This is a genomic window from Tardiphaga sp. GW821-FHT12E02 (assembly GCF_058807155.1).
In genome coordinates, this window is the sequence record NZ_JBXAQK010000001.1 from 443,040 (window position 1) to 668,196 (window position 225,157).

Annotated in this window: 216 protein-coding genes, 2 tRNA genes and 1 riboswitch (2 of these 219 only partly in view); of the genes, 116 read left to right on the forward strand and 102 right to left on the reverse strand. The window is 63.0% G+C overall.

Annotated elements, in window-relative coordinates; genetic code table 11:
- Positions 1-782, forward strand: the end of a protein-coding gene (locus AC1RQ5_RS02085; RefSeq protein ID WP_493196929.1) for a regulator. Its footprint begins 844 nt before the window's first position; 782 of the gene's 1,626 nt are visible here — the last part of the coding sequence; its start codon lies beyond the left edge, outside the window; the stop codon is at positions 780-782.
- 143 nt (positions 783-925) lie between these two features.
- Here the strand turns inward: AC1RQ5_RS02085 and AC1RQ5_RS02090 are convergent, their stop codons facing one another.
- The 3 genes from AC1RQ5_RS02090 to AC1RQ5_RS02100 form a co-directional block, all read right to left on the reverse strand.
- Positions 926-2,971 carry a methyl-accepting chemotaxis protein gene (locus tag AC1RQ5_RS02090; protein ID WP_493196930.1) on the reverse strand — a complete coding sequence of 682 codons (2,046 nt, stop codon included), beginning with the start codon at positions 2,969-2,971 and terminating at the stop codon, positions 926-928.
- A 270-nt stretch (positions 2,972-3,241) separates the two neighbouring features.
- Positions 3,242-3,931, reverse strand: a complete 690-nt coding sequence (locus AC1RQ5_RS02095) for a 3-oxoacid CoA-transferase subunit B (protein ID WP_493196931.1) — start codon at positions 3,929-3,931, stop codon at positions 3,242-3,244.
- Positions 3,928-4,596, reverse strand: coding sequence for a 3-oxoacid CoA-transferase subunit A (locus tag AC1RQ5_RS02100; RefSeq protein WP_493203258.1), 669 nt, complete (start codon positions 4,594-4,596; stop codon positions 3,928-3,930). The genes AC1RQ5_RS02095 and AC1RQ5_RS02100 overlap by 4 nt, the downstream gene beginning before the upstream one ends.
- A 226-nt stretch (positions 4,597-4,822) precedes the next feature.
- Here AC1RQ5_RS02100 and AC1RQ5_RS02105 point away from each other — a divergent pair, with 226 nt between their 5' ends.
- From AC1RQ5_RS02105 to AC1RQ5_RS02120, 4 genes are all read left to right on the forward strand, one after another.
- Positions 4,823-5,308, forward strand: a complete 486-nt coding sequence (locus AC1RQ5_RS02105; RefSeq protein ID WP_398482770.1) for a (2Fe-2S)-binding protein — start codon at positions 4,823-4,825, stop codon at positions 5,306-5,308.
- Between the two features lie 181 nt (positions 5,309-5,489).
- Entirely contained in the window at positions 5,490-7,844 is a 2,355-nt protein-coding gene (locus AC1RQ5_RS02110) for a xanthine dehydrogenase family protein molybdopterin-binding subunit (protein WP_493196932.1), read from the forward strand.
- 10 nt (positions 7,845-7,854) lie between these two features.
- Entirely contained in the window at positions 7,855-8,655 is an 801-nt protein-coding gene (locus AC1RQ5_RS02115; protein WP_493196933.1) for an FAD binding domain-containing protein, read from the forward strand.
- Between the two features lie 253 nt (positions 8,656-8,908).
- A complete protein-coding gene (locus AC1RQ5_RS02120) occupies positions 8,909-9,985 on the forward strand; it encodes a CaiB/BaiF CoA transferase family protein (RefSeq protein WP_493196934.1) in 1,077 nt (358 codons plus the stop codon).
- 220 nt (positions 9,986-10,205) lie between these two features.
- Here AC1RQ5_RS02120 and AC1RQ5_RS02125 read toward each other — a convergent pair whose 3' ends face one another.
- The gene (locus tag AC1RQ5_RS02125) at positions 10,206-11,207 is read right to left on the reverse strand and encodes an adenosine kinase (protein WP_493196935.1); all 1,002 of its coding nucleotides are present in this window, start codon (positions 11,205-11,207) and stop codon (positions 10,206-10,208) included.
- A gap of 130 nt (positions 11,208-11,337) precedes the next feature.
- On the opposite strand from AC1RQ5_RS02125, the gene murJ reads away from it, so the two are divergent.
- The 4 genes from murJ to AC1RQ5_RS02145 all read left to right on the forward strand — a co-directional run bounded on the left by murJ (position 11,338) and on the right by AC1RQ5_RS02145 (position 15,530).
- Positions 11,338-12,876: a murein biosynthesis integral membrane protein MurJ gene (gene murJ / locus AC1RQ5_RS02130; RefSeq protein ID WP_493196936.1), complete on the forward strand. Its 1,539-nt coding sequence runs from the start codon at positions 11,338-11,340 to the stop codon at positions 12,874-12,876.
- A gap of 92 nt (positions 12,877-12,968) precedes the next feature.
- Positions 12,969-14,048, forward strand: a complete 1,080-nt coding sequence (gene trpS, locus AC1RQ5_RS02135; protein WP_398484730.1) for a tryptophan--tRNA ligase — start codon at positions 12,969-12,971, stop codon at positions 14,046-14,048.
- A gap of 120 nt (positions 14,049-14,168) precedes the next feature.
- On the forward strand, positions 14,169-14,663 hold the full coding sequence (locus AC1RQ5_RS02140; RefSeq protein WP_398484728.1) for a universal stress protein: 495 nt from the start codon (positions 14,169-14,171) through the stop codon (positions 14,661-14,663).
- A 300-nt stretch (positions 14,664-14,963) separates the two neighbouring features.
- Entirely contained in the window at positions 14,964-15,530 is a 567-nt protein-coding gene (locus AC1RQ5_RS02145) for a NifU family protein (protein WP_398484726.1), read from the forward strand.
- Between the two features lie 155 nt (positions 15,531-15,685).
- Here AC1RQ5_RS02145 and AC1RQ5_RS02150 read toward each other — a convergent pair whose 3' ends face one another.
- Positions 15,686-17,365 carry a methyl-accepting chemotaxis protein gene (locus AC1RQ5_RS02150; RefSeq protein WP_493196937.1) on the reverse strand — a complete coding sequence of 560 codons (1,680 nt, stop codon included), beginning with the start codon at positions 17,363-17,365 and terminating at the stop codon, positions 15,686-15,688.
- Between the two features lie 369 nt (positions 17,366-17,734).
- On the opposite strand from AC1RQ5_RS02150, the gene tsaB reads away from it, so the two are divergent.
- The 11 genes from tsaB to trmB all read left to right on the forward strand — a co-directional run bounded on the left by tsaB (position 17,735) and on the right by trmB (position 28,143).
- On the forward strand, positions 17,735-18,436 hold the full coding sequence (tsaB, locus tag AC1RQ5_RS02155) for a tRNA (adenosine(37)-N6)-threonylcarbamoyltransferase complex dimerization subunit type 1 TsaB (RefSeq protein ID WP_493196938.1): 702 nt from the start codon (positions 17,735-17,737) through the stop codon (positions 18,434-18,436).
- Entirely contained in the window at positions 18,433-18,921 is a 489-nt protein-coding gene (gene rimI / locus AC1RQ5_RS02160; RefSeq protein ID WP_493196939.1) for a ribosomal protein S18-alanine N-acetyltransferase, read from the forward strand. Before tsaB ends, rimI begins: the two co-directional genes overlap by 4 nt.
- Before the next feature lie 42 nt (positions 18,922-18,963).
- A complete protein-coding gene (locus AC1RQ5_RS02165) occupies positions 18,964-19,413 on the forward strand; it encodes a Fur family transcriptional regulator (protein ID WP_398484510.1) in 450 nt (149 codons plus the stop codon).
- Positions 19,414-19,529: 116 nt separating this feature from the next.
- Entirely contained in the window at positions 19,530-20,228 is a 699-nt protein-coding gene (locus AC1RQ5_RS02170; protein WP_493196940.1) for an HAD family hydrolase, read from the forward strand.
- 271 nt (positions 20,229-20,499) lie between these two features.
- Positions 20,500-21,915, forward strand: a complete 1,416-nt coding sequence (gene miaB / locus AC1RQ5_RS02175) for a tRNA (N6-isopentenyl adenosine(37)-C2)-methylthiotransferase MiaB (protein ID WP_493196941.1) — start codon at positions 20,500-20,502, stop codon at positions 21,913-21,915.
- Positions 21,916-21,919: 4 nt separating this feature from the next.
- Positions 21,920-22,993, forward strand: a complete 1,074-nt coding sequence (locus AC1RQ5_RS02180) for a PhoH family protein (RefSeq protein WP_493196942.1) — start codon at positions 21,920-21,922, stop codon at positions 22,991-22,993.
- A 261-nt stretch (positions 22,994-23,254) separates the two neighbouring features.
- Complete coding sequence (ybeY, locus tag AC1RQ5_RS02185) at positions 23,255-23,767, forward strand: rRNA maturation RNase YbeY (protein ID WP_398483878.1); 513 nt, start codon at positions 23,255-23,257, stop codon at positions 23,765-23,767.
- Between the two features lies 1 nt (position 23,768).
- Positions 23,769-24,893, forward strand: coding sequence for a hemolysin family protein (locus AC1RQ5_RS02190; RefSeq protein ID WP_493196943.1), 1,125 nt, complete (start codon positions 23,769-23,771; stop codon positions 24,891-24,893).
- Positions 24,890-26,497 (forward strand): apolipoprotein N-acyltransferase, encoded by a 1,608-nt coding sequence (gene lnt, locus AC1RQ5_RS02195; protein ID WP_493196944.1) that lies wholly within the window; start codon positions 24,890-24,892, stop codon positions 26,495-26,497. The genes AC1RQ5_RS02190 and lnt overlap by 4 nt, the downstream gene beginning before the upstream one ends.
- Positions 26,498-26,772: 275 nt before the next feature.
- Positions 26,773-27,189 carry a helix-turn-helix domain-containing protein gene (locus AC1RQ5_RS02200; protein ID WP_398483872.1) on the forward strand — a complete coding sequence of 139 codons (417 nt, stop codon included), beginning with the start codon at positions 26,773-26,775 and terminating at the stop codon, positions 27,187-27,189.
- Between the two features lie 243 nt (positions 27,190-27,432).
- Complete coding sequence (gene trmB / locus AC1RQ5_RS02205) at positions 27,433-28,143, forward strand: tRNA (guanosine(46)-N7)-methyltransferase TrmB (protein WP_493196945.1); 711 nt, start codon at positions 27,433-27,435, stop codon at positions 28,141-28,143.
- Positions 28,144-28,295: 152 nt separating this feature from the next.
- Here trmB and AC1RQ5_RS02210 read toward each other — a convergent pair whose 3' ends face one another.
- Complete coding sequence (locus AC1RQ5_RS02210) at positions 28,296-29,300, reverse strand: 2-hydroxyacid dehydrogenase (RefSeq protein ID WP_493196946.1); 1,005 nt, start codon at positions 29,298-29,300, stop codon at positions 28,296-28,298.
- Positions 29,301-29,513: 213 nt separating this feature from the next.
- Between AC1RQ5_RS02210 and AC1RQ5_RS02215 the strand changes: the two genes are divergently transcribed.
- Positions 29,514-30,038, forward strand: coding sequence for an SH3 domain-containing protein (locus tag AC1RQ5_RS02215; RefSeq protein WP_493196947.1), 525 nt, complete (start codon positions 29,514-29,516; stop codon positions 30,036-30,038).
- A 4-nt stretch (positions 30,039-30,042) separates the two neighbouring features.
- Entirely contained in the window at positions 30,043-30,807 is a 765-nt protein-coding gene (locus AC1RQ5_RS02220; protein WP_493196948.1) for an SGNH/GDSL hydrolase family protein, read from the forward strand.
- 148 nt (positions 30,808-30,955) lie between these two features.
- Here the strand turns inward: AC1RQ5_RS02220 and irrA are convergent, their stop codons facing one another.
- Positions 30,956-31,423: an iron response transcriptional regulator IrrA gene (irrA, locus tag AC1RQ5_RS02225; RefSeq protein WP_398483862.1), complete on the reverse strand. Its 468-nt coding sequence runs from the start codon at positions 31,421-31,423 to the stop codon at positions 30,956-30,958.
- A 329-nt stretch (positions 31,424-31,752) separates the two neighbouring features.
- Between irrA and fabA the strand changes: the two genes are divergently transcribed.
- Together fabA and fabB are read left to right on the forward strand one after the other, a co-directional pair.
- On the forward strand, positions 31,753-32,289 hold the full coding sequence (gene fabA, locus AC1RQ5_RS02230) for a bifunctional 3-hydroxydecanoyl-ACP dehydratase/trans-2-decenoyl-ACP isomerase (protein WP_493196949.1): 537 nt from the start codon (positions 31,753-31,755) through the stop codon (positions 32,287-32,289).
- 81 nt (positions 32,290-32,370) lie between these two features.
- The gene (fabB, locus tag AC1RQ5_RS02235) at positions 32,371-33,597 is read left to right on the forward strand and encodes a beta-ketoacyl-ACP synthase I (RefSeq protein WP_398483857.1); all 1,227 of its coding nucleotides are present in this window, start codon (positions 32,371-32,373) and stop codon (positions 33,595-33,597) included.
- A 127-nt stretch (positions 33,598-33,724) separates the two neighbouring features.
- Here the strand turns inward: fabB and AC1RQ5_RS02240 are convergent, their stop codons facing one another.
- Positions 33,725-34,360 (reverse strand): RluA family pseudouridine synthase, encoded by a 636-nt coding sequence (locus AC1RQ5_RS02240; RefSeq protein WP_398483881.1) that lies wholly within the window; start codon positions 34,358-34,360, stop codon positions 33,725-33,727.
- Positions 34,361-34,514: 154 nt separating this feature from the next.
- Here AC1RQ5_RS02240 and ftsY point away from each other — a divergent pair, with 154 nt between their 5' ends.
- Together ftsY and AC1RQ5_RS02250 are read left to right on the forward strand one after the other, a co-directional pair.
- On the forward strand, positions 34,515-35,459 hold the full coding sequence (ftsY, locus tag AC1RQ5_RS02245; RefSeq protein ID WP_493196950.1) for a signal recognition particle-docking protein FtsY: 945 nt from the start codon (positions 34,515-34,517) through the stop codon (positions 35,457-35,459).
- A gap of 140 nt (positions 35,460-35,599) precedes the next feature.
- Positions 35,600-36,199 (forward strand): septation protein A, encoded by a 600-nt coding sequence (locus AC1RQ5_RS02250; RefSeq protein ID WP_493196951.1) that lies wholly within the window; start codon positions 35,600-35,602, stop codon positions 36,197-36,199.
- Between the two features lie 217 nt (positions 36,200-36,416).
- On the opposite strand, the gene AC1RQ5_RS02255 is transcribed toward AC1RQ5_RS02250, so the two are convergent.
- From AC1RQ5_RS02255 to AC1RQ5_RS02270, 4 genes are all read right to left on the reverse strand, one after another.
- Complete coding sequence (locus tag AC1RQ5_RS02255; RefSeq protein ID WP_398480315.1) at positions 36,417-37,166, reverse strand: superoxide dismutase; 750 nt, start codon at positions 37,164-37,166, stop codon at positions 36,417-36,419.
- 185 nt (positions 37,167-37,351) lie between these two features.
- Positions 37,352-39,367, reverse strand: a complete 2,016-nt coding sequence (locus AC1RQ5_RS02260) for an OmpA family protein (protein ID WP_493196952.1) — start codon at positions 39,365-39,367, stop codon at positions 37,352-37,354.
- A 202-nt stretch (positions 39,368-39,569) separates the two neighbouring features.
- The gene (locus AC1RQ5_RS02265) at positions 39,570-39,803 is read right to left on the reverse strand and encodes a hypothetical protein (RefSeq protein WP_398480311.1); all 234 of its coding nucleotides are present in this window, start codon (positions 39,801-39,803) and stop codon (positions 39,570-39,572) included.
- Complete coding sequence (locus tag AC1RQ5_RS02270; RefSeq protein ID WP_398480309.1) at positions 39,803-40,288, reverse strand: pyridoxamine 5'-phosphate oxidase family protein; 486 nt, start codon at positions 40,286-40,288, stop codon at positions 39,803-39,805. Before AC1RQ5_RS02270 ends, AC1RQ5_RS02265 begins: the two co-directional genes overlap by 1 nt.
- Before the next feature lie 133 nt (positions 40,289-40,421).
- On the opposite strand from AC1RQ5_RS02270, the gene AC1RQ5_RS02275 reads away from it, so the two are divergent.
- Positions 40,422-40,808, forward strand: coding sequence for an MAPEG family protein (locus AC1RQ5_RS02275; RefSeq protein WP_398480307.1), 387 nt, complete (start codon positions 40,422-40,424; stop codon positions 40,806-40,808).
- Here the strand turns inward: AC1RQ5_RS02275 and AC1RQ5_RS02280 are convergent.
- The 12 genes from AC1RQ5_RS02280 to sdhC form a co-directional block, all read right to left on the reverse strand.
- Positions 40,795-42,777 (reverse strand): ABC transporter ATP-binding protein/permease, encoded by a 1,983-nt coding sequence (locus AC1RQ5_RS02280; RefSeq protein WP_493196953.1) that lies wholly within the window; start codon positions 42,775-42,777, stop codon positions 40,795-40,797. The genes AC1RQ5_RS02275 and AC1RQ5_RS02280 overlap by 14 nt on opposite strands.
- Before the next feature lie 50 nt (positions 42,778-42,827).
- Entirely contained in the window at positions 42,828-44,954 is a 2,127-nt protein-coding gene (locus tag AC1RQ5_RS02285) for an ATP-binding protein (RefSeq protein WP_493196954.1), read from the reverse strand.
- Positions 44,955-45,044: 90 nt separating this feature from the next.
- On the reverse strand, positions 45,045-45,815 hold the full coding sequence (locus tag AC1RQ5_RS02290) for an ABC transporter permease (protein ID WP_493196955.1): 771 nt from the start codon (positions 45,813-45,815) through the stop codon (positions 45,045-45,047).
- The gene (locus AC1RQ5_RS02295) at positions 45,812-46,600 is read right to left on the reverse strand and encodes an ABC transporter ATP-binding protein (protein ID WP_398480299.1); all 789 of its coding nucleotides are present in this window, start codon (positions 46,598-46,600) and stop codon (positions 45,812-45,814) included. Before AC1RQ5_RS02295 ends, AC1RQ5_RS02290 begins: the two co-directional genes overlap by 4 nt.
- A 35-nt stretch (positions 46,601-46,635) precedes the next feature.
- Positions 46,636-47,652, reverse strand: coding sequence for an ABC transporter substrate-binding protein (locus AC1RQ5_RS02300; protein WP_493196956.1), 1,017 nt, complete (start codon positions 47,650-47,652; stop codon positions 46,636-46,638).
- A gap of 139 nt (positions 47,653-47,791) precedes the next feature.
- The gene (locus AC1RQ5_RS02305; RefSeq protein ID WP_493196957.1) at positions 47,792-49,282 is read right to left on the reverse strand and encodes an AMP-binding protein; all 1,491 of its coding nucleotides are present in this window, start codon (positions 49,280-49,282) and stop codon (positions 47,792-47,794) included.
- A gap of 83 nt (positions 49,283-49,365) precedes the next feature.
- The gene (locus AC1RQ5_RS02310) at positions 49,366-50,577 is read right to left on the reverse strand and encodes an ABC transporter substrate-binding protein (RefSeq protein WP_493196958.1); all 1,212 of its coding nucleotides are present in this window, start codon (positions 50,575-50,577) and stop codon (positions 49,366-49,368) included.
- A 178-nt stretch (positions 50,578-50,755) separates the two neighbouring features.
- A complete protein-coding gene (locus AC1RQ5_RS02315; protein ID WP_493196959.1) occupies positions 50,756-51,892 on the reverse strand; it encodes a nucleotidyltransferase family protein in 1,137 nt (378 codons plus the stop codon).
- Positions 51,893-52,086: 194 nt separating this feature from the next.
- The gene (locus AC1RQ5_RS02320; protein WP_398480289.1) at positions 52,087-52,869 is read right to left on the reverse strand and encodes a succinate dehydrogenase iron-sulfur subunit; all 783 of its coding nucleotides are present in this window, start codon (positions 52,867-52,869) and stop codon (positions 52,087-52,089) included.
- Between the two features lie 20 nt (positions 52,870-52,889).
- Positions 52,890-54,728: a succinate dehydrogenase flavoprotein subunit gene (gene sdhA, locus AC1RQ5_RS02325; RefSeq protein WP_398480287.1), complete on the reverse strand. Its 1,839-nt coding sequence runs from the start codon at positions 54,726-54,728 to the stop codon at positions 52,890-52,892.
- 3 nt (positions 54,729-54,731) lie between these two features.
- Complete coding sequence (gene sdhD / locus AC1RQ5_RS02330; protein WP_398480321.1) at positions 54,732-55,106, reverse strand: succinate dehydrogenase, hydrophobic membrane anchor protein; 375 nt, start codon at positions 55,104-55,106, stop codon at positions 54,732-54,734.
- Between the two features lie 20 nt (positions 55,107-55,126).
- Complete coding sequence (sdhC, locus tag AC1RQ5_RS02335) at positions 55,127-55,525, reverse strand: succinate dehydrogenase, cytochrome b556 subunit (protein WP_398480285.1); 399 nt, start codon at positions 55,523-55,525, stop codon at positions 55,127-55,129.
- Between the two features lie 245 nt (positions 55,526-55,770).
- On the opposite strand from sdhC, the gene AC1RQ5_RS02340 reads away from it, so the two are divergent.
- Entirely contained in the window at positions 55,771-56,619 is an 849-nt protein-coding gene (locus AC1RQ5_RS02340) for a sulfite exporter TauE/SafE family protein (RefSeq protein ID WP_398480283.1), read from the forward strand.
- A gap of 149 nt (positions 56,620-56,768) precedes the next feature.
- On the forward strand, positions 56,769-57,725 hold the full coding sequence (locus tag AC1RQ5_RS02345) for a cation diffusion facilitator family transporter (protein ID WP_493196960.1): 957 nt from the start codon (positions 56,769-56,771) through the stop codon (positions 57,723-57,725).
- A gap of 144 nt (positions 57,726-57,869) precedes the next feature.
- Here the strand turns inward: AC1RQ5_RS02345 and AC1RQ5_RS02350 are convergent, their stop codons facing one another.
- On the reverse strand, positions 57,870-59,378 hold the full coding sequence (locus tag AC1RQ5_RS02350) for a malonate--CoA ligase (protein ID WP_493196961.1): 1,509 nt from the start codon (positions 59,376-59,378) through the stop codon (positions 57,870-57,872).
- Positions 59,379-59,679: 301 nt separating this feature from the next.
- On the opposite strand from AC1RQ5_RS02350, the gene AC1RQ5_RS02355 reads away from it, so the two are divergent.
- From AC1RQ5_RS02355 to AC1RQ5_RS02365, 3 genes are all read left to right on the forward strand, one after another.
- Positions 59,680-60,264, forward strand: a complete 585-nt coding sequence (locus tag AC1RQ5_RS02355) for a fasciclin domain-containing protein (RefSeq protein WP_398480277.1) — start codon at positions 59,680-59,682, stop codon at positions 60,262-60,264.
- 202 nt (positions 60,265-60,466) lie between these two features.
- The gene (locus tag AC1RQ5_RS02360) at positions 60,467-61,105 is read left to right on the forward strand and encodes a cytochrome b/b6 domain-containing protein (RefSeq protein WP_493196962.1); all 639 of its coding nucleotides are present in this window, start codon (positions 60,467-60,469) and stop codon (positions 61,103-61,105) included.
- Positions 61,106-61,115: 10 nt separating this feature from the next.
- On the forward strand, positions 61,116-61,898 hold the full coding sequence (locus tag AC1RQ5_RS02365; RefSeq protein WP_398480273.1) for a molybdopterin-dependent oxidoreductase: 783 nt from the start codon (positions 61,116-61,118) through the stop codon (positions 61,896-61,898).
- 237 nt (positions 61,899-62,135) lie between these two features.
- Here the strand turns inward: AC1RQ5_RS02365 and AC1RQ5_RS02370 are convergent, their stop codons facing one another.
- Positions 62,136-63,338, reverse strand: coding sequence for a YbfB/YjiJ family MFS transporter (locus AC1RQ5_RS02370; RefSeq protein ID WP_493203260.1), 1,203 nt, complete (start codon positions 63,336-63,338; stop codon positions 62,136-62,138).
- Between the two features lie 131 nt (positions 63,339-63,469).
- Between AC1RQ5_RS02370 and leuB the strand changes: the two genes are divergently transcribed.
- Complete coding sequence (leuB, locus tag AC1RQ5_RS02375; RefSeq protein WP_493196963.1) at positions 63,470-64,582, forward strand: 3-isopropylmalate dehydrogenase; 1,113 nt, start codon at positions 63,470-63,472, stop codon at positions 64,580-64,582.
- A 202-nt stretch (positions 64,583-64,784) separates the two neighbouring features.
- Here the strand turns inward: leuB and AC1RQ5_RS02380 are convergent, their stop codons facing one another.
- Together AC1RQ5_RS02380 and AC1RQ5_RS02385 are read right to left on the reverse strand one after the other, a co-directional pair.
- The gene (locus tag AC1RQ5_RS02380) at positions 64,785-65,180 is read right to left on the reverse strand and encodes a hypothetical protein (RefSeq protein WP_398480269.1); all 396 of its coding nucleotides are present in this window, start codon (positions 65,178-65,180) and stop codon (positions 64,785-64,787) included.
- A 170-nt stretch (positions 65,181-65,350) separates the two neighbouring features.
- The gene (locus AC1RQ5_RS02385; protein ID WP_493196964.1) at positions 65,351-66,154 is read right to left on the reverse strand and encodes a hypothetical protein; all 804 of its coding nucleotides are present in this window, start codon (positions 66,152-66,154) and stop codon (positions 65,351-65,353) included.
- 115 nt (positions 66,155-66,269) lie between these two features.
- On the opposite strand from AC1RQ5_RS02385, the gene AC1RQ5_RS02390 reads away from it, so the two are divergent.
- Entirely contained in the window at positions 66,270-67,304 is a 1,035-nt protein-coding gene (locus AC1RQ5_RS02390; protein ID WP_398480264.1) for an aspartate-semialdehyde dehydrogenase, read from the forward strand.
- Positions 67,305-67,311: 7 nt separating this feature from the next.
- Positions 67,312-67,899: a TIGR00645 family protein gene (locus AC1RQ5_RS02395; RefSeq protein WP_398480262.1), complete on the forward strand. Its 588-nt coding sequence runs from the start codon at positions 67,312-67,314 to the stop codon at positions 67,897-67,899.
- 111 nt (positions 67,900-68,010) lie between these two features.
- Here the strand turns inward: AC1RQ5_RS02395 and AC1RQ5_RS02400 are convergent, their stop codons facing one another.
- Entirely contained in the window at positions 68,011-68,667 is a 657-nt protein-coding gene (locus tag AC1RQ5_RS02400) for a carbonic anhydrase (protein WP_493196965.1), read from the reverse strand.
- A gap of 129 nt (positions 68,668-68,796) precedes the next feature.
- On the opposite strand from AC1RQ5_RS02400, the gene AC1RQ5_RS02405 reads away from it, so the two are divergent.
- Complete coding sequence (locus AC1RQ5_RS02405; protein WP_398480258.1) at positions 68,797-69,672, forward strand: HpcH/HpaI aldolase/citrate lyase family protein; 876 nt, start codon at positions 68,797-68,799, stop codon at positions 69,670-69,672.
- Positions 69,673-69,869: 197 nt separating this feature from the next.
- Here AC1RQ5_RS02405 and leuD read toward each other — a convergent pair whose 3' ends face one another.
- Both leuD and AC1RQ5_RS02415 read right to left on the reverse strand, forming a co-directional pair.
- The gene (leuD, locus tag AC1RQ5_RS02410) at positions 69,870-70,475 is read right to left on the reverse strand and encodes a 3-isopropylmalate dehydratase small subunit (RefSeq protein WP_398480256.1); all 606 of its coding nucleotides are present in this window, start codon (positions 70,473-70,475) and stop codon (positions 69,870-69,872) included.
- A 255-nt stretch (positions 70,476-70,730) separates the two neighbouring features.
- A complete protein-coding gene (locus tag AC1RQ5_RS02415) occupies positions 70,731-71,132 on the reverse strand; it encodes a metallopeptidase family protein (protein WP_398480254.1) in 402 nt (133 codons plus the stop codon).
- Positions 71,133-71,253: 121 nt separating this feature from the next.
- Here AC1RQ5_RS02415 and AC1RQ5_RS02420 point away from each other — a divergent pair, with 121 nt between their 5' ends.
- The 4 genes from AC1RQ5_RS02420 (at position 71,254) to AC1RQ5_RS02435 (ending at position 73,505) form a co-directional block, all read left to right on the forward strand.
- Positions 71,254-71,544 (forward strand): hypothetical protein, encoded by a 291-nt coding sequence (locus AC1RQ5_RS02420; protein ID WP_493196966.1) that lies wholly within the window; start codon positions 71,254-71,256, stop codon positions 71,542-71,544.
- A gap of 225 nt (positions 71,545-71,769) precedes the next feature.
- A complete protein-coding gene (locus AC1RQ5_RS02425) occupies positions 71,770-72,066 on the forward strand; it encodes a hypothetical protein (RefSeq protein WP_398480250.1) in 297 nt (98 codons plus the stop codon).
- Positions 72,067-72,195: 129 nt separating this feature from the next.
- Positions 72,196-72,621, forward strand: a complete 426-nt coding sequence (locus tag AC1RQ5_RS02430) for a hypothetical protein (RefSeq protein ID WP_398480248.1) — start codon at positions 72,196-72,198, stop codon at positions 72,619-72,621.
- A 203-nt stretch (positions 72,622-72,824) separates the two neighbouring features.
- Entirely contained in the window at positions 72,825-73,505 is a 681-nt protein-coding gene (locus AC1RQ5_RS02435) for a hypothetical protein (RefSeq protein WP_493196967.1), read from the forward strand.
- Between the two features lie 100 nt (positions 73,506-73,605).
- On the opposite strand, the gene AC1RQ5_RS02440 is transcribed toward AC1RQ5_RS02435, so the two are convergent.
- The gene (locus tag AC1RQ5_RS02440; RefSeq protein WP_493196968.1) at positions 73,606-74,775 is read right to left on the reverse strand and encodes a winged helix-turn-helix domain-containing protein; all 1,170 of its coding nucleotides are present in this window, start codon (positions 74,773-74,775) and stop codon (positions 73,606-73,608) included.
- On the opposite strand from AC1RQ5_RS02440, the gene AC1RQ5_RS02445 reads away from it, so the two are divergent.
- Positions 74,744-75,091: a hypothetical protein gene (locus AC1RQ5_RS02445; RefSeq protein WP_493203599.1), complete on the forward strand. Its 348-nt coding sequence runs from the start codon at positions 74,744-74,746 to the stop codon at positions 75,089-75,091. The two genes, AC1RQ5_RS02440 and AC1RQ5_RS02445, sit on opposite strands and share 32 nt — an antisense overlap.
- Positions 75,092-75,223: 132 nt before the next feature.
- Here AC1RQ5_RS02445 and AC1RQ5_RS02450 read toward each other — a convergent pair whose 3' ends face one another.
- From AC1RQ5_RS02450 to AC1RQ5_RS02470, 5 genes are all read right to left on the reverse strand, one after another.
- The gene (locus AC1RQ5_RS02450) at positions 75,224-75,433 is read right to left on the reverse strand and encodes a cold-shock protein (RefSeq protein ID WP_398480242.1); all 210 of its coding nucleotides are present in this window, start codon (positions 75,431-75,433) and stop codon (positions 75,224-75,226) included.
- Positions 75,434-75,764: 331 nt separating this feature from the next.
- Positions 75,765-77,177, reverse strand: a complete 1,413-nt coding sequence (leuC, locus tag AC1RQ5_RS02455; protein ID WP_493196969.1) for a 3-isopropylmalate dehydratase large subunit — start codon at positions 77,175-77,177, stop codon at positions 75,765-75,767.
- Between the two features lie 361 nt (positions 77,178-77,538).
- A complete protein-coding gene (rplS, locus tag AC1RQ5_RS02460) occupies positions 77,539-77,940 on the reverse strand; it encodes a 50S ribosomal protein L19 (protein ID WP_398480317.1) in 402 nt (133 codons plus the stop codon).
- A gap of 109 nt (positions 77,941-78,049) precedes the next feature.
- Entirely contained in the window at positions 78,050-78,805 is a 756-nt protein-coding gene (trmD, locus tag AC1RQ5_RS02465; RefSeq protein WP_493196970.1) for a tRNA (guanosine(37)-N1)-methyltransferase TrmD, read from the reverse strand.
- 37 nt (positions 78,806-78,842) lie between these two features.
- Positions 78,843-79,265, reverse strand: a complete 423-nt coding sequence (locus tag AC1RQ5_RS02470; RefSeq protein ID WP_398482674.1) for a winged helix-turn-helix transcriptional regulator — start codon at positions 79,263-79,265, stop codon at positions 78,843-78,845.
- A gap of 131 nt (positions 79,266-79,396) precedes the next feature.
- On the opposite strand from AC1RQ5_RS02470, the gene AC1RQ5_RS02475 reads away from it, so the two are divergent.
- Positions 79,397-80,266 (forward strand): SDR family oxidoreductase, encoded by an 870-nt coding sequence (locus tag AC1RQ5_RS02475; protein ID WP_493196971.1) that lies wholly within the window; start codon positions 79,397-79,399, stop codon positions 80,264-80,266.
- 156 nt (positions 80,267-80,422) lie between these two features.
- Here AC1RQ5_RS02475 and rimM read toward each other — a convergent pair whose 3' ends face one another.
- The 3 genes from rimM to ffh are packed head-to-tail and all read right to left on the reverse strand — an operon-like array spanning position 80,423 to position 82,845.
- Positions 80,423-80,953 carry a ribosome maturation factor RimM gene (rimM, locus tag AC1RQ5_RS02480; protein WP_398482678.1) on the reverse strand — a complete coding sequence of 177 codons (531 nt, stop codon included), beginning with the start codon at positions 80,951-80,953 and terminating at the stop codon, positions 80,423-80,425.
- Between the two features lie 10 nt (positions 80,954-80,963).
- Entirely contained in the window at positions 80,964-81,284 is a 321-nt protein-coding gene (rpsP, locus tag AC1RQ5_RS02485; RefSeq protein ID WP_398482679.1) for a 30S ribosomal protein S16, read from the reverse strand.
- 43 nt (positions 81,285-81,327) lie between these two features.
- On the reverse strand, positions 81,328-82,845 hold the full coding sequence (gene ffh / locus AC1RQ5_RS02490) for a signal recognition particle protein (RefSeq protein ID WP_398482681.1): 1,518 nt from the start codon (positions 82,843-82,845) through the stop codon (positions 81,328-81,330).
- A 256-nt stretch (positions 82,846-83,101) separates the two neighbouring features.
- Here ffh and AC1RQ5_RS02495 point away from each other — a divergent pair, with 256 nt between their 5' ends.
- From AC1RQ5_RS02495 to AC1RQ5_RS02505, 3 genes are read left to right on the forward strand one after another with little or no spacing between them, the layout of a single operon-like run.
- Positions 83,102-83,347, forward strand: a complete 246-nt coding sequence (locus AC1RQ5_RS02495; RefSeq protein ID WP_493196972.1) for a type II toxin-antitoxin system Phd/YefM family antitoxin — start codon at positions 83,102-83,104, stop codon at positions 83,345-83,347.
- A complete protein-coding gene (locus AC1RQ5_RS02500; protein WP_493196973.1) occupies positions 83,325-83,753 on the forward strand; it encodes a type II toxin-antitoxin system VapC family toxin in 429 nt (142 codons plus the stop codon). The genes AC1RQ5_RS02495 and AC1RQ5_RS02500 overlap by 23 nt, the downstream gene beginning before the upstream one ends.
- A gap of 13 nt (positions 83,754-83,766) precedes the next feature.
- A complete protein-coding gene (locus AC1RQ5_RS02505; protein WP_493196974.1) occupies positions 83,767-84,828 on the forward strand; it encodes an MBL fold metallo-hydrolase in 1,062 nt (353 codons plus the stop codon).
- Positions 84,829-84,930: 102 nt separating this feature from the next.
- Here the strand turns inward: AC1RQ5_RS02505 and AC1RQ5_RS02510 are convergent, their stop codons facing one another.
- A complete protein-coding gene (locus AC1RQ5_RS02510; protein WP_493196975.1) occupies positions 84,931-85,641 on the reverse strand; it encodes an SIMPL domain-containing protein in 711 nt (236 codons plus the stop codon).
- Positions 85,642-85,694: 53 nt separating this feature from the next.
- Complete coding sequence (locus tag AC1RQ5_RS02515; RefSeq protein ID WP_493196976.1) at positions 85,695-86,474, reverse strand: GyrI-like domain-containing protein; 780 nt, start codon at positions 86,472-86,474, stop codon at positions 85,695-85,697.
- Between the two features lie 124 nt (positions 86,475-86,598).
- Here AC1RQ5_RS02515 and dapF point away from each other — a divergent pair, with 124 nt between their 5' ends.
- Positions 86,599-87,462 (forward strand): diaminopimelate epimerase, encoded by an 864-nt coding sequence (gene dapF / locus AC1RQ5_RS02520; RefSeq protein WP_398482692.1) that lies wholly within the window; start codon positions 86,599-86,601, stop codon positions 87,460-87,462.
- Between the two features lie 109 nt (positions 87,463-87,571).
- Here the strand turns inward: dapF and AC1RQ5_RS02525 are convergent, their stop codons facing one another.
- Together AC1RQ5_RS02525 and katG are read right to left on the reverse strand one after the other, a co-directional pair.
- Positions 87,572-88,180 carry a glutathione S-transferase family protein gene (locus tag AC1RQ5_RS02525; RefSeq protein ID WP_493196977.1) on the reverse strand — a complete coding sequence of 203 codons (609 nt, stop codon included), beginning with the start codon at positions 88,178-88,180 and terminating at the stop codon, positions 87,572-87,574.
- A 257-nt stretch (positions 88,181-88,437) separates the two neighbouring features.
- Complete coding sequence (gene katG, locus AC1RQ5_RS02530) at positions 88,438-90,654, reverse strand: catalase/peroxidase HPI (RefSeq protein WP_493196978.1); 2,217 nt, start codon at positions 90,652-90,654, stop codon at positions 88,438-88,440.
- A 29-nt stretch (positions 90,655-90,683) separates the two neighbouring features.
- Between katG and AC1RQ5_RS02535 the strand changes: the two genes are divergently transcribed.
- Complete coding sequence (locus AC1RQ5_RS02535; protein WP_493196979.1) at positions 90,684-90,881, forward strand: hypothetical protein; 198 nt, start codon at positions 90,684-90,686, stop codon at positions 90,879-90,881.
- Positions 90,878-91,777 carry a LysR substrate-binding domain-containing protein gene (locus tag AC1RQ5_RS02540; protein ID WP_398482700.1) on the forward strand — a complete coding sequence of 300 codons (900 nt, stop codon included), beginning with the start codon at positions 90,878-90,880 and terminating at the stop codon, positions 91,775-91,777. Before AC1RQ5_RS02535 ends, AC1RQ5_RS02540 begins: the two co-directional genes overlap by 4 nt.
- A 108-nt stretch (positions 91,778-91,885) precedes the next feature.
- On the opposite strand, the gene AC1RQ5_RS02545 is transcribed toward AC1RQ5_RS02540, so the two are convergent.
- From AC1RQ5_RS02545 to ccmA, 6 genes are all read right to left on the reverse strand, one after another.
- Positions 91,886-92,260, reverse strand: a complete 375-nt coding sequence (locus AC1RQ5_RS02545; RefSeq protein ID WP_398482702.1) for a ComEA family DNA-binding protein — start codon at positions 92,258-92,260, stop codon at positions 91,886-91,888.
- Positions 92,261-92,584: 324 nt separating this feature from the next.
- Positions 92,585-93,169, reverse strand: coding sequence for a DsbE family thiol:disulfide interchange protein (locus AC1RQ5_RS02550; protein ID WP_493196980.1), 585 nt, complete (start codon positions 93,167-93,169; stop codon positions 92,585-92,587).
- Positions 93,166-93,348, reverse strand: a complete 183-nt coding sequence (ccmD, locus tag AC1RQ5_RS02555; protein ID WP_493196981.1) for a heme exporter protein CcmD — start codon at positions 93,346-93,348, stop codon at positions 93,166-93,168. Before ccmD ends, AC1RQ5_RS02550 begins: the two co-directional genes overlap by 4 nt.
- Positions 93,345-94,082 carry a heme ABC transporter permease gene (locus AC1RQ5_RS02560; RefSeq protein WP_493196982.1) on the reverse strand — a complete coding sequence of 246 codons (738 nt, stop codon included), beginning with the start codon at positions 94,080-94,082 and terminating at the stop codon, positions 93,345-93,347. Before AC1RQ5_RS02560 ends, ccmD begins: the two co-directional genes overlap by 4 nt.
- 105 nt (positions 94,083-94,187) lie before the next feature.
- On the reverse strand, positions 94,188-94,862 hold the full coding sequence (ccmB, locus tag AC1RQ5_RS02565; RefSeq protein WP_398482710.1) for a heme exporter protein CcmB: 675 nt from the start codon (positions 94,860-94,862) through the stop codon (positions 94,188-94,190).
- The gene (gene ccmA, locus AC1RQ5_RS02570) at positions 94,859-95,461 is read right to left on the reverse strand and encodes a heme ABC exporter ATP-binding protein CcmA (protein ID WP_493203261.1); all 603 of its coding nucleotides are present in this window, start codon (positions 95,459-95,461) and stop codon (positions 94,859-94,861) included. The genes ccmB and ccmA overlap by 4 nt, the downstream gene beginning before the upstream one ends.
- Before the next feature lie 228 nt (positions 95,462-95,689).
- Between ccmA and acnA the strand changes: the two genes are divergently transcribed.
- The 3 genes from acnA to AC1RQ5_RS02585 all read left to right on the forward strand — a co-directional run bounded on the left by acnA (position 95,690) and on the right by AC1RQ5_RS02585 (position 100,125).
- Complete coding sequence (gene acnA / locus AC1RQ5_RS02575; RefSeq protein WP_493196983.1) at positions 95,690-98,407, forward strand: aconitate hydratase AcnA; 2,718 nt, start codon at positions 95,690-95,692, stop codon at positions 98,405-98,407.
- Positions 98,408-98,587: 180 nt separating this feature from the next.
- On the forward strand, positions 98,588-99,358 hold the full coding sequence (locus AC1RQ5_RS02580) for a DUF1223 domain-containing protein (RefSeq protein ID WP_493196984.1): 771 nt from the start codon (positions 98,588-98,590) through the stop codon (positions 99,356-99,358).
- 407 nt (positions 99,359-99,765) lie between these two features.
- The gene (locus AC1RQ5_RS02585) at positions 99,766-100,125 is read left to right on the forward strand and encodes a DUF2794 domain-containing protein (protein WP_398484046.1); all 360 of its coding nucleotides are present in this window, start codon (positions 99,766-99,768) and stop codon (positions 100,123-100,125) included.
- A 695-nt stretch (positions 100,126-100,820) separates the two neighbouring features.
- Here AC1RQ5_RS02585 and AC1RQ5_RS02590 read toward each other — a convergent pair.
- The 4 genes from AC1RQ5_RS02590 to AC1RQ5_RS02605 form a co-directional block, all read right to left on the reverse strand.
- Positions 100,821-101,345, reverse strand: a complete 525-nt coding sequence (locus tag AC1RQ5_RS02590; RefSeq protein WP_493196985.1) for a GNAT family N-acetyltransferase — start codon at positions 101,343-101,345, stop codon at positions 100,821-100,823.
- A gap of 482 nt (positions 101,346-101,827) precedes the next feature.
- A complete protein-coding gene (locus AC1RQ5_RS02595; RefSeq protein ID WP_398484051.1) occupies positions 101,828-102,613 on the reverse strand; it encodes a Bax inhibitor-1/YccA family protein in 786 nt (261 codons plus the stop codon).
- A 295-nt stretch (positions 102,614-102,908) separates the two neighbouring features.
- Positions 102,909-105,473 (reverse strand): ABC transporter permease, encoded by a 2,565-nt coding sequence (locus AC1RQ5_RS02600; protein ID WP_493196986.1) that lies wholly within the window; start codon positions 105,471-105,473, stop codon positions 102,909-102,911.
- A complete protein-coding gene (locus tag AC1RQ5_RS02605; RefSeq protein ID WP_493196987.1) occupies positions 105,473-106,183 on the reverse strand; it encodes an ABC transporter ATP-binding protein in 711 nt (236 codons plus the stop codon). The genes AC1RQ5_RS02600 and AC1RQ5_RS02605 overlap by 1 nt, the downstream gene beginning before the upstream one ends.
- On the opposite strand from AC1RQ5_RS02605, the gene AC1RQ5_RS02610 reads away from it, so the two are divergent.
- The 6 genes from AC1RQ5_RS02610 to sucD all read left to right on the forward strand — a co-directional run bounded on the left by AC1RQ5_RS02610 (position 106,182) and on the right by sucD (position 112,785).
- Positions 106,182-106,874, forward strand: coding sequence for an arylesterase (locus AC1RQ5_RS02610; RefSeq protein ID WP_493203263.1), 693 nt, complete (start codon positions 106,182-106,184; stop codon positions 106,872-106,874). The genes AC1RQ5_RS02605 and AC1RQ5_RS02610 overlap by 2 nt on opposite strands.
- Before the next feature lie 325 nt (positions 106,875-107,199).
- The gene (thpR, locus tag AC1RQ5_RS02615) at positions 107,200-107,751 is read left to right on the forward strand and encodes an RNA 2',3'-cyclic phosphodiesterase (RefSeq protein ID WP_398484059.1); all 552 of its coding nucleotides are present in this window, start codon (positions 107,200-107,202) and stop codon (positions 107,749-107,751) included.
- Between the two features lie 207 nt (positions 107,752-107,958).
- The gene (zapE, locus tag AC1RQ5_RS02620) at positions 107,959-109,146 is read left to right on the forward strand and encodes a cell division protein ZapE (RefSeq protein WP_398484061.1); all 1,188 of its coding nucleotides are present in this window, start codon (positions 107,959-107,961) and stop codon (positions 109,144-109,146) included.
- Positions 109,147-109,523: 377 nt separating this feature from the next.
- A complete protein-coding gene (mdh, locus tag AC1RQ5_RS02625; protein WP_398484064.1) occupies positions 109,524-110,489 on the forward strand; it encodes a malate dehydrogenase in 966 nt (321 codons plus the stop codon).
- Between the two features lie 207 nt (positions 110,490-110,696).
- Positions 110,697-111,893, forward strand: a complete 1,197-nt coding sequence (gene sucC, locus AC1RQ5_RS02630) for an ADP-forming succinate--CoA ligase subunit beta (RefSeq protein WP_493196988.1) — start codon at positions 110,697-110,699, stop codon at positions 111,891-111,893.
- Positions 111,894-111,897: 4 nt separating this feature from the next.
- Positions 111,898-112,785 (forward strand): succinate--CoA ligase subunit alpha, encoded by an 888-nt coding sequence (gene sucD / locus AC1RQ5_RS02635; RefSeq protein WP_211911025.1) that lies wholly within the window; start codon positions 111,898-111,900, stop codon positions 112,783-112,785.
- A 107-nt stretch (positions 112,786-112,892) separates the two neighbouring features.
- Here the strand turns inward: sucD and AC1RQ5_RS02640 are convergent, their stop codons facing one another.
- Positions 112,893-113,489, reverse strand: a complete 597-nt coding sequence (locus tag AC1RQ5_RS02640) for a tyrosine-protein phosphatase (RefSeq protein WP_493196989.1) — start codon at positions 113,487-113,489, stop codon at positions 112,893-112,895.
- Between the two features lie 26 nt (positions 113,490-113,515).
- Positions 113,516-113,593, reverse strand: a riboswitch (Fluoride riboswitch).
- Positions 113,594-113,729: 136 nt separating this feature from the next.
- Between AC1RQ5_RS02640 and AC1RQ5_RS02645 the strand changes: the two genes are divergently transcribed.
- A complete protein-coding gene (locus AC1RQ5_RS02645) occupies positions 113,730-114,464 on the forward strand; it encodes an SDR family NAD(P)-dependent oxidoreductase (RefSeq protein ID WP_493196990.1) in 735 nt (244 codons plus the stop codon).
- A 60-nt stretch (positions 114,465-114,524) separates the two neighbouring features.
- On the opposite strand, the gene AC1RQ5_RS02650 is transcribed toward AC1RQ5_RS02645, so the two are convergent.
- The 3 genes from AC1RQ5_RS02650 to AC1RQ5_RS02660 all read right to left on the reverse strand — a co-directional run bounded on the left by AC1RQ5_RS02650 (position 114,525) and on the right by AC1RQ5_RS02660 (position 117,301).
- The gene (locus AC1RQ5_RS02650; RefSeq protein WP_493196991.1) at positions 114,525-115,403 is read right to left on the reverse strand and encodes a sulfurtransferase; all 879 of its coding nucleotides are present in this window, start codon (positions 115,401-115,403) and stop codon (positions 114,525-114,527) included.
- Between the two features lie 75 nt (positions 115,404-115,478).
- Positions 115,479-116,603 (reverse strand): acyl-CoA dehydrogenase family protein, encoded by a 1,125-nt coding sequence (locus tag AC1RQ5_RS02655; protein ID WP_493196992.1) that lies wholly within the window; start codon positions 116,601-116,603, stop codon positions 115,479-115,481.
- 155 nt (positions 116,604-116,758) lie between these two features.
- Complete coding sequence (locus AC1RQ5_RS02660; RefSeq protein WP_493196993.1) at positions 116,759-117,301, reverse strand: OsmC family protein; 543 nt, start codon at positions 117,299-117,301, stop codon at positions 116,759-116,761.
- Between the two features lie 233 nt (positions 117,302-117,534).
- Between AC1RQ5_RS02660 and AC1RQ5_RS02665 the strand changes: the two genes are divergently transcribed.
- The 9 genes from AC1RQ5_RS02665 (at position 117,535) to AC1RQ5_RS02705 (ending at position 127,001) form a co-directional block, all read left to right on the forward strand.
- Positions 117,535-118,206 (forward strand): TetR/AcrR family transcriptional regulator, encoded by a 672-nt coding sequence (locus tag AC1RQ5_RS02665; protein ID WP_493196994.1) that lies wholly within the window; start codon positions 117,535-117,537, stop codon positions 118,204-118,206.
- A 181-nt stretch (positions 118,207-118,387) separates the two neighbouring features.
- Positions 118,388-121,321 carry a 2-oxoglutarate dehydrogenase E1 component gene (locus tag AC1RQ5_RS02670; protein WP_398481711.1) on the forward strand — a complete coding sequence of 978 codons (2,934 nt, stop codon included), beginning with the start codon at positions 118,388-118,390 and terminating at the stop codon, positions 121,319-121,321.
- A gap of 149 nt (positions 121,322-121,470) precedes the next feature.
- Positions 121,471-122,718 (forward strand): 2-oxoglutarate dehydrogenase complex dihydrolipoyllysine-residue succinyltransferase, encoded by a 1,248-nt coding sequence (gene odhB / locus AC1RQ5_RS02675; protein WP_493196995.1) that lies wholly within the window; start codon positions 121,471-121,473, stop codon positions 122,716-122,718.
- 1 nt (position 122,719) lies between these two features.
- On the forward strand, positions 122,720-122,968 hold the full coding sequence (locus AC1RQ5_RS02680; RefSeq protein ID WP_493196996.1) for a DUF4160 domain-containing protein: 249 nt from the start codon (positions 122,720-122,722) through the stop codon (positions 122,966-122,968).
- Positions 122,965-123,258, forward strand: a complete 294-nt coding sequence (locus tag AC1RQ5_RS02685; protein ID WP_493196997.1) for a DUF2442 domain-containing protein — start codon at positions 122,965-122,967, stop codon at positions 123,256-123,258. Before AC1RQ5_RS02680 ends, AC1RQ5_RS02685 begins: the two co-directional genes overlap by 4 nt.
- Positions 123,259-123,263: 5 nt before the next feature.
- Complete coding sequence (locus AC1RQ5_RS02690) at positions 123,264-124,010, forward strand: SDR family oxidoreductase (RefSeq protein ID WP_493196998.1); 747 nt, start codon at positions 123,264-123,266, stop codon at positions 124,008-124,010.
- A 51-nt stretch (positions 124,011-124,061) separates the two neighbouring features.
- Complete coding sequence (gene lpdA / locus AC1RQ5_RS02695; RefSeq protein WP_493196999.1) at positions 124,062-125,465, forward strand: dihydrolipoyl dehydrogenase; 1,404 nt, start codon at positions 124,062-124,064, stop codon at positions 125,463-125,465.
- An 84-nt stretch (positions 125,466-125,549) separates the two neighbouring features.
- On the forward strand, positions 125,550-126,080 hold the full coding sequence (locus AC1RQ5_RS02700; RefSeq protein WP_493197000.1) for a hypothetical protein: 531 nt from the start codon (positions 125,550-125,552) through the stop codon (positions 126,078-126,080).
- Between the two features lie 18 nt (positions 126,081-126,098).
- Complete coding sequence (locus AC1RQ5_RS02705; RefSeq protein ID WP_493197001.1) at positions 126,099-127,001, forward strand: alpha/beta fold hydrolase; 903 nt, start codon at positions 126,099-126,101, stop codon at positions 126,999-127,001.
- Between the two features lie 4 nt (positions 127,002-127,005).
- Here the strand turns inward: AC1RQ5_RS02705 and AC1RQ5_RS02710 are convergent, their stop codons facing one another.
- From AC1RQ5_RS02710 to AC1RQ5_RS02720, 3 genes are all read right to left on the reverse strand, one after another.
- The gene (locus tag AC1RQ5_RS02710) at positions 127,006-127,596 is read right to left on the reverse strand and encodes a DUF4337 domain-containing protein (protein WP_398481697.1); all 591 of its coding nucleotides are present in this window, start codon (positions 127,594-127,596) and stop codon (positions 127,006-127,008) included.
- Positions 127,597-127,837: 241 nt separating this feature from the next.
- Positions 127,838-128,824, reverse strand: coding sequence for a tyrosine recombinase XerC (locus AC1RQ5_RS02715; RefSeq protein WP_493197002.1), 987 nt, complete (start codon positions 128,822-128,824; stop codon positions 127,838-127,840).
- 71 nt (positions 128,825-128,895) lie between these two features.
- Entirely contained in the window at positions 128,896-129,519 is a 624-nt protein-coding gene (locus AC1RQ5_RS02720) for a carboxymuconolactone decarboxylase family protein (protein ID WP_493197003.1), read from the reverse strand.
- A gap of 113 nt (positions 129,520-129,632) precedes the next feature.
- On the opposite strand from AC1RQ5_RS02720, the gene AC1RQ5_RS02725 reads away from it, so the two are divergent.
- The 5 genes from AC1RQ5_RS02725 to AC1RQ5_RS02745 all read left to right on the forward strand — a co-directional run bounded on the left by AC1RQ5_RS02725 (position 129,633) and on the right by AC1RQ5_RS02745 (position 135,208).
- On the forward strand, positions 129,633-131,831 hold the full coding sequence (locus AC1RQ5_RS02725) for a primosomal protein N' (protein ID WP_493197004.1): 2,199 nt from the start codon (positions 129,633-129,635) through the stop codon (positions 131,829-131,831).
- A gap of 41 nt (positions 131,832-131,872) precedes the next feature.
- Positions 131,873-133,078 (forward strand): divergent polysaccharide deacetylase family protein, encoded by a 1,206-nt coding sequence (locus tag AC1RQ5_RS02730; protein ID WP_493197005.1) that lies wholly within the window; start codon positions 131,873-131,875, stop codon positions 133,076-133,078.
- Between the two features lie 87 nt (positions 133,079-133,165).
- Complete coding sequence (locus AC1RQ5_RS02735; RefSeq protein WP_398481687.1) at positions 133,166-133,669, forward strand: RNA pyrophosphohydrolase; 504 nt, start codon at positions 133,166-133,168, stop codon at positions 133,667-133,669.
- A 2-nt stretch (positions 133,670-133,671) separates the two neighbouring features.
- The gene (locus tag AC1RQ5_RS02740; protein ID WP_493197006.1) at positions 133,672-134,175 is read left to right on the forward strand and encodes an RNA pyrophosphohydrolase; all 504 of its coding nucleotides are present in this window, start codon (positions 133,672-133,674) and stop codon (positions 134,173-134,175) included.
- A 259-nt stretch (positions 134,176-134,434) separates the two neighbouring features.
- The gene (locus AC1RQ5_RS02745; RefSeq protein ID WP_493197007.1) at positions 134,435-135,208 is read left to right on the forward strand and encodes a tellurite resistance TerB family protein; all 774 of its coding nucleotides are present in this window, start codon (positions 134,435-134,437) and stop codon (positions 135,206-135,208) included.
- Positions 135,209-135,431: 223 nt separating this feature from the next.
- Here AC1RQ5_RS02745 and AC1RQ5_RS02750 read toward each other — a convergent pair whose 3' ends face one another.
- The 5 genes from AC1RQ5_RS02750 to AC1RQ5_RS02770 all read right to left on the reverse strand — a co-directional run bounded on the left by AC1RQ5_RS02750 (position 135,432) and on the right by AC1RQ5_RS02770 (position 140,600).
- The gene (locus AC1RQ5_RS02750) at positions 135,432-135,839 is read right to left on the reverse strand and encodes a F0F1 ATP synthase subunit epsilon (RefSeq protein WP_398481680.1); all 408 of its coding nucleotides are present in this window, start codon (positions 135,837-135,839) and stop codon (positions 135,432-135,434) included.
- A gap of 146 nt (positions 135,840-135,985) precedes the next feature.
- Positions 135,986-137,413 (reverse strand): F0F1 ATP synthase subunit beta, encoded by a 1,428-nt coding sequence (gene atpD, locus AC1RQ5_RS02755; protein WP_398481678.1) that lies wholly within the window; start codon positions 137,411-137,413, stop codon positions 135,986-135,988.
- 60 nt (positions 137,414-137,473) lie between these two features.
- Positions 137,474-138,349, reverse strand: coding sequence for a F0F1 ATP synthase subunit gamma (locus AC1RQ5_RS02760; protein ID WP_493197008.1), 876 nt, complete (start codon positions 138,347-138,349; stop codon positions 137,474-137,476).
- 158 nt (positions 138,350-138,507) lie between these two features.
- The gene (atpA, locus tag AC1RQ5_RS02765; RefSeq protein ID WP_398481674.1) at positions 138,508-140,040 is read right to left on the reverse strand and encodes a F0F1 ATP synthase subunit alpha; all 1,533 of its coding nucleotides are present in this window, start codon (positions 140,038-140,040) and stop codon (positions 138,508-138,510) included.
- Positions 140,040-140,600, reverse strand: coding sequence for a F0F1 ATP synthase subunit delta (locus tag AC1RQ5_RS02770; RefSeq protein WP_493197009.1), 561 nt, complete (start codon positions 140,598-140,600; stop codon positions 140,040-140,042). Before AC1RQ5_RS02770 ends, atpA begins: the two co-directional genes overlap by 1 nt.
- 707 nt (positions 140,601-141,307) lie before the next feature.
- On the opposite strand from AC1RQ5_RS02770, the gene AC1RQ5_RS02775 reads away from it, so the two are divergent.
- Positions 141,308-141,850: a septal ring lytic transglycosylase RlpA family protein gene (locus tag AC1RQ5_RS02775; RefSeq protein ID WP_398483845.1), complete on the forward strand. Its 543-nt coding sequence runs from the start codon at positions 141,308-141,310 to the stop codon at positions 141,848-141,850.
- 323 nt (positions 141,851-142,173) lie between these two features.
- A complete protein-coding gene (locus tag AC1RQ5_RS02780; protein ID WP_493197010.1) occupies positions 142,174-143,136 on the forward strand; it encodes a hypothetical protein in 963 nt (320 codons plus the stop codon).
- 218 nt (positions 143,137-143,354) lie between these two features.
- Here AC1RQ5_RS02780 and AC1RQ5_RS02785 read toward each other — a convergent pair whose 3' ends face one another.
- The 14 genes from AC1RQ5_RS02785 to AC1RQ5_RS02850 form a co-directional block, all read right to left on the reverse strand.
- Positions 143,355-144,764, reverse strand: a complete 1,410-nt coding sequence (locus tag AC1RQ5_RS02785) for a S41 family peptidase (protein ID WP_493197011.1) — start codon at positions 144,762-144,764, stop codon at positions 143,355-143,357.
- Entirely contained in the window at positions 144,761-146,131 is a 1,371-nt protein-coding gene (locus AC1RQ5_RS02790) for a murein hydrolase activator EnvC family protein (protein ID WP_493197012.1), read from the reverse strand. Before AC1RQ5_RS02790 ends, AC1RQ5_RS02785 begins: the two co-directional genes overlap by 4 nt.
- Before the next feature lie 19 nt (positions 146,132-146,150).
- Complete coding sequence (gene rlmH / locus AC1RQ5_RS02795; protein WP_493197013.1) at positions 146,151-146,633, reverse strand: 23S rRNA (pseudouridine(1915)-N(3))-methyltransferase RlmH; 483 nt, start codon at positions 146,631-146,633, stop codon at positions 146,151-146,153.
- Between the two features lie 145 nt (positions 146,634-146,778).
- Positions 146,779-147,186, reverse strand: a complete 408-nt coding sequence (gene rsfS / locus AC1RQ5_RS02800) for a ribosome silencing factor (protein ID WP_398483848.1) — start codon at positions 147,184-147,186, stop codon at positions 146,779-146,781.
- 393 nt (positions 147,187-147,579) lie between these two features.
- The gene (locus AC1RQ5_RS02805; RefSeq protein ID WP_493197014.1) at positions 147,580-148,239 is read right to left on the reverse strand and encodes a nicotinate-nucleotide adenylyltransferase; all 660 of its coding nucleotides are present in this window, start codon (positions 148,237-148,239) and stop codon (positions 147,580-147,582) included.
- Positions 148,236-149,528, reverse strand: coding sequence for a glutamate-5-semialdehyde dehydrogenase (locus AC1RQ5_RS02810; RefSeq protein ID WP_493197015.1), 1,293 nt, complete (start codon positions 149,526-149,528; stop codon positions 148,236-148,238). Before AC1RQ5_RS02810 ends, AC1RQ5_RS02805 begins: the two co-directional genes overlap by 4 nt.
- 138 nt (positions 149,529-149,666) lie before the next feature.
- Positions 149,667-150,050 (reverse strand): oxalurate catabolism protein HpxZ, encoded by a 384-nt coding sequence (hpxZ, locus tag AC1RQ5_RS02815; RefSeq protein ID WP_493197016.1) that lies wholly within the window; start codon positions 150,048-150,050, stop codon positions 149,667-149,669.
- Position 150,051: 1 nt separating this feature from the next.
- Positions 150,052-151,467, reverse strand: a complete 1,416-nt coding sequence (locus AC1RQ5_RS02820) for an AtzE family amidohydrolase (protein WP_493197017.1) — start codon at positions 151,465-151,467, stop codon at positions 150,052-150,054.
- Positions 151,457-151,636: a DUF4089 domain-containing protein gene (locus AC1RQ5_RS02825; RefSeq protein ID WP_493197018.1), complete on the reverse strand. Its 180-nt coding sequence runs from the start codon at positions 151,634-151,636 to the stop codon at positions 151,457-151,459. The genes AC1RQ5_RS02820 and AC1RQ5_RS02825 overlap by 11 nt, the downstream gene beginning before the upstream one ends.
- A 50-nt stretch (positions 151,637-151,686) precedes the next feature.
- A complete protein-coding gene (locus tag AC1RQ5_RS02830; RefSeq protein WP_398483824.1) occupies positions 151,687-152,658 on the reverse strand; it encodes a Bug family tripartite tricarboxylate transporter substrate binding protein in 972 nt (323 codons plus the stop codon).
- A 55-nt stretch (positions 152,659-152,713) separates the two neighbouring features.
- A complete protein-coding gene (locus AC1RQ5_RS02835) occupies positions 152,714-153,064 on the reverse strand; it encodes a cupin domain-containing protein (RefSeq protein ID WP_493197019.1) in 351 nt (116 codons plus the stop codon).
- Between the two features lie 21 nt (positions 153,065-153,085).
- Positions 153,086-153,802, reverse strand: a complete 717-nt coding sequence (locus AC1RQ5_RS02840; RefSeq protein ID WP_493197020.1) for a nitrile hydratase subunit alpha — start codon at positions 153,800-153,802, stop codon at positions 153,086-153,088.
- Positions 153,795-154,115, reverse strand: coding sequence for an SH3-like domain-containing protein (locus tag AC1RQ5_RS02845; RefSeq protein ID WP_493197021.1), 321 nt, complete (start codon positions 154,113-154,115; stop codon positions 153,795-153,797). The genes AC1RQ5_RS02840 and AC1RQ5_RS02845 overlap by 8 nt, the downstream gene beginning before the upstream one ends.
- Positions 154,105-154,425 carry a hypothetical protein gene (locus AC1RQ5_RS02850; RefSeq protein WP_493197022.1) on the reverse strand — a complete coding sequence of 107 codons (321 nt, stop codon included), beginning with the start codon at positions 154,423-154,425 and terminating at the stop codon, positions 154,105-154,107. Before AC1RQ5_RS02850 ends, AC1RQ5_RS02845 begins: the two co-directional genes overlap by 11 nt.
- A gap of 150 nt (positions 154,426-154,575) precedes the next feature.
- Between AC1RQ5_RS02850 and AC1RQ5_RS02855 the strand changes: the two genes are divergently transcribed.
- Complete coding sequence (locus AC1RQ5_RS02855) at positions 154,576-155,472, forward strand: LysR family transcriptional regulator (RefSeq protein WP_398484563.1); 897 nt, start codon at positions 154,576-154,578, stop codon at positions 155,470-155,472.
- A 79-nt stretch (positions 155,473-155,551) separates the two neighbouring features.
- On the opposite strand, the gene AC1RQ5_RS02860 is transcribed toward AC1RQ5_RS02855, so the two are convergent.
- The 4 genes from AC1RQ5_RS02860 to AC1RQ5_RS02875 form a co-directional block, all read right to left on the reverse strand.
- A tRNA-Thr gene (locus AC1RQ5_RS02860) sits at positions 155,552-155,627 on the reverse strand.
- Between the two features lie 127 nt (positions 155,628-155,754).
- Complete coding sequence (locus tag AC1RQ5_RS02865; RefSeq protein WP_493197023.1) at positions 155,755-157,482, reverse strand: heme biosynthesis protein HemY; 1,728 nt, start codon at positions 157,480-157,482, stop codon at positions 155,755-155,757.
- A gap of 7 nt (positions 157,483-157,489) precedes the next feature.
- The gene (locus AC1RQ5_RS02870; RefSeq protein WP_493197024.1) at positions 157,490-158,677 is read right to left on the reverse strand and encodes a COG4223 family protein; all 1,188 of its coding nucleotides are present in this window, start codon (positions 158,675-158,677) and stop codon (positions 157,490-157,492) included.
- A gap of 70 nt (positions 158,678-158,747) precedes the next feature.
- Positions 158,748-159,479, reverse strand: a complete 732-nt coding sequence (locus AC1RQ5_RS02875) for a uroporphyrinogen-III synthase (RefSeq protein WP_493197025.1) — start codon at positions 159,477-159,479, stop codon at positions 158,748-158,750.
- 171 nt (positions 159,480-159,650) lie between these two features.
- On the opposite strand from AC1RQ5_RS02875, the gene tsaD reads away from it, so the two are divergent.
- The 4 genes from tsaD (at position 159,651) to AC1RQ5_RS02895 (ending at position 163,077) form a co-directional block, all read left to right on the forward strand.
- A complete protein-coding gene (gene tsaD, locus AC1RQ5_RS02880; RefSeq protein WP_493203266.1) occupies positions 159,651-160,724 on the forward strand; it encodes a tRNA (adenosine(37)-N6)-threonylcarbamoyltransferase complex transferase subunit TsaD in 1,074 nt (357 codons plus the stop codon).
- 278 nt (positions 160,725-161,002) lie between these two features.
- Entirely contained in the window at positions 161,003-161,983 is a 981-nt protein-coding gene (locus tag AC1RQ5_RS02885) for an NAD(P)H-dependent glycerol-3-phosphate dehydrogenase (RefSeq protein ID WP_493197026.1), read from the forward strand.
- A gap of 3 nt (positions 161,984-161,986) precedes the next feature.
- Positions 161,987-162,403 (forward strand): EVE domain-containing protein, encoded by a 417-nt coding sequence (locus AC1RQ5_RS02890; protein ID WP_398484786.1) that lies wholly within the window; start codon positions 161,987-161,989, stop codon positions 162,401-162,403.
- The gene (locus AC1RQ5_RS02895; protein ID WP_493197027.1) at positions 162,370-163,077 is read left to right on the forward strand and encodes a class I SAM-dependent methyltransferase; all 708 of its coding nucleotides are present in this window, start codon (positions 162,370-162,372) and stop codon (positions 163,075-163,077) included. The genes AC1RQ5_RS02890 and AC1RQ5_RS02895 overlap by 34 nt, the downstream gene beginning before the upstream one ends.
- Before the next feature lie 73 nt (positions 163,078-163,150).
- On the opposite strand, the gene AC1RQ5_RS02900 is transcribed toward AC1RQ5_RS02895, so the two are convergent.
- Positions 163,151-164,287 (reverse strand): DNA topoisomerase IB, encoded by a 1,137-nt coding sequence (locus tag AC1RQ5_RS02900; protein WP_398484790.1) that lies wholly within the window; start codon positions 164,285-164,287, stop codon positions 163,151-163,153.
- A gap of 253 nt (positions 164,288-164,540) precedes the next feature.
- Between AC1RQ5_RS02900 and acs the strand changes: the two genes are divergently transcribed.
- The 3 genes from acs to AC1RQ5_RS02915 all read left to right on the forward strand — a co-directional run bounded on the left by acs (position 164,541) and on the right by AC1RQ5_RS02915 (position 168,696).
- Positions 164,541-166,490 (forward strand): acetate--CoA ligase, encoded by a 1,950-nt coding sequence (gene acs, locus AC1RQ5_RS02905; RefSeq protein ID WP_493197028.1) that lies wholly within the window; start codon positions 164,541-164,543, stop codon positions 166,488-166,490.
- Between the two features lie 183 nt (positions 166,491-166,673).
- On the forward strand, positions 166,674-167,798 hold the full coding sequence (locus AC1RQ5_RS02910) for a Kelch repeat-containing protein (RefSeq protein ID WP_493197029.1): 1,125 nt from the start codon (positions 166,674-166,676) through the stop codon (positions 167,796-167,798).
- Positions 167,799-168,180: 382 nt separating this feature from the next.
- Positions 168,181-168,696, forward strand: coding sequence for a L,D-transpeptidase (locus tag AC1RQ5_RS02915; protein WP_398484890.1), 516 nt, complete (start codon positions 168,181-168,183; stop codon positions 168,694-168,696).
- Positions 168,697-168,789: 93 nt separating this feature from the next.
- Here AC1RQ5_RS02915 and AC1RQ5_RS02920 read toward each other — a convergent pair whose 3' ends face one another.
- Positions 168,790-169,344: a thermonuclease family protein gene (locus AC1RQ5_RS02920; protein WP_493197030.1), complete on the reverse strand. Its 555-nt coding sequence runs from the start codon at positions 169,342-169,344 to the stop codon at positions 168,790-168,792.
- 193 nt (positions 169,345-169,537) lie between these two features.
- Positions 169,538-169,753: a DUF1674 domain-containing protein gene (locus tag AC1RQ5_RS02925; RefSeq protein WP_493197031.1), complete on the reverse strand. Its 216-nt coding sequence runs from the start codon at positions 169,751-169,753 to the stop codon at positions 169,538-169,540.
- Positions 169,754-169,942: 189 nt separating this feature from the next.
- On the opposite strand from AC1RQ5_RS02925, the gene AC1RQ5_RS02930 reads away from it, so the two are divergent.
- From AC1RQ5_RS02930 to purH, 3 genes are all read left to right on the forward strand, one after another.
- Positions 169,943-171,283, forward strand: a complete 1,341-nt coding sequence (locus AC1RQ5_RS02930; protein WP_398481925.1) for an RsmB/NOP family class I SAM-dependent RNA methyltransferase — start codon at positions 169,943-169,945, stop codon at positions 171,281-171,283.
- Between the two features lie 191 nt (positions 171,284-171,474).
- On the forward strand, positions 171,475-173,157 hold the full coding sequence (locus AC1RQ5_RS02935; protein ID WP_398481922.1) for a heparinase II/III family protein: 1,683 nt from the start codon (positions 171,475-171,477) through the stop codon (positions 173,155-173,157).
- Positions 173,158-173,389: 232 nt separating this feature from the next.
- Positions 173,390-174,982 carry a bifunctional phosphoribosylaminoimidazolecarboxamide formyltransferase/IMP cyclohydrolase gene (gene purH / locus AC1RQ5_RS02940; protein WP_493197032.1) on the forward strand — a complete coding sequence of 531 codons (1,593 nt, stop codon included), beginning with the start codon at positions 173,390-173,392 and terminating at the stop codon, positions 174,980-174,982.
- A 123-nt stretch (positions 174,983-175,105) separates the two neighbouring features.
- On the opposite strand, the gene AC1RQ5_RS02945 is transcribed toward purH, so the two are convergent.
- On the reverse strand, positions 175,106-176,494 hold the full coding sequence (locus AC1RQ5_RS02945; protein ID WP_493197033.1) for an MFS transporter: 1,389 nt from the start codon (positions 176,492-176,494) through the stop codon (positions 175,106-175,108).
- A gap of 105 nt (positions 176,495-176,599) precedes the next feature.
- Here AC1RQ5_RS02945 and ggt point away from each other — a divergent pair, with 105 nt between their 5' ends.
- The 5 genes from ggt to AC1RQ5_RS02970 all read left to right on the forward strand — a co-directional run bounded on the left by ggt (position 176,600) and on the right by AC1RQ5_RS02970 (position 183,442).
- Entirely contained in the window at positions 176,600-178,339 is a 1,740-nt protein-coding gene (ggt, locus tag AC1RQ5_RS02950; protein WP_493197034.1) for a gamma-glutamyltransferase, read from the forward strand.
- A gap of 66 nt (positions 178,340-178,405) precedes the next feature.
- Positions 178,406-179,707: an MFS transporter gene (locus tag AC1RQ5_RS02955; protein ID WP_493197035.1), complete on the forward strand. Its 1,302-nt coding sequence runs from the start codon at positions 178,406-178,408 to the stop codon at positions 179,705-179,707.
- Complete coding sequence (locus tag AC1RQ5_RS02960; protein ID WP_493197036.1) at positions 179,694-180,593, forward strand: amidohydrolase family protein; 900 nt, start codon at positions 179,694-179,696, stop codon at positions 180,591-180,593. The genes AC1RQ5_RS02955 and AC1RQ5_RS02960 overlap by 14 nt, the downstream gene beginning before the upstream one ends.
- Before the next feature lie 252 nt (positions 180,594-180,845).
- On the forward strand, positions 180,846-182,006 hold the full coding sequence (locus AC1RQ5_RS02965; protein WP_493203268.1) for an ABC transporter substrate-binding protein: 1,161 nt from the start codon (positions 180,846-180,848) through the stop codon (positions 182,004-182,006).
- A gap of 383 nt (positions 182,007-182,389) precedes the next feature.
- Positions 182,390-183,442, forward strand: coding sequence for an ABC transporter substrate-binding protein (locus tag AC1RQ5_RS02970; protein ID WP_398481909.1), 1,053 nt, complete (start codon positions 182,390-182,392; stop codon positions 183,440-183,442).
- A gap of 47 nt (positions 183,443-183,489) precedes the next feature.
- Here the strand turns inward: AC1RQ5_RS02970 and AC1RQ5_RS02975 are convergent, their stop codons facing one another.
- Positions 183,490-184,155, reverse strand: a complete 666-nt coding sequence (locus tag AC1RQ5_RS02975; protein WP_493197037.1) for a glutathione S-transferase family protein — start codon at positions 184,153-184,155, stop codon at positions 183,490-183,492.
- A 111-nt stretch (positions 184,156-184,266) separates the two neighbouring features.
- Here AC1RQ5_RS02975 and AC1RQ5_RS02980 point away from each other — a divergent pair, with 111 nt between their 5' ends.
- The 4 genes from AC1RQ5_RS02980 to panE all read left to right on the forward strand — a co-directional run bounded on the left by AC1RQ5_RS02980 (position 184,267) and on the right by panE (position 187,531).
- Positions 184,267-184,854 carry a DUF2239 family protein gene (locus AC1RQ5_RS02980; protein WP_493203270.1) on the forward strand — a complete coding sequence of 196 codons (588 nt, stop codon included), beginning with the start codon at positions 184,267-184,269 and terminating at the stop codon, positions 184,852-184,854.
- A 109-nt stretch (positions 184,855-184,963) separates the two neighbouring features.
- Positions 184,964-185,566, forward strand: coding sequence for a 2-hydroxychromene-2-carboxylate isomerase (locus tag AC1RQ5_RS02985; RefSeq protein WP_493197038.1), 603 nt, complete (start codon positions 184,964-184,966; stop codon positions 185,564-185,566).
- Between the two features lie 138 nt (positions 185,567-185,704).
- The gene (locus AC1RQ5_RS02990) at positions 185,705-186,442 is read left to right on the forward strand and encodes an SDR family oxidoreductase (RefSeq protein ID WP_493197039.1); all 738 of its coding nucleotides are present in this window, start codon (positions 185,705-185,707) and stop codon (positions 186,440-186,442) included.
- 168 nt (positions 186,443-186,610) lie between these two features.
- The gene (gene panE, locus AC1RQ5_RS02995) at positions 186,611-187,531 is read left to right on the forward strand and encodes a 2-dehydropantoate 2-reductase (RefSeq protein ID WP_493197040.1); all 921 of its coding nucleotides are present in this window, start codon (positions 186,611-186,613) and stop codon (positions 187,529-187,531) included.
- Between the two features lie 220 nt (positions 187,532-187,751).
- Here panE and AC1RQ5_RS03000 read toward each other — a convergent pair whose 3' ends face one another.
- The 4 genes from AC1RQ5_RS03000 to AC1RQ5_RS03015 all read right to left on the reverse strand — a co-directional run bounded on the left by AC1RQ5_RS03000 (position 187,752) and on the right by AC1RQ5_RS03015 (position 190,766).
- Positions 187,752-188,333 (reverse strand): c-type cytochrome, encoded by a 582-nt coding sequence (locus AC1RQ5_RS03000; protein WP_493197041.1) that lies wholly within the window; start codon positions 188,331-188,333, stop codon positions 187,752-187,754.
- A 153-nt stretch (positions 188,334-188,486) separates the two neighbouring features.
- Complete coding sequence (locus AC1RQ5_RS03005) at positions 188,487-189,743, reverse strand: PQQ-dependent sugar dehydrogenase (RefSeq protein ID WP_398481897.1); 1,257 nt, start codon at positions 189,741-189,743, stop codon at positions 188,487-188,489.
- 344 nt (positions 189,744-190,087) lie between these two features.
- Positions 190,088-190,543, reverse strand: coding sequence for a hypothetical protein (locus tag AC1RQ5_RS03010; protein ID WP_398481895.1), 456 nt, complete (start codon positions 190,541-190,543; stop codon positions 190,088-190,090).
- Positions 190,544-190,691: 148 nt separating this feature from the next.
- Positions 190,692-190,766, reverse strand: a tRNA-Gly gene (locus tag AC1RQ5_RS03015).
- Between the two features lie 306 nt (positions 190,767-191,072).
- On the opposite strand from AC1RQ5_RS03015, the gene trxA reads away from it, so the two are divergent.
- Genes trxA through AC1RQ5_RS03030 form a run of 3 tightly spaced genes read left to right on the forward strand, consistent with a single transcriptional unit; the run spans position 191,073 to position 192,896 of the window.
- Positions 191,073-191,984, forward strand: coding sequence for a thioredoxin (gene trxA / locus AC1RQ5_RS03020; protein ID WP_493203272.1), 912 nt, complete (start codon positions 191,073-191,075; stop codon positions 191,982-191,984).
- A gap of 29 nt (positions 191,985-192,013) precedes the next feature.
- Positions 192,014-192,688: an LON peptidase substrate-binding domain-containing protein gene (locus tag AC1RQ5_RS03025; protein WP_398481893.1), complete on the forward strand. Its 675-nt coding sequence runs from the start codon at positions 192,014-192,016 to the stop codon at positions 192,686-192,688.
- Positions 192,689-192,701: 13 nt separating this feature from the next.
- Positions 192,702-192,896: a Trm112 family protein gene (locus tag AC1RQ5_RS03030; protein WP_398481891.1), complete on the forward strand. Its 195-nt coding sequence runs from the start codon at positions 192,702-192,704 to the stop codon at positions 192,894-192,896.
- Positions 192,897-193,020: 124 nt separating this feature from the next.
- On the opposite strand, the gene AC1RQ5_RS03035 is transcribed toward AC1RQ5_RS03030, so the two are convergent.
- Positions 193,021-194,241 (reverse strand): ubiquinone biosynthesis hydroxylase, encoded by a 1,221-nt coding sequence (locus AC1RQ5_RS03035; RefSeq protein WP_493197042.1) that lies wholly within the window; start codon positions 194,239-194,241, stop codon positions 193,021-193,023.
- 152 nt (positions 194,242-194,393) lie between these two features.
- Between AC1RQ5_RS03035 and tesB the strand changes: the two genes are divergently transcribed.
- The 13 genes from tesB (at position 194,394) to AC1RQ5_RS03100 (ending at position 208,842) form a co-directional block, all read left to right on the forward strand.
- On the forward strand, positions 194,394-195,269 hold the full coding sequence (tesB, locus tag AC1RQ5_RS03040; protein WP_398481887.1) for an acyl-CoA thioesterase II: 876 nt from the start codon (positions 194,394-194,396) through the stop codon (positions 195,267-195,269).
- 116 nt (positions 195,270-195,385) lie between these two features.
- Positions 195,386-195,682, forward strand: coding sequence for a YciI family protein (locus AC1RQ5_RS03045; protein WP_493197043.1), 297 nt, complete (start codon positions 195,386-195,388; stop codon positions 195,680-195,682).
- Positions 195,683-195,885: 203 nt separating this feature from the next.
- Positions 195,886-196,224, forward strand: coding sequence for a P-II family nitrogen regulator (locus AC1RQ5_RS03050; protein WP_398481883.1), 339 nt, complete (start codon positions 195,886-195,888; stop codon positions 196,222-196,224).
- 406 nt (positions 196,225-196,630) lie between these two features.
- The gene (locus AC1RQ5_RS03055; protein WP_233023963.1) at positions 196,631-196,969 is read left to right on the forward strand and encodes a P-II family nitrogen regulator; all 339 of its coding nucleotides are present in this window, start codon (positions 196,631-196,633) and stop codon (positions 196,967-196,969) included.
- 82 nt (positions 196,970-197,051) lie between these two features.
- Complete coding sequence (locus tag AC1RQ5_RS03060) at positions 197,052-198,491, forward strand: ammonium transporter (RefSeq protein WP_493197044.1); 1,440 nt, start codon at positions 197,052-197,054, stop codon at positions 198,489-198,491.
- 170 nt (positions 198,492-198,661) lie between these two features.
- A complete protein-coding gene (locus AC1RQ5_RS03065) occupies positions 198,662-198,958 on the forward strand; it encodes a nucleotidyltransferase family protein (RefSeq protein WP_493197045.1) in 297 nt (98 codons plus the stop codon).
- Entirely contained in the window at positions 198,948-199,292 is a 345-nt protein-coding gene (locus AC1RQ5_RS03070) for a HepT-like ribonuclease domain-containing protein (protein ID WP_493197046.1), read from the forward strand. The genes AC1RQ5_RS03065 and AC1RQ5_RS03070 overlap by 11 nt, the downstream gene beginning before the upstream one ends.
- Before the next feature lie 136 nt (positions 199,293-199,428).
- Positions 199,429-200,652, forward strand: coding sequence for an aminotransferase class I/II-fold pyridoxal phosphate-dependent enzyme (locus AC1RQ5_RS03075; protein WP_493197047.1), 1,224 nt, complete (start codon positions 199,429-199,431; stop codon positions 200,650-200,652).
- Between the two features lie 12 nt (positions 200,653-200,664).
- A complete protein-coding gene (locus AC1RQ5_RS03080) occupies positions 200,665-203,157 on the forward strand; it encodes a DNA translocase FtsK (RefSeq protein WP_493197048.1) in 2,493 nt (830 codons plus the stop codon).
- Between the two features lie 199 nt (positions 203,158-203,356).
- Complete coding sequence (locus tag AC1RQ5_RS03085; RefSeq protein WP_398481460.1) at positions 203,357-204,217, forward strand: outer membrane lipoprotein carrier protein LolA; 861 nt, start codon at positions 203,357-203,359, stop codon at positions 204,215-204,217.
- 638 nt (positions 204,218-204,855) lie between these two features.
- The gene (locus AC1RQ5_RS03090; RefSeq protein ID WP_493203274.1) at positions 204,856-206,187 is read left to right on the forward strand and encodes a tetratricopeptide repeat protein; all 1,332 of its coding nucleotides are present in this window, start codon (positions 204,856-204,858) and stop codon (positions 206,185-206,187) included.
- Positions 206,188-206,196: 9 nt separating this feature from the next.
- Entirely contained in the window at positions 206,197-207,840 is a 1,644-nt protein-coding gene (locus tag AC1RQ5_RS03095; protein WP_493197049.1) for a FecR family protein, read from the forward strand.
- A gap of 186 nt (positions 207,841-208,026) precedes the next feature.
- Complete coding sequence (locus AC1RQ5_RS03100; RefSeq protein WP_493197050.1) at positions 208,027-208,842, forward strand: exodeoxyribonuclease III; 816 nt, start codon at positions 208,027-208,029, stop codon at positions 208,840-208,842.
- 219 nt (positions 208,843-209,061) lie between these two features.
- Here AC1RQ5_RS03100 and AC1RQ5_RS03105 read toward each other — a convergent pair whose 3' ends face one another.
- Together AC1RQ5_RS03105 and AC1RQ5_RS03110 are read right to left on the reverse strand one after the other, a co-directional pair.
- The gene (locus AC1RQ5_RS03105; protein ID WP_493197051.1) at positions 209,062-209,502 is read right to left on the reverse strand and encodes a cyclic nucleotide-binding domain-containing protein; all 441 of its coding nucleotides are present in this window, start codon (positions 209,500-209,502) and stop codon (positions 209,062-209,064) included.
- A gap of 84 nt (positions 209,503-209,586) precedes the next feature.
- Positions 209,587-210,273: a response regulator transcription factor gene (locus AC1RQ5_RS03110; protein ID WP_398481471.1), complete on the reverse strand. Its 687-nt coding sequence runs from the start codon at positions 210,271-210,273 to the stop codon at positions 209,587-209,589.
- Between the two features lie 186 nt (positions 210,274-210,459).
- Here AC1RQ5_RS03110 and AC1RQ5_RS03115 point away from each other — a divergent pair, with 186 nt between their 5' ends.
- The gene (locus AC1RQ5_RS03115) at positions 210,460-211,029 is read left to right on the forward strand and encodes a L,D-transpeptidase family protein (RefSeq protein ID WP_493197052.1); all 570 of its coding nucleotides are present in this window, start codon (positions 210,460-210,462) and stop codon (positions 211,027-211,029) included.
- 247 nt (positions 211,030-211,276) lie between these two features.
- Here the strand turns inward: AC1RQ5_RS03115 and AC1RQ5_RS03120 are convergent, their stop codons facing one another.
- Positions 211,277-211,963 carry a YggS family pyridoxal phosphate-dependent enzyme gene (locus AC1RQ5_RS03120; RefSeq protein WP_493197053.1) on the reverse strand — a complete coding sequence of 229 codons (687 nt, stop codon included), beginning with the start codon at positions 211,961-211,963 and terminating at the stop codon, positions 211,277-211,279.
- Between the two features lie 119 nt (positions 211,964-212,082).
- Here AC1RQ5_RS03120 and AC1RQ5_RS03125 point away from each other — a divergent pair, with 119 nt between their 5' ends.
- From AC1RQ5_RS03125 to holA, 4 genes are all read left to right on the forward strand, one after another.
- Positions 212,083-213,780: a diguanylate cyclase domain-containing protein gene (locus AC1RQ5_RS03125; RefSeq protein WP_493197054.1), complete on the forward strand. Its 1,698-nt coding sequence runs from the start codon at positions 212,083-212,085 to the stop codon at positions 213,778-213,780.
- Positions 213,781-214,030: 250 nt separating this feature from the next.
- A complete protein-coding gene (leuS, locus tag AC1RQ5_RS03130; protein WP_493197055.1) occupies positions 214,031-216,640 on the forward strand; it encodes a leucine--tRNA ligase in 2,610 nt (869 codons plus the stop codon).
- The gene (lptE, locus tag AC1RQ5_RS03135) at positions 216,627-217,193 is read left to right on the forward strand and encodes an LPS assembly lipoprotein LptE (protein ID WP_398481482.1); all 567 of its coding nucleotides are present in this window, start codon (positions 216,627-216,629) and stop codon (positions 217,191-217,193) included. The genes leuS and lptE overlap by 14 nt, the downstream gene beginning before the upstream one ends.
- A 152-nt stretch (positions 217,194-217,345) precedes the next feature.
- On the forward strand, positions 217,346-218,374 hold the full coding sequence (holA, locus tag AC1RQ5_RS03140) for a DNA polymerase III subunit delta (RefSeq protein ID WP_493197056.1): 1,029 nt from the start codon (positions 217,346-217,348) through the stop codon (positions 218,372-218,374).
- 144 nt (positions 218,375-218,518) lie between these two features.
- On the opposite strand, the gene AC1RQ5_RS03145 is transcribed toward holA, so the two are convergent.
- The 3 genes from AC1RQ5_RS03145 to rsmG form a co-directional block, all read right to left on the reverse strand.
- Entirely contained in the window at positions 218,519-219,406 is an 888-nt protein-coding gene (locus tag AC1RQ5_RS03145; RefSeq protein ID WP_493203276.1) for a ParB/RepB/Spo0J family partition protein, read from the reverse strand.
- Between the two features lie 173 nt (positions 219,407-219,579).
- Complete coding sequence (locus tag AC1RQ5_RS03150) at positions 219,580-220,446, reverse strand: ParA family protein (protein WP_398481489.1); 867 nt, start codon at positions 220,444-220,446, stop codon at positions 219,580-219,582.
- Positions 220,433-221,143, reverse strand: a complete 711-nt coding sequence (rsmG, locus tag AC1RQ5_RS03155; RefSeq protein ID WP_398481492.1) for a 16S rRNA (guanine(527)-N(7))-methyltransferase RsmG — start codon at positions 221,141-221,143, stop codon at positions 220,433-220,435. Before rsmG ends, AC1RQ5_RS03150 begins: the two co-directional genes overlap by 14 nt.
- Positions 221,144-221,804: 661 nt before the next feature.
- Between rsmG and AC1RQ5_RS03160 the strand changes: the two genes are divergently transcribed.
- Entirely contained in the window at positions 221,805-221,972 is a 168-nt protein-coding gene (locus AC1RQ5_RS03160; protein WP_493197057.1) for a hypothetical protein, read from the forward strand.
- A 127-nt stretch (positions 221,973-222,099) separates the two neighbouring features.
- On the opposite strand, the gene mnmG is transcribed toward AC1RQ5_RS03160, so the two are convergent.
- On the reverse strand, positions 222,100-223,974 hold the full coding sequence (gene mnmG / locus AC1RQ5_RS03165; protein WP_493197058.1) for a tRNA uridine-5-carboxymethylaminomethyl(34) synthesis enzyme MnmG: 1,875 nt from the start codon (positions 223,972-223,974) through the stop codon (positions 222,100-222,102).
- 719 nt (positions 223,975-224,693) lie between these two features.
- A protein-coding gene (mnmE, locus tag AC1RQ5_RS03170) for a tRNA uridine-5-carboxymethylaminomethyl(34) synthesis GTPase MnmE (RefSeq protein WP_493197059.1) crosses the window boundary here: on the reverse strand, positions 224,694-225,157 show its final stretch. 862 nt of this gene lie beyond the right edge of the window; only the last 464 of its 1,326 coding nucleotides appear in the window; the start codon falls outside the window, past its right edge; it ends in the stop codon at positions 224,694-224,696.

Here is a 225,157-nt window from a genome sequence, read left to right on the forward strand (position 1 = left end):
TGGACAATGTGGAATCCGCGGAAGCCGCCGGCGACGACTATCCGACCACGCGCGTGCTCACCGCCGATGGCGTGGTGTCGCTGATCGGCTGCCTGATGGGCAACCCGTTCATCAACGCCGTCTATATCGGCCATCCCGGCTGGAAGGCGATGGGCGGCCGCATCGGATATTCCGCCGCGACCGGCCTGATGGTGGTGGTGCTGTCGTGGTTCGGGCTCATCGCGGTCTTGCTGGCGCTGGTGCCGGTCGTCGCGATCTCGCCGATCCTGCTCTATATCGGCATGCTGATCGGCGCGCAGGCGTTCCAGACCACGCCGCTGAAACATGCGCCGGCCATCGTCCTCGCCTTCACGCCGCATCTTGCGGCGTGGGGCAAACTACAGATCGACACGATGCTGGGTGCAACGGTAACAGCAGCGCAGGCTGCCGGTCTCGCAGCAGACAAAGTCGGCGAGGTGAAAGCCGCGGCGATCGCATCATTGCCGCAACAGGGCGTGCTGTATCACGGACTGGAAGTGATGGGCGGCGGCTCGATCCTCGGCGGCCTCGTGCTGGGCGCCATCGGCGTGTTCATCATCGATCGCGAGTTCAGCAAGGCGGCGGCCTTTGCACTCGCTGGTGCCGTGATGACCTGGTTCGGCTTCATGCATGGCGAGGCCGTCGGCTTCGGTGTGACGCCGGGGGTGGCACTGGCTTACGTGGTGGTGGCTGGCGGACTGTATGCGGCGGGGAAATCGGCGGTCAGCGAAACCGCTGCGCCGATGGCCGTTCCCGCGGAGTAGTCGCTGGGCTACACACGCCACCCTCATCCTGAGGAGTGCGCCAATGGCCCACGTCTCGAAGGATGGCCGCACACGCGGAGCCAGGCCAACTCATGGTTCGAGACGCGCGCAAGAGCGCGCTCCTCACCATGAGGGGCGGAGTGTTACGCCGCCCGGATATTTTCCATGAAGCGATCGAGTTCGGCGCGCAGGCGGGTGCTTTCCGCCGATAGCGTCTGCGCCGAGTTCAGCACCTGACCGGAGGCCGCACCGGTCTCCGACGCGCCGCGATTCACTTCGGTGATATTGCCGGCAACCTGCTGGGTGCCATGGGCGACGCGCTGGACGTTTTGCGCGATTTCGCGCGTGGCGGCGCCCTGCTGTTCGACGGCGCTGGCGATCTCCGAGGCGATGCCCGAGATTTCCCCGATGGTGTTGCCGATCTGCTTGATCGCCGCCACCGATTCCTGCGTCGCACTCTGCATGCCGGCGATCTGCGTCGAGATTTCCTCGGTCGCCTTCGCCGTCTGGCTGGCCAGCGACTTCACTTCTGACGCGACCACCGCAAAGCCGCGACCGGCATCGCCCGCACGCGCCGCTTCGATGGTGGCGTTCAGCGCCAGCAGATTCGTCTGTTCGGCAATCGCGGTGATGAGATCGACGACATCGCCGATGCGCTGGGCGGCGCGCGAGAGCTCACCGATGCGGGCGTCGGTCTGGCGGGCCTGCTCCACCGCCGAGTCGGCGATGCGGCTGGAATTCTGCACCTGACGGCCGATCTCATTGACCGAGAGCGACAATTCTTCGGTCGCGGTCGCCACCGACTGCATGTTGGACGACGCTTCATCCGAGGTCGCCGCGGCCTGGCCGGACAGTTGCTCGGTGGTTTCGGCCGTCCGCGTCAGCGTATTGGCGGCGCTTTCGAGCTGGCCGGACGACACCGACACGCTCGACACGATCGAGCCGACAGCGGATTCGAACTGGTCGGCGAAGCGGATCAACTCGCCACGGCGCAGCTGGTCGGCAGCGCGGTTTGATTCTTCCTGGGCGGCCGCGTCGCGTTCGGCCTTGGCCACTGCCTGCACCTTGAACTCTTCCACGGCGCCCGCCATGTCGCCGAGTTCGTCGCGGCGGCCGAGGCCCGGCAGCACCACTTCGAAATCACCGGCAGCAAGCTTGCGCATCGCGGCGCACATTTCAGTCATCGGCTTGGCGATACCGCGGCCGAGCAGCATGGCAAGCACGGCGCCGATCACGAAGCCACCCACGCCGAGGATGATGACGAGCTGCTTGGTATCGGTGACCGTCTTGTCGGATTCGGTCTCCATGCGATGCTGTTCGGTCAGCATGTCGGCCTTCATCTCGGCCGAGAGTTTTGTGATGGCGGCAGCGGATTCCGACATCTCCTTGGCGAGGCCATCGACCTTCTTGGTGTTCTCGACGAACTTCACGAAAGCATCGGCATAGACCTTGGTCTCGTTGACGATCTCCTTCACCTTGGCGGTGATCTTGTCGTCATTGGCATAGACGGTCGCAAACTGGTTCTGCAGGAACTTGATGCGGGCCTGTGCGGCATTCGAGGTCTTGTCCTCGGCCTTGCCGATATAGGTGTTCACCAGCGAGGTCGCGGTGATGAATTGGGTGGTGATTTCCTTCACCTGATCCTGCACTGACGCCATGCCGGCCATGATCGCGGTGTCGCCGAGATCGTCGATCTTGTTGCGCAGCATCAGGCTGGTGCGCGAGAGCTGGTTCGCCGCGATCTGGTCGTTCTCGCTCTTCACCGTGAGAATATCGGCGAAGATCTTGGTGAAGGTGGTGAATTCGCGCGCCAGGCGGGTGATCTTGTCGAGGCGCGCCGAGTCTGTCGCAGCCTTCATCGACTGGTCGATGGCATCTTTCAGCGCCACTTCTGCCGCCTTCGCGGCCTTGGCGTCGGCCTCGTGGCTGGTCAGCACGTAATAGCGCGCCAGCGCCTGATAGGAGGTGAGTTCGCGGTCGATATTACGGGCAAGGCCGGATTCCGCGACGGTGGTGCGGTAGGAGACGACGCCACCCGCGATGCGCTCGAAGCCGACATAGGCCATGCCCATGCTGACGGCCGAGATCAGCAGCACCGCGGCAAAGCCGAGCGTCACCTTGGCGCGAAATCTGAGAGCAGGAAACTTCAGAGATCCAGACTTCTTCTGGACAAGCGTCGTCGATGCCACGTTCGGCCCCCCGTTTCTCACTCCCAACACCTCATCGCCAGGCGCAGCCCGCACCTGAAGTGAGTGCCCAAACCTACGGCAGAGAAACTAAGAGCGAGTAAACGGTTACCGGAACCCCGGAGGTTGTGCGGCAGGCGGACGGGGCGGAGCGCCGCACCTGTCACCGCCCGGCTTGACCGGGCGGCTCAGTAGACACCGACGCGAGAGGCCAAAACTCAAGCCACCGTTTACTGGATTGCCCGCTTTCGCGGGCAATGACAGCCTGGGGACTCAGGCCGCGATCGCCGGCGGGGTGAGCGCCTGCCAGTCATTGGCCAGCTGCAGCTTCGGCTCGGTGAGCTCCTGCAGCGTCTCCAGCGTCATCCCCTCCACCATCTCGCGCACGAACAGGCCCTGCTCGGTGACGTCGATCACGGCCAGATTGGTATAGATGCGCTTGACGCAACCCGGCGCCGTCAGCGGCAGGCGGCATTTGTTGAGGATGCGCGGCTGTCCACCCTTGTCGGTGTGATCCATGATGACCCGAATCTCCTTGGCGCCGACCGCCAGATCCATCGCACCGCCAACGCCCGGCGGAAAGCTCGGATCTTCCGTGGTCCAGTTGGCGAGATCGCCGTGCTCGGAGACTTCGAACGCACCGAGCAGGCTGACATCGAGATGCTTGCCGCGGATCATCAGAAACGCATCGGCGTGATGCATGAACACGCCGCCCTTGATCAGGGTCGTGTAGTTCTTGCCGGCATCGATCAGGTTCTCGTCTTCCGTGCCCGGCTCCGGCTTCGGGCCGAGACCCAGAATGCCGTTCTCGCTGTGGAAGATCACCTCGCGCCCGTCCGGCACATAGCTCGCGGCGCGGGTCGGCATGCCGATGCCGAGATTGACGTATGCGCCTTCCTGCAGGTCCTGGGCGGCGCGCCAGGCCATCTGGTCGCGATTGAGCGGCTTGTATGCTGTCGTCATGCCTTTGCTCCGACTACCACGATACGATCGATGAAGATGCTCGGTGTCACCACCGCTTCGGGATCCATGCTGCCGAGTTCGACCATCTCGTCCACCTGCACGATGCTGAGATCGGCGGCCATGGCCATGATCGGATTGAAGTTACGCGCCGACTGATTGTAGACGAGATTGCCCCAGCGATCCGCCTTCATGGCCCGCAGCAGCGCCACGTCGCCCTTCAGCGGCTTCTCGAACACGTGCAGCACGCCGTCGATCTCGCGGGTCTCCTTGCCATCGGCCAGTTTCGTATGCGCCGTCACCGGCGAGAAGAAGCCGCCGAGACCGGCGGCATGCGCATGCATGCGCTCGCTGATGATGCCCTGCGGCACCAGTTCGAGTTCCAGCGTCTTGTTGCGATAGGCGTTGAGGAACGCGCTGTAATCGCCCGAACGCGGATAGGAGCAGATCACCTTGGTGACGCGACCGGAATTGATCAGCCGGGCGAGACCGACATCGCCATTGCCGGCATTGTTGTGAACGATGGTGAGATTGGTCGCGCCTTGCTCGTGCAGCGCCTCCAGCAGATCGTCGGCAATGCCGACGGTGCCGAATCCGGCCACCAGGACCACCGCCCCGTCCTTCACGCCCGCCACGGCCTCAGCCAGGCTGGCCACTTGCTTGTCGATCACTCCCGAAAACTCCTTGGTGCGGAATTGTTATAGCCGCCAATGGTTTGCGGCGTGTCGCGCGCGGAATAGAGCATCGCGAGGGAGGAAGTTGAAGAGACAAATTTGCAGTCCCCTCTCCCGCAAGCGGGAGAGGGGAAAGAACCACCCCGCCAAATTCCCAGTTGCAATCACGCACACCCGCGCTTCTAATTAGACCAATTAAAAATCATCGGGAGGTCTGCACGTGTCCACAGTGAAACTGACGGTCAACGGCAAAGCCGTTTCCGTCCAGGTCGAAGACCGGACGTTGCTCGTCCATCTGCTTCGCGAAAACCTCAACCTCACCGGCACCCATGTCGGCTGCGATACGTCGCAATGCGGCGCCTGCATCGTCCATATCGATGGCAAGGCCGTGAAATCCTGCACCACGCTGGCCGGCCAGGCCGATGGCTGCAACGTCACCACCATCGAAGGCATCTCGAAAGGCGACCAGCTGCATCCGATGCAGGCCGCCTTTCGCGACAATCACGGTCTGCAGTGCGGCTATTGCACGCCCGGCATGATCATGTCGGCCATCGATATTGTGCATCGCCACAACGGCGACCTCGACGAGCACACGGTGCGCCACGAGCTCGAAGGCAATATCTGCCGCTGCACCGGCTATCACAACATCGTCAAATCGGTGCTCGACGCCGCCGGACGCATGAAGGTTGCGCAAGCGGCTGAATGATTCGTTGCCGCCGTCATTGCGAGGAGCCGCAGGCGACGAAGCAATCCAGAAGCCACAAGCGAAGACTGGATTGCTTCGTCGCTACGCTCCTCGCAATGACGGCGTGAAAACCTGAAAGCCAACCGCGCGTTCTGGTGAGAAGCGCGGACATAAAACAACTCCGGCAGGGAGGTCCCACAAGATGGGCGTTGAAGGCATCGGCGCACGCGTTGCGCGCAAGGAAGACAAGCGATTCATCACCGGCCGCGGCCGCTATGTCGATGACGTCAAGGTCATCGGCCTCACCCACGCCCATTTCATCCGCAGTCCCCACGCCCACGCCAAGGTGAAGAGCATCGACGCGTCCGCGGCGAAGGACATGCCGGGGGTCGTGGATGTGCTCACCGGCCAGCAGCTGGTGGACGACAAGATCGGCAATCTCATTTGCGGTTGGGCCATCACCTCGAAGGACGGCTCGCCCATGAAGATGGGCGCATGGCCAGCGATGGCGCCGGATACCGTGCGCTTCGTCGGGCAGGCAGTGGCGGTGGTCATCGCCGAGACCAAGAATCAGGCGAAGGACGCGGCCGAAGCCGTGGTTGTCGAATACGAAGAACTTCCCGCCGTCAGCAACATGAAGGCGGCCATCGCGCAGGGCGCGCCGCAGCTGCATCCGGAAGCGCCGGGCAATGTGGTCTATGACTGGTCGATCGGCGACGAGAAAGCGACCAATGATGCCTTCGCCGAGGCGGCGAATGTCGTCTCGCTTGAACTGACCAACAACCGGCTCGTGCCCAATGCGATGGAGCCGCGCGCGGCTGTTGCCGAATATGACCCCGCTGAAGAGCACTTCACGCTTTACACCACATCGCAGAATCCGCATGTGGCGCGGCTCGTACTCTCCGCTTTCTACAATGTCGCGCAGGAACACAAGCTGCGCGTCATCGCTCCCGATGTCGGCGGCGGCTTCGGCTCGAAGATCTTCATCTATCCCGAAGAGATGGTGGCGCTCTGGGCCTCGAAGAAAGTCGAGCGCCCGGTAAAGTGGACCGGCGATCGCTCGGAAGCCTTTCTCACCGACGCCCATGGCCGCGATCACATGTCCCACGCCGAAATGGCGTTCGATGCCAACAACAAGATCCTTGGCCTGCGGGTGAAGACCCATGCCAATTTCGGCGCCTATATGTCGCTGTTCTCGTCCTCGGTGCCGACCTATCTCTACGCCACGCTGCTGTCGGGTCAGTACAACATCCCCGCCATCTATGCGGAGGTGATGGGCGTCTATACCAACACCACGCCGGTGGATGCCTATCGCGGCGCCGGCCGGCCTGAGGCGAGCTATCTGCTCGAACGGCTGATGGAGACATCGGCGCGGCAGCTCAATGTCGATCCGGCCGAGCTGCGGCGCACCAATTTCATCACCCAGTTTCCGCACCAGACGCCCGTCATCATGGCCTACGACATCGGCGATTTTGGCGCGGCCTTGGACAAGGCGCTGGAAGCCATCGACTACAAGGGCTTCCCTGCCCGCAAGGCTAAGTCGAAGGCCAACGGCAAACTGCGCGGCCTTGGCTTCTCCTGCTACATCGAGGCCTGCGGCATCGCGCCGTCGAAAGCCGTCGGCTCCCTCGGCGCCGGCGTCGGCCTGTGGGAATCCGCGGAGGTGCGCGTCAATCCTGTCGGCACCATCGAGATCCTCACGGGATCGCACAGCCATGGCCAGGGCCACGAGACGACGTTCGCACAGCTGGTCGCCGACCGGCTGGGCATCTCCATCGATCAGGTCCAGATCGTTCATGGTGACACCGACAAGGTGCAGTTCGGCATGGGCACCTATGGCTCGCGCTCGGGCGCCGTCGGCATGAGCGCCATCTTCAAGGCGATGGAGAAGATGGAGGCCAAGGCGAAGAAGATCGCGGCGCATCAGCTCGAGGCCTCGGAAGGCGACATCGTCATCGAGAATGGCGAGTTCAAGGTGACTGGCACCGATAAGTCCATCGCGCTGCCGATGGTCGCGCTTGCTGCCTATACCGCGCATAACCTGCCGGACGGCATGGAGCCGGGCCTGAAGGAAACCGCGTTCTACGACCCCACCAACTTCACCTTCCCCGCGGGCACCTATATCTGCGAGGTCGAGATCGATCCCGGCACCGGCAAGACAGAGATCATCGACTTCGTTGCCGTCGATGACTTCGGCCGCCTCATAAATCCGATGATCGTCGAGGGCCAGGTGCATGGCGGGATCGCCCAGGGCATCGGCCAGGCCATGCTGGAAGCCGCCGTCTATGACGACAACGGCCAGCCGGTGACGGCGTCCTTCATGGACTACGCCATGCCGCGCGCCGACGACGTGCCATCGTTCAAGATCTCGCATTCGATCACGCTCTGCCCGGGCAACCCGCTCGGCATCAAGGGCTGCGGCGAGGCAGGCGCGATCGGCTCCTCGCCCGCGGTGATCAATGCGATCACCGACGCGCTCGGCCACAACAAGCTGGAAATGCCGGCCACGCCCGGCCGTGTCTGGGAAGCGCTGCAATTGCAGCAGGCAGCAGAGTAAGGAGGCGACCATGTACGAGACCACCTATCACCGCGCCGCCAGTGTCGATGAAGCAACCGCACTGCTCGCCAAGAATCCCGACGCCAAATTTCTCGCCGGCGGCCACACGCTGCTGCCGGTGATGAAGCAACGCCTCGCCGGTCCGAGTGACGTCATCGACATCGCAAGAATCAAGGACCTGATCGGCATCGAGGTGACCTCCGACGCGCTGATCATCAAGGCCGCGACGACCTATTACGACATCACGCAAAGCACCGCGGCGAAGAAAGCTATCCCGGCGATCGTCCATCTGACGGAAGTGCTCGGCGACCCCGCCGTGCGCTATCGCGGCACCATCGGCGGCTCGCTCGCCAATAACGATCCGGCGGCGGACTATCCGGCCGCTGTGCTTGCATTGAATGCAACTGTGAAAACCAACAAGCGCGAGATTGCCGCGGCTGATTTCTTCCATGGTCTGTTCACGACGGCGCTGGAAGATGACGAGATCATCACCGCGGTCTCGTTCCCGATACCCGCCAAAGCCGGCTACGCCAAGATGCGCCACCCGGCCTCGCGCTTCGCAATGACGGGCGTGTTCGTCGCGCAAATGCAAGACGGCGAAGTCCGCGTTGCCGCCACCGGCGCAGCGCAGGATGGCGTCATGCGCGTGTCGGCCATCGAGGCCGCCCTTAAACCAAACTGGTCCACAAGCGCCATCGACGGCGTATCGATTTCCGCTGACGGACTGATGGGCGACATCCACGGCTCCGCCGCCTATCGCGCCAATCTGATCAAGGTGATGGCGCAAAGGGCTGTAGAGGCTGCGGGATAGCGATACGCCTTTCTGTGTCGTTGCCCGGCTCGACCGGGCAACGCAGTAGACACCGCTGCGAGCGGTAGCACACAGCATTTGCTGCAGTGCATACTGGATCGTCCGGTCAAGCCGGGCGATGACAGCAGGATATTCCACGCATAGCCGTATGCATCGCTGCGGCCACAAGCGACTTGCTCTCGTCAATTGCGGCGTTCACAGTTTTCCGAAAGAACGATCTCGTTTCGAGGTCGCATCAACACGGGAAACGCACGTGACCAGCAAACTCTCCGGCCCACTGAAGGGCACACGCATTGTCGAATTCGCCGGCATCGGCCCGGGTCCCTTCGCCTGCATGCTGCTCGCCGATATGGGCGCTGAAGTCATCACGCTGGTCCGCCCGAAGCAGCACCCCAAGGGCGCCTCGGCGCGCGGCCGCAAGATTGTCGAGGTCGATCTCAAGGACAAGGCCAGCATCGCGCAGGTGCTGTCGCTGCTGGACAGCGCCGACGCGCTGGTGGAAGGCTATCGCCCCGGCGTAATGGAGCGCCTCGGCCTTGGCCCGGATGTCGTGCTCGGCCGTAACAAGAAACTCGTCTACGGCCGCATGACCGGCTGGGGACAGGACGGCCCGCTGGCGCAGGCCGCCGGCCATGACATCAACTACATTTCCATCACCGGTGCGCTCGCCGCCATCGGTGGCGCCGACAAGCCGGTGCCGCCGCTCAACCTGGTCGGCGATTTCGGCGGCGGCTCCATGTATCTCGTGATGGGCCTGCTCGCCGCGATGCTGGAAGCCAGTAAATCCGGTCAGGGCCAGGTGGTGGACGCCGCCATGTGCGACGGTGCGGCCTCGCTGATCACCATGTTCTTCGACATGACAGCCGCCGGCCGCTGGAAGGAAGAGCGCGAAAGCAACATGCTCGACGGCGGCGCGCATTTCTACGGCGTCTATGAATGCAGCTGCAGCAACTTCATCTCGATCGGCTCCATCGAACCGCAGTTCTATGCGCAATTGCGCGAGCTCGCCGGACTGGGCGATGCGCATTTCGATGCGCAAATGGACCAGAAGCAGTGGGCGGCGTTGAAGGACAAGTTGGTCGCGGTGTTCAAGACCAAGAGCCGCGACGAATGGTGCAAGATCATGGAAGGCACCGATGTCTGCTTCGCGCCTGTGCTGACCATGTCGGAAGCGACCAAGCATCCGCATATGGTCGCGCGCGAAGTCTTCATCCAGCAGGACGGCGCGACCCAGCCGGGCCCGGCACCGCGATTCTCGCGCACCCCATCAGCGGCGCGTATGCCGGTGAAGTCGGAGCTGGGTGAGGCTGTGAAGGGCTGGGCCAACTAGAAGCGAAGGCGCACCTCTGCTCCCTCCCCCAAGCGGCGAAGCCGCGCAGCGGGGAGGGTGGCGCGAGCCTGACGAAGCGAAGCTTCGTTATGGCGAGTGACGGGTGGGGTGCTTCCCCAAACTCCGACGTCACGTGGGGATAGACCCCACCCGACCGGCCCAAGAGGGCCGGCCACCCTCCCCGCTGCGCCGCTTCGCGGCTTGGGGGAGGGAAAGACAACTACACCGGCAGACCGTTCTTCTGTGCCAGCTCCTTCAGCGACACCTGCGGGCGTGCGCCGATATGCTGGATCACTTCCGCTGCCGCCAGCGCGCCAAGCTTGCCGGCATTCTCGTAACCGGCATTGCGGACGAGGCCGAACAGGAAGCCCGCCGCGAACAGGTCGCCGGCGCCGGTGGTGTCCACCAGCTTCTCGATCTTGTGTGCCGGCACCGCGACAACGCCATCGCTCGAGGCCACGACGCAGCCCTTCTCGCTGCGGGTGACGATGCCGAGCCGGGTGTCCTTGCGGAGTTCGCCCAGAGCCGCGTCAAAATTGTCGGTCTCGTAGAGCGAGCTCAACTCGGCTTCGTTGGCAAAAATGATATCAACGGTGCCATTGCGCATCAGGTCGAGGAATTCGCTGCGATAGCGGCCGACGCAGAACGCGTCCGACAGGGTCAGCGCCACCTTGCGGCCGGCATCATGGGCGATCTTCGAGGCCTTGACGAAGGCTTCCTTGGCGCTGGCCGGATCCCACAGATAGCCTTCGAGATAGACATATTGCGAAGCCGCGATCGCCGCCGGATCGATATCTTCCGGCGTCAGGTCCTGCGCCGCGCCGAGATAGGTGTTCATGGTGCGCTCGCCATCCGGCGTCACCAGAATGTACGAGCAGCCGGTGGCGGGGCCTGCCGCAGCAGGCTTTGTCTCATAGCTAACACCGGCCGAGCGGATATCTTGGCTATAAAGCTTGCCGATCGCATCATCCTTGACCTTGCCGACATAGGCGACATTGGCGCCGAGGCTGGCGAGGCCGACAATGGTGTTGGCGGCCGAGCCGCCGGACATTTCCGTGGCCTTGCCCATCGCGTCATAGATCGCCTTGGCGCGGGCTTCGTCGATCAGCGCCATGCCGCCTTTGTTCATCTGATGGGTGGCCAGGAAGGCGTCGTCGGTCTGCACCAGCACGTCGAAGATCGCGTTGCCGATCGCAAGCACGTCGTATTTCGCTGAAGTCATTAAGATTATCCCGTTGCGGCGATTGCGGGGGCGGGGCGAATGGTTTTCAACTCACCCCGCTGCGGCCTGATGGCTGCGACTATCACACCCCGCCCGGCGCCAGCAAGGATGCCTCCCCCGTGACGGTTCCATGATCCGCTCGATTTTGATGGTTTCCACGGGGACGCTGGCCTCGCGGCTGCTTGGCTTTGCGCGCGATACCATGGTCGCAGCGCTGCTGGGGGCAGGCGCGGTGGCGGATGCGTTTCTGGTGGCGTTTCAGCTCGTCAATGTGATCCGGCGCCTGCTCACCGAAGGCGCGCTGAATGCGGCACTGATCCCGGCCTGGTCGCGCATCAATGCGACGGAAGGACCGGAAGCGGCCGCTGCTTTCGCAGGGCGTGTGTTGTGCACGATCGGCGCTGCGGTTCTCGTCGCAGCGCTGGCGATCGGCCTCGCGATGCCCATGGTGATTGCGCTGGTGGCGCCCGGTTTCATTGGCCAGGCGACGCTGCAACTCGCCGTCGATCATGCACGGCTGATGCTGCCTTATCTTGCCTTCGCCGGGCCGGTGACGGTGATGATGGGGCTCTACAATGCGCAAGGACGCTTTGCGCTGACGGCGTTTTCGCCGCTGCTGTTCAATGGCGCATTGATCGCCGTGATGACGCTATTGCTGGTGTTTCCGCAGGCAGCAACCACTGCCGCTATGGTAATGGCGGCGACGGTCGGAATCGCCGGTTTTCTGCAGTTGTCGATGCTTCTGTTGCGGCAACACAGCGGCAGACTTGCGGCACCCTTGCGGCTGTCGCTCGACGGCCAGATGCGCGGATTTTTACGCAAAGCGCTGCCCGGAATGGTCGCCAGTTCCGGTCCGCAGCTCCTGATCGTCGGCGCCGCCATCATCGCATCATCGATGCCATCGGCGGTGTCATGGCTGTACTTCGCCAATCGCCTGATCGAACTGCCGCTCGGCATCGTCGGCACGGCCATGGGCACCGTGCTGATCCCCGAACTGACGCGTGCGGCGCGTGACGATGATCATGCGCTGATGACCCATGCGCAATCGCGCGGCATCGAGCTGGCGACCGGACTGACATTGCCAGCGACATTGGGGCTCATCGTGCTGAGCTACCCCATCGTGCGGCTGCTGTTCGAGCATGGTGCGTTCACCGCGAAAGATACCGTAGCCACCGCACAGGCAATGATCTGGCTCGCATTGGCTCTGCCTGCGCATGTGCTCATCAAGGCGCTGTCGCCGGCATTTTTCGCGCGCGAGAATACGCATGCGCCGCTGATGGCGACGGTGATCGGATTGGTGGTTGCGATCGTTGCGGCTTACGGGCTCGGCACATCCTTCGGCGCGAGCGGCATCGCGGCGGCGATTGCGCTGGCGGCGTGGAGCAGCGCGATCGTGCTGATGGTCCAGGGTGGGCGCTCATTCGGCTGGGCAATCGATGCGGATGCGAAGCGGCGACTGCCGATCATCGTGCTCGCCGCAGCGGTGATGGGCGGGCTGTTGTGGTTGCTGGCGCAAGTCACGCCGGGTGCCGATCACAAACTTGCTCAGGCTATGCTGCTGGCGCTGCAGATCGCTTGCGGGCTGGCGATCTACGCCGTGCCGCTCCTGCTCACTGGCGCCCTGCGCTGGCGGGATATCCGTGCTTCGCTCAAAAAGCCCGCCGCCTGACTTCACGACATTGGTCATGGACGCCGCCCGGCAGCTATGGCAAGGGACGCGCCGGCCCGCATTCCACCCGCGGGCTTCAGAGGAACTCGGCTATGTCATCTGCTCCAACGGCATCCAACCCGCCCGCATTCACCCAGCGCGTCTTTTCCGGCGTGCAGCCGACCGGCAACCTGCATCTCGGCAACTATCTCGGCGCCATCGTCAACTTCGTCAAATTGCAGGAGCAGTATAGCTGCCTGTATTGCGTGGTCGACATGCACGCGATCACCGTGGCGCCCAGCGTCTGGGGCGGCCCGGATGAACTGCGCCGCTGCACCCGTGAAGTCACTGCCGCCTTCATCGCCTCGGGCATCGACCCGAAGAAGCAGATCATCTTCAACCAGAGCCAGGTCGCCGGCCATGCCGAGCTCGCCTGGATCTTCAATTGCGTCGCCCGCCTCGGCTGGCTGAACCGCATGACCCAGTTCAAGGAGAAGGCCGGCAAGGATCGCGAGAACGCGTCCGTCGGCCTTTACGACTACCCTGTGCTGATGGCTGCCGACATCCTGCTGTATCGCGCCACGCATGTGCCGGTCGGCGAAGACCAGAAGCAGCATCTGGAGCTTGCACGCGACATCGCGCAAAAATTCAACAATGACTTCTCGGAGTCGATTGCGAAGCAGGGTCACAATGGTCCCTTCTTCCCGCAGCCCGAGCCTGTGATCACGGGCCCGGCCACGCGCGTGATGAGCCTGCGCGACGGCACCAAGAAGATGTCGAAGTCCGATCCGTCGGACTATTCGCGCATCAATCTCACCGACGATGCCGACGCCATCGCACAAAAGATCCGCAAGGCGAAGACCGATCCGGAGCCATTGCCGTCGGAAGAAAAAGGCCTCGAGCCAAGGCCGGAGGCCGACAATCTCGTTGGTATCTATGCGGCGCTGTCGGGCCGCGCCAAGGCCGATATTCTGAGCGAATTCGGCGGCGCGCAGTTTTCCGGCTTCAAGTCGAGCCTCGTCGATCTCGCTGTCGAGAAACTGTCGCCGGTCGCGAATGAAATGAAGCGTCTGTCGGCGGATCACGCTTACGTCGATGCGGTGCTGGCCGATGGCAGCGACCGCGCGCGCGCGATTGCCGATCAGACCATGACGTCCGTCAAGGACATCATGGGCTTTGTACGCAAACGGTAATTCAAAGCATTCTCCATGTCTTCGCCACAATCGGCGCGATGCAGGCTCACACCTGCGTCGCGCTTGTCGAACGCGCATGTGCCGTGGCAGCATGGAGATCAGCCAAGCATCGGGACATGCATGAGCACACAGCGACGTAGTTATGAAAGCGGCCACAAGCCGAAATGCCTCGTGGTCGTCGATGACAGCGAGGAATGGGATCGCGCGGTGTATTACGCCTCGCGCTGGGCCGTACGTGTCGGCGGCGGCGTGGTGATGCTGCGCGTCATCGATACCGAGGACCGCAACCAGCAATGGCTCGGCGTTGCCGATGTGATGCGCGCCGAAGCCGAGGAAGGCGCCAATGCCGCCCTTGATCGCGCCTCCGGCCGCGCCAATGGCCTGGCCGCGATCACGCCCGAGCGCGTGATCCGCGAAGGCGAGCCGACGGAACAGATCCTCGATGTGATCGACAAGGATGTCGATATTTCCATGCTGGTGCTGGCGGCCTCCGCCGGGGCCGAGGGGCCAGGGCCGATCGTGACCATGATGGCCAAACTGGTGGGCTCGTTCCCGGTGCCGGTGGTGATCGTGCCGGGCAGTTTGACGGATCTGGATATCGACGCACTGTCGTGATCTTCCCTCGCCCCGCATCTTGCGCGGGGAGAGGGTGGCCGCGCGATAGCGCGGTCGGGTGAGGGGCGGGGCACAAGGCCCGCCAAACCAAGACCCTCCCAAATCGCACGAATCCGATCCGAGAGACCGGCGTTCCCGGCTCCTAATGTGCCATGCCCCTCACCCGGCGCGAAGACGCACCGACCTCTCCCCGCAAAAGGGCGGGGAGAGGTAAGAACACCTTGATTCGTGCCTTTTTCATCGCCATCTGCTAGGGACACCCCACGCGCCGGCCTTGAACCGGCGACGCAGGAGCAAACGATGTTCATCCAAACCGAAGCGACCCCCAATCCCGCCACGCTGAAGTTCATCCCGGGCCGGGATGTGCTGACCAGCGGCACCATGGAATTCACCACGCCGGACGCCGCCGAGCGCTCGCCGCTGGCGCAAAAGCTGTTCGCCGTGAAGGGCGTGACCGGCGTGTTCTACGGCGCCGATTTCGTCACCGTCACCAAGGACGACAGCGACTGGCAGCACCTCAAGCCCGCCATCCTCGGCGCGATCATGGAACACTACATGTCCGGCGCGCCGCTGCTCGCCGACGGCAGTGCGCCCGCAGGCGACATCGATGATGAAGACGAGTTCTTCGACGAGAACGACGCCGAGACGGTGGACACGATCAAGGACCTGATCGAGACCCGCGTGCGCCCGGCCGTTGCCAATGATGGCGGCGACATCACCTTCCGCGGCTTCAAGGACGGCATCGTCTATCTCGCCATGAAGGGCTCCTGCTCGGGCTGCCCGTCATCGACGGCGACGCTGCAGCACGGCATCCAGAACCTGCTGAAGCATTTTGTGCCGGAAGTGCAGGAAGTGCGGCCGATGTGATCTTCCTTCTCCCCCGCATGCGGGGAGAAGGTGGCGCTGCGAAGCGGCGCCGGATGAGGGGGCTCTCCGCAGGCTCGGAGCACGTGGAGAGCCCCCTCACCCGCCCCGGCTTCGCCGGGTCGACCTCTCCCCGCAAGCGGGGCGAGGTAAGAAAGCTACCGCCCGATGCTTGCCGCTTCTTCCGCGGCGCGCTGCATGCTGGACGACATCTCGTTCGTCACCACGCTCTGCTCTTCCACTGCTGCGGCCGTCGCTGTCACATATTCGCTGACGTTCTGAATCTCGCTCTTGATCGCATTCAGCGCATCGACGACGTCGCCGGAGATGCCGTTGAGGCTGCCGATCTCGCTGGAGATGCGATCGGTGGCCTGCTTGGCCTGGGTCGCGAGATTCTTCACTTCGGAAGCCACCACCGCAAAGCCGCGACCGGCCTCGCCCGCGCGCGCCGATTCGATCGTCGCATTCAGCGCCAGCAGATTGATCTGGCCGGTGATGTTGCCGATCAGTTCGACAATGCCGCTCATGGCCTGCGCCGCCGCAGCCAATCGCTGTGCCTGGCCATCGGCAATCTCGACCTTGCCGACCGCCGTCATCGCGGTCTCGCGTGACTTCGTCATGGCTTCGGAGATCTCGCGCACCGATGCGTTGAGTTCTTCAGCGCCAGCGGCGACCGATTCCATCATGCCGCGGACGCGTTCACTCTTCATCCGCGCGATCACCTGCGCGGTGACGTCGGACGCGTATTTCACGACCTTGTAGGGCCGGCCGTTGAGATCGAAGATCGGATTGTAGGAGGCCTGAATCCAGACCTGCTTGCCGTGTTTGCCGATGCGCTGATACTCGGCGGTCTGATAATCGCCGCGGCGCAGGCTGGACCAGAAGGCCTGATAGGCATCGGTGCCGCGTTCATCGCCCGGTACGAACATGCTGTGGTGCTTGCCCTGGATCTCCGACAGCGCATAGCCCATGACCGACAGGAAGTTCTCGTTGGCATTGAGCACGATGCCATCGAGATTGAACTCGATCACGGCCTGCGACTTGCCGATCGCCTCGATCTGCCCGGAAAAATTCGCCGTGCGCAGCTTCTGCTCGGTCACGTCGGAGGCAAATTTGATGATCTTGATCGGCGCGCCGGTCTCGTCAAGAATCGGATTATAGGTCGCCAGTATCCAGACTTCCTTGCCGCCCTTGCCGAGCCGTTTGTATTCGGCTGCCTGATACTCGCCGCGATTGAGGCTGGCCCAGAACTCACGATAGGTCGCGCTATCCCGATCCGCCGGCATCACGAACATGCTGTGATGCTTGCCGCGGATCTCGCCCAGCGAATAGCCCATGGCATCGAGAAAGATCTGATTGGCCGACACGATGGTGCCGTCCAGGTTAAATTCGATCATCGCCTGCGAGCGTTCGATGGCTGCGATCTTGCCGCTGTCCTCAAGGCCGCGCATTTTCTGCGCGGTGATGTCGCTGCAGAATTTGACGATGCGTATCGGCTTGCCCGCCTCGTCCAGGATCGGATTGTAGGATCCCTGGATCCAGACCTCGCGGCCATCCTTGCCGAGACGCTTGAATTCGCCGGACTGATAGACGCCGCGATTGAGCCCCGTCCAGAAATCGAGATAGGCGGCGCTGCCGCGCGCATCCGGCAACACGAACATGCTGTGGTGCTTGCCCTGGATTTCGGCGAGCGTGTAGCCCATCGTCGCCAGGAAATTCTCGTTCGCAGTGATGATGGTGCCATCGAGATTGAATTCGATCAGCGCCTGCGACTTGTTGATCGCCGTCGCTTTTGCAAGCGCATCGCGTGCGGCCGTTGTCGTCAACCACTGCAACATCGAAATAACTTTCTGTATGGCTTCCCGGGAAATCGCGTCGTCAAATATAAACCAGACCGGCCGGCAAAGATGGATCGGACACCTTTGCGCCTGCTGGTATCCTTCTCTCATCGATGTCCGAAAAATTGATTAAGTGGGAACCTCGATTGCACGCGATACCCGTGGCTTGCGCATGCCCGGATCTGAAATTAGCGCGGCACGTCAGGCACTTCGCTATGACTTGGCGACAAAGATAAATATTATAGCTGAATGGCGCCGGCCTCCCCGGACTGCTCGCGCAAGTGAAAGCGGCATGGCCTTACCCGCATCCGAATACTATAGATACGCAACCGAACGCTCCGTTCCCGCTCCGACAGAACCGCCAACGACATGCTGCTTCTTGCCATCGACACCGCTCTCGACGCCTGCGCCGCCGGTATCCTCGATACGGCCACCGGGCAGCTGATCGCGCATGAATCGCAGCCGATGAAGCGCGGCCATGCGGAGGCGCTGATGCCGTTGCTGGCGCGGGTGATGCAGCAATCCGGCATCGCTTTTGCGGAGCTCGACCGGATCGCGGTGACGACCGGGCCGGGCAGTTTTACCGGCCTGCGTGTCGGCCTTTCCGCCGGCCGCGGTATCGGCCTTGCCGCCGGCAAGCCCGTGGTCGGCGTCACCACGCTGACGGCCTATGCGGCGCCGGTGGTGACACGGAACGGCGATGCGCCCGTGATCGCCGCCATCGATGCGCGGCATGACCATGTGTATGTCCAGGCGGTGAGCGGCAGCGGCACCGCGCTGCTGCGCCCCTGCGTGATCCCGATCGACGAGGCCGTCGAGGCCGCGCGCTTCGGCGCGCCGCATCTGGTGGGCAATGCCGCAAACCTGCTGGCGTCGCGCTGGCCGGCCGATGCGCCGCAACCGATCGTCGTCGATGAGCAGGCCGCGCCCGATATTTCCTGGGTGGGCTGGCTGGGTGCCGCCGTCGATCCGCAGACCGCGCTGGCGCGACCATTCTATCTGCGCGCGCCCGATGCCAAGCCGCAATCGAGCCTGATGGGCGGGCTCGGCCAAACACAGCCGGCCCCATGACCATCGGTTCCCTGCTTCGGCTATTTCGACGCAGCCCTCCTGCGATCGAGCCGGCCACGCCGAAAGATGCGGCGCAACTGGCGCGCTTGCATGGCGCATCGTTTCATCGCGGCTGGGGCGACGGTGAATTCGACCAGATGCTGCGTGAGCAGAACACGCTGATCCATCGCCTCCGGCAGGGCCGCAACATCATCGGCTTTGCCGCATCGCGGATCGCCGCGGATGAAGCCGAGATCCTCTCCATCGCAGTTGCGCCGGAGCAGCGTGGCCGTGGATTGTCGCGCACATTGTTCATGACCCATCTCGGCCATCTCGCCGGACGCGGCGTGCGTACCGTGTTTCTCGAAGTGGAGGAAAACAATATGCCGGCACGGAAGCTTTATGACCGCACCGGCTTTGCGGTGGTGGGCCAGCGCGCGCGCTATTACAAAGAAGCGGATGGCACGGAATTGAACGCCCTGATCATGCGCCGCGACTTGTCCTGACGGCGCGCCGATGGCAAAAGAAGCCATAGTGAGATCGGCACCATGACGGCATTAAAATCGAGTTCTTCCAAAGTGGACAGTATCGAATCGCGTTGCGCTGCAACGGGCATGCGCATGACCGAACAGCGCCGCGTGATCGCGCGCGTGCTGGCGGAGGCCGACGATCATCCGGATGTGGAAGAGCTCTATCGCCGCTGCGTCGCCATCGACGACAAGATCTCGATCTCGACGGTGTATCGTACCGTCAAGCTGTTCGAGGACGCAGGGATCATCGAGCGTCATGATTTCCGCGAAGGCCGTGCGCGCTACGAGACCATGCGCGATACGCATCATGATCATCTGATCAATCTGCGTGACGGCACCGTGATCGAATTCACGTCTGAAGCGATCGAGAAATTGCAGGCGGAAGTCGCCGCCAAGCTCGGCTACAAGCTCGTCGACCACCGGCTCGAACTGTATTGCGTGCCGCTGGACGAGGATAAGAAGGGGTGAGCCGTACCCCCTCCGTCATTGCGAGCGCAGCGAAGCAATCCAGAAAGCCAAGTGAAGGAACAGCTGGATTGCTTCGTCGCCAAGAGGCTCCTCGCAATGACGGCTGAAAGAATCATATGAGTTTCGATCTCGTCATTTTCGATTGCGACGGCGTGCTCGTCGATAGCGAGGCGCTGGCCTGCGTGGTGCACGCGGATGTGCTGACGGCCTATGGCTATCCGATCACCTCGGCACAGGTGCATGAGCGCTTTCTCGGCCGCTCGGCGCGCGAGGCGCGGGCGGAGGTCGAGGCTGAACTCGGCCGCGTGCTGCCGGATGACTATACGAATGCGCTGCGCTCGACGATCGACCGGGTGTTTGGCGAGCAACTGCAGCCGGTGCCGGGAATCGGCGATGTGCTGGCCGGCCTCGCGCAGCAGAAATGTGTCGCCTCCTCGGGGACGCCAACCCGCATCCGCTCGAGCCTCACCACCACGAAACTGATCCATCATTTCGGCGAGCATCTCTATTCGGCGTTGCAGGTGGAACGCGGCAAGCCGGCGCCCGACCTGTTTCTGTTCGCCGCCGCCCAGATGGGCGTCGAGCCCGCCCGCTGCGTGGTGATCGAGGACAGCATCCACGGGGTCACAGGGGCCGTGGCGGCGGGCATGACGGTGTTCGGCTTCCATGGCGGCGCCCATTGCAGCCCGGCCACCGCAGGCGCTCTGCAGGCCACCGGAGCACATCTGGTGTTCGACGACATGCGGCGCCTGCCGGCGCTGATCGACGCCGGCTTGCCCGGCGCGCGGGCCTTTGATCCGGCCTATCGCATATGAATCGCGAGAAATTCCCGCGGCCATCCTTCGAGACGCCGCTCCGCGGCTCCTCAGGATGAGGGCTGAGTATGGCGCTATAGAAGACCCTCATGGTGAGGAGCCCGCAAGGCGGGCGTCTCGAACCATGCAGGCCAAGCACCATCCCCAAGCCTTTGATCCAACCTAACCCGTTGTAACGCTTATATTTTGCCGCTGGCGCTGGATTTATCGGGTGCGAGCCTATAATTGAACGCTGCGCGCGTGACGCGCTTTCTCCAAGTTTTCGGGTTCCATGACCACCGCGCCGCGCAAGCTGCACATCAAATCCTTCGGCTGCCAGATGAACGTCTACGATGCCCAGCGCATGGTGGACACGCTGGCGCCTGAGGGATTCATCGAAACGGCCAATGCCGACGATGCGGATCTGGTGATCCTCAATACCTGCCACATCCGCGAGAAGGCCTCCGAGAAGGTCTATTCCGAGCTCGGCAAGCTGCGCCTCGCCAAGGCGGAGGCCGCCCAGCACGGCAAGCAGATGAATGTGGTGGTGGCCGGCTGCGTCGCCCAGGCCGAGGGCGACGAGATCATCCGCCGTGCGCCGGTGGTCGATGTCGTCGTGGGGCCGCAGAGCTATCACAACCTGCCGCAACTGCTCGCCAAGGCGCGCGGCGGTGAACGCGCGCTGGATACGGATTTCCCGGTCGAGGACAAGTTCGGCTTCCTGCCGGCGCCGAAGCCGGCTGCGATCCGCGCCCGCGGCGTCTCGGCGTTCGTGACGGTGCAGGAAGGTTGCGACAAGTTCTGCACCTTCTGCGTGGTGCCTTATACCCGTGGCGCCGAAGTCTCGCGCCCGGTCAGCCAGATCATCGCCGATACCGAGCGTCTGGCCGATAACGGCGTGCGCGAGATCACGCTGATCGGCCAGAACGTCAACGGCTATCACGGCGAAGGCCCGGATGGCCGGCCCTGGGCGCTGGGGACGCTGATCTTCCGGCTTGCCGAGATCCCCGGCATCGCCCGCATCCGCTATTCCACCAGCCATCCCCGCGATGTCGAGGACACGCTGATCGCGGCGCATCGCGACCTGCCGCAGCTGATGCCCTTCGTGCATCTGCCGGTGCAGTCCGGTTCGGACCGAATCCTCGCCGCTATGAACAGAAAACATACGGCAGCCGATTATCGGCGGGTCATCGACCGTTTTCGTGACGGACGGCAAGACATTGCTTTCACGTCGGATTTCATCGTCGGCTTCCCCGGCGAGACGGAACAGGATTTTTCCGACACACTCGCGCTCGTCACACAAATCGGTTACGCTGGTGCGTATTCGTTCAAGTATTCGCCTCGGCCGGGTACACCGGCTGCGGAGTTGCAGGAGACGGTGTCACAGGCTGACATGGACGAGCGATTGGCGCGGTTACAGTCACTGATCGACAGCCAGCAAGCGGCCTTCAACAAGGCTGCCGTCGGCCAGACCGTCGATGTGCTGTTCGAGCGCGCCGCGCGCAATCCCGGCCAGATCGTCGGCCGTACGGCCTATCTGCAGCCTGCTCACGTGATGGCCTCCGCCGACATCATCGGCAAAATTCTTCCGGTCCAGCTTGAAAGCCTCGAGCGCTACAGCCTCATCGGCACGCTCGCGTCAGCCTCGCATCCTAATCTTTTGTCGCCTGAGTTATCGCAGCCAGTCCTCACCGCCACGGGAGCCTGAATTCTTGGCAAAGAGTGCATCGGATTCGTCTTCGCTCGCTGCTCGCAAACCCGACTTCACCGCCTCGGCCGAGACGCAGGTCGTCATCGATTTCGATGACAACCGGGCCGCCTCCGCCCTGGTCGGCCCTTACGGCCAGAACCTCGCGCTGGTCGAGCGACGACTGAATGTCGTTGTCGATTCCCGCGGCAATCACATCACCCTCACCGGCACCCGAGATGCCTGCGATGCGGCCCGCCGCGTGCTCGAAATGCTCTATACGCAAGCCGCGCAGGGCATCGAGCTGGCGCAAGGCGATGTGGAAGGCGCGATCCGCGCCACGCTGGCACAGGGCTCGCTGTTTCCGTTCGATCCCAAGAATCCGTCGAAGCCGATCTCGAATTTCGAAGCCGTCAATCTGCGCAAGCGCCCGGTCCGCGCACGCACGGCGGCACAGGACTCCTATATCCGCGCACTGAAGAGCCACGAACTCGTATTCGGCGTCGGACCGGCCGGCACCGGCAAGACCTGGCTCGCGGTGGCGCATGCCTGCATGCTGTTCGAGCGCAAGGAAGTGGATCGCATCATCCTGTCGCGCCCCGCGGTGGAAGCCGGCGAACGCCTCGGCTTTTTGCCGGGCGACCTCAAGGAAAAGGTCGATCCGTATCTCCGCCCGATCTATGACGCGCTCTATGACCTGATGGATGCGCGTGTGGTCGAACGTGCGCTGGCCGCCAACGAGATCGAAATCGCGCCGCTCGCCTTCATGCGCGGCCGTACACTGACCAATGCCGCAATCATTCTCGACGAAGCGCAGAACACCACATCGATGCAGATGAAGATGTTTCTCACCCGCCTTGGCGAGAACAGCCGCATGATCATCACAGGCGACCCGTCGCAGGTCGACTTGCCGAACGGCCAGGTCTCCGGCCTTGCCGAAGCCGTGAAACTGCTCGACGGCGTACCCGGCATCGCGCAGGTGCATTTCAAGGGCGAAGACGTGGTTCGCCATGAACTGGTCGGCCGCATCGTCGCTGCCTATGAGAAAGCGGCGCCGAAGCCTGCCACGACCACAGCGGCGGCGAAGGATAGATCGTGAGCCAACAACGCCCAACCATCCGCTTGAGCTCTGACACCTCTCCCCTCCGGGGAGAGGTCGATCCGGCGAAGCCGGAGCGGGTGAGGGGGCGCCACATGCTCCGTCCGAGCGAAGCCCCCTCACCCGGATTGCTGCGCAATCCGACCTCTCCCCGGAGGGGAGAGGTGGTCGAGCGTCGCTGCCAAATATCGCTGTAGTACAAATAAACAGAAGGAACGGCGGATCTGCGATAAGGTCCGTCGAAGAGAAAACTATTCAATCATGACGACCCATATCCCACCCGCGACCGAGGTTCTCGCCGTCGCCGACTGCTGGTCCGCCGAGCCTGAGGCCGACGCGATCATCCATCGCGCCATCGAGGCCGCATCCGGCATGGTCGAGGACGACACCGCCGATGCCGAACTCGCCATCATGCTCACCGACGATGCCGGCATCCGCACGCTGAACAACAACTGGCGCGGCATGGACAAGGCGACCAATGTGCTGTCCTTCCCCGCACTGCAGCCGCCGGAAGGCGCGCAGGTGGCGGACGATATCCCGAAAATGCTTGGCGATATCGCCATCGCCTATGAGACGACCCGCCGCGAGGCGGATGACGAAGACAAGCCCTTCGCCAATCATCTCAGCCATCTCGCCATTCACGGCTTCTTGCATCTCGTCGGCTACGACCACGAGAATGACGCGGAAGCCGAAGAGATGGAGCAGAAAGAGCGCGAGATCCTGGCCACCCTCGGCATTCCCGATCCCTATGCCAATCAGGGCGAGGTGATCTGACATGCCGGAGGGCGATAGTAACAACACGACGAGCAACCTTCCCGCCATCGTGCATGACGGCGAGGTCATCCGCCCGTCTGCCGAGACCTGGCTGACGCGCGCGATCCGCTCGCTGTTCGGCTGGAAGACCGGATCGGTGCGTGCCGATCTGCAGGTGGTGCTCGATGCATCGGAGCCGGCAGAGACCGGCTTCTCCACCGTCGAGCGCACCATGTTGCGCAACATTCTCGGCCTCAACGAGCGCCGCATCGCCGACGTGATGGTGCATCGCTCCGACATCGTGGCGGTCAAGCAGGACATTTCGCTCGGCGAATTGATGAGCCTGTTCGAGAGCGCCGGCCATTCGCGCCTCGTGGTCTATAACGAGACGCTCGATGATCCCGTCGGCATCGTCCATATCCGCGACATGCTCGGCTACATGACCATCAAGGCCCGCAAGGAGCCGAAGCCCGCGGCTGCGACGACGGCGCCAACGACCACGACCAGGCGCAAGAAGGCGCTGCCGGCAGGCCTCGACCTGCGCAGCGTCGATCTCGCGCAGGCGCTGATCGAGACCGGCATCATCCGCAAGCTGCTCTATGTACCGCCATCCATGCGCGCCATCGACCTGCTGGCACAGATGCAGGCCGCTCGCCTGCATCTCGCGCTCGTGGTCGACGAATATGGCGGCACCGACGGCCTCGTCTCCATCGAGGACATCGTCGAGCAGATCGTCGGCGAGATCGATGACGAGCATGACAGCGAAGAACCGCCCTCCATCGTCAAGCAGGGCGACTATTTCATCGCCGATGCCCGCACCAGCCTCGACGAAGCACGCAAATTGATCGGCCAGGATTTCGAGACCGGCGAAGACGGCGAGGATGTCGAAACGCTGGGCGGCTACATCGTCACCCATGTGGGTCGCCTGCCCGTGCGCGGCGAAGTGATCGCCGGCCCCGGCGAATTCGAGATCGAAGTGCTCGATGCCGATCCGCGCCGCGTCAAACGGCTGCGCATCGGCCCACGCAAGGAGCGCCCTGCTCCGCGCGCGCCGCGCAAGCGTGGCACCGCCCCCGACACCGCCAATTCGCAATCCACTGACGCTGCGAATCCGCCCCCCTCCGGAGACAGTGCGGGAACGCCGTGATCCCCAAACAACTGCGCAATGTCGCACTCAGCATCATTCTTGCCTGGGGCTGGAAGCGTGCAGCCATCGCCGTCCTTGCCGGCGCCGTCTCGTCGCTGGCGATGGCGCCGTTCAATGCGTGGCCGATCCTCTTCGTCACATTCCCCGTCGTCGTCTGGCTGATCGACGGCGCGGCTGCCGGCAAGATGCGCGGCATTCCCGCGGCCGCCATGGCCGGCTGGTGGTTCGGCTTCGGTTACTTCGTGCCGGGCCTGTACTGGATCGGCTACGCGTTCCTCGTCGATGCCGACACATTCGCCTGGTTGCTACCCGCCGCGATCTGCGGCCTGCCCGCCTATCTCGCGCTCTACACCGCGCTCGGCTTTGCGATCGCGCGGCTGCTCTGGACCAAGGATGCCTCGCGCGTGCTGGCGCTTGCGGCCAGCCTCACCGTCGGCGAGTGGCTGCGCGGGCACATGCTCACCGGCTTTCCATGGAATTCGTTTGGCTATGCACTGACCGAGCCGCTGGCGCTGGCGCAGACCATGTCGCTGATCGGCCTGTGGGGCATGACGTTCATTGCCGTGGCGATCTTCGCATCGCCCGGCGTGTTGATCGACGGCCGCTCGCGCACGCGGCACCCGTGGCTCGCGCCTGTGCTGGCCTTGTCGCTGCTGATCGTGATGGGCATCTACGGCGCCATCCGTCTCGGCAGCACGCCGACAGAATTCGTCGCCAATGTGAAGCTGCGGATCATGCAGCCCAACATCTCGCAGGACAAACGCTTCAACTATTCCGCCAAGGCGGATGTGATGAGCAAATATCTGGCGCTGTCCGATCGCTCCACCGGTCCCGAGAACAGCGGCGTCGGCTCGGCCAATGTGCTGATCTGGCCGGAATCCGCTTTCCCGTTCTTCCTGTCGCGCGAAGCCGATGCGATGGCACAGATCGCGGACCTGCTGCCGAAGGGCACCGTGCTGATCACCGGCGCCGTGCGCCCGCCGGACCAACCGCCCGGCACGCGCGTCACCCGTGCCTATAATTCGATCTTCGTGATCGATCACGACGGCACCTTCCTCTCCGTCTATGACAAGCTGCATCTGGTGCCGTTCGGCGAATATCTGCCGTTCCAGAATGTGCTGGAAAAGATCGGCCTGCAGCAGCTCACAAAAGTGCATGGCGGCTTCATTCCGGGCCTCAGGCGCAAGGTGATGGATGTGCCCGGCGCACCGAAGATGCTGCCGCTGATCTGCTACGAGGCGGTCTTCCCCGACGACATCGTCATCCAGAATGATCGTCCCGGCTGGATCGTGAATCTGACCAATGACGGCTGGTTCGGCATTTCCACCGGGCCCTATCAGCATCTACAGCAGAGCCGGGCTCGCGCAATCGAAGAAGGGCTCCCGCTGGTTCGCGCAGCGAATACCGGGATTTCCGTTGTCGTCGATCCCGTCGGCCGCATCGTCGCGCAGCTCGGTCTTGGTATCGAGGGCGTGCTGGATTCCCGCCTGCCTGCGGCGATTCAGCCCACCTTTTACGCGAAGACCGGCGATCTTCCCGCAATGATTGGTATCGCCCTGGCGATCGTGTTCGTGGCGCGCCGCCGGACCAAGTCCCGCGTTTGATTAGTATCTTAATTATTTTAGATAGTTACGATCGTCCCTGCGCATTTGATATTTCGCAGGATGCCTAAGCCTAAAGGCTTTCTTAGCTAGCTTTATTCGCTTTAGTTCTCGATATTTGAGAAATAACTATCTTTGGGTGCAAATTTTCTACTTAGGAAGATTTACGCGGCCGTTATATAGTCTATTAGGATACCGTCGGCTCGCCACTGATGCCGATCTGCGACGGGCGTCTTCTCTGCTCCGTCTCCCCTATTTTGTGATCAGGAGTGTTTGAGATGTCGACGAAAGCGCCCAATCCTGTTGACAAATATGTCGGCAGCCGTGTGCGCATGCGCCGCATTATGCTGGGCATGAGTCAGGAAAAATTGGGCGAAGCGCTCGGTCTGACATTTCAGCAAGTACAGAAATACGAGAAGGGCACCAACCGCGTCGGCGCCAGCCGCCTGCAACAAATCTCGGAGATCCTGCAGGTGCCCGTGTCGTTCCTGTTCGAGGGCGGCCCCGGTGCTATCGAAACCGCCAACGGCTTTGGTGAGGCGGCTTCGCCGACTTATGTCTCGGACTTCCTCGCCACATCCGAAGGTCTCGCACTGACACGCGCATTCACGCGCATCAGCGATGCCAAGCTTCGCCGCAGCATCGTCGATCTCGTCGAACAGATCGCCGCGCGGGAAGTGACCGAACAGAAGTAGAGCCTTTTTGGATTGAGACCACCACCGTCCTCATGGTGAGGAGCGCGCCCTTTGGCGCGCGTCGCGAACCATGGCGTTTATCGCCCATCCCTTGCGAATGGCTACGCCATTCGCTGGGAGACGCCGCGCAAACGCGCGGCTCCTCAGGATGAGGGAGAGTGAGCGGAGAGGACGCGTCTTTTCGGCCGGTATTCGTCATCGCCCCGATAGCGCCGCGCGCATTTCGGCGCTATCACCCCGGCCATGACGACTGACGACACCACCGACGAATCCAAACGCTATACCGGCTCCTTCTTCGGACGCCGCAAGGGCCACAAATTGCGCGATCATCAGGCCGGCCTGATGGCCGAGCTGCTGCCTGCGCTGACCGTGGACATCACGCAGTCCGCACCCGACGATCTGCGCAAGCTGTTCGACGCTGGAATCGACGCCGTACGCCTCGAGATCGGCTTTGGCGGCGGCGAGCATCTCGTGGCCGAAGCGCTGGCGCATCCGCATATCGGCTTCATCGGTTGCGAGCCCTATATCAACGGCATGGCCAAGATCCTGGTGCAGATCGAGGCGCAGAACATCCGCAACATCCGCCTTGTCGCCGGTGATGCCGCGGAGCTTTTGAACTGGGCACCCGCGCAATCGCTGACGCGCATCGACCTGATCCATCCCGATCCGTGGCCGAAGAAGCGACACTGGAAGCGCCGCTTCGTGCAGGACAAGACCCTCACCGAAATGACGCGCGTGCTGGTGCCGCAGGGCGAGTTTCGGTTCGTCTGCGATATCGAGAGCTATGTGGCGTGGACGCTGTGGCACGTCACGCGATCGCCGGCTTTCGTGTGGCTCGCCGAGCGCGCCGATGACTGGCGCCTGCCGTGGCCGAACTACACGATGACGCGCTATGGCCGAAAGGCCACGCGCGAGGGGCGCAAGGCGGCGTATTTGATGTTTCGGTTGAAGTGAGAGCTACCACTCGCCTGTCATCGCCCGGCCGTGTGCGCAATTGCGCGCTAGGACCGGGCGATCCAGTAAACACCGGAGCTGATACTGCACTGACATCGATTACTGGATCACCCGCTTTCGCGGGTGATGACAGTTGAGAATACCGACGCGCCTCACAACATATTCGCCAGCACGCGATCCGGCGGCTTGTGCGCGTCCAGGAATGCGCGGATGTTGATGATCACCTTCTCGCCCATCTCGACGCGGCCTTCCACCGTCGCCGAGCCCATATGCGGCAGCAGCAGCACCTTGCCGGCCTTGGCGAGACGCACCAGTTTCGGATTCACCGCAGGCTCGTGCTCGAACACGTCGAGCGCGGCGCCGGCGATGTCGCCGGCTTCGATCAGCTTGGTCAGCGTCTCTTCGTCGATCACCTCGCCGCGCGCGGTGTTGACGATATAGGCATCCTTGCGGATCAGCTTGAGACGGCGCGCTGACAACAGGTGGAACGTGGCCGGCGTATGCGGGCAGTTCACCGAGATGATGTCCATGCGCGCCAGCATCTGGTCGAGCGAGTCCCAATAGGTGGCGCCGAGTTCGTCGGCGATGACCGGGGCGACCGGCTTGCGGTTGTGATAGTGGATCTGCAGCCCGAACGCCTTGGCGCGACGCGCCACCGCCTGGCCGATGCGGCCCATGCCGATGATGCCGAGGCGTTTGCCGCCAAGGCGCCGGCCGAGCATCCAGGTCGGCGACCAGCCCTGCCAGTCCTCGCGGCCCTCGGTGAGGATCGCGGCCCCCTCGATCAGGCGGCGCGGCACCGCGAGGATCAGCGACATGGTCATGTCGGCCGTATCTTCGGTGAGCACTTTCGGCGTGTTGGTGACGGTAATGCCCTTCGCCTGCGCAGCGGCGACGTCGATATTGTCGACGCCATTGCCGAAATTGGCGATCAGCTTCACCTTGCAGTCGGGCCGATCGAGCAAGTCCTTGGTGATTTCGTCGGTGACGGTGGGGACCAGCACATCGGCGGTGCGGATCGCCTCGGCGAGCTGTTCCTGGGTCAGCGGCACATCATCGACATTGAGGCGGGCGTCGAACAATTCGCGCATCCGCGTCTCGATGGAATCCGGCAGACGGCGGGTGACGACAACGAGGGGCTTTTTCTTGACCGTCATATCCTGCTCACTCGCGCCTTGTTCGTTCAGTCCGCATTAACCCGGTTGATCGAAACTCCGGCAGCCGCGCAAATGCACCGTTTCCTCGGGTTCCCCGACACTTAACCGAGTGTTTTGGGGCCTTGGTCCTCTCTATCAGAGAACCGGGCCGAAACAAGAACCTGCGGGCGAGCGTGCAATGCGACAAACATGGAATGGGGCGAGGTTGGGTTAATGGCGTCGGGGCGTTTTGCGTATGCGGGTTTGGCGGCAGCATTCATCGTCACCGCGATCGGTCCGGCCTTCGCCGCGAACACGCTCCCCATCGGTGCCAGCGGCCTGCCGGTGCCGCGTTATGTCAGCCTGAAATCCGACCATGTGAATGTCCGTGCCGGCCCCACCAAGGATAACGACGTGGCCTGGGTCTATACCAAGGCCGGGCTGCCCGTGGAGATCACTGCCGAATACGAGAACTGGCGCCGGGTCCGCGATTCCGAGGGATCGGAAGGCTGGGTGTATCACTCGCTGCTGTCCGGCCGCCGCACCGCGGTGGTGACCATGAAGCAGAAGGACGAGCTGGCTTCGATCTATGACGATCCCAATGCCAGCAGCGCCGTGGCCGCGCGGCTGCAGGCCGGTGTCGTGGCGCAGGTGAAGCGCTGCAAGGATGGCTGGTGTCGCGTGATCGGCAACGGTTTCGACGGCTGGATCCAGCAGGAACGCCTGTGGGGCGTCTATCTCGACGAGAAGGTCAACTGACCGGATGCGCAGCGGCCTGCTGGCCTTTGCCCTGGCGCTGCTGCCGCAACTGGCGCTCGCGCAATCGGCGGCGGACAAATGTCTCGCTGTCGGGCAGCGCCTGACAGAGGCGGCACCGCTTGCTCGCACTGCGAATGCGCTTCAGGCCAATGGCTCCTTGCGCATCGTCGCCATCGGCTCGTCATCGACGCGCGGACTGTGGCAGACCGATTCCGCACTGACTTATCCAGGCATGCTGAAATCCGAACTGGAGCGGCTGAGGCCGGGCCTGCAGGTCTCGATCACCAATAGCGGGCGCAATGCCGATACGATCCCCGGCAATGTCGCGCGGTTCGAGCGCGATGTGTTCGCGCACAGACCGGATCTCGTGATCTGGCAGATCGGCACCAATGACGTGACCTGGCTGCAGAGCAGCGGCAGCCTCACCGGGAAAATCGTCGAGGGCATCCGGCAGATCAAAGCCAAGGGCGCCGATGTGGTGCTGATGGACCAGCAATATGCGCCGGTGATCCTGGCCTCGAACTACAGCAAGATGCAGGCGAGCATTGCCGAGGCGGCGAAGCAGGAGAATGTGCCGCTGTTCTCGCGCTTCGACCTGATGCGCCGCGCTGTGGAAGGCGGACTGTCGATGTCCGCGCTGACGAGCATGGATGGATTGCACAGCTCGGCCGATGGCTATGCCTGCACCGGCCGCGGGCTGGCCCGCGCGATCGTGGCGGCGATGCCTGCAAACGAAAACGCGCCGGCGAAACGCCAGCGCGGAAAATAGCGACCTACTCCGCCCTCATGGTGAGGAGCGCGCGCTTGCGCGCGTCTCGAACCATGGAAGCGAACTCCGCGGCTCATCCTTCGAGACGCGGCCGAAGATGGCCGCTCCTCAGGATGAGGGGGAGAGTATGTAGCGAAGAATTTTTAGCTCAGCGCTTCTTGCGCAGGCGGACGACCATGTCGATGCGGCTGATCTCGAAGCCTTCCGGCACGTCCGGCATCTTGGTCAGAACGAGGCTCTGGTTCGGGATATCGACCAGCTCGTGATTGTTCTCGAAATAATAGTGGTGATGCGTGGTCACATTGGTATCGAAATACGTCTTCGTACCATCGACACTAACCTGACGGAGCAGACCGGAATCGGTCAGCTGGTTCAGCGTATTGTAGACGGTCGCCAGCGACACCGGCACCTTGGCCAGGGTGGCTTCCTCATAGAGCATTTCAGCGGTGAGATGGCGGGCGCCCTTGCCGAACAGCAGCCAACCCAGCGCCATGCGCTGACGGGTGGGACGCAGGCCGACCGACTGCAGCATCTCGTTGACGTCATGCCACGGGCAACCAGTCAGGGCCGGCTGGCGGCCATGATTGATTTCGGCAACCGCGGTTGCATCGTCCATCGTTGAAATGCTGTCGCTCATATCCACGTCGATAATCCCATCACTTCCACGCAATTCTACTCGGAAATTCTCCAATAATATAAAATCGATGGCCGCCAGATGCAAGAATTTCGCAACTAGGCGGCCGGACCTGTGGAACCGTGCACCGCAACACCGGGGGCAAACCCAAATATGCCGTTAAAAGCGGATGATACGCCGCTTTGCCGCCTTATGAGCGTATGATAGAGAGCCCCGAACCGGGACAGGTTCCCGCGTATTTGGAACAATTCTATACGGCTCATCTTGGTTAAAGTCAGCCGTTAGACAGCAATGGACCCAGAAAGCCCGGTATGCTTCAGGATAAAAAGAACAGCTACGCCTATGAAGATCTGCTGGCTTGTGGCCGCGGCGAGCTGTTTGGACCGGGCAATGCGCAGCTGCCGCTGCCGCCGATGCTGATGTTCGATCGCATTACTTCCATCACGGAAGATGGCGGCGAATACGGCAAGGGCTTCATCCAGGCCGAACTCGACGTCAATCCGGACCTCTGGTTCTTCGCCTGCCACTTCAAGAACGATCCCGTGATGCCGGGCTGCCTCGGCCTCGATGCCATGTGGCAGATGGTCGGCTTTTTTCTGGGCTGGTCGGGCGGTATTGGTCCCGGCCGCGCGCTCGGGCTCGGCGATCTGAAATTCTCCGGCCAGGTGCTGACGAATGTCAAAAAGGTCGTCTACACCATCGATGTGAAGCGCGTGATGCGTTCCAAACTGTGGCTCGGCATTGCCGATGGCTCGCTTTCTGCCGATGGCGAGATTATCTATCGGGCAAAGGATTTGAAGGTCGGCCTGTTCAAGCAGGACACCACCGCAGCGCAGTCGGGAACGTAATATACCCTCTGCGATTCACGGCGGTCTCCGAGGGGGCGACCGCCAAGTCCACAACACGTTAGTTCAAAGGGCGAGACGATCATGAGACGGGTTGTCGTCACCGGGATGGGCATTGTCTCATCCATCGGAAACAACACGCAGGAAGTGCTTGCGAGCCTCCACGAGGCCAAGTCCGGCATTACGCGCGCCGAAAAACATGCCGAGCTGGGTTTCCGCTCGCAGGTGCAGGGCGCGCCGACCATCAATCCGGCGGATGTGGTCGATCGCCGCGCGATGCGCTTCCTCGGCGAAGGCGCCGCATGGAATCACATCGCCATGGAGCAGGCGATCCAGGACTCCGGCCTGTCGCCCGAAGACATTTCCAACGAGCGCACCGGCATCATCATGGGCTCGGGCGGACCGTCGGCCCGCACCATCGTCGATAGCGCCGACATCACCCGCAGCAAGGGCCCGAAGCGCGTCGGCCCGTTCGCGGTGCCGAAGGCAATGTCCTCCACCGCCTCTGCGACGCTCGCCACCTGGTTCAAGATCAAGGGCGTGAACTATTCGATCTCCTCGGCCTGCGCGACCTCGAATCATTGCATCGGCAATGGCTATGAGATGATCCAGTGGGGCAAGCAGGACATCGTGTTCGCCGGCGGCTGCGAAGAACTCGACTGGTCGCTGTCGGTGCTGTTCGATGCCATGGGCGCGATGTCGTCCAAGTATAACGACAATCCCTCCACTGCCTCACGCCCCTATGACGTCAATCGCGACGGCTTCGTCATTGCCGGCGGCGCAGGCGTTCTCGTGCTCGAAGAGCTCGAACACGCCAAGGCGCGCGGCGCCAAGATCTATGGCGAAATCATCGGCTATGGCGCCACGTCGGACGGCTACGACATGGTCGCACCGTCGGGCGAAGGTGCGGAGCGCTGCATGAAGATGGCGCTGGCCACCACCGGCGGCATCAAGATCGACTACATCAATCCGCACGCGACCTCGACGCCGGCCGGCGACCCGCCGGAAATGCAGGCGATCCGCAACGTGTTCGGCGTGGGTGACAAGTGCCCGCCGATCTCGGCGACCAAGGCGCTCACCGGCCACTCGCTCGGCGCCACCGGCGTGCAGGAGGCGATCTATTCGCTGCTGATGATGCAGAACGGTTTCATCTGCGAGAGCGCGAATATCACCGAACTCGATCCGGTGTTCGCCGACATGCCGATCGTGCGCAAGCGCATCGACAATGTGAAGCTGAATGCCGTGCTGTCGAACTCGTTCGGGTTTGGCGGGACGAATGCGACGCTGGTGTTCAAGCGGATGGATGCGTAAGCGGCATCAATTGGCTCTGCTGTCATCCCCGCGAAAGCGGGGATCCAGTAGACACCGGCCTCGCGGATAAACACTAGCAGCAGCGTTTACTGGGTCACCCGGTCAAGCCGGGTGACGACAGGGAGTATCACTCCCCATTCCACCCACACACCCGCATCCGTTCGTGCAGATGCGGCGGCACCGGTGCTGTCACCCGCACCGGCTCCTTGTTCTTCGAGATCGGAATCACGATCTCCCGCGCATGCAGATGCAGAGTCGGCTCGCCGAATCTTGGACCGTTGCCATAGATATTGTCGCCGACAATCGGATAGCCCGAGGCCGACGTATGCACGCGGAGCTGATGCGTGCGCCCCGTTACCGGCTCCAGTGCCAGCCATGCCATCCCACCACCGCGGCCGAGCACCTTGAAATTCGAGACGGACGGCAACCCTTCCGGATCCGGCTTCATCCACCAGCCACGTTCGGCATTGAGACGCCCCAGCGCCATGTCGATGACGCCCGCGTCGGCCTCCGGCCCACCTTCGACCACCGCCCAGTAGGTCTTGGAAATCCGGCTGTGCTTGAACAGGAGCCCCAGCGACGCCGTGGCCTTGCGATGGCGGCCGAGCACCAGGCAGCCCGACGTGTCGCGATCCAGCCGATGCGCCAGAACCGGCGCGCGCGGCAGGCCGTATTGCAGGAACCGAAACGAATTCTCCAAATTCGGCCCACCTTTGGGGCCACGATGTACGGGCAGGCCGGCCGGCTTGTCGATCACCAGCATCAGACCGTCCCGGTGCAGCACCCGCGACAGGATGTCGGCTTCGGTCAGATCGCCGACCAGGGCCGGCTCGACGACTGCGACCGGCAGGGCATCGACGTCACTTTCTTCGCTGTTACTTTGATTCATGGCGCGAAACGGCTAACACACCCCCGACATGAGTGACACTCCCGAAACGCCAAAAGCGAGCTGGTGGCGACGGCTCTCCGACGGCCTGAAACGCACATCGAGCTCGATCGGCTCGGCGGTCGCCGATCTCGTGACCAAGCGCAAGCTCGACCGCGCGATGCTTGAGGATATCGAGGACGTGCTGTTGCGCGCCGATCTCGGCTCCGACGTGGCCGCACGGATCGCCAAGGCGGTCGGCCAGGGCCGCTTCGACAAGGCGATCTCTGCCGATGAGGTGAAGGCCGTGGTGGCCACCGAGGTCGAGAAGGTGCTGGCGCCGGTCGCCCAGCCGCTCGTCATCGACACCACGCACAAGCCCTTTGTGCTCCTCGTCGTCGGCGTCAACGGTTCCGGCAAGACCACCACCATCGGCAAGCTGGCATCAAAACTCACCGCCGAGGGTCGCAGCGTGATGCTGGCCGCCGGCGACACGTTTCGTGCCGCAGCCATCGAGCAGCTGAAGGTCTGGGGCGATCGTAACAAGGTGCCGGTGATTGCCGGCGCGCAGGGCTCCGACTCCGCCAGCCTCGCTTTCTCCGCCGTCACTGCTGCCCGCGACGACAATCGCGACGTGCTGCTGATCGATACTGCCGGCCGGCTGCAGAACAAGGCCGAATTGATGAACGAGCTCGAAAAGGTCGTGCGCGTCATCAAGAAAGTGGACGCCACGGCTCCCCACGCCGTGCTGCTGGTGCTGGATGCCACGGTGGGACAAAACGCGCTGTCGCAGGTCGAGGCGTTTCATCGTACGGCTGGCGTGACCGGCCTCGTGATGACCAAGCTCGACGGCACCGCGCGGGGCGGCATCCTTGTGGCGCTATCCGAGAAGTACAAATTGCCGGTGCATTTCATCGGCGTCGGCGAAGGCATCGACGATCTCGCGCCGTTTACGGCCAGCGATTTCGCCAAGGCCGTTGCGGGGATCGAGTCGTAGTCGCCATCCTTCGAGACGCGCGCCGATGGCGCGCTCCTCAGGATGAGGGCGGAGTGTGGTGCGGCTGCCAATAACGTAGGAGCCCTCACCCTGAGGAGGCGCGCAGCGCCGTCTCGAAGGGCGAGGGCGTGAGAGGATCGATGGACAAGCAACAACCCCACCCGCTGTTCAAGCTCGCCACCGAGCTTGGGCCGCTGATCATCTTCTTCGTGGCGAATTCCAAATTCGGCCTGTTCGCCGCCACCGGCGCCTTCATGGTCGCGATCGTGGTCGCCATGATCGCGTCCTATGTGGTCGTCAAGCATGTGCCGATCATGGCCATCGTCACCGCCTTCGTGGTGCTGGTGTTCGGCGGGCTGACGCTGTGGCTGCATGACGAGACCTTCATCAAGGTCAAGCCGACCATCATCTATGGCCTGTTCGCCGTGGTGCTCGGCGGCGGATTGTTGTTCGGCCGCTCCTTCATCGCCATCATGTTCGACCAGGTCTTCAACCTGACGCCGGACGGCTGGCGCGCGCTGACGCTGCGCTGGACGTTGTTCTTCGCGGCCATGGCCGTGCTCAATGAAGCGATCTGGCGGACGCAGACGACGGATTTCTGGGTGACGTTCAAGGCGTTCGGCGTGATCCCGCTGACCATGGCCTTTGCGGTGGCGCAGATGCCGCTGATCAAGCGCTACAGCATCGAGCCGGCAACGCTTGCGGAGAGCGAGCGTGATGCCGGGGATGTGGGGAAGTAGGTTCTTAACCTCGCCCCGCTTGCGGGGAGAGGTCGCCGCGCCTTCGCGGCGGGTGAGGGGCATGGCACAAGATATCAAACTGCCGTGCACTATCGGATTGCGACGTTCATCGATTCGTTAGCGCAATCGTTTGGCTGACCTTGTGCCATGCCCCTCATCCGACCGCGCTACGCGCGGCCACCTTCTCCCCGCGAAGAGCGGGGAGAAGGCACAACAATTACACCGCCAGCGTGCCAGCCTTCGCGGCAGCATAACGCTCGCCGATCTTGGTCCAGTTCACCGTATTCCACCACGCCTTCAGATAGTCCGCGCGGCGGTTCTGATAGGTGAGGTAATAAGCGTGCTCCCAAACGTCATTGCCCATCAGCGCACGCTTGCCGTCGATGATCGGGTTGTCCTGGTTCGGACGCGTCTCGATGGAGAGCTTGCCGGCCTTGTCCACAATCACGAACACCCAGCCCGAGCCGAATTGACGGCCGCCGGCGGCGTTGAAGTCGGTCTGGAATTTCTCCAGGCCACCAAGATCACGATCGATCGCGGCCAGCACTTCGCCGTCCGGCTTGCCGCCATTCGGGCCCATGATCTGCCAGAACATGGTGTGATTGGCGTGGCCGCCAAGATTGTTGCGCACGGCGGTGCGGATATTGTCCGGTACGCTGGAAAGATTGCCGAGCACCTCGACCAGCGGCTTCTCGCCGAGCATCGGCGTGTCCTTGGCAAAGGTGTTCAGATTGGCAACGAAGGCCGAGTGATGCTTGCCGTGATGGATTTCCATCGTCTTGGCATCGATATGCGGCTCCAGCGCATTCACCGGATAGGTGAGCGGCGGCAGCACGAAGGCGCCATTACCGGCGGTGGGCGTTGCAGCAGGTGCTGCAGCCTGGGCAAAAGCGAGCCGCGGTGCAGCAATCGCGGCAGCCATGCCGGTCGCAGCGAACATCATTTGGCGTCGGGACATCGAGGACATGGTGCGTCTCCTGGGATTTGCGGGCCGGCAATACGGCCTTGGCAATTACGTGCGGTTTGAGTGCCAGTTTCATATGCGGGCAATGTGACGCATCGGCGCAAGACAGATCACGTCACAGCGAGATTGAATCATTTGAAAAGAAACGGCCGGGATCGCTCCCGGCCGTCGGTATTTATTAGCTCCGCTTAGCGGCGCGGCGGCGCCGTGCCGGGAGGCGGCGGTGGCAGCGACGCCTGACCGCCATTCAGCAGTGGCGTGATGTTGCGGACCGTGACACGGCGGTTCTGACGCTCCGGGCCATCGGTCTGGATCTTCAGATACTGCTCGCCATAGCCCTGCGACGTCAGGTTCTCCGCCGGCACCTGGAATTGCTGGGTGAGCAATTCCGCCGCCGACTGCGCACGGCGATCCGACAGCGACAGATTGTCGACATCGGAGCCGACCGCATCGGTATGGCCCTCGATCAGGAACACAGCCCGCGGATTCCGCGAGATGGCGCGATTGAGACCATCGGCGATCACCTGCAGCTTCGAGGCCTGATCCGGCGGTATATCCCACGAACCGAGGTCGAAGTTGATGGAGTCGAGATCGATGGATGGCATGCGCTGGCGCACGGCCGGGCTGTAGCGGACTTCATCCAGCGTATAGCGACGCTCGATGCGATCCACTGGCGGCGCGATCAGCGTATCGTAGACGAGATCGGGCGAGGCCTGATCGTAATCGACGATGTAGCGGTTCTGCGGAATGCGGATCATCGGAGGCGGCAGATCCACATAGAAGCCACCGCGCGGACCACGCGGCCCGCCGCGGGGACCATCGAACGAATTGTCGATGATGATGATCTCGCGACCATCGCGATCCCGGCGGATACGTCGCATCAACTGGCCGTCGCTGCCGACCACCGTGATGATCTGCGATCCATCGGGCCGCACCACGATGGTGCGATCCTCGTTGCCGACGCGCTGGGTGCGAATGTCGCGCGCGCCGTAACGGAAGCGATCGACTTCGTTGTGGCGGATATAGGATTGCCCGCTCGGATCCTGCACGATGATGCGGCCGGGCTCGGTGATGATGGTGCGACCACCTTCGCGGCGCTCGCTGCGCTGGCCGCGGAAGTCATCCAGACGGCGCGGACCATCCGGCGCGGCACCCGGCGCGATCGGCGCCAGGGCTGCGGCCGGCGGCGGCGCAGGCGGGATCGGAGTCGTCACCTGAGGTGCCGGCGGCTGCACGACCTTGATATTGCCGCCACCGGGGGCGACCACGAGAGGCGCGGCACTCGGGGTCGGCGGTGGAGCAACCGGAGCTGCTGCCGTGGGCGGCGTCCCTGGCGCTGCGCCGGGAGCGACAGCCGCGGGCGGCGTGCCGGGAGCAGCAGGCGCACCTGGAGCGGCACCGGGCGCACCCGGCCTGCCCTCGCCGCGGCGACCGCCTTCGCGGCCTTCGGGCCCACCGGGACGGCCGGACGGCGCCGCACCGGCTGGCGGAGTCGCCGACGGAGCGGGCGCTGCGGCAGGCGGTGTGGCGGCCGCTGGCGGAGTTGCTGGAGCCGCCGCCGGAGGCGTGGCTGGCGTCGGCGCTGCTGCGGGAGCCTGGCGTGCGGCAGGCGGTGTCGCAGGCTGGGCCGGCGTTTGCGCAGCGGGCGGCGTGGCCGGAGGCGTCGGACGCGCACCGGGTTCGCGGCGTTCGCCATCCGGGCGTTCACGACGCTCGGTGCCGGCCGGTGCTTCGCGACGCTCGGGACGAGCAGCAGCAGGCGGAGTCGGTGCCGCCGGCGGCTCAGCGCGTGGCGCGGGCGCTGCGGCAGGAGGCGTGGGCGGAGTTGGACGTGGCGGCGGCGCAGCTTCAGGGGCCGGACGCGCCGCAGGGGGCGCAGGCGGTGCCGCGCGCGGCGCGGCTGGTGGCTCGGCACGTGGCGCGGGGGCTGCGGCCGGAGGTGCAGGGGGAGCCGGACGTGGGGCTGGTGGCTCGGCGCGCGGTGGCGCGGCGGCAGGAGGCGCCGCTGCAGGCGGAGCGGGCCGTGGCGCGGCAGCGGGCGGCGGCCCCTTCGGCGCAGCCTTGGGCTCGCCTTCTGCTGCTGGCGGGGCTGCCTGTGCGAGCAGGATCGGCGCATCGCCATTCGATGCGTGAGATGTCGCGACTGCGATCTGCGTCACACCGAACGCAGTCGTGGCCAGCAGGACGAGACGAAGTTTTGTCATGATGAGCTTGGGCCCCTCGGCTTAAGTAGACGTCAACAAAAGATTTGTCGGCCGAACAAATCGGCAGATCGATGAACGAATAAGCATGGGGCCGGAATGTGGCGGCCCGCAAAGCCACAGTCGTATTTATTTTGCACACACGAACGGCCTGAGCGCGCATTGTTCATGGCGCGTTCAGACCGTTTGTTTAGTAGCGACCGTATTACATCACTGCTGGTGGCTGACCCGGCGTTTCATCCGGATTCGGCACCGGAATATCCGCGGGCAGATCGCCCGGCAATTCCTCCGGCCGCGAGGGCTCGCCCGGATCGCGTATGGGCGGCGGCACTTCGGGCCGCGGATTTCCCGGCGGGCTTTCCTGTGGCGGCTCCGAAGGTTTGCCCGGCGTGATCGGCGGCTCCTCGACAGGCGTATTGCCGGGTGCAGCGCTCGTCATCAGATCGCAACCTTGCGATTGGTGCCGATATCCGGACGCGAGCCGGTCATCGCTGCCGCAGCCATCTTCACATAGCTGATCACGGTGCCCGGCGAATCCCAGAACTCGGCTTCGTCCGGCGTGAACTTCAGCACGCGAATGTTCGGATCATCCGCACTGTCCCACCACGCCTTCGCTGTGGTGGTGAACAGCTCCTTGATCTTGGCGCGATCGTTGGACACGACCGCCGTGCCGCTCACCGACACGTATTTCTGATCGCTCGCATCTGCGAAGGAGAGGTTCACATTCGGGTTCTGCTTGATCTCGTCATCCTTGTGACGGCGTGCGTCACTGAGGAAATAGACCGCGTCTGCCGCGCGATCGATATAGGCGGACATCGGCCGGGCGCGCAGCTTTTCGCCATCCTGCGTGACCAGCATGGCAAAGCCGATCTTCGTCATCAGCTCCCAGGCACGATCGGTATCGCGAGCATTGTCATTGGTCATTTCATTTCTCCCTTCGCAGGGTAACAAGCGCGACCGGGCGATGTTCCGGCACCGATCGGCACATGGACCGATTTGACAGCCGATCGGGAACCGCCCATCACAGCCGAATTCATCACGCCGTTTGGGGGATTCGATGCCGTTCGCTTACTGGAGCATTCTGATTGCTGCACTGCTTCCGCTGATCATCGCCGGCTATGCCAAATCAGGATCGCGCGACAACAATACGCCCCGCGACAGCGCTGGCGAGCTCACCGGCCCCAAGCGCCGTGCCTATGCCGCGCATCAGAATGCGTTCGAGAGTTTTCCGTTCTATGCCGTGGCGGTGCTGGGTGCGCTGTTCTTCGGTGCATCGGCCAAGACGGTGGGCGTGCTCGCTGCCGTCTATCTCGCCTTCCGCATCGCGCATGCGCTGTTCTATATCGCCGACAGATCGACGCCGCGTTCACTGGCCTATGCCGGCGGCTTCCTCACCAATGTGGCGATCTTCGCGCTCCCGATGCTGCAGATCAATTTCGTGTAGCACCAACCGGCTTGCGATGACGCAGGAAGCGGCCGAGCAGGCGACGCTTGCCCTTGCGCGGAATCAGATCGATATCGCTCACCAGCTTGGCGCCGCCCTTGCGGCGCTCCAGCACGATCTTGCGGCTATGAAACGCCTCGAGCTCAGCGCGATGCGCCACCGAGACGACGGTCGCCTTGGGCATCTCCTTGGTCAGTAGCCCCATCATGCTGTCCTGGCTCTTTTCGTCGAGCGCGGACGTCGCCTCATCCAGCACGATGATATCGGGGTTGTGAAGAAACAGCCGCGCGAACGCCAAACGCTGCTTCTCGCCGCCGGAGAGTGTCTGATCCCACGGCGCTTCCTCTTCGATCTTCTCCTTGAGATGCGCAAGGCCGACCTTGTCCAGGGCTTCGCCGATCTGCTCGACGCTGAAATCCTCTTCTGCAGCGGGATACGAGGCGGCGCGGCGCAGCGTGCCCGACGGCACATAGGGCTTTTGCGGCAGCATGAAGAGCCGGCGATCGGGATGAAAATTGACGCTGCCGCCGCCCCATGGCCACAGGCCGGCAATGGCGCGCACCAGCGTGCTCTTGCCGGTCCCGGACTCGCCTGCGACCAGAAGGCGCTCGCCCGGATCGATATTGACTTCGGTATCGCCGACAACAGCGGTGCCGTCGTCGAGCGTGACGGACAGATCGTGCAGGCTCAACATGCGGTCATCCGTGGTCTCGCCGCGCTTGATGCGGCCGATACCGTCGCCGAGTTCGGCGCGCTCCAGACCATCGAGCGACATCATCAGCGAGGCGATGCGGCGTGCGCAGGCATTCCAGTCGGCCAGGCGCGGATAGTTATCGACCAGCCAGCCGAACGCGCTCTGCACGATGGTGAAGGCGGACGCCGCCTGCATCACCTGGCCGAGCGACATGCTGCCATCGAGGAATTTTGGTGCACAGAGCAGAAGCGGCACCACGGGCGCGATCAGGCTCGACCCCTGAGACACCAGCGTGGTGCGCATATATTGCCCGGCAAGCCGCGTCCATTGCTTGAGGACGTTGCCGAAGGTCTTGTCGATACCGCCGCGCTCTTCCTCCTCGCCGCCGAGCAACGCGATGCTTTCGCCGTTTTCGCGCACGCGGGTGAGCGCGTAGCGATATTCGGCCTCGGCCTGGTTCTTGTCTTCGGAGATGCCGACAAAGCGGCGACCGATCGCCATGATCGAGCCGGAGGCAATGGCTGCGTAGAGCACCGCGGCGATGACGAGGAAGCCGGGAATGGTGACTACGCTGCCACCAACGGACAGCGTCAGCGCACCACCAATGGTCCACAGGACCACGATGAAGGTCGCAGCCGACAGCAGGGCAGACGTCACGCCCGCGATAAAATCCACCGGCGAGTCGGTGGCGATGCGCAGATCCTCGGCAATACGGTATTCGGGATTCTTGTGATCGCCGCCGACCAGATTGAGTTGATAGTAGCGGCCGTTCTTGAGCCAGCGCGAGATCACCGAACTGGTCAGCCACGCGCGCCAGCGGCGCTGGATGCTCATCCGCGCGAACACCTGCCCGACGCCGAGCAGCACGCTGCCGATGGCGAGCGGGAAGAACACGCCGGTGAGATGAAAGACGCTCGCCGCATCGCGCTTCTCGATGGCGTCGAAGATCGCACGATTCCAGACATTGATGCCGTATTGGAAGGCGACATTGGCGATAATCATCAGCAACAGGCCGATGGAAAACGCCCAGGCGAGCTTGTCGCCCGCCTTGCCCCAGAAGCCGCGCGCACTAAGCCAGAACCGCGTCAGCAGATAGTCTTTCCGCGCCTGCTCGACCTCCTCCGGTGACAAGTCCGGATCGGGTTCGACCACTTCGGGCGGGGGTGGATCGATATGGTCGCCGGCCTCATCCTTCAGCGGGACGATCGGGCCTTTTTGGGCATCGTTCTTCGGCTTGGTGGTGTTAACGCTTTGGTGACCCGCAGGCTTGCTCATGGCGCAATAACGCCAAGCCTATCATGGGGTTCCCTGAGGTTCCACCGTTCTCAGGCGGTCTCCCGCTGGGCCTTGCGCCAGTTGCCTGATTTGGCCAGGACGCGCGAGAGCTGCTCGATGGAATAGGGTTTTTGCAGCAGCTCAAAGCCGAATGTGCCGTTCTGCGCCAGGACATGGCTGTAGCCGGATGTGAGCACCACGGGCAGATCCGGATAGAGTTTTCGAATCTCCTGCGCGAGTTCGATCCCGGTCATGCCGGGCATCACGACATCGGAGAACACCACGTCGTAGCGACCGGCGCTGCGCTGCAATTCGTCGAGCGCTTCCTCGGCGCTATGCTTGAGGACCGTGGCATAGCCGAGCTCGGACAGTGCGTCGGTCGTAAACGTCCCGACATCGCGATTATCTTCCACGATCAGCACCGAGAGGCCGTGGCCATCGATGGGCGGCGCCTCGCTTGATACGATTGTCGGCGCGACATTGCCGACGACGCGCGGCAGATAGAGCGTGAAGACGCTGCCCTTGCCGACTTCACTGACAACCGTGACCTCCCCGCCGGATTGCTTGGCGAAGCCGAATACCTGCGAAAGACCGAGACCTGTGCCCTGCCCGACTTCCTTTGTCGTGAAAAACGGCTCGAAAATGCGTTCGAACTGATCCGCGGGAATGCCGCTGCCGGAATCTGCGAGGGCCACGGCGACATAGCCATCCTTGCGCGGCATCGGCGCCGATGGCAGCCGCTCGCTGGCGGTGACGCTGATGATGAGGCGGCCCTCGCCCTTCATGGCATCGCGCGCATTGACGGCGATATTGATCAGGGCCGTCTCGAACTGGCTGAGATCGGCATCGACAAACAGTGGCTTGTCCGGCAGATGCGTGACGATCTCGATCGGCGAGCCCGTCAATGTGCCGATGATGTCGGTGACCCCGTTGACGCAATGGCCGACATCGAACACTTCGGGCTTCAGCGTCTGCCGGCGCGCAAAAGCGAGCAGCTGAGCCGTCAGTTTGGCCGCGCGGTTCACCGTCTCCGATATCGCCGCGATATAGCGGGCGCGACGCTCGGGCGCGAGATCCGGTCGCTGCAGGAGATCGACCGACGAGCGGATCACCGTCAGCAGATTGTTGAAATCATGCGCCACGCCGCCGGTGAGCTGGCCCAACGCTTCAAGGCGTTGGCCGTGTTTCAATGCTTCCTCGGCTTCGCGACGCTTTGTGGCCTCAAAGTTCAGCCGGCGGGTGCGGCGAAGCGCGAAGAGCAGCAAGCCGAACAACAGCAGTGTAGCCGGAACGCCGAAGATCAAATGATAGCTGATCGCTTTCAGCCAGCGATCGCGGATGGCCGAAGTTTCCAGGCCGGCGGCGACATAGACGGGATAGCCGGCCAGCCGCCGATAACCGATGCGGCGTTCGACATTGTCGCCGGGCGCGCTGATGGTCACGAGACTGCCGTCGGGATTGGTCGATAGCACGCGCCCGACCGGCCCTTTGGGATCGAGCCGCGCGGCCGCTGCGAGCGCCGGATAGCGCGCAAGGATCGATCCGTCGGTCAGCCCCAGCGCGAAGAAACTGCCCGGCGCGCGGCCGATGCGGGCATAGAATTTCTCGAAATATTCGGGGAACACCGATGCCTGCACGACACCGGTGAAGCTTCCGTCCACGCTGGTGCGACGGCGGCTGACGCCGAAGAACGGCGCGCCCTGATAGGGCGGCCGCGGCAGCAGATTTGCACCGATAAACGTGCCGACATCCTTGTCGATGTGGGACTTGTAGTAGTCACGATCGGAAAAATCGAGATGAGGCAGCGCGAGATTGAGGCTGTTGACCAGTGCGCGGCCCTTGTCGTCGAACACCCAGACCGATTTCAGCTGCGGCAGCGCATCGGTGAGCTGCCTGAGCCGCGCCGACATTGCGTCCGCCTTGAACCGCAGCTCGTCGTCGCTGCGATCGCGAACAATTTCGTTCATCTCCGACAGGCTGCGATCGATGGTCTCGAACACCTTCAAGGCGTGTTCATGCGCGACATCGACCGTGCGATCGATCTCGCGATCGGCAATGTCGTTGGTGGAAATCCAGGAATTGGTGGCGGCGAAGGCGAAAAGCGCAATGGGAAACGCCAGGGATGCGGCCATCATCCACTGCAGCATTTTCAGAGAATTGTGCTGTTCTGTCTTCACAGTCCCTGCCCGCGTCGCGCCAGTCTAGCGCATGACGCGGGATCGACCAACCCATGAGGGCTGATCGAATGCTGGGGTGTGACATGTTCGCTAGCCGGCGTTCATCTGCGAACGGAAAGCCCAGCGCGTCGAACGCTGCTCGATCCAGGCAAAAACCGCATACATCAGCACGCCTTCGAAGGCGAGCAGCAGCAATGCGGCATAAACGTTCGCCATGCGGAAACTGGCACCTTCCTGCGCGATCAGGAAGCCGAGACCCGCATTGGCACCGAGGGTTTCGGAGACAACGGTACCGACGAAGGCCAGCGTGATGGCGACTTTCAGTGAACCAAAGAAATATGGCAGCGCACGCGGAATGCCGACCTTCAGCATGATATCCAGTTTGCCGGCACCGAGCGCGCGCAGCACGTCTTCGAGTTCGGGCTCCGTTGTCGCAAGACCGGTGGCGATATTGACGACGATCGGAAAGAACGAAATCAAAAATGCAGTGACGATGGCGGGCACTTCACCGATACCGAACCACAGGATCAGCAGCGGCACGATGGCCACTTTCGGAATCGTGTTGAAGCCGATCATGACGGGATAGAGACCGCGGTAGATGGTCTGAGACCAGCCGACCACGAGGCCGAGCATGACGCCGAACACCACGGCCAGTGCGAAGCCGACCGAGGTGACCCACAGCGTCGCCCAGGAATGATAGAGGAACACCTTCCACAGCTTGAACATCGCGGCAAAGGCAGCCGATGGTGGCTGCAACACCGATGTGTTGATCTTGAACACCGCGCAGGCGCCTTCCCAGATCAGGAAGATCGCGAGCGTGAAGATCCAGGGCGAGAGCTTTTCGACAAGGCGCGAATTCATGATTTACGCGCCTCCGCGATCTTCTGGCGCAGCTCGTGCACGATGTCGCCGAAGCTCTTGTCATAGGTGACTTCGAGATCGCGCGGCCGTGCAAATTCGACCGGCTTGATTTGCACGATATGGCCGGGACGCGCGCTCATGACATAGATATTGTCGGCGAGGAAAGCGGCCTCGCGCAGATCATGGGTGACGAGGATCACGGTGAAGCCGAGGCGCTGCCAGAGATCGCGCAGCACGCACCACAGCTCCTCACGCGTAAAGGCATCGAGTGCCGCAAAGGGCTCATCGAGCATCAGCAATGCGGGTTCGTGGATCAGCGAACGACACAGCGACACGCGCTGCTGCATGCCCCCCGATAATTCCCAGGGATACCGATCGCCGAAGCCAGCGAGGCCGACGGTTGCGAGCAGCTGCTCGGCCTTGGCGCGAAACTCGGCTTTCTTCGATCGATATTGCGAGCGATAGGGTTCGACGATTTCCAGCGGAAGCATGACGTTGTCGATGACCTTGCGCCATGGCAGCAGATTCGCGTGCTGAAACGCCATGCCGGCCATCTTGACCGGTCCCTTCACTTCCTTGCCATCGATGGCAATCGTCCCGGCAGTCGGCTTGTGCAGGCCGGTGACGAGACGCATCAAGGTGGACTTGCCGCAACCGGACGGGCCGACCACGGCGGCGAATTCGCCGCGCGCGATCTTCAGCGTCGCATCCTGCAGCGCGACGATGTCCCCCGCCGCGCCGCGATATTTCAGCGTGACGCCATCGATATCGACGAATGCTTCCATGCGAACTGATCCGACCTTCTTATCGCGCAGGGCGGTCAGAGCTTGCGTTCGCCGGCCGGGGGCAGATAGTCCGACGTGAAAAGGTCACCGGCCTTCGGCTTCGGATTCTTGAACTCGTAGGTGACGGCGATCTGCTCGATGGCATCGCTCATGCGCTTGTCGTCGATGCCGCCGACGCCGTTGGCCTTCACCCAGTCGGTGATGAAGTTGTCCTTCAGCGACATCTTCAGGCGCGCCAGCTCGATCTTCTCGTCGCCGGTCTCGTTGCGCTTCATCACCGATTTGATCGCGGCATCAGGATCCTTCGCCGTGTCGATGATGCCCTTGATGGTGGCGCGCACGAAGCCGGCGACCACCTTCGGATTGGCCTTGGCGAATTCCGGATTGACCATGATGGCATTGCCATAGAGCACGATGCCATGATCGGCCATCAGCATCACCTTGATATCCTTCTCGGCGATGCCCTTGGCCAGCAGGTTGAAATAGGACGAGAACGAGAAGCCGGTGATGGCATCGACCTTGCCGTCGGCGAGCATCGGCTCGCGCACGGGGAAGCCGACATTCTCGATCTTCACCTTGGCGTCGTCGATCTTGTTCTCCTTCACGAAGGCCTTCCACTGCGCGAAGGCGCCATCCGGCGCGGGCGCGCCCAGAATCTTGCCTTCGAGGTCCTTCGGCGCATTGATGCCGGACTTGGCGATGGAGACGATGGCGAAAGGCGGCTTGTCATAGACCATCAGCACGGCCTTGACGTCCTTGTCCGGGTTCTGGTCGCGGAAGCGCGCCAGCGAATTGATGTCGAAGAAGCCGATCGGATAGGTGCCGGCGGCCACGCGGGCGATACCGGCGACCGAGCCCGGCCCGGTATCGATGGTGACGTCGAGCCCTTCGGCCTTGTAGTAGCCCTTGTCCAGCGCGACGAAATAGGGCGCCGACGGCCCTTCATATTTCCAGTCGAGCGCGAATTTGACGGCGGTCTGCGCCTGCGCCGACATGATGGACGTCAGCAGCGCGGCACCTGCAATTGCACCGAGACCCAATTTGCGAAGCATGGAAAAATCCCCTGATCGAATGTCCGATACAGGCTAGCACAGACCATGCCAGCATTGGCCTCGGCAATATCACGCTGTCCCCCAAAACGCACGGATGTGCGCGCGGGAGATGCCGGCCGGCCACAGGTCGCAGAACGGCTTATGCGGGCCGCGTCCGGAACTCGCGGCCTTCGTCCATCCAGCGGATCCGTTCGTCCCGCAGCGTGGTCCGGCGCACCTTGCCGGCATCGTCGCGGACGGCGTCCTGCGAGAACTCGTAGCTTTCGGGATGCTTGGGCCGGGCGAGGTTTTCGGCCAGGAAGCCCGGCATGGCGGCAGCCAGCCCCGCGCTTTCGGCGCCGGGTCGCAGCTGCAGGATGGCATGGATGGACGCACCGAGATCGGGATGCGGCAGGCCGATGACGGCACAGCTCTCGATATCGGCATGCGCCAGCAGCGCCGCCTCGACCTCGGCGGGGTAGACATTGGCGCCGCCACGCAAAATGAGATCGGTGCGGCGATCGGCCAGCCAGATATAGCCGTCGGCATCGATATGGCCGATATCGCCGAGGGATTCCCAGCCATCGGCAGAGCGCTTCGGCTCGGCGCCGAGATAGTGATAGGTCGTGCCGGCGCCCTCGACCGATTTCAGATAGATTTCTCCGATCTCGCCCGGCGGCAGATCGCGGCCGTCCTCGCCGACGATTTTTGCAGCGCCGATCTCGACCCGCCCGACCGAGCCCTTGCGCTTCAGCCATTCGGTGCCGGGAATGACGGTGGAGGCCTGCCGTTCGGTGCCGCCATAGAGCTCAAAGATGCGCTCGGGGCCGAGCCAATTGATCCAGTCCTCCTTCAGCCGCGGCGGCATCGGCGCCGCCATGTGGAAGACGGTGCGCAGGCTGGAGACATCGTATTTTGCGCGCACATCGTCGGGCAGCGCCCAGATGCGGCTCATCATGGTGGGGACGAAATTGACCCATTCGAGCTTCCAGCGATCGATCAGCCTGAGCGCCTCCTCCGCATCGAACTTCGTCATGCCGATCACCGTGCCGCCGGCGAACAGGCCGACATGCGCAACGGAGAATGGCGCATTGTGATAGAGCGGGCCGGGATTGAGCAGCTGCACGCGCTCATGCACGTTCAAGGGCTGCAGCTTTGGATCCGTGACCGCGGGCTGATGATCGACGATCACCTTGGGCCGGCCGGTCGATCCGCCCGAGGTCATGGCCTTCCAGTAACGCCCGATCGGGCCATCGATCGGCCCATCGGAAAATCCCTCCGGCACGAAATCCGCAGGCAACCGCTTCGGCGCTTTCCAGTCCTCCTCGCCGCCGATGACGAGGGATGGTCGCAGCAATTCAAGAATCGCCGAGGCCTCGCCGCGCGGCAGCCGATAGGACAGCGAACACGGCGTGGCGCCGCATTTCCAGATCGCGAAGGTGGTCTCGAAGAAGGCATTGGAATTCGGCAGGCCGACCGCGATGAAATCGCCGGGCTTGACGCCATGCTGCATGAAAGCGCGCGCCCGCCGATTGGCGTTGCGCTCGAGATCGCCCCAGCTGAGCGCGACATTGTCGTGCACGACCGCAGGCGCATCGAAGCCATTTCGCTCCGCATGCCAGCGGGGGATGTCAGCCATCGGGATCAGCATTGCGGTTCTCGCTTGTTGTTATTGGAGCGTTCTGACTTCACCTCTCCCCAGCGGGGAGAGGTGTTTCGAGCGCCATCGTTTCGTCAGTTCATTTTCGCTTCGATCACCGGCCCAAAGCTCTCCCATTGATCGCCCTTGAAGCGGATCATCTGCATCTGCTTGATGGGGAAATGATCGCCGGGTGCGGTGTTCATGGTGATGCCCGGCAGCAATGATGTCGGCGCGAGGCCCTTCAGGCTGGTGGCGATCCGCATGATGTTGTCGCGCGACAGATCATCGCCGGCCTGCTTCAGGATATATTCCAGCGTCTGCGCCGCACCGTAGGAATACAGGACGAGGCCGTTGCTGCGATCCACATCGGGCGCATATTTGTCGACGAAGGCATTGAACTCCTTCATGCCGGCATCGTCCTTCCAGGCGGGATCGATGGGGTCCTTGGTATAGTTCGCACCGATCAGCCCCTGCGAATGATCGAGACCCGCAGGTTTCAGCACGGCACCGGTGGACTGGCTCACCTGGTTGAGGATCTGGATCGGCTTCCAGCCGATTTCGCCGATCTTGCGAATGGCCATCGCGGCGAATTTCGGCGTCGAGAGATTCAGGAACATGTCCGCTCCCGATGCCTTCAGTTTCACGATCTGCGAATCCACCGTGGGATCGGAATTGTCGTAGGTCGCCTCGCTGACGATCATCGAGATCTTCTCGCCGAGCCCGTCGCGCACGCCCTTGTAGATATCCTTGCCGTAATCATCATTGGCCGACAGCACGGCGATCTTGGCATTCGGATGATTGTCGATGATCCATTTCGCATAGATGCGCCCTTCGGCCTGATAAGGCACGTTGAAGGGCATGGTCCATGGATTGGCCTTGGGATCGTCGCCGAACCGCGTGCCGCCGCTCGACAGCATGATCTGCGGCACCTTCTTGGTGTTCAGGTATTTCATGACGGCGGTGTTCGACGGCGTGCCCAATGTCTGGAACAGCAGCAGCACCTCGTCATTCTCGACCAGCTTGCGCGTCTGCTCGACAGCCTTCGGCGGCGAATAGGCGTCGTCATAGGAGAGCCAGTTGATCTTGCGTCCGTTGATGCCGCCCTTGTCGTTGAGCATCTTGAAGTAGGCGCCGTTGATGCGGCCAACCATGCCGTAGGCCGATGCCGGCCCGCTATAGGGCACGAAATTGCCGATCTTGATTTCCGTATCGGTGACGCCCGGACCGTATTTCTTCTGGGCCGAGGCCGGACCTGACGCGATGACAAAGCACGCGCCAAGCGCGGCAAGAATGCGCGCTCGCATGGATGTTTCTCCCTTGTTTTATCGTCATTGCATCACCGCATCGGTGACGGGCGTTCCGCTGTTTTTGTTTGCGGTGCGCGAATAGTTTCTGCTTCGATCCGGGAAAGCAAGGCTGTTTGCAGCAAGCCAGATTTCCGCTCGACGGAACGATTGATCACGTCGCTACTGAGCGATCGGACTACATATTCTTGCGCACGTCCGGCACATCACCGGCAAGTCCATAGCTCGCCGGATCGTCTCCCAACTCGGTGATGCCTTTCGCCAATCCCTGACGCAGCATCGACTGCAGGCTTTCGTCATATGTCGCGAGGCTCTTACTGATGGCGTCTTTCCATGCGTCACCGCGATCCCAGGCCTCCATGAAGGCCGCTGCCATATCCGCCTGCTGGTGATTCATGATGAGCGCCTGGAAGATCGAGCGCGCCTGAATCCGGTCCTTGGCGCTTTTCGCCATCACGTCGCGATCGTCCCGCCGACGCGAGGCGACGATGAGCTTGTGCACGGCGTATCGCTCCGGCGACGGAATGGTCACCGGGACGCCTGCGCCATGTAGAAGCACGGCGCGGATCGGATACCGGATCAGAAAATCGAGGAAGCGGAGAGGATAGGCCGCTGCGCCGCCCAGCGCCGGCATCTGCACCGGCTTGTCGGCGACATCGTCCGGTCCCCGATTGGGCGTCAGGAATTCGACCTTGAACTGCTCGCGCGACACGAATTGCGTCGATACCCGCCCATCCGCCGAGCTGGGCACCTCGCGAAACGTGGGATCGACCTTTTTGAGGATGTCCAGGATCGGCGGCAGGCTGTCGCCGATGGCGACCGAGATCTCCCGGAACTGAGCGAAATCGGCGTCGCCGGTTTGCATGGCGGCCGCATCGAGCCGCCGCGCCAGCACGGCCGAATAGCATTGATAGGCGACAGTGCCGACCAACACCCCGCGCAACCTGAAGAAACCGGCATGTGCCAGTTCCTCGACCACCCGGCCCGTGGTGATCGGCGGCTTTGGGAGATAAGCCTCCCGCGTCAGGGTGGATACGAGGCGGCGACGTCCCTTGATGTCCGCCTTGAGGTCCTTGAATTCCTCGACGCGCCTGGTGATGTCGGGATCCTCTTGCGGACCCACATAACGCCGGTCCTGTCCGCCGCCTTCAGGCTTGGGCGTGTCGAAGTACCAGTATTTGCGGCCCTTGACCTCAACGGCGACAAACCGGCCATCGGACGAAAATTCGGAGGTGAAGCTGTCGTCCAGGCTGCGCTGGACGAGCTCCGAGTACAGCGTCTGAAAGGTAATATCGACGCCCGCAGCCTTGGCCATGGAACTCCCGCTATACTATTTCCGCAATAACAGTATAACGCGGCTAGACTGCCGATTCAAGCTGTTATACTATTTCTGCGAAAACAGTATACCGAACGAACATGGCCGTTGGGCCAACGAAAAAGGCCCGCAAATGCGGGCCTTTCCACGACATGATCGTCGCCTGACAATCGGTGTTTCAGCTCGCTTGAACGTCAGACCTGACGTTCAACCATCTTCATCTTGAGCTCGGCAATGGCTTCCGACGGGTTGAGGCCCTTCGGGCACGCCTTGGCGCAGTTCATGATGGTGTGGCAGCGATACAGGCGGAACGGATCCTCGAGATTGTCGAGACGCTCGCCGGTGGCTTCGTCGCGGGAATCCTTGACCCAGCGGGTCGCCTGCAGAAGTGCGGCCGGGCCCAGGAAGCGATCGCTGTTCCACCAGTAGCTCGGGCACGAGGTCGAGCAGCAGGCGCAAAGGATGCACTCGTAGAGGCCGTTGAGCTTCTCGCGATCCTCGTGGCTCTGGCGCCATTCCTTCTGCGGGGTCGGCGTGGTGGTCTTCAGCCACGGCTCGATCGACGCATACTGGGCGTAGAAGTTGGTGAGATCCGGCACCAGGTCCTTCACCACCGGCTGATGCGGCAGCGGATTGACCTTGATGGCGCCGTCATCGACTTCGTCCATCGCGCGGGTGCAGGCCAGCGTGTTCTGGCCATCGATATTCATGGCGCAGGACCCGCACACGCCTTCACGGCAGGAGCGGCGGAAGGTCAGGGTCGGATCGATGTTGTTCTTGATCCAGATCAGACCATCCAGAATCATCGGACCGCAGTCATTGGTATCGACATGATAGGTGTCGACCGACGGGTTCTTGCCGTCATCGGGATTCCAGCGATAGACGCGGAACTCACGCGTCTGGGTCGCGCCGGCGGGCTTGGGCCATTCCTTGCCGCCGGTGATCTTGGAATTCTTCGGGAGTGCGAACTCAGCCATATTCTCGAGCCTTCGCTTTCTCAGTACACGCGCGCTTTGGGCGGGATGTACTGCACGTCATTCGTCATCGTGTAATCATGCACCGGGCGATAATCGATGGTGGTCTTGCCACCCTGCTCGACCCACGCCAGCGTGTGCTTCATCCAGTTCTTGTCGTCGCGATCCGCAAAATCCTCGCGGGCATGGGCGCCACGGCTTTCGGTGCGGTTGGCGGCGGAGTCCATGGTGACGATGGCCTGACCGATCAGGTTGTCATATTCTAGGGTCTCCATCAGGTCCGAATTCCAGACGAGCGAACGATCGGACACGCCGATATCGTCGATGCCGTCATAGACCTTGTGAATCAGCGTCTTGCCTTCGTTGAGCACGTCGCCGGTGCGGAACACGGCGCAATTGGTCTGCATGACTTGCTGCATGCTCTCGCGCATCTTCGCGGTCGGCGTGCCGCCCTTGGCGTTGCGGAAGTGATCGAGACGGCCGAGCGCCATTTCCGACGAATTCGGCGGCAGATCGGGCTGCTTCGCATTCGGCGTCAGCTTGTCGGCGAGACGCAGCGCGGCGGCGCGGCCGAACACCACGAGATCGATCAGCGAGTTGGAGCCGAGACGGTTGGCGCCATGCACTGACACGCAGGCGGCTTCGCCGACGGCCATCAGGCCCGGCACCACCGCATTGTCGTCGCCGTCCTTCTTGGTGACGACTTCGCCGTGATAGTTCGTGGGAATGCCGCCCATGTTGTAGTGCACGGTCGGGATCATCGGGATCGGTTCGCGGGTCACGTCGACACCGGCGAAGATGCGCGCCGATTCCGAAATGCCCGGCAGGCGTTCGTGCAGGATCGCCGGATCGAGGTGATCCAGATGCAGGAAGATGTGATCCTTCTTCTTGCCGACGCCGCGGCCTTCGCGGATTTCGATGGTCATCGCGCGCGAGACGACGTCGCGCGAGGCGAGGTCCTTCGCCGACGGAGCATAGCGCTCCATGAAGCGTTCGCCTTCGGAGTTGACGAGATAGCCGCCTTCACCGCGGGCACCTTCAGTCACCAGACAGCCCGAACCATAGATGCCGGTCGGGTGGAACTGGACGAACTCCATGTCCTGCAGCGGAAGACCCGCGCGCAGCGCCATGCCGCCACCGTCACCGGTGCAGGTATGGGCCGAGGTGCAGGAGGCGTAAGCGCGGCCATAGCCGCCGGTGGCGAGAATGACCGTCTGCGCCTTGAAGCGATGCAGCGTGCCGTCGTCCATCTTCAGCGCGATGACGCCGCGGCAGGTGCCCTGGTCATCCATGATCAGGTCGATGGCGAAGTATTCGATGAAGAACTCGGCGGCGTGACGCAGCGCCTGGCCATACATCGTGTGCAGCATGGCGTGACCGGTCCGGTCGGCGGCGGCGCAAGTGCGCTGCGCCTGGCCCTTGCCGAAATCCATGGTCATGCCGCCGAACGGGCGCTGATAGATCTTGCCGTCTTCGGTGCGCGAGAACGGCACGCCCCAGTGTTCGAGCTCGTAGACGGCGTCCGGCGCGTTGCGCACCATGTATTCGATGGAGTCCTGATCGCCCAGCCAGTCCGACCCCTTCACGGTGTCGTACATGTGCCAGCGCCAGTTATCCTCGTGCATGTTGCCGAGCGAGGCCGAGATGCCGCCCTGCGCCGCAACGGTGTGCGAGCGGGTCGGGAACACCTTGGTGATGCAGGCGGTGCGAAGACCCGCTTCGCCACAGCCGACGGTCGCGCGCAGGCCGGCGCCGCCGGCGCCCACGACGACGACGTCATAGGTGTGATCTTCGATGGGATAGGCGTAGCCGTTGGTGGCGGGACCGCCAACGCCGTTCGCGCCATTGCCGTTCGCGGCCATGCGCTACACTCCAGATGATAGTTTGAAAATGGCGTAAGCCGAGGCCAGCGACACGACAGCGGCGAAGAAGTTGTTGGCGATCGCGCAAACCAGCTTCAGCTTCTCGTCATGCACATAGTCTTCGATCACGATCTGCATGCCGATCTTCATATGCACCACGCTGGCGACGATGAAGAGCAGCAGGATGATGGCGACCAGCGGCGAACCGAGGATCTGCGCGGCCCCCGCCTGATTGCGGCCAAGCAGCGACATGACGATAAAAACGATCGGGACCAGGAGCAGCAGCATGGCCACGGCAGAGGTGCGCTGGCGCCAATGATCCGACGTGCCGGAATGGCCCGAACCGTGGTTGCGGACGCGGCCGAGCGGCGTGCGCATGGATTTCTGCGAATTGCCGCTCATCGTGCGCCTCCGCTCATATAGGCCACGACCCAAAGCAGGATGGTGATGACGATGCCGGCGATCAGCGCCGCGCGGGTCAGCCATTCACGCTCGGTCGGCTTGAAGCCATAGCCGAGGTCCCAGACCAGATAGCGGATGCCGCTCATGGCGTGATGGACCAGTGCCCATGTGTAGCCAAAGGCGATCAGGCGGCCGATGATGCTGCCGGCAAAGGCCTGCACATATGCGTAGGCTGCGGGGCCTGACGCGGCGGCGATCAGCCACCAGACAAGCAGCAGGGTGCCGAAATACAAGGCAATACCCGTCGCGCGATGGATGATGGACAGGGCCATCGTCAGCGTCACGCGATAGATTTGCAGATGTGGCGAAAGGGGGCGTTCGATCCTGGTGGCCATTCAACAACTTTGACAGGTTAATGGGCAAACTCTGCTCGATATGGGATCGCGTAGAGCAATTCTATTTACGAAGTCGATACGGCGAGTGCAATCGCGAAATGACATAATCGGAATGCGTGTTCAGAGTTTGAAATCAGCATCGCGCGCGGCGGGATTGACACTTGGCATGCCACGGGCGCACAGCCGATGAAGCGCGATTCAGGCAAGCTTTATGGCGCGATTGCAAATATAAATCGGGGCGGGAAATGGCAGGCCTGAGTATCACCGAAGTTGTCGAACTTGCGGTCCTTCTGGTGGCGGTGGGTGGACTGAGCGGTTTCCTTGCCGGGGTGTTCGGGATCGGCGGCGGAGCCATTCTTGTGCCCGTATTTTACGAGTGTTTTCGCATTGCCGGGGTGCCTCTGGAGGTGCGGATGCCGCTCTGCATCGGCACGTCACTGGCCATTATCATCCCGACCTCGCTGCGCTCGTTCCGCGCCCACCTTGCCCGCGGTGCAGTGGACATGGAGATCCTGCGCAAGTGGTGGCTGCCGATCCTGGTCGGCGTCGCCGTGGGCAGCGTAACCGCCCGCTTTGCCCCCGAAAGGCTGTTCAAGATCGTCTTCGTGGTGGTGGCCTGGTCCGCTGCTGCACGGCTGCTATTCGCTCGTGAGGGGTGGAAACTCGGCGACGACCTGCCCGATGGGCCGCTGATGAAGGTCTATGGCTTCTTTGTCGGCCTGCTCTCGACCCTGATGGGCATCGGCGGCGGATTGTTTTCAAACCTGCTGATGACTTTTTACGGCCGCCCGATCCATCAGGCGGTAGCGACCTCCTCCGCGCTGGCGGTGCTGATCTCGATCCCCGGGGCGCTCGGTTACATCTATGCCGGCTGGCCGGCGGCCGCGACCTATCCCGACGTCGCGCCGCTGCAACTGCCCTTCGCGCTCGGCTATGTCTCGCTGATTGGCGCCGTGCTGGTGATGCCGACCAGCCTGCTCACCGCGCCGCTCGGCGTGAAGGCGGCGCATGCGATGTCCAAGCGCACGCTGGAGATCGCGTTCGGGGCTTATCTGTTCATCGTGGGAAGCAGGTTCGTGGTGGCGCTGCTGTAATGCGGAGGGCGGATGAGCCGAAGGCGTCATCCGCCGGCCGAGCTCAAAGCTGAAACTCCGCGGCGGATGACGCTTCGCTTATCCGCCCTACAGCCCCGCGTAATACTATCCGTAATAGTATCCATACGCAGTCTTGTTATGGATGCCGCATGGCTCACGATCACAACCACGATCATGCGCATGATCACGACGACCATGCCGGACATTCACATGGCCCCGGTGGACACGTCCATGCGCCGGCAAGCTTCGGCAAGGCCTTTGCCATCGGCATCACGCTCAACACCGTCTTCGTCGTAGTCGAAGCCGTCTATGGCTATGCGTCGGGCTCGATGGCGCTGGTTGCAGACGCTGGGCACAATCTCTCCGACGTCCTCGGGCTGATCGCGGCATGGACCGCCGCTGTGTTGTCAAAGCGCGCCGCCACGCCGCGTTTCACTTACGGCCTCAAGGGCTCGTCGATTCTCGCCGCATTGTTCAACGCTGTGTTCCTGCTGGTCGCCGTTGGCGCGATCGCCTGGGAGGCCGTGCATCGGCTGTTCAATCCGGAACCCGTGACCGAAATCACCGTCATCGTGGTCGCCAGCATCGGCATCGCCATCAATGGCGTCACCGCCTGGCTGTTCGCCTCCGGCCGCGACAGCGATCTCAATATCCGTGGCGCCTATCTGCACATGGTTGCGGATGCTGCGGTATCTGTCGGCGTCGTCATCGCCGCCATCGTCATTATGTTCACCGGCTGGCTGTGGATCGATGCCGTCACCAGCCTTGTGATCTGCGTGCTGATCGTCTGGGGCACATGGAGCCTGCTCCGCGATTCCACCGCGATGTCGCTGGCCGCCGTGCCGCGTGGGATCGATCCGGTCGCGGTGCGCGCCTATCTGGAGAAGTGCCCAGGCGTGGCGCAGGTGCATGACCTGCATATCTGGCCGATGAGCACCACCGAGGTGGCGCTGACCTGTCATCTCGTCATTCCATCCGGCGCGCCGGGTGATGCGTATCTGATGGATGTCTGCGCGCGGCTGAAGCGCGATTTCGGGATCGAACACACGACGATCCAGATCGAGACAGATATGAATTCAGCATGCGCGCTGGCGACAGCGCATTGATCTGACATACACCACACCCCACCCTCATCCTGAGGAGCCGCGCAACGCGCGGCGTCTCGAAGGATGGCGGCAAGCTCCGAGCCCAGCCAGCTCATGGTTCGAGACGCGCGCCAACAGGCGCGCTCCTCACCATGAGGGGTGGAGTTACTTCTTGTAGATATCCTTGTACGTCTCGCGCAGCACGTTCTTCTGCACCTTGCCCATCGTATTGCGCGGCAGGTCGTCCACGAAGATCACGCGCTTCGGCATCTTGAATTTGGCGATCTGGCCATCAAGCGCCTTGATGACGCCCGCTTCATCCAGCGCCGTCTTCTTGTCGCTCACCACCACGGCCGTGACACCCTCGCCGAAATCCGCATGCGGCACGCCGATCACGGCGCTTTCCACCACGCCCGGCATGGCATCGATCTCGCTTTCGATTTCCTTGGGATACACATTGAAGCCGCCGGAGATCACCAGATCCTTGCCGCGGCCGAGAATGTGCACATAGCCCTTGGCGTCGATCTTGCCGAGATCGCCGGTGATGAAGAAACCATCGTCGCGGAATTCCGACTTGGTCTTTTCCGGCATACGCCAATAGCCCTTGAACACATTCGGGCCCTTCACCTCGATCATGCCGATGGTGTCTTTCTCGAATTCCTTCCCGGTTTCCGGATCGGTGACGCGCACGGACACGCCAGGCAGCGGGAAGCCGACCGCACCCGGCACGCGCTCGCCGTCATAGGGGTTCGAGGTGTTCATGTTGGTTTCGGTCATGCCGTAACGCTCGAGCACCGCGTGGCCGGTGCGCGCAAACCATTCGCGATGCGTATCGGCCAGCAGCGGCGCCGAGCCTGAAATGAGCAGCCGCATATGGCTGCAGGTATCCTTCGACAGGTTCGGCGACTGCAGCAGGCGCGTATAGAAGGTCGGCACGCCCATCAGCACCGTCGACCGCGCCATCAGCTGGATGATGCGCTCGGGATCGAGCTTCGGCAGGAAGATCATCGCCGCGCGCGAGAATAGCGTGACGTTGCTCGCAACGAACAGACCATGCGTGTGATAGATCGGCAGCGCATGGATCAGCACGTCGTCCTTGCTGAAACGCCAGTAATCGACGAGCGAGAGCGAATTGGATGCGAGATTATCGTGGCTCAGCATCGCGCCCTTGGAGCGGCCTGTCGTCCCCGACGTGTAAAGGATCGCGGCAAGATCATCATTGCCACGCGCGATCGTGGCGAAGTCCGGCTTTTCTTTCTCGGCCGCATCCGTCAGCGAGCCCTTGCCATCCGCGCCGAGCGTCTCGACCTTCGCGCCGACCTTGGCGGCGATGGCTTCGATGCCGTCCTTCTTCGACGGATCGCAAACGATCAGCGACGGCTCGGCATCGGTGATGAAGTAATCGAGCTCGTTCAGCGTATAGGCCGTGTTGAGCGGAAGATAGACCGCGCCGGCACGCACCGTTGCGAGATACAGGACAAGGCCCGGCACCGACTTCTCGGTCTGTGCTGCAACGCGGTCGCCCGGCTTCACGCCGCGCGATACCAGCACATTTGCCATCTGCCCCGCCAGGCCGATCAGATCGCCGTAGCTGATATGCGCGCCCTCCGGCGTCTCGATAGCGAGGCGCTTCGGATCTTCAAGGTTGTCGAACAGGCGGGAGAACAGATTCATGTCAGGATCACGCACGGTTATGAGGAGCCCAGACAATCGCACCTATGAGAGACCTGCGATTGCGTCAAATTGTCCGGCTTCTTACCAAGATCGGCCCCTCCTGCGCAACGCGCGCGCGAACGCGGCGCGTGCTGGAAAGTTTCAAAGGCCGTGAAAAATATAGGCTGAAACTGGCCTGTTTAGCTCCCGTAGCTCGGACATCGACGACGCATCGACCTCCACTTCGGGCCTCGTCGAAAGCCTCTTTCATCGTGCCGGTGCATGTGCATCCGGCCGCCCAAGAACAACCGGGAGACGATCCATGTCCAAGCGTATTGCACTTCTGTCGGCCGTCGCATTCAGCACCCTCGCCATCACCGGCGCCGTGCTTGCTCCGGCCCAGGCCAAAGACAAGATGATGAAGTCTGAAATGTCGGGCGAGAAGACCGTGATGGTCGGCGGCGCGCCGATGTATCCGTCGAAGAACATCGTCGAGAACGCCGTCAATTCGAAGGACCACACCACGCTGGTCGCCGCCGTGAAGGCTGCCGGCCTCGTCGACACGCTCGCCGGCCCGGGCCCGTTCACCGTATTCGCGCCGACCAATGCCGCTTTCGGCAAGCTGCCGAAGGGCACCGTCGAGACCCTGGTGAAGCCCGAGAACAAGGCGACGCTGACCAAGATCCTCACCTACCATGTGGTGCCGGGCAAGCTGAACGCCGCTGACCTTCAGGACGGCCAGAAGCTCACCACCGTGGAAGGCGAGCAGCTGACGGTGAAGAAGTCGGGCGGCAAGGCCATGATCGTCGATGCCAAGGGTGGTTCGTCCACCATCACGATCCCCGACGTGAACCAGTCGAACGGCGTCATTCACGTCATTGACACTGTCGTGATGCCGAAGGCGTAAACAGTCCAGGAACCACAATCACGCGCGCATCCTGCACCCCCAACCGGGCTGCGCGCGCTGACAGAGAGCGAGCCGGGGCAACCTGGCTCGCTTTTTTGTGATCACCGGGATAAATCCACTCACGCGGTGGTTTATGTGACAAACGTGACGATTGCCGATCCCCGCCGTAATGTCGGGACAGGCCCAGACCACGGATCACGCCATGTCCAGCATCGCTGCCGATCACGAACGCACCGAACCTGCCGGCACCACCACAGCCAAGGTGATCCAGCCGGCCTGGGTGCGTGTGCTGCACTGGATCAATGCGGTCGCCATGGTGATCATGATCATGTCGGGCTGGCAGATCTACAATGCCTCGCCGCTGTTCGGCTTCGTATTCCCGCCCAGCGTGACGCTTGGTGGATGGCTTGGCGGCGGCATCATGTGGCACCTCGCCGGCATGTGGCTGCTGGTGATCAACGGCCTGCTCTATGTGACGCTGGGCTTCATCACCGGGCGCTTCCGTAGAAAGCTGCTGCCGATCTCCGCATCGGGCGTGATCGATGACACCAAGGCCGCGCTTACCGGCAAGCTCTCGCACGCCGATCTCTCCACCTATAACCAGGTGCAGAAGCTGCTTTATGCCGGCATCCTGATTGTCGGCGTTCTCATCGTGCTGTCCGGCCTCGCGATCTGGAAGCCAGTCCAGTTTCAATATCTCACGGCGATCTTCGGCGGCTACGATGCCGCGCGCTATGTGCATTTCGTGATGATGGCGTCCATTGTCGGCTTCCTCGTCATCCATGTGGCGCTGGCGCTGCTGGTGCCGAAGAGCCTGCGCGCGATGATCATCGGACGCTGAGGAGCCAGTCATGCTGAAGAAAATGCGCTCGCTCATCATCCCCGGCGTCGACAAGCAGCTGCTGGTCAAGGACGCCGTGAAGCTGATGCCTGATCTGTCACGCCGCCGCTTCATCGCTTCCGGCGCGAGCTTCGGCGCGCTGACGCTGCTGACCGGCTGCAACGTCTCGGACAGTCTCTCCGCGGACAACCTGCTGACCCATATCTCCAAGTTCAACGACATGGTGCAGGCCAAGATCTTCAATCCGAATGTGCTGGCGCCGACCTATGCCGAGAAGGATGTGCGCCGCCCCTTCCCGTTCAACGGCTTTTACTCGGAAGACGAAGCCCCGCAGATCGACGGCAAGGAGTGGAAGCTCGAAGTGTCCGGCCTCGTCGACAACAAGAAATCATGGACACTGGACGAACTGACCAAGCTGCCTGAAGTCTCGCAAATCACACGCCACATCTGCGTCGAGGGCTGGAGCGCCATCGGCTCATGGCAGGGCACGCCGCTGCGCGATTTCCTGAAACTGATAGGCGCGGACACGAATGCGAAATGGGTGCATTTCCGCTGCGCCGAGGATTATTACACCTCGCTCGATATGCCGACTGCGTTACATGCGCAGACGCAAATGACATTCAAGTTTGATAATAAGACTCTGCCGCAGTCGCTCGGCTTTCCCATGAAAGTCCGGGTGCCCACCAAGCTCGGTTTCAAGAACCCGAAATATGTGACGTCGCTCGAAGTGACGAATGACTACAAGGGCGGCTATTGGGAAGACCAGGGATATAACGATTTCAGCGGGAGCTAGGCTTTGCAGCCGTAGGATGGGTTGAGCGTTAGCGATACCCATCACCACAGGCGCCCGGCCGTGATGGGTATCGCTGCGCTCAACCCATCCTACGCTTTGAGCTCTTTCTGAAACGCCGATAGTACAGCTAGGCTTTATCCCTCATGGTGAGGAGGCGCGAAGCGCCGTCTCGAACCATGAGCTAGCATGGCTCAGAGATTGCGGCCATCCTTCGAGACGCGCGCGGGAGCGCGCTCCTCAGGATGAGGATGGAGATGAATGGCTGAGCTCCTGCTGAAACGCCGACATCACCGCGCCCACTGCCAGCGTCGCCGCTGATACCACCAGCGCCGAGGTCAAACTTCCCGTCGCGTCCGAAATCGCGCCCACCACGATCGGGCCCATCGTCTGCCCGATACCAAACACGATGGTCACCACCGCGATCGCTTTCGGCCAGGTCTCCTTCGGATAGTTGAAGCGCACGAAGGCGGTCGTCGCAGCAACGACGGCGAAGAATGACACACCGAACACCGCGGCCGATACACCCAGCACCAGCGGCGAATGGCCGAGCAATGGCATCGCCGCGCCCACCGCATTGGTACCGAGAATGATCGCCATCGCCCGCCCGCTCTGGCCCCGCGCCAGCACGCCGCGCCACAGCCATGGCGAGGCAAATGAGCTCGCCCCGATCACGCACCAGAATGCGCTCTGCGCGACCGCGCTGCCGCCGCCGTCACGCACATAGGCGATCATGAAGGTCATGTAGGCGATATAGCCGGCGCCGAACATGAAATAGGCGATGAGGAAAATCCACATCGGCCGGATCGCGACGGCAGGCGCAGCCTGAGTCGAGGTGCCTTCGCTGGCATCCACCAGCTTCCGCAGCAGCGGCAGGCCCATCACCACCGAGACGAGGCCGATCACGAGCCAGACGATCCACCACGAGCCCGCGCCAAACCCCTGCAACGCAAAGGGGGCGATCAGGCCGGACACCAGAATGCCGATGCCAGGCCCGGCATAGAAGAGGCTGAGCAGATAGGACGACCGCTCCGGATGTTTCAGCCCGATGGTTGCCGCCAGCGCACCACCGGCCACGAAGGAAATTGCTGCGCCAAAGCCGGTAACGAAACGGGCGATACTCAGCAGCGTGAAATCCGCCGTGACGCCGCACAGCAGCAGCGACGCGATACAGGCGACGGTGCCGAGCTGGAGCACCGCAAACAGGCCGTAGCGCTTGCCGAGGCCGGCAGCGGCGAGTGCGCCGAGCAGATAGCCGGCGGCATTGACGGTATTCATGAAGCCCGCGGCCGAATAGGACCATTGCAGGCTGTCGCGCATATCCGGCAGCACCAGCGAATAGACGAAGCGGCCGATGCCAAGGCCGATGGCCGGTGCAAGCGACAAAGCAAGGATCAGCAACGCCGGATTGCGGCGCGAAAGCGAAGTGTCGGTCAAAGTCAGGCGTCTCCCGGACGCACTGTCGCAGCTTTCGCGGCGCTTGCAATCGACGCGTGCAGCAAGGCTGTCTTGCCAATATGGCAATGACGGCTTAGCACTCGCCCGAAATTCGATGGTCAGAGAAGGAAACGATCATGGCGGCGCATAAACTGCTGGTTCTCCCCGGCGACGGTATCGGCCCGGAAGTGATGGCGGAGGTGACGCGCCTGATCGACTGGCTGGATGCCCAGGGCATCGCCAAATTCGACACCGAGACCGGCCTCGTCGGCGGCGCATCCATCGATGCCGACGGCCTGCCGATCACCGATGCCACCATGGCCAAGGCCGATGCGGCGGACGCCATCATCTTCGGCGCCATCGGCGGTCCGAAGTGGGACGGCGTGGCCTACGAGAACCGCCCGGAAGCCGGCCTGCTGCGCCTGCGAAAGGATCTCGGCCTGTTCGCCAATCTGCGCCCGGCGGTCTGTTATCCCGCGCTCGCGGATTCCTCGAGCCTGAAGCGCGAGGTGGTCGAGGGCCTCGACATCATGATCGTGCGCGAGCTCACCGGCGGCGTCTATTTCGGCGAACCGAAGACCATCACCGATCTCGGCAACGGCCAGAAGCGCGCCATCGATACCCAGGTCTACGACACCTATGAGATCGAGCGCATCGCCCGCGTCGCCTTCGACCTGGCCCGCAAGCGCCAGAACAAGGTGACCTCGATGGAGAAGCGCAACGTCATGAAGTCCGGCGTGCTGTGGAACGAGGTCGTGACGCAGGTGCATGGCCGCGAATACAAGGACGTCACGCTGGATCACCAGCTCGCCGATTCCGGCGGCATGAATCTGGTGAAGTGGCCGAAGCAGTTCGACGTCATCGTCACCGACAACCTGTTCGGCGACATGCTGTCGGATATCGCAGCGATGCTGACCGGCTCGCTGGGCATGCTGCCGTCGGCCTCGCTCGGCGAAGTCGACAGCAAGACCGGCAAGCGCAAGGCGATGTATGAGCCGGTGCATGGTTCGGCACCGGACATTGCGGGCCAGGGCAAAGCCAATCCGCTGGCGATGATCGCCTCCTTCGGCATGGCGCTGCGCTATTCGCTGGATCTCGGCGATCTCGCCGACAAGGTCGATCAGGCGATTGCGGCCGTGCTGGCGAAGGGGCTGCGCACGGCCGATCTGAAGTCGGAAGGCGCGACGATCATCTCGACGGCGCAGATGGGTGAGGCTGTGCTCGCTGAGCTGCAGGCGCTGTGTAAGTAAGAAGACAAGCGAGCCTCATGGTGAGGAGCCCGCCTCTTGCGGGCGTCTCGAACCATGGGGCGGGTCGCTCGCTTGCGGCCATCCTTCGAGACGCGGTCGAAGACGACCGCTCCTCAGGATGAGGGCAGAGTTTACGAGTTGCTCCCCTAAACAAAAATGCCCAGCTCACGCCGGGCATTTTCGTACGGGTATCGTTCCGCTCTCAGTAGTACGGGATCGGAATGCGGTTCGGATAACCACCGAGATCGTAGTCGCTATACAGCGGCTGGCGATCGATCGGGCGGTTCAGGTTCTGCGTGCCGAAAGACGGACCGGGCGGATAGGCGTAATCGGTGAACTTGCGGTCGCCGGGCAGCACTTCGGTGCCGGCATCGAGCCAGGAACGCCGCGAGATATAAACGCGGGTACGCGGGCCCTGCTGGTAGGACACGTTCGGGCCGCGCGGGCCGTAATTGTAACGGCCGCTATCGACGGTGACCTGCTTGCGCTTCTTGGTCTGGGTCTGGGCATCGGCCGGGGTCGCAAAGCCGATGGTGATGACGGCAGCCGCCGCGAGCAGTGCACCGGTCAGTTTGGCGGCGGAGAATTTCAAGGTCATCTAGTCCTCTTGGCACTCTGATTCTTCGTCAAGAATCGCATTTCGCAAGTTCCCGGCAATTTAGCTGGCCGGATGGCAGCCCTACAAGGTCTAACCGGCCACACCTTGGGAGAATAATGCGCGGTGTGGCCGAATGTTGCATGCATTCCAAGGTCTTGGTCGCAGCATCGTCACAGGCTGCCCCGCAAAAGCGGGTTCTGGGCGCCGGTGACCCAATCCGAACCGGCCGCAGACAATGCCGGGCTGCTCGCACAGCCCGTCCGCTTCAGTTCGGCATGGGCGAACAATTCTGCAAGCTTCGGTTCGCCGCCGGCCGTCAAAAGCATGAGACGGTCGAGCATGCAGGCGACAGCCGCGCGGCGCGCCGGCAAGCCTTCGCCCTGGCAGGAAAAGCCGGAAATGCGGAGATTTGCCGCATCCCAATTGCGGGTGAAGCCGAGGCAGCGCTTGGCGTCCTGGCGGCGATCCGCAAAGCCGAACAGCGCCACCGGGCCGAATTTGCTGTCGATGATCCCCTCGCCCACCGTTTCGCGCGGGCCGCTCGGGTCCATCCTCAGAGCAACGTCAGCAACAGAGGTGTCTTCCAGAGCTTCGCCGCCGAGACGATAGAGTTCGAGCTCGGCAATCGGCCGTCCTTCAGCCGGCATCCAGCGCAAAATGTCCTTGCGGCCGCCGGCGGGATGCCGCTGGATTTCATAAGCTGCTGTAATTCCTGCCACATCCGCCTGCCGGACGGCGAAGGCGGGATACGAGCGATCGGCCACCGTCCAGCCGGGCTTTGCAACCGCAGCCGGTGTCCAGTCCAGCTCCAGATGCTGGAATGCGGCCACTGCAGCCATGGCAAGCAGCGCCAGACAGCCCATATAGGCAAGCATGCGTCCGGCCACGGCCGTGCATTCGTCGGCGAAGCTATACACCGCCGGGCGGAAGTCGAATTCGCGCTCGCGGTTGTGGGCTGTCGGATTTGAACGCATCAAGGCACTGAGGACGCTTACAACGTTGTGTTTGCGTGATTTCTCGCATAGAAGCGCTCGCGCTTCGGTTTCCGCGGATGGCGGATCGAAGGCATTTTTCTTCGGAGAGTGAACGATGGGTTACAAAGTCGCGCTGGTCGGAGCGACCGGCAATGTCGGGCGTGAAATGCTCAGCATCCTGGACGAACGTAAATTCCCCGCTGACGAGGTCGTGGCGCTTGCGTCGCGCCGCAGCATGGGCGTTGAGGTTTCCTTCGGCGACAAAACCCTGAAATGCAAAGACCTCGCGACCTACGACTTCAGCGATGTCGATATCTGCCTGATGTCGGCCGGCGGAGCCGTGTCCAAGGAATGGTCGCCGAAGATCGGCGCTGCCGGTGCCGTGGTCATCGACAATTCGTCGACCTGGCGCATGGATCCCGACGTGCCGCTGATCGTGCCGGAAGTGAACGCCGCGGCGATCGATGGCTTCTCGAAGAAGAACATCATCGCAAACCCGAACTGCTCGACTGCGCAGCTCGTGGTGGCGCTGAAGCCGCTGCATGACAAGGCGACCATCAAGCGCGTTGTGGTTTCGACCTATCAGTCTGTGTCGGGCGCCGGCAAGGATGCGATGGACGAATTGTTCTCGCAGACCAAGGCCGTCTACACCAATGCCGAACTGGTCAATACCAAATTCCCGAAGCGTATCGCCTTCAACGTGATCCCGCAGATCGACGTGTTCATGGAAGACGGCTACACCAAGGAAGAGTGGAAGATGATGATGGAGACCAAGAAGATTCTTGATCCCAAAATCAAGATGTCCGCGACCTGCGTGCGCGTGCCGGTGTTTGTCGGTCATTCCGAAGCGGTCAATATCGAATTCGAGAATCCGATTTCGGAAGACGAAGCCCGTGACATCCTGCGCAATGCGCCGGGTTGCCTCGTGATCGACAAACGCGAACCCGGTGGCTACGTCACGCCTTACGAGGCGGCCGGCGAAGACGCGACCTATATCAGCCGCATCCGCACCGATGCGACCGTCGATAACGGTCTCGTTCTGTGGTGCGTGTCGGACAACCTGCGCAAGGGCGCGGCACTCAATGCCGTGCAGATCGCGGAAAGCCTGATCAACCGCAAGCTGATCACCGCCAAGAAGAAGGCGGCCTAAGCAACTGATGTCGGAGCCGACTCAAGAAGAAGCTGAATCGGCTCCGCGTCGTTCGCATCCCCTTCTCAGGGGGATCGAGCTGATCATCGAGCATGTGCTGTTCAACAGCCGCTGGCTGATGGCGCCGTTCTATCTCGGCCTCGTCATCGCCCTCGTCGCGCTGCTCTACAAATTCGGCGTCACCCTCGTCGAATTCGTCCTGCATACCCCGACCGCCAAAGAGACCGACACGATCCTGGGCGTGCTGAGCTTGATCGATCTGTCGCTCACCGGCAATCTGATCCTGATCGTCGTATTTTCCGGCTACGAGAATTTCGTCTCGCGCATCGATCCGCGCAACCATCCGGACTGGCCGGAATGGATGACCAAGGTCGATTTCGCCGGACTGAAGCAGAAGCTGCTGGCTTCCATCGTCGCCATCTCGGCGATCCAGGTGCTCAAGGCCTTCATGAATCTGGATGGCGTGTTCGAGCCGCAGAAACTCGGCTGGCTCGCGGGGATTCATCTGCTGTTCGTGGTGTCAGCACTGCTGCTGGCGCTGTCGGATCGCTGGAATACGGATGATCACGACGGCAAGAAAGACAACAAGAAGTAGGCTTGTCATCGCCCGGCTTGACCGGGCGATCCAGTAAACTCAGTCCGTGCGGTGTCTACCGGGTCACCCGATCAAGTCGGGTGACGACAGCGGGGCTTCTCTGCCCACCATTCACCCCGCCGACTTCGCCTGCCCGACCGGCTTGAACACCTTCTCCACCTTGTCCAGCACCGACAGCGAACCGATGGCGACGCCGAAATAGGCGCCGTGCAGCAAGAGATCGCCGGCATCGACGCGCTTCTTTACGAAGGGGAAGCTCATCAGGTTTTCAAGGCTGCGGAACACGGCGGCCTTTTCGATCCGCGTGACGAAATCCTGCATGGTCTCGTGATCGCGGATTTCCACGGTCTCGCCGGGCTTGGTGAACATCGACATCCAGCGGCCGATGAAATCGCCCGGCGATAGCGGCGCGGCCTTGTCGACGAACGCACGGATACCACCGCATTGCGCGTGGCCGAGCACCACGATGTGCTTCACCTTCAGCACCTGCACCGCATATTCCAGCGCGGCGGAGACGCCGTGGGCATTGCCGTCGGGCTGATAGGGCGGCACCAGATTGGCGATGTTGCGCACCACGAACAATTCGCCGGGCGACGCATCGAAGATGACCTCCGGCGACACGCGCGAGTCGCAACAGCCGATCACCATCACTTCCGGGAACTGGCCCTTCTCGGACAATTCGCGAAAGCGCGACTGTTCGGTGGGCAGGCGCTCCGATGCAAAAGTCTGATAGCCGGCGATAAGTTGCTGCGGGAATGTTGCGGTCATGTTGTGCCTCGTGGGTTCACACGGATAACCATAGCACGCAGCTGCGAACAAGCCTTCCGGACGCCAATCTGAGATGCTATCGCGGTTGCCAAGCCCATAAGCAGACACCGTTTTCGAGGGAACAACGCCATGATCCGCCCGCGCCGCAGCCATTTGTTCATGCCCGGCTCCAATCCGCGTGCGCTGGAAAAGGCGCGGACCGTGGCGGCCGACGGCATCATTCTGGATCTCGAAGACGCCGTGGCGCCGGATTCCAAAGGCACCGCGCGCGACGCCATCGCCGAAACGCTGGGCAAAGGCGGTTTCGGCAAGCGCGAAATGCTGGTCCGCATCAATGCGCTGGATTCACCCTGGTGGATCGATGACGTCGCGATGGCTGCCAAGGCCAAGCCCGACGGCATTCTGGTGCCGAAGGTGTCCAGCATCGAGGATCTCAATGCGGTGGCGGATCGTCTCAGCGATCTCAATGCCGACATGTCGATCAAGGTCTGGGCGATGATCGAGACCTCGCGGGCGATCCTGCATGTGGAAGAACTCGCCGCCTGCTCCAGGGATGCGGAAGTGCGTCTCGCCGGCTTCGTGTGGGGGCCCAATGACATCGCGCGCGAGACGCGCATCCGGATGACGCCCGGCCGCGCATCGATGCTCGGCATGATCACCCAATGCGTGCTGGCCGCACGGCTTTACGGCCTCGATATCCTCGACGGGCCCTACAGCAATTTCAACGACAATGAAGGCTTCATCGCCGAGGCCGAACAGGGCCGCGACATCGGCTTCGACGGCAAGACGCTGATTCATCCCGCGCAGATCGACGCCAGCAACAAGGTGTTCACGCCGCCGGCGGACGAAGTCGCACAGGCGCGCCGCATCATCGCGGCCTTCGAACAGCCGGAAAATGCGAGCCGCGGCGCGATCCAGATGGACGGCAAAATGGTCGAGCGCCTGCATGCGGAGATGGCGAAGCGGACGATTGCGATCGCGGACGCGATCGCAGCGATGGGGTAAGGCTTTCTTCTCCCTCCCCCAAGCGGCGAAGCCGCGCAGCGGGGAGGGTGGATCAAAGCGAGCGTTCAGCGAGCTTTGAGACGGGTGGGGTGCTTCCCCAAACTCCGACGTCACGTGGGGAGAGTGCCCACCCCCGCCTATCGGCGGTCCCTCCCCATTCGCTTCGCTCCGTGGAGGGAGGCCATTGACGCCTCAGCTCACGCCCAGGCGCGCTCGCTCTTCAGCTTCTCTTCGTACCCATCGATGGAGGTCTTCTTCTCCATCGTCAGGCCGATATCGTCGAGGCCGTTGATCAGGCAGTGCTTGCGGAACGGGTCGATCTCGAACTTCACCGTGCCGCCATCGGGGCCACGGATCTCCTGGTTCGGCAGATCGATGGTGACAATGGCATTGGCGCCGCGCTCGGCATCGTCGAACAGCGCGTCGAGATCGGTCTGCGAGACGCGGATCGGCAGCACGCCGTTCTTGAAGCAGTTGTTGTAGAAAATATCGCCGAACGAGGTCGAGATCACGCAGCGGATGCCGAAATCCAGCAGCGCCCACGGCGCGTGCTCGCGCGACGAACCGCAACCGAAATTATCGCCACCCACCAAAATCTTCGCCTGGCGATAAGCGGGCTTGTTGAGCACGAAATCCGGATTCTCGCTGCCATCGTCATTGTAACGGGCATCCGCGAAAAGACCCTTGCCGAGGCCGGTGCGCTTGATGGTCTTCAGATACTGCTTCGGGATGATCATGTCGGTATCGACATTGATCACCTTCATCGGAGCTGCGACGCCTTCCAGCGTGGTGAACTTGTCCATGAGCGTGTCCTCGGAATTGAGCGCGTTTTTTAGCCCGATCGGGCGGGCGCTCCAAGCGGCATTTCTGCAGTGCTGGGATCGGGTTAGCCTAGGCCCCTCATCCTGAGGAGCCGCGCAGCGGCGTCTCCCAGCGAATGGCGTAGCCATTCGCAAGGGATGGCCGCGGGCTCGGAGCCTGGCCAGTTCATGGTTCGAGACGGCGCGGACGGCGCGCCTCCTCACCATGAGGGACGGTGTGTTGGGCGAAGACACGCCCTAGTCCGTCACCTGCGCCTCGATGGCCTCCATGTCGTCGTCCGAGAGGCCGAAGTGGTGGCCGATTTCGTGGACCAGGACGTGGCGGACGATGTGGCCGAGGGTTTCGTCATGCTCGGCCCAATAATCCAGGATCGGGCGGCGATACAGCCAGATCATGTTGGGCATCTGGCCGGAGATCTCCTGCGACTGGAACGGCAGGCCAACGCCCTGGAACAGGCCGAGCAGGTCGAATTCGGTCTCCGCCTGCAGCTCTTCCAGCACCTCATCGGTGGGGAAATCATCGACACGGATGATCACGCCCGCACAGAGCTTGCGGAAATCCTCCGGCAGGACGGCGAGCATGGCATGGGCCATCTCTTCCATTTCCGCGAGGTCGGGAGCTTTTGCCTGATGCCACATGGGTTCCTGTCTAGCCGATCTCGCTTTGTTGGCAAGGCATCCGCGGCGGTTGACGCGACCGCCTCAATCAGAGACTTTGCGGCGAGAAAACGACGGCAGTTTGGGGCGTAGCATGCGGATCATGACAGCAACTTTGGCAGTGGCGACACTGGCCCTCGGCAGCCTGTCGATGGACGGCGCCACAGCGCAGACCGCGCCGTCCGCCAAGCGCTCGACCGACATCTCGGCCCAAAGCAGCAACGCCCGCCCGCGCGTCCGCATCTATCGCGACGACGACACCCGCGGCGTCTATCCCCGCTACAATCCGGGCCCGAACGCCGTGCGCGATTGCACGGCCCAGCTCGTGCAGGAACATCGGCCGAGCGGTACCGTGATCGTGCCACGCACGAATTGCTACTGGCGCCGCGGCTGAGCGCAGACATCGCAGCTTCACGTCGCGCGCAGAACCACGCGCAACCATGCTTGTGCGCGCGCATTTCAATCCCTTCGTTCCCTATTCTGCGACCAAAAACCGTGCGGCATATCGCGCGGCTTATATTCATTTCGCGTTCACCTCCCGAGACTTAGCGTCATCACATGGGCAATGAACCCCATGCAGCGTGCACGTTCAGATGCCCGCGGAATCAGGAGAGAACACGTGAACTTGAAAAAGCTATTCGGCCTTGCCGCCATCGCAGGCCTGATGTTCGTGGCCGCGCCGGCGCAGCAGGCGAACGCGGTCTCGCTCAACAATCCGGGCGTTGCGGCCACGGTGCAGGGGGCCGGTGAAGGCCTGACCACCCAGGTGCAGTATCGTCACCATCATCGTCACGGCTATCGCCACCACCATGTGCGCCGTCACCATGGCTGGCATCGTCCGCACCATGTGCGCCGCCATCACGGCTGGCATCGTCCGCACTTCCATCATCATCGCCGCCACCACCACTGGCGCTAACGAGATCGCGCGATGTGGAGCCATTCCACATCGCGCATTTCACCGCGTCCCCTTGTCGCGGGAAATCGAAGCACTTTGAAACGTTATGCGATCAAGGCGACGACAAAAGAGACTTCAACGAGGACAATCATGAAGACATGGGTAGGCGCAGCTCTGATGGCTGCTACTGTGACACTCGGCGGTACATTCGCAGCAGCGCCTGCGCTGGCCGCAACGCCCGCGAAGGCTGCCGCACAGAACAAGGCGCCGCTGACGGACTTCAGCTCGCAGCATCGCCACTGGCACGGCCACCGCCATCATCACTTCGGCCACCGCCACTGGGGACACCATCGCCATTTCGGCCACCGGCATTATGGCTATCGCCCCTATTACGGACCGCGTTATGGCTACGGCTATCGGCCGGTCTATCGCTCTTATTACGGCCCGGCCTATTACGGCGGCGGCTATGGATATCGGCCTTATGGTTATCGCCCTTACGGCGCCTATGGCTATGGACCGGGCATCGGCTTCGGCGGCGGCCCGCTCAGCGTCGGCTTCTCGTTTGGCCGCTGGTAAGAACAGCATATCGCAAAGCGATCATCGCGGGCGCCTCACGGCGCCCGTTTCATTTTGACGCGTTCATTCATGGCGCGTTCAGATCACCGCTCCTAGTTTTCGTGCCAAGGGCACACCAGTCACGCACGGCCACCGCTCGCAGATCACGATCTGCGGCAACGCGTATCCGTGCGTCCGATGACACCTTCGGGAGGGTGATTTCGATGAAAACGGATCGCGTGTCTACAATCCGAAAAGTCGTGACGCGCTCGCTCGGCATCGTCGCGGCAGCGGGCGTGATGTTGTCGCTTGCGCCTGCCGCGCAAGCGCTATCGCTAAGCAATCCCGGCATGGCACCCGCCGCAAAACAGGCGCGCGACGCGCTCACCACCGAGGTCCAGCATCGCGGCCATGGCGGCGGCGGATTTCGCGGTGGCGGGGGTTTCCGCGGTGGTGGCGGAGGCTTTCATGGTGGAGGATTTCGCGGCGGCGGGCATGCATTCCACGGAGGCGGGTTTCGCGGCGGAGGCTTTCGCGCAGCCGCGCCGGCTTTCCGCGGCGGCGGCTTCCAGCATCGTCCCGCTTTCGCAGGCGGCGGGTTTCGACGCGGACCTGCATTTCACGGCGGCGGCATCCGCTATGGTGGACCGGCCTTCGCGCGCCGCGGCTTTTACGCCCCGGCCTATTATGGCCATCGCCGTCACGTCCATCGCCATCGTTACTTCGCGCCGCGCTACTATGGCTATGCCGGACCCCGCTACTATTCGTATGGTCCGCGCTATTACGGCCCTCGCCGTTTCTGCCGCGTGATCTGGACCTATTACGGCCCGCGAAAGATCTGCCGCTATCGCCCGTGGCATCATCGCCACTGGCATCATCGGCGGCACTTCAATGTGTATTGGTGAGCTGGACCCGTAGGGCGGATGAGCGAAGCGTCATCCGCCGGCCAGGCGCGCAGTTGAAACTCCGCGGCGGATGACGCCTTCGGCTCATCCGCCTTCCTCACTACAGGTCGAGCTGAAATGCCTCGAAGCGATGCAGCTCTTCCTCGATGCGCCGCTTCCATTCTTTTCGCGGCGCTTTCCTTTCCGCGCCCTCGCCCACCCAGCTCCACTGCTGCATCAGCAGTTTCTTATTCTGCCGATCGGTCTTGAGATCGATGGCCGCGACGATCTTGTCGTCCACCAGGACCGGCAACGCAAAATAACCGAGCTTGCGTTTGTCCTTCGGCACATAGGCCTCGAAGCGATGATCATGGCCGAATACGAGATGTGCGCGCTTGCGCTGAATGATCAGCGGGTCAAATGGCGATAACAGATGCACGAGACCATGCGGCGCGGTCTCGCTTGCTTCGATGCTATCAGGCGTCGCCCAATGCTCCTGCTTGCCGGCGCCTTCAAGTGCGACCGGCATCAACTCCCTGCGCTTGATGCGCGCCTCGATGATCTTTCGCACACCGGCCTTGCTCGGCGCATCGAGATGACAGATCGAATCGAGACTGACGATGCCTTGCGACCGCAGCGCCCGATCGAGCAGATAGGCGAAGCCCTCGTTACCCGTTGCAGCCTTTGGCAAATTCTTCAAATCAAAATGGCGCAGCAGGAGATCATACGTCTTCAGCATGCCCCTGCGTTCGGAGACCGTGAGATGGCCCTCAAAGAACGCCAGTTGCAGCGCGCGCTTCGACGGCTTGCGGCTGGCCCATTCATGATCCTTCTCGCGCAGAACATCGTCATCGATGTCGCGAATCGATAGCGGCCCTGATTTCGCCAGCCGCATCACCTTGCGCTTGTCTGCCGGCGTCACGGTTGCGCACCAGCCATGACCATTGGCGCGATAATATTTCATGTCCGGCACGAAGAAGCGCAGATCGGCGGCTGGCACGTAAGCCAGCGCGTGGGTCCAGTATTCGAACACGCTCTTGTCGATGGACTGCGCCTGCATCAGATCGCTGCGTTTGTAGTTCGGGATCCGCGCAAACAGGATGTGATGATGACTGCGCTCGATGACATTGATGGTGTCGATCTGCACATAGCCGAGATGCTGAACGGCCCGCGCGACCGCATCAGCGCCCTCACCGAACGGCGCGCGCTCATCCAGCCGCTGCGCCCGCAGCCAGACGCGGCGGGCGTGGGTCTGGTCCATGGCGATCGGCTGGGTGGGTGAGCGCGGCATTTGCAAAGCGTGTGGTGGCGATGAACGCTGCGCGTTCCTATATGGAACCAAGAGCAGCGTCTCGAGCAGGAAGGGTTCGACCTTGAACAAACCAGAGTCCGCCATCGAGACGCAACTCGAAAAGAGGGCGCGGGTCGCGCGCGAAGGCAAAGTGGCGATGGACGAGCATGCGGCACGCGTCGCCTTTGTCGCCAACAACACCGAAAAGCTGCGGGCCTTGCGGCTGGCCAAGGAGGCCGCCGATCGCGCCGAGGCGCTTGCCAATCCGCCACCGCCCAAGGTCAAACGCATACGCAAGGCGAAGACGGCGGCCTGATCGATGTCGCCGCGGACATTGCGGCGGCGACCTCAAGATTCATCCAGACATAAAAAAGCGCCCCGCCGTTTCCAGCGGGACGTTCCTCAGGCCTTCGTTTCAGTACATCCGTGAAACGCTTGCCGCGTCAGCTTATGCCAGCGAGAGATTCTCAGCGCTGACCTTGCCACGCATCTTGTCGGTCTTCAGCTCGAAATTGACCTGCTGGCCTTCATTCAGGCCGCTGAGGCCTGCACGCTCGACGGCGCTGATGTGAACGAACACATCCTTGCTGCCATCGCTCGGCTGAATGAAACCAAAGCCCTTGTCGCTGTTGAACCACTTCACGGTACCGGTCGCCATAACACTTCTCCAAGAAACAATCGGCCGATTTGTGTGCATCAACGCGATGCCGGCTACGACTGTGTGTTGTTCCACACGACCTCCGTGCGGAACTATCCAATCTCAGCGAAGTCTTGGGCGAAGGGCTGCTTGTGCAGCTATCGGCGAAGTCAGAGCCGTCAAATCGAATATGTGGGCACCATAGAGCAATCCACGGGAAATACAAGCGCCGCGCTAGCTGCCATGGAATGTTCGCACATGGGTTGTTTTCGTGGCAACACGCATCACTATCGTGTCAACGAAAACGGCCCGTCGAAGCGGGCCGTTTTGTTAGTTCATGCTGCGGTGGCTATTAATGCCACTCGCGGATATCGACGAAGTGGCCCGCGATCGCTGCTGCTGCGGCCATGGCCGGCGACACCAGATGGGTGCGGCCCTTGTGGCCCTGGCGACCTTCGAAATTGCGGTTCGAGGTGGCGGCGCAGCGCTCTTCAGGACGCAGCTTGTCCGGATTCATTGCCAGGCACATGGAGCAGCCGGGCTCACGCCATTCGAAGCCAGCCTTGATGAAGATCTTGTCGAGACCTTCGGCTTCCGCCTGCTCCTTCACCAGACCCGAGCCCGGCACGATCATGCCCGACACATTGCCATTGATGGTTTTGCCCTCGATCATCTTCGCGGCGGCGCGCATGTCCTCGATGCGGCCATTGGTGCAGGAGCCGATGAAGACGCGGTCGATCTTGATGTCGGTGATTTTCGTGCCGGCGGTCAGGCCCATATAGGCCAGCGCGCGCTCCTTGGAGAGACGCTTGGCTTCATCGGCAATGTCAGCCGGGTCCGGCACCTTGCCAGCGATCGAGATGACGTCCTCAGGCGAGGTGCCCCAGGTGACGATCGGCGGCAGTTTGGCGGCGTCGAGACGGATCTCGTGATCGAAATGCGCGCCTTCGTCGGTGCGCAGCGTATTCCAATAGGCCACGGCCTTGTCCCACAACTCGCCCTTCGGCGACATCGGGCGGCCCTTCAGGAATTCATACGCCACTTCGTCCGGCGCGATCAGGCCGGCGCGGGCGCCACCTTCGATGGACATGTTGCAGACCGTCATGCGGCCTTCCATCGACAGCGAACGGATCGCCTCGCCGGCATATTCCAGCACATAGCCGGTGCCGCCGGCGGTGCCGATCTCGCCGATGATCGCCAGGATGATGTCCTTGGCGGTGACACCGTCCGGCAGCTTGCCGTCGACGACGGCGCGCATGTTTTTTGCTTTCTTCTGGATCAGCGTCTGCGTCGCCAGAACGTGCTCGACCTCCGACGTACCGATACCATGCGCGAGCGCACCGAAGGCGCCATGCGTCGATGTGTGACTATCGCCGCAAACCACCGTGGTGCCGGGCAGCGTAAAGCCCTGCTCGGGGCCGATGACATGGACGATGCCCTGGCGCTTGTCGAACTCGTTGTAATATTCGATGCCGAATTCGCGGACGTTTTCCGCCAGGGTACGGATCTGCTCGGCGCTTTCCGGATCGGGATTGGGCTGGGTGCGATCGGTGGTCGGCACGTTGTGATCGACGACGGCAAGCGTCTTCGACGGCGCATGCACCTTGCGGCCGGCGGCGCGCAGGCCTTCGAAGGCCTGCGGCGATGTCACTTCATGCACCAGATGGCGATCGATATAGAGCAGGCAGGTGCCGTCATCGGCTTGCTCGACGACGTGGTCGTCCCAGATCTTGTCGTACAAAGTGGTCGGCTTGGATGTTGTCATTTTGATTGAGCCTGACTTGGAAATTTCGGACCAGTCGCGCGCTGCTGAATGATGTGCCGCTTGGGCGGCGCAAGGCGTGCAACTGAAAGCAAACGGCTTAACGCGTGAGATTGCTCACGCGCTTCTAAGCGCACCCACGATCGAGGTCGTGAAGCGACCAAAGAAACGACCGGGCAAGCGGCTGTGATCGTCGATGACGATGCGCAAGGCGTGCTGGTGCAGGTCTAGAAACATTCCAGTCATATAGCATCGAGAAAACGCAACGCCAATGCGACAGAGGTATGCCGCATCAGCACAACAAAAAAGCGCGGCTTGCGCCGCGCTTTTCCGAAATCCTGAAATCTTCGCGCGAAGCGACAGATTACTCGGCGGCGGCAGCTGCCGCGACCTTCTTGGCCGGGCGCTCGGTCTTCTTCTCGGTGATGCGGGCCGACTTGCCGCGCAGATCGCGCAGGTAATACAGCTTGGCGCGACGCACCTTGCCGCGGCGCACGACCTTGATCGAGTCGATCATCGGGGAGAGCAGCGGGAACACGCGCTCGACACCCTCGCCATACGAAATCTTGCGCACGGTGAAGCTCTCATTGATGCCACCGCCGTTACGGCCGATGCAGACGCCTTCATAGGCCTGCACGCGGGAACGCTCGCCTTCGACAACCTTCACGTTGACGATGACGGTGTCGCCCGGACCGAATTCCGGAATCGACTTGGTTGCGGAAAGGCGATCGAACTGCTCTTTTTCGAGCGTCTGAATGATGTTCATCGAAATCTCCATCGGCGGCGCGCCCAGACGTCGGCGCGGGCTGCGCTCGAAACTCTTACCCTGCCAGTGCACGGATGTGGCGCTGCTCTACAGCAAAGCAAAGCGGTTGTCACCCGTCCGTCGTGAATTTTGGCGATTTTCGCTTCCTGCCTGATTCTGGGGCCTTCGGACGCGCTGCCCACAGATCGGGCCGCCGTTTTTCGGTCAGTGCCTCGGATTCGGCGAGCCGCCAGGCGGCAACCTTGGCATGGTCGCCTGACAGCAGGATATCCGGAATGGGCTGACCCTCGAACACCTGCGGACGGGTATATTGAGGGTACTCCAGTAGGCCATGGGAGAAACTCTCGTCGGAACCGGACTCGAGCTTGCCCATCACCCCCGGCAGCAGCCGCACGCAAGCATCGATCAACGTCAAAGCCGCGATTTCACCGCCAGACAGCACGTAATCGCCGATCGAGACTTCCTCAAGCTCACGGGCGTCGATGACGCGTTGGTCGATCCCCTCGAACCGGCCACAAACGATCAGCGGCCCCGGCCCGGCAGCCAGCTCCGCCACCCGCGCCTGGGTCAATGGCCGACCGCGCGGGCTCATCATCAGCCTGGGGCGCTCTTGCGCGGCATCCACCGCATCGATGGCCGCAGCCAGCACATCCGCGCGCAGCACCATGCCCGGCCCGCCGCCAGCCGGCGTATCATCGACGCTGCGATGCCTGCCTGTTGCTGATGCGCGGATGTCCCGCGCCTCCAGCGACCACAGGCCAGAGGCGAGCGCGCGGCCGGCGAGGCTCAAGCCGAGCGGCCCCGGAAACATCTCGGGAAAGAGCGTCAGAACGGTCGCGCACCATGGTGTCGAAATAGCAGTCATGGCTCTCCATCGCGCGTTGTGCACGGGGCGTCAAACATCAAGCCGCCGACATCTGCTCGCTGGTGTCGCCGGCATCGAAGGCAGCGCGCGACGCCTTGATCTCGGCAAAGCTTCGTTCGGCCCAATCGATCAAGGTCGCCAGCGGCGCCATCGCAGAATGGCCAAGCGGCGACAGGCGATATTCGACCGCGGGCGGCTTGGTGGGAAACACGTGGCGGGTGATCAGCCCGTCGCGCTGCAGGTCTCGCAAGGACTGCGTCAGCATGCGCTTGGAAATATCCGGCACGGCGCGGTGCAGCTCGCTGAAGCGGCGCGGCTTGGCCGCCAGCGCCACCAGCAGGAGCGAGGTCCATTTATCGCCGATACGATCCAGCACATTACGAACCGGGCAGGCTTCGGCATCAAAACCTTGCGCCTGCCATTCCTCGAAGCGGGTCGCCAGAGAAGCATCATGGGGCATCGGCGGGTTCCTTTCGGCAGAAGCAGGGCACTTCAAAGTAACCTGGCGAGAAAAACCTGCCTCCTTACGGAAACGACAGGCAGTCTCTATTCAAGACCAGTCATCAATTAGAGACCTTACAGGATCCTGCCATGTCGAACCACCGTATTCTCGTCACCGCCGCCGGCGGCCAGCTCGGCCGCCTTACCATCGATGCGCTGCTGAAGCTGGTGCCGGCCAGCCAGATCGTCGCCGGCCTGCGCGATCCCGCCAAGGGCACCGACCTCGCCGCCAAGGGCGTGACCGTGGTCGCGGCCGATTACAGCAAGCCGGAGACGCTGGACACAGCCTTCAAGGGTATCGACCGGTTGTTGCTGATCTCCTCGAACGAGCTGGGCCAGCGCGCCACGCAGCACAACAATGCGATCACCGCGGCCAAGAAGGCCGGTATCAAGCTGATCGCCTATACCAGCGTGCTACATGCCGACAAGTCGCCGCTGGGGCTTGCCGAAGAACATCGCCAGACCGAGGCGGCGCTGCGCGCCTCCGGCGTTCCCTTCGTGCTGTTGCGCAATGGCTGGTACACCGAGAATTACGCGGCTTCGATCCCGGCGGCGCTGGCACATGACGCGCTGATCGGCAGCGCCGGCGAGGGACGCATTTCGTCCGCCGCACGTGCCGACTATGCCGACGCAGCGGCGATTGTACTCACTGCGACCGGGGATCAATCCGGCAAGGTCTATGAACTCGCGGGCGATGATTTCTATACGCTGGCAGGCTTCGCTGCGGAGATCACCAAACAGTCGGGCAAGACGGTGCCGTTCGTGAACATGCCGGAAGCCGATTTCAAGGGCGCGCTGCTCGGCGCGGGCCTGCCCGAAGGGCTCGCCGAATTGCTGGCGAATTCGGACGCGGCTGCGGCCAAGGACGCGCTGTTCGACGACAGCCGCACGCTGAGCAAGCTGCTCGGACGACCGACGGCGCCGTTTGCGGAGACGATCAAGGCTGCGCTGAAAGTGTAGGTTTGGGCGCTCGCCAGAAATACGGCCAGATCTTCTTGCCCTTTGGGGAGAAGGCTAGGCAGAGGGGCGCCACAAGCTCGATCGGAGTGTGTGGCTCCCCTCTCCCGCCGCAAAGATGCGGCGACCTCTCCTCGTTGGGGAGAGGTGAAGAAAGCTTCAGCTATCCGCCGCGTCCGGCCCGTCGCCGACGATCTCGCCGGGCATTTCGATCACGACCTTGCCGCCCGCGATATCCACGGTCGGCACGACGGCATCGGTGAACGGCAGCAGCAGCGTCGGCCCCGAGGGCGGCGCGATCTCGATGATGTCGCCGGCACCGAAATCATGCATGGCAACCACACGGCCGATCGCCTCGCCCGCGGCATTTACCGCAGCGAGTCCGATCAGGTCGGCGTGGTAATATTCACCATCTTCGGTGTCAGGCAGCGCATCGCGCGCAATATAGAGTTCGACGCCATTGAGGCGGGCGGCGGCATCGCGGTCGGCGACGCCTTTCAGCGTCGCCACCAGATGGCCCTTGGCCTCACGCACATTGTCGATCTCGATGGTCCGCTTGCCGTCCTTGGTGGCAAGCGGCCCGTAGTCGAGCACGGCATAGGGATCTTCGGTGAAGGTCCACAGCCGGACCTGACCGCGCACCCCATGCGGCGCGCCGATGCGCGCGACGCAGATTTGCGCGGTGGTCATGCTCGCTTACTTACTTGGCTTCCGCAGCCTTGCGCTCCTTGCGCGGCACGGCCTTCTCGGGATTGTTGCGGGCTTCGCGCTTCTGGACGCCGGCGGCATCGAGGAAACGGGCCACGCGGTCCGACGGCTGCGCGCCCTTGGCGAGCCAAGCCTTGACCTTCTCGAGGTCGAGCTTGAGGCGCAGCTCGTTGTCCTTGGCGAGCAGCGGGTTGAAGTAGCCGAGACGCTCGATGAAGCGGCCATCGCGCGGGAAGCGCGAATCGGCGACGACGACGTGATAGACGGGACGCTTCTTGGTGCCTGCGCGGGCGAGGCGGATAACGACGGACATGAGTAGCTCCTAGATATTCGTTCGAATGAGATTTGAGAGTTCGTTATTTCTTTTTCCCGAAACCGGGAAAGCCGCCGAGACCCGGCAGCGTTGGTTTGCCCAGACCTTGCAGGCCCGGGAAATTCTTTGGCAGTTCAGGCAATGCGCCCGGCCCCTGCGGCAGCTTCTCGGCCATCGCCTTGACCTGCTCGGGCGACGGCATGCCGCCACCACCACCGAAGCCCATGGCCTGGGCGAGGCCGGCCATCGGGCCGCGCTTGCCGGAGCCCATGGCCTTCATCATGTCGGCCATGTTCCGGTGCATCTTCAGCACCTTGTTGACTTCCTCGACCTTGAGGCCCGCGCCCGCAGCGATGCGCTTCTTGCGGCTGGCCTTGAGGATGTCGGGCGACTTGCGCTCCTGACGCGTCATCGAATCGATGACGGCGATCTGGCGCTTGACGATCTTGTCGTCGAGACCGGCGGCGGCGATCTGGTTCTTCATCTTGGCGATGCCGGGCATCATGCCCATGAGACCAGATAGACCGCCCATATTGGTCATCTGGATGAGCTGCTCGCGCATGTCGTTGAGGTCGAACTGACCTTTGCGCATGCGCTCGGCGGTGCGCGCTGCCTTCTCGGCATCGATGCTGGCGGCGGCCTTCTCGACCAGCGACACGACGTCGCCCATGCCGAGGATGCGGCCTGCGATGCGGCTCGGATGGAAATCTTCCAGCGCATCGGTCTTTTCACCGGTACCGATCAGCTTGATCGGCTTGCCGGTGACGGCGCGCATCGACAGCGCGGCGCCACCGCGGCCGTCGCCGTCCACGCGGGTCAGCACGATGCCGGTGAGGCCGACGCGCTCATTGAAGGAGCGCGCGAGATTGACGGCGTCCTGGCCGGTCAGCGAGTCCGCGACCAGCAGCACTTCATGCGGATTGGCGGTCGACTTGATGGTCGCCGCTTCCTGCATCATGTCTTCGTCGAGCGTGGTGCGGCCGGCGGTGTCGAGCAGCACGACGTCGTAACCGCCGAACTTCGCAGCTTCGATCGCCCGCTTGGCGATGTCCGCAGGCTTCTGGCCAGCGACGATCGGCAGCGTCGGCACATCGAGATCGCGGCCAAGCACCGCGAGCTGCTCCATGGCGGCCGGGCGATAGACGTCGAGCGAAGCCATCAGCACCTTGCGCTTGTCGCGCTGGGTGAGGCGGCGGGCGAGCTTTGCGGTGGTGGTGGTCTTACCGGAGCCCTGCAGACCGACCATCATGATGGCGACCGGCGGGACCGCGTTGAAATCGAGACCGCCCTCACCGTCGTCGCCGAGCGTCTTGACCAGCTCGTCATGAACGATCTTGACGACCATCTGGCCGGGCTTGACCGACTTGACGATGGTGGCGCCAACGGCCTGTTCGCGGACACGATCGGTGAAGGAGCGGACGACTTCGAGCGCGACGTCGGCCTCGAGCAGCGCCCGGCGCACTTCGCGCATGGCGGAATCGACATCGGCCTCCGACAGCGCACCGCGCCCGGTGAGCTTATCGAGAATTCCGCCAAGCCGTTCCGACAGATTGTCGAACATCGCGTACCGCTTCCCAATGCCATTTCTGATCAAATGGCGACGAACAAAACACTTTCGCGCCCGAGGGCGCATCGCGCTGTCGGGCGTTGACCTCCGGTCTCTGGGACCGGTCGGCGGGTCGAAAAGAAGACTTTCCGAGAATGTGGCGGGTTTAATGACGGGGAATGGCCGGGAAGTCAATCTCCGGGGAGGGAACCTGAGCGTGTGGAACGGCCGAAAAGGTGTTATAATGCGTGTATCACGGGGTTACGGCGCCATGAAATATGTCAGTCTTGCAGATGCCCGAGCCAATATGGCCGCCTTGCTTGACGAGGTCGAGCGGGGAGAGACGGTAGCTATCAACCGCGAGGGTCGATCTCTCGACACGAGCGATAACTGGGATGAGGCACGTCGAGAGCGAGCCCGAGAAGCGGTTGAGCAGCTTCGCGAAATGAGGAAGACCGCGCCGCGAGCGACAGTAGAAGAAATTCTCCAGTGGCGTGACGAAGGGCGGCGTTACTGACATGCCATTCGTCTTGGACGCCTCGGTCGCACTCGGCTGGTGTTTCCCGGACGAACGGCAGGATTTGATCCGCCGCGTCGAGGATATGCTGGAAAGCGATCAAGCCTATGTCCCTTTGATCTGGTGGTTCGAGATCCGGCAGGCCGCACTTATGGGTTTGCGACGCCAGCGCGTATCCCTCGAGAGGGTATTCGATTTCCTCGCCGTCGTGAAAAGAACCGAAGTCGTCGTTGCGCCGCTTCCCGTGTCGAGCGTTGTGTTCGAACTTGCCCGCCGACACCAGCTCTCCTTTTACGACGCCGCCTATCTCGAACTCGCCCATCGAGAGAGCCTCGCCCTCGCCACCCTCGATCACGCTTTGGTGCGTGCCGCCGCGGCCGAAGATGTGGCACTGATCGCTGCGTGATACACGGCCCGCCATGACTATCTCCCGCCGCAAGCTTCTCGCCTCCATCGGCGCCGTCACCGCCACGGCTGGTGTTTCGGCTTTCTGGATTTCCCGCATGCCCAATTACACCGGCCCGGCCTCCGATCACTTCGACGGCAAGGTCTTTTTCGATCCCGACGGCGTGCCACCGAAGTCGCTGGGCGAGGTGCTGCGCTGGCAGTTCGGCGGCGGCCGCAAGCGGGAGGTGTGGCCGGACTGGGTGGACAACGAATTTGCCGATACGCCACCGGCCAAAGTCGAGAGCGGCGTGCGGATCGCTTATGTCGGACATGCCTCCTGGCTGATCCAGACGGCGGGGATCAACATCCTGTTCGATCCGGTGTGGTCGGAGCGCGTGTCTCCTTTCTCCTTTGCGGGGCCACAGCGCCACAATGCGCCGGGCATCGCCTTCGATAAACTGCCGAAGATCGATGTCGTATTGGTCTCGCACGGGCATTACGACCATCTCGATCTTCCGACGCTGTCGAAGCTGCAGGCTGCGTTCGCACCGCGGGTGATCACGCCGCTCGGCAATGACGTCACGATGACAAGCGGCGACAGCGCCATCAAGGCCGAGGCCTATGACTGGGCCGATCGCGTCGAACTCGGCAACGGACTTGCCGTGACGCTGGTGCCGACGCGGCACTGGACCGCGCGCGGGCTATGGGATCGCAACCGGTGCCTATGGGCGAGCTTCGTGATCGAGACGCCGGCAGGCAAACTCTACATCGTCGGCGACAGCGGCTATGGCGATGGCGGACACTTCCGCCGCGTGCGCGAGGCGCATGGCGAGATCCGGCTCGCGATCCTGCCGATCGGCGCCTATGAGCCGCGCTGGTTCATGAAGGACCAGCACATGAATCCGGAAGATGCAGTGAAGGCGCTGAATGACTGCGGCGCGCAACAGGCGCTGGCGAGTCATCACTCGACGTTCCAGCTGACGGATGAGGCGATCGACGGGCCGGTGAAGGGGCTTGCAGAAGCGCTGGTGGCGGCGGAGATGCCGAAGGATAAGTTCGTGGCGCTGAAGCCAGGGCAGGTGTTCGAGATTTAACCCGTCATTGCGAGCGAAGCGACGCAATCCAGAACGCAACAAGGCTGGATTGCTTCGTCGCTACGCTTCTCGCAATGACGGAGTGTTGCTGCTGACGGAGCCTTACTGCTTCGGCTTGATGTCCCAGCTCACGCTGACATTCACCCGCAAGACTTCCTCGCCCTGTGCCACGGGTGCCGATGCGAAATCGGCAGCGGCCTTGCGCAGCATCATGGGCGCCGGCGGCGGGTTGGCGCCGTCTTCTGAAATGCTGATCGGCGCGCCCAGCGTGACACCCGCGGCTTTCGCATAGAGCTCGGCCTTGCGGCGTGCATCGGCGACCGCCTGGGTACGCGCTTCATCGAGCAGTTCGGACGCCTTGGTGACGATAAAATTGATGCCGCCGACTTCATTGGCGCCCGACGACACCAGCGTGTCGATGGTGCCAGCGACCTTGGTCACGTCACGCACGCGGATGGTCACGCGATTGCTGGCGCGATAGCCGGTGACGACGTTCGGTCCGGGATTGGGCCGCTGCTGCTGCGCATATTGCGGAAACAGCGACAGCCGCGACGTCTGCAGGTCCTTCTCCGCGATACCAGCGGCCTTCAGCGCGGCCAGCACCTTGGCCATGGCAGCGTTGTTCGCATCGGACGCTTCACGCGCCGTCTTGGCATCGCTGGTGACGCCGCCATCGACGAGCGCGAGATCCGGCGGCACCGAGATGGTGCCTTCACCGGACACGGTGATCATGGGTGGGGTCGGCGCCTGCGCGAATGCAGGTGTGGCGACGAGGGCGATGCCGAGAGCGGCAAGTGTCAGATAATTTTTCATGCTGGGTTTGTCGGAACCGTCCAAGGCTTCTTTATGGCCAGACTAGCGCCCGATCATTTCAGCGGTACGAACACGTTGATGACCAGCTTGTCTTCCGCGGTCTTCAGCGGATCGGTCATGTATTCCTCGATGAACGTGTCTTTCGCTTCCAGCTTCTTGTCGTCGAGGTGATTGGTGATCGCCTCATAGGTGTTGTCCATATTGTCGTAGGACCCGCGATGGACGAATTTCAGCGCCTTGCCTTCCGGCGACTTGCCCATGCTCATGCCCTTCGGCAGGTTCTTCAGCTCCTGATCGACCGGCATTTCGGCAAAGAAGGTGAAGCCGGTGTCGTCGGTGGAGGTGTAGACGATCAGCGGATTGCCCGATGACTTGACCTTCTGCTTGTCGAGGAAAGTCGTCAGCTGCTTGAACGCATCCATCAGCGTGTCGAAGGCGGAATCCCAGTTGGCCTTGCCGGTGAATGTCAGCACCTGCCGGGATGTCAGCGTATTCTCCTCGCCGAACGGATCGGCAGTCTGAACCGGAGCTGGCGTCGCCGCAGCAGCCGGGGGAGCCGGCGTGGCTGGCGTTGCGGGGGCAGCCGGCGTTGCCGGTGCCTCTGCGGCAGCGGGCGGCGTCGCGGGCGCGGCAGGAGCCGCTGGCGTTGCCGGTGCAGCGGGAGCGGCCGGGGTCGGCGCCGGGGCTGACGGCGTGGGTGTCGTCTCGGCGGGCTTCGTCTCCGCAGGCGGTGTGGCGGGAGGCGACTGCGCCCAGCTTGCTGCGTTCAGCGACAGCGCGGCAGCCGAGGTCAGCGCGGCGGCAGTGGCGAAGCGGGACAGGGAGCGGAACATGCGGGAAGTCTCCAATGGCAGCCGGCACGGCGAATAGATACCGATGGTACCATGCGTCGCCAATGGCCGCACTGGCCATTGCAGCCCGTCTCGCCATATAAAGCAGGCAACATCAGGACAAGACATGAGCGCGCTGGCCAACCACTCCTTCGCCAAGATGAACGGCATCGGCAACGAGATCGTCGTGATCGACATGCGGGACACCGCAGCCCCGATCACCCCGGCCGACGCGCGCGCCGTGGCCGGCCCAGCCGGCATCGCCTATGACCAGCTGATGGTGCTGACCAAGCCGCGCCTGCCCGGCACCGAGGCCTTCGTCTCCATCTACAACAATGACGGCTCGGAAGCCGGCGCCTGCGGCAACGGCATGCGCTGCGTGGCGCGACAGACTTTTGCGGATAGCGACAAGACCGGCCTCACCTTCGAAACCCGTGCCGGGCTGATCAATTGCTGGCGCGGGACGGATGGCGAGACCTTCACCGTCGACATGGGCATCCCGAAGTTCGGCTGGCAGGACATTCCGCTGGCCGAGGAATTTCGCGACACCCGCGGCATCGAGCTGCAGATCGGCCCGATCGACGCACCGATCCTGCACACGCCGTCGGTGGCCAGCATGGGCAATCCACATGCGATCTTCTGGGTCGATGACATCCAGGCCTACGACCTCGCACGCTTCGGGCCGTTGCTGGAGAATCACCCGATCTTCCCGGAGCGCGCCAATATCACTCTCGCCCATATCGTGGACCGCGAGCATATCGTGATGCGGACCTGGGAACGCGGCGCCGGCCTCACCAAGGCCTGCGGCACCGCCGCCTGCGCCACCGCCGTCTCCGCCGCCCGCTTGCGCCGCACCGAGCGCAAGGTGCATATGACCCTGCCCGGCGGCGAACTCGTGATCGACTGGCGCGAAGGCGACGATCACGTGCTCATGACCGGCGGCGCGACGTTCGAATATGACGGCACGTTCGATCCGGCGCTGTTCGCTTGAGAGCGCTCTTTTTAGGGTGCGCAAAGCGCAGCGTGCCCACCAATTCAGGTTCGGTGTAAGAGGTGGGCACGCTCCGCTTTGCCCACCCTGCAGGTCACGTCATCCGACATCAGTCCAGCTTCTCGCCCGACGCATATTCCTCGGCGCGCTTGAAGGCCGGACGCGCGGCGCAGCGATCGAGATAACGGTCGAAGGCCGGGCGTGACGGCACCATCTTGAACAGGCGGATCGCAAAGTTCAGGCCGGAACCGATGGCGATATCGGCCGCCGAAAACTGCTCGCCGAGAATCCACGGACCTTCTTCGAGGGCGGCTTCAAGCACGTCGAACACCCGCTGCGAATCGCCCCAGCCGGCAGCAACCGTGCTCATTTCCATCTTGGTCGCGATCTGCGCGATCGCCGGCTCGATGCAGCTCGGCGCGAAGAACAGCCAATAGAGGAATTTGGCGCGGTGCGAATCGCCGAGCGGCGGCGCCAGCTTTGCGTCGGGATAGCGCTCGGCAACGTAAGCACAGATCGCAGCCGCTTCCGCCATGGTGGCCTCGCCATCCTGCAGCGCGGGCACCTTGCCCATCGGATTCACTTCGAGGAATTCCAGCGTGCGCTGCGAGCCCTTCTGGATGTCGATCAGCACGCGGTCATAGGGAACACCGGTCTCTTCCATCAGCCACAGCGCAGTGAACGATCGCGAACGCGGCGACCAGTAGAGTTTCATCATCGGAGACCTCCCGTTTTTGAGACGATTGTTCTGGGGGGATTCGATGACGGGTGCAAGACGGGGCAGCGAACAGTGTCCCTCATGGTGAGGAGGCGCCGCTTCGGCGCCGTCTCGAACCATGAGATGGCCGGGCGCCGGAGCATGCCGCCATCCTTCGAGACGCGCGCGTTGCGCGCTCCTCAGGATGAGGTCGGAGCAGAAGAAAAGCCCCCGCGACATGATCGCGAGGGCTTCGTTGTTAGCTCAGTGCTGACCGCTTATTCAGCGGCCTGCAGCATCGGCTTTTCCGCGACGTCGTAACGGTCGGCGTTCATCACCTTGGTCCATGCCTTGACGAAGTCCTTTGCGAACTTCTGCTTGGCATCGGAGGTCGCATAGACTTCGGCGAGCGCGCGGAGTTGCGAATGCGCGCCGAAGATCAGATCGACGCGGGTCGCGGTCCACTTGGCGGCCCCGGTCTTGCGATCGCGGCCCTCATGCACGCCGTCGGCGTTCGGCGACGACCACACGGTGCCCATGTCGAGCAGGTTGACGAAGAAGTCGTTCGTCAGCGTGCCGACCTTGTCGGTGAAGACGCCATGCTTGCTGTCGCCGGCATTGGCACCGAGGACACGCAGGCCACCGACCAGAACCGTCAGTTCCGGCGCCGTCAGCTTCAACAACTGCGCACGATCGACCAGCGCTTCTTCCGGGATCATGAACTGATGCACGCCGCGGATATAGTTGCGGAAGCCATCGGCACGCGGCTGCAGCGGCCCGAACGATTCCACATCGGTCTGCTCTTGCGAGGCATCCGTGCGGCCGGGCGTGAATGGCACCGTCACGGTGACGCCGGCATCCTTGGCCGCCTTCTCGACGGCGGCGCTGCCACCGAGAACGATCAGATCGGCGATCGAAACCTTCTTGCCGAACTCCTTCTGGATCGTCTCCAGCTTGCCGAGCACGGTCTGGAGCTGGTCGGGCTGGTTAACCTCCCAGTCCTTCTGCGGGGCTAGACGGATACGCGCACCATTGGCGCCGCCGCGCTTGTCGGAACCACGGAAGGTGGACGCCGAACTCCAGGCGGTGGAAACGAGCTGCGACACCGTGAGGCCGGAGGCGAGGATCTTCGCCTTCAGGTCCGCGATGTCCTTGTCACCGATCACTTCGTGATCGAGCGCAGGCACGCGGTCCTGCCAGATCAGCTCTTCCTTCGGCACCAGCGGGCCGAGATAGCGCTGGATCGGGCCCATATCGCGGTGGGTGAGCTTGAACCAGGCACGCGCGAAAGCATCCGCGAACTCATCGGGATTCTCGTAGAAGCGGCGCGAGATCTTCTCATAGGCCGGGTCGGTCTTCAGCGCGATATCCGAGGTCAGCATCGACGGCACATGGCGCTTCGACTTGTCATGGGCATCCGGCACGCTGTTGGCACCGGCACCATTCTTCGGAATCCACTGATGCGCGCCGCCGGGGCTCTTGGTGAGCTCCCAGTCGTAGCCGAACAGATTCCAGAAGAAGTTGTTGCTCCACTTGGTCGGCGTCGAGGTCCAGATCACTTCGAGGCCGCTGCCGATGGCGTCGGCGCCGATGCCGGTGCCATGCTTGCTCTTCCAGCCGAGGCCCTGGTCCTCGATGGCCGAGCCTTCGGGATCGACGCCCACCAGCGACGGATCGCCGGCGCCGTGGGTCTTGCCGAAGGTGTGGCCGCCGGCAATCAGCGCCACGGTCTCTTCGTCATTCATCGCCATGCGGCTGAAGGTTTCGCGGATGTCCTTGGCCGAGGCCATCGGGTCGGGATTGCCGTTCGGGCCTTCCGGATTGACGTAGATGAGGCCCATCTGCACGGCGCCGAGCGGCTCGGCGAGTTCGCGCTCGCCGCTATAGCGTTCGTCGCCCAGCCAGGTGCCTTCCGGACCCCAATAGAGTTCTTCCGGCTCCCAGGTGTCGGCACGGCCGCCGGCGAAGCCGAAGGTCTTAAAGCCCATGGATTCCAGCGCGACGTTGCCGGTGAGGATGTAGAGATCGGCCCAGGAGAGCTTCTGGCCGTATTTCTGCTTGATCGGCCACAACAGGCGGCGGGCCTTGTCGAGATTGACGTTGTCGGGCCACGAATTCAGCGGCGCGAAACGCTGCTGTCCGCCGCCGGCGCCGCCGCGACCGTCGGTGGTGCGATAGGTGCCGGCCGAGTGCCAGGCCATGCGGATGAAGAGCGGGCCGTAATGGCCGAAATCGGCCGGCCACCACTCCTGCGAGTCCGTCATCAGGGCCGTCAGGTCCTTGATCACGGCATTGAGGTCGAGGCTCGCGAATTCCTTGGCGTAGTCGAAATCCTTGCCGAGCGGATCGGCCGAGGGATGGATGGCGTGCAGCACGCCGATATCCAGATGCTCCGGCCACCAGTCACCATTGCGACGACCCTTGGGATTCGGGCCTTTGCCCGCGGCGCCATGACCCATCGGGCACTTGCCGGCTTCATCAGTCTTCGCACTCATGTTTCTCTCCTTGGCTTCGGAGAGCGGATTTGGGCGACACCGACAGCCGGATCGCCCCGCAAAACCGCTCAATCTTCCAAAAGCTGTATCTTTTCAATGGCCTGACGAATTCCGCGACAGGCGAGCCCATCATGGCGGATGTTCGTGACGAGAGATTGGAAGACTTCTTAGATCAGGTCCAGTCGAATTGTCTTAGCCCATCGATCAGTTTATCTGATGAGCCATGATCACCCTGCGCCAGCTTCGCTATCTCTCCGCCCTCGCCAAACACGGCCATTTCGGCCGCGCCGCCGATGCCTGCGCCGTGACCCAGCCAGCGCTGTCGATGCAGATCCGCGACCTCGAACGGACCTTGGGTGTGCAGGTCGTGGAGCGACGGCCGGGCGAGGTGATCCTCACCGATGTCGGCCGCGAGGTGGCGCGGCGCGGCGAGGACGTGCTGGCGGCCTCGCGCGATCTCGTCGATTTCGCGCGCCATCGCGGCGGCGTGCTGACGGGGCGGCTGACACTCGGCGTCATCCCCTCGCTGGCGCCTTATCTGTTGCCGCGGATTTTGCCGACACTGCAAAAGCAGTTTCCGGAATTGCGGCTGGAGTTGCGCGAGACCCAAACGCGGCAACTGATCGACGATGTAAAGAGCGGCACGCTGGATGCCGCGATGCTGGCACTGCCACTTGCCGAGACCGAGATCGAAACGCTGAAGCTGTTCGACGATACGTTCCTGCTGGCGGTGCCGGCCGACGATGCGCGGCCTCTCGAGCAGCGCATCAAGGCGTCGGAAATCGATCAGAGCCGGCTGATCCTGCTGGAAGACGGCCACTGCCTGCGCGACCAGGCGCTCGCCTTTTGCGCCACTGCGCGGGGCGGCATGACCGCAGCGGGCACGGCCTTTGCGGCATCAAGTCTATCAACGGTGATCCAGATGGTAGCGAGTGGCTATGGCGTGACGCTGATCCCGCAGATCGCCGCCGATGTGGAGCAGCGCGACACGCGCGTCAAATTCCTGCGTCTCGAAAATCCGCAGCCCGGCCGCACGATCGGACTGGCGTTCCGCAAGACGTCGCCGCGCAAGGCTGATTTCGCGGCGCTCGGCGATGCCGTGAAGGATTGTATGGCAGGGTAAAACTCACTGCCGTCATTGCGAGCGCAGCGAAGCAATCCAGTTCTTGCTTGTCGCTTCTGGATTGCTTCGTCGCCTTGCTCCTCGCAATGACGACCAAGCGTGAAGCGCTCAGCTCTTCTGCTTCGCGATCACCTTGTCCTTGATGCCGTCATAGGTCTTTTCCGGCACGATCTTCTTCTGCACGAGTTCGTCCTTGCCCTTATACGGCCGGCCTTTGACGATGGCTGCCGAATAGGCCTTGCCGATGCCCGGCAGTGCTTCGAGGGCTTCGGGAGTTGCAGAATTGAGATCGACGAGATCGGTCTTCGTGGACGCGGCACCGGTCGTTGCAGCGGGAGCTGCTGCCTTCGGCGCGGCGACGGGCGCCATCTTGTTGGTGGCTGCGGGAGCTGTCTGCGGCGCCTGCGCCATGGATGGCGATGCGGCGAGCATGCCAAGCGAGAGAGCGGCGGCAGTCAGAGTAGCAAGCTTGAGGTAGCGCATCGGTTTGTCCCTCCAGGACAGTTAAGTAACAAACCGATTGAGCTGCTCATTCATGGCGGCGCCGTGGCGCCAAAATGAACCGCAGATAAAAGCCGAAAATTATTTTTGATAGTAAACTCCAGCCCTCATGGTGAGGAGGCGCGCAGCGCCGTCTCGAACCATGAGTTGGCCTGACTCCGAGTTCGCGGCCATCCTTCGAGACGCCGCTGCGCGGCTCCTCAGGATGAGGGACGGAGAAGCGAGCTGGGATGACTGTTCCGAGCAAGTCCAGCCAAAAATACCCCATCGCTTTATGAGTCAGACTCCCAGGATGAGGACTGGGAGCTAACGACCCGCCTTCAGCGCCTTCTCGATCTCCGGCATCAGGACCTTCGCGAGATTGTCCTGATTGATGCCACCGACAAGCTTGTAGGCGATCCTGCCGTCGCGGCCGACGACGAAGGTTTCGGGGACGCCATAGACGCCCCATTCGATCGAGCCCCGGCCATTGCCATCGACGCCGACGATGCCGAACGGATTGCCATAGCGGCCGAGGAAGCGCCGGGCATTGTCGGCGGCATCCTTGTAGTTGATGCCGACCATCTGCAGCCGCGCATCCTTGCCGAGTTCGGTGAGGATCGGCGCCTCGTCATGACACGGCACGCACCACGACGCCCAGACATTGACGACGCTGACCTTGCCGATGAAAGCCGCGGGATCGAGGCCCGGGGTCGGCACGCCCTTCTCGTTGAGTCCCTGCAGCGCCGGCAATGCGGTCTGCGGCGCCTGCCGTCCGATCAGTGCCGACGGAAGCTTTGCCGGATCGGCACCCAGGCGAAACCAGAACAGGGCTGCAAGTGCCGCGAAGATCACCAGCGGCAGGGCCAGCACCCAGCGGCGCTTCGGGGCTGCGGTTGCGACGTCGCTCATTTCAGATCCGTGGCGCTACGGCCCGAGCGGCGCCCCACGCCGGCTTCCTCCAGCGCATGCAGGCGCGCGCGCACGCGCCGGTGATCCATGGCGATCCAGATGATGAGGATCAACACCACGGCGGCGACCAGCACGTAGGAGGTGATGATGAAGGAGGCGTAGGGACCGAGCGAGATCATGGCAGGGCCACCGGCTTCGAAGCTTGCAACATCTGCAGCGACCGCAGGCGGCGGCGCAGGATCTCGTTACGCATGGCGGCGAGATGCAGCGTGATGAACAGCAGCGAGAAGGCCACGGCCATGATCAGCAGCGGATACAGGAACGATTTGTCGAGGGCGGAGCCGCCCATGCGAATGACTGACGCTGGTTGATGCAGCGTATTCCACCAGTCGACCGAGAATTTGATGATCGGAATGTTGATGGCACCCACCAGCGTGAGGATGGCCGCAGCACGCGCCGCGCGCGACGGATCCTCGACGGCGCGCCACAGCGCGATCAGGCCGAGATACATCAGGAACAGGATCAGCACCGAGGTGAGCCGGGCATCCCATTCCCAATAGGTGCCCCACATCGGCCGTCCCCACAGCGAGCCGGTGACCAGCGCGAGGAAGGTGAAGGCTGCACCGATCGGCGCGGCCGCCTTGGCCGCCACATCGGCGAGCGGATGGCGCCACACCAGCGTGCCCAGCGACGCCACGCTCATGACGCCCCAGACGAACATCGCCAGCCAGGCATTCGGCACATGGATGAACATGATCTTGACGGTGGCGCCCTGCTGGTAGTCGTCGGGCGCCAGTGCGGCCTGATACAGGCCGACGATCAGCAGCACGGCGGTGAGCATCGCCAGCCACGGCAGAACGCGGGTGGCGAGGGACAGGAACCGGGTCGGATTGGCGAGTTCGGTCAGCGTCATACTGTTTCCACTAGTCGCGGGCGCGCTCGCGATCAATGCAACTTATTCTCATTCATTTGTCGTTGCCACGGATTGACGCCGATCAATCCCACGGATTGAGCCAGGTCAATCCATGCCGTGACGCAAGCTTGCTGCCGCGGCGAATGGTCCGATCACCAGAGACGCCAGCGAAATCGCACAGAGAATTGAAAACGGCGTTCCGAACGACATCGTGCCCTGCTCGACAATGGCGGCATTCGAGGCGGCCACGCCAAAAATCAGCACCGGAATCGAGAGCGGCAGCACCAGCACCGCCAGCAGCAGCCCGCCGCGCTGCAGCGTGACCGCCAATGCTGCGCCGATCATGCCCGTGAAGGTCAGCGCGGGGGTGCCGACCAGCAGCGTCAGCGCCACGGCGGCAGTGGCCGAGGCGTCGAGATTCAGCAGCAGGCCGAGCACCGGTGTGGCCACGACCAGCGGAACGCCGGCTGCGAGCCAATGGGCGAGCGCCTTGGCAGCGCAAGTGAATTCCAGCGGCGTCCGGCTCATCAGGATGAGGTCGAGCGAGCCGTCGTCGTGATCGGCCATGAACAGGCGATCAAGGGTGAGAAGGCTCGCCAGCAGCGCGCCGAGCCAGAGAATCGCGGGCCCGAGCCGGGCCAGCAGGTTGAGGTCGGGGCCAATGGCAAAGGGCATCAGCACGACGACGGTGAGGAAAAACAGCACGCCGATCAACGCACCACCGCCGACACGGAGGGCAATTTGAATGTCACGACGGATCAAAGAACCGAGAGCACTCACGCCACGCCCCCGATCCGCAACTCCCGCGCCGCGATCCCGAGCGGCGTATGCGTCGCGGCCATGATCAGGCCGCCAACGGCCAGATGTGCCGTCATCAGCCCCGCAAACACCTTCTGGCTGCCGGCATCGAGCGCCGATGTCGGCTCATCCAGCAGCCAGATCGGGCGTTTCACCGTCAGCAGCCGGGCGATCGACAGCCGGCGGCGCTGGCCGGCGGAGAGGAAGCCGGCCGGCAGGTGTGCGGCATGGCCGAGGCCGACGGCCTCCAGGCTCGCCGCGGGCTCTGCCGCCACCCCGCCCAGAAAATCCGCCCAGAACCCCAGGTTTTCCACGACGGTCAGAGCCGGTTTCATGGCGTCGCGGTGGCCGAGATAATGCGCCTGCTCGGCCACGCTCAGCTCGGAATCGCCGCCCGCCAGCGTCATCTGGCCGCCGGACGGCGCAATCAGCCCGGCAATCAGCCGCAACAGCGACGTCTTGCCGGCGCCATTGGGGCCGACGACCGCCACCGCCTCGCCCGACCTCACCTCGAAATCGAGACCTGCAAATACTTCGCGGCCAGCGCGTATGCATCGCAATTCATGGCCAGCCAGCCGCATCATCACCTGTCCACTATCCTCTGGTGTAGCTGCATATCCCTCCGCGTTGTTGCATCATTTCGCAGAGCTGCAAACGATTGCCGCAGTGGCAGATGTTCTAGAAACATTCTATATAACCTGTGCATTGATGCAGCACACAATCGGCCCGCAAGCGAACTGGCCATGTCCGCCGATGGTGTTCGACGCCCCGCCCGGGACGTCTCTCGCTTGAAATTGGGACGCCTTCACATGACCTCACTCGACAGCTTCAAGTGCCGCAAGACCCTCAAGGTCGGCACCAAGTCTTACGTCTATTACAGCCTGCCTCTGGCCGAGAAGAACGGCCTCACCGGCATCTCGAAGCTGCCCTATTCGATGAAGGTCCTGCTGGAGAACCTGCTGCGCAACGAGGACGGCCGCAGCGTCAAGAAGGCGGACATCGTTGCCTTTTCGAAATGGGTGAAGAAGCGCAAGCTCGAGCATGAAATCTCGTTCCGCCCCGCCCGCGTGCTGATGCAGGATTTCACCGGCGTGCCGGCCGTGGTCGATCTCGCCGCCATGCGCAATGCGATGCAGGCGCTCAAGGGCGATCCCAAGAAGATCAATCCGCTGGTGCCCGTCGATCTCGTCATCGACCACTCGGTGATCGTTAACTTCTTCGGTGACAACAAGGCATTCGGCAAGAACGTCGCCGAAGAGTACAAGCAGAACAAGGAACGCTACGAGTTCCTGAAATGGGGCCAGAGCGCGTTCTCGAACTTCTCCGTGGTGCCGCCCGGCACCGGCATCTGCCATCAGGTCAATCTCGAATACCTCGCCCAGACCGTCTGGACCAAGAAGCAGAAGATGACGATCGGCCGCAAGACCGGCACGTTCGAGGTCGCCTATCCGGACACCCTAGTCGGCACCGATTCGCACACCACCATGGTCAATGGTCTCGCCGTGCTCGGCTGGGGCGTTGGTGGCATCGAGGCGGAAGCCGCGATGCTCGGCCAGCCGCAATCCATGCTGCTGCCCGACGTGGTCGGCTTCAAGCTGTCGGGTGCGCTGAAGGAGGGCGTGACCGCTACCGACCTCGTGCTCACGGTGACACAGATGCTGCGCAAGCAGGGCGTCGTCGGCAAGTTCGTGGAGTTTTACGGCCCCGGTCTCGACGCCATGTCGGTGGCCGACAAGGCGACCATCGGCAACATGGCGCCGGAATATGGCGCGACCTGCGGCTTCTTCCCGGTGGATGCCGCCACCCTCGATTATCTGAAGACGTCAGGCCGCAAGACGGCGCGCGTCGCACTGGTTGCCGCTTATTCCAAGGCACAGGGCCTGTATCGCACCGCCAAGTCGCCGGATCCGGTGTTCACCGAAACGCTGAAGCTCGATCTCGGCGATGTCGTGCCGTCCATGGCGGGTCCGAAGCGTCCGGAAGGTCGCGTCGCGCTGCCGGCGATCGCTGAAGGCTTCGCCACGGCACTTGCCGGCGACTACAAGAAGCCCAACGCCACCGAGCGTTTCCCGGTGGAGGGCAAGAATTTCGATCTCGGCCATGGCGATGTCGTCATCGCCGCCATCACCTCCTGCACCAACACCTCGAATCCGAGTGTGCTGGTGGCCGCCGGCCTGCTCGCACGCAAGGCCAATGCCCTGGGCTTGAAGGTCAAACCGTGGGTGAAGACCTCGCTGGCGCCAGGCTCGCAGGTCGTCGCTGAATATCTCGCCAATTCCGGCCTGCAGCTCGACCTAGACAAAGTCGGCTTCAACCTGGTCGGCTTCGGCTGCACCACCTGTATCGGCAATTCCGGTCCGCTGCCGGAAGAGATCTCGAAGTCGATCAACGACAACGGCATCGTCGGCGCTGCCGTGCTGTCGGGTAATCGTAATTTCGAAGGCCGCGTCTCGCCGGATGTGCAGGCCAACTATCTCGCCTCGCCGCCGCTGGTGGTCGCCCATGCGCTTGCCGGCACCGTGACCAAGAATCTCGCGGTCGAGCCGATCGGCGAAGGCAAGGACGGCAAGCCCGTCTATCTGAAAGACATCTGGCCGACCTCGACCGAGATCAACGCCATCATCAAGAAGTACGTCACCTCGACGATCTTCAAGAAGAAATATGCTGACGTGTTCAAGGGCGACGCCAACTGGCAGAAGATCAAGACGGTCGAGAGCGAGACCTACAAGTGGAACATGGGCTCGACCTATGTGCAGAACCCGCCCTACTTCGAAGGCATGAAGAAGGAGCCGGAGCCGACCACCGATATCATCAATGCGCGTATCCTGGCCCTGTTCGGCGACAAGATCACCACCGACCACATCTCGCCGGCTGGTTCGATCAAGCTCACCTCGCCTGCTGGCAAGTATCTGTCGGAGCACCAGGTGCGCCCGGCTGACTTCAATCAATACGGCACGCGCCGCGGCAATCACGAAGTCATGATGCGCGGCACCTTCGCCAATATCCGCATCAAGAACTTCATGCTGCAGGGCGCCGACGGCAATGTGCCGGAAGGCGGCAACACCAAGCACTGGCCCGACGGCGAGACGATGTCGATCTTTGACGCCGCGATGAAGTATCAGGCCGAGCAGGTGCCGCTGGTCGTGTTCGGCGGTGCGGAATACGGCAATGGTTCGTCACGCGACTGGGCCGCGAAGGGCACCCGGCTGCTCGGCGTTCGCGCCGTGATCACTGAGAGTTTCGAGCGTATTCACCGCTCCAATCTCGTCGGCATGGGCATCCTGCCGCTGACCTTCGAGAATGGGTCGTCCTGGAAGAAACTCGGCCTCACCGGCAGCGAGCAGGTCACGATCCGCGGCCTCACCGGCGAGATCAAGCCGCGCCAGCAGATGGTTGCGGAAATCACGATGGCCGATGGCAAGCTGCACAAGGAAACGCTGCTCTGCCGCATCGATACGCTGGACGAACTGGAATACTACCGTAACGGCGGCATCCTGCATTACGTGCTGCGTCAGCTTGCAGCCTGACCGCTTTGCACTGTGACGTCGTGCCTCACCTCGAAGTGAGTGGCTAGTGATTGGAAGGCGACCTATGAAGGGTCGCCTTCTGCGTTAGCAGGTACCTTTGTTTTTGATGACCCCATCGAGAGCGGCACCAGTCTGGTTTGCTCGGATGCGGTTGCACAACTCCGAGCGCAGCACGTCTTGATGACATCTCTCCGTGACATATCGCGATGGACCGGCGCTCTCAGCGCCTGTTTTTTCGTTGCGTTCGGTCACAGCGCCTTGGCCACGGGCGCGCAGGCGCAGCCGCGTGCCGTTGTCGAGTTGTTTACCTCACAGGGTTGCTCGTCCTGCCCGCCGGCGGACCAGATCATTGGCGATCTCGCCAAGGATCCGTCCGTCATCGCACTGAGCATGCCTGTCGATTATTGGGACTATCTCGGCTGGAAAGACACGCTGGCCGATTCGCGCTTCAGCGCGCGCCAGAAGGCCTATTCGCAGATGCGCGGCGATCGCGACATCTACACGCCGCAGGCCGTGGTCAACGGCGCCACGCAGGTGATCGGCAGCGACGCGACAAAAATCAAGACGGCCATCGGCGACACCCGGAAAGGTGCGTCGGTCATGTCCGTTCCGGTGTCGATTTCGGTATCGGGCAAGCAGGTGAATGTTGCGGTGGCAGCATCGACCGACACGTCTTCGACCGATCATGGCGAGGTCTGGATTTGCTCGGTATCGAAGTCCGTCCCGATCACGGTCGGTCGTGGTGAGAATCGTGGACGTGAACTCACTTACTACAATGTCGTGCGCAGCTGGCTAAAGGTCGGCGACTGGAACGGCAGCGCGGCCAACTGGACCGTACCGCTGGAGAATGTGTCGCGCGACGGCGTCGATGCGGCGGTCGTCTATGTGCAGGACGGCTCGCGCGATAAGCCTGGCGCAATGCGCGGCGCAGCGTTTACGTCGCTGCAGTAATCTCACCGTCATTGCGAGCGCAGCGAAGCAGTCCAGAAGACCGCAAGCAAGGTCTGGATTGCTTCGCTGCGCTCGCAATGACGGCTGAGAAAGCCCACCCACCCCACAAAAAGAAAAGGACCAACTCGCGTTGGCCCAGTGGGGATTAATATACTCACTGCGCAGGGTCCGATCCCAACGACCACGGGGGGCTGGGGGCTGAGGAATCCGAGACCGGAAGAACCGGACCCGACGCAGTATCTGTTTATCGCAAGCCACAAGGGCGTCGGCTGGGCCAAATTTTGGCGGCAATAAGATTCGCCTAACGTTCCCGTGACGGAAGATTTCTTACCGTCTGGCGGCTGAATCTGGTCTTGCAGCCCAGGGCCCATGGCGCGATCATGTAAGTGATATGACAGGAGGCGCCGATGCACGTGATTCCGGGAGACAATGACCCAAGTTCGAATCGCGGGACGACGGGTCCGGCGCCGGCCCCGATCGTCAGCTTCAACCGCATCGAACTGAGCCGCATCCTCAATCTCTACGGACGGATGGTGTCTGACGGCGAATGGCGCGATTACGCCATCGATTTTCTGCGCGACCGCGCAGTGTTCTCCGTGTTCCGGCGTGCGTCTGAAATGCCGATCTACCGCATCGAGAAGGATCCGCGACTGGCACGCAAACAGGGCATGTACAGCGTCATCTCGGCGACGGGCATGATCCTTCGCCGCGGCCACGAGCTGGACCGGGTGCTGCTGGTGATCGATCGCAAACTGGCGGTGGTGTGAGACAACGCTTGCCCGTGGCTTATCGATCTCGCGACGCTTGCGCGTCCGAGCTGTGAGCATTTCTCCCCGCGAGACATGAGGGGAGGTGGCACGCCGCAAGGCGCACTTGGGTGGGACTTGACGCCATCCGTTCAACGCTGGATCGCCAGCGAAGCCGAACAGCGCAACGCCTTACGGCGCGCCACCGCGACGTTCTTTCTGGCCGAAGGACCGTTCTTCCGGGTACTGGGCGCTCCCGATCGGGAGCCATCCGACGGATTTCTCCGCCTTCGCCCGCACCACGTCCAGCCGCGCTAGCGGCAGACCCCCATAGTGGGGTCGGACGGTTACCCCCGACCACCCGAGTGCAGGAGGTACGTCCTCCCCTGCCCGCAGGCGCCGCATCCACGTTCCGCTCAAAGACGCCTCATGAGAGCGCCCCTCACGAACGAGACGGAGGGGATATGGAGCAGAATGGGAATTTTGTCAAGAACAGAAGGAGAACTAAAATCTTGCGGGCGCAATGTTCTCCCTCCCCCAAGCCGCGAAGCGGCGCAGCGGGGAGGGTGGATCGAAGCGAGCGTTCAGCGAGCTTCGAGACGGGTGGGGTGCTTCCTCCGACGTCACGTGGGGAAAGTTCCCACCCCCGCCTGTCGGCGGACCCTCCCCATTCGCTTCGCTCCGGGGAGGGAAACCACAAGCCTCCGCGCATCACCTCACGGCAGCGTGGCGCCGCCCGCGCCCAGCACCCGCTGCATCGACACGGTGTCGAGCCAGCGGCCGAATTTGAAGCCGACATTCGGATGGGTGCCGATCATCTGGAAGCCGGCATTGCGATGGACGGCCACCGAGCCGGCATTGGCGCTGTCGCCGATCACCGCAACCATCTGCCGGAAGCCCTTTGATTCGCAGGCGTCGATCAGTGCCGCGAGCAGTTTGCCGCCGACACCGCGGCGCTGTGCTGCCGGGGCGAGATAGATCGAGTCCTCGACCGTAAAACGGTAGGCCACACGCGGCCGGTGCGGACCGGCATAGGCATAGCCGAGCACCTGATCGCCATCGACAGCCACGAAATAGGGAAAGCCGCCGCCGGTGAGCCCCTCGAAGCGCCGTGCCATCTCGGCAAGATCCGGTGGATCGATCTCGAAGGTCGCGGTGCCGTGCAGGACCGCTTCTTCATAGATGGCGGTGATGGCTGGCAGGTCAGCGGCCGTGGCGGCGCGGATGGTGATGTCGGACATGGGGGAACAGTATTTTTGCAGTCCGAGAAAGAAAAGCCCCGGCTTGTTTGTCCCTCAGCTGCATGCGCGCATGGCTATCCCATATGCCCCCTGGCCGATGAGGATGGTGTTCGGCCTGCATGGTTCGAGAGGCCGCTTTGCGGGCTCCTCACCATGAGGGTCTTCTACAGCGCCATACTCTGCCCTCATCCTGAGGAGCCGCGCAGCGGCGTCTCGAAGGATGGCCGCAGGCTCTGAACCCGGCCAACTCATGGTTCGAGACGGCGCTACGCGCCTCCTCACCATGAGGGACAGAGTGTACTGCGCTTCATGGACCGCATTTCCAGTCAGGCTCTGAGGAGCGGTCGCCTTCTACCGCGTCTCGAAGGATGGCTGCGTATGCATCAACATTCATATGCGATAGCCGTGGGCTTGCGGGAGAAGGACAAAGAAAAAGCCCCGGCTCTCGCCGGGGCTTCGATCTCGTCAGGCTTGCGCCGACCTTACTCTTTCTGTCCGAGCAGCTGCAGCAGCAGCGTGAACAGGTTGATGAAGTTCAGGTAGAGCGACAGGGCGCCGGTGATCGCGGCACGTTCCGCCACATCGCCACCCTGGGAGGCGTAGCCATAGATGTAGTCGTTCTTCAGGCGCTGGGTGTCGTAGGCGGTGAGGCCTGCGAAGATCAGCACGCCGACCACCGAGACGATGAACTGCAGCATCGACGAGGCGACGAAGATGTTCACGACGCTCGCGATGATGATGCCGAACAGGCCCATCATCAGGAACGAGCCCATGCCCGTCATGTCACGCTTGGTGGTGTAGCCGTAGAGGCTCAGCGCACCGAACGACGCCGCCGTGATGAAGAACACGCGCACGATCGAGGTGTGCGTGTACACCAGGAAGATCGACGACAGCGAGATGCCCATCAGGGCTGCGAAGGCCCAGAACAGCAGCTGCGCGGTGGCCGGCTTCAGGCGGTTGATGCCGAAGGAGATGGCGAACACCATGACCAGCGGGGCCGCGATGAACACCCACTTCAGCGGGCTGGCGAACATGTAATAGCCGAACGCCGACAGATGGGTCGAACCGACCCGCGCCACGGCATTCGAGGCGTCGGTGACGGCGCCCATATACACGCCCAGAGCGGCAAAGCCGGTGATGGCCAGGCCGATGGTCATGTAGTTGTAGATGCGCAGCATGTAGGAGCGCAGCCCGGCATCGACCGCGGCGGTGTCGCGCGCGCCGGCCCGGCCGAAGGGAGAAGCATAGTTACGGTCTAGATCCGACATGGTCGAAACCTCGATAAGTTGTCCAGGCGCCCGCAAAGGGTGTGCGTCGCTGGTCCGATTATATCCCAGATCCAGCGCCGTCCGGGATGAATATCTCGACACAAACGCTGAAGGCCTGACCCAAAGGGTATGTGGTAAACTAACACATTCGCTGCAAGCTTCCACGCGTGGCGGAATGTCGCTCCGCGCAGCTGCGCAGGAAACCGGTAAACGGTTTCACGCGCAGCGGCTTGCCGATTCCGCACCGGTTTTGCACGAATCACCCGCTAGAGTGACCGCATCGTACCGAAACGGGTCACAAATTCCGCAACACGGTGGCGGGCTTCTGGGTCAGGGCTACCAACGTACCCAATAGACCGAGCCCGACTGTGACAATAAGCGCTGCCAATACGACCCCTGCAGCGCTGCCGCTCTGCCAGACGAAACCCAGATTCATCAGCCGCGTGACGATCAGCGACGCCGCCACCGAGCCGGCAAGCACACCAAACACCGCCGTGGCGAACCCGATCATCAGATATTCGAGCGCATAGGCGCCGAGCAGCCGTGCGCGGGTGGCACCGAGGGTCTTCAGGATCACGGCGTCATAGACGCGGTGACGATGGCCGGCGGCGAGCGCGCCACCCAGAACGAGGATGGCCGATAGCAGCGTCACTGCACTGGCGCCGCGAATCGCCAGCGTCAGATTGGTCACCACCGTTCCGACCGTATCGAGCGCTTCGCGGACACGGACCGTCGTCACCATCGGAAACGCATCCGCCACCGCCTTGACCAGCGCGGCATCCTGCGCGGGCGCCGTCTGCGGCTCCGTCAGGGTCGCGATATGCGTATGTGGCGCGCCGCGAAAAGCGTTGGGCGAGAAGACGAGCACGAAATTGATGCCGAGGCTCTGCCAATCGACGCTGCGCAGGCTGCCGATCTTCGCCGTGATGTCACGGCCGAGCACATTGACCACGACATCGTCGCCGAGTTTGAGCCCGAGCCCATCGGCGAGCTTCTTTTCGAACGACACCAGCGGCGGGCCGCTGTAGCCCTTCGGCCACCACGCGCCTTCGACCACCTTGGAGCCGCGCGGCACCTCATCGGTGTAGCTGATGCCGCGGTCGCTCTGCAGAACCCACTCCGCATCGCTCGACGGCTTGAGATCCTCCGCCTTGACGCCGCGCGCGCCGACGATCCGGCCGCGGAGCATCGGCACTTCCTCCACCGTCGATTGCGGCTGTTTCTCCTTGAGGAACGCGCCGAAGCGATCGGCCTCGGTGGAGGGAATGTCGATGAAGTAGAACGACGGCGCCTTGTCCGGCAGCGAGGCCATGAACTGGCGGCGCAGATTGCCGTCGATCTGCGTGATCGTGACCAGCACGGTGAGGCCAAGACCAAGCGACATCACCACCGACGGCGTCAGTGCGCCCGGCCGGTGGATATTGGCGATGGCGAGCCGCAGCATGGTGAGGCCCGGCCGCGGCAGTTTTCGCGCGATGGACATCAGTACGCTGGCGATACCGCGCAGCAGGGCGAAGACCAGGACCGACGACAAGACGAAGATGGCGGCGACGCGCTTGTCATAGGCGAGGCCGATCACGACGGCGATCAGCACCGACACCACCAGCACCATCCAGACCAGATAGCGGGTCTGCGGACGACGGGTTTCCGTATGCGCGGCGTCGCGGAACAGCGCGGCCACCGGCACATCATGCACACGCGCCAGCGGCCACAGGCCGAAAGCCAGCGCGGTCAGCAGGCCGTAGAGCAGCGACAAGGCGAGAGCGCCGGGATGCAGCGCGGGCACCACCGGCAACGGCAGCAGATTGCCGAGCAGGCCGACAATGGCGAAAGGCAGCGCCGCGCCGAGCGCGAGACCGATCAGCGAGCCGACGCCGGCGAGCACCATCACCTGGGTCAGATACATCGCGAACACGTCGCGGCCGGTGGCGCCGAGCGCCTTCAGCGCGGCAATCACCTCGCGGCGGCGATCGATATGGCTCTTCACCGCATTGGCCACGCCGACACCGCCGACCAGCAATGCAGCAAGGCCGACAAGCGTCAGGAACTGGGTGAAGCGGGTAATGGAACGCTCGAGTTGCGGCGATGCATTGTCGCGCGAACGAATTTCCCAGCCGGCCTGCGGCAACTGGCTGCGGGCATCGTCGGTCAGCGCCTTGGCCGCGCGCTCACCGCCGTCCGCCAGACGAACACGATAGATCCAGCGCACGAGACTGCCGGGCTGCAGCAATGCGGTGGCACGCAGGGCATCTTCGCTGACGAGAAAACGTGGTGCGAAGCCGACGCCGCCGGCGAGCTTGTCCGGCTCAGAATCAACGACGCTGCGGATCTGGAACGTGGCGCTGCCGACGGTGACGCGATCGCCGAGCTTGAGGCCGAGGCGCGCCAGCAGCGTCGTGTCGGTTGCAGCGCCATAGGCGCCGTCGCGTTCAACGAGCAGATCGCTGACGGGCATGTCGGGCGTCAGCTTCAAGCTACCGAGCAAGGGATAGGCGGAATCCACCGCCTTCATCTCGACCAGCGCCAGATTACCATCCGGCGCACGCACCATGCCGCGCAAGGTGGCGGCCACCGAGACATCGCCGCGCTGGCGGAGGAAGGCGAGTTCGTCCGGTTTCGCCTCGCGCTGCATCAGGGAAAAGGCGACATCGCCGCCAAGCAGCGTCCGGCCTTCGCGGGCGAGGCCGTCGCTGAGGCTGGCCGCCACCGAACCGACGCCGGCAATCGCCAGCACGCCGAGCGCGATACAGGCGATGAAGACATAGAAGCCGCTGAGACCGCCGCGCATCTCGCGCAATGCATAACGCAAGGCCAGCGAGGGGCCGCGCGTCGGCGCGGCATTGTCCGTGATGACAGCCATCAGGCTGTCTCGATATGGCCGGAGCGCAGGCGTACGACACGGTCGCAGCGTTCCGCCAATGCATTGTCATGCGTGACCAGCACCAGCGTCATGCCGCGTTCGGCATGTTGTGCGAACAGCAGGTCGACGATCTGGCTGCCGGTGTTCTCATCGAGATTACCGGTCGGCTCATCGGCCACGAGGATTGCGGGATCGGGCGCCAGCGCCCGCGCCAAGGCGACGCGCTGCTGCTCACCACCGGACAGCTGGCGCGGGTAATGATGCAGGCGAGCGCCCAGCCCGACGGCTTCGAGCTCCTTCGCAGCTCGGCTATTCGGATCAGGATGGCCCGCGAGTTCCAGCGGCACAGCGACGTTTTCCAGCGCCGTCATGGTGGGGATCAGATGGAAGGACTGGAAAACGATGCCGACATGGCGGCCGCGAAAGCGCGCCAATCCGTCCTCGTCGAGATCATTGAAAGCGGTGCCATTGACCACCACCTGACCAGAGTCAGGCCGCTCCAGCCCCGCCATCACCATCAGCAGCGTGGATTTACCGGAGCCTGACGGGCCGATCAGCCCGATCGCCTCGCCCGATCCGACGCGCAGGCTGATATCCTTCAGGATATGCACCCGCGCGGCACCGGTGCCGAGCGACAGGTTGAGGTTCAAGATGGAAATGGTGTCCGGCGCAGTGCCGGCCGATGATGAGGTGTCGATGCGCGTGTCCATGTCGGTGTCATATGGCACTTCATTTGCGGCGGTCGAGGGGTGGCTGCGCACGTTTGCGTGCCTGTTGTTTGCCGGATGGCTCGTCATGTTGCCGCAGGCGCCGGTTTTCGCGCAGGCCGGGGCCAAGCCGGTGAAGCTGGTGGTGCTCGGGGATTCGCTGAGCGCGGGCTACAATCTGCCGGGCCCCGCGGCATTTCCGGTCCGGCTGCAAAAGGCGCTGACGGACAAAGGTATCGCCGTGGAAATCGCCAATGCCGGCGTATCCGGTGATACCACCTCGGGCGGGCTCGGCCGGCTCGACTGGTCGGTGCCCGATGGCACCCAGGGCGTGATCCTCGAGCTTGGCGCCAATGACGCACTTCGCGGCGTCGATCCGAAAATTCCGCGGGAAGCCCTCACCGAAATCATCAATCGCCTGCAGGCGCGCGGCATCAAGGTCCTGCTCTGCGGCATGCTGGCACCGCCGAATTACGGCCGCGACTATGCGGACAAGTTCAACGCGATCTATCCGGATCTCGCCAAACAGTTCGACGTGCCGCTGTATCCGTTTTTCCTCGATGGCGTGGCGGGCGAGAGCAAACTCAATCTGCCCGACGGCATGCATCCGACCGCGGAAGGCGTCGATGTCGTGGTGAACAAGATCTTACCGACGGTGGAGGCTTTCGTGGCAGCGCTTGCGCCGAAAAGCTGAGCAAGGTGCTTAGTTTGTAGGATGGGTTGAGCGCAGCGATACCCATCACGACAGGCGCTGGTGGTGATGGGTATCGCTGCGCTCAACCCATCCGACGACCCTTGCGTGACACTGCCGAGTTATCCGGAACCTGACACTGCGATGACACGCTCTGCTTCGCGAAGTCACATAACTCGGATAGATTTTAGACATCGGTGATTCGTAGCTTGCTCCGATTCACCGGCTCGTTTGTCGGGCATGATTTTCGCCGAGCGGTGCGTGCGTCAGCACACAATGCACCAGCACCTTTCGGCGAAAATCGCGCCCCGACAAAAAGGAGCTGACAATGCCGCGTTTATTCGCCGGACTGGAAATTCCAGTCGAGATCGGCCAGCGATTGGCCAATTTACGTGGCGGCCTGCCAGGCGCGCGCTGGATCGATCCCGAAAATTATCACGTCACCCTCCGCTTCATCGGCGACATCGACGGCATTTCCGCGAACGAGATCGCCTATCTGATGGCGCGCATCGAACGCCGGCCGTTCAAGGTCGAGATCCGCGGGCTCACGAGCTTTGGCGGTCATAAACCCCGCGCCATCGTCGCCCATGTGGAGCCGAGCAAGCCGCTGATGGAGCTGCAGGCTGAGCTCGAGCGGTTGATCCGCCGTTGCGGCATTGGACCCGATCCGCGCAAATTCACCCCGCATGTGACGCTGGCCCGGCTGCGCGACGCGTCGAGCTGGGACGTGGCCGATTATCTCTCGGTGCGCGGATATTTTCCGACGCAGACATTCACGGCGGAACAGTTCGTGCTGTTCTCGTCGCGCGCATCCACCGGCGGCGGGCCGTATCTGGTGGAGAATTCGTATGAGCTGAGCGAGAGGGTACGGGCGGCGTGAACCGCAATCCCGATTGTCGCCACCCGGCCTGATCGGGTGGCCCAGTATACACTGGCGGTCGTGACTGGCCGGACCGACCATGTCTACTGTATCGCCCGGTCAAGCCGGGCGACGACAGACTGAGATGGCACAACGCCGCTCGCCGCATATCCGCCTCCCCGAAATCCCATCTTGCAATTTCCCCCCGCATGGGGCCGTTAGGCGCCCATGTCTGCCGCCCCCACATCCTTCCGCGAACAATACAGAACCCTCGTCGCCGCCGGTACCATCGAGGCCGATCCGGCGCAGGCGCAGGCCGTCGAGGCCATCGCGGCGCTCGATGCAAAGCTCGCGACCTACGAACCACCGCGCAAAAAGGGCTTCTTCGGCCGCCTGTTCGGTGGCGACAAGGATGCCCAGCCGCCGAAGGGGCTCTATGTCCACGGCGAGGTCGGCCGCGGCAAGACCATGCTGATGGATCTGTTTTTCGAGAGCAGCTCGGTCGAGCACAAGCGCCGCGCGCATTTCCATGAATTCATGGCCGATACCCATGAGCGCATCTACGGCTTCCGCCAGAAGATCGCGAGTGGCGAGATCGCCGACAGCAGCGACGTCATTGCGCTGACGGCGAATTCGATTTTCGAGGAAGCCTGGCTGCTGTGCTTCGACGAATTTCACGTGACCGACATCGCCGATGCGATGATCCTCGGCCGGCTGTTCGCGCGGCTGTTCGAGCAGGGCACCGTGGTGTTCGCGACATCCAATGTCGAGCCGGTCAATCTCTATAAAGGCGGCCTCAACCGCGCGCTGTTCCTGCCCTTCATCAAGCAGATCGAAGATCATATGGAGGTGCGCAAGCTCGACTCGCGCACCGACTTCCGCATGGAGAAACTGGTCGGCGTGAAGAGCTGGCTGGTGCCGGATGACGCTGCGGCGAAGGCGGCACTCGATGCAGCCTGGACGAAGCTCACCGGCGGCGCTGCAGGCAAATCGCGCGAGCTCAACGTCAAGGGACGCAAGCTGCAGGTTCCGCTGGAAGCACAGGGCGTTGCGCGCTTCACGTTCAACGATCTCTGCGAGAAGCCGCTCGGCGCATCCGACTATCTCAAGCTCGCGCATGAATATCACACGCTGTTCATCGAACATGTGCCGGCCATGACCGAAGCCAACCGCAATGCGGCCAAGCGCTTCATCTCGCTGATCGACACGCTCTATGACAATGGCGTGAAGCTGATGGCAACCGCAGCGGCCGAGCCGCCGGATCTCTATTCAGCCGATCAGGGCACCGAGAAGTTCGAATTCGTCCGCACGGCGTCGCGCTTGTTCGAGATGGGGTCGGAGACATATCTGGCGCTACCTCACGGGCGGAGCGATTCCACGGCGAGTGGATCGAGCACGGGGCTGGTGGAGACGTAGATTCTCTCCACGAGCGAGAGCCGTAGGGCGGATCAGGCGAAGCCGTCATCCGCCGCGGCGTTTCAACCATGCAATGGGCCGGCGGATGACGCTTCGCTAATCCGCCCTACGGACTCATAGGCTCCAAAACTATGAGGCAGCGCGGCAGCGGCCTTGTATGCCACCGCCGATGGCGGTGTGTATGGGTCCCCGCCTTCGCGGGGACGACAAGCGAGTTTAGTTCTCCTCCAATCACCGCCCCCAAATCCGCAACGCTGACCTCCCGCCCGACAAATGGGCAGGGGCTGACTTGAACGCATGCGGCGAAAGCGATAACCAGCCTCTCGGCATTTCCTGCTCCCTCCTCCCACCCCTGCGGGTTCAAAGGATATTTTCTCATGGCGCGTAATAAGATCGCACTGATTGGCTCGGGTCAGATCGGCGGAACGCTGGCTCACCTCGTCGGCCTCAAGGAACTCGGCGACGTGGTGTTGTTCGACATCGCCGAAGGCACCCCGCAGGGCAAATCGCTGGATATCGCCCAGTCGTCGCCCGTCGATGGCTTCGACTCCAAGCTCTCGGGCGCCAATTCCTACGAAGCGATCGAAGGCTCGGACGTCATCATCGTCACCGCCGGCGTGCCGCGTAAGCCGGGCATGAGCCGCGACGATCTGCTCTCGATCAACCTCAAGGTGATGGAGCAGGTGGGTGCGGGCATCAAGAAGTACGCCCCCAACGCATTTGTGATCTGCATCACCAACCCGCTCGACGCGATGGTCTGGGCGCTGCAGAAGGCCTCGGGTCTTCCGGCGAACAAGGTGGTCGGCATGGCCGGCGTGCTCGACTCGGCCCGCTTCCGCTACTTCCTGGCTGATGAATTCAACGTCTCGGTGGAAGACGTCACCGCTTTCGTGCTCGGCGGCCACGGCGACACCATGGTGCCGCTGGTCAAGTACTCGACCGTTGCCGGCATCCCGCTGCCGGACCTCGTGAAGATGGGCTGGACCTCGCAGGCCCGCATCGACGAAATCGTCGATCGCACCCGCAACGGCGGCGCCGAGATCGTCAACCTGCTCAAGACCGGTTCGGCCTTCTACGCCCCGGCCGCTTCCGCGATCGCGATGGCCGAGAGCTATCTCAAGGACAAGAAGCGCGTGCTGCCCTGCGCCGTTCACCTCAACGGTGAATATGGCGTCAAGGACATGTATGTCGGCGTTCCCGTTGTCATCGGCGCGAAGGGTGTCGAGCGCATCGTCGAGATCGAGCTTGTCGGCAAGGACAAGGAAGGCTTCGACAAGTCGGTCGCTTCGGTGGTCGGCCTGATGGACGCCTGCAAGAAGATCGCGCCCGACCTGCTCGGCTAAAACAGACTGAACTGAACCGGCACCCCTGGGGTGCCGGTTTTGCATTTGACGTGGTTGGCCATCCCTGCGACGAACCCACCAAGCCAACTTCGTCCGTCACACGGAATTACCGCTCGCTTTGACATCCGGCACTCGTGGTATACGGTATGCCAATTCAAAGAAACGGCGTGAATTCCAATTTCACCATCGGGGGTTCGGGAGCATCTTATGAATATCCATGAATATCAGGCGAAAGCCGTCCTGAAGGAGTTCGGCGTGCCCGTCTCCAAGGGCGTGCCGGTCCTCAAGGCTGACGAAGCCGAAGCCGCAGCGAAGGAACTGGGCGGTCCGCTCTGGGTCGTGAAGAGCCAGATCCATGCCGGTGGTCGCGGCAAGGGCAAGTTCAAGGAAGCCTCGGCTGGCGACAAGGGCGGTGTCCGCCTCGCCAAGTCGATCGACGAGGTCAAGGAATTCTCCAAGCAGATGCTTGGCGCGACCCTCGTGACCGTGCAGACCGGCGACGCCGGCAAGCAGGTCAACCGCCTCTACATCGAAGACGGTTCGGACATCGAGAAGGAGTTCTATCTCTCGCTGCTCGTCGACCGTGAAACCTCGCGCGTCGCATTCGTCGTCTCGACCGAAGGCGGCATGAGCATCGAGGACGTCGCCCACGACACCCCTGAGAAGATCATCACCTTCTCGGTCGATCCGGCCACCGGCGTCATGCCGCATCACGGCCGCACCGTGGCACAGGCCCTCGGCCTCACCGGCGACCTGGCCAAGCAGGCCGGCAAGCTGGTCGAGCAGCTCTACACGGCGTTCATCGCCAAGGACATGGACATGCTGGAGATCAATCCGTTGATCATCTCCAAGCAGGGCCAGCTCAAGTGTCTCGACGCAAAAATGTCGTTCGACTCGAACTCGCTCTATCGTCATCCGGATATCGTCGCGCTCCGCGACACCACCGAAGAAGACGCGAAGGAAATCGAGGCATCGAAATATGACCTCGCCTACATCGCGCTCGACGGCACCATCGGCTGCATGGTCAACGGCGCCGGCCTCGCAATGGCCACGCTCGACATCATCAAGCTCTATGGCGAAAGCCCCGCCAACTTCCTCGACGTCGGTGGCGGCGCCTCGGAAGAGAAGGTGACGGCAGCGTTCAAGATTATCACCGCTGACCCGAACGTGAAGGGCATCCTGGTCAACATCTTCGGCGGCATCATGAAGTGCGACGTCATCGCCGCCGGCGTTGTCGGCGCGGTGAAGGCCGTCGGCCTCAAGGTGCCACTGGTTGTCCGCCTCGAAGGCACCAATGTCGAGGAAGGCAAGAAGATCATCCGCGAGTCCGGCCTCAATGTTCTGCCGGCCGACGATCTCGACGACGCCGCCCAGAAGATCGTCAACGCGGTGAAGGGAAAGTAAGCTCATGTCAGTCTTGATCGACAAGAACACCAAGGTCATCACCCAGGGCTTCACCGGCAAGAACGGTACCTTCCATTCCGAACAGGCGATCGCCTACGGGACCAAGGTCGTCGGCGGCACCTCGCCGGGCAAGGGCGGCTCGACCCATATCGGCCTGCCCGTGTTCGACACCGTGGCGGAAGCCCGCGACAAGACCGGCGCCGACGCCTCGGTCATCTATGTGCCGCCGCCGGGCGCCGCAGACGCGATCTGCGAAGCCATCGATGCGGAAATCCCGCTGATCGTCTGCATCACCGAGGGCATTCCGGTGCTCGACATGGTGCGCGTGAAACGTTCGCTGATCGGGTCCAAGTCGCGCCTGATCGGGCCGAACTGCCCGGGCGTCGTCACTGCCGGTGAATCGAAGATCGGCATCATGCCGGCCAACATCTTCAAGCCCGGCAAGGTCGGCATCCTGTCGCGCTCCGGCACGCTGACCTATGAAGCCGTATTCCAGACCACCCAGGCCGGCCTCGGCCAGACCTCGGCGGTCGGCATCGGCGGCGACCCGGTCAAGGGCACCGAGTTCATCGACATCCTCGAACTGTTCCTGGCCGACGACAAGACCGAGTCGATCATCATGATCGGTGAAATCGGTGGCTCGGCGGAAGAAGACGCGGCGCAGTTCATCAAGGACGAAGCCAAGCGCGGCCGCAAGAAGCCGATGGTCGGCTTCATCGGCGGCGTCACCGCGCCTCCCGGCCGCCGCATGGGCCATGCCGGCGCCATCGTGTCGGGCGGCAAGGGCGATGCCCAGTCGAAGATCGCAGCGATGGAAGCCGCCGGCATCCGCGTCTCGCCATCGCCGGCCCGCCTCGGCACCACGCTGGTGGACGTGCTCGCGGGCAAGTAAGCTGCAGAGTATCGAACTGAATGAGAAAGGCCCGCTCGCGAGAGCGGGCCTTTTGTTTTAGCGCAGGCTCGCGATGCCGAGCTGCGTGGAGCCGATCACATTGATCGCTAGAATGCCTCATGGCGCGCGACGATGCGATCTAATGTCTTGTCCATGGCCACGGTGGAGTTGCCGAGCCACGGGAAGTGCCCATAGCGGAACGAGAGCTGTTGCGACGCCTGCGTAGCGCTTCGCCCTGCGATCACCAGCTCGTACAGCGCTGCCGCCAGACCCGTGCGATCCGAGCCGGCTTCGCAATGAATGAGGATCGGCCGCACCGCATTCCGCAGATGATCCGTCAGCTGCGCGATCTGGCCATCAGTCAGTTCGCGCCCCGACGAGATCGGAAAGTCGATATGCGTGACACCCGTCGCGGCACTCGCCTTGACCTCATCGTCATACCAGGAGCGCCCCGCATTGTTACCGCGCAGATTGATGATGGTGCGGATGTCATGGGCACGGATGCGATCGATGAACTGATCGCCGCTCAGTTGCCCGGAGCGATAGATCACGCCGCTCTCGATGGGATGGAAATTGCCGGTCACTCGCAGATAGCCCGCCCAGCCACCGAGCAGAATGGCAACGATCGCAACCAATTGGCCAAATCGCTTCAGCCACGGCAAAGCCAGATGCAACGAATAGGAAAGCGGATTGGATCTGCGCACGACTCTACTCCTTCGCCGCGTGGGCGAGTTGAGTAGGAGTCATCAGCCTCTCATGGAGGCGGTTCGGCCAGGATGGCCCGGCAGAATCCATTGCCGATGCACCTGCTTAGCTGCTGATCAATCGCCGAGTCAATGCGGTGGAGGTGACACGTCGATTGACAACGCTGCCGCGAACTTCACACTGGCTCCACTGCTTGAAGCGAGCGACCTAGTCTCGCAATGCATAAGGGAGAACGCGTGATGAACGAGCTGGATTTCACCGGCAAAACCGTCCTCGTGATCGGAGGATCGAGCGGGATCGGCAACGGGATTGCGCATGGTTTTCGCGCCAAAGGCGCGGAGGTGCATGTCTACGGCACACGTGCGAACGCAGAGGACTACAAGGGCGAAGAAGGCTCCGACCTCGCCGGCCTGCATTATGCGAAGCTCGACGTGAGCAATTCTGCCGCTATCGAATCGATCAAACCCGCTTTCAGCAAGCTCGACGTCCTCGTGCTGGCGCAGGGCACCGTGCTCTACAAGCGCGCCGAATTCGAAATGGACGGGTTTCGCAAGGTCATGGAAGTGAACCTGATGAGCCTGATGGCCTGCAGCGCCAAATTCCATCCGATGCTGAAGGCAAGCGGCGGCAACGTCATCATCGTCTCATCGACCGCCGCCTTCCATGCGACCAAGGGCAACCCCTCCTACAACGCCTCCAAGACCGGTGCCGTCGGTCTCGTGCGCACGCTGGGTGTGGCCTGGGCTGAGGATGGCATCCGCGTCAACGGCATCGCACCGGGCCTCGTCGATACCAAGCTCACCAAGGTGACGACGAACAATCCGAAGCGGCTGGAAGGCGCGCTCGAACGAATCCCGATCAAGCGACTGGGTACGCCGGCGGACATGGCCGGTGCTGCCTTGTTTCTCGCCTCGCCGCTGTCGTCCTACATCGTCGGCCAGAGCATCATCGTCGATGGCGGGCTGATCCTGTAGCGGCAGCACACGAGGGATTCCGGGTTCGCGCAAGAGCGCGACCCGGAATGACGGTTTGGATCAGGCCGCCACGGCCTGCTTCTCTCCGACCATCGGCAAGCCTTCCTCGATCGGATATTTCACGTCGCGGCTCCATTCGTTCCACGAGCCGAAATACATCCGCACATCCGCGACGCCGGCATTCTTCAGCGCCAGGAACGTGTTCGACGCTCGCGCGCCCTTGAAGCAATAGAGATAGACAGTCGTTGCCGGCGTGATGCCCACCGTCGCGCATTCGGCGAGGATCTCGTTCTTCGACTTGAAGCGCGGCCCCTCGCCGGTCGGCTTCATCATGCGGTACCACTCGATCCAGACGGCGCCGGGAATGCGGCCCATGCGCGGGCAAAAGTCCTTGCCATAGGGCGAGGAGCTTTCACCGATCCATTCATCGACATCGCGCACGTCGAGAATGGCGATGGAGGGATTGCCGAGCGCGGCCTGCATGGTGGCGGCGTCGATCAGGATCGAGCCAGCTTCCGGCTTGATGGCGAACGACGCGGGCGTCGGCATCGGCACATCGGTGGTCGTGGGCAGGCCCTTCATGGTCCAGGCATCGTAGCCGCCATGCAGCACCTTGATCTTGGGATAGCCGAGGAATTCGAGCAGGAAATAGCCGCGGCAGGACTGGCCGAAGCCGGAATTCATCGACTGCTCATAGATCACAGCTGTCTCCGCGCCGGAGAGACCTGCGCCACCGAAGGCTTCGGCAAATTTCTTTTTCAGCTCGTCCATGCCTTCCGGCGTGGACGTCGCGAGGAACGTAAAGATCTCATGGAGATTGACGGCGCCGGGGATGTGACCGGCGGCATAGGCGTCGGGATTGCGCGTGTCGATGATGACACAAGGTTCTGACTTCATGAACGTCGCGAGGTCGTCTGCGGAAATGAGAACATCTGCCATTTCAAGCCTCCACTTTTTGAACGTCGTTGTTGAACCGTTGGTAGTCGGCCGTGCCATGCTGCGCCCTGACCCAGGTCAATGGGCACCGTCTCCTTGCTGTTCGCGCGCATTGTCTGCGAGCATCTTCCGGAGCTGTTTGGTGGCGGGGGTGACGATCGCCACGAAATAGGATTCGCGCAGGCGCCGCTGCGCGCGATGGGATTTGAGGTAGCCACGCGCGCCACAATGCAGCATCGCGGCATGGGCGGCGGCGACGGCAGCATCGCCCGCGCGCAAGCGCAGTTCGACGACGGCGCGCCAGTAGTCGTTGCTGGTCTCATAGGGCGTCGCGGCCAGCATCATGGTCTCGGCTTCCATCTTCGCAAGCAGGCCTGCAAAATCCTCTGGTTGCTGCGGCAGGAAGCAGTTCACATGGGCGAGCGAGGGTTTGACGCTGTCCATGATGGCGACGCAGTCTCTGACCAGGCCGAGCCCCATCCCCATCTGCATCAGAATGAAGCCGGCGCGAATCTTCTTCACGAAAGGCATCGCGGGTGCTGCGAGCACCTGATCATCGGGAATGAAAACATCGCGGAACTGCACGGCATAAGTGCCAGTGCCGTCCATGGCGAGGAACGGCTTGCAAGGCGTCAGCGAGAGATTCTCATCGGCGCAATCGGCGATGAACATCACCTTCTCGCCGGAGTCCTCGACTTCGAAGATCGTGCCGAACAGGTGATCAGGGCCGAGATTGGAGACCCAGGGCAGCGCGCCGCGGACGAGATAGCCGCCGTCAACGCGCTTGCCTTTGAGCTTGAGCTTCTCGATGCCGAAAAAGCTCTTCATGGGATTGGAGAGACCAGTGCCGCCGAGCGTTTTTCCGCTGGCTGTCGCGCTCAGATATTTCGCTTTCAGCGCGGCATTGTCGGAGTTGAGGATGTACCAGACCAGCGTGTTCTGGCACCACGCCATGAAAGCGGTCGAGCCGCAGGTCTCGCCGATGACGGAGATGCCGGCGATCGTGTCGCGCAGATCGGCGTGAGCGGACCAGGCGCCGGCATCGCCGAGATTGTGCAGCGCCTGATCGGGATAGATCGTGCCCTCGTCGATCTCCAGCGCGATCGGCGTCAGCTCGCGCCGCGCGATGGCGCCGATGCGATCGACAAGCGGCTCAGTGTCGTCAACGACAATTTCCTTTAACAACGCAGCCGATGCAGTCATCTCGATCTCCGCGCAACGGAAGCCATCGAACTCGTCATTGCGAGGAGCGTCAGCGACGAAGCAATCCAGCGCTTGCTTCCAAAAAGGCTGGATTGCTTCGCCGAAGCAAAATTGGCGAAGCCAATTTTGCAGGGCTCGCAATGACGGCTGAGAGATCAGGCCGTGACTTCGAGATTGACCGGGCGCGTAAACGTGTTGGCGACCGGCGACCACTTCTTCACGTGATCGATCAGCGCATCGATCTCGGCTTGCGGAATGCCTTCGCATTCCATGTCCACCTTGATACGCACATCGGTGAAGCCGACCGGCTTCTCACTGATATCGCCAGTGCCCCAGACGGCGGTGATGTTGAGGTCACCTTCGAGCTGCAGCTCGAGCTTGTTGACGGTCCAGCCGCGATGCACGGCATTGGCGTGCAGGCCGACCGCGATGCAGGAGCCGAGCGCGGCAAGTGAGGCTTCGGACGGATTGGGCGCTGTGTCGTCGCCGAGCAAAGCCGGCGGCTCATCGACGATGTAAGGCAGCAGGTTGCGAATGTAGTTGGCGTGACGGAATTTGCCTTCGGCGACCGTTTTGCACTTGAGCGTCTTGATGACGTTCGGATTGGCCTTGCCATTGGCGATCAGCTGTTCGAGCCCGCCTTTGTCGATCGGTGCCAGGCAGCCGGTCAAAGCGGTTTTGGCGGCAACAGCAGTCATGGACGTCTCCCTTCGAGAAAGATACAGAACGGTCTGTAGTCTTGCACGATGTGTGCCAGACCCCGCGCCGAAAGCCGCCTCAATGATTTCAAGGAGTTACTGATGCCACGCCCAATCGCCCGCGCTCAGAGAACGAGCATGTCTGCCGATTCGCCCGCCAACCGCTCGAATCTTGGTCAGATCTCCTGCCGCTCGCTTGCAGTCGGGCGGGCGCATGTCATATTGACGCGGCAATGACCGATCCAATGCCGCAGGACGCCGAGAAGACCACGCCGCGCGACCGGCTGATGGATGCTGCGACACGGCTGTTCTGCAAGAACGGCATCAATGCCACCGGCATCGATGCGATCGTGGCGGAAGCCGGGACGGCCAAGACCACGCTCTACAAGATCTTCAAATCAAAAGGCGATCTGGTCGAGGCCGTGCTCGAGACCGAGGGCAAGAGCTGGCGCGCCTGGTTTCTCGGCGCCATCGAGACGCCCGCCACCCCACGCGAAAAGCTCGATGCGATCTTCCCGGCGCTGAAAAAATGGTTCGGCGAGGACAGCTATACGGGCTGCGTTTTCATCAATGCGGTCGGCGAGCACCCCAAGGACGAGACCCGGCTGCGGGATCTCACGATCCAGCACAAGACGTTTGTTCTCAAGCACATAGGCGATCTCGCCGGCGCAGCCGGTGCGGCCCGTCCGGATGCCCTGGCGCATCAGATCGGACTCTTGATGGACGGCGCCATTGTCGCCGCCATGGTCACGCGCGACCCCGGCGTCGCCGACGCTGCAGGCCAGGCCGCCACAGCGCTGCTGGACGGCGCCTGCGGTCCCGCCAAGCCCAAGCGCAAGAGAACGGTCGTTCTCCAGGGCGGCGCTGCGGCATTGGCGAAAGAAGACCTTAGTGTCGTCGAATAGTTGGCGTTTAGTCAGCGAAATCAGAACGCACAAAGAGTTGACGAAATGTTCAGTTCTTCGTCTTTTTCAGGGCGCACTTTCGATCTAGATAGGTTAGAAGGTCGCCGCACAAGGTTCGGCCTGTAAAAGGGCCAAACCCTCGCCCGAAATTCCGCGCGACTAGAAAAATTCAGGACGCACAATGTCTCGCCAGGACGCGAACGCCGCTTTTGCCCTCTCTTCATTCCTCCAGGGCGCCAACGCCACTTATATCGACGATCTCTACGCACGATTTGAGAAAGACCCCTCCTCGGTGGATGCCGAGTGGCAGGAGTTCTTCAAGAGCCTGAAGGACAATTCCACCGACGTGCAGAAGAACGCCGCCGGTCCGTCCTGGGAAAAGTCAAACTGGCCGGTGTCTCCGGCTGACGATCTCACGCATGCACTGGATGGCAACTGGGCCAAGGTCGAGAAGGCCGTCGGCGCCAAGCTCGCCGCCAAGGCCGAGAAGGGCCAGCAAGTTCCGGTCGGCGACCTGATCCAGGCGACCCGCGATTCGGTTCGCGCGCTGATGCTGATCCGCGCTTATCGTATGCGCGGTCACTTCCACGCCAATCTCGATCCGCTCGGCATCGAAGGCGTCAAGGATCACGAAGAGCTCGATCCGAAATCCTACGGCTTCACCGATGCCGATCTCGACCGCAAGATCTTCATCGATAACGTCATCGGCCTCGAATACGGCACGCTGCGCGAGATCACCGCGATCCTTCAGCGCACCTACTGCCAGACGCTGGGCGTCGAATTCATGCACATCTCGAATCCGGCCCAGAAGGCCTGGATCCAGGAACGCATCGAAGGTCCGGACAAGGAAATCTCGTTCACGCCGGAAGGCCGCCGCGCCATCCTGATGAAGCTGATCGAAGCCGATGGCTTCGAGAAGTTCTGCGACGTCAAGTTCACCGGCACCAAGCGGTTCGGCCTCGACGGCGGCGAATCGCTGATCCCGGCGCTCGAACAGATCATCAAGCGTGGCGGCAGCCTCGGCGTGAAGGAAATCGTGCTCGGCATGCCGCATCGCGGCCGCCTCAACGTGCTGACCCAGGTGATGGGCAAGCCGCATCGCGCACTGTTCCACGAATTCAAGGGCGGCTCGGCCAATCCCGACGAAGTCGAAGGGTCGGGCGACGTCAAGTATCACCTCGGCGCCTCGTCGGATCGTGAGTTCGACCAGAACAAGATCCATCTGTCGCTGACCGCCAACCCGTCGCATCTCGAAATCGTCGATCCCGTCGTGCTCGGCAAGGTCCGCGCCAAGCAGGACCAGCATGGCGATCCCCCGGAAGAGCGCATCTCGGTGCTGCCGCTGCTGATGCATGGCGACGCGGCCTTCGCCGGTCAGGGTGTCGTCGCGGAATGTTTCGCGCTGTCCGACCTAAAGGGTTATCGCACCGGCGGTTCGATCCACTTCATCGTCAATAACCAGATCGGCTTCACCACCTATCCGCGTTACTCGCGCTCCTCGCCCTATCCGTCGGATGTGGCGAAGATGATCGACGCGCCGATCTTCCACGTGAACGGCGACGATCCGGAAGCCGTGGTGTTCGCGGCCAAGATCGCCATCGAGTATCGGCAGAAGTTCCACAAGCCTGTCGTCATCGACATGTTCTGCTATCGCCGCCATGGCCATAACGAAGGCGACGAGCCGGCATTCACCCAGCCGGTGATGTACAAGAAGATCGGCGGTCATCAGACCACCGTCGATATGTATGCCAAGCGCCTGATCGCCGAGAACGTCCTCACCCAGGCCGATTTCGACAAGGCCAAGGCCGACTGGCGCGCGAAGCTGGACACCGAGCTCGAAGCCGGCACCAGCTACAAGCCGAACAAGGCCGACTGGATGGACGGCAAGTGGGCCGGCCTCAAGATCGCGGGCGAGGACGAAGAGCCGCGCCGCGGCGTGACCGGCGTCGATGTCGCGACCCTGCGTGAGATCGGCGGCAAGATCACCAAGGTGCCGGACGGTTTCCGCATCCACCGCACCGTGCAGCGTTTTCTCGATGCCCGCGCCAAGGCGATCGACAACGGCGAAGGCATCGACTGGGCGACCAGCGAAGCGCTCGCCTTCTGCTCGCTGATGGACGAAGGCCACCATATCCGCCTGTCCGGCCAGGACTCCGAGCGCGGCACCTTCTCGCAGCGTCACTCGGTCTGGTTCGACCAGGAAGACGAAAGCCGCTACACGCCGTTCAATCATCTCGGCGAGAAGCAGGGTCGTTACGAAGTCATCAACTCGCTGCTGTCGGAAGAAGCCGTGCTCGGCTTCGAATACGGCTACACGCTGGCTGAACCGAACACGCTCACTTTGTGGGAAGCCCAGTTCGGCGACTTCGCCAATGGTGCGCAGGTGGTGTTCGACCAGTTCATCTCCTCGGGCGAACGCAAGTGGCTGCGTATGTCGGGCCTCGTCTGCCTGCTGCCGCATGGCTATGAAGGCCAGGGCCCCGAGCATTCCTCGGCGCGCCTCGAGCGCTTCCTGCAGATGTGCGCGGAAGACAACATGCAGGTGGTCAACCCGACCACGCCGGCAAACTACTTCCACATGCTGCGCCGTCAGCTGAAGCGCGAGATCCGCAAGCCGCTGATCGTGATGACGCCGAAGTCGCTGCTGCGCCACAAGCGCGCTGTATCGACGCTCGACCAGCTCGGTGCCGGTACCACCTTCCACCGCGTGCTGTTCGACGATGCCGAGAAGCTGCAGCCGGATGCCAAGATCCGTCGCGTCGTGTTGTGCTCGGGCAAGGTCTATTACGACCTGTTCGAGGAGCGCGAGAAGCGCGGCATCGATGACATCTATCTGCTGCGCATCGAGCAGCTCTATCCGGTGCCGCTGAAGACGCTGGTGCAGGAGCTGACCCGCTTCAAGGGTGCGGAATTCGTCTGGTGCCAGGAAGAACCGCGCAATATGGGCGGCTGGCACTTCATCGAGCCGTATCTCGAATGGGTGCTCAACCAGATCAACGCCACCCACAAGCGTCCGCGTTACGCGGGCCGTGCGGCGTCGGCTGCGACCGCGACCGGTTTGATGTCCAAGCATCTCGCCCAGCTGAAGGCGTTCCTCGACGAGGCGCTCGGCTAAGTCATTTCCATCATCGCAATGCCCCGCTCCGCGCGGGGCATTCGCGCACCCGTCTTATTTGAAATCTAGACTTCGACCTCTTTCCGGCCTGATCGATCCAAGAATCCTTCGGATGGGATCATCCGGCCGCACGCAACAGGAAGCTGACCATGACTGAAATTCGCGTTCCCACGCTCGGCGAGTCCGTGACCGAAGCCACCATCGGCCGCTGGTTCAAGAAGGCCGGTGATGCGGTCGCCGTCGATGAGCCGTTGGTTGAACTCGAGACCGATAAGGTCACCATCGAAGTCCCGGCTCCGTCGGCCGGCACGCTGAGCGAGATCGTTGCCAAGGATGGCGAAACCGTCGCCGTCGGCGCACTGCTCGGCCAGATCACCGATGGCGCCGGTGGCGCCAAGCCGGCCGCTGCCGCGCCGAAGGCTGAAGCTGCGCCGGCGCCTGCCGCTGCTGCTCCGGCTGCCGCTGCCGCCGCGCCGTCGAAGACCCTCGCTGCCGATACCCCGCAGGCTCCGTCGGTGCGCAAGCTCTCGGCCGAGAGCGGCGTCGATGCCGCAGGCGTTGCCGGCACCGGCAAGGATGGCCGCGTGACCAAGGGCGACATGCTCGCCGCCATCGAGAAGGCCGCCTCGTCGCCGACCCCGGTGAACGCACCGGCTGCCGGCGTGCAGATGCGCGCAGCCTCGCCTGCCGACGATGCTTCGCGCGAAGAGCGCGTGAAGATGACGCGCCTGCGTCAGACCATCGCCCGCCGCCTCAAGGACGTGCAGAACACCGCCGCCATGCTCACCACCTTCAACGAGGTCGACATGACCGCGGTGATGGCGCTGCGTTCGCAGTACAAGGATGTGTTCGAGAAGAAGCACGGCAACAAGCTCGGCTTCATGGGCTTCTTCACCAAGGCCTGCGTGCAGGCGCTGAAGGATATCCCGGCCGTCAATGCCGAGATCGACGGCAGCGACATCATCTACAAGAACTACTATCACGTCGGCGTCGCGGTCGGCACCGACAAGGGCCTCGTGGTCCCGGTCGTGCGCGAATGCGACACCAAGTCGATCTCGCAGATCGAGAAGGACATCGCCGACTTCGGTCGTCGTGCCCGTGACGGCCAGCTCAAGATCGACGAAATGCAGGGCGGCACCTTCACGATCACGAACGGCGGCATCTATGGTTCGCTGATGTCGACCCCGATCCTGAACGCCCCGCAGGCTGGCATTCTCGGCATGCACAAGATCCAGGAACGTCCGGTCGTGGTCGGCGGCAAGATCGAGATCCGCCCGATGATGTATCTGGCGCTCAGCTACGATCACCGTGTGATCGACGGCAAGGAAGCCGTGACCTTCCTCGTCCGCGTCAAGGAAAGCCTGGAAGATCCGGCACGTCTCGTTCTGGATCTCTGATGTGAAAGTCGCGGTGGTCGATGGCGTGACCATTATGCTCTATGAGAACGAGCATCCACCACCGCACTTCCATGCTAAGTTTGCCGAGTTTCAGGCGGTCATTGACATCAGAAAGCTTGCCGTCGTGCGCGGCAAGCTGCCGCCGAACAAAGTCCACGCAGTCCTGGAATGGGCAAAAGCGCGGCAGACAATTCTGAATGAATATTTTGAACTGGCTCGACAGAAGCGCAAAATTGGGCGGATCCCATGACCGAACTTCTTCCACGCATTGTTCAGGCAGAGCCAATTATCAATGGCGTGCTCAAGATTGTCTTTAATGATGGGTATGAGGGCGTGGTCGATCTTCGCCCGGTCATCGCTCAACGTGGTGTTTTTGAGTGGATCGCCGATCCCAAACATTTCGATGAACTCAAAGTGGACGAATACGGCCATTCGATCGGCTGGATCGATGGCGAAGGCTACGAGATCGACCTCAGCGCCGATGGCCTGCGCCGCGACTGCGAGCGGCAGGCCGAAATTCACAAGCTAATGGTGGGCTAGACGTCATGACTGACAGCGTCGTCATCATCACCGGCGGAAGCCGCGGTATCGGCCGTGCTGCTGCACTCAAGGCGGCGGCGCAAGGCTTCAAGGTTGTCGTCGCCTATGCGACCAACGAAGCCGCGGCAAATGACGTCGTCGCCCAGATCGAAGCCACCAACGGCAAGGCCATTGCTGTAAAATGCGATGTCGGCTCGGAAGCCGATATTCTCGCGCTGTTCAAGGCCGCTGATGCCTTCGGGCCGCTTGGTGCGCTGGTCAACAATGCCGGCATTGTCGGTCCCAGTATTCGCGTCGAGGACATGACCGCCGAGCGCATCACGCGCATGCTGGCCGTGAATGTCACCGGCAGCTTCCTCTGTGCCCGCGAGGCGGTGAAGCGCCTATCTACCAAACATGGTGGCGAGGGTGGCGTCATCGTCAACCTGTCATCGGTCGCTGCGAAACTTGGCTCGGCCAATACCTATGTCGATTACGCCGCGTCGAAGGCAGCCATCGACACGTTTACCATCGGCCTGAGCCAGGAAGTCGCGACGGAAGGCATTCGTGTCGTCGGTATCCGACCCGGCCTGATCGATACCGAAATTCATGCCAGCGGCGGTGAGCCCGATCGCGCGCATCGCCTGGCTGTCCATGTGCCGATGAAGCGCGTCGGCACCGCCGATGAGATCGCCAATGCGATCGTCTGGCTGCTGTCCGACGACGCGTCTTATGTCACGTCATCCATTCTCGATGTGTCGGGTGGGCGTTAGCTCTCCGACACCCCACATCACCTTTAATCCAAAGCACCACAGGACTTCATCATGGCTACTTACGATCTCGTCGTCATCGGCACCGGCCCCGGCGGCTATGTTTGCGCGATTCGCGCTGCACAGCTCGGCATGAAGGTTGCCGTCGTCGAGAAGAACAGCACGCTGGGTGGCACCTGTCTGAATGTCGGCTGCATGCCGTCGAAGGCGTTGCTCTATTCGTCGGAGCTGTTCGAGGAAGCCGGCCATTCCTTCGGCAAGATGGGCATCAAGGTGTCCAAGCCCGAGCTCGATCTGCCGGCGCTGATGAATTTCAAGCAGCAGGGCATCGACGGCAACGTCAAGGGCGTCGAATTCCTGATGAAGAAGAACAAGATCGATGTCGTCGCCGGCACCGGCAAGGTGCTCGGCACCGGCAAGGTCGAGGTAACCGGCGCTGACGGTAAGGCGCAGACGCTGGAGACCAAGAACATCGTCATCGCCTCGGGTTCGGCTGTCGCCAACCTCAAGGGCATCGAGATCGACGAGAAGCGCATCGTCTCCTCCACCGGCGCGCTGTCGCTCGAGAAGGTGCCGGAAAAGCTGATCGTGGTCGGCGCCGGCGTCATCGGCCTCGAGCTCGGCTCGGTGTGGCGCCGCCTCGGCGCACAGGTGACCGTGGTTGAATTCCTCGATCGCATCCTGCCCGGGATGGATGGCGAAGTCGCAAAACAGTTCCAGCGCATGCTGGAGAAGCAGGGCATCACCTTCAAGCTCGGCGCCAAGGTCACGGGTATCGATAGCGCGGGCAAGACGCTGAAGGCACAGGTCGAGCCGGCCGCCGGCGGCGCTGCCGAAGCGCTCGAAGCCGATATCGTCCTCGTGGCCATCGGTCGCACGCCCTACACCGCCGGCCTCGGCCTCAAGGAAGCCGGCGTCGAGCTGGATGAGCGTGGCCGCGTCAAGATCGACCATCACTTCGCGACCAATGTGAAGGGCGTCTATGCCATCGGCGACGTCGTCGCCGGTCCGATGCTCGCACACAAGGCGGAAGACGAAGGCGTGGCTTGTGCCGAGATCCTCGCCGGCCAGGCCGGTCATGTGAATTATGACGTGATCCCTGGTGTGGTCTACACCACGCCGGAAGTCGCCGCGGTCGGCAAGACCGAGGAAGAACTCAAGGCGGCCGGCGTCAACTACACCGTCGGCAAGTTCCCCTTCACCGCCAATGGCCGCTCCAAGGTCAACCAGACCACCGATGGCTTCGTGAAGATCCTCGCAGATGCGAAGACCGATCGCGTGCTCGGCGTGCACATCATCGGCCGCGAAGCCGGCGAAATGATCCACGAAGCGTGCGTGCTGATGGAATTCGGTGGTTCGGCCGAAGATCTGGCGCGCACCTGCCACGCGCATCCGACCCGTTCGGAAGCCGTCAAGGAAGCCGCGCTTGCGGTGGGCAAGCGCGCCATCCATATGTGAACTTCGGCCGGCCTGGAGCCTGGCGCGGTTTTCGAACCGGATCATGCGCCAGACTTACAAATGCCGGCACGGAGATTTTTGCTGATGATGCGACGCGCGTTACAGCCGCTCTGGTTCCTGCTCGCTTTGATCTTCCTGATCGAAGCGTGGCTCTGGGATCATCTCGAACCGGTCGTTGCGCGCATCGTCGCCCTCATTCCGCTGCGCGCCTTCAAGGCATGGTGCGCAGCGAAAGTGGCGGGGCTGTCGCCCTATCCCTCGCTGTTCGTCTTCATCGTCCCGGTCGTTCTGCTGCTGGTGCCGCTGAAATTCGCGGAAGTCTATCTGCTGACGCATCACCTCTGGATCAGCGCCATCATCCTGATCGTCGCGTCGAAATTCGTCGGCATGGGCGTGCTCGCTTTTTCCTTCGACGTGACGCGCGACAAGCTGCTTCAGATCGGCTGGTTTCGCGCGATCTACACATTTCTCATCGATATTCGCACCCGCGCGCATGATTTCGTTTCACCGGTGATGTCGCGCATCAAGGCGATGATCGCATCGCTGCGTGGGCCGTCGTCGTGCTGGATGCGTCTCGTTCAACGGCTTCGCCACCGGGCGCATTCGCCGCGCTGAAACACAAGGGGATCGGATTTGGCTGAACTCGCACGCATCCGTACGCCTCTCCTCGATATCGCCTATGAACATAGTGGCCCCACCGGCGGCATCCCGGTGATCCTGCTGCACGGTTTTCCCTATGACGTCCGCGGCTATGATGATGCAGTCGCGCTTATCAACGATGCCGGCTTCCGCACTATCGTCCCCTATCTGCGCGGCTATGGCCCGACGCGGTTTCTGTCGCAGGACACCGTCCGCTCGGGACAGCAGGGTGCGCTCGGGCATGATTTGCTCGATCTCATGGACGCGCTGCGGATCGAGAAGGCTGTCGTGGCCGGCTATGACTGGGGCGGCCGCGCGGCCTGCGTCGTCTCGGCGCTGTGGCCGGAGCGCGTGCATGGCCTCGTCAGCTGCACCGGCTACAACATCCAGGACCTGACCAAGGCCACGACACCTGTCACGCCCGAACAGGAAGCGCGGCAATGGTATCAATATTATTTCCATACCGAGCGCGGCCGGAATGGCCTCGTGCAGAATCGCGCCGGCATCAGCGAGCTGCTCTGGACGATGTGGTCGCCGTCATGGGATTTCGACGACGCGACCTTCGCGCGCTCGGCGCCCTCGTTCGACAATGAGGATTTCGTCGATGTGGTCGTGCATTCCTACATGCACCGCACCGCCAGCGTGGCTGGCGATCCCATCTATGATTTTGTCGAGGAGCGTTTGGCGGCGCAGCCGAAGATCGATGTGCCAACCATCGTGCTGCATGGCGCCGATGACGGCGTGGGACCGGTGAAGGGCTCGGAAAATCACGGCCGCCACTTCACGGGGTCCTATGAGCGGCGCGTGATCGCCGGCGCCGGGCACAATGTCCCGCAGGAAAAGCCGCAGGAATTTGCCGATGCGGTGCTGCAACTCTGCAAGGCCGCATCGGCGTAGTACCTCACATCAGATGCACCGCATGCGGTGCAAACAGCCCGATGGCGGTAAATGCAAGGCCGGCGAGGCCCAGCACGCCGGCGACCCAGGACAGCACGATCATGCCGGTGATGATGGTGGCTGACGCCAGCACGATGCCGATCTGGAAGGCAGCCGACGCGACTTCATAGTGATGATAGCGCGCCAGCGAGAGATCGCGCTTGTGCTCGGCTTCCTTGGCGCGCGCGGCGAGCTGTTCAGAACCTTCGCCGGTCTCCGGCTCGTTGCGATAGCGCTGCGCCGTCTTGTTCCAGTCGTCGATCTGCTTGGCGAGCGCCGCCTTGGCAGCGTCATCGCCAACGGTACCCATGCTGAGCTTGGCGTGTTCGGCGGTCGCCTGCACCACAGTGCGGCGGACGCTCTTGGCCTGGAAGAAGGCCCACAGATTCGAGGCTTCGACGTTCTTGCTGATCGATTCGGTCTGCGCGCCCTTGCCGAGCGTTTCCGAGAACGCCAGAAACAGCGCCAGCAGCGAAATCAGCAATGCGATCTTCTTGTTCGAGCCGGATGCATGCTCGGCATGCTCCGCGTGCTCCATACTTTCGTGCGCGCCCATTGTGTCCCCTCTGGCAAAAGCGGCCGAGCATTGGCCGAACAGTTTGTCGCATGCAAGGACAATGTAGTGATGACGGCGGCGGTAAATCGAGGGGGCTGGTCCACACTCTGCCCCTCATGGTGAGGAGGCGCAAAGCGCCGTCTCGAACCATGAGATGGCTTGGCTGCGAGCTCCCGGCCATCCTTCGAGACGCGGCCAAGCGGCCGCTCCTCAGGATGAGGAGCGGCGCATGAACGTGCAATTACGCCCGCGGATGGGCCGTCTTGTAGACCTCGAACAGGCGTTCGGTATCGATTCCTGTATAGATCTGTGTGGTCGAGAGCGAGGCGTGACCAAGCAACTCCTGGATCGCGCGCAGGTCGCCGCCGCGGGTCAGCAGATGCGTGGCGAAGGAGTGCCGCAGCGCATGGGGTGTCGCGCTGTCCGGCAGGCCAAGCGCGCCACGCATCCGCTCCATGGTCAGTTGAATGATTCGCGGCGACAGCGGACCGCCGCGGGCGCCGACAAACATCGGCCCTTCCGCCGGTAGCGGATACGGACACATGGTGGCGTAGTCCGCAATCAGCTCCAGCACATTGTGCAGCACCGGCACCATGCGGGTCTTGTTGCCTTTGCCATTGACGATCAACACGTCGCCCTTGCCCGGCGCCGGCACGTCCCGGCGCTTCAGGCCGAGGGCTTCGGAGATACGCAGGCCTGAGCCGTACAGCAGCGCCATCACGGCGGCATCACGGGCCCAGATCCATGGATCGCGGTTTTCCCCGGCCCGCTCGTCCGCGTCGGCGAGGCGTTTGGCAGAGGCCATCTGCAGTGGCTTGGGCAGGCTCTTGCCGATCTTCGGCGCGCGAATCAGAGACAGCGCCCCGACCGAGCCGAGTCCTTCGCGCTCGAGAAAACGGGCGAAAGACCGCAGCCCGGCCAAAGCGCGCATGAGCGAACGGCCGGCAATATCGTCACCGCGGCGCGCCGCCATGAAGGCGCGGACGTCATTGGCCGCAAGTTTGCCGAAACGCGACAGGCTCACCAGCCCGCCCCAGTGATCGGCGAGGAAAAACATGAACTGCCGCACATCCCGCGCATAGGCTTCCAGCGTCTTGGGCGACAGCCGACGCTCGGCGCGCAGATGCGACAGCCAGCGCGTCATCTGCAGCGAAAGGTCCGCATCGGCGCAAATCAGCTCGATGGCCGGCTGCTTGGTCTCGGCGGGGGCGGTTTTGGACTTGGCCATCGAAGGATCCGGCAAAATGAATGCGGCGCAATTATCGCCGCAGGCCGTTTCGCATTGGTAACCGCCAAAGCCTAGTCCGGGAACCGCTTCAGCGGCTCGGGCATCCCTGCCGGCAAGCCGGTCCGCGCGGCATTCATGGTCATGGCGAGGAAGGTGTAATAGCCATTGATTCCAAGCAGATCGATCACGCCCTGCTCGCCGAATTTGGCCACGGCCCTGTTCCAGGTGGGATCGCTAACGCGCTTGGTGCGCTGGATCTCGATCGACATGTCGTAGGCGGCTTCCTCATCCTCCGCCATGCCGACGGGTCGCCGTCCGTCGGCGATGGCATCGGCAATCTCCTTGCGCAGCCCGGCCTTGATGGCGATGTCATGATGCGCCACCCACTCATATTGCTGGGTCCACTCCCGCGCCGTGACCAGAATGATCATTTCGCTCAACCGCGGCTCCAGCGCGCTCTTGAAGCGCAGATGGTCGCCCATGGCCTTGGCGCGCAGCATCACTTCGGGGCTGCGAATCAACGGCACGAACGGCCCGCGGACCTCGTAGCCACGACCGCCCGCGAATTCCGCCGCAGCCTTCTTCTGTGCCTCGGTGTATTTCTCGGCCGAAATGGGCGGCATACGGTCCTGGGCAACGGCCTGCGTGGCCATCAGGCCCAACGCCAGCGCGGCGCCGATCAGTCTCTGGCTCATGTGTTTCTCCCTGCGCGATCTTGTTCTTGCTTGGCTATTCGCGGGCGCCACTGGTCCGGGGCGCCGCATCAGCCTAGATTAGGGCTCTGTTCAATTCGAGTCCGATTCCGCCCATGACCTCACCTGCCCGCACCCCATCCGCGACGGGGATCGTCGATGTGCTGGTGCCGGTGGCGCTGGATCACGCCTATTCCTACAAGGTGCCGCGCGGCGTCGATCTCCAGATTGGCGACGTCGTCACCGTACCGCTCGGCTCGCGCGAGGTGATCGGCGTGGTGTGGGGCGAGAATGCCAATCCCGATCCGCGCCTGCATAACCGGCTGAAGGACGTTAGCGACAAGCTCGACGTGCCCTCGCTGCGGCCGGAATTGCGCCAGCTCGTCGACTGGGTGGCGAATTACACGCTGTCGCCACGCGGCATGGTGATGCGCATGACGCTGCGCATGGGCGAGCATCTCGGCCCCGAACGCGTGCGACTCGGCGTGCGCCTTGTCGGCGAAGTACCGAAGCGGATGACGCCCGCGCGGGCACGGCTGGTCGGGCTGCTCTCCGACGGACTCTTGCGCGGCAAATCGGACGCCGCCAAGGAAGCCGGCGTCAGCGGCGGCGTGGTCGATGGGCTCGTCGATGAAGGCACGCTGGCTATTGAAGTGATGCCGCCCCCATTGCCGCCTCCGCCGCCCGATCCCGCGTTCGTCACGCCGGATTTTTCGCCGGATCAGGCTGTTGCGGCCGAGTCGATGCGCAAGCTCGCTTCGGGTGGCACCTTTCAGGCCGCATTGCTCGACGGCGTCACCGGCTCCGGCAAGACCGAGGTCTATTTCGAGGCCGTCGCCGAGATCATTCGTCGCGGCGAGCAGGTCTTGATCCTGGTGCCGGAAATCGCCCTGACCGGGCAGTTTCTCGAACGCTTCGCCAAGCGCTTCGGCATCAAGCCGATGGAGTGGCATTCCGAACTGACACCACGCACCCGCGCGCGCAACTGGGCGGCGATTGCCAATGGCACCGCGCATGTGGTGGTCGGCGCGCGCTCCGCGCTGTTTCTGCCCTATGCCAAACTCGGCCTCATCATCGTCGATGAAGAACACGACCAGGCCTACAAACAGGACGAAGGTGCACATTATCACGCCCGCGACATGGCGGTGGTGCGCGCGTCCATCGCGAAAATTCCCGTCGTGCTCGCGTCCGGCACGCCGTCCGTCGAATCGGAAGTGAACGCGCGCAAGGGCCGCTATCAGCGCATCGCGCTGCCGTCGCGTTTCGGCGGCCAGACGATGCCGCATATCGAAGCGATCGACCTGCGCCGCGAGGGCCCGTCGCGCGGCCGTTTCATCGCGCCACGTCTTGCCGAGAATATCGTGCAGGCGATCCAGCGCGAGGAGCAGGCGCTGCTGTTCCTCAATCGCCGCGGCTATGCCCCGCTCACGCTCTGTCGTGGCTGCGGCCATCGCTTTGCCTGCACCATCTGCGATGCGTGGCTGGTGGATCACCGTTTCCGCAAGCGCCTCGTCTGCCATCACTGCGGCTATTCAGAGCCGCGCCCGCACAAATGCCCCCATTGCGGCGCCGAGGAATCGCTGGCCGCCATCGGCCCGGGCGTCGAGCGGCTGCAGGAAGAGGCGGCGGACCTGTTTCCGGGCGCGCGCACCATGGTGCTGTCGAGCGATCTCATCACCTCGGTGGAATCCATGCGCGCCGAGCTCAACGCCATCGCCGAAGGCCGCGTCGATGTCATCATCGGCACGCAGCTGGTCGCCAAGGGCCATAATTTCCCGCGGCTGAATCTGGTCGGCGTCATCGATGCGGATCTCGGCCTCGGCAATGGCGACCCGCGGGCAGCGGAGCGCACGTTCCAGATGCTCAACCAGGTGATCGGCCGCGCCGGCCGCGAGCAGGGCCGCGGCGTCGGCTATCTGCAGACGCATCAGCCCGAGCATCCGGTGATGAAGGCGCTGGTCGCCAATGACCGCGAGGCGTTCTACGACAACGAGATCGAATCCCGCGAACGCGCGGGCTATCCGCCCTTCGGGCGACTGGTGGCCCTGATCATTTCAGGCGGCGACCGACCGATGACGGAGGGCTTTGCGCGGAAAATCGCGGCGACCGCGCCGATCGACGAGCGCATTCTGGTGCTTGGTCCCGCCGAGGCACCGCTTGCGGTGATCAAGGGGCGCTACCGGTTCCGGCTGCTGGTGAAATCGGCGCGCAATGTCGATCTGTCCGCCTATCTGCGCGACTGGCTGGCCCATGCGCCAAAGGCGACGGGAAATCTGAAGCTGGAAGTGGACGTCGATCCGCAGAGCTTTTTGTAGGGTGCACCATGCTATGGTCTGCCGATTGATTCGGGAGACCTATGGCCGTGTCGGCGGACGATCTGAGCGCCCCGCTGGGACAGAAATCGGAGCGCAAGCCGCACCGGTTCCGGCTGCCTGTGACCGGCACCCAGGCCACGGCCGGCGTGCTCGGCACGCTGCTGCTCGGCTTCGCCGGCGTCGCCCTGTTCCATAAGGACCCGCTGGGCGGCGAGCCCGTCGCCCGCGTCGCCATCAAGCCGCCCGAGACCGCTGCCCAGAAGCCCGCCGCGACGCCGCCGGTCGAGGTCAAGCACGGCACGCCGGATGCCGCCAAGACGGCTGACGCGCCGGGCCAGAAGACCATCACCATCATCGACGGCTCCAGCGGCGCCCGCCAGAATGTCGTCGTCGCCACCGATGGTGCGGAAAGCGGTTCGCCCGATGCGCCCGCCATGATGGCCGGGATCGACCAGAAGCTGCTTGAGCAATCGCGCTACGGCATGGTGCCGATCGCTGCCGGTGGCCTGAAGCCAGTCACGGCCTATGCCGCGGGATCAGACGCCGAGCGCGCCAAGGCGATGAAGACGCCGAGCATCGCCATCGTGATCGGCGGCCTTGGTGTCGGGGCCGCCAAAACCATCGAATCCATCACCAAGCTGCCGCCGGCCGTCAGTCTGGCCTTCACGCCCTACGGCTCCGACCCCGGCAAGCTCGTCGAGCGCGCCCGTGCGGGACGCCACGAGGTGCTGCTGCAGCTGCCGATGGAGCCGTTCGACTACCCCGACAACGATCCCGGCCCGCAGACGCTGCTGTCCTCGGCGACGCCCGAGCAGAATATCGACCGCATGATGTGGCACCTGAGTCGCTTCCAGGGCTATGTCGGTGTCGGCAACTTCATGGGCGCGCGCTTCATTGCGACGGATACCGCGATGCAGGCCGTCGCCAGGGAAGCCAACAAGCGCGGCCTGGCCCTGTTCGACGACGGCTCGTCCTCGCGCAGCGTGGCGCCGGCTGCGGCCGAGGCGCTGGGCATGCCATTCGCGCGCGCCGACGTGACCATCGATGCCGCGCCGAGTTCGGCCGAGATCGACAAGGCGCTTTCAAGACTGGAAGGCCTCGCAAAAGAGCGCGGTTTCGCCGTCGGCGCGGCGTCCGCGCTGCCGATTTCTATCGAGAAAATCGCGGCTTGGGCGAAAACGCTGGAATCGCGCGGGGTCATGCTGGTGCCATTGACAACCGCGATCCTGAAATCAAAATCGAGCTAGTGTCGGGAGGCGAGAGCGGTTCGAACAAGCGGAGCGCATCGGCCTCAGGGGGACGCTAGAGGGCCAATCAGGCCAAGAAAGCATGGAATGACGCGTTACGAAGACCTGCCTTATCGAACCTGCGTTGGCATCATGCTGCTGAATCAGCAGGGACACGTCTTCATCGGCCGGCGCGCCGGCGGCATCGAGCATGTTGACGAGACCCATGTCTGGCAGATGCCGCAGGGCGGCGTCGATCCCGGCGAAGACACCTGGGAAGCCGCCAAGCGCGAGCTTTATGAGGAAACCAGCGTCAAATCCGTCGAAAAGCTCGGCGAGGTGCCGGACTGGCTGATCTACGACATCCCCCGCACGGTGGCCGGCCGCACATGGAAGGGCCGCTATCGCGGCCAGCGCCAGCGCTGGTTTGCGATCCGCTTCACCGGCGATGATGCGGAAATCAACGTCCAGCACCCGCCGGAAGGCAACAAGGCCGAATTCGTCAGCTGGCGCTGGGAGCCGATGAAGAATCTCCCCGAGCTGATCGTGCCGTTCAAGCGCCCGGTCTATGAGCGCGTGGTGAAGGAATTCGCCGGCCTCGCAGGCGAATAACCGTGACGACTGACGACAGGCCCTACCGCCCCAATGTGGGCATCGCGCTGTTCAATGCCGAAGGCAAGGTGCTGATCGGCCGTCGTTTCAAGGACGACGGGCCGGAGATCATCCTGCCCGGCCTCGAATGGCAGATGCCGCAGGGCGGCGTCGATCCCGAGGAGGATCCCCGTGTCGCGATGATGCGCGAGCTCTGGGAGGAGACCGGCGTCACGCATGCCGATTATCTCGGCGAGACCGGCTGGATGACCTATGACTTCATCCCGCACGACGACCCCACCCATCGCTTCGCCGCGTTTCGCGGTCAGCGCCAGAAATGGTTCGCGGTGAAGTTCACCGGCGATGATGCGGAGGTCGATCCGCTCACACCCCGCAATGGGCAGCCGGCAGAGTTCGACGCTTGGCGCTGGGAGCGGCTGGATCGGGTTGCCGATCTCGTGGTGCCGTTCCGGCGTGAGGTTTATCGGACGGTGGCCAAGGATTTTGCACGGTTTGCTGCAGCATAAGCTGCAGCAATGCTGCGGTAAGCGGCTGAAATAACTCATAATTGTCGTCACCCGGCTTGACCGGGTGACCAGTAGACACGGACCTTTGGGATCCGCCGAGATGTTCGTGCTGGATCGCCCGATTAAACCGGGCGACGACAAAACGAGATCTTCGCACCCGGTCCATCCGGTCGCAGGACATCTGGCCGCAGCCTCGTGTCCTTACATCGTCGCCATCGCCTCATAGGTCGAGACCTCCGAGACAATGAGGAATGACACGATGTTCGACCCCAAGAGCCTGCTGGACCAGTTCATCGGCGGGCTGAATCAGGGCAGTCCCAATCAGCGCGATCAGGGCCAGCAGCCCGGCGGGTCATTCGGTCAGCTTGGCGGCGCAAGTGGCAATGACTTGCTGCAGAAGGCCGGCGGTTTCCTCGGCGGCTTCGGTGGCGGCGCCATGACCGGCGGCATTGCCGGCCTGCTGCTCGGCTCGAAGAAAGGCCGCAAGATTGCCGGCAGTGCGCTGACCTATGGCGGCATGGCCGTGGCAGGAGCGCTCGCGTATCGGGCCTATCAGAATTATCAGGCCGGCAAGCAGGCGACACCGGCCGTTGCGACCGAGACACCGCTGCTGCCGCCGCCAAGCGACACCCCGTTCAATCCGACCCAGCCGACCGACCAGCAATCGCTGAGCAGCAATCTGCTGCGCGCCATGATCGCCGCGGCCAAGGCCGACGGCCATATCGACGCGACCGAACAGACCAACATCTTTGCGCAGATGGACCGGATGCCGCTCACCGCGGAGGACAAGGCGTTCGTCATGGACGAATTGCGCACGCCGCTGAATGTCGATGCTGTCGCCAGTGCGGCACGCACGCCGGAGGAAGCAGCCGAGATCTATACGGTCTCGCTGCTCGCCATCGATCTCGACCACCCCGCCGAGCGTAGCTATCTGGCCCAGTTGGCGACGAAGCTCAGGCTCGAGGACGGGCTGGTCGCGCATCTCCATGCGACGGTGGAAGGCGCAACGGTGCCGGTGCAGCAGCCGGCGTGATGCGGCGCATTTGGTCAGCACTGTCTGCGTCGACCGCAACTCTATCCCTCATGGTGAGGAGGCGCGTAGCGCCGTCTCGAACCATGAGGTGACCTGGCTCCGGAGTTTTACTGCCATCCTTCGAGACGCCGCTACGCGGCTCCTCAGGATGAGGGTGGAGATGAAACGAAAGAAGCCCCGAGATCGCTCTCGGGGCTTCTTTGTATCTCTCTTCGTCCAGCGCTTAATGCATCGCCGTCGAGGTGATGTTCTGCTGGATCACCTTGAACTGGTCGAGACGCTCGATGGCGCGGTCGAGGACGTTGCCTTCCTTGCCGGACAGCTTCTCTTCCATCTCGGCGATGTCCTTCGCAAAGGCTTCGCGATCGAGTTCGGCGAGCGAGGTCGCGACATCGGCGAGAACCGTCAGACCCTTTTCCGACACTTCAGCGAGACCGCCGAGCACGATGATCTTCTCGGTCTTGCCGGCCGTGGTGACATTCATGATGCCCGGACGCAGCGCGATCACCGCAGGCGCATGGCCGGCCATCACGCCGACATCGCCTTCGAGACCGGGAATATCGACCTGCTCAACTTCGCCCGAGAAGGCGAGCTTTTCCGGCGAGACGAGATCGAAGTGGAAGGTGGCCATGGTGCTGTCCGCGTCGTTGTCGGCTTACTTCTCCCTCTCCCGCTCTTGCGGGGGAGGGTCGGGGTGGGGGCGCCACGGGCGACGGCGCTTGTGGCAGCCCCCACCCTGGCCCTCCCCCGCAAGCGGGAGAGGGTAACAGAAGTAACTTAAGCGGCTTCGGCAGCCAGCTTCTTGCCCTTCTCGACGGCTTCTTCGATCGTGCCGACCATGTAGAAGGCCGCTTCCGGCAGGTGATCGTACTTGCCTTCCACCAGGCCCTTGAAGCCCTTGATGGTGTCGGCGAGGTCGACGAACTTGCCCGGCGAGCCGGTGAAGATTTCAGCGACGTGGAACGGCTGCGACATGAAGCGCTCGATCTTGCGGGCGCGGGCCACGGCCAGCTTGTCCTCTTCGGACAGTTCGTCCATGCCGAGAATGGCGATGATGTCCTGCAGCGCCTTGTAGCGCTGGAGCACCTGCTGCACCTGACGGGCGACGCCGTAATGCTCTTCGCCGACAACCAGCGGGGAGAGCATGCGCGAGGTCGAGTCGAGCGGGTCAACCGCCGGATAGATGCCCTTTTCAGCGATCGAGCGCGACAGCGTGGTGGTCGCGTCAAGATGGGCGAACGAAGCGGCCGGCGCCGGGTCGGTCAAGTCGTCGGCCGGCACGTAAATGGCCTGCACCGAGGTGATCGAACCCTTGGTGGTGGTGGTGATGCGCTCCTGCAGCGCGCCCATGTCGGTCGCGAGCGTCGGCTGATAACCCACCGCCGACGGAATACGGCCGAGCAGCGCCGACACTTCCGAACCCGCCTGGGTGAAGCGGAAGATGTTGTCGACGAAGAACAGCACGTCCTGGCCCTTGTCGCGGAAGTCTTCCGCGATGGTCAGACCGGTGAGCGCGACGCGGGCGCGGGCGCCCGGGGGTTCGTTCATCTGGCCGAACACGAGAGCGCACTTGGAGCCTTCGCCGCCGCCCTTCTTGTTCACGTTGGATTCGATGAACTCGTGATAGAGGTCGTTACCTTCGCGGGTACGCTCGCCGACGCCGGCGAACACCGAGTAACCGCCGTGCGCCTTGGCGACGTTGTTGATCAGTTCCTGAATGAGAACGGTCTTGCCCACGCCGGCGCCGCCGAACAGGCCGATCTTGCCGCCCTTGGCGTAAGGCGCCAGCAGGTCGACGACCTTGATGCCGGTGACGAGAATTTCAGCTTCCGTCGACTGCTCGGTGTATTCCGGCGCATTGGCGTGGATCGGACGACGGGTGTCGGACTTGACCGGACCGGCTTCGTCGATCGGCTCGCCGATGACGTTGATGATGCGGCCGAGCGTGCCTTCACCCACCGGCACCGTGATCGGCTGGTTGGTGTCGGTGACTTCCTGGCCGCGGACCAGACCTTCGGTGGTGTCCATCGCGATGGTGCGGACGGTGGATTCGCCGAGATGCTGGGCGACTTCGAGCACCAGACGGTTGTTGCCGTTCTTGGTCTCGAGCGAGTTCAGAATGGCGGGCAGATGGCCTTCGAACTGCACGTCGACGACGGCGCCGATGACCTGGGTGATGCGTCCGGTTTGATTGGCAGCAGCCATGGAAACTATCTCCTTGAAGTGCGGATCGGCCTGCGGCAGGCCGTAAAGTGGTTGAATTGGTTAGACGGCCTCGGCGCCCGAAATGATCTCGATGAGTTCTTTCGTGATCTGGGCCTGACGGGTCCGGTTATAAACGAGGGTCTGCTTGCGGATCATGTCGCCGGCATTGCGGGTCGCATTGTCCATGGCGCTCATCTGCGCGCCGTAGAACGAAGCGTTGTTTTCCAGCAGTGCGCGGAAGATCTGCACCGCGAGATTGCGCGGCAGCAGACCGTCGAGGATTTCGTCTTCCGCCGGCTCATAGTCGTAAACCGGGGTCGGACCCTTGGTCTCGGCCTGCTTTGCGACTTCCAGCGGGATGATCTGCTGGGCGGTCGGGATCTGCGAGATCACCGACTTGAAGCGCGAATAGAACAGCGTGGCGACATCGAACTCGCCGGCTTCGAAGCGGGCGATCACCTTCTTGGCGATGTCTTCCGCATTGACGAAGCCGAGCTGACGCACCGAGCGGAGCTCGATGTTCTCGATGATGTGCTTGTCGAACTGGCGGCGCAGCTGCTCATAGCCCTTGCGGCCGACACAGAAGATCTTGACCGTCTTGCCCTGGGCGAGCAGCGCCAGCGCGCGCTCGCGGGCGAGACGCACGATCGAGGAGTTGAACGCACCGGACAGGCCGCGCTCGCCGGTGCAGACCAGCAAGAGATGCGTCTGGTCCTTGCCGTTGCCGACCAGCAGCTGCGGGCCGCCGCCACCGGTGGAGGCGCCGGCGATCGATGCGATCACCTCATCCATCTTCTCGGCATAAGGGCGTGCAGCTTCGGCGGCGCTCTGCGCACGGCGCAGCTTCGACGCCGCGACCATCTGCATGGCCTTGGTGATCTTCTGCGTCGCCTTCGTCGAGGCGATGCGAACGCGCATGTCTTTAAGGGAAGCCATTCAGCCCTGATCCACTACGTCGGTTGCGTCCCCCTCTCCCGCACTTGCGGGGGAGGGTCGGGGTGGGGGTAGCCACAAACGCCGGAGCGTGTGGCTGCCCCCACCCGACCGGCTTTGCCGGTCGACCTCCCCCGCAAGCGGGAGAGGTTGGAAGTGAGTTACGCGAAGGTCTTCGCGAAACCTTCGACGGCTGCCTTCAGCTTGGCGGCAGTTTCGTCGTTGAGGTCGCGGGTATCGCGGATCGAGTCGAGGATGTCGGCATTCTTGCCGCGCAGCAGCGACAGCAGGCCGTCTTCGAAGGCGCGAACCTTGGAAACGGGCAGGTTGTCGAGATAGCCGTTGGTGCCAGCCCAGATCACGGCGACCTGCTCTTCCATCTTCAGCGGCGAGAACTGCGGCTGCTTCAGGAGTTCGGTCAGGCGCGAACCGCGGTTCAGCAGGCGCTGGGTCGAGGCATCGAGGTCCGAACCGAACTGCGCGAACGCCGCCATTTCGCGGTACTGCGCGAGCTCGCCCTTGATCTTGCCGGCGACCTTCTTCATCGCCTTGGTCTGCGCCGACGAACCGACGCGCGACACCGACAGACCGACGTTCACGGCAGGACGGATGCCCTGGAAGAACAGGTCGGTTTCGAGGAAGATCTGACCGTCGGTGATCGAAATCACGTTGGTCGGGATGTAGGCCGACACGTCGTTGGCCTGGGTTTCGATGACCGGCAGAGCGGTCAGCGAGCCATTGCCCTGCTCGTCATTCAGCTTCGCAGCGCGCTCGAGGAGACGCGAGTGAAGATAGAACACGTCGCCGGGATAAGCTTCGCGGCCCGGCGGGCGGCGCAGCAGCAGCGACATCTGGCGGTAGGCCACGGCCTGCTTCGACAAATCGTCATACACGATCACGGCATGCATGCCGTTGTCGCGGAAGAATTCGCCGATGGTGCAGCCGGTGAACGGCGCGATGTACTGCATCGGAGCCGGGTCCGACGCGGTGGCGGCGACGACGACCGAATACTCCAGCGCGCCCTGCTCTTCGAGCACCTTCACGAACTGGGCGACGGTCGAACGCTTCTGACCGACGGCCACGTAAACGCAATACAGCTTCTGGCTCTCGGGAGCGCCGGCGCCGTTCAGCGACTTCTGGTTCAGGATGGTGTCGAGCGCGATCGCGGTCTTGCCGGTCTGACGGTCACCGATGATCAGCTCGCGCTGGCCACGGCCGACCGGGATCAGGGCGTCGATCGACTTCAGGCCGGTCGCCATCGGCTCATGCACCGACTTGCGCGGAATGATGCCCGGCGCCTTGACGTCGACGCGCATGCGCTTGTCGGCCTGGATCGGACCCTTGCCGTCGATCGGATTGCCGAGACCATCGACCACGCGGCCGAGCAGGCCCTTGCCGACCGGCGCGTCCACGATGGCGCGGGTGCGCTTGACGGTCTGGCCTTCCTTGATCTCGCGGTCGGCACCGAAAATAACGACACCGACATTGTCGGTTTCGAGGTTCAGCGCCATGCCGCGCGTGCCGTTCTCGAATTCAACCATTTCACCGGCCTGAACATTGTCGAGACCGTAAACGCGGGCGATACCGTCACCGACGGACAGCACCTGACCGACTTCGGAAACTTCGGCTTCCTGGCCGAAATTCTTGATCTGATCCTTGAGGATTGCGGAAATTTCTGCGGCGCGGATGTCCATCAGCCTGCCTCTTTCATCGCGTGCTTGATCGAGTTGAGTTTGGTGCGAAGCGAGCTATCGACCATGCGGCTGCCGAGTTTAACGACAAGCCCGCCGATGATGGACGGATCGACCTTCACGTTGAGCGCGACATCCTTGCCGGTCACTGACTTCAGTGCGGCCTTCAAGGCGTCGAGATTCTTGTCCGAGAGCGTTTCGGCGACGGTGACGTCGGCCGTGGCTTCACCCTTGAACCTGGCGACCAGCGCATTGAAGGCGCGGATCACGTCCGAGACGACGAACAAACGACGGTTCGCAATCAGGACACTGATGAAATTGGCGGTAATGCCGGAAATACCGGCCTTGGCGAGCACCGCACCCAGCGCCTTGCGCTGATCGTCAGCGGTAAACACCGGGCTGCGCACGAGGCGGGCCAGATCGGCGCTCTCGTTCAACAGGGCTGAAAACTTGTCGAGATCGGCCTTCACCGCATCGACGGACTTTTCGTCACGCGCCAGCTCAAACAAGGCTGTTGCGTAACGACCGGACACTCCCGAAACCGACGGATCTTCTGCTGCCACGAATTGTGCTCTTCAGGCTGTCAAATTCGCAAGGCAAGAACCATCGCCGATTGGGTGGCGCTGAGAGGTCCAAGTCCTTGGAATTCAAGCGGGACTTCGATTTTTACGGCAGTGGCAGAGCGCCCCCGCCCGTTCAAATCGCGGCTTTGCTAGCATGGCGCGCACGGCCATGCAACGCGACGAAAGCGTTTCAGGATGCCTTGTCGCAGCACAGAGCGAAGAATCATTTCAGAGAACCGCGAGACGAAATTTCCGGCGCCCGCAGGGGCAAATCCGGACCGCCGCCCAATTGCGTATTCTCAATTCCGCATGGTGGCAGGTGAGTAGATTTTCGCCACCAAGGCAATTCACATCGCGGTGTGTGGCTACGGCCGCCCCTGTTTGCCGGCGTCCGGCACCGTCAATGAGCCACCCACAGCCGCCTTGCGACCGCGCGTTGACGATTACTTAACGAATGCTTTTGTCGGAAAGCTATGACTTCGATATACAGTATAGATAAGTAATCAATCGTAATCATCGTAGTTAAAAATTGGTTAAAGCGACGTGAAGGCTATACTTCGTTCCATCACAAGATATTTCAACATGAAACGGAACGAATTGACCGCCCATTTTACGCCTTAATACGTCGTCAAACGCACCCTCAGTGAAATCGGGACGGGGGTCCACTTGCCACAGTTGTGGCAATACTGTCTGAGGGACTACGATATATGCTGCGTTACGGAAAGTCGGCGCTGGGTTTTGTTGCCCAGCCGCGCATGGCGATCGCTCTGATTGCCGCCACTGTCGCTCTTGGGGGAACGGTTTCGGAAGCTTCGGCCAAGTCCAAGCACCGCCATCACCACAAGCATCACCATCATCACGTCGCCAAGAAAGCTGCGGCGGAGACCAATCCCTTTGAAGCCAATGCGTCGATCGGCCCGTTCGCGCCCATCGCTGCGCCGGACATCGCCGCTCCGGCCCGCACCGGCGGCCGCAGCTTCTCGGGCGTCGCGTCGTTCTACGGCAACGAAGCCGGCAACAAGACCGCTTCGGGCGCCCGCTTCAATCAGAATGCCATGACCGCCGCGCATCGTTCGCTGCCGTTCGGCACCAAGCTGCGCGTGACCCATGGCGGCCGCAGCGTCGTTGTCACCGTCAATGATCGCGGCCCGTTCATTCGTGGTCGTGTGCTCGACCTGTCCAAGGGCGCAGCCAGCGCCATCGGGCTCACCAGCCGCGGTGTCGGCAAGGTTGTTGCTGAAGTCATGTAAGAAGAACAGCGTATCGCGTCTCTGACCGTCGAGTTCAGTAGCGTTGCGTTGCAGTTGAGTAGAGTAAGCGTTGAGTAAAAGAGCCTGTCGTCATCACATGACGGCAGGCTTTTTTGTATCCTCTCCCTTCATCCTGAGGAGCGCGCCTTTGCGCGCGTCTCGAAGGATGGCCGCAAGCTCCGAGCCCGGCGACCTCATGGTTCGAGACGGCGCTTTGCGCCTCCTCATCATGAGGGGCCGGGGACGAGGCGAGGTGAATTACCGAACCCCATCCGCCCTCAGGACGACAACCACGCACTGACGTTTGAAACGAAGGACAGATGATGAGCGCAAATGCCATCCCCCGAACCGTTCTAATTCTCTCGTGCATCGTGGCCGGCGGATTGATTCCGCTCAGCGCCTCGGCACAGACCCCGCAACGTGTGACCGGCACCACGGTGACCATCACGCCACCCGCCGGCTTCACGCCGGCCAAGGATTTTGCTGGCTTTGCGGACGAGAAGACGAAATCCAGCATCCTGATCGCTGAATTGCCGCCGGAAGCCTGGCCACAGCTCTCCACACTGTTCGGCAGCATCGACACCGTGCGGGCCGGATTCAAACAGAAAGGCATCGAGGTCGCGACGCTCGACAAGGTGCCGACCGCATCGGGCGAAGCCTTCCTCGCCAGCGGCACGCAGACCGCAGCCGGCACCAGGCTCGGCAAATGGGTCGCGCTGGCACAAGGCAGCCGCACGGTGATGATCACTGTGCAGGCGATGCCCACTGCGAAGCTCGACGATGCCGCCATCAAGGCGATGCTGAAGACGGTGTCGCTCGGCGCACCGCCGTCAGAAGCCGACAAACTGGCGAGCCTCCCCTTCAAGGTGGCGCCGTCGGCCCCGTTCCGTGTCCTCGACACGATGGGCGGCACCGGCGTGGCGATGACCGTTGGCGAAAAGAGCGTCGATCCGAAAGGCGAACAGCCGCTACTGATCGTGTCCTCGCAGGTGAGCGGCGGTTCGGTGGCCGGGGTCGATCAAGCAGCTCTCGCGAAGACGCTGCTGAAGCAGACGCGCGAGATGGAAAAGGCCGAGATCGACACCGAGAAGAAAGTGTCGTTCGGCGGCAGTCGCGATGGCGTGCTGCTGGAAGGCAAGGCCGGCGAGAACAAGCGGTTCGTGCAGTATTTTGCGACCGGGCCGAACGGGAATTTCGTGCGGCTGGTGTCGTTCTTCGCGGCGGATCGCAGCGGGGAGATCCGGCCGGCGATCGACAACGTCGCGGGATCGGTGGCGTTCAAGTAAGCGCAGTCAAACTCCACCCCTCATCCTGAGGAGCGCGCAAAGCGCGCGTCTCGAAGGATGGCCTCAGGCTCCAAGCTCCACGAACTCATGGTTCGAGACGGCGCTACGCGCCTCCTCACCATGAGGGACGGAGTTTTGCAGAAGGCCTTACAAAAGCAAAAAGGGCGGCCCGAAAGGCCGCCCTTTTTCTTACTTCGTCGGCCACCGCCGAGATCAGCTTACTTCGCTGCCGGCTTGTCCGCAGCGGGCTTGTTCTCGTTGGCTGGCTTGTCACCGGCCGGCTTGCTGTCGCCCTGCGCAGCCTTCACTTCCGGCTGGGTCACGGCGGCGTTCGAGGTCACCTTGATGCCGTGCAGAAGATCCGCAGCAGCCTTCAGCGCCTTGTCGTTCTTGGCATCCGGCGGCACGTAGGACTGCGAACCGGTCTTCTCGTCGCCATCGTTCTTCAGGTGGCCACGCAGCGAGGCTTCGCCCTTGGTGTCGGTGCGCGACTTCAGCTCATCCGGCACGTCCTGCACGATCTCGATATCCGGCACGATGCCCTTGGCCTGGATCGACTTGCCCGACGGCGTGAAGTAACGCGCCGTGGTCAGGCGCAGCGCGCCATTGCCCGAACCGAGCGGGATGATGGTCTGCACCGAGCCCTTGCCGAACGACCGCGTGCCGAGAATGGTCGCACGCTTGTGGTCCTGCAGCGCGCCGGCGACGATTTCCGACGCCGAGGCCGAGCCGCCATTGATCAGCACCACCACCGGCTTGCCCTTGGTGAGGTCGCCCGTATGCGCCGTGCGGCGCTGGGTTTCCTCGGCATTGCGGCCACGGGTCGAGACGATTTCGCCGCGATCGAGGAACGCATCCGACACGGTGACCGCTTCTTCCAGCAGGCCGCCCGGATTGTTGCGGAGGTCGATGATGTAGCCCTTCACCTTGTCGGCGCCGATCGCTGCGGTCTGCGCCGCGATCTCGCGCTTCAGACCTTCGGTGGTCTGCTCGTTGAAGGTGGTGACGCGGATGTAAGCGATGTCATCGCTCTCCACGCGGGCGCGCACCGAGCGGACGCGGATCTGGTCACGCACCAGCGTGACGTCCAGCGGCGCATCGGCACCCTTGCGGATGATCTTGAGCTTGATCTTGGTGTTCACCGGGCCGCGCATCTTCTCGACGGCCTGGTTCAGGGTCAGGCCCTGCACGGCTTCGTCGTCGAGATTGGTGATGATGTCATTGGCCATGATGCCGGCCTTCGAGGCCGGGGTATCGTCGATCGGCGACACCACCTTGATCAGGCCGTCTTCCATGGTGACTTCGATGCCGAGGCCACCGAACTCGCCGCGGGTCTGCACCTGCATGTCGCGGAACGACTTGGCATCCATGTAGCTGGAATGCGGATCGAGGCCGGTGAGCATACCGGAGATCGCGGATTCGATCATCTTGCTGTCGTCGGGCTTCTCGACATAGTCGCTGCGGACGCGTTCGAACACATCGCCGAACAGGTTCAGCTGACGATAGGTATCGGACGTCGCGGCGCGGGCGCTCGTGCCCATGAACACGGCGCGAGGCTGCGTGACGAACAGGGTCAAAGCGGCACCGGTCGCAGCACTCAGCAGAATTATGGAAGTCTTGCGCATCATCCGCGAACCTTTTCGCCTTCGTTAGCGGCCCACCAGGGGCCAGGGTCAATTGGAGTGCCGTCCTTACGGAACTCGATATAAAGCACAGGCTGGCTCGCATTGGCCGCGAAAACGGACGCCACCCGCGAGGTCGATCCCATCACGGCGATGGGTTCCCCGGCGAGAACGAACTGGCCAATGTTCACCGATATACGCTCCATCCCGGCGATCAGGATATGATACCCGCCCCCGGCATTGAGGATCAAGAGTTGTCCATAGCTGCGGAAGGGCCCGGAATAGACCACCCACCCATCACACGGGGTTGTGACCTGCGCGCCTGCTCGCGCAGCCACCGAGATGCCTTTTTCCGCGCCACCAACGCCATCTGAGGCCCCGTAGTTCCGCAGCCTGATGCCATTCACCGGCATTGCCAGCATGCCCTTGGCCGAGGCGAAAGCAATGGCCGGTGCCATGCGACCGGCATTCTTGAGCGCTTCGACATTCGGTTTGCCATTGGCGAGATCGGCCGGGGCGCCCTGAAGGCTGGCAGTCTGGGCGGCCTTGGCCGCAGCCTTGGATTCCTGCTCCATCTTGGCGACGAGGCCCTGGAGGCTATCGACCTGGCGCGCCAGCGCCACAGCTCGCGCATTCTCCGCTTCCATGTCCTTCTCGACCGAGGACAGCTGACGCTGTCGTTCGCCGGTGAAGGAGGCCAGACGGGTCTGCTCTTCCTTGAGCTTGTCGCGATCGAGCGCGAGCTGGTCGCGTTCGGTCGAAATCGCCTTGCGCAAGGTCACCAGCTCGCCGAGGTCGGCGACCAGTTTTTCGGCGCGCGCGCGCATGTCCGGCACCACGGAGCCCAGCAGCATCGCCGTGCGCAGCGACTGCAAGGCATCCTCGGGACGCACCAGCAATGCCGGCGGCGCGCGACGGCCGGCGCGCTGCAGCGCTGCCAGAACTTCCGCAATTTCACCACGGCGCGAATCCAGCGAGGTACGAATCTCGCGCTCGCGTGCATCGAGCGGACGCAACCGCGTTTCCGCATCGTCGATCTTCGCTTCGACACCACGCACGCGCGAGGCGATGTCGATCAGTTGCTGGTTGAGCTTGCCACGGTCCTGACCGATGGCGGCAATGTCGGCTTTCAGCCTGGCCTGAAGTTCGGCCGCCTTTTGCTGCTGCTCACGCGCGGCCTGCAATTCCTGCTCGCGCTGGCGAATGAGGTCTGTCGCTGGGGCAGCAGCTTCCTGCTGTTGTGAAGCTGGCGGCACGGTTTGCGCCCGGACCGATTCAACACCGATACCCGCCAGACCTGCAGACAACAGCAGAGCCGGAAACGACGCCGCGCGTCGTCCGATGTCACGGTGAGGAGGCCGCAGCGACAGCATCAAGGTTTCGATAGCGCCTTTACACGCGATGATAGGGGTGGCCAGCGAGAATGGTGGCGGCCCGATAGATCTGTTCCAAAAGCATGACCCGAACCATCTGGTGCGGCCATGTTGCCGAGCCGAAGGCAATGCTGAGTTTTGATTTGCGCCGCAATTCGGGCGAAAGTCCGTCCGCGCCGCCGATGACAAAAACATAATGTGACACCGATTCGTCCCGTGCCTTGCCAAGATGGCGCGCGAAGCTGGCGCTATCAATGCTCGACCCGCGCTCGTCCATGGTGACGAGGATCGCCTTGTCGGGAATCAGGGCGGCGATCGCCGTGCCCTCCTCGGCCATCCGGGTCGCCGTATCGCGCGCCCGGCTTTCCGGAATTTCATGAACGCTCAGGCTGCGAAAGCCGAGCTTCCGGCCGATATCGTCGAACCGTTCGCGATAACGCTCGGCCAACTCACGCTCGGGGCCCCGCTTGAGTTTGCCGATGGAAATGACGAGGAGATGCATGGGCTATGACCTACTCCAGCCCTCATCCTGAGGAGCGCGCATTTGCGCGCGTCTCGAAGGATGGCTGCAAACCCGGAGCCAGGCCAGCTCATGGTTCGAGACGCGCGCAAGCGCGCTCCTCACCATGAGGAGCGGAGGCTACGAGCTATACAGCTTTCAAGCTTACCCGCGTTTCGTCGGACGGGTTTTGCGCCCACAACCGCTCGATATTGTAGAACTCGCGGACTTCCGGGCGGAAGACATGCAGGATCACTTCGCCGGTATCGATCAGCACCCAATCGCAATTGGCCATGCCTTCGACATGCAGCTTCTTCTTGCCGGCTTCTTTCAGGCCCTTCGCGACATTCTCGGCGATCGCGCCGACATGGCGGTTCGCCCGGCCGGTGGTGACGACCAGGTAATCGGAAAAGGCCGACTTGCCGCGCAGATCGATGGTGACGGTCTCTTCTGCCTTCATGTCGTCGAGGCGGCCCAGCACCAGCTTGAGCGTCTCGGTCGCGCTGTCATGCGCCTCGGCCGCAACGGCCTTCTTCGGCGCGGCCTTCTTGGCGATCACGGATTTGGTCGCCGTGGGCTTCGCCGCTTTCGGAGCGGCGACCTTGGACCCGGTGGCTTTGGACGTGACGGCCTTCGATACAGCAGCCTTTTTCGGCGCGGCAGCTTTCTTGGCCGGAGCCTTGTCAGCCGGGGCTTTGGCAGCCAGGACCTTCTTGGCGGAAGCGGAAGCAGACTTCACCGAAGCCTTCTTGTCGGATGAAGCGGCGGCTTTTGACGAAGCCTTCTTGGAAGCGCCCGTCTTGGACGATGAGGTGGCCAGGTGACCATTCCTTTCACTGTGAGCGGGTGCCGGATCCGGTGCCCGATTGATCAAATACGCATGTGGGTTTGCCGGACTCAATATTCCAGCACGCGACCATACTAGCACGTCTCGTGGTTGCAGGGGGACTCAGCTTTTCCAGCTTCCGTCCGGGTTCCGCAGGCGGGTCGATGACATGGTCAGCTTCAGACCAGTCAGAAACGTCCAAGCGGGCGGATTTCGGTCGGCCAATGACCGGGAATCGCGCTCCGGAAGGCGAAAACGGGCCAAAGCTTGCGGCGCCCGTGCCGCCAGGGCGCGGCAACCTTGCGACGCTGGATCTGACGAGGCGCGATTGATGATGGCGATCGGAATTTGGTCCGCAATCTGCTGCCAACGCCCCCAGCGGTGAAACTGGGCGAGATTGTCGGCTCCCATGATCCAGACAAATCGTGCGTGCGAGCATCGCCGGCGCAGAAACGTGACGGTATCGACGGTATAGCGCGTGCCAATGACGCTTTCGAGACAACTGACGATGATGCGCGGGTGATCGGCCACTGCCGCCGCCGCTTCGACCCGCTCGGTGAGGTCATGCAGATTGCTGCGATCCTTCAGCGGGTTACCTGGCGAGACCAGCCACCAGACGAAATCCAGCTGCAGCCGCTTCATGGCAAACAAGGTCGCGGCCCGATGGGCCGCATGGGGCGGATTGAACGATCCGCCGAGCAGCCCGATCCGCAAGCCGGAAGCGACCGGCGGAAAGCCGTGCATGAAGATGGGTGATCGCGGCGCCCGCAGGCGTTCACTCACGGCCGGGTCTGCCCGGTGCCGTGGACGCGGTATTTGAAGCTCGTCAGTTGCTCCGCACCGACCGGCCCACGCGCGTGGAATTTGCCGGTGGCGATGCCGATCTCGGCGCCAAAACCAAACTCGCCGCCATCGGCGAATTGCGTCGAGGCGTTATGCAGCACGATGGCGGAATCGACTTCGTTGAGGAAGCGCGTTGCCACCGCATCGTCTTCGGTTACGACCGCATCGGTGTGATGCGAGGAATGCGCGTGGATATGTTTCAGCGCATCATCGAGACCATCGACCACGCGCGCGGAGATGATCGCGTCTTCGTATTCGGTGTCCCAATCCTCGGCCGTCGCAGCCTTTACGCGCGCATCGGCCTGCTGAACCGCATCATCGCCGCGCACTTCGCAGCCGGCATCCAGCAGCATATCGACCAGCGGCTTCAGATGCGTGCCGGCCACGGCCTTGTCGACCAGCAGCGTTTCCGTCGCGCCGCAGACGCCCGGCCGGCGCATCTTGGCATTCAGCACAATCGACTTCGCCATATCCAGCTTGGCGGCACGATCCACATAGACGTGATTGACGCCTTCGAGATGCGCGAACACCGGCACCCGCGCTTCGGCCTCGACGCGCGCCACAAGGCTCTTGCCGCCGCGCGGCACGATCACATCGACACCGCCATTCAGGCCGGTCAGCATCAACCCCACCGCCGCGCGATCACGTGTCGGCACCAGCGAGATCGCCGCTTCGGGCAGGCCGGCCTCACGCAAACCCTGTACGAGGCATGCATGGATGGCGCGACAGGAGCGGAAACTGTCCGAGCCCCCGCGCAGAATCACCGCATTGCCCGACTTCAGGCACAACACGCCGGCATCCGCCGCCACATTCGGCCGGCTCTCGAAGATCACGCCGACGACACCAAGCGGCACCCGCACGCGCTCGATGGTCATCCCATTCGGCCGCTGCCAGCGTTCCGAGACATGTCCGACGGGATCCTCGATGTCATGAATGACGCGAATGCCATCCGCCATCGCCCGCACCCGCGCCTCGGTCAGCGTCAGCCGGTCGATGAAAGCCGCCGTCGCGCCATTGGCGCGGACTTCAGCCACATCCTCGGCATTGGCCGCGAGAATCGCCGCAGAGCCGGCGCGGATCGCCGCCTCCATGGCCGCCAGCGCCTGGTTCTTCTGCGCCGTTGGCGCCACCGCGAGCGCCCGAGCCGCCGCGCGGGCGCGGGCGGCGAGGTCGTTCATCAGAACCGGCAGATCGGCCGATCCGTCGATGGCTTTCAGCGAGGCGGTCATGGGAGGCTCGGGGGCTAAGATACGGAATTTGTACCCCAAAATAGGGGCTAAGGCCCGCAAGGTCAAAGCATCGACAAAACCCGCCGCCCGCTATGCGAAACGCGGCCGCCCCGGAACATCGTTCCGCCCTCACGGCAATCAGGCCTCGTCGATCAGGCTGACGGAGGCCGCCACGATGCGCCAGCCTTCGGCGAAGCGGATCCAGGTCTGCATCTGGCGCCCGACCTTACCGGGGGCGGTGTCGCGATAGAACAGCGTCGATGCCACGGCGGTGTCGCGCCCATAGGCGGTGATCACCGTGCGCCCGAGACGGCGCATCAGGCCCACCGGCGAACGCGCGCTGCGAAAGGCCTGGATTTCCGCATGGCCGTAGAGATTTTCGCCGGTCCCGTAGCGGATCGTTCGCGGATCGACGCGAAACAGTTCTCCGAGAACCGCGACATCGTTCGACGTCAGGGCCTTCTCATAGCGCTGGAATGCGGCGCTCACCTCGGCGACGACCTCGGGCAGATCGATATCCATCTCAGAATCCCTTTGCACGTGGCGCAGCGACCGCGCCCGCCTGCTGCAGGTGCCAGGCGACGCGAAGGCCGATATCCTCCCGCCAGGGCGCCGTGATGATCTGCACGCCGATCGGCATCGGCGCGAGCGGCACCGGAACGACGACCACGGGCAGGCCGATGAAGGAGATCGGCTGCGTTTGAAGGCCGATGCTGGTGCGCACCGGCCGCTCGACGCCGTCGAGCTCGCATGTCGCCTGACCGAGCGTCGGCGCGGTGAACGGCGTCGCCGGCGCCACAATAACATCGACGTTTCGGAAGACTTCCAAGACCCTGTCGCGGTACCAGCGTCGGAATTTTTGCGCGCGATCCAGCGATGCCGCCGGCACCATGGCGCCCGCGAACAACCGATCGCGCACCGCCGGATCGTAATCGGCAGCGCGGCAGCGCAGACGATCGAGATGCAGCGAAGCTCCCTCCACCGTCGAGATCAGGAAGGCTGCCGCTCTGGCGCGATCGGTCTCGGGCAGCTCCACAGTGGCGGTCGCACCGAGCGCCTTCGTCACGGCAGCAATGGCCTCTTTTGCCTCCGGTGTCAGGTTGGTCTGGAAATATCCGCCGGCCGTGGCGATCCGCAATCCGTCGATGCCTTTTCCGATCAGTGGCGACACATGTTCGACAGGGCGCGCGACACAGGCCGCGTCGTCGAGATCCGGACCTTGCATGGCGTCATAGGCACCGGCGAGATCCTCGACGCAGCGAGCGAAGGGGCCGAGGTGATCGAGGCTCGGCACAAAGGGAAATGTGCGTGCACGCGACAACCGCCCGTAAGTGGGCTTCAGGCCGAAGATGCCGCAAAAGGACGCCGGAACCCGGATCGATCCATTGGTGTCTGACCCGAGCGCAATCGGCACAAGCGCGCCGCCGACAGCACCACCGGAGCCACCCGATGATCCACCGGTCATGCGCGTGATGTCATGCGGATTGCGCGAGGCGCCGTCATGGATATTTTCACCGGTGAAGTCATAGGCGTATTCGCCCATGTTCAGCGCGCCGACGAGCACGCCCCCTGCCGCCTCCATCCGCTGCACCAGAGTGGCGTCGCGCCCGGCCGGCTGGTTATCGCGATTGATCCTGGAGCCCGCCCGCGTCACCAGCCCTTCGATATCGAACAGGTTCTTGACGGCAAAGGGGACACCGGCAAGCGGGCCGACCGTCTCGCCTGTCGTGATCGCACCGTCGAGCGCACGCGCTTTGGCACGTGCGCGATCCGCCGTGATGTCGGTAAACGCATTGAGCACCGGATTTTGGCGTTCGATGCGCGCCAGCGCGGCTTCAACGACATCGAGCGCCGTCGTTTGCCTCGCCGTGACGGCGCGCGCAATATCCGACGCGCTGCGCCACATCCCATCGGCCGTGAAGACACTTTCAAGCGACATAGATAGGCGCGGGTTCGGCGACATCGGGAAGCTTGAACTCATCGACGAGGCGGGCCATCGCCATCGTCACGTCGACATTGGCCCTGATCGCCGGCAACCAGTCAGGTTCGACCCGCAGATCGAGAGCCGAGGCCATGGCATGGATATAGGCGTCCCATTCATGAGGCATTTGTCGTCCGTCTGACCGTGGATGATGACCGATGAGCGTGGCGCGCCGGCTCATTCGATCTTCACGCCCGCTTCTTTGACCACGCGCCCCCACTTCTCGTGTTCGGTCTTGACGAATGCCCCCAACTGCTCCGGCGTCATGAGGCGGATGTCGCCGCCGAACACCGCGAACTGGTCCTGCACTTCTTTCGTCTGGAGGATCTGATTGATCTCGGTATTGAGCTTCATGACGATGTCGCGCGGGGTGCCTTTCGGCGCGAACAGCGCGAACCATCCGGTGACATCGAAGCCGGCGAGGCCGCTCTCCTGCAGCGTCGGCACATCGGGAAGCTGCGGGGCTCGCGTCGCCGACGTCACGGCGAGCGCGCGAAGATTGCCCGCCTTCACCTGCTCGATGCAGGACGGGAAATTATCGAAATCGATATCCACCTGCCCAGCGACCAGATCCGTGATGGCCTGCGCCGAGCCGCGATAGGGAACATGCGTCATGGGCGCGCCGGTGGCGAGCTTGAACATTTCGCCCGCGAGATGAATCGACGTGCCGACACCCGACGAGGCCATGGCGAACTGGCGCTTGGACGCCTTCGCTTCCACGATGAATTCCGCAACCGTCTTGGCCTTCACCGTCGTCGGGTTCACAGCCATGACGTTCGGTGTCCCCGCCAGATAGGCGATCGGCTCGAAATCCGTGAGCGGATTGTAGGGCATGCGCGGATAGATGTGCGGATTGATGGCCTGCGTCGCAATCACGCCGAGCCCGATCGTATAGCCATCCGGCGGCGCCTTCGCGATCACATCGACGCCGATATTGCCGCCAGCGCCGCCGCGATTGTCGATGACGAAGGACTGGCCGAGTCTTTCAGCGAGCTTGTCGGTGACGGCGCGCGTGAAGATGCTGCTCGATCCGCCCGGCGCATAAGGTACGATCACGCGGACGGGCTTGTTGGGATATGGCTGCTGCGCAATTGCAGCGGATGCCGAGCAGGCGAGTAGCAGGGCGGAGAGGGCACCAATATATTTCATGAAATGTCATTCTCGTGCTGTTATCGATAACTCCCGCGCGCGGGAGCGCGATGGATTACGACTGGGATCCGCGAATGAAATCGGCCTTGCCGACACCCTGGATCAGGATCATGCGGCAGCGCTTGCCGTCGGCAGACGACACCCGATGTTCGAGCCCAGGCGTCACGTCGAAGCGGTCGCCGACAGCGACCAAAGCGTCTTCGCTCCGACCTTTGATCTGAATGCGCCCGATGCCTTCGAGACAGAAGAATGTGTCGGTGATTTCCGTATGCCGATGCCAGGGCACGCATTGATCGCCCTCGAAGGTCTGCGCCGACACCCGCACGTCGACACCGATCGCGACATGTTCGAGACCGTAATTGCGTTCACTTGGCTTCACGAGATTGGTCGTATCCGACATGGTCATGATCCTCTGCTGACGTGAACGTCACTGATGGTGGGGTGAGCCCGGATCGGCCGCTGCGGCACGGGCGGGATCGAGAGCAAGGGCGCAGCCGATCAACGAATCCCGGCACACGAGCGCAGCGAGTTGCTGTTCGCTGAACCCCTCGCTGCCGTTGGGCCGGCGCGGGATGACGACGTAACGGAGGTCGGCATTGCTGTCGTGGACGCGGATTTCGGTGGTGTCGGGGAAATCGAGACCGAACTCGCGCAGCACCTTGCGCGGCTCGCGCACCGTGCGCGAGCGGTAGGCCTTGCTGACATAAAATGCGGGCGGCTCGCCGAGCAGCGAGCGCGGGTAGCAGGAGCACAGCGTGCAGACCACGACATTATGCAGCTCGGACGTATTCTCGAGGGCGACCAGCGCAGCTTCGGTCACAGGAATGCCAAGCTCGATCGCGGCCTGCTTGGCATCGGCCATCATCCGCGCGCGGTAGTCCGGATCGACCCATGCCTTGGCGACCATCCGCGCCGCCTGATGCGGCGTGCGCAATTCATTGCTCTCCAGCCGCACGCGAATCTCGTCGGCCGTGAGGATGCCTTGTTCGATCAGCATGCCCTTGAGCGCGAGAAACTTCGCTTCATGCTCGGTCAGTTCGAGATCGTCATCCTCGTTCGCGGCGTGAGCGTCATGCGGATGATCGTGGTCGTGGCCGTGATCATGCTCATGGTCGTGATCGTGGTCATGCGGATGATCAGGCATCGTTCATCTCCTGCTCGCACTCCGGCCGCAGCCAGTGGTCATAGACTTCGAGCTCCAGCGTGTCGGTTGCGTCGCCCGCATAATCCGGCCAGAGATCCTGCTGCCTGAGCCGAATGCGATAGAGGCGCACCGCCGTGCCGCGACCGCGGCCATAGGCCCGGTCTTCGGGATTTTCATAGGTGCCGCCATAGCGCTCGACGACGCCGACCTTTTCCCGCGCATAGAAAGGCACCCGCACATGGCCGGCCTTGGCGAGATCGACGATCCGCACGCGTGCGCCGGGCGCGTAAGGCGGCGGTGCTTCAAAAGACATGGTCGCGCGACCCGCTGGCGAGGATCCGCTGCGTACGGGCGCGATGCTCTTCCACGTCGATGGTCCCGCGCTCGATCAGCAGGCGTAGCCAGCCGTCGAGGCGGCGGCCGTAAAGATAGGATTTGGCGTAGTCGTCGGGCGCCATCTCCTCGACGGCGCGACGGAATTCATCGAGCGTGATGTCCAGCTTGGCGGACAGCAGATTGACCACAGCGATAAGCTGCTTTTCCCAGAACAGCTGGCGGCGCTCGTCGCGCGGGATATCGCCGGCCGGCTTTCCACCGAGATCGCTGATCAATCGTTCCGACATCGAAGCTCCAGCACGGTGGCAGGCCCAGGGGACGCTCAAGGGATGTCCGAGGGATGCGATGGCGGCGCCTCTTTGCGCCTGTCAGAAAGTTGACATGACCTTTGTCAGAGGTCCAATATATGGGAAGCGCATTCTTGATACCTTTTAGGCATGATGATCGAGCTGCGACATGTGAACTACTTCCTCGCTCTGGCGGAGGAGAAGCATTTCACCCGCGCCGCGGAGCGCAGCGGCATCCAGCAGCCGCCATTCAGCCGGCAGATTCGCGATCTCGAAGAGATGGTGGGAGCCCGGCTGTTCTTGCGGGCGCCGAGCGGAACATTCCTGACCGAGGCTGGCCTCGCCTTCCTGGCGGCCGTCCAGAACGTGCCGGGCCAGATCCAGCGCGCGGCGCGCGATGCACAGCGGGCGGCCCGTGGCGAGGTGGGCTCGTTGCGGGTGGGTTATACCGGCTCTGCGGCGTTTAATCCGGTGGTGGCCGCGACCATTCGCGCCTTCCGCCGCACCTATCCCGAGGTCGACCTTCGCCTTGAGGAAGCCAACACGCCGCGGCTGATCGAGGGCGTCAAGGACGGCTCATATGATGTCGTGTTCCTGCGTCCCGGCGCGTCCGGCAGCGCCGACCTGCAGGAGCGCCTGCTGGTCTCTGAAGCGATGGTCGCCGTTCTGCCGACCGATCATCCGCTGTCGGACTCCGAAACGATCAGGCTTGCTGCCCTGAAGGAGGAGCCCTTCATCCTGCTGCCGCCCGCAGCCGGCCCGATCCTGCATGACGAGATCTATGCGGCCTGCCGAAGCGCCGGATTTGAACCCAGCCTCGGCCAGATGGCCCCGCAGATCGGTTCGGTGATCAACCTTGTCGCCACCGGGCTAGGTGTTTCACTGGTGCCCGAATGCATGCGCTGCATGCAGGTGCCCGGCGTCGTGTTCCGCACATTGGCGGGAAAAAGCCCGATCGCCCGACTGGCCGTCTCGCTCCGGCGCGGCGAAAGCGCAGCGACCGTTCGCAATTTCATTCAGCAATGCAAACGCCAGATCGATCCGTGATCGTGTTGTGCAGCGCAATTTATGGGAAGGCGCGCTTTGCGCCCGACGTGGTGGTTATCAGCGGCGCATAAGCGCGGGATGGTGCCGCAAACAGGACTCGAACCTGTGACCCCGTCATTACGAATGACGTGCTCTACCAACTGAGCTATTGCGGCGAACCATGGTCGCGATTCGGCTGGGCAGCCGGGCGCGATGGGGCCTCTGATATCGTCCGCACCCCGGTTTTGCAAGGCGCGGAAAGGCCGATGGGCGCGAAAAGCGCAGCTTGAAGCAACCCTGGGGTCAGCCGCCCCAGCGGCGCATGAAACCGCGCCAGCCGCCTTGCTGCTGGCCGCTGTTCAATTCGGCGAATTCGTCGCGATAGGGGTCGTCTTCGTCCACGCCGGGATCATCCGGGGCGCGGGTGATGGGGATGACGGCTGGAATCGGCACCGCCGGGCGGACGCCCTTGGCGAGATCGGCGCGCTCGCGGAACAGCGGGACGGGGGCAGGCTCGGGCTTTGGCGGCGGTGCGACATCGGCAGGCAGCGTCTCGGGCACCGGTTCCGGATCGGGCTCGGTCGCTGCGGCGGGCGTCAGAATGGGTTCGGGCGGTTTTTCGCTGATCGGTGTGGCCGGGACGGGATCGGCCAATGGCTGAACCACCGGGCGCGGCATCGGCGGCGCCAGCACGGTTTCGCGCAGGATTTCAGCTTCGAGCGAGGCCAACGGATCGGCATCGCCCGATGGCAGCGCCGCCAGCGGCTCCTGCCACTGAAACGCATCGATGCGGCCGGTGACCGGGGACACCGGACGCCAGCGTTCCGAGACATAGCCGTCGGCGGTCCAGACCGGATCGTGGCGGGCACGGACCGCGCGCAGGGTCCAGGCGCGGGCGCGGCCGCTGTCACCGTGTTCGGTGCGCTCCAGTTCGGCCATCAGCATGGCGGTGCGCTGGGTCGGCTCGGCGATGAAAGGCGCGAGCGCGTCGCGGGCCCTGGTGTATTCGGCGGCGTCGATGGCGGCGCGGGCGATGGCCAGGGCGCCTTCCACATGGAAAGGCACTTTCGCCGCCAGCGTCTCGACGCGGACCAGGCGCTGACGCGCGGAATCGCCGAGTTTCACATGGGCATAGGCGTCGGCGAGATCGGGATGCGGCTGCGCCAGCCAGGCGGCCTCGATGATCTTCATGGCGCGGCGGATCTGATGCGCCTCGCTCTGGAAACGCGCGGCCAGCACGGCGGCGGGGATCAGCGTCGGCGCCAGGCGAATGGCTTCCATGGCGCTGTCGCGGGAGAGGTCGCGATCCTTGGTCTCGGCATCGAGCGCGCGGGCGGTGAGCAGCACGCCGCGCTGGCGGCGATAGGCGACACGATCGATCAGGCCGGATGACAGATTGGCATCGAGAATCTTGAGCGCGCCGGTCCAGTCCGATTGTGCGCAACGGAAGCCGAGCACGGCCTGCGCAGCCCAGGTCGAATTCGGCGCGAGCTTCAGGGCTTCTTCGGCCAATGCGACGGCATTGACGGGATCGTCGCTGCGCTGGGCCTCGATGAACAGGCCGCGCAGGCCGAGCAGGCGCGTGTCCTGCCGCTCGGCCATGGCCTGGAAGGCGCGGTGGGCACCGGCGCGATCGCCATCGAGCTGGGCGGATTGCGCATGCAGCAGCAGCGCGAGTGGATCATCCGAGGACAGACGCTTTGCCACGCCGGCATGGCGTTTGGCGACGGCGCTATCGCCCTGGCCGATGGCGAGCAGGCCTTGCGTGATGGCATGGCGGCCGCGGGCCTGGCGCTTGTTGCGGCGGTGGCGGCGATAGCGCGATGGCGCACGCCAGACGCTGAAAATCAGCCACAGCAGCAGCATGCCGGCCACGATGACGAGACCGAGCGCCAGCACGAACACCGGCAGCGACGTGGCCATGGTCCAGCCGCCCCAGGACAGCACGACATCGCCGGTCTGGTCGGCGACCCATGCGGCGCCCGCGGCCAGCAGCGCGATCAGGATGAGAAAGGCAACGATACGGATCATCGGGGACTCACGGCGCTGGTTTGGAGAGCGCCGCCATTGCGTCGGCTGCGAATTGACGGGAGGCCAGAAGCGCCGCATCGCGCGCGGCGAGCTTGTCGAGCCAGGGCTGCACGGTGGTGCGATCGGCGGGCGCAAGCGTCAGCAACTCACGCTTGGCCGTCGCGACATCATTGCCGCGGGCAGCGGTAGCTGCGCGCGCGACGGCGCTGCCGTTGCCGCTGCTGGCGGCGTCGGTACGTTCAATGCGGACGAGCTTTGCGGCGCCGGCCTGCAGGCGATCGAGAAAGCCGGTGCCGGGCGATGGCGCTGCGGATGGCGCTGGCGTGAGCTTCGGCAGCAGCACAAGCAGTTCACGGCTCAGCGCGACATCATTGGGAACGCCCGATGCGGCGAAGGCGTCGAGCGGCTTGAGCTGTGCGGGATCGATGGCAAGCGGCTTCACGGCGGCGAGGGCGGCGGCATAGGGCTCGCTCTGGCGCACCGATGTATCCAGCAATGCGGCGGCCACGGTCCGGCGCAATGCCGGGTCATCGACGGGTTTTGCGCTTTGCTGCGCGGCAGAGGATTTCAGATCGCCGGTGGCACGTTCGATCACGTTGAGACGCTCGGTGATCGGCGCGAGATCGACGACGGCGGCGGCCGCGCGCGGCGCGGATTTGAGCGTGTTGATCTCGGCGCTCGCGCGATCCGATTGGGTCTTGGCAGCAGTGAGATCGCTGCGGAGAGTTGCGATAGACTTCTCGATACCGTCGATGCGGGTGGCGAGACCGGTGTCCGGCTTCGGCACTGGGCGGGCTTCGAGCTGCGCAACGCGCGCCGCCAGCGCTTCGGTCGCGGCATTATCCGATGGTGTCATGCTGGTCAGCGCGACCCACGCGGCAGCGGCGACGACCGCACCGGCCACGGCGCCTGCGGCGATCGGCAGCAGCAGCGCGGATTTGTCACGCGGTGGCGCGGTGGCTTCCTCTTCGGCGGGCTCGGCTGCGAAGGGCGGCATATCGGACGGTGATGTATCGACAGCAGGCGCCTCGGGCTGCACTGCGTCGGTCGGAGGCACATCCGGCGCGGGCGCGGCAGGTTCTTCACCGGCTTTCGGCCGTTCCGTCACATTGGTGGCGGCGAGTTCGAGGGTCGGCGGCTGGCGCTTGGGCCGGCCGGCATTGGGAACCGATCCCGTCTCGTTGTCATCGGCCATGATGCAGTCCCTCGTGAGTCACACAGCCCCCTTAGCAGAGATTGGGTGGCCTCTCTGTTAACACCCGTTTTTAGCGTGCATTTGGCGGGATGGCACGGGCCAGCGCCGCGAATAAGGCATCTTCATCCGGCGTGGCCGCGGCCATGACTTTTGTCGCCCCCGCATCGTGGGCGATCTTCGCCACCGCATCGGACAGGCCAAGATGCGGGATCGCCAGCGCGGAAATCTCGACACCGGCGAGGCCCGCGGCCTGGAAGAAGGCGCGGGCGCTGCGACGGGAATAATGCAGGACGGCGGCGATCTGCCCGCTGGCGAAGGCGGATGTCACGTCGTCGGGCAGATCGGCCACCGGCGCCATGCGATAGGTGGTGTGGGTGACGATCTCAAAACCGCGTGTCCCGAGCTCGGCCGCGAGATCGCGGGAGAGATCGGCACCGGCGAGATAGAGCAGCGGTTTCACGGCCTGCGCCCGCGACGTCAGCAAAGCACGCAGATCGTTGGCATCGCCGCCCGCAGAGATGACGTCCCTGAAACCGGCATCCTGCGCGGCCTGCGCGGTCCGATCCCCGACCGTAAAGACGGGAAGGCGGAACAGGCGGTTCGCCGCCGGCTGATCTGCAAGGCCGCGCAGGGCATTGGCCGACGTGACGATCACGGCGCCGAAATCGGCCTCCGCATCCAGCGAAAACATCACTTTTTCGAAGCGCAGCATCGGCGCTGGAAGGGCAACATAGCCCTGCGCGCGCAAGGCGGCCACGGTGCGGGCATTATCGGGCTGCGGGCGGGTGACGAGAATGGCCATAAGAGCGCTCTTTACTGGAGCATGATCTATTCCGAAAACCGGCATCCACTTTTCGGGATCATGCTCCCGGCGAGGAGTGATTGCACCTTGCGACCCCAGAGTGCTAGGCGAAGGGCAGCAAGAGCCCATATTTCGCTGACAATGCAAGGACCAAGCGTGACCGACCAACCGATGCTGGTGCTGGGGATCGAGACGACCTGCGACGAGACCGCAGCCGCCGTGATCGAACGGCAGCCGGACGGCAGCGGCCGCATCCTGTCCAATATCGTGCATTCGCAGATCAGCGACCACGCGCCCTATGGCGGCGTGGTGCCGGAAATCGCCGCCCGCGCCCATGTGGACCTGCTCGACGGGCTGATCGAGCGCGCCATGACCGAGGCCGGTGTCGGCTATGCCGAACTCTCCGGTGTCGCGGCAGCAGCCGGGCCAGGGCTGATCGGCGGGGTGATCGTGGGCCTCACCACGGCAAAGGCCATCGCCATGGTCCATGACACGCCGCTGGTCGCGGTGAACCATCTCGAGGCCCATGCGCTGACGCCGCGGCTGACCGAGCCGCTGGCATTTCCATATTGTCTGTTCCTGGTCTCCGGCGGCCATACGCAGATCGTCGCCGTGCTCGGCGTCGGCGACTATGTGCGCCTCGGCACCACCGTCGATGACGCCATGGGCGAAGCCTTCGACAAGGTCGCGAAGATGCTGGGCCTGCCCTATCCCGGCGGGCCGCAGGTGGAGCGGGCGGCGGCGCAGGGCGATGCGACGCGATTCGAGTTTCCGCGGCCGATGATCGGGCGGCCGGAGCCGAATTTCTCGCTCTCCGGGCTCAAGACCGCCGTGCGCAATGAAGCGAGCCGCCTGTTGCCGCTGGAAGAGCAGGACATCGCCGATCTCTGCGCGAGTTTTCAGGCCGCCGTGCTGGCTTCAACAGCGGACCGGCTGAAGGTCGGTCTGCGCATTTTCACCGAACGTTTCGGGCCGCCGAAGGCATTGGTTGCTGCCGGCGGTGTTGCGTCCAATCAGGCCATCCGCGGCGCGCTTGAAGCTGTGGCCAAGAAAGCGGGCACCGTCCTGCTGCTGCCGCCACCGGCGCTTTGCACCGACAATGGCGCGATGATCGCATGGGCCGGCGCCGAACGTCTTGCGCTCGGCATTTCCGACGGCATGGACGCGCCACCGCGCGCACGCTGGCTGCTCGATGCCGATGCAAAGGCGCCGGCGGGGCACAAGAACAGCCGGGCGGGATATTGAGATGATGGCGACAAGCGCAGCGCTCTGCCTAACCTCTCCCCGCTTGCGTCGGGGCTATCGCATATGATCGTCGAAGCAGCCTGCGGCCATCCTTCGAGACGCGGCCTAAGAAGGCCGCTCCTCAGGATGAGGACGGAGTGTAGCACTGTAGAAAACCCTCATGGTGAGGAGCCCGCGAAGCGGGCGTCTCGAACCATGCAGGCCGAGCACTATCCTCGTCCGCGCTTTGCCATGTGCAATGGCCCCGCTGGAAGCGGGGACAAGGCAGGAGCGGTGCGATGAGCAATTACGCGTCCATCGCCGTCATCGGCGCTGGTGCCTACGGCACGGCGCTCGCCGATGTCGCCGCGCGCGCCGGCCGCGAGGTCGTGCTCTATGCGCGCTCGCCGGCTGCAGCCGAGATGATGCAGACCTCGCGCAGCAATCCGCGACTGCCGGGTGCAGGCATCGACGACGCTGTCTTCGTGACATCGGATCTCTCGCTCGCCGCGCGGGCTGATATTATTTTGCTGGCGGTCCCATCGCAGCAGCTCCGCGAGGCGCTGACGGCGATCGCGCCGCTCCTCGCAGCCGGCAAGCCCGTCGTCGCCTGTGCCAAGGGCATCGAGCAGGGCTCGCACAAATTCATGACCGAGGTGATCGCCGAGGTCGCGCCGGATGTGCTGCCCGCGATTTTGTCTGGGCCGAACTTTGCCCATGATGTCGCGGCCGGTCTGCCGACCGCAGTTACGCTGGCTTGCGCCGATGAGGATGCAGCGATCAACCTTGTGCAGGCGCTCGGCTCGGCAACCTTCCGCCCCTATCACTCCACCGATGTCCGTGGTGTCGAGATCGGTGGCGCGGCGAAGAATGTGCTGGCGATTGCCGCGGGCATCGTCGCCGGCAAAGAGCTTGGCGCGTCGGCGCTGGCGGCGCTGACGACGCGCGGCTTCAGCGAACTGGTGCGGCTCGGCGTCGCCTGCGGTGCGCGGGCGGAGACGATTGCGGGACTGTCCGGTCTCGGCGACCTCATTCTCAGCTGCTCCAGCGCGCAATCGCGAAACTTTGCGCTCGGTGTGGCGCTCGGCCGTGGCGAACCTCCGCCGGCGGGCAAGCTGGCAGAGGGCGCGTTTACGGCGCCGGTATTGATCGAACTGGCCGAGGAGAACGGCGTCGACATGCCGGTGGCAAAAGCGGTGGCGATGATTCTCGATGGCAGCGCCAGCGTCGATCAGGTGATCGAGGGCCTGCTGACACGGCCATTCAAGGCAGAAGGTTAGACGATGCAATACTGGCTGATCAAATCGGAGCCCGACGCCTGGTCGTGGGACGAGCAGAAAGCGGCCGGTGCCAAGGGCACCGAATGGACCGGCATCCGCAACCACACCGCCAAGCTGAACATGATGAAGATGAAGAAGGGCGACCGCGCCTTCTTCTATCATTCCAATATCGGCAAGGAGATCGTGGGGATCGCCGAGGTCGTCAAGGAACATCACCCCGACCCCACCGCCGAGCCGGGCACGCCCTGGGTCTGCGTCGATGTGAAAGCCGTACAGGACCTGCCGCGGCCGGTTACACTGGCGGAGATCAAGGCCGAGCCGAAGCTCGCCAATGTCGCGATCATCAAACAGTCCCGCCTGTCGGTACCGCCGATCACCGCCGAGGAATGGAAGCTGCTCTGCAAGATGGGCGGCTTGTGAGCACCGCGGGCGCGACGCCTGCGATTGCTGATCCCACTGGATTCATCCGCGCCAATACGCGCCTGCTGCCGGTGCCGCTGGTGCCGGAGATCAGCCTGCATGTGGCTGATGAAGCCGTGCCGCTCTGGAGCAAGACCGAAGAAGAACTGGGCGAGGCCGGTCTGCCGCCGCCGTTCTGGGCCTTTGCCTGGGCTGGCGGACAGGCGCTGGCGCGGTTCGTGCTCGATCATCCCGCGCATGTGGTGGGGCGCGCGGTGCTCGATCTCGCTTCGGGATCGGGACTGGTGGCGATTGCGGCGATGAAGGCTGGCGCGACAAGCGTGATCGGTTACGATATCGATGCATTTGCGCGCGTGGCGATTGGTATCAATGCGGCGGATAACAACGTCGTTGTCGATGTGCGCGGCGATGATCTGCTCGGTGATGCCGTTGCGTCTGACGCGCAGACGATCCTTGCCGGCGATATTTTCTACGAGCGCGATACCGCGGAGCGGGCTTTCGCGTTTCTTGCCGCACAAGCCGCGCGTGGCGCAATGGTGCTGATCGGTGATCCCGGACGGAGCTATCTGCCGAAGGACAAGCTGCGAAAACTGGCGGAATACAAGGTGCCGGTCACGCGCGATCTGGAGGATGCGGACATCAAGAATACGGCGGTGTGGACGCTGAAGTCGTAGGATGGGTTGAGCGTAGCGATACCCATCACCGCCGGGCGCATGAGATGATGGGTATCGCTGCGCTCAACCCATCCTACCCTGCCTCCGCCACCACCTGCGCCAGCAACTGCTCGCGATTCGACTGCGAGCGGTAGCCGCTCTGCTTCGCGGCGATCCGCGCCAGCGCGCCGTTCTCGAAGGCCGTGACGATAGTGCCGTGGACATAGCTCTTGCGGCAGATCGTGGCGGTGTTCGACAGCTCATCGGCGGCCGAACGCACGGCGTCGAGCACCTGCTTCTTGCGGCCACGTACACTCTCGGCCGGCTCGATATGCGCCAGCGTCTCGACCACCGTCGCCGAGGCCATCAGCGTGCGAAAATCCTTCAGCGAGATCTTGATGCCGGCGATGTCGCGCAGGAAGGCATTCACCGCCGCTGTGTTCACTTTATGGATGCGACCGACCTTGTCGGTGTACTGAAACAGGCGGCGGCCGGGCACCTCATGCAGGATGCCGATGGCGCGTACGAGCTTGGCCGCATCGCATTCCTTGCGCACGGCCTTGCCGCCCTTCGCCTTGAACGACAGAACGACGCATTTGCCATCGAGCTCCACGTTCGACTTCATCAGCGTGGTGGCGCCGCGGGTGCCAGATAGCTTCATGTAGCTTTCATTGCCGGCACGGATCGCCGTGCGGGTGACGAGTTCGATCACCGCCGCCAGCGCGAATTCGCGCGTCGGCTCATCGCCGGCGAGAAACTGCGAAACGCTCCGGCGAATTTTCGGCAACGCATTCACCAGCCGCGCCAGGCGATTGGCCTTGCGATGCTCGCGCACCTTCTCCCAATCGGCGTGATAGCGATATTGCAGCCGCCCTGCCGCATCGCGGCCAACGGCCTGCAGGTGCAGGTTGGGATCGACGGCATAGCGGACATCGACATAAGCAGGCGGCACCGCCATCGCATTCAACCGGCGGATGGTGCCGGCATGCCGGATGCGCGTGCCGTTCTCGCGGATGAAGGAATAGGCTTTGCCGCTCTTGCGACGACGGATGGTCAATTCTGTTTGATCGCCGAGTGTGAGGCCAAGTTCGCGCGCCAGGGCTTCGACGGTGCTTTTGCCACGCAGTTTCGGCTGCCGATCGGCGAGCTTGCCGGCCAGAAGCTTGGCCGCCGACAGCGCGGAACGCGCCGTGGTACCGCGGGCCGCCGTTAAATTCTGCTGCTCCATCATGGTCTTAGGCGCTTTCTCGTCCTCACCCTCGTCGCGATAATGCGAATCAGGTGATTTTCGTTCCTGCGTCTTGTTGCCGACCCAAAAGCGTGACCGCGAAAGGTCATGCTTCAGGGGTATCGCAACCGACGAAAGGGGGAGACGCCGCGACCTTGTCCGGCCTGCCCCCGCCGACGCATAATTGGAACATCAAACGAGAAACGGCTTGCGGCGCAGGGTTGTTTTTGTGGCGGCGAGATAAGTGGAGGGAACGATGTCCGACAAGATTTACGACGTACCGAGCGAATGGACCTCGCGCGCTTATGTCGACGACGCGAAATACAAGGACATGTATGCGCGCTCGACCAGCGACAGTGACGGCTTCTGGGCCGAACAGGCCAAGCGCCTCGACTGGACCCACGCGCCGACCAAGATCGAAAACACCTCCTATGCGCCGGGCAATATCTCGATCAAATGGTTCGAGGATGGCGTGCTCAACGCTGCCTATAACTGCATCGACCGCCATCTGCCGAAGCGCGCCAACCAGACCGCGATCATCTGGGAAGGCGACGATCCCTCGCAATCCCGGCACATCACCTATCAGGAACTGCATGACGAAGTGGCCAGGATGGCCAACGTGTTGCGCAACCGCAATGTCGGCAAGGGCGACCGCGTCACCATCTATCTGCCGATGATCCCGGAAGCCGCCTATGCGATGCTTGCCTGCGCGCGCATCGGCGCAATCCATTCCGTCGTGTTCGCCGGCTTCTCGCCGGATTCACTGGCGCAACGCATCACCGACTGCCAGTCGAAGATCATCATCACCGCGGATGAAGGCCTGCGCGGCGGCAAGAAAGTGCCGCTGAAGAAGAATGTCGATGCAGCCGTGGCCAAGGCCGGCGGTGTCGACTGGGTGGTCGTGGTCAAGCACACCGGTGCGGCCGTCGATATCGATCCCGCGCGCGACTTCTGGTATCGCGAAGCTGCCGAGATGGTGACGACCGAATGCCCGTGCGAGGAGATGAACGCGGAAGATCCGCTGTTCATCCTCTACACGTCAGGCTCCACCGGCCAGCCCAAGGGCGTGCTGCACACCACCGGCGGCTATCTGCTGTTCGCGTCGATGACGCATCAATACGTGTTCGATTATCACGACGGCGACATTTACTGGTGCACCGCGGATGTCGGCTGGGTCACCGGCCACAGCTACATTCTGTACGGACCGCTGGCCAATGGCGCGACGACGCTGATGTTCGAAGGCGTGCCGAACTACCCGGACAATTCGCGCTTCTGGCAGGTGATCGACAAGCACAAGGTCAACATCTTCTACACCGCGCCGACCGCGATCCGCGCATTGATGCAGGCCGGCGACGAGCCGGTGAAGAAAACCTCGCGGGCGAGCCTGCGGCTGATGGGCTCGGTGGGCGAGCCGATCAATCCGGAAGCCTGGGAATGGTACTACCATGTCGTCGGCGACGGCCGTTGCCCGATCGTCGATACCTGGTGGCAGACCGAGACCGGCGGCATTTTGATCACGCCGCTGCCGGGTGCCACCAAGCTGAAGCCCGGCTCGGCAACGCGGCCGTTCTTCGGCGTGGTGCCGGAGATCGTCGACGCCGATGGCAAGGTGCTGGAGGGCGAGACCTCGGGCAATCTCTGCATCGCAAAGTCGTGGCCGGGGCAGATGCGCACGGTCTATGGCGATCACGCGCGCTTCGAGCAGACCTACTTCTCGACCTACAAGAACAAGTATTTCACCGGTGACGGCTGCCGCCGGGATGCCGACGGCTATTACTGGATCACCGGTCGCGTCGACGACGTGATCAATGTCTCCGGCCACCGCATGGGCACCGCGGAAGTGGAGTCATCGCTGGTCGCGCATGACAAGGTCTCGGAAGCCGCTGTCGTCGGCTATCCCCACGACATCAAGGGCCAGGGCATCTACGCCTATGTCACCCTGATGAACGGCGTGGAGCCGACCGAAGAACTGCGCAAGGAGCTGGTGGCCTGGGTCCGCAAGGATATCGGCCCGATCGCCTCGCCGGACCTGATCCAGTTTGCACCGGGCCTGCCGAAAACGCGCTCGGGCAAGATCATGCGGCGCATCCTGCGCAAGATCGCGGAGGACGAGCCGTCATCGCTGGGCGATACGTCGACGCTGGCGGATCCGGCGGTGGTGGATGATCTCGTCGAGAAGCGACAGAACAAGAAGAAGGGGGCGTAAGGCGCCCCAGCCAGCGGTTCTCTCCATTGTCGTCCCCGCGAAAGCGGGGACCCATAACCTCCGACGGCGTGTGACGACGTGGCAGAGCCAACGGCTGAAGTGCTTCAATGAACTTTACAGCGTGTATGGATCCCCGCTTTCGCGGGGATGACACGGAGAGTGTGGCATCTGGGAGAGACGACCATGGATCGCCGTTCCTTTGTTCTCGGCAGCGCGGCTGCCATCGTCAGTGCCACTGCGGCGCAGGCGCAACACGCCGGCCACCACCCCGCACTTCCCGCCGCCCCATCCTCCGCCGGGCCCTACGCCAAATTGCAGGGCGGCGTGCCGCATCACATGACGCCGGAGCAGGAAGCGCAGCGCGTCACCGACAGTCCGGCGCCGAAAGGCCTGCCCGGCAAATGGCAGCCGCGCGCGGCCCTGCCGCTGCCGCGCAGCGAGATGGCCTGGGCGACGGCCTGGGCCGATCGCATGCATATCGTCGGCGGCTATGGCGAAGGCCGTGTCGATCGGCCGTATCATCATGTCTATGACGCCGCGAAAGACCAGTGGTTCAACGCCGCGCCGCTGCCGCGTGGCGCCAATCATGTGTCGGTCGCAGCCGATGCGGGCCGCGTCTATGCGCTCGGCGGCTTCATGCAGCAGAATCGCGGCTCCGATCAGAACACTTACGCCTATGATGTCGCATCCGACCGCTGGGACACGATCGCGCCACTGCCGCGTCCGCGCGGCGCAGGCGCGGCTGTCGCGCTCAACGGCAAGATCCATCTCATCGGCGGCGCTTCTGAGCCCGCAGCCGAGCGCGCCAGCGTGAGCTGGCACGAGGTCTATGATCCCAGGTCCGACAAATGGGAGACACGAAAACCCTTGCCCGGCGCGCGCGATCATGTCGGCTGCGTCGCTTATGGCGGCGCCATCCACGTCATCGGCGGGCGCTTCAACACATTCGAATACAATACCGACCTGCACCACGTGTATCTGCCCGAGCGCGACACCTGGGAATTACGCAAGCCGCTGCCGGTCGCCCGATCCGGCCACGGCCTGGTGATCTATCGCGACCGGCTGTTCGCCATGGGCGGTGAATCCGGCGTGATCCGCGACGGCAAGATCACGCAGGAAAAGGTGTTCGGGCAGATGGAGAGCTACGATCCCAGGACCGACAGCTGGCAGAGCCATGCCCCGATGCTGACCCCGCGCCATGCGGTGGGCGCCACGGTGATCGGCGACTGGATCTATGTGGCCGGCGGCGGGGCGGTGACGGGCGGCGCCGTGCAGTCGGCGATCCATGAGGCGTTTACGCTGGGGTAGCCCGGCTCGGAACTGTCATCACCCGCGAAAGCGGGTGATCCAGTAAACAACGGCGGTGCGGCTCTCTCACGACCGTTCGTGTTTACTGGGTCGCCCGATCGAGCCGGGCGACGACAGGAGGCAAATCACGCCCCCCTCACGCAGTTGTCAGCCTCACGGCATCCGCTCCCGTCCAATTTAGAGCGAGTGTTGTTTCCCGGACATTTACTTTGTTTGCGAGTTCCCCTCATTAAACGGTGCTCCCGATGCGGTTCCCGTGTCGATGGAGACCGGCTGTTTACGCAGCCGGTTGAAGCTTCCCGATATTGCGATTGTGTGCTCGCCCGCAGCGGCGGAACGACCGCGTCCGGCCGATACCGGATGGTCGAATTTGGAGAGATCGATGTCTTCGAAGATTGCAGGTGCGCTAGCCGCGACACTGGTTGCTGCCACCCTGGCCGCGACGTCCGCGCAGGCCGCCCCCAGCCTCGTCAATTTCCGCGGTGACTATGCGCCCGGCACCATCGTGGTGAAGACCGGCGAGCGGAAGCTCTATCTGGTCACCGAGCCCGGCGTTGCCGTGCGCTACCCCGTCGGCGTCGGCAAGCCCGGCAAGCAGTGGGCCGGCGTCACCAAGATCGACGGCAAATACCGCCAGCCCGCCTGGTCGCCCCCGGCCGATGTGAAGCGCGACAATCCGCGCATCCCGGACGTGATCCCCGGCGGCTCGCCCGCCAATCCGATGGGGGTCGCTGCCATGACGCTGGCCGGCGGCGAATATGCCATCCACGGCACCAATGTGCCGAAGTCGATCGGCGGCTATGTCTCCTACGGCTGCGTGCGCATGTATAACGAGGACATCACCGACCTGTTCTCGCGCGTTTCGGTCGGCACCCAGGTGGTTGTCACCCAGCGCTGAGCGTTCGCTTGTAGGATGGGTTGAGCGTAGCGATACCCATCACAGCAAGCGCTTGTGGTGATGGGTATCGCTACGCTCAACCCATCCTACGCTTCAACCGCACCAGCCGCCGCGATGACCGCCGCCATAGCTGCGCGCAAAACCTCCGGCGAGCAATGCGGCCGAGACATCCGGCGTGCGGCGTGTGGCGACACTTGCCACGACGCGGCCGGGATATTTGTCGGGTCCGATATTGTAGATCGTCACGCCGCCATCCTTGAGCAGGCGCTTCAACGCCGCGGTGGCGTCTTCGGCGAGGCGTATCTCTGTCGTGCACTGGCCTTTCAATTCGGGCGCATCGATGCCGCGCAGGCGGATGCGCGCGGTGAGATCGTCGCCGGGAGCAAGATGCACGCGGGCACCAAATGTATCGCCATCGATGGTGTAGAGCACATCGACCGCATGGCGGTCATCGCGGCTGCCCGTCCGCTGCACGATCATGTTGGCATCGCGCTCGGCCTGGGTCTCGTCATGGAAGATCGTCGGCAGCCAGCGCTTCAGTGGCAGTGCAGAGCCCGCGGCCATGCCGAGCACAAAGATCCACGGCCACAGGCGCGTGAGACGCGCTCGCCATGGCGACGCATGATGGATGCGTGAGAGTGGCGGCATGGAGTGAGCTTACAGGCCATCGAGAAGATAGTAGTAGTGACACTCAATCACCTCTCCCCACCGGGGAGAGGTCGGATTGCGCAGCAAGCCGGGTGAGGGGGCGCAACACATGACGTCGCCCGCGGCTCCCCCTCACCCGCCACGCTTCGCGTGTCGACCTCTCCCCGGTGGGGAGAGGTGAAAGATCATCACCTCAAAAATCCGACGCGATGCCTTTGCGTTCCCAATCGCCGAAACGCGTCGGCTCGGGTCCGTCCGGGCCCTGCAATTCCTTGGCATGCGGCACTGGTGCCGAAGCGGCGGCGCGGCGCTCGGCGGCTTCGGCCAGTGCACGCTGCGCTTCGGGCGACAGCACCTTTTCCGGCGCCGGCTCGGGCACGATGGAGTGATCTTCGGGTTTGTCGTTCATCTCTATGGTCCCTGTGACCGCAAGGGTCCGCACACGTTACCGATTTCGCATCGAAGGGCTAGTATGCGATGATGCGCATATAAGGGCGATTCTTACATTTGGCATATTCGCGTGCGACAGAATCGGTCCCGCCCGCTGGCGTCGGCCGAAATTCTCGCCATTCCCGATCTTCCATTGTGATGTTGCTGCATGCCGCAAGTGAAATACGCACCGCCACCCGAGGTCCCCGGCCTCGCCGCGCGACGCATCGCAGCCGATATTCTCGATGGCGTGCTGCAGAAGCACCGCACGCTGGATGACCAGCTCGAAGGCCCTGCTGCGCATCCCGGCCTGAAAACGCTCTCCGACCGCGACCGCGCATTGATGCGTCGCCTTGTCGCGACGATCCTGCGCCGACTCGGTACGCTCGGCCAGATTCTCTCGCGCCTGCTCGATCGCGGTATTCCCACCGATGCACCGCGTGCGCAAAGCGCTCTGCTGATCGGTGCTGCGCAAATTCTCTGGATGGATGTACCCGACCATGCCGCCGTCGATCTCTCCGTGCGCATGGTGCAATCCGACCGACGCGCCGCGAAATATGCCGGGCTCGTCAATGCCGTGCTGCGCCGCTGCGCGCGCGAGGGGCATGACCTGATCGCCGAGGCTGCCGGCCAGAGCCTGGACATTCCGCCATGGCTGTTCGCCCGCTGGTCCGCCCACTACGGCGAAGCCACCGCGCGGGACATCGCCACTGCACTCAGCCATGAGCCGTCGCTTGATCTCACCGTAAAGTCCGAAGCCGAGGCCTGGGCGACGCGCCTGCATGGCGAAGTGCTGCCCACCGGCACGGTGCGGACATTGCTGCAGGGCTCGGTGACCATGCTGCCTGGTTTCAATGATGGCCAGTGGTGGGTGCAGGACGCCGCGGCGGCATTGCCCGCACGGCTGTTCGGCGATCTCAACGGCAAACGCATCGTCGATCTCTGCGCCGCTCCCGGCGGCAAGACCGCGCAGCTCGCACAGGGCGGTGCCGATGTGGTCGCAGTCGATCGCTCGCCGAACCGCGTGGCGCGGCTGCGCGAAAATCTTGGCCGGCTCTCGCTGCAGGCCGAGACCGTGGTCTCCGATGGCACCGAATATCCGGGCGAAGGCTTTGACGGCGTTCTGCTGGACGCGCCGTGTTCCTCCACCGGCACCATCCGTCGCCATCCCGATGTCGCCTGGCTGAAACAGGAAGCCGACATCGCCATGCTGACCGCCTTGCAGCGGCGTTTGCTGGCCAAGGCCGTGACCATGCTGAAGCCCGGCGGCATGCTGGTCTATTGCACCTGCTCGCTGGAACCCGACGAAGGCGAGCACGCCATCGCCGATCTGCTGGCAAATGATTCCAGCATGCGCCGCATGCCGGCAACGGCCGGCGAAGTTGCCGGTCTGGCCGAGATCATCACGCCCGATGGCGATCTGCGCACCTTGCCGAGCCATCTGCCCCACACCGATCCCCGGCTTGGCGGGCTCGACGGCTTCTATGCAGCGCGGCTGATTAAATCCTGATATTTACAGGATAATTCCCTGATTCGGCGAAGCGTCCACAGGGCGGCTGCTTGTGCTGTGTGCGGACAGCGTTTCCGGTTATTAAGGATTCGCATCGAACTCCTTCCCATTTCAAGGCGCACGTGGTCGCTCATCGCAGACGTATTTCGAGGCTGATCCTCGGCCGCTTCGCGCGGAGTGCGCTCGCGCGCATGTCCGGCGGCTCGGCGGCGGTCTCGCGTCTGTGGCCCGGCCGCACCGATCGCCTGCTGATTGCGCCGCACGACCTGCGCACCACCGACGCGACGCGTGCCGCCGAGATCTATGCGGGCCGCTTCGTGTTCGCCGGCAAGATCGTCACCTGCCACGGCCGCTCGATCTTCGATCTGGAACCGCCATCGGAAGACTGGGAAGTCTCGCTGCTCGGCTTCGGCTGGTTGCGCCATCTGCGCGCCGCCGACACCGCCATCACCCGCGCCAATGCGCGCTCGCTGATCGACGACTGGATGTCGAACACGGCGCGCAAGCGGCCGATCGGGCGCCGGCCCGAAGTGGTCGCGCGTCGCGTGATTTCGCTATTGTCGCAGGCGCCACTGGTGCTGGGCGATACCGACGGAAAATTCTATCGCCGCTATCTGCGCATGCTGGCGCGCGAGATCCGTACGCTGCGCTATGCGCTGCCGAGCGCGGCCGACGGCCTGCCGAAGATGCAGGTGCTGATCGCGCTGTGCTACGCCTCGCTCTGCCTGGCGAACCAGGCCAACAATATCCGTGCCGCTGCAAAACGGCTGTCGGATGAGCTCCAGAGGCAGATCCTGCCCGATGGCGGCCATGTCTCGCGCAATCCGAATGCGCTGATCGAACTGCTGATCGACCTGCTGCCCCTGCGCCAGACATTTGCCGCGCGAAACATCGCGCCGCCGCCGGCCTTGCTCAATGCCATCGACCGCATGATGCCGATGCTGCGCTTCTTCCGCCACGGCGACGGCAATTTCGCCTTGTTCAACGGCATGAGCTCGACGGCGTCGCATCTGGTGGCGACACTGCTCGCTTATGACGACACCCACGGCGTGCCCATGGCGCATATGCCGCATACCGGATTCCAGCGCGTCGAAGCCGGCAACATGGTCGTCATCATCGACACTGGCCCGCCGCCGCCGCCCGATGTCAGCCACGAGGCGCATGCGGGCACGCTCGCGTTCGAACTCTCATCCGGCGCCAGCCGCATCGTCACCAATTGCGGCATGCCGTCGACCGCACGCGACAACTGGCGTGTGTTTGCGCGCTCGACGCCGGCGCATTCGACCGTGACCTATCATAACGCCTCATCGAGCCAGTTCGTCGAAGCCGGCGCCATGAAGAAATTCTTGCGCGGCTCGCCGATCACCGGCGGTCCGAACACGGTCGAGAACTATCGCGAGGTGACGTCGGACGGCACCATGCTCACCACCGCCCATGACGGCTACAAATCGCGTTTCGGTATCGAGCATCGCCGCATCCTCAGTATCGCCGCGGATGGCAATCGGCTGGATGGCGAGGATATCGTCGCCCCCGCCCCGGGCGCACGGCTGAAGGGCAACAATACGGACTACGCGATCCGCTTCCACCTGCATCCGTCGGTGAAAGCGAGCCGGTTGAGCGATGCCCGCGGCGTCATGCTGGTGCTGCCGAACCGCGACGTCTGGACCTTCGAGGCGCTGGACGACAAGGTCGACCTCGAGGACAGCGTGTTCCTGGCCGGCAATGACGGCCCGCGCCGGACGGCGCAGATCGTGATCCACCAGGACGCCCGCCAGACCGGCAGCGTGCGCTGGAGCTTTGCGCGGTCGAATTCGTCGCCGTCGCAGACGAGCGCCCGGCGGAATGCGCGGCGCGAGCCGGAATTGCCGTTGTAAATCAATACTCCCTGCCCTTCATCCTGAGGAGCGGCCGCAGGCCGCGTCTCGAAGGATGGCCGCCAGGCTCCGGAGGCTAGCCATCTCATGGTTCGAGACGGCGCTACGCGCCTCCTCACCATGAGGGGCGGAGTTTGGGGCCGCCCGCAAATGTCTGGCATGCCAACCGCCCCGGTTTCACGCCCCGCCAAACCATGCTACGCGGCTGCCTTCTCCCACGGGATACACAGTCATGACCGACCATCCGCGCAAGGTCACTCGCGCTCTCTTGTCCGTTTCCGATAAGTCCGGACTGATCGAATTCGCCCGCGCGCTGTCCGCGCATGGCGTCGATCTCGTCTCCACCGGCGGTACCGCCAAGGCGATCGCTGCGGCGGGCCTCAAGGTGTCCGACGTGTCCGACCTCACCGGCTTCCCGGAAATGATGGATGGCCGTGTCAAGACGCTGCATCCGAAGGTGCATGGCGGCCTGCTCGCGATCCGCGACAATGCCGAGCACAAGAAGGCCATGGCCGATCACGGCATCGCGCAGATCGATCTGCTGGTCGTGAACCTCTATCCGTTCGAAGAGACGGTGGCGAAGAACGCGTCCTGGGACGACTGCATCGAGAATATCGATATCGGTGGCCCGGCGATGATCCGCGCCGCCTCGAAGAACCATGACGACGTGACCGTCGTGGTCGAGCCCTCGGACTATCAGGCGGTGCTCGACGAACTCGCGACCAACAAGGGCGCCACAACGCAGACGCTGCGCCGCCGCCTCGCCGCCAAGGCCTATGCGCGCACCGCCGCTTACGATGCCGCGATCTCCAACTGGTTCGCCGACCAGCTCAAGACCGATGCGCCGGACTTCCGCGCCGTCGGTGGCAAGCTGGTGGAAGCGCTGCGCTATGGCGAGAACCCGCACCAGACCGCAGCTTTCTATCGCACCCCCGAACTGCGCCCCGGCGTCGCCTCGGCGCGGCAGGTGCAGGGCAAGCAGCTGTCCTACAACAATATCAACGACACCGACGCGGCCTATGAGGCCATCGCCGAGTTCGATCCCAAGCGCACCGCAGCCTGCGTCATCGTCAAGCACGCCAATCCCTGCGGCGTGGCGGAAGGCAGCAATCTGGTCGAGGCCTATCGCAAGGCGCTGGCCTGTGACTCCACCTCGGCGTTCGGCGGCATCGTCGCGCTGAACCAGACGCTGGATGCCGAAACCGCGAAGGTGATCACCGAGATCTTCACCGAAGTCATCGTGGCTCCGGACGCGACGGATGAGGCGATTGCCATCGTCGCGGCGAAGAAGAACCTGCGCCTGCTGCTGGCGGGCGCACTGCCCGATCCGCGCGCGGCTGGCTTCACGGCGAAGACCGTCGCCGGTGGTCTGCTCGTTCAGAGCCGTGACAATGCTGTCGTCGATGACATGACGCTGAAGGTCGTGACCAAGCGTCAGCCGACCGACGCCGAACTGCGCGATCTGAAATTCGCCTTCCGTGTCGCCAAGCACATCAAGTCGAACACGATCGTCTACGCGAAGGATCTCGCCACCGTCGGTGTCGGCGCCGGCCAGATGAGCCGTATCGACAGTGCCCGCATCGCCGCCCGCAAGGCGCAGGATGCGGCGACGGAGCTGAAGCTGGCCGAGCCGATGACCAAGGGTTCGGTGGTCGCCTCCGACGCATTCTTCCCGTTTGCGGATGGTTTGCTGGTGGCGATTGAAGCCGGCGCGACGGCGGTGATCCAGCCGGGCGGCTCGGTGCGCGATGATGAAGTGATCAAGGCCGCCGACGATGCCGGGATCGCCATGGTGTTCACCGGCACCCGGCACTTCAAGCACTAGTCACAACCCTACTGTCATCGCCCGGCTCGACCGGGCGATCCAATAGACACTCACAAGAGAGATGAAACGCAGGCTTCTGCGTTTCATGGACCACCCGGTCAAGCCGGGTGGCGACAGTGAGAGTTAAGCCTGCCGCACCCGCGCCAGCAGTCCCAGCCCGGCCACGAAGAACATCACCAGCACCGCCATGCCCGCCTTCTGGCTCGCCGTGACGGCGGTGACGAGGCCGATCAGCAATGGCCCCATGAATGACGTCACCTTCCCGGTCAGTGCGAACAGGCCGAAGAACTGGCCGATGCGATCCTGCGGTGCGAGCCTGATCAGCAGCGTGCGCGACGCCGCCTGCAGCGGTCCACCGGCCATGCCGATCAGGCAGCCGAGCAGCAAATAGGCCTTTTCCGCAGGTGCCGCGAACAAACCGCCATTGGGCTGCGGCGGTGTCACTTTCATGAACAGGATGGTCTCCTTGTCGATCAGCAGGATCGACACGACAGCCAGCAGCAGCAACAGCAACGCGCCGGCGATCACGCGCTTCGGCCCGAACGCATCATCGAGCTTGCCACCCATGAAGGCCCCGAAGGTGCCGGCGATGGCGAGGATAATTCCGAACGTGCCGATCTGAATCGTATTCCAGCCGAACGTGCCAGCCGCATAGATGCCACCAAAGGCAAACAGCGAAACAAGGCCATCGGTGTAGATCATGTTGGCGATCAGAAACGCCATCATGGATTTGTGCTTCGGCAATTCGCGCAGCGTATGGCCGAGATCGGTGAGGCCGGCGCGGACCGCATTGCTGGCTTTCACTCTGGCCGGAAAATCCGGCGTGAACAGAAACATCGGCAACACGAATACGACGAACCACAGGCCCGATAGCGGACCCGAAATGCGATCGCCTTCGAAGCTCGCCGGATCGAGGCCAAGGATCGGCGTCAGGCCGAACAGCGTCTTGCCGCTCACGGGATTGGCCGCCATGAAGCCGAGCACAACGATGAGGCTGAGAATGCCGCCGACATAACCGAGCGCCCAGCCGGAGCCCGAGAGCCGGCCGATTTTGTCCGGCGGCACCAGAGTCGGCATCATCGCATTGTTGAACACCGTGGCGAATTCGACGCCGATGGTGGCAAAGCCATAAGCGATCAGCAGCGGCAGGATCAGCGCGGGATCACCGGGCTTGCCGATCCACATCAGGCAGGCACCGATCACGAAGATGGCACCGAAGCCCGCGATCCATGGCTTGCGCCGCCCGCTGGCATCCGCAATGGCGCCGAGCACGGGCGACATCAGCGCGATGATCAGGCCCGCGGCTGCGGTCGCAAATCCCCACATGGATTGCCCGGTGGCCGGATCAGCGGCGACGCGCGTCGCAAAATAGGGCGCAAACACGAAAGTCGTGATCAGGCTGAAATAGGGCTGTGCTGCCCAATCGAAGAACATCCAGCTGACCACGGCACGGCGTGGCGGATAAGTCGTCGGAACTGCCGCGACAGGAGAGTGTGCGGCGGCGACCGCCATGGATAGTTCTCCTCAAAGAACCGCGTGTTGTAGATGACGATTCTCAATCCATATAGCATGGGTGGCGGTTAAACGATCGTATCCGCCGCTCAGCCGGAGCCATCGATGACGTGTTTTACTTTCCTGCGTTGTGCATGCGCTGCAGCACTCGTAGCAATATTGGCGACGGCCGAGCCGACAAACGCGCAACAGTCGCGCGATAACTATACTCCCGCACCGTTGGGCACGCTGAAGCCGGTCACCGCGCAACACGGAATGGTCGTGGCGCAGGAGCGGCTGTCCGCGCAGGTTGGCGCCGATGTGATGGCGCGTGGCGGAAATGCCGTGGATGCGGCCGTGGCCACCGGCTTTGCCATGGCTGTTACTTATCCGCGCGCCGGAAATATCGGCGGCGGCGGCTTTATGGTGATCCACACCGCCAAAGGCGAGGACGTCACCATCGACTATCGCGAGACGGCGCCCGGCAAGGCGACGCGCGACATGTTTCTCGGCAGCGACGGCAAGCCGGATATCGCGAAGTCGCGCGATAGTGCACTCGGGATCGGCGTCCCCGGCACGGTGGCAGGACTCGCACTGGCACTGGAAAAATATGGCTCGGGCAAATTCACGCTGTCCGATTTGCTGCAGCCGGCCATTGTGCTTGCGCGCGACGGTTTTGTGCTCACCGATGACGGCGCCGACACATTGCCCGACTGGCATCGCCGCCTGGCACGCTGGCCAACGAGCAAACCGATCTTTTCGCGCGGCGATGGCACATCGCTGCGCGAGGGCGACAGGCTCGTGCAAAGCGACCTCGCGGACACGCTGACGGCCATCGCGCAACAGGGGCCGCGCGGCTTCTACGAGGGCCCCGTCGCCGAGAAGCTCGTCAGCGGCATCAATAATGCCGGCGGCATCTTCACGCTCGATGATCTCAAGACTTATCGACCTGTCATCCGCGAGCCGGTGCGTGGCACCTATCGCGGCTATGACATCGTCTCGATGCCGCTGCCGTCCTCAGGCGGCACGGTGTTGCTGGAGACGCTCAACATTCTCGAAGGCTTTCCGCTTGCCGAGATGCAGCAGGGCTCCGCGCCGTCGCTGCATCTGCTCATCGAGGCGATGAAGCGTGCTTATGCCGATCGCGCGCGCTATCTCGGCGATCCCGCTTTCGTCAATGCGCCGATCGCAACGCTGATCTCGAAGGACTATGCAGTGAAGCAGCGCGCCACGATCGATCCCAAGCGGGCGACGCCCTGGAGTGATGCGCCGAAGCCGCCGCGCGAAGGGCAGAACACCACGCACTATTCCGTTCTCGACAGCGCCGGCAATGCGGTGAGCAACACCTACACGCTCAACTTCAGTTACGGCATGGGTCTCGTACCTGAAGGCACCGGCGTGCTGCTCAACAACGAACTCGACGATTTCACCGCATCGCCCGGCGCATCCAATGCCTACGGCCTCGTCGGCTATGAGGCCAATCTGCCCGGACCTGGCAAGCGCCCGCTCTCCTCGATGACGCCGACCATCGTGCTGAAGGACGGAAAGCCGGTGCTTGTCACGGGATCGCCCGGCGGCAGCCGCATCATTTCGACGGTGCTGCAGGTGATCGTCAATGTGATCGACTACAGAATGGATGTGATGTCCGCCGTTGCTGCCCCGCGACTGCATCATCAATGGCTGCCCGATGACGTGCGGATCGAGAACGGCTTTTCCGAGGCGACATTGATTTCGCTAAAGGCTTTAGGCCATAGCATTGTCTTCCCCATGGGCCAGACTTCGGCAAATTCTATTCTTGCAACGCCGGATAGCTTGCTCGGTGCTCCCGATCCGCGTACGCGTGGCGCTACGGCATCGGGATACTAAACATTCCCGATGTTCTGGAATTGGTGGCAGGCGAAACGCCTGACCGATCGAAGACAGGGGGAAACAATGAGCAACACACCGAACGGATCGGGCGCCATCGAGCGCGCCGAAATCGAAGACACCAGCCTTCTCGCATTCTATCGCGACATGAACGTGCCCGAGCGGCGCACCTTCTGGGCCTGCGCTACCGGCTGGGCGCTCGACGGCATGGACTTCATGATCTATCCGCTGGTGATCGGCACGATCATCGTCTTGTGGAAGGTCGATCCCGGCACGGCCGGCCTCGCGGGCACGGTGACATTGCTCGCATCGGCGCTCGGCGGCTGGCTCGGCGGTTATCTCGCTGACCGCATCGGTCGCGTTCGAACGCTGCAAATCACCATTCTCTGGTTCTCGTTCTTCTCGCTGGTCTGCGCCTTCGTGCAGAATTTCGATCAGCTTCTCATCGCACGCGCTTTGCTCGGTATCGGCTTCGGCGGTGAATGGGCGGCGGGTGCGGTGCTGATGGGCGAAGCCATCCGTCCGCAATATCGCGGCCGTGCGGTCGGCTCGGTGCAATCGGGCTGGGCTGTCGGCTGGGGTCTGGCCGTGCTCTCGCAGGCGGCACTGTTCTCGTTGCTGCCGCCGGATATCGCATGGCGCTACATGTTCGCCATCGGCGCACTGCCGGCGCTGCTGGTGCTGTATCTCCGCCGCTATGTGGAAGAACCGGCCATCGCTGCGGAGACCCGTGCCAAACAGGCGGCCAGCGGTGATCGTCCGAAGCTGAGCGAAATTTTCGCCGGCCCGATGCTGAAGACCACGATCCTCGCTTCGCTCGCTGCCACCGGCTGCCAGGGCGGCTACTACGCCATCACTTTCTGGGTGCCGCGCTTCCTCACCACCGAGCGAAAACTCTCCATCGTATCATCCACCGGCTATCTGTCGGCGCTGATCATCGGCTCCTTCATCGGCTATCTCGTCGGCGCGTGGCTTGCCGATCGCATCGGCCGGCGAAACCTGTTCCTGATCTTCTCGATCGGCGCCATCGCGGTCATCATCGCTTACACGCAGCTGCCGCTCACCAACGAGATCCTCTGGGTTCTCGGCTTCCCGCTCGGCTTCTTCGCGTCCGGTTACTTCTCCGGCATGGGTGCGTTCCTCACCGAACTCTATCCGACCCGCCTGCGCGGCTCGGGCCAGGGCTTCTGCTACAATTTCGGCCGTGGCATCGGCGCGCTATTCCCGTTCCTGGTCGGTGCGCTCTCCAACACCACGAGCCTCGGCAATGCCATCGCGATCTTCGCCGTGGCCGCCTATGCCCTGTTCTTCCTTGCAGCTTTCGCGCTGCCCGAAACCCGCGGACGTATTCTCCATGCAGACGCCTGACACATCATCGGCCGAGCCCCGGGCATGCCCGGGGCCGGCGCCCATCCAGCGCTGCACCACGCGCTTCACCGTGCCGCCCGGCACGGTCGATACGCATGCACATGTGATCGGCCTGCCGCCCGACTATCCGTTCGTGGCCGAGCGCAGCTACACGCCGCCTGAGGCGACGGCTGCGTCCTATCTCTCGATGCTGGACGTGACGGGCGCGACTTATGGCGTGCTGACCCAGGTTAGCGTGCACGGCACCGACAATCGTCTGCTGGTGGATGCGCTGACCGCCAACCGCGCACGCCTGCGCGGCATCGCGGTGATCGATCTCGATTGCCCAGAGAAGGAAAAAGCCGCGTTGAAGAAAGCCGGCGTAGTCGGTCTCCGTCTCAACGTGCTCTATGGCGGCGGCAAGGGTTTCGGCCAGCTTGAGGACTATGCCGCTCTGTGCCGCGAGATGGGCTGGCACCTGCAGTTCCTGATGGACGCCAAGGATATTCCGGCCTTGGCATCGCGCTTTGCCAAATTGCCGGTGCCGTTCCTTGTCGATCACATGGGGCACTTCCCGACTTCGCGCGGCATCGGCGATACCGGCTTTGATGCGCTGGTCGGCATCGTTCGTGACGGTGCCTGGGTTCGGCTTTCCGGGCCGAACCGCACCAGCGTGGAGGGTGGTCCGCCCTATCGCGATACGGTGCCGTTTGCGCACAAGCTCGTCGCCGCCAATCCCGACCGCTGTGTCTGGGGCTCGGACTGGCCGCATGTGGCCAATTGGAACGCGATGCCGAGCGTCGGCGACCTGCAGGATCTGCTGGCCGACTGGGTGCCGGACGAAGCAACGCGGAACCGCATTCTCACCAGCAATCCGCAAAAACTATTCGGCTTCCCGCCGGTCTGACATCTGTGCGGCCCCACGCCTGCGTGGGGCCGCATCCAGCGGCAACCAAAAGGCGACACAGCGCCATTGTCCGCATGGCAGCGGCGCGCTCACGGGTAGCTTCGCGCATTGCCAAAATGTCGCGCCCTCGGCAACCTCCCTGACGACGCCGCGCTCACGAGCGCCGCGATCAGCCTCGCAACAGGGGCGACCAAGGGAGAAAACTGCGTGACTTTGAATTTCGTAAAAGCCGTTGCGGCCGGCGTGCTGCTGATGTGTTCGACCGCTGCCTTGCGCGCGGAAGATGGCGTGCTGCGCGTCGGTGTGATCACCGACATGAGCGGCCAATATGCCGACGGCAATGGCAAGGGTTCGGTGATCGCGGCACAGATGGCGGCCGAAGAAGTCGGCGGCAGCATCAATGGCCGCAAGATCGAGATCATTTCCGGCGATCACCAGAACAAGCCCGATGTCGCCACCGCCATCGTGCGCGACTGGATCGACAACAAGAAGATCGATGTGGTGTCCGAGGGCGTGAACTCCGCCGTGGCACTGGCGGTGCAGAACCTCACCCGCGAGCGCAAGAAAATCTTTCTGATCTCCGGCGCCGGCTCGTCCGACATCACCGGCAAGCAGTGTTCGCCGACCTCCGTGCAATGGACCTACGACACCTATGCGGCGGCGAACGGCACCGCAAAGGCGATCGTCAAACGCGGCGGCGATTCGTGGTTCTTCCTGACGGCCGACTATGCCTTCGGCCTGGCACTGGAGCGTGATGCCTCGAAGGCCGTCACCACCGCCGGTGGCAAGGTGATCGGCTCGGTGAAGCATCCGTTCAGCACGGCGGACTTCTCGTCGTTCCTGCTGCAGGCGCAGTCATCGGGCGCAAAAATTCTCGGCCTCGCCAATGCCGGCGCCGATTTTTCCACGGCGGTGAACCAGGCCGCCGAGTTCAACATCCAGAGCAGCATGCAGATCGTGGCGCTGCAGGTGACCCTCACCGACGTGCATGCGATGGGCCTCGCCAATGCCCATGATTTGATGTTCACCGATTCATTTTACTGGGATCGCACGCCAGAGACGCGCGCCTTCAGCCAGGAGTTCTACAAGCGCCACGGCGCGATGCCGACCGCCTATCAGGCCGGCGTGAACTCATCGCTGCGCCATTACTTCAAGGCGGTGGCCGCAACGAACAGCACCGACACCGAGAAGGTGATGGCCTGGATGCGAGCCAATCCGGTCAATGACTTCTTCGCGCAAGGCGGCAAGGTCCGCGACGACGGCCGCATGGTGCACGACATGTATCTGATGCGCATCAAGAAGCCGACGGAATCGAAGCAGCCGTGGGATCTGTATGAAACCGTGACGACGATTCCGGGCGATGAAGCGTTTCGCCCGATGGCGGAAGGTGGCTGTCCGTACCTGACACACTAAGCTTCATCATCAGAAGACCGGGAAGAGCCGATGGCTTTTCCCGGTGCGAAGTATCCGGCAACGCTGGATCGCACATCGCTGGCAATGGCGACCTGTCAGCGAGCCTGTGCCGCCCAAAGCGGGCGCCTCATCATCGCATGCTCAAAAATCGCGCCTGCGCTGCAAAACATATGGCTTTGACAGCAAGCCATTCCGCCGACCACACTTGGCATCGACGCAGGGATAGAGACGGCCGGGTATCCTGACCAACGGCCGCATGCGCAACACCATCCATTCGAGATCGTCATGTCCGCGCACCGCCGGGATGCGCGACGACGCATGTTCACGTCTGCACGCGCGCGCGCGTGTATCGCTCGCCATTGATACGCGGAAGGACAATACGCATGGCCCATTTCACACGCCGTCATTTCAATGCATTGCTCGCAGGCAGCGTCGGCTCCGCATTCGCGGCCCCCTATGTCGCGCGCGCCCAGGCGCTCGACAAGGTGAAATTCTGCTGGACCAACACCGTGACGGTGTCCGCCCAGCTGCAGCACACGCTGAAGAACACCGACATCGCCGCAAAACACGGCTTGCAGCTGGAGATGATCCAGTTCGCCGGCGGCCCGCCGATCAACGAGGCGCTGGTGTCGGGTGCAGCCGATATCGGCAGTGTCGCCGATTTCAGTGCGGTCATGCTGATGGCGGCGGGCGCGCCGATCAAGGTGGTGGCGCATCAGTCGAGTTTCCGCTCGGCGGTGCTGGCGACCACCAAGTCGGGTATCGATTCACTGGCGGGCCTCAAGGGCAAGCAGGTGTTCGGGCTGTTCGGCATCACGGCCTATCTGAATGCGCAGGAGGCCGTGCGCGGCGCCGGCCTCAAGGTCGGCAGCGACATGAACTTCGTCAATCTCGGCACGCCGGAGCTTGCCGACTCCGTGCGCGCGCAGAAGATCGACGCCTTCTTCATGTGGGATCCGTGGGTGACGCTGTTCGAACAGGCAGGTCTTGCCAAGGTGATCTCGCAGAACACCGCGCCGGCCATGGTGCTGCAGGCGCGCGACGAATTCGTCAGCAAGCGGCCCGACGTGCTGAAGCGTTTCCTGCGTGCGCATGCGGAAGCGCTGTTCTATGCCAGCCAGAATCACGACCGCACCAACAAGTGGTTCCAGTCGCTCGAGCCGGCCAAGAGCATCCCGACCGAAGTGATCGAGCGCGCCTCGACCTTCGATCCGAACTGGAGCGCGAAGACCTTTGCCGACATCACCACGGCGGTCTCGCCGGCCGGCCTCGCCAGCATGCAGCGCATGGGCGAATGGGGCCACGGCGAGAAGCTGCTGCCGCGCGTGCCGAAGGTGCAGGACTCAGTGAATCTGGAGATCGCGAAGGCCGTCGACGCGGAAGCGAAGACGAAGCCCTTCGACATCGCAGCGGTGAAGATCACCGGAGGCAACTGAGGGGCGCGGAGCGGCGCCGAGGGGGACCGGCACCGCTCCGCCCCGAACTATTTTCCGACCTCGTACGGCCCGCCGATCTCCAGCGCACGCTGATAGGCGGGCCGCGCATGAATCTTCGCCAGCCAGGCCATCGCTTTCGGATAGTTCTGGTCGAGCCCGCCCCGCGCACTGGCCGCCTCGAACGGAAAGCTCATCTGGATATCGGCCGCGGTGAAGTCATTGCCGGCCAGCCATTCGCTTTTGCCGAGTTCGCCTTCCCAGAACGCCATATGCTGCTTGAGCTGCGGCGTCACCATCGTCGCCAGCACTTTCGCCGAGATCGCATTGACGAAGGGGCGCATGAAAAATGGCGAACGTTTCGGCAGCAGGCCGAAGATCAGCTTGAGCAGCAGCGGCGGCATCGCCGAGCCTTCGGCATAATGCAGCCAGTATGTGTAGCGCAGCCGCTCGGGCGTATTGTCCGCCGGGATCAGCCGGCCATTGCCATAGGTCTTGATGATGTATTCGACGATGGCGCCAGACTCGGCGACCGTGTTGCCCTTGTCGGTGATGACCGGCGACTTGCCGAGCGGGTGAATGGCGCGCAGCTCCTTCGGCGCCAGCATGTTCGGCTGCCGCTGATAGCGCACGATTTCATAAGGTACGCCGAGCTCCTCGAGCAGCCAGAGCACGCGCTGGGAGCGGGAATTGTTGAGGTGATGGACCGTAAGCATGCGTTTTTCCTGGCCTCTGCCGAGCAAATTATTGCCCGGGTAATATTGACGTATTTATTATCCGGGTATAATTAGCATCCATCTTGATGACTGGACGAGCCAATTCCCATGATGACCGAAACGACGATGACAGCTCCCTATAGCGCGTTTGCCGGCCCGAAACTGCTGGCGTCCGGGCCATTGGCCGAGGTGGCGGTGGCTGTGAAGATTGCCACCGGAGTGATGGCCGATCCCGTCATCATTTTCGACAATGCCACCGGCAAATCCCTCGACGTGGATCTGCGCGGCAGCCATCGGGAGATCGTCGCCCGGCTGCAGCCGCCCACGGCGGCGGAGCCGGAGACACCCGCCGAGCCGCGCGGCCGTGGCCGGCCCAAGCTCGGCGTGGTCGCCCGCGAGATCACGCTGCTGCCGCGGCACTGGGACTGGCTCGCCGACCAACCGGGTGGCGCCTCGGTGGCCCTGCGAAAGCTGGTGGAGGAGGCCCGCCGCGCCAATGGCGACCGCGATCGCAGCCGGGCAGCCCGCGACGCGGCCTATCACTTCATGGCCGCGATGGCCGGCGATCTGCCGGATTTCGAGGATGCCTCGCGCGCGCTGTTCGCCGCCGACCGTCGCAAATTCGGCGAGCTGATCGCGCCCTGGCCGGTGGACATCCGCGATCACATCATCGCGCTTGCATTCAGCGATCGCGATTAGCACATGCCCTGGCGGTTGATCCCTCGCGGATCAGCCGCTAGGCTCTCTTTGAATGACACGCGTCATATAAGTTGGCGGCACCCGAAGCCGCCACGCACAGGGAGCAGACATGACCAACTCGCCCCAGTTCCTGTTCGATTTCGGCAGTCCCAATGCCTTTCTCAGCCATGAGGCGATCCCCGCCATCGAGGCGCGGACTGGCGCAAAGTTCGACTATGTCCCCGTGCTGCTGGGCGGCATCTTCAAGGCCACCAACAACCGCTCGCCCGCCGAGACCTATGCCGGCGTGAAGAACAAGCGCGAGTTTCACCAGATCGAGACCGATCGTTTCGTGAAGCGCTTCAAGGTGAAGCCCTATGCATGGAATCCGCATTTCCCCGTCAACACCCTGAACCTGATGCGCGCCGCCGTCGCAGCCCAGCTCGAAGGCGTGTTCGAAAAATACATCGAAGCGGCCTTCCATCACATGTGGGTGGAGCCGAAAAAGATGGACGATCTTGAAGTCGCCATCGCCGCGCTCAATGCATCGGGCCTTGATGCTGCAAAACTGCTGTCGCGCGGGCAGGAGCCCGAAGTGAAGGCGAAGCTGATCGCCAATACGCAGGATGCCGTCGAGCGCGGGGCATTTGGCTCGCCGACTTTCTTCGTCGGCAAGGAGATGTTCTTCGGCAAGGAGCAGTTGCGCGACGTCGAGGAGATGATCGCACCTTAGTCCATTGGCTTCGAGACCTCATGGTGAGGAGGCGTTTCTTGGCGCCGTCTCGAACCATGAGGAGTGTGTCGCCATCCTTCGAGACGCGGCGAAGACGCCGCTCCTCAGGATGAGGACTGTAAAAGGAGGAGACGACTCGTGACCAAACGCAACGCCACCGTGGCCGTGATCGGCGCCGGCGATTTCATCGGCGCCGAGATCGCCAAGAAATTTGCCGCCGAGGGCTTTACGGTTTTTGCCGGCCGCCGCAACGGCGACAAGCTGGCGCCGCTGGTCGCCGAGATCGAGGCCAGAGGCGGCAGCATCCATGCGCGTTCGCTGGATGCCCGCAAGGAGGAGGAGATCACCGCCTTCCTCAATGACGCCGATGCCCATGCGCCGCTCGAGGTCTGCATCTTCAATGTCGGCGCCAACGTCAATTTCCCGATCCTCGACACCACCGAACGGGTCTTTCGCAAAGTGTGGGAAATGGCGTGCTATTCCGGCTTCCTCGCCGGCCGCGAAGCGGCGCGGCTGATGCTGCCGCGCAAGCAGGGCAACATCTTCTTTACCGGCGCCACTGCCAGCCTCCGCGGCGGCTCCGGCTTCGCGGCTTTCGCTTCCGCCAAATTCGGCCTGCGCGCCGTCGCACAGGCGATGGCGCGCGAACTCGGCCCACAGAATATCCATGTGGCGCATCTGATCATCGACTCCGGCGTCGATACCGAATGGGTGCGGCAACGCCGGCTGGAATCACTGGGGCCAAGCGCGCTCGACAATCCGGACCTGCTGATGCCGCCGGCCTCGGTGGCGGAGTCTTACTGGCAACTCTACAGCCAGCCACGCAGCGCGTGGACGTTCGAGATGGAGATTCGACCATTCGGAGAGAAGTGGTAGAAGAAACTCAGCCCTCATGGTGAGGAGCGCGCCTTCGCGCGTCTCGAACCATGGAAGTCGATCTCCATCCTTCGAGACGCGGCCAAATGGCCGCTCCTCAGGATGAGGTTCTCACCATGGTCGAACGAACGACAAGAAACAGATATCTGTCATCAAGGACATCACTCCATGCGTATTCTCGTGGTCGGCGCCGGCGCCATCGGCGGTTATTTTGGTGGACGGCTGTTGCAGGCCGGAAACGACATCACTTTCCTGGTCCGCCCCAAGCGCGCCAGCGAACTCGCCAGCGCCGGCCTCGTGATCAAGAGTCCCCATGGCGATGTGACGCTGAAGAACCCGCCCACGGTGCAGGCCGATGCGCTCACCGAGACATTCGACGTGGTGCTGCTGAGCTGCAAGGCCTTCGACCTCGACGACGCCATCAAGTCCTTTGCACCGGCCGTCGGCCCGAAGACGACGATCATTCCGCTGCTCAACGGCATGAAGCATCTGGACGTCCTCGAAGGCATTTTTGGCGAGGATGCGGTGATGGGCGGTCAGTGCCAGATCGCCGCCACGCTGAACGAGCAGCGCGAGGTCGTGCAGATGACGCCGCTTCAGGTGCTAAGCTTTGGTGAGCGCAAGGGTGGCAGCTCTGAACGTGCCAAGGCCATCGATGCGATTATGAAGACCGGCAATTTCGGTGGCGCCGCCTCCGAAACGATCATCCACGACATGTGGGAGAAATGGGTGTTTCTCGCCAGCATCGCCGGATCGACCTCATCGATGCGCGGCGCCATCGGCGACATTCTTGCCGCACCCGGCGGCCGTGATTTCATTCTCGGCGTCCGCGACGAATGCGCCGCTGTAGCCGTTGCCAACGGCTTCACACCACGCGCGGCCTTCATCGAACGCACCGAAGCCATGCTCACGGCGGAGGGATCGAAGGCGACGGCCTCGATGTATCGCGACATCCTCGGCAAATCCGCGATCGAAGCCGACCAGATCGTCGGCGACATGATCGCCCGTGCGGACGCCGCGAAGGTCGCCGTGCCGCGGCTGCGGATGATTTATACGCATCTGAAGACGTATGAGAACCAGCGGAGTTAAACTCCGCCCTCATGGTGAGGAGGCGCGTAGCGCCGTCTCGAACCATGAGTTGGCCGGGTTCAGAGCCTGCGGCCATCCTTCGAGACGCCGCTCCGCGGCTCCTCAGGATGAGGAACGGAGAAGCGAGCTGGGATTGCTGTCCCGAGCAAGTCCAGCCAAGAATACCCCATCGCTTTATGAGTCAGTCTCTCAGGATGGGGGCGGGATAAGAGTAACCGCGCTACAAATGCGCGAGATAATGCGCGAGCGCCTCGATCTCTTCCTCGCTCAGCGAGTAGGCCACCTCCGCCATCGCCGCCATGCCACCTCCGGCACGCGCGCCGGATTTGTAGTCGCGCAGCGCCTTCAGCAGATAATCCTCGCGCTGCCCGGCAAGGCGCGACACTGCCTTGGTGCCGGCATAACTATCCAGATGACATGATGCGCAGCGCCGGCCGGCTGCCGCCTGCTTGCCCTTGGCCGACAGGTCGGGATTGTCGTCCGCCTTCTTCTCCGGCGGCTGAAGCGACGCGAAATAGGCACCGAGATTGCGGATGTCGTTATTGTCGAGCTGCTCGACAATCGGCTTCATCTCCTCGCTCTTGCGTGTGCCGGCACGAAAGAAGATCAGCTGCCACTGGATGAACTGATCGGGCTGCGCGGCGAGGGAGGGCGTGTTCTCCATCTGCGAGAGGCCGTTCTCGCCATGGCAGCCGATGCAGAGTTCAGCTTTTTCCTTGCCGGCAGGGATGTCGGCGGCAGCGGACGGCATAAAACTGAGTGCAAGTATGCAGAAAGAAGCGAGAATCGATCGGGATTGCATTTCCGCATTCCGGTTCGCTCGTGTTCAGGCTCGTCATTGCGAGGAGCGAAGCGACGAAGCAATCCAGTTCTTGGCTTTCTGGATTGCTTCGCTGCGCTCGCAATGACGTGGAGGGGCCGGAGCGCGGTCTCTCCTTACGCCATAGTCGTCACGTCACTTCGCGTAAGAGATCCGGTACACCGCACCGGCCCAGTCATCCGCGATCAGCAGCGAGCCATCTTTCGCCAGCACCACATCGGCGGGGCGGCCGAGATAGCCCTGGTCACCCTCGATCCAGCCTGTCGCAAAATCCTCCTGCTTGGCGTTCTTGCCATCGGGATCGGCGATCACGCGCTTGATGCGCGCGCCCTGATACTTGTGCCGGTTCCACGAGCCGTGTTCGGCGATGAAGATGTTGTTCTTGTATTCGGCGGGAAACATGTCGCCGGTGTAGAACTTCATGCCGAGCGGTGCCACGTGAGCGCCGAGATTGAGCACCGGTGGCGTGAACTCCGAACATTTATGCCCCATGGCGAATTTGGGATCCTCCATGTCGCCCTGATGGCAATGCGGATAACCAAAGTGTTCGCCAAGCTTCGTGATCATGTTGAGCTTGTCGCTCGGCATGTCATCGCTGATCCAGTCACGCGCATTCTCCGTGAACCAGTATTTGCCGGTGCGCGGATCGACGTCGCCGCCGACGCTATTGCGCACGCCGAGGGCCACGATCTCAGCATTCCCCGTCTTCGGATCGACGCGGCGGATCTGCGACAGCGAGGTCGGCGGAATGCCGATATTGAAGGGAGGGCCGAATGGCACATAGAACCAGCCATCCTTGTCCGGCGCGAGATACTTCCAGCCATGCGCCGCATAGGACGGCATGTCGTCATAAACGACCTTGCCGGTGCCGAGATTATCGAGATTGGCCTCCGCATTGTCGTAACGGATCAGCTTGTCGATATCGATCACATAGAGCGCGCCATTCTGGAAGGCGAGGCCGGTGGGCATCTTCATGCCCTTGAGGACGGTCTTGACCTCTTTCTTGCCGCCCTTGTCGGTGATCGCATAGACATTGCCGATGCCGAACGAGCCGACAAACAGCGTGCCGTTATCACCCCAGGCCATCTGCCGCGCAGCCAGCACGCCGGAGGCATAGACCTCGATCTTGAAGCCCGCCGGCAGTTTGATCTTTTTCATCATGTCGGCGAGTTCTTTGTCCGACGCGCCAGTCGGCGGGCCGGACGGCGGTGCGAGGCCTTTCTGCGCTTCGGTCTCGTCGCCGAGGAACCAGTCATCGGGCGGATTGGTCCAGAAATCTTTCGTGTCGGATTTGTAGCTCTTGAGCTTTTGCTGCGCGCTGACGTGGGTGATCCCGACAGTGGCGAGGATCACGGCGCATGCAAGAACGGATCGACCAAATATCGATTTCATCGCGTTCACTCCCTGTGCAGCGGGTCCCTGTGACGAGAACTGAGGCTGCTATGTTTTATTGATCGTTCGAGACGAACTTTATTGGTCTGCTGATTGAAGTAGACGAGGGGATGCTAGCACAAATGTCGCGGGTGAAAAGTGCAACTATGCAGCAACGCGCGCATGACGCGCGTGCGTTTTGTTAGTTGCGATGCGAATGCGAGATGCAATGCACAAGCGCTCATGGTGAGGAGGCGCGAAGCGCCGTCTCGAACCATGAGCTGGCTTCAATCCACACACTTGGCCATCCTTCGAGACGCCGCTACGCGGCTCCTCAGGATGAGGGTGGAGCTAAAGTGGAGAAGTTACAAACTGCCCTTGCTCAGATAGCGCCACGCAATCGCCAGCACCACGAGCCCGATGAAGATCAGCGCCACCGGCATTTTCTTCTTTTCGCGCGGCGGCGGCGTGTCCGGCTTGATGCGGCGGAAGGGGGTGACGTTGTCGCGGTTGTTCGAATTGTTGTCGGACATGAGTTTCGATTTCGGGGCCGGCTTGATCACCGGCGCAGAGCCGGTGCCGCCCATGCGGGCATAGTAATGGCGATAGACGGTCTGGATGGTCGCCTCGGCCGCCGCGGACTCGGCCTGTTTGCCACGCGCGGCCAAGGCAAGATAGCCGGCAAAGAATGTCTGGGCTTCCGCGGGCAGGGCACTGACGCTGTTCAGCTTCGACATCATCAGCCAGGTCGCAAAATCGGCCCGCGCCTCGTCATTGGCGCGCCTGGCTATTTCCAGATTGGAATCCGTAGTCGACGGCATCTTCGTCTCACACCCGTGCGACGGCGATTGTCTGCGCAACCTTGCCCGATTTCAAGCGAGATGGATCAACGCGCGACAATGCGGCCGCATGGCGGCGATGTCAGATAAATGGGTATGCGTTGAGAGCAGTTTTCCGGAGCGGAAGTTCTGGAGCGGGCGAAGGGGCTCGAACCCTCGACCCCGACCTTGGCAAGGTCGTGCTCTACCACTGAGCTACACCCGCATCCTAGAAGCGGCAACGATGGTGCGCCGCCGACGCGCGGACATATGCCAAATGCCGGCGGCGATTGCAACAGAAAGACGAAGGAATGTGCCAAGTTCCGTGAATCGGATTTTTGACCGGTTTTGGCGCGCCAAACCATCAAATAATGCCGGAAATACCTGGTTTGCGGCCGGCAACCGCATTCCGCGGCAATGCGGCAGCCGCCATCCGATTGCAAATTACTGCCACGGACGCCATTTAATGCGCATCAGGCGTGCTAGAAGCGCGCAGAATTTCCCGGACACAGGTGAGGTTGACGTGACCATCATGGAACAGGGCGGCGAACCGATGCCGCAGGCAGGGTCTGCCCTCATTAAAGACACCACCACCCGCACCTTCATGCAGGACGTGATCGAGGAATCGAAGCACCAGCCGGTGCTGATCGACTTCTGGGCGCCGTGGTGCGGCCCGTGCCGCCAGCTGACCCCGATCATCGAGAAGGCCGTGACCGCCGCCAAGGGCCGGGTCAAGCTGGTGAAAATGAATATCGACGAGAATCCGGAGATTCCGGGCCAGATGGGCATCCAGTCCATCCCCGCCGTCATCGCCTTCGTCGACGGCCGGCCGGCCGACGGTTTCATGGGCGCGGTGCCGGAGAGCCAGGTCACCGACTTCATCAACAAGCTCACCGCCGGCCGCCCCGGCGCAGAGCCGACCACCGCTGAATTGCTGGAAGAAGCCGAAGGCATTCTGGTCGAAGGCGATCCGGCCACGGCCGCCTCGATCTATGGCGAGATCATCGCTGCTGACGCCACCAATATCGCCGCCATCGCTGGCCTCGCCAGCTGCTATGTCGCCACCGGCGCCATCGAACAGGCCAAGCAGACGCTGGAACTGGTCCCCGCCGCCAAGCGCGAGGAGGCCGCCGTCACGGCGGTGCAGGCCAAGATCGATCTCATCGAGCAGGCCAATGCGCTCGGCCCGGTGACCGAACTGGAAGCCAAGGTCGCCGCTGATCCGCTCGATCATCAGGCGCGTTTCGATCTTGCGGTGGCGCTGAACGGCGCCAACCAGCGCGAGCAGGCGGTGACGCACCTGCTCGAGATCGTGAAGCGCGACCGCAAGTGGAACGATGACGGCGCCCGCAAGCAGCTGCTGCAGTTCTTCGAGGCCTGGGGCCCGGTGGATGAAGCGACCGTTGACGGACGCCGGCGTTTGTCGACTATCCTGTTCTCGTAACTGCCTCTGACGACGCATCGGAACCGGACATGCCCATCAATGCCGACTATCGCGGGCCTGCCGAATTGCCGGAAGTGATTCCGGTATTTCCGCTGCCGGGCGCCTTGCTGCTCCCGCGCGGGCAGATGCCGCTCAACATCTTCGAGCAACGCTATCTGGCGATGGTGGACGACGCGTTTCGCGACGGCCACCGCCTGATCGGCATGATCCAGCCCGATGCGGTGCATTCGGACGATGACGAACACCCGTCGCTCTTCAAGGTCGGCTGTGTCGGCCGCATTACCCAGCTCGCCGAATCCGGCGATGGCCGCTACATCCTCGAACTCACCGGCGTGTCGCGTTTCGAAGTGATCGAGGAACTGTCGGTGCTGACGCAGTATCGCCAATGCAAGGTCGATTACTTTCCGTTTGTCGATGATTTCACGGCGCGCAAGGGCGAGGACGACGTCGACCGCGATGCGCTGGTGGCAGTGCTCGGCGATTTCCTCAAGGCCAACAACCTCAAGGTCGATTGGGACGGCATCCACAAGGCGCCGAACGAGGCGCTGGTGAATGCGCTTGCGATGATGTCGCCTTACGGCCCGCCGGAGAAACAGGCGATGCTGGAAGCGCCGGATCTCAAGACCCGCGCCGAAATCCTGATCGCCATCACCGAGATGGACCTCGCCAAGAAACGCACCAGCGGCGACCCACCGCTGCAGTAATCCGGAGTTTTGAATGAACATGACGACCGATCCGCAGGACGGCACCGATCCCAAGCTCCTGGAAATCCTGGTGTGCCCGGTGACCAAGGGCCAGCTCGAATTCGACGCGGGTCGCCAGGAGCTGATCTCGCGTTCGGCCAAGCTCGCTTATCCGATCCGCGACGGCATCCCGATCATGCTGCCGGAAGAGGCGAGGAAGATCGATTGAGGTGCCGGCCCTCATCCTGAGGAGCGCGCAACGCGCGCGTCTCGAAGGATGGCCGCGAACGCGGAGCCAGGCCAGCTCATGGTTCGAGACGGCGCTACGCGCCTCCTCACCATGAGGGGCTGAGTTAAATTGCCTCGCCCTTCAACAACCGAGGCACTTCGCCCGACAATCCAGCCGCCTGCTTGATAAACGCGCCCTTTAGCGGCGGCAGGCGATCGACAATGCCGAGACCGATATCGCGAATGCTGCGCACAAAAGGCAGGTCGTTCGAGAACATGAAATTCAGCACATTCGTGGCGACACCCATGCTCATGGTGTCGAAGCGGCGCCAGCGCTGATAGCGCTCCAGCACATCGCTTTGTCCGAAATCCATGCCCAGCCGTGCCGCATCGACGATGCTCTCCGCCAGCGCGGCCACATCCTTCAGGCCCATATTGAGCCCCTGCCCCGCAATGGGATGGATCACATGGGCGGCATCACCGATCAGTGCGAGGCGCTCGCCGATGAAGGAGCGCGCGACGAAATAGCCGAGCGGAAAGGCACGCGGCTTGTCGAGCGCTTTCACCTCGCCGAGATGCAGGCCGAAGCGACGCTCCAGCTCGGCATGGAATTCATCTTCTGGCAGCGCCACGATGCGCTCGGCATCCCTGCGCTTCTCCGTCCAGACCAGCGACGAGCGATTGCCCTTCAGCGGGAGGATCGCGAAAGGCCCGGCAGGCAGAAAGTGCTCTTCCGCCCGGCCTTCATGATCGCGCTCATGGCCGACGGTGACGACAATACCGGACTGGTCATAATCCCAGCCATGGGTCGCAATCCCTGCGCGTTCGCGCAGCTTCGAGCGTGCGCCATCGGCCGCCACCAGCAGTGCCGCCTCGATCACGCTGCCATCGCCAAGGGTGACGCTGACGCCATCGGGCCGCGCATCGAAGGTCGTCACCGGCGTCGCACGGAGATCGATACCGGCAGCCTCGGTGCGCTGAACCAGCTCATCAATCAGGCGCCGGTTCTCGACCATATGGGCAAACGGCTCGCCCGGCTCGACTTCGCCGGCAAAGGTCAAAAAGGTCGGCCGCGTGGCATCATCGACCTTGGAATCCGTCACCACCATATCGAGGATCGGCTGCGCCTCTGCAGCCACCGCGTCCCAGACGCCAATGGCATCGAACATCCGTCGGCAGGCGGCGACGATGGCCGATGCGCGCGGATCGCGGCTCGGCCGCACGGCCAGCGCGGGATCGGCGACGATCACCGGCACATGCGGCCCCAGCCCTTGGCGCAGCGCCAAAGCCAGCGCCAGACCGGCGAATGCGCCGCCGCCGATGACAATGCCTTTTTGTGCCGCCATGATACCCGTTCCTGCTGTTGCCACGCGCTTATAGCTGGGCGAAACAGGAATGCGAAACAAGGGCGGGGAACCATGACCTGGATCATCCGTCCCTGGTTAATCGCCCGTCACGCCCCCGCTGCTGACCACAAGAAACGCCGAGAGACCCAAACATGTCCAAGAGCCTGATCGATCTGATCGACATCCTCGATCTCGAGACCATCGAGGTGAACATGTTCCGCGGCCGCAGCCCCAAGACGCGCTGGCAGCGCGTGTTCGGCGGCCAGGTCATCGGCCAGGCCCTGGTCGCCTCGGTGCGCACGGTGGAAGGCCGCATGCCGCATTCGTTGCATTGCTATTTCATCCTGCCCGGCGATCCGCAGATCCCGATCATCTATGAGGTCGAGCGCCTGCGCGACGGCAAGAGCTATTCCACCCGCCGCGTCACCGCGATCCAGCATGGCCAGGCGATCTTCTCGATGATGGTCTCGTTCCACGCCGAGGAAGAGGACTCGTTCAATCACTTCGATCCGATGCCCGATGTGCCGCCGCCGGACAAGCTCTCGGCCGAAGAGGTGGCAAAGGACTCGATCATCGAAAAGATGCCGGATTACATCCGCCGCTATTACGAGAGCGACCGTCCCATCGAGCTGCGGCCGGTGGAATTCAAGCGCTATGCCGGCGAGAAAATCCCGGACGGCCGCATCAATTTCTGGATTCGCACCGCCGCCAAGCTGCCGGACGACCCAGCGCTGCATATGTGCGCGCTCGCTTATGCGTCGGATTTCTCGCTGCTCGATTCCATCATGTCGCGCTATGGCCGCACGCTGTTCGACGGCCAGGCGATGGCGGCGAGCCTCGATCACGCGATGTGGTTTCATCGCCCGTTCCGGGCCGACGAATGGCTGCTCTACAGCCAGGACTCGCCGAGCGCCCAGAACGGCCGCGGCCTCGCCCGCGGCATGATCTTCAAGCCCGACGGCACGCTGGTCGCCTCGGTCGCGCAAGAAGGTTCGGTGCGCGAGCGCCGCGAGAAGCCGAAGAGCTGAGACTTGTAGGATGGGTTGACCGCAGCGATACCCATCACCGCGGGCTCCGGCGCTTGTTGGGACGGGTGTCGCTGCGCTCAACCCATCCTACGGCCCTGTATGTGAGGGACACACGCATGCCTTACGTGATCGAAACCTTCGACAAGCCCGGCAGCCAGGCCATTCGCGCCGAGCATCGCCCCGCGCATCTGGCGTTTCTGGCCAGGCACGCCAAGAAGCTGCTCGCCTGCGGCGCCAAGCTCCATGACGACGGCAGCGATCTTGGCGGCGGCATCTATGTGCTCGACACCGAGGATCGCGCCGAAGCTGAAGCCTTCATCGCCGCCGATCCCTTCACCACCGCCGGATTGTTCGAGCGCGTCAGCATCGTGCGGCAGCGCCGGGCCTATATCGGCGGGGTGTGTTTGTTGTGACGCAGCCAAGCGCTCCTCTTCTCCCTCTCCCGCTTGCGGGGGAGGGCCGGGGTGGGGGCAGCCACACGCTCAGGAGTTTGGGAGACACCCCCACCCTAACCCTCCCCCGCAAGAGCGGGAGAGGGAACTGCCTGCGCGCCCCTCTGGCCATCCATCCCCTGATTGCGTAAGCAGGGCTGGGATTGCCTTAAAGGATGCCTGTCATGAAGCTCGTGGTCGCGATCATCAAGCCGTTCAAGCTCGACGAAGTGCGTCAGGCACTGACCGCCATCGGCGTGCATGGCATGACCGTCACCGAGGTGAAGGGTTATGGCCGGCAGAAGGGCCATACGGAGATGTATCGCGGTGCCGAATATATCGTGAATTTCCTGCCCAAGCTGCGCCTCGAGATCGCGGTGGATTCCAGCCTCGCCGACAAGACCGTCGAAGTGATCTCCTCCAGCGCCCGCACCGGCCAGATCGGTGACGGCAAGATCTTCGTCACCCCCATCGACCGTGCGCTCCGCATCCGCACCGGCGAGACCGACAGCGACGCGCTCTGAGCCACTTTGCGCAGGACTTTCCTGCCTGCAGTTGAAAATCAGCGATTTTTCGCGCCATAGCTGAATGGCCTGCAGATTAGACAATTTCTTGCCATCTGCCCTAAATCTACGTGGCGGAATACCTCTCGCATGCCTCGCCGCTAAGCAGGATTTTGTCGATACCCTGTCATGCTTTTGTTTTAGGCAGAACTGACTAGACTTTAAGCGCGACCGAATGGCGCAGTTTGAGTCGGTCTGCCTAAAGCGTGAAAAGCGCGGGATTCATAAACCGTTAGCGGTCTCGGCCCGGTTGGCACGGCATTTGATTCTACAGGGATCAGGCTGCGACCGCGTTGTGAATTTCTCCGCGTGGGAACCTCAGTCAAGATCGCCCGACAGATCGTCGGGCCTAGCGGGGATAGGACCCATGAAAATTGTTATGGCGATCATCAAGCCGTTCAAGCTTGAAGAAGTCCGTGATGCCCTGACCGCCATTGGCGTTCACGGTTTGACGGTGACGGAAGTCAAAGGCTACGGCCGCCAGAAGGGCCATACGGAAATCTATCGCGGCGCGGAATATGCGGTGAGCTTCCTGCCGAAGATCAAGATCGAAGTCGCGGTCGCCTCCGACCAGGTGGACAAGACCATCGACGCGATCTCTGCAGCCGCCAAGACCGGCCAGATCGGTGACGGCAAGATCTTCGTGATCAGCCTCGAACACGCCGTTCGTATCCGCACCGGCGAGGCCGACGCCGCAGCGCTGTAAGCGCCAGCATCTCGGCCAATCGATTCAGACCAGCATCCTCTTTCAACGCTCACCTCGTTTTCTTTACTCAGGAGTCAAACACATGACGTTCAAGCGTCCATCTGGCGCGGGATTGGCGGCACTTGCCGTCGGCCTGTTTGCCGCAACCGCGGCTTACGCCGATCCGACCATCAACAAGGGCGACAACGCCTGGGTGATGACCTCGACGGTCCTCGTGCTGCTGATGACCATTCCCGGCCTGGCCCTGTTCTATGGCGGTCTCGTCCGCTCCAAGAACATGCTCTCGGTGCTGATGCAGATCCTCTACACCGTCTGTATCGTCATGATCATCTGGGCTGTTTACGGCTACAGCATCACCTTCACCGGTGGCTCCGCTTACATCGGCGGCTTCTCGAAGGCCTTCATGGCCGGCATCACGCCGGAATCGATGGCGGGTACCTTCTCGGCCGACGTCGCCGTGCAGGAAATGGTCTATTTCTGCTTCCAGATGACCTTCGCAGCGATCACTCCGTCGCTGATCGTCGGCGCTTTCGCAGAACGCACCAAATTCGCAGCCGTCGCCCTGTTCGTGCCGCTCTGGGTCACGCTGATCTATTTCCCGATGGCCCACATGGTTTGGTACTGGGCCGGTCCGGACGCGATCGTTGCCGCTGCCAAGGAACTCGCTGCCGCCGCTCCGGATGCGAAGGCTGCCGCGCAGGCCAAGCTTGATGGCGTCATGGCCGATGGCGGCCAGATCTTCCTCTGGGGCGCGCTCGACTTCGCCGGCGGCACCGTGGTGCACATCAATGCCGGTATCGCGGGCCTCGTGGGCTGCCTGCTCATCGGCAAGCGCACCGGCTACGGCAAGGAGCTGATGGCTCCGCACTCGCTGACCATGACCATGATCGGCGCCTCGCTGCTCTGGGTCGGCTGGTTCGGCTTCAACGTCGGCTCGAACCTCGAAGCTTCGGGCGGCGCTGGCCTCGCGATGGTCAACACCTTCCTCGCCACCGCTGCGGCGGCCATGGCCTGGATGTTCGCGGAATGGCTGACCAAGGGTCATCCCTCGCTGCTGGGTGCAGCTTCGGGCGCGGTCGCCGGCCTCGTTGCCGTCACCCCGGCCGCTGGCTTCTCCGGCCCGATGGGCGCCCTGGTGCTCGGCCTCGTTGCCGGCGTCATCTGCCTGTTCTTCTGCACCACCATCAAGAACTCGCTCGGCTATGACGACTCGCTCGATGTGTTCGGCGTCCACTGCGTCGGCGGCATCATCGGCGCGATCGGCACCGGCATCCTGGTCAATCCGGCCCTCGGCGGCACCGGCGTGATGGACTATGTGGCCGGCAAGATCGGCGACTACGACATGGTCACCCAGGTCCTCGCCCAGTGTAAGGCCGTGCTGCTGACGCTGGTGTTCTCCGGCATCGGTTCGGCGATCCTGTTCAAGGTTGTCGATGTGATCGTCGGTCTGCGCGTCACGGTCGAAGTCGAGCGCGAAGGCCTCGACGTCACCGAGCACACCGAACGCGCCTACAACATGTAAGCGCCTCACTCCGGCGCTCAGGCGCCGGAGTTTTGGTTTCAGGGATCGATTGGGGCAATACCCGGCAATGTCCCGATCGTCGAAGGGCTCCAGCGCAAGCTGGGGCCCTTCACTTTTTGGGACCGCGACGGAGACTCCCGGAATTTCTGCCGTTGTGCTATATTTCGCGAATGAACAGCGTCGACGTCCTCGAAATATTGCGACGGTCGGAGCATGCGCTACGTGAGCGTGGCGTTCGTCATGCTGCCCTGTTCGGCTCGGTCGCGCGCGGTGATCATCGTCCGGACAGCGACATCGACATCATGATCGAGATTGATCCCGCGGCACGTTTGACGGTCTACGACTATGCCGGCCTCAAGGAATATATTGCAGGACTGTTTGATGGTCCGGTCGATGTGGTGAGCCGCAAGAATCTTAAAGCTCACATTGCACCTGCCGCTACCGCTGATGCGATCGATGCCTTCTAAGGCCGCAGAAGCGGCACTTCTCGACATCCAGCATCACATTGATTTGGCGACGGCCTTTATCGCCGACACACCACCGGATCACCTCGGTCGTGACTTGCGCACGCTTTACGCGGTTATTCGTTGTCTTGAAATTATTTCAGAGGCATCGCGTCGCTTGCCGAACGATCTCAAAGGGCGGCATCCGCATATCATCTGGAGACAAGTTGCCGACGCAGGAAATGTCTATCGACATGACTACGAGGACGTTGCTGCTCCAATCATCTGGAATACCGTCACGCTCGCTTTGCCGATTTTGAAAGCCGCGATCGACTCTGAAATTTCCAGACTTTCTTGATAGCTGCCGCGTTGCTTAACCCCCACCCGTCCATGGTTAATCGGGCCTTAACCTCGCCGTATCTATGGTGGTCTGATCCCATTTCTGCCGATCTCATGGGGCGGTCGGCGGCGTTGAAAGTACGGGCGTTTTTCCGATGGTTTCCACCAATTCCTCGCAGCTGCATGGTGCTTCCCGGACCTCCGCGGGGCCCGATGGCGAGCGCTCGCCATTTGCGCGGCTGACGGAATTGCTGGCGCCCTATCAACCCGGATTGCCGCTGATCACGCTGTCATTGGGCGAGCCGCAGCATCCGGTGCCGGATTTTGTCGGGCCGATTTTGACCAAGCATATCAATGATTTCGGGCGCTATCCGATCGCCAAGGGGACCGAGCTGTTCCGCAAGGCGGCCGCTCGCTGGATCACTAAGCGATTTAGCTTGATGCGCGAGGTGGATCCGGACACCGAAGTTCTGGTGCTGAATGGCAGCCGCGAGGGCTTGTTTTTTGCCGGCATCGCGGCGGCCCGTTATGTCGGGCCGCGCGAGGGTAAACCCGCCATTTTGCTGCCGAATCCGTTCTATCCCGCCTATGGTGCCGGCGCGCGGGCGGCGGGGTGCGAGGCGATTTTCCTCCCCACCACGGTCGAAAATGGCTTTCTCCCAAACCTTGATGCCATCGATGAATCCACCTTGCGACGGACTGTGGCGATCTACATTGCGTCGCCTGCGAACCCGCAAGGCGCCGTCGCGACGCCCGAATATTTCAAGCAACTTCATGCGCTTAGCCTGAAGTACGGCTTCATCGTTCTGAGCGACGAATGCTATTCGGAGATCTACACCCGCGAGGCGCCGGGCAGCATGCTGGCGCAGGCCGGGCCGGATTTTCAGAACGTCGTCGCCTTCCAGTCACTGTCGAAGCGCTCCAACCTGCCCGGCATGCGCGTTGGCTTCGTTGCGGGCGACAAGAAATTCCTCAGCGCTTTCCACGAGTTGCGGAACGTGGCCGCACCGCAAGTGCCGGTGCCCCTGCAGCAGGTGGCGGTTGCCGCTTACAGCGACGAGAGCCACGTGGAGGAAAACCGCAGGCTTTACGGGCTGAAATTCGATCTCGCAGACCAGATTCTGGGCTCGCGCTACGGCTACAAGAGACCCGCCGGCGGCTTCTGTTTGTGGCTGGATGTCACGAAATCCGGTGGCGACGAAGAGGCGACAATACGGCTTTACAGAGACGGCGGAGTCCGCGTCGTCCCCGGCAGTTACCTCGCCCGGACCCAGCCCGACGGCAGCAATCCCGGCGCCGGCTACATCCGGATCGCCATGGTTCAGGACAGTGATACCACCGCCGAGGCGCTGCATCGCCTCGTCAAGATTCTCGGCTGATCGAAGGCCAGCATGAGCACCACGATCGAACGCGTCATTCCTCTGGTCGGCCACCTCCCGGCCTCGCTGCGCGAGGCCCTTGGCCGGCGGCTGCGCGAACTCATGGGCTTTGCCCTGATCGGCATCGCAGGCGTTGCCGCAGCAGCGATGATGACCTGGTCGGTGCAGGACCCGAGCCTGTCGCATGCGACCTCGCGGGCGATCCGCAACATCGTCGGCTATCCCGGCGCGATCGGCGCGGATCTGTTGATGCAGATCCTCGGGCTTGGCGCCATCATGATGATCCTCACCGTCGCCGTGTGGGGCTGGCGGATGATGACGCATCGTCACTTCGATCGCGAAGCACTGCGCCTCACCTGCTGGCTGCTCTGCACCGTGTTCGCTTCGGGCTTTGCGAGCTGCTGGCAGCATGGCGGCTCGTGGCCACTGCCGACCGGTGTCGGCGGTGTGGTCGGCGATGCGCTGTTTCGTGCGCCGGCCGTCGTGTTCGGTCCCGTCGGCTTCATCTATCGCTTCGTGCTCGGCTCCATCTTCTGCGCGCTGATGGCGGTGACGTTTATCTTCGCCTGCGGCTATGGCGCCAAGGCGAAGGAGGACTTCCCGGAGATCGAGGACATCGATGACGAGCCGTTCGAGGACGTCGATGACGAGAAGGAGCGTCGCTCTTTCGCTGTCTCGCTCGGCTGGTTCTTCCATGCGCTGATGAGCACCAAGGCACGCATCGGCCGCGTGCTGTCCTTCCTCTATTCCAAATTCGTCACCTCCGGCAGCGAGCCGCGTGCGGCTGCGTTCGAGCGCCAGGAGCCGAATCTCGGCGGCCGACGCGCGAGCCCGCCGATTGCGCCGCATGATGAGCATGAGGACGACGAGCACGAGGACGAAGAAGAGGAATACGAGGAAGAGGAAGAAGAGATCGAGGAAGAGCCTGCTCCCAAGGCGCGCAAGAAATCTTCCGCCAAGGAGCCGGTCCGCAAGAACAACAGTGGCAAGTTCGAACTGCCCTCCGTCGGCATGCTCACGGCGCCGAAGGCCGCCGATCGCAAGCCGCTCAGCAAGGCTGAACTCGAGGCCAATTCGCGCGCGCTGGAAGGCGTGCTGCAGGATTTTGGCGTGCGCGGTGAAATCGTCAAAGCCAATCCCGGCCCCGTCGTCACGCTGTACGAACTCGAACCCGCACCGGGCATCAAGTCGTCGCGCGTGATCGGCCTCGCCGACGATATCGCGCGCTCGATGAGCGCTCTCTCCGCGCGCGTTGCCGTCGTCCCCGGCCGCAATGCCATCGGCATCGAGCTGCCGAACCAGCATCGCGAAAATGTTTACCTGCGCGAACTGCTCACCGTGCAGGACACCAACGAGGGCATCCGGCTCCCGCTCTGCCTTGGCAAGAATATCGGCGGCGACTCGATCATCATCGATCTCGCCCGCACGCCGCATATGCTGATCGCCGGTACCACCGGTTCGGGTAAATCGGTCGCGATCAACACCATGATCCTCAGCCTCGTCTACAGGCTGCGGCCCGATCAGTGCCGCCTGATCATGGTCGATCCGAAAATGCTCGAACTGTCCGTCTATGACGGCATCCCGCATCTGCTGACGCCGGTCGTGACCGATCCGAAGAAGGCCGTGGTCGCGCTGAAATGGGCGGTGCGCGAGATGGAAGAGCGCTACAAGCGCATGGCCAAGCTCGGCGTCCGCAATATCGATGGCTACAATGCGCGCCTCGTCGAGGCCGGCAAGAAGGGCGAGGAGCTCACCCGCACGGTTCACACCGGCTTCGAAAAGGAAACCGGCAAGGCGATCTACGAGGAAGAGAAGCTCGATCTCTCGCCGCTGCCCTATATCGTCATCATCGTCGACGAAATGGCCGACCTGATGATGGTCGCCGGCAAGGACATCGAAGGCCTGGTGCAGCGCCTCGCGCAGATGGCGCGCGCCGCCGGCCTTCACGTCGTGCTCGCCACGCAGCGACCCTCGGTGGACGTCATCACCGGCACCATCAAGGCGAACTTCCCGACGCGTATCTCCTTCCAGGTGACGTCGAAGATCGACAGCCGCACCATCCTCGGCGAAATGGGCGCCGAGCAGCTGCTCGGCCGCGGCGACATGCTTTACATGGCCGGTGGCGGCCGTATCTCGCGTGTGCACGGACCTTTCGTGTCGGACGAGGAAGTCGAGAAGGTCGTGCGCCACCTCAAGACGCAGGGCGAGCCGGAATATCTCGAGGCGGTCACCGCCGAGGAGCCGGAAGAAGGCGAAGACGGCGCGGTGTTCGACCAGACCGGCATGGGCGCCGATGGCGGTGGTGGCGATCTGTATCAGCAGGCTGTCGCGATCGTGAAACGCGATCGCAAGGCCTCGACCAGCTACATCCAGCGCCGTTTGCAGATCGGCTACAACCGCGCGGCGTCATTAATCGAGCGGATGGAAAACGAAGGCGTGGTGGGCCAGCCCAACCATGCCGGCAAGCGCGAAATTCTGATTGCGGAAGAAGAGAGCGGTTATTGAGCGCGTGACGGTATCGAGGAACAAACAGGCGGCCGGGTCGCGAAATCGCCACAGCGCAGGGCTACGGCCAGCGCATGCGGCAGACGTCGCACCGGACGCGCAGGGGATCCTCAACCCAAGCGCAAACCCGATATCAACCCAGACGCAAAGCGCGCTAGAATGCGCTGCCGATGGCATCGCCGAGCAGGACGACGTTTTGATGAAACGCGACACCGACTACGCCGCACATCCGGCCCTCCTGCGCGCCAGCGCCGCCGGCCTTGCTGCGACTTTTGCTGTCGGCATCATGATGTCCGCCGCACAGGCACAGACGACGCCGTTGCCGCGCCCGGCGCCGAAGGCACGCAATGTCGCGTTTCAGGTGGCCGCGTCCGAACCGCAGCCGATCCGGCCGCCAGCCACCATCACGCCGGTGCAGCAGGCCCAGGCGCCGCGGCAGACCAAGCCGCCGGAGCCGGTGATCCCTGATCCCCGCCGCAATGTGCCGGCCAGCATTTTCATGACGTTCGATGCCAACCAGAAGGCATCGGCCGCCAAGGTCAGCGCCTATCTGTCCAATCTCAGCAATCTGAGCGGCAACTTCGTTCAGGTCGGCCCGGACGGCAGCAAGACCACCGGCGACTTCTACATCCAGAAGCCCGGCAAGGTGCGCTTCGAATATGACGCGCCGACGCCGATTGCGATGGTCTCCGACGGCCAGTCGCTGGCGGTGCGCGACACCAAGCTGGCGACGCAGGATATCTACCCGCTGTCGCAGACGCCGCTGCGCTACCTGCTGTCGGATCGCATCGATCTGATGAAGGACACCAATGTCGTCGCGGTGACGTCGGACGAGCTCTACACCTCGGTGATCATCGAGGAACGCAATGCCGTGGTCGGCACCTCGCGCCTGATGCTGATGATCGGCACCAAGGACGGCCAGCTCAAGCAGTGGACCATCACCGACCCGCAGGGCTACGACACCACGGTGGCGATCTACAATCTGGACACGGTGAAGAAGCCGGATCCGGGCTTGTTCAAGATCGACTTCGCGCGGTATCCGGGCGGCGGGGCGAATTAGGCGCGTTCTTCTTAACCTCTCCCCGCCCTTCTGCGGGGAGAGGTCGACCCGGCGCAGCGCAGCGTAGCCGGATCGGGTGAGGGGCATGGCACGCGAACCGCCCCTAAGCTCACTCCCATCGAATCTCTCCGACGGCGGCGCAGGGCATGTCTTCGCTTCGATAGGTGCGCGTTTGGCATTGACCGTGTGCCATGCCCCTCACCCGCCGCGAAGACGCGGCGACCTCTCCCCGCTCAAGGGCGGGGAGAGGTTAAGACCTGCGCTTCGCTTCGACTTTCTGCGTCACTCCCGCCCCTCATGGTGACGAGCGCACCGCTTGGTGCGCGTCTCGAACCATGTGTGGCTTGTCTCCGGCGCCTGCTGCCATCCTTCGAGACGCCGCTACGCGGCTCCTCAGGATGAGGGGTGAGCGTGGGGCTGAGGCCCTGTCGGCTGAGTTGCCGATCGCGCAATGTTACCGAATTGCTGCACGCCTGCACAATTTCCGATTGTTCGCTGGAATCCTCTCACTTCCCGTCTCCCCCCGATAAACTGATCGCCAGCAGGACTGGGGAACGCGCACTTTTCCGATCGTGACGCGCGGCTCTCGCAAATCAGATCCGGGGTCGGGCGTGACGCGTTTATTATCGATCAGAACCATGGGCCGCGCGCTTGCGAGCGCCGCCTTTTTGTGGAGCGCGAGCGCCTCCATCGCTCATGCGCAGCAGACACTGCTGCAGGCGATCGCTACTCCGCAGGTCACCCAATTCGATTACGACGCCCTGTTCAAGCAGATGTATCAGAGCCCGGCGGATCTCGACGTCAGCTTCAAATTTGCCGAACAGGCCGTCGCCCGCAGCGACTATGAGGCGGCGATCGGCGCGCTCGAGCGCATGCTGTTCTTCAATCCCAACCTGCCGCGCGTCAAACTCGAACTCGGCGTGCTGTATCTGAAGCTCGGCTCCTATGAGCTGGCGCGCAGCTATTTCCTCGATGCGATCAAGGGCCCGGTGCCCGATGACATCCGCAGCCAGGTGAATGCCTATCTGGCACAGATCGACCGCCGCATGTCGGCCTGGGACTATAGCGCCTTCGTCCAGACCGGCCTGCGCTATCAGACCAATGCCAATGTCGGCCCCAACGACCTGCTGGTGCGCGCGCTCGGCCAGGACGCGATCCTCGACGGCGCCTTCGGCAAGCGGCCGGACTGGAATGCCTTCCAGACCGCAGCCGCCAGCGTCGGCTACAGACTGAATACCCGCGGCGACGTGATGGAAGCCAGCATTCTGGCGCTCGGCACCCAGCAATTCCGGCTCAGCCAGTTCAATCTCGGCCTGATCGAAGTGGTGGCCGGCCCGCGCATTGCCGTCGGGCAGAACGCCTCGTTCAAGGTCTATGGCATCGGCGACATGGTGTGGCTGGGCGATGCCAATTACTTCAACGCCGCCGGCGGCGGCGTCTCGGCGCGCCACGCCATCGGCGACCTCGGCTTCATCGAAGGCTTTGTCGAAGGGCGGCACCGCGCCTTCTTCAACTCGCTGAATTTCCCCACCGCCGCGGAGCAGACCGGCGACTTCCTGTCATCCGGCGTGATCACCGACCTGCGCCTGACCACGACCATGCGCGGCGTGATGCGCATTGGCTATGACGAGAACCAGGCGATCTTCGCCTATAACAGCTACAAGCGCTATTCGATCGACTTCGCTTTTCCCTATGATTTCGTGCTGCCGATTTTGGGCAAGCCGCATCAGTTCACCATCGCGCCGACGCTCGGCTTCAGCTGGGCCAATTACGCCGCGCCGAATGCGATCATCGATCCCGTCACGCTGCGCAATGACAGCGAGCAGCGCTATGGCGCGATCTTCGATGCGCAGATCTACGACAATGTCGGCGTGCGCACGCAGATCCAGTATTCGAAGATCGAGTCCAGCCTGCCGAACTATCGCACCAGCAATTTTGCCGTCGGCTTCGGCCCGACGGTTCGTTTCTGAGGTGGCCCGATGATGCGTCTTGCAACTCTCGCACTCGTGACGACGGCCTCTCTCATAACGGCCGCGCATGCGCAGCAGGTCGGCACCGCCTCCGCCGTCAATCCTGCGGCCACCATCAATACGCGCACCATCACCATCGGCTCGTCCATCAGCCATATGGAGCGCATCCGCACCACCGAGAGCGGCTCGGTGCAGGTGCTGTTCGTGGACAAGACCTCGATGACCGTGGGACCGAACAGCGATCTCACCATCGACGAATATGTGTTCGATCCGAAATCCGGCGAAGGCAAGCTCGCGGCGACGCTTGGCCGCGGCGCGCTGCGCTTTGTCGGCGGGCTGATCAGCCATGCCGGCAATGCCGAGATCAAGACGTCATCGGCCACCATCGGCATTCGCGGTGGCGTGGTGCTGCTGAACGGGCCCAATGTGTATATGGGCTATGGCTCATCGACGGTGACATCGCGCGGCGGCACGGTGTCGCTCGGCGCCGGCGAATTCACGCGCACGCCCGGCGGCGGAGCGCCGCCACTGCCGCCCGGACCGCCGCCGCCGAACTACGTCGCCTCGCAGCTGCAGTTCTTCCAGAGCGCCGGCGGCCAGAGCGGCGGCGTGGCGGCGGGCCATGCCTCGCCGCGCAATGTGGCTGCGGCGGAGCGGAGGGCGACAGGATCGAATGGCGGCGTGGCTGGTCAGGCGACCACGACGCCGGCGCCGACCATCACGCGCATCGGCCATGTGGCGCAGACGCTCGATCAGACGATCCAGACCTCGGCGCAATCGCGGACGGTGGAGGCGTCGGGGACAGAGGGGCGGCCGACGACGGCACTGGTGGGCCTCGCCGGCGGCGTGGTGCGTGACCAGTATGTCTCCGGCTCCAATAACGGGCAGTCCTACAATTCGTCGATCATCGGTGGCGCGGTGGTGATGCTCGACGCCATTGCCAATCGCATCCAGGCCAATTTCGGTGCCACCTATGGCACCGGCAATAGCGATCAGATCGTTCAATACGGATCGCTGAATCCATCGGACCCGACGCCGAGCAGCTATACGGACTACAACACTTTCAGCGCGCAACTGAAGAAGGACGGGCTGCCGAGCGGCTTCAGCGGCGAGATCACCAACCTCTCGCCAGCCAGCACCCGGCAACTGGGCGCCAGTCTCGGCCAGCCGAACCTGACCGTCTGCCAGTGCGAATATACGCGCTGGGGGTTCTGGAGCGTGAAGACGCCGGATCCCAATCTCGGCATCTTCGGCACCTGGGTGGCGGGGCAGCCTGCGCTGGCCACCGACATGCCGACCACCGGGACGGCCAGCTATGTCGGCCACGTCATCGCCAATGTCGGCACCACGAGCGGCGATGTTAGGCAGGCGGTGGGCAATTTCTCCAACACCGTCGACTTTGGCGCGCGCACTGGAAATGTCGCGGTCAACGGGCTGGACAGCACGAATTATCACGGCACCGTTGCGCTGCAGAATGGCACGGTGGCCTTCATCGGCAGTGCCGCGGGCGACGTCGGCAACCGGAATATGTCCATCGTGGGCGGCTTCGTGCGCGGGGCCACCAGCCCGGTCGGCGAAATGGGTGGCACGGTGATGATTACCGGCACCAATTATGTCGGCGGCGGCAGCTTTGCCGCGGCGATCAGGCGGTAGGGGCGGTGTATTCCGGCTTTCTTCCCTTCTCCCCTTGTGGGAGAAGGTGGCGCCGACGCAGTCGGTGCCGGATGAGGGGTGACTGGGCTCGAAGCTTGTGGCTACCCCTCACCCGTCTGCGCGCCTGCGGCGCGCATCCACCCTCTCCCACAAGGGGAGAGGGGAAGCGGAGCCCAATCCATACCCATGCGCCTGACCCTCACCACCTGGAATATCAATTCCGTCCGCCTGCGTATCGAGCTCGTCGCCGACTTCCTGCAAGCGGTGCAGCCCGACGTGCTGTGCCTGCAGGAGACGAAGTGCCCCGACGATGCGTTTCCGCTGAAGCGGCTGAAGCAGCTCGGCTACAACTACATCGCGCTGAACGGGCAGAAGGGCTATCACGGCGTCGCCATCGTCTCGAAGCTGCCATTCGAGACCACCGACATCCGCGTGTTCTGCGACAAGCTGGATTCGCGCCATATCTCGGTGGCCTTTGGCGCGCAGGCGGGATTGTCCGCGCCGCTGATCGTGCATGACTTCTACGTGCCGGCGGGCGGCGATATTCCCGATCCCGAAGCCAATCCGAAATTTGCGCACAAGCTCTCCTTTCTCGACGAGATGAAAAGCTGTGACGGTCTGCATCCGCGCGGCGATGCGCGGCACATTCTTGTCGGCGACCTCAATGTGGCGCCGCATGAGAACGATGTGTGGTCGCACAAGCAGATGCTGAAGATCGTCTCGCATACGCCGATTGAATGCGAGAAGCTGCTGGCGGTGCAGAGCGAGGGCAACTGGATCGACGTCGCGCGCGAACGCATTCCGTTGTCGGAGAAGATCTATACCTGGTGGAGCTATCGCGCCGCGGATTGGGCGGCGTCGAATCGCGGCCGGCGGCTGGATCACATCTGGGTATCGAGCGCGCTGAAGGATGCGGTGCAGGACTATCAGGTGCTGCGCGACGCGCGCGGCTGGGAACGGCCGTCGGATCATGTGCCGGTGACGGTGGTGCTGGATGTGTAGTTCTTCCTTCTCCCCGCTCTGCGCGGGGAGAAGGTGGCCGCGCGTAGCGTGGCCGGATGAGGGGCATGGCACGGGGCCAGCCACGTCAAAGATCGATCGAAGCGACGAACTATACGATCCGTGAGTGCAGAGCAGATGGTGAGCGCGTGCCATGCCCCTCACCCGCCGCGAAGACGCGGCGACCTCTCCCCGTAAAGAACGGGGAGAGGTTAAGAGGAGCTAGCCCAGCTTCGCCCGGACCTGCGCGAAATCGCTCGCGAGTTCGTTCATCCGCGCCGCCATGTCGTTGCGCAGGCGCAGCGCGGCATCGGGATCGCTGTCGAGCACGCGCTGGAACAGGCTGCGCGTGATGCGGATCACGCTGGAATATTCCGCGGCCACCGCCGTGGAGCGGCGCGGCATCGCGACCAGCAGAGATAGTTCGCCGATCAGCGTGCCGCGCTCGGCCATCACTTCGTGATCGTCACCGACGGTGACGCGGAACGCGCCGTTCTGCACCACATAGCCGCAATCGGCCTGCTCATCCTCGCGAAACAGATAGGAGCCGCGGGAGAATTCCTGCTGCTCGGAGCCGATGGCGATGACGCGCAAGGCATCGCGCCCGAGCAAGCGAAATGTCGGGACGCGCTCGAGCAATGAGACGTCATCTTCAATCGACATGGAGAAAATCGAACCGCAAAACCGCGTGGACCGGACGCGCAACACACAACAGGGAGCTACAGGCGAATCGGTCCACTATTCGTATCACGGCACCAACTTGTAGCCACCGGCTTCCGTCACCAGGATTTCGGGATTGGCCGCGTCCTTCTCGATCTTCTGGCGCAGCCGGTAGATATGCGTTTCCAGCGTGTGGGTGGTGACACCGGAATTGTAGCCCCAGACTTCCTGCAGCAGCGTCTCGCGCGACACCGCGAGCTGGCCGGCGCGATAGAGGAAGCGCAGGATCGCGGTTTCCTTCTCGGTCAGCCGCACCTTCTTGGCATTGGCGCCGGTGAGCATCTTCGAGCCCGGACGGAAGCTGTAGGGACCGACCGTGAAGACCGCATCCTCGCTGGCTTCGTGCTGGCGCAGCTGGGCGCGGATGCGCGCCAGCAGCACGGCGAAGCGGAACGGCTTCGCGACGTAGTCGTTCGCGCCAGACTCCAGACCGAGAATGGTATCGCTATCGGTATCGTGACCTGTGAGCATGATGATCGGCGCCTTGAAGCCGCCCTTGCGCAGGCTGCGCACGACTTCGCGGCCATCGGTGTCGGGCAGGCCGACATCCATCAGCACCAGGTCGGGAGAATTGGCTTTGGCAGCCGTGGCGCCCTTGGCGCCGGTGTCGACGGCCGAGGCCTCGAATTCCTCGTGCAGCGACAACTGCTCGACCAGCGCCTCGCGCAAATCAGTGTCGTCATCCACGATCAAGATCTTGCGGGCATTGGGCATTGCGACAATCCTTTGGACGGCTGTTGCGGCTTCGACGTGTGGAAACGCGATGATGGGGTGGAGATCATCACGGTTTCGCGATCCGCATAGTCTAGCGCAAAAAACCAAGCATTCTCAGTGAATGTGGTTTTGCAGCGCGAAATAGAACATTTGCGGTAAACAGCCAAGGCGAAGCGGCGGGATTTGATGGGAAACGTCGTTAATTCAGGTACTTATCGAACAAGCTTGCGTGATCGGCCGGTGAAGCGGGTGCTTGTGCGGGCGGCTGCGGGGAATCCGCAGCGCGGCTGGCTGAGCTTCGATCACACAACCATACCCGTCGCGCTGGGCCGCGGCGGAATCAAGGCGAACAAGCGCGAAGGCGACGGCGCAACGCCGCAGGGGGTGTTTCACCCGATCCGGCTGTGGTGGCGCGGCGACCGGCACACGCGGCCGCGGACGCATCTGCCGATCAGGCTGATCACGCCGCAGGACGGCTGGTGCGAGGATCCGAAGGATCGGCATTACAATCAGCCGGTGCGGCTGGATCGCGGCGTGGATGGCGACCGGCTGGCGCGCGCGGATCACCTTTATGATTTCATCATCGAGATCGACCAGAACACGAAGCCGCGGATCGCGGGGCGTGGGAGTGCCGTGTTTCTGCACCTGGCGCGGGAGAACTGGGGACCGACGGCGGGATGCGTCGCCATGCGGAAAGGCGCGATGCTGCGATTGCTGGCGCGGATCGGGACGGAGACGAAGATCGTGGTGGGGTGACCGCAATTTGAACTCCGCCCTCATCCTGAGGAGCGGCCGCAGGCCGCGTCTCGAAGGATGGCCGCGAGCTCCGAGCCTCGCCAGCTCATGGTTCGAGACGCGCGCAAGAGCGCGCTCCTCACCATGAGGGGAGGGAGTTCATGGGGAAGAGTGACTGTAGGGTGGGCAAAGGCACCCTTGCGCCGTGCCCACCTTCACCAGCCGCGCACGCGAAGGTGGGCACGCTGCGCTTTGCCCACCCTGCAGATCAGCGATGCCCGAAGATTGCCGAGCCCACGCGCACATAGGTCGCGCCGAACTGGATCGCCGTCTCGAAATCCGCGCTCATCCCCATCGACAATTCCGTCAGCCCGTTTCGCGCAGCGATCTTTGCCGTGAGCGCGAAATGCGGGGCCGGGGCTTCATCCGCCGGCGGGATGCACATCAGGCCGGCGATCTTGAGTCCCCAGTGATCGCGGCAGCGCACAAGGAAATCATCGGCGTCGCTCGGCGCGATGCCGGCTTTTTGCGGCTCCTCACCGGTGTTGATCTGGACAAACAGCAGCGGGCTCCTGCCTTGCGCAGCAATCTCTTTCGCCAGCGCATCGCAGAGCGAAGGGCGATCGACGGAGTGAATCGCGTCGAACAGAGCCACCGCGTCCTTGGCCTTGTTGGATTGCAGCGGCCCGATCAGATGCAGCGCAATCGCGGGTTGAGCCGTGATCAGTGCCGGCCATTTACCTTTCGCTTCCTGGACGCGATTCTCGCCAAACACGCGCTGCCCGGCATCGATCACCGGCTGGATCGCATCGGCCTCGAACGTCTTCGACACCGCGATCAAATTGACAGAAGTCCGCTCACGACGGGCTTCTTTGCACGCGCGACGAATCTCGGCCTCGACGGCCGCGAGTCCGTGAGCGGGTGAAGAAGCTGTTAACGCCGTGGAACCGTGCACTGAATTATTTTCAACCAAGACGCGAACTTTCGTGGGGACTGAGACAGTTTGAGCGTTCCGCGAAAGGCTTTGTGAACGCTTTGAGGTACCTATGTCCTGCGGGGCTCAGGGATCCGAAGATGTCACGCATCGGTATCAACCGCAATAAAGCCAGGCTCATGGGAGCCCTCGGTATCCGCGCCCGTTTGGTGCTGTTCGCCTTGATTCTGGTCGGCCCGCTGATGGCCGAACGCATCCGTTCGCTGCACACGGTGCGCGCCCAGCAGATCGCTGCTGCATCGCAAGATTTCTCCGGCATCGCGCAACACAGCGCCGACGCGCAGCGCGAAGTGTTCGCCTCCATCGAGGCCGTGCTGAAATCCTCCGCCTACATCTATTCGACGGCGGCGCAGGTGAACCGCAGCTGCGCGATCATGCGTGCGAGCCTGCGCAACAACATGCCGTGGCTGCGCAGCCTCACCGTTGCCGGCGTCGATGGCATCGCGCGCTGCTCGACCTGGCCGGAGGTCGTCGACAACCAGTTCAATTTCGGCGACCGGCCCTATTTCAAAGCGGCTGTCGCCACCGGCGAATTCACCGTCAGCGACTATGTGTTCAGCCGGCTCACCAATCTGCCGACAGTGATGGCCGCCTATCTCGCGCCCGGCGAAACCCGCGCCGACGATGCGGTGATTCTCGCGGCCATCAATCTCGACTGGATCTCGAAACTGATGAGCAATCTCGGCGAACGGCCGGGTGTCACCGCCCTGCTGGTCGATCACGCCGGCACCGTGCTGGCCGCGCCGCCGAACAAGGCCGATGCCATCGGTCGGCCGATGGACGACCTGGCGCTGCTGCCGCTGATCGCGGCGCATCTGCGCAATTCGCAGCGCCAGAGCGGCTCGCTCTCGTTCAAGACCGATAGCGATACCCAGCGCGCCGTCTCCTTCGCGACGATTCCCGGCACCAGCGCGCAGCTGATCGTCAGCATCGATGAGGCCCGCGTCTCGGCGATTGCCGACCACGACATCCGCAATGCCTATCTCCAGCTCGCCATTGTCTGCCTGTTCGCGCTGCTCGGCGCACTGGTGGTGGCCGAGCGCCTGATCATCAAGCCGATCCAGGCCATCTCCACCATGGCGAAACGGTTCGGCCGCGGCGATTGGTCTGCACGCATGCCGCGCAATTCGCTGCCGGCGGAATTCGTGCCGCTGGCGCGCGCCTTCTACGGCATGGCATCGCAATTGCGCGGCCGCGAACGCGAGCTGCGCGCCAGCAATGAACAGCTCACGGTGCTGGCTTCGGTGGACGCGCTATGCGGCCTCGCCAATCGCAGGGGTTTCCAGAGCCGGCTCGATTTCGAGTGGCTGCGCGCCCAGCAATCCGGCGACGACCTGGCGCTGCTGATGATCGATGTCGATCACTTCAAGCTGTTCAATGACAGCTATGGCCATCCCGAAGGCGACGCCTGCCTCGCCCGCGTCGGTGCGGAGCTCTCGGCGCTGGCGGATCGCGTCTCCGGCTTTGCCGGCCGTTATGGCGGCGAGGAATTCTGCCTGCTGCTGCCGGCCACGGACACCGCCCGCGGCGTCCAGATCGGCGAGATGGTCCGTCTGGCCATCTGGAACCTGGTGGTGCCGCATGCCACCAGCACCCATCAGCGCGTGACCGTCAGCGTGGGCGTCGCGGCGGCGGCACCGGCGCATCTGGACACGGCCCGCGACCTGCTGGAGGCAGCAGACGCCGCGCTCTATGCCGCCAAACGGCGGGGTCGTAATGCGGTGGTCGAACACGGGTTTGTGCGGAGCTACGACACGGCGGTGTCGCTCAGCGCGTAATCTGTAGAATGGGCTCCGACGCTTTCCCTCTCCCGCTTGCGGGGGAGGGTTAGGGTGGGGGTGCCTCCACAAACTCCGGCGCGTGGGGCTGCCCCCACCCCGGCCCTCCCCCGCAAAAGCGGGAGAGGGAGAAGAACGCCCAGCGTGGGCGTCCGTCGAGCCGTCTCCCCACGCTTAACCCATTGACCCACCGCGGTCTTTTGTGGCCTAGTCCCGGCCCTTAGAGCCCCCGGAACAGACTGCCGAATCGATGACGAACGAACGCTACAACGCCCGCGAAACCGAACCGCGCTGGCAGCGCGTGTGGGACGACAAGGCGATCTTCGCCACCAAGAATGACGACCCGCGGCCGAAATATTACGTGCTCGAGATGTTCCCCTATCCGTCGGGGCGCATCCATATGGGCCATGTGCGCAACTACACCATGGGCGACGTGCTGGCGCGGCTGAAGCGCGCCAAGGGTTTCAACGTCCTGCATCCCATGGGCTGGGATGCATTCGGCCTGCCGGCGGAAAACGCCGCCATCGAACGCAAGGTGGCGCCGAAGGCCTGGACCTATGAGAATATCGCGTCGATGAAGAAGCAGCTGCAGACCATGGGTCTGTCGCTGGACTGGGCGCGCGAATTCGCGACCTGCGACCCCAGCTACTACAAGCATCAGCAGAAGATGTTCACCGACTTCCTGGCCGCCGGCCTGGTGGAGCGCAAGAAGTCGAAGGTGAACTGGGATCCGGTGGATCACACTGTGCTTGCGAACGAGCAGGTGATCGACGGCCGCGGCTGGCGCTCGGGCGCCGTCGTCGAGCAGCGCGAGCTGACCCAGTGGTTCTTCAAGATCACAAAATATTCGCAGGACCTGCTCGACGCGCTGGAGAAGCTGGATCGCTGGCCGGACAAGGTCCGCCTGATGCAGCACAACTGGATCGGCCGCTCGGAAGGTCTGCGTTTCGCATTCGGGCTGAAGGGCGCGCCGGCAGGCTTCGACACGCTGCCGGTGTTCACGACGCGGCCGGACACCATGTATGGCCCGACCTTTGCGGCCATCTCGCCGGATCATCCGCTGGCGAAGAAGCTGGCTGAATCCGATCCGAAGGTCGCGGCCTTCATCGACGAGTGCCACAAGCTCGGCACCTCGCAGGCCGAGATCGACACCGCCGAGAAGCTCGGCTTCGACACCGGCATCAAGGCGACGCATCCGGCTGACTCCACGTGGGAGCTGCCGCTCTACATCGCCAATTTCGTGCTGATGGATTACGGCACCGGCGCCATCATCGGCTGCCCCGCCCATGACCAGCGCGACCTCGATTTCGCGCGCAAATATGATTTGCCGGTGCTCGACGTGTTCGTGCCCGTCGGCAGCGACGAGCGCGTTGGCAACACGGCTTTCACGCCGGCCAAGAGCGAGACGGTGCAATATATCCGCTGGGTCGGCGAGCCCGGCGTGATGACCTGCGAAGAGGCGATGAAGACATCGCTGGCGATCTTCGAGAAGGACGGCTGGGGCAAGCGCGAAGTCAATTTCCGCCTGCGCGACTGGGGCATCTCGCGCCAGCGCTATTGGGGCTGCCCGATTCCGATCATCCATTGCGAAAAGTGCGATGTGGTGCCGGTGCCGGCGAAGGACCTGCCCGTGGTGCTGCCGGAGGACGTGACCTTCGACAAGCCAGGCAATGCGCTCGACCATCATCCGACCTGGAAGCACGTGACCTGCCCGCAATGCGGCGGCCCGGCCCGGCGCGAGACCGACACCATGGATACGTTCGTGGACTCGTCCTGGTACTTTGCGCGCTTCACCGATCCATGGAACACCGAGGCCCCGACCACGCGCGCGGTGGCCGATCGCATGATGCCGGTCGACCAGTATATCGGCGGCGTCGAGCATGCGATTTTGCATCTGCTCTACAGCCGCTTCTTCACCCGCGCCATGAAGGCGACCGGCCATGTGAGCCTGGACGAGCCGTTCGCCGGCATGTTCACCCAGGGCATGGTGGTGCACGAGACCTACAAGAAACAGGACGGCACATTCGCGTCGCCCGCCGAGATCAATATCACCGGCGATGGCACGACCCGTTCGGCGACGCTGCTGACCGACAATTCACCGGTCGAGATCGGCTCCATCGAGAAGATGTCGAAGTCGAAGCGCAACACCGTGGATCCCGACGACATCATCGGCACCTATGGCGCCGATACCGCGCGCTGGTTCATGCTGTCGGACTCGCCGCCGGATCGCGACGTGATCTGGAGCGAGGAAGGCGTCAAGGGCGCGTCGCGCTTCGTGCAGCGCCTGTGGCGGATGGTGAATGACGCCGCGGCTCACGGCAAAAATGCGCCGTCGGCCAAGCCCGCCGCGTTCAGCCCGGAGGCGCTGGCCGTCCGCAAGGCCGCCCATGGCGCGCTCGACAAGGTCTCGACCGGCGTCGAGAAGCTGCAGTTCAATGTCTGCCTGGCCTATATCCGCGAATTCGCCAATGCCTTTGGCGAGGCGCTGGCCAAGCCCGGCACCCCGGCACCGGACATGTGCTGGGCGCTGAACGAGGCCGCCACCATCCTGGTGCAGCTGTTCGCCCCGATGATGCCGCATCTGGCGGAAGAATGCTGGACCGTGCTGGGCCAGACCGGTCTGGTGTCCGAGGCCGCCTGGCCGCAGGTCGAGGCCGACCTGCTGGTCGAGGACCAGATCACCCTGCCCGTGCAGGTCAATGGCAAGAAGCGCGGAGAAGTCACAGTTCCGCGCGAAGCGGCCAATTCGGAAATTGAGGCTGCCGCTCTGGCCCTCGATGCTGTAAAACAGGCGCTGGACGGCAAGCCGCCCAAGAAGATTATCGTGGTGCCGCAGAGGATCGTGAATGTTGTCGGCTAAGTTCCGAATCGCCACCCGGCTGACGACCCGATTGGCAGTCATCGTCGCCCTCGGCGCCCTCACGGCGGGCTGCTTCCAGCCGATGTATGCTGCCAAGACGGCTGACGGCTCCCCGGCGCTGCGCGAAAAGCTCGCTACCGTGGACGTGCCGCCGCTGGAATATCCGAACGCGTCGCCGCAGGCGCGCATCGGCGTCGAGATCCGCAACGCGCTGATGTTCAAGATGTATGGCGCCGCCACCGGCGTGCCGCCGCTCTATACGCTGAAGATCCGTTTCAATCCGAGCCGGACCTCGCTGATGGTCGATCCGAACACCGCGCTGCCGACCTCGGAGAATTACGGCATCGACGCTACTTACGGCCTGATCGAGATCGCCACCGGCAAGCAGGTGCTGACCGGCTCGACCTTTGCCCGCGTCACTTACGACATCCCCGGCCAGCAGCAGCGCTTCGCCCGCGCCCGCGCTGGCCGCGATGCCGAGAACCGCGCCGCCGGCGAGATCGCGGAGAACATCAATACGCGTCTGGCGTCGTTCTTCTACAAAGGCAGCTAGGCGTCCCCGCGCTCCGCCCTCATCCTGAGGAGCCGCAAAGCGGCGTCTCGAAGGATGGCGGCAGGCGCCGGTGCCTACCAACTCATGGTTCGGGACGGCGCTGCGCGCCTCCTCACCATGAGGGGCTGAGCAAGTGAAAGCAGGACATCACCTTGGTCGCCCTTCGCGGAAAAGACATCGACATCTACCTGAGCCGGCCGGACGCGACCCGGCCGATCATTTTGCTCTACGGCCCCGATGCCGGCCTCGTGCGCGAACGCGCCGAGGCGCTGGTGAAATCGGCAGTCGATGATCCCAACGATCCGTTCTCGCTGGTGCGCATGGATGGCGACGACCTCGCCGCCGAACCCTCGCGGCTGGTCGAGGAGGCGATGACCATCCCGATGTTCGGCGGGCGCCGCGCCATTCGTGTCCGGGCCGGATCGAAGAACTTTTCGAGCGGGGTCGATACGCTGAGCGAGATGGCGATCCGCGATTGCCGCATCGTGATCGAAGCCGGCGAGCTGCGGCCGGAATCGCCGCTGCGCAAAGTGTGCGAGAAGGCGAAGACCGCGGTCGCCATCGCCTGCTATCCGGACACCGAGCGCGATCTCACCAAGCTGATCAATGACGAGCTGCAACTCGCCAACCTGCGCATGGCATCTGATGCGCGCGCGACCTTGATGTCGCTGCTCGGCGGCGATCGCCAGGCCTCGCGCAACGAGCTTCGCAAGCTGATGCTGTATGCGCACGGCACCGGCGAAGTGACGCTGGACGATGTGATGGCCTGCGTGGCCGATGCATCGGAGCTGAAGATCGATCCGATCGTGGATGGCGCCTTCGCCGGCAATCCGACATTGGTGGAAACCGAATTCAACAAGGCGATGATCGCCGGGACCTATCCCGGCATGATCATGATGGCGGCGCAGCGCCAGGCCGCAGCACTCCATAAAGCAAGCCTGCTGGTGGAAGCCGGCACGCCGGCCTCGGCCGCAGCCGAGAGCGGGTTTCCGCGGCTACACTTTTCCCGCAAGGGCGCGGTGGAAGCAGCCCTGCGCAATTTCACCACGCGGCGACTGGCGGCGATCATCGATCAGCTCGCGGTGGCTGCGCTTGACGTCCGCAAGCAAAACACCCTCGGCGCGGTGATTGCGCAGAGGGCGTTGATGTCGATTGCTGTGAATGCAAGGCGGCGGGGGTAGAGCTTCTCACTCCCTGTCGTCGCCCGGCTTGACCGGGCGATCCAGTACACGCTGTCGGTTCGAATCGACACGCTGCCAGAGTTTACTGGATCGCCCGCTTTCGCGGGCGATGACAATTGAGGGCGCGGCGACAGTCGCGGTGACTTACTTATCCAACCGCTTCAGGATCTCGTCGAGCTGATCGAGGTCGCGATACTTGATCATGACCGTGCCGCCTGGATCTCGGTGATCGACGCTCACCTTCAGCCCGAGCACGTCGCTCACCCGCTTCTCCAGCGCGATCGTATCCGCGTCCTTCGCAACCTTCGGCGCCGATCCCGTCCGCGGCTTTTGCGGCGCGCGTTCCGGCACGCCTTCGTCATGCGCGAGCGCTTCGGTCTGGCGGACGTTCAGGCCTTCGGCGATGACGCGCTTGGCAGCGGCCGACGGATCGGGCAGCGAGATCAGCGCACGCGCATGGCCGTTCGAGAGTTGGTTCGATGCGATCAGCGCCTGCACGTCGTCCGGCAGTTTGGTGAGACGCATCATGTTGGCGACATGGCTGCGGCTCTTGCCGACGATCTTGGCGATCTCGTCCTGGCTGTGTTTGTAGGTCTCGGCGAGGGCGTGATAGCCCTGCGCCTCTTCCATCGCATTGAGGTCTTCGCGCTGGACGTTTTCGATGATCGCGATTTCCATCGCCACGCTATCGGTGACATCCACCGGCACGATCGGCACTTCATGCAGACCGGCCAGCTGCGACGCGCGCCAGCGGCGCTCGCCGGCGATGATCTCGAAGCGATCATGCGCGCCCTTCACCGGACGCACCACGATCGGCTGGATCACGCCATGCTGCTTGATCGAGGACGCGAGCTCATTCAGCTCCGCATCCGCAAAGGTGCGGCGCGGATTGCGCGGGTTCGGCTTGATGAATTCGATCGGCACCTTGCGCTGGTTGCGCGCGGGCCGTTCGGTCTGCGCGGCTTCGCCGCCGACATCACCGATCAGACTTGCCAGACCTCGGCCCAACCGCGAACGCGCTTCATCGGCCATTGCCAATCCCCTTGAACTCATGGGTCACTCCAAAACTAACTAAACTCAGAATCGTAGGATGGGTTGAGCGTAGCGATACCCATCACCGCGAGCGCCGAGTGTGTGGTGATGGGTATCGCTCCGGCGCGATGCGCCTGCGCTCAACCCATCCTACGCCCACGGCACCCGTCGCGTTACGCCGCGTTGACCGGCGCTGCGCGGATGTCGCGCTCGCGCTGGATCACTTCGGTGGCGAGGCGCAAGTAAGCCTCGGAGCCCGCGCATTTCAGATCGTAAACCAGCACCGGCTTGCCGTAGCTTGGCGCTTCCGAGATGCGGACGTTGCGCGGGATCATGGTGTCATAGACCTTGCTGCCCATGAATTCGCGGACGTCGGCGACGACCTGGTTCGACAGGTTGTTGCGCGCATCGAACATGGTCATGACGATGCCGTGGATGGTGAGATTCGGGTTCAGCGTCGAGCGCACCTGCTCCACCGTCTGCAGCAATTGCGACAGACCTTCGAGGGCGAAGAACTCGCACTGCAGCGGCACGAGGATTGCGTCCGATGCGGCCATCGCATTGACGGTGAGAAGATTGAGCGACGGCGGGCAGTCGATCAGCACGTAAGTGTAGTCCGAGCCCGGCGAGACATTGTTGTTCAATTCGCCGATGGCGTCGCGCAGACGGAAGGCGCGGTCGCGGGCCGAACCGATTTCGAGCTCGAGGCCGGAGAGATCCATGGTGGAGGCGGCGATATGCAGACGCGGCACGGCAGTGACCACGACGGCATCGCGCAGCGGCGCGTCGCCGGTCAGCACATCATAGGTCGAGCAGGCGCGATCGCGGCGATCGATGCCGAGGCCGGTGGAGGCGTTGCCCTGCGGATCGAGATCGACGATCAGCACGCGCTCGCCGATCGCGGCGAGTGCGGTGCCGAGATTGATCGCCGTGGTGGTCTTGCCGACGCCGCCCTTCTGATTGGCCAGCGCCAGGATGCGCGGATGGCCAGGGGTCGTCTTGGTGCTATCCTCTTGATATTCCTGATCAATTACGGTCATTTGCGTGGGCCATCATGGTATCTGCGGACGGGTCGCGCCGCGCGATTGTGTCCAGTTCGACGATCCAGCCTTGTCCGCCAGTGAGGCTCGCATGCAGGCGTGGGCTTATATTCCAATATTTAGTAGCTTCGGTCAATTCCGCATCTACATCTTGACCCTTGAGAAACAGCGCCTTTGTGCTGCCAGTCATCAGGGGAGCCGCGAAACCGAGAATGATATCTAGCGACGCCACGGCACGTGCGGTGATGCAATCGACGCGCTTCGGAAAACTATCCACATTATCCCCGATGTCAGCGAGGTGCACCGAACCAGGGGCTTGCGTGACACGCAGTGCTTCGCGCAGGAACGCCGCCTTCTTGGCGTTGCGCTCGACGAGATGAACGTGGCCGCCGAGATCGCCCATGGCACAGGCCAGCACCACGCCGGGAAAACCGCCGCCGCTGCCGAAGTCGAGCCAGATGCGCGCATCGGGTGCGAGCTTCAGAAGCTGCAGTGAATCCGAGATATGGCGCGTCCAGAGATTTGGAAGCGTGGCCGGCGAAATGAGATTGGTCTTGGCCTGCCACTGCAGCAGCAAGGCCACATAGCGATCGAGCCGCGCTTCTGTTTCATGTGAAACAGGCGTGAGTTTGAGCGCGGCGGCCTTGTCGCGGTCGAGCGACGGAGCAGGTGCGGATGGCTGGGAACGTTGCGCCATGGAATGCGATTTCGATGTCTATTGCGGAGGATGGTTTCTCATACTCCGAGTCCATGACGGCGGCTATCGAAATGGCGGCTGATCGCAGTTGTACGGCGGATGAGCGAAGCGTCATCCGCCGGCCGCTTCCAAAATTGAGACTCCGCGGCGGATGACGCCTTCGGCTCATGCGCCCTACGATGGAGTGCGCGGCCATCCTTCGAGGCTCGCTACGCTCGCACCTCAGGATGACGGCGGAGTTGGTGGCTTGACCCCCCAATATCTGCGGTAGCCAGCCCTACTCCGTCCCTCATCCTGAGGAGCCGCGTAGCGGCGTCTCGAAGGATGGCCGCAGGCTCTGAGCCCGGCCAACTCATGGTTCGAGACGGCGCTACGCGCCTCCTCACCATGAGGGACAGAATGTACTGCGCTTCATGGACCGCATTTCCAGTCAGGCTCTTAGGATGAGGGTGTGAGCTGGGAGCGCGGCTGCCGGATCGGCCCCTGCTCCGCCCTCATGGTGAGGAGGCGCGATAGCGCCGTCTCGAACCATGGAGCCGGTATTCGCCGTCACGCGTTTCACGTGAAACAAGCCTCCCATCCGGCCCTGATGGAATTGTCCGAGATCAAGGCGGGTCCAGATCACAGGCGCACACTCCAGCCAGGCTTGGAGGTGACGATCATGGACATCATCGTAAGGTTCTTCCTGTTACTGGCTGCCCCAATCACCGCGCTGTTCGTCTCGCGTGAGGCGCTCAACTTCGGGGTCATTCAGGTGCTGGTCGCCATCGCGCTCTTTATTGGCCTTGTCGCCGCATTGGCGTTCTGGCCGCGGAAGTCGGTGCCGTAGGATGGGTTGAGCGGAGCGATACCCATCACAGCAAATGCCGGGGCACGTGGTGATGGGTATCGCTGCGGTGCGTTGCACCTCCGCTCAACCCATCCTACCCGTTAGAGCCTGTTTCACGTGAAACAGATCAAGCCGCGGTGACAGAGGCCGTCTTCCGTGCTTCGCGGCGCAGATACGCTGTCAGGATCGCCAAAGCGGCCGGCGTCACACCGTCGAGTCGCCCCGCCTGCCCCACCGTGCGCGGTGACGCCGCCTTCAGCTTGGCACGGGCTTCGTTCGAGAGACCTGGAACCACGTCGTAATCGATATCGGCCAGCGACAGACCTTCATCGCGACGGAACGACTCCACATCCGCCGTCTGGCGCTTGAGATAGACATCATATTTGGCGTCAATCTCGATATTGGTGCCGATGGCTGGGTCAATGGCCGAGAGTTCAGGCCAGATCCGGGTGACGGTGGCCCATTCGGTCTCCGGATAGGACAGGAGATCGAAAGCCGAGCGGCGCTGGCCATCATGATTGAGGGCCAGACCATGTTTCGATGCCCCATTCGGGGTGATCGACAGCGCCTTGGTCAGCGCCTTGCCGGCGATCAGGGCGTCCATCTTCGCCGTATGCCGGGCGATACGGGCGCTACCGACACAGCCAAGGGCGATACCCTTGTCGGTCAGGCGCTGATCGGCGTTGTCAGCGCGCAAAGTCAGGCGATATTCGGCCCGCGACGTGAACATCCGATAGGGTTCGGAGATGCCACGGGTGACGAGATCGTCGATCATCACGCCGAGATAGCCGTCGGCACGATCGAATACGGCAGGGGCAGAGCCGGAAGCGGCGAGCGCCGCATTCAGACCGGCCACCAGACCCTGGGCAGCCGCCTCCTCATAGCCGGTCGTGCCATTGATCTGCCCGGCCATGAACAGGCCCGGCATCCGCTTGGCCTGCAGGGTCGGATCGAGTTCGCGGGGATCCACATGGTCGTATTCGATGGCATAGCCGGGCTTGATCATCCGGACCCGCTCAAGACCGGGGATCGAGGCCAGGATTGCAGCCTGGACCTCCTCCGGGAGCGAGGTGGAGATGCCATTGGGATAGACGGTGTCGTCATCGAGGCCTTCGGGCTCCAGAAAGATCTGGTGGCCGTCGCGATCGCCGAAGCGGACGATCTTGTCCTCGATGGACGGGCAATAGCGCGGGCCGGAGCTCTTGATCTGGCCGGAATACATCGGCGAGCGATGCACATTGGCGCGGATCACCTCATGGGTGGCCGGCGTGGTGCGGGTGATGCCGCACTGGATCTGTGGCGTGGTGATGCGATCGGTCATCACCGAAAACGGCTCTGGCGGATCGTCGGCCGACTGCATCTCGACGGCGGACCAGTCGATGGTCTTGCCATCGAGGCGCGGCGGGGTGCCGGTCTTGAGACGGCCAAGGGTGAAACCGATGCGCTCGAAAGCCTTGGACAGGCCAAGCGCCGGCGCCTCGTCGATCCGGCCGGCGGGCCAGTTCTTTTCGCCAAGATGGATCAGGCCGCGGAGGAAGGTGCCGGTGGTGATGACCACGGCCCCGGCTTCGATGTCGCGGCCATTGGCCAGGCGGATGCCGGTCACTCGGCCATTGGCCGTCAGGAGATCATCGGCCTCGCCTTCAATCACGCTGAGATTTTCGGTAGCAGTGATCGCGGCCTGCATGGCGGCGGCGTAGAGCTTGCGATCGGCCTGAGTCCGCGGACCTCGGACGGCCGGCCCCTTCTTGCGATTGAGCATGCGGAACTGGATTCCGCCGGCATCGGCGACGCGGCCCATCAATCCGTCCAGCGCATCGACCTCACGGACGAGATGACCCTTGCCGAGACCGCCGATCGCGGGGTTGCAGGACATCGCGCCGATGGTCGCGAATTTATGCGTGACCAGCGCCGTGCGCGCGCCCATGCGCGCAGACGCAGCCGCGGCTTCACAGCCGGCGTGGCCCCCACCGATAACAATGACGTCGAACTTGTCCTGCATGGGCGCAGCTTCTAGCGCGCCTGTGGACAAGATTGAAGGGAATTTTAGGGAGGGTGTTTCACGTGAAACGGCCACAAGCGCAGGTACGTAGGATGGGTTGAGCGCAGCGAAAACCCATCACCACGAGCGCCCGGCCTGCAAGCGTGTTTCACGTGAAACACACCTATGGTTCCTCCGGTGCGGTTAACTCCGCCGATGGGTTACGCTCCGGCGCTTCCGCCTTCGCTCTTCGAGCTACGGCGGACAAGTCGCGCCTGCGCTAACCCATCCTACAGTCGTGTTTCACATGAAACGCCGTAACAGACGCAGGTGCCTTAGGATGGGTTGAGCGAAGCGAAACCCATCACCACGAGCGCCCGGCCTCCGCGTGATTCACGTGAAACAAACTGATGGTTCCTCCGGTGCGGTTGACTCCGCTGATGGGTTACGCTCCGGCGCTGCGCGCCTGCGCTAACCCATCCTACATTCGTGTTTCACGTGAAACGAGGCGAAAAGCGCAGGTGCCGTAGGATGGGTTGAGCGCAGCGAAAACCCATCACCACGAGCGCCCGGCCTCAACGTGTTTCACGTGAAACAACGCGATGGTTCCATTCGGTGCGGTTAACTCCGCCGATGGGTTACGCTCCGGCGCTTCCGCCTTCGCTCTTCGAGCTACGGCGGACAAGTCGCGCCTGCGCTAACCCATCCTACGAAGGGGTGCTTTTATAATATAGGAATATTTACTTTCCTATGCAAAAATCCCTAAAGATACTGTCGAGCACATCTTCCACATCCACCCGCCCGAGCAAGCGCCCCAGTTGGTGTGCGGCAGCGCGAAGATCTTCGGCGACCAGTTCGTCGCCTCGCTGCGCCGATGTTGCAGCATGCTGCAGCAGATCTGCGGTCCGACGGAGCAGATCGCGCTGGCGATCGCGGGTGATGAAGCCGGCTTCGCCCTGCCCGAAATAATTCGATGCGAATTCGACCAGCGCCGACATCAGCTCGCTCATCCCATCGCCGCGCTCGGCGGAAATCGTCAGCCTGGCATCGTCTGATCCTGCAGCGCTCACATCGGTCTTAGTGCTGATGATCCAGACCGGCGCGTCACTTGCCGTCAACCAGCCTTCCGGTCGCGCGGCATCGGTTGAATCCACCAGCCATAAAACAAGGTCTGCTTCGCTGGCGCGCACACGTGCGCGGCGGA

Bases quoted from the DNA above. Each gene is read 5' to 3' on its own strand.
- AC1RQ5_RS02095 (WP_493196931.1), bottom strand. From the start codon at position 3,931: ATGACGACAGCATACAAGCCGCTCAATCGCGACCAGATGGCCTGGCGC.
- AC1RQ5_RS02110 (WP_493196932.1), top strand. From the start codon at position 5,490: ATGGGCGTTGAAGGCATCGGCGCACGCGTTGCGCGCAAGGAAGACAAG.
- AC1RQ5_RS02115 (WP_493196933.1), top strand. From the start codon at position 7,855: ATGTACGAGACCACCTATCACCGCGCCGCCAGTGTCGATGAAGCAACC.
- AC1RQ5_RS02125 (WP_493196935.1), bottom strand. From the start codon at position 11,207: ATGACTTCAGCGAAATACGACGTGCTTGCGATCGGCAACGCGATCTTC.
- murJ (WP_493196936.1), top strand. From the start codon at position 11,338: ATGATCCGCTCGATTTTGATGGTTTCCACGGGGACGCTGGCCTCGCGG.
- trpS (WP_398484730.1), top strand. From the start codon at position 12,969: ATGTCATCTGCTCCAACGGCATCCAACCCGCCCGCATTCACCCAGCGC.
- AC1RQ5_RS02140 (WP_398484728.1), top strand. From the start codon at position 14,169: ATGAGCACACAGCGACGTAGTTATGAAAGCGGCCACAAGCCGAAATGC.
- AC1RQ5_RS02145 (WP_398484726.1), top strand. From the start codon at position 14,964: ATGTTCATCCAAACCGAAGCGACCCCCAATCCCGCCACGCTGAAGTTC.
- AC1RQ5_RS02150 (WP_493196937.1), bottom strand. From the start codon at position 17,365: ATGTTGCAGTGGTTGACGACAACGGCCGCACGCGATGCGCTTGCAAAA.
- tsaB (WP_493196938.1), top strand. From the start codon at position 17,735: ATGCTGCTTCTTGCCATCGACACCGCTCTCGACGCCTGCGCCGCCGGT.
- rimI (WP_493196939.1), top strand. From the start codon at position 18,433: ATGACCATCGGTTCCCTGCTTCGGCTATTTCGACGCAGCCCTCCTGCG.
- AC1RQ5_RS02165 (WP_398484510.1), top strand. From the start codon at position 18,964: ATGACGGCATTAAAATCGAGTTCTTCCAAAGTGGACAGTATCGAATCG.
- AC1RQ5_RS02170 (WP_493196940.1), top strand. From the start codon at position 19,530: ATGAGTTTCGATCTCGTCATTTTCGATTGCGACGGCGTGCTCGTCGAT.
- miaB (WP_493196941.1), top strand. From the start codon at position 20,500: ATGACCACCGCGCCGCGCAAGCTGCACATCAAATCCTTCGGCTGCCAG.
- ybeY (WP_398483878.1), top strand. From the start codon at position 23,255: ATGACGACCCATATCCCACCCGCGACCGAGGTTCTCGCCGTCGCCGAC.
- AC1RQ5_RS02190 (WP_493196943.1), top strand. From the start codon at position 23,769: ATGCCGGAGGGCGATAGTAACAACACGACGAGCAACCTTCCCGCCATC.
- AC1RQ5_RS02200 (WP_398483872.1), top strand. From the start codon at position 26,773: ATGTCGACGAAAGCGCCCAATCCTGTTGACAAATATGTCGGCAGCCGT.
- trmB (WP_493196945.1), top strand. From the start codon at position 27,433: ATGACGACTGACGACACCACCGACGAATCCAAACGCTATACCGGCTCC.
- AC1RQ5_RS02210 (WP_493196946.1), bottom strand. From the start codon at position 29,300: ATGACGGTCAAGAAAAAGCCCCTCGTTGTCGTCACCCGCCGTCTGCCG.
- AC1RQ5_RS02215 (WP_493196947.1), top strand. From the start codon at position 29,514: ATGGCGTCGGGGCGTTTTGCGTATGCGGGTTTGGCGGCAGCATTCATC.
- AC1RQ5_RS02220 (WP_493196948.1), top strand. From the start codon at position 30,043: ATGCGCAGCGGCCTGCTGGCCTTTGCCCTGGCGCTGCTGCCGCAACTG.
- irrA (WP_398483862.1), bottom strand. From the start codon at position 31,423: ATGGACGATGCAACCGCGGTTGCCGAAATCAATCATGGCCGCCAGCCG.
- fabA (WP_493196949.1), top strand. From the start codon at position 31,753: ATGCTTCAGGATAAAAAGAACAGCTACGCCTATGAAGATCTGCTGGCT.
- fabB (WP_398483857.1), top strand. From the start codon at position 32,371: ATGAGACGGGTTGTCGTCACCGGGATGGGCATTGTCTCATCCATCGGA.
- AC1RQ5_RS02240 (WP_398483881.1), bottom strand. From the start codon at position 34,360: ATGCTGGTGATCGACAAGCCGGCCGGCCTGCCCGTACATCGTGGCCCC.
- ftsY (WP_493196950.1), top strand. From the start codon at position 34,515: ATGAGTGACACTCCCGAAACGCCAAAAGCGAGCTGGTGGCGACGGCTC.
- AC1RQ5_RS02250 (WP_493196951.1), top strand. From the start codon at position 35,600: ATGGACAAGCAACAACCCCACCCGCTGTTCAAGCTCGCCACCGAGCTT.
- AC1RQ5_RS02255 (WP_398480315.1), bottom strand. From the start codon at position 37,166: ATGTCCTCGATGTCCCGACGCCAAATGATGTTCGCTGCGACCGGCATG.
- AC1RQ5_RS02260 (WP_493196952.1), bottom strand. From the start codon at position 39,367: ATGACAAAACTTCGTCTCGTCCTGCTGGCCACGACTGCGTTCGGTGTG.
- AC1RQ5_RS02265 (WP_398480311.1), bottom strand. From the start codon at position 39,803: ATGACGAGCGCTGCACCCGGCAATACGCCTGTCGAGGAGCCGCCGATC.
- AC1RQ5_RS02270 (WP_398480309.1), bottom strand. From the start codon at position 40,288: ATGACCAATGACAATGCTCGCGATACCGATCGTGCCTGGGAGCTGATG.
- AC1RQ5_RS02275 (WP_398480307.1), top strand. From the start codon at position 40,422: ATGCCGTTCGCTTACTGGAGCATTCTGATTGCTGCACTGCTTCCGCTG.
- AC1RQ5_RS02280 (WP_493196953.1), bottom strand. From the start codon at position 42,777: ATGAGCAAGCCTGCGGGTCACCAAAGCGTTAACACCACCAAGCCGAAG.
- AC1RQ5_RS02290 (WP_493196955.1), bottom strand. From the start codon at position 45,815: ATGAATTCGCGCCTTGTCGAAAAGCTCTCGCCCTGGATCTTCACGCTC.
- AC1RQ5_RS02295 (WP_398480299.1), bottom strand. From the start codon at position 46,600: ATGGAAGCATTCGTCGATATCGATGGCGTCACGCTGAAATATCGCGGC.
- AC1RQ5_RS02300 (WP_493196956.1), bottom strand. From the start codon at position 47,652: ATGCTTCGCAAATTGGGTCTCGGTGCAATTGCAGGTGCCGCGCTGCTG.
- AC1RQ5_RS02305 (WP_493196957.1), bottom strand. From the start codon at position 49,282: ATGCTGATCCCGATGGCTGACATCCCCCGCTGGCATGCGGAGCGAAAT.
- AC1RQ5_RS02310 (WP_493196958.1), bottom strand. From the start codon at position 50,577: ATGCGAGCGCGCATTCTTGCCGCGCTTGGCGCGTGCTTTGTCATCGCG.
- AC1RQ5_RS02315 (WP_493196959.1), bottom strand. From the start codon at position 51,892: ATGGCCAAGGCTGCGGGCGTCGATATTACCTTTCAGACGCTGTACTCG.
- AC1RQ5_RS02320 (WP_398480289.1), bottom strand. From the start codon at position 52,869: ATGGCTGAGTTCGCACTCCCGAAGAATTCCAAGATCACCGGCGGCAAG.
- sdhA (WP_398480287.1), bottom strand. From the start codon at position 54,728: ATGGCCGCGAACGGCAATGGCGCGAACGGCGTTGGCGGTCCCGCCACC.
- sdhD (WP_398480321.1), bottom strand. From the start codon at position 55,106: ATGCGCACGCCGCTCGGCCGCGTCCGCAACCACGGTTCGGGCCATTCC.
- sdhC (WP_398480285.1), bottom strand. From the start codon at position 55,525: ATGGCCACCAGGATCGAACGCCCCCTTTCGCCACATCTGCAAATCTAT.
- AC1RQ5_RS02340 (WP_398480283.1), top strand. From the start codon at position 55,771: ATGGCAGGCCTGAGTATCACCGAAGTTGTCGAACTTGCGGTCCTTCTG.
- AC1RQ5_RS02345 (WP_493196960.1), top strand. From the start codon at position 56,769: ATGGCTCACGATCACAACCACGATCATGCGCATGATCACGACGACCAT.
- AC1RQ5_RS02350 (WP_493196961.1), bottom strand. From the start codon at position 59,378: ATGAATCTGTTCTCCCGCCTGTTCGACAACCTTGAAGATCCGAAGCGC.
- AC1RQ5_RS02355 (WP_398480277.1), top strand. From the start codon at position 59,680: ATGTCCAAGCGTATTGCACTTCTGTCGGCCGTCGCATTCAGCACCCTC.
- AC1RQ5_RS02360 (WP_493196962.1), top strand. From the start codon at position 60,467: ATGTCCAGCATCGCTGCCGATCACGAACGCACCGAACCTGCCGGCACC.
- AC1RQ5_RS02365 (WP_398480273.1), top strand. From the start codon at position 61,116: ATGCTGAAGAAAATGCGCTCGCTCATCATCCCCGGCGTCGACAAGCAG.
- leuB (WP_493196963.1), top strand. From the start codon at position 63,470: ATGGCGGCGCATAAACTGCTGGTTCTCCCCGGCGACGGTATCGGCCCG.
- AC1RQ5_RS02380 (WP_398480269.1), bottom strand. From the start codon at position 65,180: ATGACCTTGAAATTCTCCGCCGCCAAACTGACCGGTGCACTGCTCGCG.
- AC1RQ5_RS02385 (WP_493196964.1), bottom strand. From the start codon at position 66,154: ATGCGTTCAAATCCGACAGCCCACAACCGCGAGCGCGAATTCGACTTC.
- AC1RQ5_RS02390 (WP_398480264.1), top strand. From the start codon at position 66,270: ATGGGTTACAAAGTCGCGCTGGTCGGAGCGACCGGCAATGTCGGGCGT.
- AC1RQ5_RS02395 (WP_398480262.1), top strand. From the start codon at position 67,312: ATGTCGGAGCCGACTCAAGAAGAAGCTGAATCGGCTCCGCGTCGTTCG.
- AC1RQ5_RS02400 (WP_493196965.1), bottom strand. From the start codon at position 68,667: ATGACCGCAACATTCCCGCAGCAACTTATCGCCGGCTATCAGACTTTT.
- AC1RQ5_RS02405 (WP_398480258.1), top strand. From the start codon at position 68,797: ATGATCCGCCCGCGCCGCAGCCATTTGTTCATGCCCGGCTCCAATCCG.
- leuD (WP_398480256.1), bottom strand. From the start codon at position 70,475: ATGGACAAGTTCACCACGCTGGAAGGCGTCGCAGCTCCGATGAAGGTG.
- AC1RQ5_RS02415 (WP_398480254.1), bottom strand. From the start codon at position 71,132: ATGTGGCATCAGGCAAAAGCTCCCGACCTCGCGGAAATGGAAGAGATG.
- AC1RQ5_RS02420 (WP_493196966.1), top strand. From the start codon at position 71,254: ATGACAGCAACTTTGGCAGTGGCGACACTGGCCCTCGGCAGCCTGTCG.
- AC1RQ5_RS02430 (WP_398480248.1), top strand. From the start codon at position 72,196: ATGAAGACATGGGTAGGCGCAGCTCTGATGGCTGCTACTGTGACACTC.
- AC1RQ5_RS02435 (WP_493196967.1), top strand. From the start codon at position 72,825: ATGAAAACGGATCGCGTGTCTACAATCCGAAAAGTCGTGACGCGCTCG.
- AC1RQ5_RS02445 (WP_493203599.1), top strand. From the start codon at position 74,744: ATGGCGATCGGCTGGGTGGGTGAGCGCGGCATTTGCAAAGCGTGTGGT.
- AC1RQ5_RS02440 (WP_493196968.1), bottom strand. From the start codon at position 74,775: ATGCCGCGCTCACCCACCCAGCCGATCGCCATGGACCAGACCCACGCC.
- AC1RQ5_RS02450 (WP_398480242.1), bottom strand. From the start codon at position 75,433: ATGGCGACCGGTACCGTGAAGTGGTTCAACAGCGACAAGGGCTTTGGT.
- leuC (WP_493196969.1), bottom strand. From the start codon at position 77,177: ATGACAACATCCAAGCCGACCACTTTGTACGACAAGATCTGGGACGAC.
- rplS (WP_398480317.1), bottom strand. From the start codon at position 77,940: ATGAACATCATTCAGACGCTCGAAAAAGAGCAGTTCGATCGCCTTTCC.
- trmD (WP_493196970.1), bottom strand. From the start codon at position 78,805: ATGACTGCTATTTCGACACCATGGTGCGCGACCGTTCTGACGCTCTTT.
- AC1RQ5_RS02470 (WP_398482674.1), bottom strand. From the start codon at position 79,265: ATGCCCCATGATGCTTCTCTGGCGACCCGCTTCGAGGAATGGCAGGCG.
- AC1RQ5_RS02475 (WP_493196971.1), top strand. From the start codon at position 79,397: ATGTCGAACCACCGTATTCTCGTCACCGCCGCCGGCGGCCAGCTCGGC.
- rimM (WP_398482678.1), bottom strand. From the start codon at position 80,953: ATGACCACCGCGCAAATCTGCGTCGCGCGCATCGGCGCGCCGCATGGG.
- rpsP (WP_398482679.1), bottom strand. From the start codon at position 81,284: ATGTCCGTCGTTATCCGCCTCGCCCGCGCAGGCACCAAGAAGCGTCCC.
- ffh (WP_398482681.1), bottom strand. From the start codon at position 82,845: ATGTTCGACAATCTGTCGGAACGGCTTGGCGGAATTCTCGATAAGCTC.
- AC1RQ5_RS02495 (WP_493196972.1), top strand. From the start codon at position 83,102: ATGAAATATGTCAGTCTTGCAGATGCCCGAGCCAATATGGCCGCCTTG.
- AC1RQ5_RS02505 (WP_493196974.1), top strand. From the start codon at position 83,767: ATGACTATCTCCCGCCGCAAGCTTCTCGCCTCCATCGGCGCCGTCACC.
- AC1RQ5_RS02510 (WP_493196975.1), bottom strand. From the start codon at position 85,641: ATGAAAAATTATCTGACACTTGCCGCTCTCGGCATCGCCCTCGTCGCC.
- AC1RQ5_RS02515 (WP_493196976.1), bottom strand. From the start codon at position 86,474: ATGTTCCGCTCCCTGTCCCGCTTCGCCACTGCCGCCGCGCTGACCTCG.
- dapF (WP_398482692.1), top strand. From the start codon at position 86,599: ATGAGCGCGCTGGCCAACCACTCCTTCGCCAAGATGAACGGCATCGGC.
- AC1RQ5_RS02525 (WP_493196977.1), bottom strand. From the start codon at position 88,180: ATGATGAAACTCTACTGGTCGCCGCGTTCGCGATCGTTCACTGCGCTG.
- katG (WP_493196978.1), bottom strand. From the start codon at position 90,654: ATGAGTGCGAAGACTGATGAAGCCGGCAAGTGCCCGATGGGTCATGGC.
- AC1RQ5_RS02540 (WP_398482700.1), top strand. From the start codon at position 90,878: ATGATCACCCTGCGCCAGCTTCGCTATCTCTCCGCCCTCGCCAAACAC.
- AC1RQ5_RS02545 (WP_398482702.1), bottom strand. From the start codon at position 92,260: ATGCGCTACCTCAAGCTTGCTACTCTGACTGCCGCCGCTCTCTCGCTT.
- AC1RQ5_RS02550 (WP_493196980.1), bottom strand. From the start codon at position 93,169: ATGAGCGACGTCGCAACCGCAGCCCCGAAGCGCCGCTGGGTGCTGGCC.
- ccmD (WP_493196981.1), bottom strand. From the start codon at position 93,348: ATGATCTCGCTCGGTCCCTACGCCTCCTTCATCATCACCTCCTACGTG.
- AC1RQ5_RS02560 (WP_493196982.1), bottom strand. From the start codon at position 94,082: ATGACGCTGACCGAACTCGCCAATCCGACCCGGTTCCTGTCCCTCGCC.
- ccmA (WP_493203261.1), bottom strand. From the start codon at position 95,461: ATGCGGCTGGCTGGCCATGAATTGCGATGCATACGCGCTGGCCGCGAA.
- acnA (WP_493196983.1), top strand. From the start codon at position 95,690: ATGACCTCACTCGACAGCTTCAAGTGCCGCAAGACCCTCAAGGTCGGC.
- AC1RQ5_RS02580 (WP_493196984.1), top strand. From the start codon at position 98,588: ATGACATCTCTCCGTGACATATCGCGATGGACCGGCGCTCTCAGCGCC.
- AC1RQ5_RS02585 (WP_398484046.1), top strand. From the start codon at position 99,766: ATGCACGTGATTCCGGGAGACAATGACCCAAGTTCGAATCGCGGGACG.
- AC1RQ5_RS02590 (WP_493196985.1), bottom strand. From the start codon at position 101,345: ATGTCCGACATCACCATCCGCGCCGCCACGGCCGCTGACCTGCCAGCC.
- AC1RQ5_RS02595 (WP_398484051.1), bottom strand. From the start codon at position 102,613: ATGTCGGATCTAGACCGTAACTATGCTTCTCCCTTCGGCCGGGCCGGC.
- AC1RQ5_RS02600 (WP_493196986.1), bottom strand. From the start codon at position 105,473: ATGGCTGTCATCACGGACAATGCCGCGCCGACGCGCGGCCCCTCGCTG.
- AC1RQ5_RS02610 (WP_493203263.1), top strand. From the start codon at position 106,182: ATGTCGGTGTCATATGGCACTTCATTTGCGGCGGTCGAGGGGTGGCTG.
- AC1RQ5_RS02605 (WP_493196987.1), bottom strand. From the start codon at position 106,183: ATGGACACGCGCATCGACACCTCATCATCGGCCGGCACTGCGCCGGAC.
- thpR (WP_398484059.1), top strand. From the start codon at position 107,200: ATGCCGCGTTTATTCGCCGGACTGGAAATTCCAGTCGAGATCGGCCAG.
- zapE (WP_398484061.1), top strand. From the start codon at position 107,959: ATGTCTGCCGCCCCCACATCCTTCCGCGAACAATACAGAACCCTCGTC.
- mdh (WP_398484064.1), top strand. From the start codon at position 109,524: ATGGCGCGTAATAAGATCGCACTGATTGGCTCGGGTCAGATCGGCGGA.
- sucC (WP_493196988.1), top strand. From the start codon at position 110,697: ATGAATATCCATGAATATCAGGCGAAAGCCGTCCTGAAGGAGTTCGGC.
- sucD (WP_211911025.1), top strand. From the start codon at position 111,898: ATGTCAGTCTTGATCGACAAGAACACCAAGGTCATCACCCAGGGCTTC.
- AC1RQ5_RS02645 (WP_493196990.1), top strand. From the start codon at position 113,730: ATGAACGAGCTGGATTTCACCGGCAAAACCGTCCTCGTGATCGGAGGA.
- AC1RQ5_RS02650 (WP_493196991.1), bottom strand. From the start codon at position 115,403: ATGGCAGATGTTCTCATTTCCGCAGACGACCTCGCGACGTTCATGAAG.
- AC1RQ5_RS02655 (WP_493196992.1), bottom strand. From the start codon at position 116,603: ATGACTGCATCGGCTGCGTTGTTAAAGGAAATTGTCGTTGACGACACT.
- AC1RQ5_RS02660 (WP_493196993.1), bottom strand. From the start codon at position 117,301: ATGACTGCTGTTGCCGCCAAAACCGCTTTGACCGGCTGCCTGGCACCG.
- AC1RQ5_RS02665 (WP_493196994.1), top strand. From the start codon at position 117,535: ATGACCGATCCAATGCCGCAGGACGCCGAGAAGACCACGCCGCGCGAC.
- AC1RQ5_RS02670 (WP_398481711.1), top strand. From the start codon at position 118,388: ATGTCTCGCCAGGACGCGAACGCCGCTTTTGCCCTCTCTTCATTCCTC.
- odhB (WP_493196995.1), top strand. From the start codon at position 121,471: ATGACTGAAATTCGCGTTCCCACGCTCGGCGAGTCCGTGACCGAAGCC.
- AC1RQ5_RS02685 (WP_493196997.1), top strand. From the start codon at position 122,965: ATGACCGAACTTCTTCCACGCATTGTTCAGGCAGAGCCAATTATCAAT.
- AC1RQ5_RS02690 (WP_493196998.1), top strand. From the start codon at position 123,264: ATGACTGACAGCGTCGTCATCATCACCGGCGGAAGCCGCGGTATCGGC.
- lpdA (WP_493196999.1), top strand. From the start codon at position 124,062: ATGGCTACTTACGATCTCGTCGTCATCGGCACCGGCCCCGGCGGCTAT.
- AC1RQ5_RS02700 (WP_493197000.1), top strand. From the start codon at position 125,550: ATGATGCGACGCGCGTTACAGCCGCTCTGGTTCCTGCTCGCTTTGATC.
- AC1RQ5_RS02710 (WP_398481697.1), bottom strand. From the start codon at position 127,596: ATGGGCGCGCACGAAAGTATGGAGCACGCGGAGCATGCCGAGCATGCA.
- AC1RQ5_RS02715 (WP_493197002.1), bottom strand. From the start codon at position 128,824: ATGGCCAAGTCCAAAACCGCCCCCGCCGAGACCAAGCAGCCGGCCATC.
- AC1RQ5_RS02720 (WP_493197003.1), bottom strand. From the start codon at position 129,519: ATGAGCCAGAGACTGATCGGCGCCGCGCTGGCGTTGGGCCTGATGGCC.
- AC1RQ5_RS02725 (WP_493197004.1), top strand. From the start codon at position 129,633: ATGACCTCACCTGCCCGCACCCCATCCGCGACGGGGATCGTCGATGTG.
- AC1RQ5_RS02730 (WP_493197005.1), top strand. From the start codon at position 131,873: ATGGCCGTGTCGGCGGACGATCTGAGCGCCCCGCTGGGACAGAAATCG.
- AC1RQ5_RS02735 (WP_398481687.1), top strand. From the start codon at position 133,166: ATGACGCGTTACGAAGACCTGCCTTATCGAACCTGCGTTGGCATCATG.
- AC1RQ5_RS02745 (WP_493197007.1), top strand. From the start codon at position 134,435: ATGTTCGACCCCAAGAGCCTGCTGGACCAGTTCATCGGCGGGCTGAAT.
- AC1RQ5_RS02750 (WP_398481680.1), bottom strand. From the start codon at position 135,839: ATGGCCACCTTCCACTTCGATCTCGTCTCGCCGGAAAAGCTCGCCTTC.
- atpD (WP_398481678.1), bottom strand. From the start codon at position 137,413: ATGGCTGCTGCCAATCAAACCGGACGCATCACCCAGGTCATCGGCGCC.
- AC1RQ5_RS02760 (WP_493197008.1), bottom strand. From the start codon at position 138,349: ATGGCTTCCCTTAAAGACATGCGCGTTCGCATCGCCTCGACGAAGGCG.
- atpA (WP_398481674.1), bottom strand. From the start codon at position 140,040: ATGGACATCCGCGCCGCAGAAATTTCCGCAATCCTCAAGGATCAGATC.
- AC1RQ5_RS02775 (WP_398483845.1), top strand. From the start codon at position 141,308: ATGCTGCGTTACGGAAAGTCGGCGCTGGGTTTTGTTGCCCAGCCGCGC.
- AC1RQ5_RS02780 (WP_493197010.1), top strand. From the start codon at position 142,174: ATGAGCGCAAATGCCATCCCCCGAACCGTTCTAATTCTCTCGTGCATC.
- AC1RQ5_RS02785 (WP_493197011.1), bottom strand. From the start codon at position 144,764: ATGATGCGCAAGACTTCCATAATTCTGCTGAGTGCTGCGACCGGTGCC.
- AC1RQ5_RS02790 (WP_493197012.1), bottom strand. From the start codon at position 146,131: ATGCTGTCGCTGCGGCCTCCTCACCGTGACATCGGACGACGCGCGGCG.
- rlmH (WP_493197013.1), bottom strand. From the start codon at position 146,633: ATGCATCTCCTCGTCATTTCCATCGGCAAACTCAAGCGGGGCCCCGAG.
- AC1RQ5_RS02810 (WP_493197015.1), bottom strand. From the start codon at position 149,528: ATGACCGCCTCGCTGAAAGCCATCGACGGATCGGCCGATCTGCCGGTT.
- hpxZ (WP_493197016.1), bottom strand. From the start codon at position 150,050: ATGGATATCGATCTGCCCGAGGTCGTCGCCGAGGTGAGCGCCGCATTC.
- AC1RQ5_RS02820 (WP_493197017.1), bottom strand. From the start codon at position 151,467: ATGTCGCTTGAAAGTGTCTTCACGGCCGATGGGATGTGGCGCAGCGCG.
- AC1RQ5_RS02825 (WP_493197018.1), bottom strand. From the start codon at position 151,636: ATGCCTCATGAATGGGACGCCTATATCCATGCCATGGCCTCGGCTCTC.
- AC1RQ5_RS02830 (WP_398483824.1), bottom strand. From the start codon at position 152,658: ATGAAATATATTGGTGCCCTCTCCGCCCTGCTACTCGCCTGCTCGGCA.
- AC1RQ5_RS02835 (WP_493197019.1), bottom strand. From the start codon at position 153,064: ATGACCATGTCGGATACGACCAATCTCGTGAAGCCAAGTGAACGCAAT.
- AC1RQ5_RS02840 (WP_493197020.1), bottom strand. From the start codon at position 153,802: ATGCCTGATCATCCGCATGACCACGATCACGACCATGAGCATGATCAC.
- AC1RQ5_RS02845 (WP_493197021.1), bottom strand. From the start codon at position 154,115: ATGTCTTTTGAAGCACCGCCGCCTTACGCGCCCGGCGCACGCGTGCGG.
- AC1RQ5_RS02850 (WP_493197022.1), bottom strand. From the start codon at position 154,425: ATGTCGGAACGATTGATCAGCGATCTCGGTGGAAAGCCGGCCGGCGAT.
- AC1RQ5_RS02855 (WP_398484563.1), top strand. From the start codon at position 154,576: ATGATGATCGAGCTGCGACATGTGAACTACTTCCTCGCTCTGGCGGAG.
- AC1RQ5_RS02865 (WP_493197023.1), bottom strand. From the start codon at position 157,482: ATGATCCGTATCGTTGCCTTTCTCATCCTGATCGCGCTGCTGGCCGCG.
- AC1RQ5_RS02870 (WP_493197024.1), bottom strand. From the start codon at position 158,677: ATGGCCGATGACAACGAGACGGGATCGGTTCCCAATGCCGGCCGGCCC.
- AC1RQ5_RS02875 (WP_493197025.1), bottom strand. From the start codon at position 159,479: ATGGCCATTCTCGTCACCCGCCCGCAGCCCGATAATGCCCGCACCGTG.
- tsaD (WP_493203266.1), top strand. From the start codon at position 159,651: ATGCTGGTGCTGGGGATCGAGACGACCTGCGACGAGACCGCAGCCGCC.
- AC1RQ5_RS02885 (WP_493197026.1), top strand. From the start codon at position 161,003: ATGAGCAATTACGCGTCCATCGCCGTCATCGGCGCTGGTGCCTACGGC.
- AC1RQ5_RS02890 (WP_398484786.1), top strand. From the start codon at position 161,987: ATGCAATACTGGCTGATCAAATCGGAGCCCGACGCCTGGTCGTGGGAC.
- AC1RQ5_RS02895 (WP_493197027.1), top strand. From the start codon at position 162,370: ATGGAAGCTGCTCTGCAAGATGGGCGGCTTGTGAGCACCGCGGGCGCG.
- AC1RQ5_RS02900 (WP_398484790.1), bottom strand. From the start codon at position 164,287: ATGATGGAGCAGCAGAATTTAACGGCGGCCCGCGGTACCACGGCGCGT.
- acs (WP_493197028.1), top strand. From the start codon at position 164,541: ATGTCCGACAAGATTTACGACGTACCGAGCGAATGGACCTCGCGCGCT.
- AC1RQ5_RS02910 (WP_493197029.1), top strand. From the start codon at position 166,674: ATGGATCGCCGTTCCTTTGTTCTCGGCAGCGCGGCTGCCATCGTCAGT.
- AC1RQ5_RS02915 (WP_398484890.1), top strand. From the start codon at position 168,181: ATGTCTTCGAAGATTGCAGGTGCGCTAGCCGCGACACTGGTTGCTGCC.
- AC1RQ5_RS02920 (WP_493197030.1), bottom strand. From the start codon at position 169,344: ATGCCGCCACTCTCACGCATCCATCATGCGTCGCCATGGCGAGCGCGT.
- AC1RQ5_RS02925 (WP_493197031.1), bottom strand. From the start codon at position 169,753: ATGAACGACAAACCCGAAGATCACTCCATCGTGCCCGAGCCGGCGCCG.
- AC1RQ5_RS02930 (WP_398481925.1), top strand. From the start codon at position 169,943: ATGCCGCAAGTGAAATACGCACCGCCACCCGAGGTCCCCGGCCTCGCC.
- AC1RQ5_RS02935 (WP_398481922.1), top strand. From the start codon at position 171,475: ATGTCCGGCGGCTCGGCGGCGGTCTCGCGTCTGTGGCCCGGCCGCACC.
- purH (WP_493197032.1), top strand. From the start codon at position 173,390: ATGACCGACCATCCGCGCAAGGTCACTCGCGCTCTCTTGTCCGTTTCC.
- AC1RQ5_RS02945 (WP_493197033.1), bottom strand. From the start codon at position 176,494: ATGGCGGTCGCCGCCGCACACTCTCCTGTCGCGGCAGTTCCGACGACT.
- ggt (WP_493197034.1), top strand. From the start codon at position 176,600: ATGACGTGTTTTACTTTCCTGCGTTGTGCATGCGCTGCAGCACTCGTA.
- AC1RQ5_RS02955 (WP_493197035.1), top strand. From the start codon at position 178,406: ATGAGCAACACACCGAACGGATCGGGCGCCATCGAGCGCGCCGAAATC.
- AC1RQ5_RS02960 (WP_493197036.1), top strand. From the start codon at position 179,694: ATGCAGACGCCTGACACATCATCGGCCGAGCCCCGGGCATGCCCGGGG.
- AC1RQ5_RS02965 (WP_493203268.1), top strand. From the start codon at position 180,846: ATGTGTTCGACCGCTGCCTTGCGCGCGGAAGATGGCGTGCTGCGCGTC.
- AC1RQ5_RS02970 (WP_398481909.1), top strand. From the start codon at position 182,390: ATGGCCCATTTCACACGCCGTCATTTCAATGCATTGCTCGCAGGCAGC.
- AC1RQ5_RS02975 (WP_493197037.1), bottom strand. From the start codon at position 184,155: ATGCTTACGGTCCATCACCTCAACAATTCCCGCTCCCAGCGCGTGCTC.
- AC1RQ5_RS02980 (WP_493203270.1), top strand. From the start codon at position 184,267: ATGACCGAAACGACGATGACAGCTCCCTATAGCGCGTTTGCCGGCCCG.
- AC1RQ5_RS02985 (WP_493197038.1), top strand. From the start codon at position 184,964: ATGACCAACTCGCCCCAGTTCCTGTTCGATTTCGGCAGTCCCAATGCC.
- panE (WP_493197040.1), top strand. From the start codon at position 186,611: ATGCGTATTCTCGTGGTCGGCGCCGGCGCCATCGGCGGTTATTTTGGT.
- AC1RQ5_RS03000 (WP_493197041.1), bottom strand. From the start codon at position 188,333: ATGCAATCCCGATCGATTCTCGCTTCTTTCTGCATACTTGCACTCAGT.
- AC1RQ5_RS03005 (WP_398481897.1), bottom strand. From the start codon at position 189,743: ATGAAATCGATATTTGGTCGATCCGTTCTTGCATGCGCCGTGATCCTC.
- AC1RQ5_RS03010 (WP_398481895.1), bottom strand. From the start codon at position 190,543: ATGCCGTCGACTACGGATTCCAATCTGGAAATAGCCAGGCGCGCCAAT.
- trxA (WP_493203272.1), top strand. From the start codon at position 191,073: ATGGAACAGGGCGGCGAACCGATGCCGCAGGCAGGGTCTGCCCTCATT.
- AC1RQ5_RS03025 (WP_398481893.1), top strand. From the start codon at position 192,014: ATGCCCATCAATGCCGACTATCGCGGGCCTGCCGAATTGCCGGAAGTG.
- AC1RQ5_RS03030 (WP_398481891.1), top strand. From the start codon at position 192,702: ATGAACATGACGACCGATCCGCAGGACGGCACCGATCCCAAGCTCCTG.
- AC1RQ5_RS03035 (WP_493197042.1), bottom strand. From the start codon at position 194,241: ATGGCGGCACAAAAAGGCATTGTCATCGGCGGCGGCGCATTCGCCGGT.
- tesB (WP_398481887.1), top strand. From the start codon at position 194,394: ATGTCCAAGAGCCTGATCGATCTGATCGACATCCTCGATCTCGAGACC.
- AC1RQ5_RS03045 (WP_493197043.1), top strand. From the start codon at position 195,386: ATGCCTTACGTGATCGAAACCTTCGACAAGCCCGGCAGCCAGGCCATT.
- AC1RQ5_RS03050 (WP_398481883.1), top strand. From the start codon at position 195,886: ATGAAGCTCGTGGTCGCGATCATCAAGCCGTTCAAGCTCGACGAAGTG.
- AC1RQ5_RS03055 (WP_233023963.1), top strand. From the start codon at position 196,631: ATGAAAATTGTTATGGCGATCATCAAGCCGTTCAAGCTTGAAGAAGTC.
- AC1RQ5_RS03060 (WP_493197044.1), top strand. From the start codon at position 197,052: ATGACGTTCAAGCGTCCATCTGGCGCGGGATTGGCGGCACTTGCCGTC.
- AC1RQ5_RS03065 (WP_493197045.1), top strand. From the start codon at position 198,662: ATGAACAGCGTCGACGTCCTCGAAATATTGCGACGGTCGGAGCATGCG.
- AC1RQ5_RS03070 (WP_493197046.1), top strand. From the start codon at position 198,948: ATGCCTTCTAAGGCCGCAGAAGCGGCACTTCTCGACATCCAGCATCAC.
- AC1RQ5_RS03075 (WP_493197047.1), top strand. From the start codon at position 199,429: ATGGTTTCCACCAATTCCTCGCAGCTGCATGGTGCTTCCCGGACCTCC.
- AC1RQ5_RS03080 (WP_493197048.1), top strand. From the start codon at position 200,665: ATGAGCACCACGATCGAACGCGTCATTCCTCTGGTCGGCCACCTCCCG.
- AC1RQ5_RS03085 (WP_398481460.1), top strand. From the start codon at position 203,357: ATGAAACGCGACACCGACTACGCCGCACATCCGGCCCTCCTGCGCGCC.
- AC1RQ5_RS03090 (WP_493203274.1), top strand. From the start codon at position 204,856: ATGGGCCGCGCGCTTGCGAGCGCCGCCTTTTTGTGGAGCGCGAGCGCC.
- AC1RQ5_RS03095 (WP_493197049.1), top strand. From the start codon at position 206,197: ATGATGCGTCTTGCAACTCTCGCACTCGTGACGACGGCCTCTCTCATA.
- AC1RQ5_RS03100 (WP_493197050.1), top strand. From the start codon at position 208,027: ATGCGCCTGACCCTCACCACCTGGAATATCAATTCCGTCCGCCTGCGT.
- AC1RQ5_RS03105 (WP_493197051.1), bottom strand. From the start codon at position 209,502: ATGTCGATTGAAGATGACGTCTCATTGCTCGAGCGCGTCCCGACATTT.
- AC1RQ5_RS03110 (WP_398481471.1), bottom strand. From the start codon at position 210,273: ATGCCCAATGCCCGCAAGATCTTGATCGTGGATGACGACACTGATTTG.
- AC1RQ5_RS03115 (WP_493197052.1), top strand. From the start codon at position 210,460: ATGGGAAACGTCGTTAATTCAGGTACTTATCGAACAAGCTTGCGTGAT.
- AC1RQ5_RS03125 (WP_493197054.1), top strand. From the start codon at position 212,083: ATGTCACGCATCGGTATCAACCGCAATAAAGCCAGGCTCATGGGAGCC.
- leuS (WP_493197055.1), top strand. From the start codon at position 214,031: ATGACGAACGAACGCTACAACGCCCGCGAAACCGAACCGCGCTGGCAG.
- lptE (WP_398481482.1), top strand. From the start codon at position 216,627: ATGTTGTCGGCTAAGTTCCGAATCGCCACCCGGCTGACGACCCGATTG.
- AC1RQ5_RS03145 (WP_493203276.1), bottom strand. From the start codon at position 219,406: ATGGCCGATGAAGCGCGTTCGCGGTTGGGCCGAGGTCTGGCAAGTCTG.
- AC1RQ5_RS03150 (WP_398481489.1), bottom strand. From the start codon at position 220,446: ATGACCGTAATTGATCAGGAATATCAAGAGGATAGCACCAAGACGACC.
- rsmG (WP_398481492.1), bottom strand. From the start codon at position 221,143: ATGGCGCAACGTTCCCAGCCATCCGCACCTGCTCCGTCGCTCGACCGC.
- AC1RQ5_RS03160 (WP_493197057.1), top strand. From the start codon at position 221,805: ATGGACATCATCGTAAGGTTCTTCCTGTTACTGGCTGCCCCAATCACC.
- mnmG (WP_493197058.1), bottom strand. From the start codon at position 223,974: ATGCAGGACAAGTTCGACGTCATTGTTATCGGTGGGGGCCACGCCGGC.